This is a genomic window from Ramlibacter monticola (assembly GCF_016722785.1).
GTDB classification, from domain to species: domain Bacteria; phylum Pseudomonadota; class Gammaproteobacteria; order Burkholderiales; family Burkholderiaceae_C; genus Ramlibacter; species Ramlibacter monticola.
The window spans coordinates 185001-403847 of sequence record NZ_JAEQNE010000003.1 but is presented as its reverse complement, the minus strand read 5'-3'; the positions used below and the strand labels follow the sequence as shown (position 1 = coordinate 403847).

The 218847-nt window shown below is 69.3% G+C and carries 224 protein-coding genes and 3 pseudogenes (2 of these 227 running past the window's edge); 84 read left to right on the top strand and 143 right to left on the bottom strand.

Annotation, left to right across the window (positions count from 1 at the left end):
- The 4 genes from JJ685_RS15400 to JJ685_RS15385 all read left to right on the top strand — a co-directional run.
- Positions 1-848, top strand: the 3' portion of a protein-coding gene (locus tag JJ685_RS15400) for a ferritin-like domain-containing protein (protein WP_201675146.1). It extends 463 nt beyond the left edge of the window; 848 of the gene's 1311 nt are visible here — the last part of the coding sequence; its start codon lies beyond the left edge, outside the window; it ends in the stop codon at positions 846-848.
- A 284-nt stretch (positions 849-1132) separates the two neighbouring features.
- Positions 1133-1519, top strand: coding sequence for a hypothetical protein (locus JJ685_RS15395; RefSeq protein ID WP_201675145.1), 387 nt, complete (start codon positions 1133-1135; stop codon positions 1517-1519).
- Between the two features lie 128 nt (positions 1520-1647).
- Entirely contained in the window at positions 1648-4971 is a 3324-nt protein-coding gene (locus JJ685_RS15390) for a PAS domain-containing hybrid sensor histidine kinase/response regulator (RefSeq protein ID WP_201675144.1), read from the top strand.
- Positions 4972-5039: 68 nt separating this feature from the next.
- Entirely contained in the window at positions 5040-5777 is a 738-nt protein-coding gene (locus JJ685_RS15385) for a response regulator (RefSeq protein ID WP_201675143.1), read from the top strand.
- A 5-nt stretch (positions 5778-5782) separates the two neighbouring features.
- On the opposite strand, the gene JJ685_RS15380 is transcribed toward JJ685_RS15385, so the two are convergent.
- Together JJ685_RS15380 and JJ685_RS15375 are read right to left on the bottom strand one after the other, a co-directional pair.
- Positions 5783-6295: a hypothetical protein gene (locus tag JJ685_RS15380; RefSeq protein ID WP_201675142.1), complete on the bottom strand. Its 513-nt coding sequence runs from the start codon at positions 6293-6295 to the stop codon at positions 5783-5785.
- Between the two features lies 1 nt (position 6296).
- Positions 6297-6914 (bottom strand): hypothetical protein, encoded by a 618-nt coding sequence (locus tag JJ685_RS15375; RefSeq protein ID WP_201675141.1) that lies wholly within the window; start codon positions 6912-6914, stop codon positions 6297-6299.
- Between the two features lie 355 nt (positions 6915-7269).
- Here JJ685_RS15375 and JJ685_RS15370 point away from each other — a divergent pair, with 355 nt between their 5' ends.
- On the top strand, positions 7270-8646 hold the full coding sequence (locus tag JJ685_RS15370; RefSeq protein WP_201675140.1) for a tetratricopeptide repeat protein: 1377 nt from the start codon (positions 7270-7272) through the stop codon (positions 8644-8646).
- Positions 8647-8815: 169 nt separating this feature from the next.
- Positions 8816-9742 (top strand): cyanophycinase, encoded by a 927-nt coding sequence (locus JJ685_RS15365; protein WP_201675139.1) that lies wholly within the window; start codon positions 8816-8818, stop codon positions 9740-9742.
- A 148-nt stretch (positions 9743-9890) separates the two neighbouring features.
- Here JJ685_RS15365 and JJ685_RS15360 read toward each other — a convergent pair whose 3' ends face one another.
- Positions 9891-10373, bottom strand: a complete 483-nt coding sequence (locus JJ685_RS15360; protein ID WP_201675138.1) for an ASCH domain-containing protein — start codon at positions 10371-10373, stop codon at positions 9891-9893.
- A gap of 181 nt (positions 10374-10554) precedes the next feature.
- On the opposite strand from JJ685_RS15360, the gene JJ685_RS15355 reads away from it, so the two are divergent.
- From JJ685_RS15355 to JJ685_RS15345, 3 genes are all read left to right on the top strand, one after another.
- A complete protein-coding gene (locus JJ685_RS15355) occupies positions 10555-11178 on the top strand; it encodes a glutathione S-transferase family protein (RefSeq protein WP_201675137.1) in 624 nt (207 codons plus the stop codon).
- A gap of 179 nt (positions 11179-11357) precedes the next feature.
- A complete protein-coding gene (locus JJ685_RS15350; protein ID WP_201675136.1) occupies positions 11358-11711 on the top strand; it encodes a DUF1428 domain-containing protein in 354 nt (117 codons plus the stop codon).
- A complete protein-coding gene (locus JJ685_RS15345; protein WP_201675135.1) occupies positions 11711-12100 on the top strand; it encodes a VOC family protein in 390 nt (129 codons plus the stop codon). The genes JJ685_RS15350 and JJ685_RS15345 overlap by 1 nt, the downstream gene beginning before the upstream one ends.
- Positions 12101-12271: 171 nt before the next feature.
- On the opposite strand, the gene JJ685_RS15340 is transcribed toward JJ685_RS15345, so the two are convergent.
- Together JJ685_RS15340 and JJ685_RS15335 are read right to left on the bottom strand one after the other, a co-directional pair.
- Positions 12272-12613: a hypothetical protein gene (locus JJ685_RS15340; protein WP_330901777.1), complete on the bottom strand. Its 342-nt coding sequence runs from the start codon at positions 12611-12613 to the stop codon at positions 12272-12274.
- Positions 12614-12927: 314 nt separating this feature from the next.
- Positions 12928-14847 (bottom strand): PAS domain-containing hybrid sensor histidine kinase/response regulator, encoded by a 1920-nt coding sequence (locus tag JJ685_RS15335; protein ID WP_201675133.1) that lies wholly within the window; start codon positions 14845-14847, stop codon positions 12928-12930.
- A 568-nt stretch (positions 14848-15415) separates the two neighbouring features.
- On the opposite strand from JJ685_RS15335, the gene JJ685_RS15330 reads away from it, so the two are divergent.
- Together JJ685_RS15330 and JJ685_RS15325 are read left to right on the top strand one after the other, a co-directional pair.
- Positions 15416-15994 carry a DUF4337 domain-containing protein gene (locus JJ685_RS15330; RefSeq protein WP_201675132.1) on the top strand — a complete coding sequence of 193 codons (579 nt, stop codon included), beginning with the start codon at positions 15416-15418 and terminating at the stop codon, positions 15992-15994.
- A gap of 292 nt (positions 15995-16286) precedes the next feature.
- A complete protein-coding gene (locus tag JJ685_RS15325; RefSeq protein ID WP_201675131.1) occupies positions 16287-16511 on the top strand; it encodes a hypothetical protein in 225 nt (74 codons plus the stop codon).
- Positions 16512-16617: 106 nt separating this feature from the next.
- On the opposite strand, the gene JJ685_RS15320 is transcribed toward JJ685_RS15325, so the two are convergent.
- Entirely contained in the window at positions 16618-17274 is a 657-nt protein-coding gene (locus JJ685_RS15320; protein WP_201675130.1) for an anti-sigma factor family protein, read from the bottom strand.
- An 11-nt stretch (positions 17275-17285) separates the two neighbouring features.
- Positions 17286-17807, bottom strand: a complete 522-nt coding sequence (locus JJ685_RS15315) for a sigma-70 family RNA polymerase sigma factor (protein WP_330901776.1) — start codon at positions 17805-17807, stop codon at positions 17286-17288.
- On the opposite strand from JJ685_RS15315, the gene JJ685_RS15310 reads away from it, so the two are divergent.
- The 3 genes from JJ685_RS15310 to JJ685_RS15300 are packed head-to-tail and all read left to right on the top strand — an operon-like array spanning position 17794 to position 19614.
- Complete coding sequence (locus JJ685_RS15310; RefSeq protein WP_236599013.1) at positions 17794-18333, top strand: c-type cytochrome; 540 nt, start codon at positions 17794-17796, stop codon at positions 18331-18333. The two genes, JJ685_RS15315 and JJ685_RS15310, sit on opposite strands and share 14 nt — an antisense overlap.
- A 1-nt stretch (position 18334) precedes the next feature.
- Positions 18335-19231, top strand: coding sequence for a metallophosphoesterase family protein (locus tag JJ685_RS15305; protein WP_201675127.1), 897 nt, complete (start codon positions 18335-18337; stop codon positions 19229-19231).
- Positions 19228-19614, top strand: coding sequence for a cupredoxin domain-containing protein (locus JJ685_RS15300; RefSeq protein WP_330901775.1), 387 nt, complete (start codon positions 19228-19230; stop codon positions 19612-19614). Before JJ685_RS15305 ends, JJ685_RS15300 begins: the two co-directional genes overlap by 4 nt.
- Positions 19615-19746: 132 nt before the next feature.
- Here JJ685_RS15300 and JJ685_RS15295 read toward each other — a convergent pair whose 3' ends face one another.
- The 3 genes from JJ685_RS15295 to JJ685_RS15285 all read right to left on the bottom strand — a co-directional run bounded on the left by JJ685_RS15295 (position 19747) and on the right by JJ685_RS15285 (position 22880).
- Positions 19747-21303, bottom strand: coding sequence for a sialidase family protein (locus JJ685_RS15295; protein WP_201675126.1), 1557 nt, complete (start codon positions 21301-21303; stop codon positions 19747-19749).
- 393 nt (positions 21304-21696) lie between these two features.
- Entirely contained in the window at positions 21697-22527 is an 831-nt protein-coding gene (locus JJ685_RS15290) for a ParB N-terminal domain-containing protein (RefSeq protein ID WP_201675125.1), read from the bottom strand.
- A 14-nt stretch (positions 22528-22541) separates the two neighbouring features.
- Positions 22542-22880, bottom strand: a complete 339-nt coding sequence (locus JJ685_RS15285; RefSeq protein ID WP_201675124.1) for a hypothetical protein — start codon at positions 22878-22880, stop codon at positions 22542-22544.
- Positions 22881-23184: 304 nt separating this feature from the next.
- Between JJ685_RS15285 and JJ685_RS15280 the strand changes: the two genes are divergently transcribed.
- The 4 genes from JJ685_RS15280 (at position 23185) to JJ685_RS15265 (ending at position 26637) form a co-directional block, all read left to right on the top strand.
- The gene (locus JJ685_RS15280; RefSeq protein WP_201675123.1) at positions 23185-25011 is read left to right on the top strand and encodes a PKD domain-containing protein; all 1827 of its coding nucleotides are present in this window, start codon (positions 23185-23187) and stop codon (positions 25009-25011) included.
- A 414-nt stretch (positions 25012-25425) separates the two neighbouring features.
- On the top strand, positions 25426-25626 hold the full coding sequence (locus JJ685_RS15275) for a hypothetical protein (protein ID WP_201675122.1): 201 nt from the start codon (positions 25426-25428) through the stop codon (positions 25624-25626).
- A gap of 187 nt (positions 25627-25813) precedes the next feature.
- A complete protein-coding gene (locus JJ685_RS15270; RefSeq protein ID WP_201675121.1) occupies positions 25814-25969 on the top strand; it encodes a hypothetical protein in 156 nt (51 codons plus the stop codon).
- A complete protein-coding gene (locus JJ685_RS15265) occupies positions 25966-26637 on the top strand; it encodes a glutathione S-transferase family protein (protein ID WP_201675120.1) in 672 nt (223 codons plus the stop codon). The genes JJ685_RS15270 and JJ685_RS15265 overlap by 4 nt, the downstream gene beginning before the upstream one ends.
- Before the next feature lie 98 nt (positions 26638-26735).
- Here JJ685_RS15265 and JJ685_RS15260 read toward each other — a convergent pair whose 3' ends face one another.
- From JJ685_RS15260 to JJ685_RS15250, 3 genes are all read right to left on the bottom strand, one after another.
- Entirely contained in the window at positions 26736-27005 is a 270-nt protein-coding gene (locus JJ685_RS15260; RefSeq protein ID WP_201675119.1) for a helix-turn-helix domain-containing protein, read from the bottom strand.
- 132 nt (positions 27006-27137) lie between these two features.
- Positions 27138-27521, bottom strand: a complete 384-nt coding sequence (locus JJ685_RS15255; RefSeq protein ID WP_201675118.1) for a DoxX family protein — start codon at positions 27519-27521, stop codon at positions 27138-27140.
- Entirely contained in the window at positions 27518-27787 is a 270-nt protein-coding gene (locus tag JJ685_RS15250) for a DUF4287 domain-containing protein (protein WP_201675117.1), read from the bottom strand. The genes JJ685_RS15255 and JJ685_RS15250 overlap by 4 nt, the downstream gene beginning before the upstream one ends.
- Here JJ685_RS15250 and JJ685_RS15245 point away from each other — a divergent pair.
- Together JJ685_RS15245 and JJ685_RS15240 are read left to right on the top strand one after the other, a co-directional pair.
- Complete coding sequence (locus JJ685_RS15245) at positions 27768-28475, top strand: TetR/AcrR family transcriptional regulator (RefSeq protein WP_236599011.1); 708 nt, start codon at positions 27768-27770, stop codon at positions 28473-28475. The genes JJ685_RS15250 and JJ685_RS15245 overlap by 20 nt on opposite strands.
- A gap of 210 nt (positions 28476-28685) precedes the next feature.
- Positions 28686-29108 (top strand): cupin domain-containing protein, encoded by a 423-nt coding sequence (locus tag JJ685_RS15240; protein WP_201675116.1) that lies wholly within the window; start codon positions 28686-28688, stop codon positions 29106-29108.
- Between the two features lie 6 nt (positions 29109-29114).
- Here the strand turns inward: JJ685_RS15240 and JJ685_RS15235 are convergent, their stop codons facing one another.
- Entirely contained in the window at positions 29115-29771 is a 657-nt protein-coding gene (locus tag JJ685_RS15235; RefSeq protein ID WP_201675115.1) for a glutathione S-transferase, read from the bottom strand.
- 118 nt (positions 29772-29889) lie between these two features.
- On the opposite strand from JJ685_RS15235, the gene JJ685_RS15230 reads away from it, so the two are divergent.
- The 6 genes from JJ685_RS15230 (at position 29890) to JJ685_RS15205 (ending at position 36238) form a co-directional block, all read left to right on the top strand.
- Positions 29890-31104: a polyhydroxyalkanoate depolymerase gene (locus JJ685_RS15230; RefSeq protein ID WP_201675114.1), complete on the top strand. Its 1215-nt coding sequence runs from the start codon at positions 29890-29892 to the stop codon at positions 31102-31104.
- Positions 31105-31423: 319 nt separating this feature from the next.
- Positions 31424-32452, top strand: coding sequence for an ABC transporter ATP-binding protein (locus tag JJ685_RS15225; RefSeq protein ID WP_201675113.1), 1029 nt, complete (start codon positions 31424-31426; stop codon positions 32450-32452).
- A gap of 31 nt (positions 32453-32483) precedes the next feature.
- Positions 32484-33755, top strand: a complete 1272-nt coding sequence (locus JJ685_RS15220) for an ABC transporter substrate-binding protein (protein WP_201675112.1) — start codon at positions 32484-32486, stop codon at positions 33753-33755.
- Positions 33756-33765: 10 nt separating this feature from the next.
- A complete protein-coding gene (locus JJ685_RS15215) occupies positions 33766-34650 on the top strand; it encodes an ABC transporter permease (RefSeq protein ID WP_201675111.1) in 885 nt (294 codons plus the stop codon).
- Between the two features lie 8 nt (positions 34651-34658).
- A complete protein-coding gene (locus JJ685_RS15210; RefSeq protein WP_201675110.1) occupies positions 34659-35555 on the top strand; it encodes an ABC transporter permease in 897 nt (298 codons plus the stop codon).
- Complete coding sequence (locus JJ685_RS15205; RefSeq protein WP_201675109.1) at positions 35555-36238, top strand: aspartate/glutamate racemase family protein; 684 nt, start codon at positions 35555-35557, stop codon at positions 36236-36238. The genes JJ685_RS15210 and JJ685_RS15205 overlap by 1 nt, the downstream gene beginning before the upstream one ends.
- A 109-nt stretch (positions 36239-36347) precedes the next feature.
- Here JJ685_RS15205 and JJ685_RS15200 read toward each other — a convergent pair whose 3' ends face one another.
- The 7 genes and pseudogenes from JJ685_RS15200 to JJ685_RS15170 form a co-directional block, all read right to left on the bottom strand.
- On the bottom strand, positions 36348-37328 hold the full coding sequence (locus tag JJ685_RS15200) for an ABC transporter ATP-binding protein (RefSeq protein ID WP_201675108.1): 981 nt from the start codon (positions 37326-37328) through the stop codon (positions 36348-36350).
- Positions 37325-38380, bottom strand: a complete 1056-nt coding sequence (locus JJ685_RS15195; protein ID WP_201675107.1) for an ABC transporter ATP-binding protein — start codon at positions 38378-38380, stop codon at positions 37325-37327. The genes JJ685_RS15200 and JJ685_RS15195 overlap by 4 nt, the downstream gene beginning before the upstream one ends.
- Complete coding sequence (locus tag JJ685_RS15190) at positions 38380-39264, bottom strand: ABC transporter permease (RefSeq protein ID WP_201675106.1); 885 nt, start codon at positions 39262-39264, stop codon at positions 38380-38382. Before JJ685_RS15190 ends, JJ685_RS15195 begins: the two co-directional genes overlap by 1 nt.
- A 1-nt stretch (position 39265) precedes the next feature.
- Positions 39266-40213: an ABC transporter permease gene (locus tag JJ685_RS15185; protein ID WP_201675105.1), complete on the bottom strand. Its 948-nt coding sequence runs from the start codon at positions 40211-40213 to the stop codon at positions 39266-39268.
- A gap of 3 nt (positions 40214-40216) precedes the next feature.
- Positions 40217-41827: an ABC transporter substrate-binding protein gene (locus JJ685_RS15180; RefSeq protein ID WP_201675104.1), complete on the bottom strand. Its 1611-nt coding sequence runs from the start codon at positions 41825-41827 to the stop codon at positions 40217-40219.
- Between the two features lie 178 nt (positions 41828-42005).
- Positions 42006-42116: pseudogene (locus tag JJ685_RS15175) on the bottom strand (aldehyde dehydrogenase family protein); the annotation flags it as partial.
- 69 nt (positions 42117-42185) lie between these two features.
- Positions 42186-42368, bottom strand: coding sequence for a DUF3606 domain-containing protein (locus JJ685_RS15170; RefSeq protein ID WP_201675103.1), 183 nt, complete (start codon positions 42366-42368; stop codon positions 42186-42188).
- Between the two features lie 594 nt (positions 42369-42962).
- Between JJ685_RS15170 and JJ685_RS15165 the strand changes: the two genes are divergently transcribed.
- Both JJ685_RS15165 and JJ685_RS15160 read left to right on the top strand, forming a co-directional pair.
- The gene (locus JJ685_RS15165; protein ID WP_201675102.1) at positions 42963-43928 is read left to right on the top strand and encodes an amidohydrolase family protein; all 966 of its coding nucleotides are present in this window, start codon (positions 42963-42965) and stop codon (positions 43926-43928) included.
- Positions 43929-44039: 111 nt separating this feature from the next.
- Positions 44040-44618: a S1C family serine protease gene (locus tag JJ685_RS15160; protein WP_201675101.1), complete on the top strand. Its 579-nt coding sequence runs from the start codon at positions 44040-44042 to the stop codon at positions 44616-44618.
- A 153-nt stretch (positions 44619-44771) separates the two neighbouring features.
- On the opposite strand, the gene yjfF is transcribed toward JJ685_RS15160, so the two are convergent.
- The 5 genes from yjfF to JJ685_RS15135 are packed head-to-tail and all read right to left on the bottom strand — an operon-like array spanning position 44772 to position 50778.
- The gene (gene yjfF / locus JJ685_RS15155) at positions 44772-45800 is read right to left on the bottom strand and encodes a galactofuranose ABC transporter, permease protein YjfF (protein ID WP_408015472.1); all 1029 of its coding nucleotides are present in this window, start codon (positions 45798-45800) and stop codon (positions 44772-44774) included.
- Positions 45797-46843: an ABC transporter permease gene (locus JJ685_RS15150; RefSeq protein ID WP_201675099.1), complete on the bottom strand. Its 1047-nt coding sequence runs from the start codon at positions 46841-46843 to the stop codon at positions 45797-45799. Before JJ685_RS15150 ends, yjfF begins: the two co-directional genes overlap by 4 nt.
- A complete protein-coding gene (locus JJ685_RS15145; protein ID WP_201675098.1) occupies positions 46840-48342 on the bottom strand; it encodes a sugar ABC transporter ATP-binding protein in 1503 nt (500 codons plus the stop codon). The genes JJ685_RS15150 and JJ685_RS15145 overlap by 4 nt, the downstream gene beginning before the upstream one ends.
- Positions 48342-49304 carry an ABC transporter substrate-binding protein gene (locus tag JJ685_RS15140; RefSeq protein ID WP_201675097.1) on the bottom strand — a complete coding sequence of 321 codons (963 nt, stop codon included), beginning with the start codon at positions 49302-49304 and terminating at the stop codon, positions 48342-48344. The genes JJ685_RS15145 and JJ685_RS15140 overlap by 1 nt, the downstream gene beginning before the upstream one ends.
- Positions 49305-49341: 37 nt before the next feature.
- Positions 49342-50778 (bottom strand): aldehyde dehydrogenase family protein, encoded by a 1437-nt coding sequence (locus JJ685_RS15135; protein WP_201675096.1) that lies wholly within the window; start codon positions 50776-50778, stop codon positions 49342-49344.
- Between the two features lie 112 nt (positions 50779-50890).
- On the opposite strand from JJ685_RS15135, the gene JJ685_RS15130 reads away from it, so the two are divergent.
- Positions 50891-51853 (top strand): LysR family transcriptional regulator, encoded by a 963-nt coding sequence (locus JJ685_RS15130; RefSeq protein WP_201675095.1) that lies wholly within the window; start codon positions 50891-50893, stop codon positions 51851-51853.
- An 11-nt stretch (positions 51854-51864) separates the two neighbouring features.
- On the opposite strand, the gene JJ685_RS15125 is transcribed toward JJ685_RS15130, so the two are convergent.
- From JJ685_RS15125 to JJ685_RS15110, 4 genes are read right to left on the bottom strand one after another with little or no spacing between them, the layout of a single operon-like run.
- Positions 51865-52785: a dihydrodipicolinate synthase family protein gene (locus JJ685_RS15125; protein WP_201675094.1), complete on the bottom strand. Its 921-nt coding sequence runs from the start codon at positions 52783-52785 to the stop codon at positions 51865-51867.
- Between the two features lie 7 nt (positions 52786-52792).
- Entirely contained in the window at positions 52793-53764 is a 972-nt protein-coding gene (locus JJ685_RS15120; RefSeq protein WP_201675093.1) for an aldose epimerase family protein, read from the bottom strand.
- Positions 53761-54639, bottom strand: a complete 879-nt coding sequence (locus JJ685_RS15115) for an SMP-30/gluconolactonase/LRE family protein (RefSeq protein WP_236599010.1) — start codon at positions 54637-54639, stop codon at positions 53761-53763. The genes JJ685_RS15120 and JJ685_RS15115 overlap by 4 nt, the downstream gene beginning before the upstream one ends.
- On the bottom strand, positions 54636-55400 hold the full coding sequence (locus JJ685_RS15110; protein WP_201675092.1) for an SDR family NAD(P)-dependent oxidoreductase: 765 nt from the start codon (positions 55398-55400) through the stop codon (positions 54636-54638). Before JJ685_RS15110 ends, JJ685_RS15115 begins: the two co-directional genes overlap by 4 nt.
- A 188-nt stretch (positions 55401-55588) precedes the next feature.
- Here JJ685_RS15110 and chvE point away from each other — a divergent pair, with 188 nt between their 5' ends.
- From chvE to JJ685_RS15085, 5 genes are all read left to right on the top strand, one after another.
- Positions 55589-56662, top strand: a complete 1074-nt coding sequence (chvE, locus tag JJ685_RS15105; RefSeq protein ID WP_201675091.1) for a multiple monosaccharide ABC transporter substrate-binding protein — start codon at positions 55589-55591, stop codon at positions 56660-56662.
- A gap of 67 nt (positions 56663-56729) precedes the next feature.
- Positions 56730-58262 (top strand): multiple monosaccharide ABC transporter ATP-binding protein, encoded by a 1533-nt coding sequence (gene mmsA / locus JJ685_RS15100; RefSeq protein ID WP_201675090.1) that lies wholly within the window; start codon positions 56730-56732, stop codon positions 58260-58262.
- A complete protein-coding gene (gene mmsB, locus JJ685_RS15095; protein ID WP_201675089.1) occupies positions 58259-59464 on the top strand; it encodes a multiple monosaccharide ABC transporter permease in 1206 nt (401 codons plus the stop codon). The genes mmsA and mmsB overlap by 4 nt, the downstream gene beginning before the upstream one ends.
- Before the next feature lie 8 nt (positions 59465-59472).
- Positions 59473-60225: a FadR/GntR family transcriptional regulator gene (locus JJ685_RS15090; RefSeq protein WP_201675088.1), complete on the top strand. Its 753-nt coding sequence runs from the start codon at positions 59473-59475 to the stop codon at positions 60223-60225.
- Between the two features lie 77 nt (positions 60226-60302).
- Positions 60303-61169 (top strand): MBL fold metallo-hydrolase, encoded by an 867-nt coding sequence (locus tag JJ685_RS15085; protein ID WP_201675087.1) that lies wholly within the window; start codon positions 60303-60305, stop codon positions 61167-61169.
- Between the two features lie 28 nt (positions 61170-61197).
- On the opposite strand, the gene JJ685_RS15080 is transcribed toward JJ685_RS15085, so the two are convergent.
- A complete protein-coding gene (locus tag JJ685_RS15080) occupies positions 61198-61341 on the bottom strand; it encodes a hypothetical protein (protein ID WP_201675086.1) in 144 nt (47 codons plus the stop codon).
- A 510-nt stretch (positions 61342-61851) separates the two neighbouring features.
- Between JJ685_RS15080 and JJ685_RS15075 the strand changes: the two genes are divergently transcribed.
- A complete protein-coding gene (locus JJ685_RS15075; protein WP_201675085.1) occupies positions 61852-62142 on the top strand; it encodes a hypothetical protein in 291 nt (96 codons plus the stop codon).
- Positions 62143-62384: 242 nt separating this feature from the next.
- Positions 62385-62738: a DUF1428 domain-containing protein gene (locus JJ685_RS15070; RefSeq protein ID WP_201675084.1), complete on the top strand. Its 354-nt coding sequence runs from the start codon at positions 62385-62387 to the stop codon at positions 62736-62738.
- Between the two features lie 61 nt (positions 62739-62799).
- Here the strand turns inward: JJ685_RS15070 and JJ685_RS15065 are convergent, their stop codons facing one another.
- The 3 genes from JJ685_RS15065 to JJ685_RS15055 all read right to left on the bottom strand — a co-directional run bounded on the left by JJ685_RS15065 (position 62800) and on the right by JJ685_RS15055 (position 65503).
- Positions 62800-63255 (bottom strand): carboxymuconolactone decarboxylase family protein, encoded by a 456-nt coding sequence (locus JJ685_RS15065; RefSeq protein WP_201675083.1) that lies wholly within the window; start codon positions 63253-63255, stop codon positions 62800-62802.
- Between the two features lie 165 nt (positions 63256-63420).
- A complete protein-coding gene (locus JJ685_RS15060; RefSeq protein ID WP_201675082.1) occupies positions 63421-64404 on the bottom strand; it encodes a tripartite tricarboxylate transporter substrate-binding protein in 984 nt (327 codons plus the stop codon).
- 118 nt (positions 64405-64522) lie between these two features.
- The gene (locus JJ685_RS15055; protein WP_201675081.1) at positions 64523-65503 is read right to left on the bottom strand and encodes a LysR substrate-binding domain-containing protein; all 981 of its coding nucleotides are present in this window, start codon (positions 65501-65503) and stop codon (positions 64523-64525) included.
- 113 nt (positions 65504-65616) lie between these two features.
- Here JJ685_RS15055 and JJ685_RS15050 point away from each other — a divergent pair, with 113 nt between their 5' ends.
- From JJ685_RS15050 to JJ685_RS15030, 5 genes are all read left to right on the top strand, one after another.
- Positions 65617-66165, top strand: coding sequence for a 4-hydroxylaminobenzoate lyase (locus JJ685_RS15050; protein WP_201675080.1), 549 nt, complete (start codon positions 65617-65619; stop codon positions 66163-66165).
- Positions 66166-66168: 3 nt separating this feature from the next.
- Positions 66169-66894, top strand: a complete 726-nt coding sequence (locus tag JJ685_RS15045; RefSeq protein WP_201675079.1) for a nitroreductase — start codon at positions 66169-66171, stop codon at positions 66892-66894.
- A gap of 34 nt (positions 66895-66928) precedes the next feature.
- A complete protein-coding gene (locus JJ685_RS15040) occupies positions 66929-67573 on the top strand; it encodes an HD domain-containing protein (protein WP_201675078.1) in 645 nt (214 codons plus the stop codon).
- Between the two features lie 221 nt (positions 67574-67794).
- Complete coding sequence (locus JJ685_RS15035) at positions 67795-68457, top strand: CoA transferase subunit A (RefSeq protein WP_201675077.1); 663 nt, start codon at positions 67795-67797, stop codon at positions 68455-68457.
- Positions 68450-69100, top strand: a complete 651-nt coding sequence (locus tag JJ685_RS15030; RefSeq protein WP_201675076.1) for a 3-oxoacid CoA-transferase subunit B — start codon at positions 68450-68452, stop codon at positions 69098-69100. Before JJ685_RS15035 ends, JJ685_RS15030 begins: the two co-directional genes overlap by 8 nt.
- A gap of 50 nt (positions 69101-69150) precedes the next feature.
- On the opposite strand, the gene JJ685_RS15025 is transcribed toward JJ685_RS15030, so the two are convergent.
- The 12 genes from JJ685_RS15025 to JJ685_RS14970 form a co-directional block, all read right to left on the bottom strand.
- Positions 69151-70050, bottom strand: coding sequence for an SDR family NAD(P)-dependent oxidoreductase (locus JJ685_RS15025; RefSeq protein ID WP_201675075.1), 900 nt, complete (start codon positions 70048-70050; stop codon positions 69151-69153).
- 40 nt (positions 70051-70090) lie between these two features.
- Positions 70091-71029, bottom strand: coding sequence for a BKACE family enzyme (locus JJ685_RS15020; RefSeq protein WP_201675074.1), 939 nt, complete (start codon positions 71027-71029; stop codon positions 70091-70093).
- Between the two features lie 20 nt (positions 71030-71049).
- Positions 71050-71769, bottom strand: coding sequence for an ABC transporter ATP-binding protein (locus JJ685_RS15015; protein ID WP_201675073.1), 720 nt, complete (start codon positions 71767-71769; stop codon positions 71050-71052).
- The gene (locus JJ685_RS15010; protein ID WP_201675072.1) at positions 71766-72524 is read right to left on the bottom strand and encodes an ABC transporter ATP-binding protein; all 759 of its coding nucleotides are present in this window, start codon (positions 72522-72524) and stop codon (positions 71766-71768) included. Before JJ685_RS15010 ends, JJ685_RS15015 begins: the two co-directional genes overlap by 4 nt.
- The gene (locus tag JJ685_RS15005; RefSeq protein WP_201675071.1) at positions 72521-73807 is read right to left on the bottom strand and encodes a branched-chain amino acid ABC transporter permease; all 1287 of its coding nucleotides are present in this window, start codon (positions 73805-73807) and stop codon (positions 72521-72523) included. Before JJ685_RS15005 ends, JJ685_RS15010 begins: the two co-directional genes overlap by 4 nt.
- Before the next feature lie 10 nt (positions 73808-73817).
- Positions 73818-74759: a branched-chain amino acid ABC transporter permease gene (locus JJ685_RS15000; RefSeq protein ID WP_201675070.1), complete on the bottom strand. Its 942-nt coding sequence runs from the start codon at positions 74757-74759 to the stop codon at positions 73818-73820.
- A gap of 51 nt (positions 74760-74810) precedes the next feature.
- Entirely contained in the window at positions 74811-76055 is a 1245-nt protein-coding gene (locus JJ685_RS14995) for a branched-chain amino acid ABC transporter substrate-binding protein (RefSeq protein WP_201675069.1), read from the bottom strand.
- A 47-nt stretch (positions 76056-76102) separates the two neighbouring features.
- Complete coding sequence (locus JJ685_RS14990; RefSeq protein WP_201675068.1) at positions 76103-76894, bottom strand: SDR family oxidoreductase; 792 nt, start codon at positions 76892-76894, stop codon at positions 76103-76105.
- Between the two features lie 153 nt (positions 76895-77047).
- Complete coding sequence (locus tag JJ685_RS14985; RefSeq protein ID WP_236599009.1) at positions 77048-77980, bottom strand: 3-hydroxyacyl-CoA dehydrogenase family protein; 933 nt, start codon at positions 77978-77980, stop codon at positions 77048-77050.
- Between the two features lie 18 nt (positions 77981-77998).
- A complete protein-coding gene (locus JJ685_RS14980) occupies positions 77999-78751 on the bottom strand; it encodes an SDR family oxidoreductase (protein ID WP_201675067.1) in 753 nt (250 codons plus the stop codon).
- Positions 78748-79983: a branched-chain amino acid ABC transporter substrate-binding protein gene (locus JJ685_RS14975; protein WP_201675066.1), complete on the bottom strand. Its 1236-nt coding sequence runs from the start codon at positions 79981-79983 to the stop codon at positions 78748-78750. Before JJ685_RS14975 ends, JJ685_RS14980 begins: the two co-directional genes overlap by 4 nt.
- Positions 79984-80021: 38 nt before the next feature.
- The gene (locus JJ685_RS14970; protein ID WP_201675065.1) at positions 80022-80810 is read right to left on the bottom strand and encodes an SDR family oxidoreductase; all 789 of its coding nucleotides are present in this window, start codon (positions 80808-80810) and stop codon (positions 80022-80024) included.
- A gap of 193 nt (positions 80811-81003) precedes the next feature.
- On the opposite strand from JJ685_RS14970, the gene JJ685_RS14965 reads away from it, so the two are divergent.
- Positions 81004-82965 carry a helix-turn-helix domain-containing protein gene (locus JJ685_RS14965; protein WP_201675064.1) on the top strand — a complete coding sequence of 654 codons (1962 nt, stop codon included), beginning with the start codon at positions 81004-81006 and terminating at the stop codon, positions 82963-82965.
- Positions 82966-83038: 73 nt separating this feature from the next.
- Here JJ685_RS14965 and dctA read toward each other — a convergent pair whose 3' ends face one another.
- The 6 genes from dctA to JJ685_RS30290 all read right to left on the bottom strand — a co-directional run bounded on the left by dctA (position 83039) and on the right by JJ685_RS30290 (position 90820).
- Entirely contained in the window at positions 83039-84376 is a 1338-nt protein-coding gene (gene dctA / locus JJ685_RS14960; RefSeq protein ID WP_201675063.1) for a C4-dicarboxylate transporter DctA, read from the bottom strand.
- A gap of 75 nt (positions 84377-84451) precedes the next feature.
- A complete protein-coding gene (locus tag JJ685_RS14955; RefSeq protein WP_201675062.1) occupies positions 84452-85798 on the bottom strand; it encodes a class-II fumarase/aspartase family protein in 1347 nt (448 codons plus the stop codon).
- Positions 85799-85836: 38 nt separating this feature from the next.
- Positions 85837-86667 carry an HpcH/HpaI aldolase/citrate lyase family protein gene (locus JJ685_RS14950; protein ID WP_201675061.1) on the bottom strand — a complete coding sequence of 277 codons (831 nt, stop codon included), beginning with the start codon at positions 86665-86667 and terminating at the stop codon, positions 85837-85839.
- An 11-nt stretch (positions 86668-86678) separates the two neighbouring features.
- Positions 86679-87869 carry a CaiB/BaiF CoA transferase family protein gene (locus tag JJ685_RS14945; RefSeq protein WP_201675060.1) on the bottom strand — a complete coding sequence of 397 codons (1191 nt, stop codon included), beginning with the start codon at positions 87867-87869 and terminating at the stop codon, positions 86679-86681.
- Positions 87870-87884: 15 nt separating this feature from the next.
- The gene (locus tag JJ685_RS14940; RefSeq protein ID WP_201675059.1) at positions 87885-88745 is read right to left on the bottom strand and encodes an FAS1-like dehydratase domain-containing protein; all 861 of its coding nucleotides are present in this window, start codon (positions 88743-88745) and stop codon (positions 87885-87887) included.
- A 17-nt stretch (positions 88746-88762) separates the two neighbouring features.
- Positions 88763-90820, bottom strand: coding sequence for a 4-oxalomesaconate tautomerase (locus tag JJ685_RS30290; RefSeq protein WP_201675058.1), 2058 nt, complete (start codon positions 90818-90820; stop codon positions 88763-88765).
- Between the two features lie 91 nt (positions 90821-90911).
- On the opposite strand from JJ685_RS30290, the gene JJ685_RS14930 reads away from it, so the two are divergent.
- The 3 genes from JJ685_RS14930 (at position 90912) to JJ685_RS14920 (ending at position 93196) form a co-directional block, all read left to right on the top strand.
- Entirely contained in the window at positions 90912-91817 is a 906-nt protein-coding gene (locus JJ685_RS14930; RefSeq protein ID WP_201675057.1) for a LysR family transcriptional regulator, read from the top strand.
- Positions 91818-92020: 203 nt separating this feature from the next.
- Positions 92021-92746: a hypothetical protein gene (locus JJ685_RS14925; protein ID WP_201675056.1), complete on the top strand. Its 726-nt coding sequence runs from the start codon at positions 92021-92023 to the stop codon at positions 92744-92746.
- A 150-nt stretch (positions 92747-92896) separates the two neighbouring features.
- Positions 92897-93196, top strand: a complete 300-nt coding sequence (locus JJ685_RS14920) for a hypothetical protein (RefSeq protein WP_201675055.1) — start codon at positions 92897-92899, stop codon at positions 93194-93196.
- A 213-nt stretch (positions 93197-93409) separates the two neighbouring features.
- On the opposite strand, the gene JJ685_RS14915 is transcribed toward JJ685_RS14920, so the two are convergent.
- From JJ685_RS14915 to JJ685_RS14885, 7 genes and pseudogenes are all read right to left on the bottom strand, one after another.
- Positions 93410-94360, bottom strand: coding sequence for a DUF2950 domain-containing protein (locus JJ685_RS14915; protein WP_201675054.1), 951 nt, complete (start codon positions 94358-94360; stop codon positions 93410-93412).
- A gap of 31 nt (positions 94361-94391) precedes the next feature.
- Complete coding sequence (locus JJ685_RS14910; RefSeq protein WP_201675053.1) at positions 94392-95600, bottom strand: DUF3300 domain-containing protein; 1209 nt, start codon at positions 95598-95600, stop codon at positions 94392-94394.
- Positions 95601-95891: 291 nt separating this feature from the next.
- Positions 95892-96071 (bottom strand): annotated as a pseudogene (locus tag JJ685_RS14905) (catalase-related domain-containing protein); the annotation flags it as partial.
- 246 nt (positions 96072-96317) lie between these two features.
- Complete coding sequence (locus tag JJ685_RS14900) at positions 96318-96728, bottom strand: VOC family protein (protein ID WP_201675052.1); 411 nt, start codon at positions 96726-96728, stop codon at positions 96318-96320.
- An 87-nt stretch (positions 96729-96815) separates the two neighbouring features.
- Positions 96816-97244: a YciI family protein gene (locus JJ685_RS14895; protein WP_201675051.1), complete on the bottom strand. Its 429-nt coding sequence runs from the start codon at positions 97242-97244 to the stop codon at positions 96816-96818.
- Between the two features lie 115 nt (positions 97245-97359).
- Positions 97360-97947, bottom strand: coding sequence for a YdeI/OmpD-associated family protein (locus JJ685_RS14890; protein WP_201675050.1), 588 nt, complete (start codon positions 97945-97947; stop codon positions 97360-97362).
- Between the two features lie 48 nt (positions 97948-97995).
- Positions 97996-98514, bottom strand: coding sequence for a hypothetical protein (locus JJ685_RS14885; protein WP_201675049.1), 519 nt, complete (start codon positions 98512-98514; stop codon positions 97996-97998).
- A gap of 148 nt (positions 98515-98662) precedes the next feature.
- On the opposite strand from JJ685_RS14885, the gene JJ685_RS14880 reads away from it, so the two are divergent.
- The 3 genes from JJ685_RS14880 (at position 98663) to JJ685_RS14870 (ending at position 99748) form a co-directional block, all read left to right on the top strand.
- Positions 98663-98830, top strand: a complete 168-nt coding sequence (locus JJ685_RS14880) for a hypothetical protein (RefSeq protein ID WP_201675048.1) — start codon at positions 98663-98665, stop codon at positions 98828-98830.
- A gap of 234 nt (positions 98831-99064) precedes the next feature.
- Positions 99065-99280, top strand: coding sequence for a hypothetical protein (locus JJ685_RS14875; protein ID WP_201675047.1), 216 nt, complete (start codon positions 99065-99067; stop codon positions 99278-99280).
- A gap of 147 nt (positions 99281-99427) precedes the next feature.
- Positions 99428-99748 (top strand): c-type cytochrome, encoded by a 321-nt coding sequence (locus JJ685_RS14870; RefSeq protein WP_236599007.1) that lies wholly within the window; start codon positions 99428-99430, stop codon positions 99746-99748.
- A gap of 227 nt (positions 99749-99975) precedes the next feature.
- Here the strand turns inward: JJ685_RS14870 and JJ685_RS14865 are convergent, their stop codons facing one another.
- On the bottom strand, positions 99976-100266 hold the full coding sequence (locus JJ685_RS14865) for a hypothetical protein (RefSeq protein ID WP_201675045.1): 291 nt from the start codon (positions 100264-100266) through the stop codon (positions 99976-99978).
- Positions 100267-100645: 379 nt separating this feature from the next.
- Here JJ685_RS14865 and JJ685_RS14860 point away from each other — a divergent pair, with 379 nt between their 5' ends.
- Complete coding sequence (locus JJ685_RS14860; RefSeq protein ID WP_201675044.1) at positions 100646-101092, top strand: PACE efflux transporter; 447 nt, start codon at positions 100646-100648, stop codon at positions 101090-101092.
- 270 nt (positions 101093-101362) lie between these two features.
- Here the strand turns inward: JJ685_RS14860 and JJ685_RS14855 are convergent, their stop codons facing one another.
- Both JJ685_RS14855 and JJ685_RS14850 read right to left on the bottom strand, forming a co-directional pair.
- Positions 101363-102100: a hypothetical protein gene (locus tag JJ685_RS14855; RefSeq protein WP_201675043.1), complete on the bottom strand. Its 738-nt coding sequence runs from the start codon at positions 102098-102100 to the stop codon at positions 101363-101365.
- Positions 102101-102419: 319 nt separating this feature from the next.
- Positions 102420-102731: a hypothetical protein gene (locus JJ685_RS14850; protein ID WP_201675042.1), complete on the bottom strand. Its 312-nt coding sequence runs from the start codon at positions 102729-102731 to the stop codon at positions 102420-102422.
- Between the two features lie 323 nt (positions 102732-103054).
- Between JJ685_RS14850 and JJ685_RS14845 the strand changes: the two genes are divergently transcribed.
- A complete protein-coding gene (locus tag JJ685_RS14845) occupies positions 103055-103591 on the top strand; it encodes a hypothetical protein (protein ID WP_201675041.1) in 537 nt (178 codons plus the stop codon).
- 111 nt (positions 103592-103702) lie between these two features.
- Here the strand turns inward: JJ685_RS14845 and JJ685_RS14840 are convergent, their stop codons facing one another.
- On the bottom strand, positions 103703-104707 hold the full coding sequence (locus JJ685_RS14840) for an NAD(P)H-dependent flavin oxidoreductase (protein ID WP_201675040.1): 1005 nt from the start codon (positions 104705-104707) through the stop codon (positions 103703-103705).
- Positions 104704-105306: a carboxymuconolactone decarboxylase family protein gene (locus tag JJ685_RS14835; protein WP_236599006.1), complete on the bottom strand. Its 603-nt coding sequence runs from the start codon at positions 105304-105306 to the stop codon at positions 104704-104706. Before JJ685_RS14835 ends, JJ685_RS14840 begins: the two co-directional genes overlap by 4 nt.
- Positions 105307-105373: 67 nt before the next feature.
- On the opposite strand from JJ685_RS14835, the gene JJ685_RS14830 reads away from it, so the two are divergent.
- Positions 105374-106261, top strand: coding sequence for a LysR family transcriptional regulator (locus JJ685_RS14830; RefSeq protein WP_236599005.1), 888 nt, complete (start codon positions 105374-105376; stop codon positions 106259-106261).
- Between the two features lie 244 nt (positions 106262-106505).
- Positions 106506-107759, top strand: a complete 1254-nt coding sequence (locus JJ685_RS14825) for a nitronate monooxygenase (RefSeq protein ID WP_201675039.1) — start codon at positions 106506-106508, stop codon at positions 107757-107759.
- Between the two features lie 17 nt (positions 107760-107776).
- Here JJ685_RS14825 and JJ685_RS14820 read toward each other — a convergent pair whose 3' ends face one another.
- Complete coding sequence (locus JJ685_RS14820; RefSeq protein WP_201675038.1) at positions 107777-108583, bottom strand: 2-keto-4-pentenoate hydratase; 807 nt, start codon at positions 108581-108583, stop codon at positions 107777-107779.
- Between the two features lie 148 nt (positions 108584-108731).
- Between JJ685_RS14820 and JJ685_RS14815 the strand changes: the two genes are divergently transcribed.
- The gene (locus JJ685_RS14815; RefSeq protein WP_201675037.1) at positions 108732-109706 is read left to right on the top strand and encodes a Bug family tripartite tricarboxylate transporter substrate binding protein; all 975 of its coding nucleotides are present in this window, start codon (positions 108732-108734) and stop codon (positions 109704-109706) included.
- Positions 109707-109716: 10 nt separating this feature from the next.
- On the opposite strand, the gene ttdB is transcribed toward JJ685_RS14815, so the two are convergent.
- From ttdB to JJ685_RS14800, 3 genes and pseudogenes are all read right to left on the bottom strand, one after another.
- Positions 109717-110325: a L(+)-tartrate dehydratase subunit beta gene (ttdB, locus tag JJ685_RS14810; RefSeq protein WP_201675036.1), complete on the bottom strand. Its 609-nt coding sequence runs from the start codon at positions 110323-110325 to the stop codon at positions 109717-109719.
- The gene (ttdA, locus tag JJ685_RS14805) at positions 110322-111242 is read right to left on the bottom strand and encodes a L(+)-tartrate dehydratase subunit alpha (RefSeq protein ID WP_408015471.1); all 921 of its coding nucleotides are present in this window, start codon (positions 111240-111242) and stop codon (positions 110322-110324) included. Before ttdA ends, ttdB begins: the two co-directional genes overlap by 4 nt.
- A 5-nt stretch (positions 111243-111247) precedes the next feature.
- A pseudogene (locus JJ685_RS14800) lies at positions 111248-111676 on the bottom strand (tripartite tricarboxylate transporter substrate-binding protein); the annotation flags it as partial.
- Between the two features lie 169 nt (positions 111677-111845).
- Here JJ685_RS14800 and JJ685_RS14795 point away from each other — a divergent pair.
- A complete protein-coding gene (locus JJ685_RS14795) occupies positions 111846-113213 on the top strand; it encodes a tyrosine-type recombinase/integrase (RefSeq protein WP_201675034.1) in 1368 nt (455 codons plus the stop codon).
- Positions 113214-113366: 153 nt separating this feature from the next.
- Here the strand turns inward: JJ685_RS14795 and JJ685_RS14790 are convergent, their stop codons facing one another.
- The 5 genes from JJ685_RS14790 to JJ685_RS14770 are packed head-to-tail and all read right to left on the bottom strand — an operon-like array spanning position 113367 to position 114978.
- Positions 113367-113621 (bottom strand): sigma factor-like helix-turn-helix DNA-binding protein, encoded by a 255-nt coding sequence (locus JJ685_RS14790; RefSeq protein ID WP_201675033.1) that lies wholly within the window; start codon positions 113619-113621, stop codon positions 113367-113369.
- 44 nt (positions 113622-113665) lie between these two features.
- Complete coding sequence (locus tag JJ685_RS14785; RefSeq protein WP_201675032.1) at positions 113666-113935, bottom strand: hypothetical protein; 270 nt, start codon at positions 113933-113935, stop codon at positions 113666-113668.
- Between the two features lie 11 nt (positions 113936-113946).
- A complete protein-coding gene (locus tag JJ685_RS14780; RefSeq protein ID WP_201675031.1) occupies positions 113947-114393 on the bottom strand; it encodes a hypothetical protein in 447 nt (148 codons plus the stop codon).
- Between the two features lie 14 nt (positions 114394-114407).
- Entirely contained in the window at positions 114408-114671 is a 264-nt protein-coding gene (locus JJ685_RS14775; protein ID WP_201675030.1) for a hypothetical protein, read from the bottom strand.
- Positions 114661-114978, bottom strand: a complete 318-nt coding sequence (locus JJ685_RS14770) for a hypothetical protein (RefSeq protein ID WP_201675029.1) — start codon at positions 114976-114978, stop codon at positions 114661-114663. The genes JJ685_RS14775 and JJ685_RS14770 overlap by 11 nt, the downstream gene beginning before the upstream one ends.
- Before the next feature lie 323 nt (positions 114979-115301).
- On the opposite strand from JJ685_RS14770, the gene JJ685_RS14765 reads away from it, so the two are divergent.
- Complete coding sequence (locus JJ685_RS14765) at positions 115302-115724, top strand: hypothetical protein (protein ID WP_201675028.1); 423 nt, start codon at positions 115302-115304, stop codon at positions 115722-115724.
- 596 nt (positions 115725-116320) lie between these two features.
- Positions 116321-116911: an AbiU2 domain-containing protein gene (locus JJ685_RS14760; RefSeq protein ID WP_201675027.1), complete on the top strand. Its 591-nt coding sequence runs from the start codon at positions 116321-116323 to the stop codon at positions 116909-116911.
- Between the two features lie 1053 nt (positions 116912-117964).
- Here JJ685_RS14760 and JJ685_RS14755 read toward each other — a convergent pair.
- The 6 genes from JJ685_RS14755 to JJ685_RS14730 all read right to left on the bottom strand — a co-directional run bounded on the left by JJ685_RS14755 (position 117965) and on the right by JJ685_RS14730 (position 122701).
- Positions 117965-118408: a single-stranded DNA-binding protein gene (locus tag JJ685_RS14755; protein WP_201675026.1), complete on the bottom strand. Its 444-nt coding sequence runs from the start codon at positions 118406-118408 to the stop codon at positions 117965-117967.
- A 92-nt stretch (positions 118409-118500) separates the two neighbouring features.
- A complete protein-coding gene (locus JJ685_RS14750) occupies positions 118501-120261 on the bottom strand; it encodes an AAA family ATPase (RefSeq protein ID WP_201675025.1) in 1761 nt (586 codons plus the stop codon).
- 35 nt (positions 120262-120296) lie between these two features.
- Positions 120297-120851 (bottom strand): hypothetical protein, encoded by a 555-nt coding sequence (locus tag JJ685_RS14745; protein WP_201675024.1) that lies wholly within the window; start codon positions 120849-120851, stop codon positions 120297-120299.
- Positions 120852-120942: 91 nt separating this feature from the next.
- Complete coding sequence (locus tag JJ685_RS14740; RefSeq protein ID WP_201675023.1) at positions 120943-121320, bottom strand: helix-turn-helix transcriptional regulator; 378 nt, start codon at positions 121318-121320, stop codon at positions 120943-120945.
- A gap of 94 nt (positions 121321-121414) precedes the next feature.
- Positions 121415-121984, bottom strand: a complete 570-nt coding sequence (locus JJ685_RS14735) for a hypothetical protein (RefSeq protein ID WP_201675022.1) — start codon at positions 121982-121984, stop codon at positions 121415-121417.
- A gap of 102 nt (positions 121985-122086) precedes the next feature.
- Positions 122087-122701: a Bug family tripartite tricarboxylate transporter substrate binding protein gene (locus tag JJ685_RS14730; protein WP_201675021.1), complete on the bottom strand. Its 615-nt coding sequence runs from the start codon at positions 122699-122701 to the stop codon at positions 122087-122089.
- Between the two features lie 137 nt (positions 122702-122838).
- Between JJ685_RS14730 and JJ685_RS14725 the strand changes: the two genes are divergently transcribed.
- The 3 genes from JJ685_RS14725 to JJ685_RS14715 all read left to right on the top strand — a co-directional run bounded on the left by JJ685_RS14725 (position 122839) and on the right by JJ685_RS14715 (position 125570).
- The gene (locus JJ685_RS14725) at positions 122839-123774 is read left to right on the top strand and encodes a LysR family transcriptional regulator (protein ID WP_201675020.1); all 936 of its coding nucleotides are present in this window, start codon (positions 122839-122841) and stop codon (positions 123772-123774) included.
- Positions 123775-123963: 189 nt separating this feature from the next.
- Positions 123964-124482 (top strand): hypothetical protein, encoded by a 519-nt coding sequence (locus JJ685_RS14720; RefSeq protein ID WP_201675019.1) that lies wholly within the window; start codon positions 123964-123966, stop codon positions 124480-124482.
- A 71-nt stretch (positions 124483-124553) separates the two neighbouring features.
- Positions 124554-125570: a hypothetical protein gene (locus JJ685_RS14715; protein WP_201675018.1), complete on the top strand. Its 1017-nt coding sequence runs from the start codon at positions 124554-124556 to the stop codon at positions 125568-125570.
- Between the two features lie 53 nt (positions 125571-125623).
- Here the strand turns inward: JJ685_RS14715 and JJ685_RS14710 are convergent, their stop codons facing one another.
- From JJ685_RS14710 to JJ685_RS14660, 11 genes are all read right to left on the bottom strand, one after another.
- Positions 125624-126379 carry a glycoside hydrolase family 75 protein gene (locus JJ685_RS14710; protein WP_201675017.1) on the bottom strand — a complete coding sequence of 252 codons (756 nt, stop codon included), beginning with the start codon at positions 126377-126379 and terminating at the stop codon, positions 125624-125626.
- A gap of 58 nt (positions 126380-126437) precedes the next feature.
- Positions 126438-127133 (bottom strand): peptidoglycan-binding domain-containing protein, encoded by a 696-nt coding sequence (locus JJ685_RS30285; RefSeq protein ID WP_201675016.1) that lies wholly within the window; start codon positions 127131-127133, stop codon positions 126438-126440.
- A gap of 19 nt (positions 127134-127152) precedes the next feature.
- Positions 127153-127479 (bottom strand): hypothetical protein, encoded by a 327-nt coding sequence (locus JJ685_RS14700; RefSeq protein ID WP_201675015.1) that lies wholly within the window; start codon positions 127477-127479, stop codon positions 127153-127155.
- A gap of 16 nt (positions 127480-127495) precedes the next feature.
- Positions 127496-128209, bottom strand: coding sequence for a hypothetical protein (locus tag JJ685_RS14695; RefSeq protein WP_201675014.1), 714 nt, complete (start codon positions 128207-128209; stop codon positions 127496-127498).
- Between the two features lie 67 nt (positions 128210-128276).
- On the bottom strand, positions 128277-129560 hold the full coding sequence (locus JJ685_RS14690; protein WP_201675013.1) for a YncE family protein: 1284 nt from the start codon (positions 129558-129560) through the stop codon (positions 128277-128279).
- Between the two features lie 19 nt (positions 129561-129579).
- Positions 129580-130368 (bottom strand): creatininase family protein, encoded by a 789-nt coding sequence (locus tag JJ685_RS14685; RefSeq protein ID WP_330901773.1) that lies wholly within the window; start codon positions 130366-130368, stop codon positions 129580-129582.
- A 31-nt stretch (positions 130369-130399) separates the two neighbouring features.
- Complete coding sequence (locus JJ685_RS14680; protein WP_330901772.1) at positions 130400-130852, bottom strand: MOSC domain-containing protein; 453 nt, start codon at positions 130850-130852, stop codon at positions 130400-130402.
- 145 nt (positions 130853-130997) lie between these two features.
- Positions 130998-131408, bottom strand: a complete 411-nt coding sequence (locus JJ685_RS14675; protein WP_201675011.1) for a bactofilin family protein — start codon at positions 131406-131408, stop codon at positions 130998-131000.
- Positions 131409-131597: 189 nt separating this feature from the next.
- Positions 131598-132401, bottom strand: coding sequence for an alpha/beta fold hydrolase (locus JJ685_RS14670; RefSeq protein ID WP_201675010.1), 804 nt, complete (start codon positions 132399-132401; stop codon positions 131598-131600).
- Between the two features lie 41 nt (positions 132402-132442).
- A complete protein-coding gene (locus JJ685_RS14665) occupies positions 132443-132670 on the bottom strand; it encodes a hypothetical protein (RefSeq protein ID WP_201675009.1) in 228 nt (75 codons plus the stop codon).
- 10 nt (positions 132671-132680) lie between these two features.
- The gene (locus tag JJ685_RS14660; protein WP_201675008.1) at positions 132681-133502 is read right to left on the bottom strand and encodes a class I SAM-dependent methyltransferase; all 822 of its coding nucleotides are present in this window, start codon (positions 133500-133502) and stop codon (positions 132681-132683) included.
- A 60-nt stretch (positions 133503-133562) separates the two neighbouring features.
- Here JJ685_RS14660 and JJ685_RS14655 point away from each other — a divergent pair, with 60 nt between their 5' ends.
- Positions 133563-135614, top strand: a complete 2052-nt coding sequence (locus JJ685_RS14655) for a transcriptional regulator (RefSeq protein ID WP_330901771.1) — start codon at positions 133563-133565, stop codon at positions 135612-135614.
- A gap of 64 nt (positions 135615-135678) precedes the next feature.
- Here JJ685_RS14655 and JJ685_RS14650 read toward each other — a convergent pair whose 3' ends face one another.
- Positions 135679-136323: a glutathione S-transferase family protein gene (locus JJ685_RS14650; protein ID WP_201675007.1), complete on the bottom strand. Its 645-nt coding sequence runs from the start codon at positions 136321-136323 to the stop codon at positions 135679-135681.
- Positions 136324-136524: 201 nt separating this feature from the next.
- Between JJ685_RS14650 and JJ685_RS14645 the strand changes: the two genes are divergently transcribed.
- The gene (locus tag JJ685_RS14645) at positions 136525-137247 is read left to right on the top strand and encodes a ferredoxin--NADP reductase (protein ID WP_201675006.1); all 723 of its coding nucleotides are present in this window, start codon (positions 136525-136527) and stop codon (positions 137245-137247) included.
- Between the two features lie 30 nt (positions 137248-137277).
- On the opposite strand, the gene JJ685_RS14640 is transcribed toward JJ685_RS14645, so the two are convergent.
- The 6 genes from JJ685_RS14640 to JJ685_RS14615 form a co-directional block, all read right to left on the bottom strand.
- Positions 137278-137793, bottom strand: coding sequence for a GNAT family N-acetyltransferase (locus JJ685_RS14640; RefSeq protein ID WP_201675005.1), 516 nt, complete (start codon positions 137791-137793; stop codon positions 137278-137280).
- 24 nt (positions 137794-137817) lie between these two features.
- On the bottom strand, positions 137818-138603 hold the full coding sequence (locus JJ685_RS14635) for an amino acid ABC transporter ATP-binding protein (RefSeq protein ID WP_201675004.1): 786 nt from the start codon (positions 138601-138603) through the stop codon (positions 137818-137820).
- Entirely contained in the window at positions 138600-139676 is a 1077-nt protein-coding gene (locus JJ685_RS14630) for an amino acid ABC transporter permease (protein WP_201675003.1), read from the bottom strand. Before JJ685_RS14630 ends, JJ685_RS14635 begins: the two co-directional genes overlap by 4 nt.
- A 2-nt stretch (positions 139677-139678) precedes the next feature.
- Entirely contained in the window at positions 139679-140818 is a 1140-nt protein-coding gene (locus JJ685_RS14625; RefSeq protein ID WP_201675002.1) for an amino acid ABC transporter permease, read from the bottom strand.
- A gap of 106 nt (positions 140819-140924) precedes the next feature.
- Entirely contained in the window at positions 140925-141950 is a 1026-nt protein-coding gene (locus tag JJ685_RS14620; RefSeq protein WP_201675001.1) for an amino acid ABC transporter substrate-binding protein, read from the bottom strand.
- A gap of 24 nt (positions 141951-141974) precedes the next feature.
- A complete protein-coding gene (locus tag JJ685_RS14615; RefSeq protein WP_201675000.1) occupies positions 141975-143234 on the bottom strand; it encodes a MalY/PatB family protein in 1260 nt (419 codons plus the stop codon).
- A 47-nt stretch (positions 143235-143281) separates the two neighbouring features.
- Here JJ685_RS14615 and JJ685_RS14610 point away from each other — a divergent pair, with 47 nt between their 5' ends.
- Positions 143282-144007 carry a GntR family transcriptional regulator gene (locus JJ685_RS14610; protein ID WP_201674999.1) on the top strand — a complete coding sequence of 242 codons (726 nt, stop codon included), beginning with the start codon at positions 143282-143284 and terminating at the stop codon, positions 144005-144007.
- 12 nt (positions 144008-144019) lie between these two features.
- Here the strand turns inward: JJ685_RS14610 and JJ685_RS14605 are convergent, their stop codons facing one another.
- Positions 144020-144835, bottom strand: coding sequence for a class I SAM-dependent methyltransferase (locus tag JJ685_RS14605; protein ID WP_201674998.1), 816 nt, complete (start codon positions 144833-144835; stop codon positions 144020-144022).
- Between the two features lie 169 nt (positions 144836-145004).
- On the opposite strand from JJ685_RS14605, the gene JJ685_RS14600 reads away from it, so the two are divergent.
- On the top strand, positions 145005-145202 hold the full coding sequence (locus JJ685_RS14600; RefSeq protein ID WP_201674997.1) for a hypothetical protein: 198 nt from the start codon (positions 145005-145007) through the stop codon (positions 145200-145202).
- Between the two features lie 21 nt (positions 145203-145223).
- On the opposite strand, the gene JJ685_RS14595 is transcribed toward JJ685_RS14600, so the two are convergent.
- A complete protein-coding gene (locus JJ685_RS14595) occupies positions 145224-146075 on the bottom strand; it encodes a hypothetical protein (protein ID WP_201674996.1) in 852 nt (283 codons plus the stop codon).
- Between the two features lie 129 nt (positions 146076-146204).
- Here JJ685_RS14595 and JJ685_RS14590 point away from each other — a divergent pair, with 129 nt between their 5' ends.
- The 4 genes from JJ685_RS14590 to JJ685_RS14575 all read left to right on the top strand — a co-directional run bounded on the left by JJ685_RS14590 (position 146205) and on the right by JJ685_RS14575 (position 149372).
- Complete coding sequence (locus tag JJ685_RS14590) at positions 146205-146630, top strand: CopG family transcriptional regulator (protein WP_201674995.1); 426 nt, start codon at positions 146205-146207, stop codon at positions 146628-146630.
- A gap of 14 nt (positions 146631-146644) precedes the next feature.
- Entirely contained in the window at positions 146645-147751 is a 1107-nt protein-coding gene (locus tag JJ685_RS14585; protein ID WP_201674994.1) for an extracellular catalytic domain type 1 short-chain-length polyhydroxyalkanoate depolymerase, read from the top strand.
- 13 nt (positions 147752-147764) lie between these two features.
- The gene (locus JJ685_RS14580; RefSeq protein WP_201674993.1) at positions 147765-148736 is read left to right on the top strand and encodes a M23 family metallopeptidase; all 972 of its coding nucleotides are present in this window, start codon (positions 147765-147767) and stop codon (positions 148734-148736) included.
- A 141-nt stretch (positions 148737-148877) separates the two neighbouring features.
- On the top strand, positions 148878-149372 hold the full coding sequence (locus tag JJ685_RS14575) for an RcnB family protein (RefSeq protein WP_201674992.1): 495 nt from the start codon (positions 148878-148880) through the stop codon (positions 149370-149372).
- A gap of 16 nt (positions 149373-149388) precedes the next feature.
- On the opposite strand, the gene JJ685_RS14570 is transcribed toward JJ685_RS14575, so the two are convergent.
- Positions 149389-150327: a DMT family transporter gene (locus tag JJ685_RS14570; RefSeq protein WP_201674991.1), complete on the bottom strand. Its 939-nt coding sequence runs from the start codon at positions 150325-150327 to the stop codon at positions 149389-149391.
- An 89-nt stretch (positions 150328-150416) separates the two neighbouring features.
- Between JJ685_RS14570 and JJ685_RS14565 the strand changes: the two genes are divergently transcribed.
- Entirely contained in the window at positions 150417-151307 is an 891-nt protein-coding gene (locus JJ685_RS14565; RefSeq protein WP_201674990.1) for a LysR family transcriptional regulator, read from the top strand.
- An 18-nt stretch (positions 151308-151325) separates the two neighbouring features.
- Here the strand turns inward: JJ685_RS14565 and JJ685_RS14560 are convergent, their stop codons facing one another.
- Positions 151326-151853 carry a hypothetical protein gene (locus tag JJ685_RS14560; protein WP_201674989.1) on the bottom strand — a complete coding sequence of 176 codons (528 nt, stop codon included), beginning with the start codon at positions 151851-151853 and terminating at the stop codon, positions 151326-151328.
- Positions 151854-151971: 118 nt separating this feature from the next.
- Here JJ685_RS14560 and JJ685_RS14555 point away from each other — a divergent pair, with 118 nt between their 5' ends.
- Complete coding sequence (locus JJ685_RS14555; RefSeq protein WP_201674988.1) at positions 151972-152604, top strand: DsbA family oxidoreductase; 633 nt, start codon at positions 151972-151974, stop codon at positions 152602-152604.
- Positions 152605-152614: 10 nt separating this feature from the next.
- Here JJ685_RS14555 and JJ685_RS14550 read toward each other — a convergent pair whose 3' ends face one another.
- The 28 genes from JJ685_RS14550 to JJ685_RS14415 all read right to left on the bottom strand — a co-directional run bounded on the left by JJ685_RS14550 (position 152615) and on the right by JJ685_RS14415 (position 188582).
- Entirely contained in the window at positions 152615-154912 is a 2298-nt protein-coding gene (locus JJ685_RS14550; RefSeq protein ID WP_201674987.1) for a M6 family metalloprotease domain-containing protein, read from the bottom strand.
- A 137-nt stretch (positions 154913-155049) separates the two neighbouring features.
- Positions 155050-157044, bottom strand: a complete 1995-nt coding sequence (locus JJ685_RS14545; protein ID WP_201674986.1) for an eCIS core domain-containing protein — start codon at positions 157042-157044, stop codon at positions 155050-155052.
- A 46-nt stretch (positions 157045-157090) separates the two neighbouring features.
- Positions 157091-158704 (bottom strand): eCIS core domain-containing protein, encoded by a 1614-nt coding sequence (locus JJ685_RS14540; RefSeq protein ID WP_201674985.1) that lies wholly within the window; start codon positions 158702-158704, stop codon positions 157091-157093.
- Positions 158704-159252, bottom strand: coding sequence for a hypothetical protein (locus JJ685_RS14535; RefSeq protein ID WP_201674984.1), 549 nt, complete (start codon positions 159250-159252; stop codon positions 158704-158706). Before JJ685_RS14535 ends, JJ685_RS14540 begins: the two co-directional genes overlap by 1 nt.
- A 42-nt stretch (positions 159253-159294) precedes the next feature.
- On the bottom strand, positions 159295-160545 hold the full coding sequence (locus JJ685_RS14530) for a transthyretin-like family protein (RefSeq protein WP_201674983.1): 1251 nt from the start codon (positions 160543-160545) through the stop codon (positions 159295-159297).
- Between the two features lie 18 nt (positions 160546-160563).
- Positions 160564-164865: a DUF6519 domain-containing protein gene (locus tag JJ685_RS14525; protein WP_201674982.1), complete on the bottom strand. Its 4302-nt coding sequence runs from the start codon at positions 164863-164865 to the stop codon at positions 160564-160566.
- Positions 164862-167573, bottom strand: a complete 2712-nt coding sequence (locus tag JJ685_RS14520) for a hypothetical protein (RefSeq protein ID WP_201674981.1) — start codon at positions 167571-167573, stop codon at positions 164862-164864. Before JJ685_RS14520 ends, JJ685_RS14525 begins: the two co-directional genes overlap by 4 nt.
- Complete coding sequence (locus tag JJ685_RS14515; protein ID WP_201674980.1) at positions 167570-170434, bottom strand: baseplate J/gp47 family protein; 2865 nt, start codon at positions 170432-170434, stop codon at positions 167570-167572. The genes JJ685_RS14520 and JJ685_RS14515 overlap by 4 nt, the downstream gene beginning before the upstream one ends.
- Positions 170434-172326, bottom strand: a complete 1893-nt coding sequence (locus JJ685_RS14510; RefSeq protein WP_201674979.1) for a baseplate J/gp47 family protein — start codon at positions 172324-172326, stop codon at positions 170434-170436. Before JJ685_RS14510 ends, JJ685_RS14515 begins: the two co-directional genes overlap by 1 nt.
- On the bottom strand, positions 172319-172708 hold the full coding sequence (locus JJ685_RS14505) for a GPW/gp25 family protein (RefSeq protein WP_201674978.1): 390 nt from the start codon (positions 172706-172708) through the stop codon (positions 172319-172321). The genes JJ685_RS14510 and JJ685_RS14505 overlap by 8 nt, the downstream gene beginning before the upstream one ends.
- Before the next feature lie 10 nt (positions 172709-172718).
- Positions 172719-172994: a hypothetical protein gene (locus tag JJ685_RS14500; RefSeq protein ID WP_201674977.1), complete on the bottom strand. Its 276-nt coding sequence runs from the start codon at positions 172992-172994 to the stop codon at positions 172719-172721.
- 16 nt (positions 172995-173010) lie between these two features.
- Positions 173011-173346, bottom strand: coding sequence for a hypothetical protein (locus JJ685_RS14495; protein ID WP_201674976.1), 336 nt, complete (start codon positions 173344-173346; stop codon positions 173011-173013).
- A 7-nt stretch (positions 173347-173353) separates the two neighbouring features.
- Positions 173354-174256 (bottom strand): phage baseplate assembly protein V, encoded by a 903-nt coding sequence (locus JJ685_RS14490; RefSeq protein WP_201674975.1) that lies wholly within the window; start codon positions 174254-174256, stop codon positions 173354-173356.
- A gap of 19 nt (positions 174257-174275) precedes the next feature.
- Positions 174276-175487, bottom strand: a complete 1212-nt coding sequence (locus JJ685_RS14485) for a phage late control D family protein (protein ID WP_201674974.1) — start codon at positions 175485-175487, stop codon at positions 174276-174278.
- 21 nt (positions 175488-175508) lie between these two features.
- Positions 175509-175793: a LysM peptidoglycan-binding domain-containing protein gene (locus tag JJ685_RS14480; RefSeq protein ID WP_201674973.1), complete on the bottom strand. Its 285-nt coding sequence runs from the start codon at positions 175791-175793 to the stop codon at positions 175509-175511.
- A complete protein-coding gene (locus JJ685_RS14475) occupies positions 175783-176445 on the bottom strand; it encodes a hypothetical protein (protein ID WP_201674972.1) in 663 nt (220 codons plus the stop codon). The genes JJ685_RS14480 and JJ685_RS14475 overlap by 11 nt, the downstream gene beginning before the upstream one ends.
- A gap of 16 nt (positions 176446-176461) precedes the next feature.
- Positions 176462-176734 (bottom strand): hypothetical protein, encoded by a 273-nt coding sequence (locus JJ685_RS14470; RefSeq protein WP_201674971.1) that lies wholly within the window; start codon positions 176732-176734, stop codon positions 176462-176464.
- On the bottom strand, positions 176731-177255 hold the full coding sequence (locus JJ685_RS14465) for a hypothetical protein (protein WP_201674970.1): 525 nt from the start codon (positions 177253-177255) through the stop codon (positions 176731-176733). Before JJ685_RS14465 ends, JJ685_RS14470 begins: the two co-directional genes overlap by 4 nt.
- Before the next feature lie 12 nt (positions 177256-177267).
- Positions 177268-178431, bottom strand: coding sequence for a hypothetical protein (locus tag JJ685_RS14460; RefSeq protein ID WP_201674969.1), 1164 nt, complete (start codon positions 178429-178431; stop codon positions 177268-177270).
- A gap of 117 nt (positions 178432-178548) precedes the next feature.
- Positions 178549-179364, bottom strand: a complete 816-nt coding sequence (locus JJ685_RS14455) for a T4 family baseplate hub assembly chaperone (protein WP_201674968.1) — start codon at positions 179362-179364, stop codon at positions 178549-178551.
- Between the two features lie 25 nt (positions 179365-179389).
- A complete protein-coding gene (locus JJ685_RS14450; protein WP_201674967.1) occupies positions 179390-179869 on the bottom strand; it encodes a phage tail protein in 480 nt (159 codons plus the stop codon).
- Between the two features lie 46 nt (positions 179870-179915).
- A complete protein-coding gene (locus JJ685_RS14445) occupies positions 179916-180401 on the bottom strand; it encodes a phage tail protein (protein WP_201674966.1) in 486 nt (161 codons plus the stop codon).
- A 31-nt stretch (positions 180402-180432) separates the two neighbouring features.
- The gene (locus JJ685_RS14440) at positions 180433-183090 is read right to left on the bottom strand and encodes a phage tail sheath family protein (RefSeq protein ID WP_201674965.1); all 2658 of its coding nucleotides are present in this window, start codon (positions 183088-183090) and stop codon (positions 180433-180435) included.
- A gap of 30 nt (positions 183091-183120) precedes the next feature.
- Complete coding sequence (locus JJ685_RS14435) at positions 183121-183459, bottom strand: hypothetical protein (RefSeq protein ID WP_201674964.1); 339 nt, start codon at positions 183457-183459, stop codon at positions 183121-183123.
- A 1-nt stretch (position 183460) separates the two neighbouring features.
- On the bottom strand, positions 183461-185710 hold the full coding sequence (locus JJ685_RS14430) for an ATP-binding protein (RefSeq protein ID WP_201674963.1): 2250 nt from the start codon (positions 185708-185710) through the stop codon (positions 183461-183463).
- The gene (locus JJ685_RS14425) at positions 185707-186267 is read right to left on the bottom strand and encodes a DUF4255 domain-containing protein (RefSeq protein WP_201674962.1); all 561 of its coding nucleotides are present in this window, start codon (positions 186265-186267) and stop codon (positions 185707-185709) included. Before JJ685_RS14425 ends, JJ685_RS14430 begins: the two co-directional genes overlap by 4 nt.
- A 15-nt stretch (positions 186268-186282) precedes the next feature.
- A complete protein-coding gene (locus JJ685_RS14420; RefSeq protein WP_201674961.1) occupies positions 186283-186537 on the bottom strand; it encodes a hypothetical protein in 255 nt (84 codons plus the stop codon).
- Positions 186538-186734: 197 nt separating this feature from the next.
- Positions 186735-188582 carry an eCIS core domain-containing protein gene (locus JJ685_RS14415; RefSeq protein ID WP_201674960.1) on the bottom strand — a complete coding sequence of 616 codons (1848 nt, stop codon included), beginning with the start codon at positions 188580-188582 and terminating at the stop codon, positions 186735-186737.
- Between the two features lie 312 nt (positions 188583-188894).
- Here JJ685_RS14415 and JJ685_RS14410 point away from each other — a divergent pair, with 312 nt between their 5' ends.
- A complete protein-coding gene (locus JJ685_RS14410) occupies positions 188895-189923 on the top strand; it encodes a sigma 54-interacting transcriptional regulator (protein ID WP_201674959.1) in 1029 nt (342 codons plus the stop codon).
- Positions 189924-189930: 7 nt separating this feature from the next.
- On the opposite strand, the gene JJ685_RS14405 is transcribed toward JJ685_RS14410, so the two are convergent.
- The 5 genes from JJ685_RS14405 to JJ685_RS14385 form a co-directional block, all read right to left on the bottom strand.
- Positions 189931-191439, bottom strand: coding sequence for a TAXI family TRAP transporter solute-binding subunit (locus tag JJ685_RS14405; RefSeq protein WP_330901770.1), 1509 nt, complete (start codon positions 191437-191439; stop codon positions 189931-189933).
- Position 191440: 1 nt separating this feature from the next.
- Complete coding sequence (gene gltS / locus JJ685_RS14400) at positions 191441-192631, bottom strand: sodium/glutamate symporter (RefSeq protein ID WP_201674958.1); 1191 nt, start codon at positions 192629-192631, stop codon at positions 191441-191443.
- 129 nt (positions 192632-192760) lie between these two features.
- Entirely contained in the window at positions 192761-193615 is an 855-nt protein-coding gene (locus tag JJ685_RS14395) for a hypothetical protein (RefSeq protein WP_201674957.1), read from the bottom strand.
- 198 nt (positions 193616-193813) lie between these two features.
- Entirely contained in the window at positions 193814-194164 is a 351-nt protein-coding gene (locus JJ685_RS14390) for a DUF2200 domain-containing protein (protein WP_201674956.1), read from the bottom strand.
- A gap of 46 nt (positions 194165-194210) precedes the next feature.
- Positions 194211-194918 carry a 2OG-Fe(II) oxygenase gene (locus JJ685_RS14385; RefSeq protein ID WP_201674955.1) on the bottom strand — a complete coding sequence of 236 codons (708 nt, stop codon included), beginning with the start codon at positions 194916-194918 and terminating at the stop codon, positions 194211-194213.
- A 218-nt stretch (positions 194919-195136) separates the two neighbouring features.
- Here JJ685_RS14385 and JJ685_RS14380 point away from each other — a divergent pair, with 218 nt between their 5' ends.
- Entirely contained in the window at positions 195137-197203 is a 2067-nt protein-coding gene (locus JJ685_RS14380) for a carbon starvation CstA family protein (protein ID WP_201674954.1), read from the top strand.
- A complete protein-coding gene (locus JJ685_RS14375; protein ID WP_201674953.1) occupies positions 197200-197406 on the top strand; it encodes a CstA-like transporter-associated (seleno)protein in 207 nt (68 codons plus the stop codon). The genes JJ685_RS14380 and JJ685_RS14375 overlap by 4 nt, the downstream gene beginning before the upstream one ends.
- 120 nt (positions 197407-197526) lie before the next feature.
- Here the strand turns inward: JJ685_RS14375 and JJ685_RS14370 are convergent, their stop codons facing one another.
- Positions 197527-197958, bottom strand: a complete 432-nt coding sequence (locus tag JJ685_RS14370; protein ID WP_201674952.1) for a VOC family protein — start codon at positions 197956-197958, stop codon at positions 197527-197529.
- Between the two features lie 208 nt (positions 197959-198166).
- On the opposite strand from JJ685_RS14370, the gene JJ685_RS14365 reads away from it, so the two are divergent.
- Positions 198167-198853 (top strand): hypothetical protein, encoded by a 687-nt coding sequence (locus JJ685_RS14365; protein ID WP_236599004.1) that lies wholly within the window; start codon positions 198167-198169, stop codon positions 198851-198853.
- A 49-nt stretch (positions 198854-198902) separates the two neighbouring features.
- On the opposite strand, the gene JJ685_RS14360 is transcribed toward JJ685_RS14365, so the two are convergent.
- Both JJ685_RS14360 and JJ685_RS14355 read right to left on the bottom strand, forming a co-directional pair.
- Positions 198903-199616: an SOS response-associated peptidase gene (locus JJ685_RS14360; RefSeq protein ID WP_201674951.1), complete on the bottom strand. Its 714-nt coding sequence runs from the start codon at positions 199614-199616 to the stop codon at positions 198903-198905.
- Positions 199617-199662: 46 nt separating this feature from the next.
- On the bottom strand, positions 199663-200073 hold the full coding sequence (locus JJ685_RS14355) for a SpoIIAA family protein (RefSeq protein WP_201674950.1): 411 nt from the start codon (positions 200071-200073) through the stop codon (positions 199663-199665).
- Positions 200074-200249: 176 nt separating this feature from the next.
- On the opposite strand from JJ685_RS14355, the gene ku reads away from it, so the two are divergent.
- Together ku and JJ685_RS14345 are read left to right on the top strand one after the other, a co-directional pair.
- Positions 200250-201176, top strand: coding sequence for a non-homologous end joining protein Ku (gene ku / locus JJ685_RS14350; RefSeq protein ID WP_201674949.1), 927 nt, complete (start codon positions 200250-200252; stop codon positions 201174-201176).
- Positions 201177-201180: 4 nt separating this feature from the next.
- Complete coding sequence (locus JJ685_RS14345; RefSeq protein WP_330901769.1) at positions 201181-202014, top strand: tetratricopeptide repeat protein; 834 nt, start codon at positions 201181-201183, stop codon at positions 202012-202014.
- On the opposite strand, the gene JJ685_RS14340 is transcribed toward JJ685_RS14345, so the two are convergent.
- From JJ685_RS14340 to JJ685_RS14330, 3 genes are read right to left on the bottom strand one after another with little or no spacing between them, the layout of a single operon-like run.
- Positions 202011-203321 carry an MFS transporter gene (locus tag JJ685_RS14340; protein ID WP_201674948.1) on the bottom strand — a complete coding sequence of 437 codons (1311 nt, stop codon included), beginning with the start codon at positions 203319-203321 and terminating at the stop codon, positions 202011-202013. The genes JJ685_RS14345 and JJ685_RS14340 overlap by 4 nt on opposite strands.
- A gap of 15 nt (positions 203322-203336) precedes the next feature.
- Positions 203337-204449, bottom strand: a complete 1113-nt coding sequence (locus tag JJ685_RS14335) for a M14 family metallopeptidase (RefSeq protein ID WP_201674947.1) — start codon at positions 204447-204449, stop codon at positions 203337-203339.
- A gap of 8 nt (positions 204450-204457) precedes the next feature.
- The gene (locus JJ685_RS14330; RefSeq protein WP_201674946.1) at positions 204458-205246 is read right to left on the bottom strand and encodes a gamma-glutamyl-gamma-aminobutyrate hydrolase family protein; all 789 of its coding nucleotides are present in this window, start codon (positions 205244-205246) and stop codon (positions 204458-204460) included.
- Positions 205247-205342: 96 nt separating this feature from the next.
- Between JJ685_RS14330 and JJ685_RS14325 the strand changes: the two genes are divergently transcribed.
- Positions 205343-206284, top strand: a complete 942-nt coding sequence (locus tag JJ685_RS14325; protein ID WP_201674945.1) for a LysR family transcriptional regulator — start codon at positions 205343-205345, stop codon at positions 206282-206284.
- Here JJ685_RS14325 and JJ685_RS14320 read toward each other — a convergent pair.
- Positions 206230-208557 carry an ATP-dependent DNA helicase gene (locus tag JJ685_RS14320; RefSeq protein WP_201674944.1) on the bottom strand — a complete coding sequence of 776 codons (2328 nt, stop codon included), beginning with the start codon at positions 208555-208557 and terminating at the stop codon, positions 206230-206232. The two genes, JJ685_RS14325 and JJ685_RS14320, sit on opposite strands and share 55 nt — an antisense overlap.
- Before the next feature lie 50 nt (positions 208558-208607).
- On the opposite strand from JJ685_RS14320, the gene JJ685_RS14315 reads away from it, so the two are divergent.
- From JJ685_RS14315 to JJ685_RS14290, 6 genes are all read left to right on the top strand, one after another.
- Positions 208608-209888 carry a M24 family metallopeptidase gene (locus JJ685_RS14315; protein WP_201674943.1) on the top strand — a complete coding sequence of 427 codons (1281 nt, stop codon included), beginning with the start codon at positions 208608-208610 and terminating at the stop codon, positions 209886-209888.
- 130 nt (positions 209889-210018) lie between these two features.
- A complete protein-coding gene (locus JJ685_RS14310; protein WP_201674942.1) occupies positions 210019-210360 on the top strand; it encodes a PA2779 family protein in 342 nt (113 codons plus the stop codon).
- Between the two features lie 5 nt (positions 210361-210365).
- Positions 210366-211307, top strand: coding sequence for a PA2778 family cysteine peptidase (locus JJ685_RS14305; RefSeq protein WP_201674941.1), 942 nt, complete (start codon positions 210366-210368; stop codon positions 211305-211307).
- A gap of 255 nt (positions 211308-211562) precedes the next feature.
- On the top strand, positions 211563-213410 hold the full coding sequence (locus JJ685_RS14300) for a hybrid sensor histidine kinase/response regulator (RefSeq protein WP_236599002.1): 1848 nt from the start codon (positions 211563-211565) through the stop codon (positions 213408-213410).
- 177 nt (positions 213411-213587) lie between these two features.
- The gene (locus JJ685_RS14295; RefSeq protein ID WP_201674940.1) at positions 213588-214355 is read left to right on the top strand and encodes a transglycosylase SLT domain-containing protein; all 768 of its coding nucleotides are present in this window, start codon (positions 213588-213590) and stop codon (positions 214353-214355) included.
- Between the two features lie 96 nt (positions 214356-214451).
- Entirely contained in the window at positions 214452-214769 is a 318-nt protein-coding gene (locus JJ685_RS14290) for a hypothetical protein (RefSeq protein WP_201674939.1), read from the top strand.
- Positions 214770-214836: 67 nt separating this feature from the next.
- Here the strand turns inward: JJ685_RS14290 and JJ685_RS30105 are convergent, their stop codons facing one another.
- Positions 214837-214959, bottom strand: a complete 123-nt coding sequence (locus JJ685_RS30105) for a hypothetical protein (RefSeq protein ID WP_269117402.1) — start codon at positions 214957-214959, stop codon at positions 214837-214839.
- A gap of 256 nt (positions 214960-215215) precedes the next feature.
- On the opposite strand from JJ685_RS30105, the gene JJ685_RS14285 reads away from it, so the two are divergent.
- Together JJ685_RS14285 and feoB are read left to right on the top strand one after the other, a co-directional pair.
- Positions 215216-215488, top strand: a complete 273-nt coding sequence (locus JJ685_RS14285; protein ID WP_201674938.1) for a FeoA family protein — start codon at positions 215216-215218, stop codon at positions 215486-215488.
- A complete protein-coding gene (feoB, locus tag JJ685_RS14280; RefSeq protein WP_201674937.1) occupies positions 215485-217365 on the top strand; it encodes a ferrous iron transporter B in 1881 nt (626 codons plus the stop codon). Before JJ685_RS14285 ends, feoB begins: the two co-directional genes overlap by 4 nt.
- A 4-nt stretch (positions 217366-217369) precedes the next feature.
- Here the strand turns inward: feoB and JJ685_RS14275 are convergent, their stop codons facing one another.
- Positions 217370-218847, bottom strand: partial view of a hypothetical protein gene (locus tag JJ685_RS14275; protein ID WP_201674936.1) — the 3' portion only. It continues 103 nt past the right edge of the window; 1478 of the gene's 1581 nt are visible here — the last part of the coding sequence; the start codon falls outside the window, past its right edge; the stop codon is at positions 217370-217372.

Below are 218847 nucleotides of genomic sequence, written 5' to 3'. Positions count from 1 at the left end.
TGTACCCCTTCGAGTTCAACCTCGAACCGCTCACCGAAGCAAGCGTCGCGAAGTATGTGTACTGCGAAGCCGCGGCAGGCAGCCTCGATCGCGAGCGCGCGAACGAGGCCGACCGCAGGTTCCTGGCCAAGCTCGATCGCGCGCTCGGCACGACTGCCAGGCCCAATCACGTGGGCAGTCTCTACGACGCCATCATTCACACGCTGCGCGAATACATCGCCACCGCGCCCGAAACGGAGGCCAGGCTCACGCCATGGATCGGGAAGCTCGAGATGATCAAGCTCGAAGGCGAGGACGGCCACTTCCAGTTCTTCCGGCGCGTCTTCATGGCCACGCACGACGGCTTCAAGGGACGGGACGACGCCTGGATCTGCGCAAGGAACGACCCCGCGTATCCGTCGTATCCCTTGCCGGTCAATCCGACGGCTTTCATCGGGGAACAGAACCTGATCCGGAACCCGGAAGCCCTGGGCCTTGCATGGCTTGCAGACCTCCACTACTGGCTGATCCTGCTGCTGGCCGAAGCCTCGTACAGCGAGGAGGCCATGGACTACGCCGGGCTCGCCAGGATGCAGATGCTGGGCCCTTTCCTGTCCCTCGCGCGGCACCTGCCCAAGCTCGGCGCCGGAGTTCCCTTCGACCCCCTGGTCACCGGCTACGGCCCCTGTCCTTCCGGCGTGGCCCGCATCGACTTCATTTCGTGCATGGTTCGCGAGGCCGACCGGCTGGCGGTCAAGCTCAAGGCGCGGCTCCCCGAAGACTACCCCGTCGGACTGGGGCAGGTGATGCTCAGTGCCCTGAACGACAAGCGCGCTGCCTACACCAGGCCCCCGGGCCGTCCCTCCTGAGGGGCCGCGATCCTTGCCCGGCCACGGCGCCTCCATGCGGCGCCATGGCCGGGGGGCGCACCGTGGCCAGAACTCTCGATGGAACCGACAGCCTACGGAGGCCGACGAACCCACGGAATGCAGGCCGCACCCGCCGCCGATACCACGCCAATACAAAGCCACGCAGCGATCGACATCGCACGATTACCACCGCCGCCCACACTGCCTCCATCCCACAGGGGCAGGCGGCAAGGAGCGGAAGCCGCAGGTCACCTCACCACCCCACCCGCTCACCGGAGAGGACCATGCACCAGCGCATCACTTCCACCCTTGCCTTCCTCGGGACCGTCGCGGCGGCCACCCTGGCCGCTGCCGTCATGAGCGGGAACGCCCTGGCCGAAGGACCGATCGAGGACTTCCGCCCGACCACGGGCGCCCTGAGCCGCGACCAGGCGAAGGCCGAGCTGATGGCCCAGCGCCAGCAACTCACCAGCTACGCGAGCGAGTGGAAGCTGCAGCAGGGCGCAACCCTGCAGCCGGCCTCGGGCACCACCCGCGCGCAGGTCCGCGCCGACTACATCGCCGCCCGGGAGGAGGTCCGAGCGATGAACTCGGAGGGCGGTTCCGCCGCGTTCGCGCACCTGCCCGCGCGCCGCCCGGTGATCATGGCCGGAGAGTCCAGCCAGCACTGAGCGTGGGGAGGGGCCGCGCCGCCGCGCGGGCCCTCTCTTCAGCGGCCGTTTGCAACGGCCATGTATCCCCCGCGTATCGGAGCGGAAATCGTTTCCTGCCCGGGCCCGCCGGGTCCTAGACTGAAGCCATGAGCAGGCACACGCCCCCACCGGCGCTCTCCTCCGAGGACCTGTCACCCGCGCAAGCCCGCGCCTTGGCGCGGCTCGCCCTCGAGACGGCCCAGGCCAGCGGACCCGACCTGTTCGCGGCGCTCGCCCAGGCCCTCGCAGTCTCGCTCGAACTCCCCCTGGTGATCCTCGCCGCCCACCCCGAAGACGGGCGCGGTGCGATGCGGACGCTCGCGGTCCACCGCGACGGCGCGAGCCATCCCGGCTTCCTGCTGCCGGCCCGCAGCGTTCCGGGGGGGCCCGGGGCCCTGCGCAGTTTCCACTTCCTGCCTTCGGGTGTGCAGGCCCACGTGCCACCGAACTCCATGTTCGCCAGGGAACAGGTGGATGCGCTGGCGGCCCTGCCCCTGGTCGACAGCGACGGCGATCCCATCGGCGTCGTGCTGGCCCTCCAGCGCACGCCCCTGCAGGCGCAGGATGCGCCCTTCATCGCGTCCATGCTGCGCATCGTCGCCGCACGCGCGGCCGCCGAGGTCGAGCGCACCCGCACGGGGGAGACGCTGCGGGCAGTGGCCCTGGCCGTCTCCGCCTCCCGCAGCGGCTCCGTGTTCGACGAGCTGGTGCGGCTGCTGGCCACCATCCTGCAGGTCGACGTGGCGTTCATCGCCCGGCCCGAGCCCGCGCAGCCGGGCGGCATGCGGATGCTGGCCCTGTACTGCGGCGGCCAGGTGTCGCAGGATGTGCCCTACCCCTTGCCCGGCACTCCCTGCGCGACCGTCCTCGGCCAGAGCTTCCGCGCCTACCCCTCGGGCGTGCCGGCCCTGTTCCCGGAAGACCGCGAGTTGCGCGAGCTGGGCACCCAGGGCTATGCGGGCCACCCGCTCACCGCGCTGGACGGCACGCCGCTGGGCGTTGTCTCGGTCGCCTCGCGGCGGCCTCTCACCCATCTGGACCGGGTGAAGTCCACGCTCAAGATCTTCGCCGTCCGCGCGGCGGCGGAAGTCGAGCGGCTGCGCGCCGAGGAGGCCCAGAAGCTGGCGCTGGAAGACCTGCGCCAGCGCGAGGCGCAATACCGCGCCATCTTCGAAAGCTCGCTCGACGGGCTGTTCCTGTGGGACGAGAACCTGCGGGTCGTGGACGTCAACCGGGCGGGCGAGACGGTCTACGGCTACCCGCGCGCCGACATCATCGGCAAGAGCTTCCCGCGCAGCATGCCCGAGGGCTACGTGCGCCAGCGCATGGACATGGTGCGTGGCGCGCTGGCCGGCGAAACCACGCACGTGGAAACCACCGTGCTGCGCCCGGATGGCAGCACCTTCGACGCCGACCTGCGGATCATGCCTTTCCAGCATCGCGGCCGGCCGCACGCCCTGGCGGCGGTGCGCGACATCAGCGAGCGGCGTCAGCGCGAGCGGCAACTGCAGCGCAGCGAGGAACAGTACCGCTCCATCTTCAACGCGTCCGCCGATGCCCTGGTGCTGCGCGATGCGGACTTCACGATCGTCGACGTGAACGCGACCTACGAGGCTTGGACCGGCTTCACCCGGGCCGAAGTGCTGGGGGTGAACCGGGTGGTGGCCAATCCGTCCGAGCTCGGCGTGACGATCCGGCGCCTGCACGAAAGGGCGCTGGCCGGCGAGACGATCCGGCTGGAAACGCAGCTGCTGCACCGCGATGGCCACCGCCGCGAACTGGAATTGCGCGGCATGCCGATCCTGCACGGCGGGCGGCCGCACGTCCTGTACATCGGTCGCGACATCACCCAGGCCAAGCTGGCCGAGGAACAGTACAGCGCGATGTTCCAGGCCTCGGCCGACAGCCTGGTGCTGCGCGACGCCAACTTCCGTGCCGTCGAGGTGAATCCCGCCTACCTCGCCATGAGCGGCTACACGCGCGAGGAGGTCATGGCCACCGATGGCGTGCTGACCCAGCCGGATCCCGCCATGCAGGCCCGGCACCGTCGCGAGCACGCACTGGCCCTGGCCGGCAAGGAACTGCGCTTCGAAGTCACCGTGACCCGCAAGGACGGCTCCCGGCTCTTTGCCGAGGTACGCGCCACCTCGATGAGCTACCGCGGCCAGCCGCACGTTCTCTACACCACGCGCGACATCACCGAGCGGGTCTGCGCCGAACAGCGGCGCGCGGAGCTCGAGCGCCAGCTGCGGCAGGCGCAAAAGATGGAGGCGATCGGCCAGCTCACGGGCGGGCTGGCGCACGACTTCAACAACATCCTCACCAGCGTGCTCGGCTACATCGGCATGGCCCAGGAGCGGCCGGCCGCCGAGGCTGACGCGGTGCTCGCCCGGGAGCTCGGCCAGGCCCGCTCGGCCGCCGAGCGCGCGCGCGACCACGTCGCGCAACTGCTCGCGTTCTCCCGGCCGCGCCGGGGCGAGCGGCGCCTGCTGGAGCCGGCGCAGGTGACGGCCGAGGTCCTCAAGCTGCTGCGTCCCAACTTGCCTTCGTCCATCACCGTCGAGGCCGACGTCGCGCTGCCGGAGGAGTCTGCGGCTTCGCCGGTCCTGGCCGATCCGGTGCAGTTCGAGCAGGTGCTGCTGAACCTGTGCATCAACGCGCGCGATGCCATCGGGGACAGCGGCACGATCCGCCTGGGGATCGCCCATGCGCACTCAGCGGGGTGCTGCGCGTCGTGCGGCGCGCTGCTGGAGCACGGGCGCTGGGTGGTGTTCGAAGTGGCGGACGACGGCCGCGGCATGACGCAGGAGGTCGCCGACCGCATGTTCGAGCCCTTCTTCACCACGAAGGAGATCGGGCGCGGCACCGGCATGGGCTTGGCGATGGTGCACGGAATCGTGCATGACCATGGCGGCCACGTGCAGGTGACGACGTCGCCAGGCCGCGGATCTTCCTTCCGGGTGCTGCTGCCCGGGGCCGCCGAGGAAGGCGTGCGCGCCCCGCAGGGCCCGCCTCCCGCCGCGGGCGGCAGCGCCGCACCCGCGCTGGGCGGCCGCGTGCTGCTGGTGGAGGATGAACCCATCGTGAGCGACTTCATGGAGGACCTGATGCGCGGCTGGGGCCTGGAGGTGGTGCTGGAGCGCGATCCGCTGGCGGCGGCGCGCCGCCTTGCCACGACCGACGAGTCCTTTGCCCTGCTGCTGACGGACCAGACCATGCCCGGAATGACCGGGCTGGCGCTGGCCCGGCACGCGCGCGCGCAGCGTCCCGGACTGCCCGTCCTGCTCTACACCGGCAATGCCACCGAAATTCCCGCACGGGAGCTGTCGGACAGCGGCGTGAGCACCGTGCTGCGCAAGCCGATCGATGCCGCGGCCCTGCGGCTGCTGCTGTGCGAGCTGGTCGCAGCGCGCGCGTCGACCCCGGCATGAGGGCTTCGGCGTAACCGCCGGTATCGCCCTCTCGCCAGCATGGAGAGGCCTACGGCAGAATTTTCCGCATGGAGGAAGTACGCACCCGACTGCTGGTGGTCGATGACGATTCGTCCGTCCGCGCGCTGCTGCGCGACTACCTGGAAGGCCATGGCTACGGTGTCGCCGAGGCCGCCAACGGCACGCAGATGCGCGAGCAGATCGGGCGCGAATTGCCGGACGCCGTCCTGCTGGACGTCCGCCTGCCGGGTGAGGACGGCCTCGTGCTGGCGCGCTACCTGCGCGAGAACTACGAGCTGGGCGTCATCATGGTGACCGCCTCCGGCGACGTGGTCGACCGCGTGGTCGGCCTCGAACTGGGCGCCGACGACTACATTGCCAAGCCCTTCGACCTGCGCGAACTGCTGGCGCGCATCAAGAGCGTTCTGCGCCGGATGCAGGCCAGGGGACCGGCACCGGTGGCCGTCGCGGCGCCCGAGCCGTCGAAGCCCCAGAAGCGCCTGCGCTTCGGCCGCTGCGAGATCGACCTGGATGCGCGCCGCATGTTCGAGGTGGACGGCGTCGAGGTGACCATCACCCCCATGGAGTTCGAGCTCCTCTCCGCCTTCATCGCCAACCCGAACCGTGTGCTCACGCGCGACCAGTTGCTGATGAAGACACGCAACCGCGAATGGGAGCCCTTCGACCGCTCCATCGACATCCGCATCGGACGGCTGCGCCGCAAGGTGGAGCCCGAGCTCGGCGGCGAGCCGCGCGTGATCCGCACGGTGCGCAGCGCCGGGTACATGTTCGTGCCCGACGCCTAGCTGGCCTAGAGCGACAGCAGCCGCTGGAAGAACGAGCGGTAGCGCTGCAGGGCAATGCGCATGTTCTCCGTGTTCGCGTGCTCGCCCTCGCCCAGGCCCGCCTCGATCTGGCTGCGCTGGTCCGCGAAGCTCCCGGCCAGCGAGCGCAGGACCTGCGCCACGAGTTCGTCGGCGTTGCGCACCGCGGCGCGCGGGTCGTCCACGAATCCGATCTGGATCGCGTCCCAGCGTTGCCGGAATTCGTCGGCCATCGGGCCCTGGAACAGCGCAGCCAGCGGCTCGGCGCTCGCCATGCCTCCGCCCGTTCGGCTCATGGAATCGGCGTCCATGCTCCGCCTGGAGTCGCGCAGGGGCGCGTCCATGGCCGAGTCCGCACGGGTCATGTGTTCGTCTTCCACGATCTGCCTGGAGTCGTGCATGCGGGCAGCCATGTCGGCGCCCATGTCCTGCGCGTGCTCGTCCTCGGAGGAACGGGCGAGATCGGCGGTGCTGAAACGGCGTTCGTCTTCGCGGCTCATGTCAGTGGCTCTCCATGGTGTGCTTGCCCGAGGTCGCGGGCTTGCGATGCAGCAGGCCGCCGCGTCCGGGCGGCGGTTCGGCGGGGTGCGCTTCCTCGACTTCCAGCAGTTCGGAGAAGAGCGCACGGTAGTGGACGACGGCCTGGCGCAGCGCCTCGGTGTCCGCCTCGCCGCGCTGGTCGCGCAGGGCGATGTCGCGTGCCGTGCGGTAGTGGTGCACGACGGCCGGGTGGTCCACCGAGATGTCGGCGGCGCGGGTGTCGAAGTCCGCCATCGGGTAGCCGCGCTGCCGCATCAGGTCGGTGACGAGCCGGTCGGCCTCCATCAGGACGCCGCGCGGATGGTCGACGAAGCGGGCCTGGAGCAGCCTCCATTCGTCGGCGAAGCGCGCCGCCAGCTGTGGCGCGAGCGGCGCAAGGTGCAGTTTCTCGACGCGCTTCTGCCGCGCCGCGAGTTCGGCTTCCGCCTTGTCCCGGCTGCCCATCTCCTTCACGGTGCGGTGGTATTCGGGGCCGAAGCGTTGCTCGAGCCGGCGGCTGTGGCCGCGGCGGATCAGCAGCCATGCGATGGCGAGCACCAACGCGAGCAGCAGAACGCCCGCCAGCAATGTGATGTCCATGGTCCTTGTCTCCTGTGAAGAGGGCCGCGCAGCGCGGCCGCCTGCGGACCAAGTTAGCTGGAGTTGAACCCGCGCGTTGTGGGCCCGGGCGCCAGTGCGCGTAGGACACGGTTCGCGTCGCCGGCGCACCGGTAAGGAGCCGCAAGCCGCGTACCGAGTCGCTACGCGCGTAACCATTGCCGGGGGCGCACCCGTTCCGCGCCCCGCGCTACACGAGCGATACACAGCGAGGCCGCGTCGACATGGCGCAATTGCAGCCCGCGCCCACATTGCCTCCTGCGGCGTGGATCGGCCGCATCGACGACGGGCGGCGCATGGCCGCCCCCCAGCCAACCGCAAGAGCACAGAGGAAACCATGGGTTACTTCATTCGGGATGACATCAGTTCCGCCGCCGGCACCACGCGCGAGGACCCGCGCGGACGTCCGGTGAGCACCGCCTCGCCCGAGGCGATCGCGCACATGGAACAGGCGCTGGAAAGCATGCTGTCGTACTTCGGCGACCCGCTCGCCGCGCTGGATCGCGCGGCGGAGGCCGACCCGGGATGGGCGCACGTGCACGTCCTGAAGGCGGGGCTGCTGATGACCGGCGGGGAGTACGGAAGCACCCGGATGGCCCGCGAGCTGCTGGCCACGGCGGCGCGACCCGGGGCCGTGCCGCATGAACGCGAGAGCGCGCACAGGGCCGCCGCCCAGGCCGCGGCGGATGGCGATTGGGACCGCGCATGCCAGCTCTGGGAAGCCATCCTCGTGCAGTGGCCCCGCGACATCGCCGCCCTGCTGTTCGCGCATCTCTTCGACTTCTACCGCGGCGACGCGCTGAACCTGAAGCGCCGGCCCCAACGTGTGCTGCCCCGATGGAGCCCGGACCTGCCCTTCTACGGCTACGTGCTGGGCATGGCCGCATTCGGCCTGGAGGAATCCGGCCACTACGCCGAAGCGGAGGACACGGGCCGGGCGGCGGTCGCCATGAACCCGCGCGATCCCTGGGCGATCCACGCGGTCACGCATGTCTTCGAGATGCAGGGCCGGCACCGGGCAGGCGCCGCCTGGCTGGACGACCGGCTGCAGGACTGGTCCGTCGACAACGGCTTCGCGTTCCACAACTGGTTCCACGCGGCGCTGTTCCGCATGGAGGAGATGGACACCCGGCAAGCGCTCGCCATCTACGACGCCCACCTGGCCGACGTCTCCGAGCTGGCGCTGCAGCGGGTGGACCGCACCGCCGCCCTCTGGCGCCTGAAGCTGCTGGGCGTGGACGTGGCATCCCGCTTCGCCGCGCTGCGCCGGACCTGGGCCACCGAGGCGCCGGAAGCGGGCTTCTACGCCTTCAACGACCTGCACGCCCTGGTCGCCTGCATCGGCGCCGCACCGGACGGCGACGCAGCCATGGCGGCGGATGCCCTGCTCGAGGCGATGGCGGATGCGTCTTCGGGCGGCAGCACCAATGAACGGATGACGCGCGAGATCGGACTGCCGCTCGCGCGCGCGTTCAGGGACTACAGCCGCGGCCGGTGGTCCGAGGCGACCGAAGGCCTGCTGCGCATCCGCGACCGCGCCCACGGCTTCGGAGGCAGCCACGCGCAACGCGACATCCTGACGCTGACGCTGATGGATGCCGCCGTGCGCGCCGGCCAGCGAGCGCTTGCCGCGCACATCCTCGCGGAGCGCCACGCGGCCAAGCAGCACACGCCTTTGACGGCGTTCTGGCAGGGGCGCGGCGCGGGGGTGTAGGCCGCCGGACGCGCAGATCCGTTTGCATCGGTGGGATTGCAGCCGCGTCGCATCGCCCGGGATCAACTGCGCGTCCACGAGCCGCTTGCGGCCTGTGCGGACCAAGGCGTCCCCGAGCCCCGACGCTACACTCTGCGGAGGTATTCTTCTGCCGGTTTTCGCCTGCCGTATGCGTCGACGCGACCTGCTGTTCTCTTCGCTGCTCACTGGTTCCACGATGCCGCTCGCCGCGCAAGCGTCCGTGCGAGGGCGGCTCGTCATCGTCGGCGGCGCCGAGGACCGCGTGCAGGATCGCTTGATCCTGCGGCGATTCCTCCAGTACGCGGGCGGACCGCAAGCCCGCATCCGGTTGCTGGCCGCGGCAAGCGCCGTGCCGCTGGTCGTTGCCGAGAGCTACCGGCGCGCGTTCGCCGAGATCGGCACGGGCGGTTGCGAACTCCTGCCGCTGCTCGAGCGGGACGCCGCGTTCCGGCCCGATACCGTCCAGGCGATCCTGGATGCGGATGCCATCTTCATCAGCGGCGGCAACCAGTCGCGACTGATGGACGTCCTGCGGGATACGCCGGCGATGACCGCGCTGCAGCACGCCCACGGTCACCTGGGGTGCTGCATCGGTGGCACGAGCGCCGGCGCCGCAGCCATGTCGCGCCACATGATCGCGCAAGGGATGGCCGTGCGCCATCCCCGCAAGGATGCGGTCGGCACGGGCATCGGCCTTGGCCTCCTGCCGGCGGCGATCGTCGACCAGCATTTCTCCGAACGGGGGCGGCTCGCGCGCCTGCTCTCGGCGCTTGCACAGCGGCCCGACCTGCTCGGCGTGGGAGTGGACGAGGACACAGCCCTCGTCGTCGAAAGCGAGGAGGCGATCGAGGTCATCGGCAGTGGCGCCGTCACGCTCGTGGACCCCTCTTCCGCGCACACAAACATCGGCGAGCTCGCGCCGGAAAGTGCGATCGAGATGCTGGGGCTGCAGTTGCACACGCTGCCGCCGGGCCGCCGCTACCCGGCGCAGCCGTCTCCGCAAAACGCGGCGTGGCCGGCGGGCCTGCTGGCAGCGGTGCAGCGGCTCGTCGCGCCCGCGCCGCCGCAGCCCTGACGGTGCCCGGGGGCACGGCCGGGCGCGAACATCGCGCTCGCGCCAGGAGTCGCCTCCTTCGCTGGAGGTGTGGAGTGTCGATCCTCCCGCGCGGGTGTCCGCGTTGGACCGATTCTGCTGAAGAACCTGCCGGCACCAATCTTCACGATCACGGTGCAGCACCCGGTACCTGGTAAACAACCGAAAAGTGCTCGCACACGATCGGCATGCTAGGAGACGGTGACCGGCCGATGCGCGCGCACTCGCGGGCGAAGAACACTTCGTGGTTCCGGCGCCATGTCGACAGGGTCTTGTCTCCCTCTCCCTCGAGGAGGGCGAACTCGGCAGGCACCTCCATGAACGCGACGACGTCAACCGCCGTCGTTTCAAGGATGCACAAGGGCCGTCGGGACCAGCTCATGAGAATGCTCAGGTCGCCTGGCTTGGGCCGCGGTTTCCCGTTCGACTGGTAGGTCCAGGCCAGGCTGGCCGTGGCACGCTTGGTCCCCTCCAGCACCAGCCCCGCCAAGTAGCCAGCCATCTCGGCGCTGTCCCCCAAGGCGAACGCCTCGTAGAAGCGACCCGCCTCGAGTCGCTGCGTTACGCGCAGGGCGGCAGACCAGAAGTCCGCAAATTCTTGAGGGATGGACATGGTCGAAGCGATTGCTTCACAACCTTAGCCCACCGGCGGCCAGGTGCCAAGAAGCTCGAGCTTGTCTACATTCGAGCTGGATGACTGCGGCTGGCCCAGAACCGGCGTAGCGCCGGGAAGCTCGGACCTCGACCGAACCGCGAGGCGCTAGACTGCGCCCATCCAAAGGGAGGTCACCGGCATGTCGATCGTCCTCTATCACCACCCCTTCTCCCGCGCCGCGGGCGTCGTCTGGATGCTCGAGGAGCTCGGCGTTCCGTACGAGCTTCGTTTCGTGGACATCATGCAGGGGGCCCAGAAGTCGGCCGAGCTCCTTGCGCTGAACCCGATGGGCAAGCTGCCGGTCCTCGTCGACGGCGACGCCGTGGTGACCGAGTCGGCGGCCATCGGTCTCTACCTCGCGGATCGGTACTCGCTCGGTCGCCTCGCACCGCGGCCGGACGACCCTGCGCGCGCGACGTACCTGCGGTGGTCCTTGTTCGCGCCGTCGGTGATCGAGCCTGGCTCTCTGGCCAAGGCCGCCCATTGGGAGTTCAAGCCCTCGCAGGCGGGCTGGGGCGACCATGAGTCGATGTTGCGTGCGATGGAGAGCGCGGTCACCGGCCGCGAGTTCCTCCTCGGCGACCACTTCTCGATGGCCGACGTGATCTTCGGCGGCACCCTCCGCTACATGCTGCGCTTCAACATGCTCGAGACAAGGCCGGCGTTCGTCGCGTACAGCGACCGTCTCGGCGCCCGTCCGGCTCTGCAGCGCTCGGAGGCGCGGAACCTCGCCGTCGCGAAGGAGCGCGGCCTCGACACCTGACGCATGCAGGCGCTGCAGCAGCGCTGCCGTCCGTGGCGCGCCACCCCGGGTGGCAGTGCCTGCGTCCGACCAAACGTTGAGCTGCGATGCGTTACATCCACGTGTCGAGACGGGGCCCGCTCGGTCGTCGTAGCCTTGATGGCGTGCAAATTCGGCGCGCCGCCAACAGGAGAACTCGCATGAACTACGTCGATGGATTCGTGATCGCAGTGCCGACTGCCAGGAAGGACACATACCTCCACCACGCCACTGTCGTCGCACAAATCTTCAAGGAGCTCGGCGCGTTGGAGATCGTGGAGTGCTGGGGCGACGACGTGCCCGAAGGGAAGGTCACCTCGTTTCCGATGGCCGTGAAGCGCAAGGAAGACGAGACCGTCGTGTTCTCGTGGATCACGTGGCTATCGAAGGCGGTGCGTGACGACGGCATGAAGAAGTTCATGGACGACCCGCGGATGAAGGAGATGAAGGACATGCCCTTCGATGGCCAGCGCATGATCTTCGGCGGATTCCAGGTCATCCTGGAGAAGAGGTGATGCTGCAGACATCCCCGCTGTACTCGTACATTCCGGCGAAGGACATCGCCCGTGCGCGCCGGTTCTACGAAGACATGGTGGGGCTGCGCCCGAAAGAGGAGACGAACGGCGGCGTGGTGTACGAGTTCGGCGGCGGCACCGCTGCCTTTCTCTACCTCACCCCGAATGCCGGCACGTCGCGGGCCAGCCAGGCCTTCTGGTCAGTGCAGGACGTCGACGCGGAGATCCAGGCGCTCAAGGCGCGCGGCGTCCAGTTCGAGCAGTACGTCGACATGCCCGGCGAGCGCAGCGCGCAGGGCGCCATCACTGCGGGCGGGGCCAAGGCAGCCTGGTTCAGGGACAGTGAAGGGAACATCATGGCGTTGGTTCAGACCTTGTCGAAAGGCTGAACGCATCCCTGTCCGCCGCAGAGGCCGCATGGATCGTCGAGGCGCTTGCATGTGCCCGATGGTCTCTTCGGCAGGTTCGGGTCCAGTCCCTGCAGCCCTGTCGACCGATGCGCGGACGGGCCCGCGCATCGGTCGGATTTCAGCGGCGGCCGAACCGGTCAAGCACTCGGATCAGTGCTTGTGCTTGCCGTGTCCGCGACCATGGTCATGGTCATGGCCTCGGTCGTGGTCGTGGTCGTGGTGGTCCCGATCGTGCCGGTGGCCGTCGGCCATCACGTGCTGCTGGTACCAGTTGTCCTTCACGAAGTAGACCGGCGTGCCGCAGGCGTTGTACTGGTGGCAGTGCTTGGACCAGTGCTTCTGGTGGCCGGGCGGCACCCACATGTAGACCGGCTGCACCACCCTGACCGGGCGCTGAATCATCACAGGCTGTGCCACCACGACGTCGGGCTGGGGGAAGCGGCCGATATCGATACGGCCGTACGCGCCAGGCTGGCTGATGCTGACTGACACGCCGACATCTGCGGCGCTCGCCGAAAAGGCCACGGCGGCAAGTCCCAACGCTAAAAGCAGATTCCTCATTTCGTTCCTGGTGTGTTGAACAGCGAACTGTTCAACGGCTGACCCACCGCCGTAGTTGACCCGGCATTGCATCAGTGTGCAACCCTTGTAGACCGATCTCAGCGAAGGCCTCGTCGCAGGAATCTGTGCGCGAGCACGCTGGCGTGACCTATTTGGCACTGGCGTCTTATTGCTACGCCGCAAGTTGCCTTCCGACGTAGTTGTTCACGACCCAGCGAGCCCCATGCAGCATGGCCTTGCGCGGCTCAACCCCCCTGCAGCAGCCGCGCCAGTTCCCCCAAGTCCGCGGGCTTCACAAGGTAGTGGTCGAATCCAGCCTGGTCGCCGCGGTGCTTGTCATCCGCGCTGCCGTAGCCGGTCAGGGCGATGAAGGTGGCGGCGACGCCGGACGCCTGGGCCCGCAGCCGACGGGCCAGCTCATAGCCGTCCAGTCCGGGCAAGCCAATGTCCAGGACATAAGCGTCGAACGCTCCCTTTGCCGCCGCATCCAGGGCGCGTGCGGAGTCGTGCGCAAGGTGCACCTCGTGGCCGAGGGTTTCCAGCAGCATGCCCAGGGTTTCGGCTGCATCCTGGTTGTCGTCGACGACCAGGATCCGAAGCCTGCGCGAGGCGCGGGGGAGCGACATCGCAGCTCTGGAAGCAGACGCCGCCGGATCGTCGATCTTCAGCACAGGTAGCGTGACGGTGAACGCGGCGCCCAGACCGCGCCCCGCGCTCTCCGCTGACACCCGGCCTCCATGCAACTCCACGAGGCTTTTCACGAGCGCCAGTCCGAGGCCCAGGCCGCCTTGCGTCCGGTCCGGCGTCCGCGCGCCTTGCGTGAACAGCTCGAAGACATGCGGCAGCAACTCGCTCTCGATGCCCGTTCCGTTATCTGCGACCCGGATGTGCACGTCCTCGTCGACAGCCATGGTCACCGCGAGGGCGCCGTCCGACGGGGTGTACTTCGCGGCGTTGTTCAGCAGGTTCGAGACGACCTGCACCAGTCGGGATCGGTCCCCCATCACATGCACGTCCCCCGAAGGCATGCGCGTCGTCAGCTCGTGCCCCCGGGCTTCGATCAGCGGCCGCACTTGTTCGATCGCATGGCTCAGCACGGCCTTCATCTCCACGGGCCGGCGATCGAGCGCCACGAGTCCGCGGGTCACGCGTGAGACGTCCAGCAAGTCGTCGACCAGGTCGGTCATGTGCCGCACCTGGCGCTCGATGATTTCCGCGGAACGTTGCACCCTGTCCGGATCCGCAGGCGCTGCCTTCAGCAGGTGCGCCGCGGTGCTGATCGGGGCCAGCGGATTGCGCAGTTCGTGCGCGAGCATCGCCAGGAAATCATCCTTGCGGCGGTTGCTGGCCAGCAGTTCGTCTCGCGTACGCTTCTGCTCGTCGATGTCGGTGCAGGTCCCCATCCAGCGGACGAGGCCGCCCTGCTCGTTGCGCACGGCCAGGGCGCGCCCCAGCACCCATCGGTACTCTCCCGAGCGGTGTCGCAAGCGGTACTCGAGTTCGTAGGGCTCGCCCGTCTCCAGGCTGTGGCGCCACCTCTCTCCCACGGCTTCCCGATCGTCGGGGTGCACGATGTCCGCCCAGCGCTCGCCATTCATGGAACCAGGCGGCACGCCGGTGAACTCGTAGGTCTGCCTGTTGAAGTAGTCGCTGTGGCCGTCCGGCAGCGTGGAAAACACCATCTGCGGCATGGCGTCGGCGATCGTCCTGAACTGCGCCTCGCTTGCGCGCAGTTGCCGCTCGGCCAGGAGGCGCTCGGTCACGTCCTCGTGGATCAACATGACCTCGGCGACCCGGCCATCCGGCGTCTTGATGGGTCGCGCCGTGGCTTCGACCCAGCGCGCGATCCCGGGTTGGCCGATTTCGGCGGGGTCGTAGTGGATCGCCGGAATGCGCACGGCCTCTCCCGCGAACGCGCGCCGCAGGTAGGGCGTCACGCCTTTCGCCTCGAGCTGCGGATCGGCCAGCATGTCGTACTCGGACAGGACGAACTCGAGGAGCGGGTCGCCCTCGTGCGCTCCCCAGAGGTCCTGCCACGCCCGGTTCACCCGCAGCGTCCGGCCATCCACGGAAAGCAGCTGCACGCTGAAAGGCGCCTGCTCGAACAGGGTCTGGAATCGCTGCTCGGTCTGGACCGCGGCGGCGGGGACGACGGGGGTGGTCACGCGCGGATTGTGCCGACGGCTGGGCAAACCGGGGGGCGTGCTGACCAACTTGTGCACGCTCCAAGCGACCGCGATTCCCTGGCTCGATCACGATGCCCATCGTGCAGGGTGCTGGCGAACTCACTGACCAGCAGCGAGGGCTAGGGCTGGAGGACTATGTCCGCTCCTGGCCGAGCTGTGACCTGATTCAGACGTCTTCCAATGACGGAGCGAGACCACTGCCGGGCATGCGCCGGCGGCGGGCCTACGACTTGGCATCGTCTGGAAGGCGTTGCAGCTAACGGGCGGCACCCACAGGGCAGCGGGAACGGGCAGGGGCCCGGGCGACGACGCCGTGTCGTTCGCATCCCAGTGGCTCCTTCCGCGCAAGGCGACGGCGAAACCTTCGCAGTGCTGGCTCGAACCGCAGATCGAGCCTCGCCAGGCTCTCGTTGGCGCACGTCCGCCGACGCTCGACGTGTCGGACGCCTACCAACGCGAGGCATAGAACCTGCCGCCCTCCAAAGAGATCGCGACGCAGCCGGACGTTGCACGAACAAAACACACTGTGCTCGGATAATCCCCATCAATGGACATCAGCCTTCCCGACCCCTCTGAGGCGCGTGCTTCGCGCCTGAATGCCTTCGTCGCCATCGCTGTGGCGCTGCTCACGACGTTCATGGGCATCTGCAAGGTCAAGGACGACAACATCGTCCAGGCCATGCAGCAAGCGCAGGCCGACAAGCTGGACCACTGGGCCTTCTACCAGGCGCGCAACCAGCGCGAGGAGGTCGCTCGTGCCGCGCTGGTGCAGTTGCGGCTGGCAGCGGCAAGCCAACCCGCCGACCGCAAGCCGGACTACGACGCGGCGATTGCGAATTACGAGGCCCTGGTGAAGGACCAGGCCACGAAGAAGGAAGACCTGCGCCGGCAGGCGCAGGCCGACCAGGACACCTACGATCACCTGAACTTCCGCGACGACCAGTTCGACCTGTCCGATGCGGCCATCTCCATCAGCGTGGCACTGCTGGCGGTAGCCTCGCTCACGCAGCGCTGGTGGCTGTTCCTGCTGGCGCTATTGCCGGCGGGTTTCGGGACGCTCATGGGCGCAGCGGGCCTGGCTGGCTGGCAGTTGCACCCGACGGCACTCGTCAAACTTCTGACCTGAGCCTCAGCTACGGGCCTCGCCGCAGCAGTTTCGGCGCTCCCGCGTGGGGAATCGGCACGCGGACGCAAGAGGCCTGGAAGCGTCCGACTTGTTTGGTCTTCCGGCGGCCCTGCGATGCGTCCCAAGGGGCCGGCCCGCCTAGGAAGATTCCTAGGGCCCCTCGGCGCGCTCCACCCCACGAATCGGAAGTCGCCGAGACGTCAATTCAGTTGTCGTCTGATCGCGAAAAGGACGACTGTCGCGGACAGTGGAGCATGCCGAAAGGGCGCTGCGTCCGAACAAGGAGGGTTTCATGACGCAAACCAGCGACATCGAATTCCAGCTTTGCTTCCGCAACCTGTACCACGGCGGCCGCGGCTTTGCGTTTCCCTGCGATGCCGAGGGCCGGGTCGACCTGAACCACATGAGCGAGCGGGCGCGCAACAACTACCTCTATGCCCGCGCCATGATCGGGCGCGAGGTGGCGCACGCCTGCGTCGAGAACAGGCGCTTTGGCCCCATCCACCGACCGTCTTGACGCGCCCTCTTGCGCACCAGGCTCCTTAAGTGGAGGAAGGATGGCGCCGTGAGGCTGCAGGGATTCATGGCTTGCGCCGGAGTTGCAAGTGCGCAGATGGCGCCGCTCACTCGCGCGCCTTCAGCAGCTGTGCGAACTGGTCCAGCTCGCCGGCGCCGAGATCGGACACTGCCCATGCGCGCATGCCCGACTTCTGCCATTGGGCGATGTGGTAGCCCTGCCGCAGGAGCGGCTTGGGCGCCGCCGCGCGGTCGTCGCTGGCGGGCAGCACGAACACGTTGATCACATGCCCCCGTCGCTGGTACACCAGGACGGCCACCGTACGGCCCTGCAGGTAATCGAGGCGGCCACCCACGAGCGCGAAGCCTTCGCTGGCGAGGTCGACCACCGGCGGTGAGAAGTCCAGTTTGCCGGCGAACCACGGCTTGACGGTGTGCTGGTCCGTCGAGGCGACGTCCATCAGGTGGTTGGGCATGAGCGAGCGGATGTGCGCCGACACCAGCTGCTGCTCGAACGCGTCGTCGTTGCGCGCCGTGCCGAGCAGCGTGGTGGCGGAGACGGCCACGAGCACTCCGCAGGCGAAGCTCGCGGCCACCGGCCACCAGCTCTCGACCTTGCCGCGCAGCCGGTCGAGCCAGCTGGCCCCCCGCGACTCCTGCGCGATCATGTGGCGGATGCGCCGCTCCAGCCCCGGGGGGGCCTTGTAGCGGGTCATGTGCTGTTTCACGTCGGCCGGCAGTTCGGCGATGGGATCGTTGTCCATGGCGCGGCCCTTCATCGGTATTGACTCAACTCTTCCTGCAGCTGGCGGCGTGCACGCGACAGGCGCGACATGACCGTCCCCTTCGGGATCCCCAGCACGTTCGCGATCTCCTCGTAGCTGAGGTCCTCCATCTCGCGCAGCACCAGGACCTCGCGAAACGGCAGCGCCAGTCGCGCGATGCCGGCGGTGACGTGCGCGCGTTCCATCTTCTGCACCAGCAGCGTTTCCGGTGTTTCGGGGCGACTGTGGCCATCCAGGGCCGGCGCGTCCGCGTCCTCCACGTCGCTCTCGAACTCGCGCGACCGCTTCTGCTGCGCGAACCAGTCGTAGCAGCAGTTGCGCACGATGCCCAGCAGCCAGGGCCGCGCATCGGAGCCGCGGAAGCTGCCGAAATAGCGGAAGGCGCGCAGGTAGGCGTCCTGCACGACGTCCTCGGCGACATGGTCGTCGCGCACCAGCCACCGGGCCAGGCTGTAGGCCGCGTCCAGGTACGGCAGCACTTCGGCGTCGAATCGGGCGTTGGTTTCGGTCACATCGGTCCACCTTGATGCGTCCCATACCGGCGGCGCGGACCTTCTATTCCCGATCCGCAGCACATTTTTGCCCCGGCAGGACGGGGAATTTCCGCGCGGGTGGACCGGTACCCGCTGCATGAACACCCCATTTAGCCACCTTTTTGCCGCGGCCGCCTTCGCCTGCGCGTGTCTGCCTGCCGCGCACGCCGAGGGCGATGCCGCCGCCGGCAAGTTGCTCTACGCGGCTCGCTGCGCGGCGTGCCATTCGCTCCAGTTCAACGGCGTCGGCCCGACGCACAAGAACCTGATCGGCCGCCGGGCCGGCACGGCGGCCGGCTACGACTATTCCGCGGCCCTCAAGCAAGCCACCGTGGTCTGGGACCCGAGCAGCCTGTTGCGCTGGCTCGCGGATCCCGAAACGTTCATCCCCGGCCAGAGGATGTCCATCTCGATTCCGGACGCGCAGCAGCGCGCGGACATCGTCGCCTACCTGCAGCTCGTCGCCGGGCCGCAGGCTCCCACCCCCGCCCCCCTGGAGAAATGACATGACAAACCGCCGTGAACTGTTGAAACTGCTCGCCCTCGGAGGGGGCGCCGTGTATGCGTCGGGCCTGGTCGGACGCGCAGCCGCCGCCGGCACGCCGGCCGCCACCGCCTACGAGGACTTCTACTTCGTGCAGTTGTCGGACACCCACTGGGGCTTCTCCGGTGCCCCGAATCCGGATGCCGCCAACACGTTGAGGAGGGCGGTCGCCAGCGTCAACGCGCTGGCGCAGCAGCCGGAATTCATCGTCTTCACCGGCGACCTCACGCACACCACCGACGATCCCGTCGAGCGGCGCCGCCGGATGGCGGAGTTCCGCGACATCGTCTCTGCCCTGAAGGTCAAGCAGGTGCGCTTCATGCCCGGCGAACACGATGCGTCCCTGGACCGCGGCGCCGCGTACAAGGAATTCTTCGGCGAAACCCACTATGCGTTCGACCACAAGGGCGTGCACTTCATCGCGATCGACAACGTGTCCGACCCAGGCGCGCGCATCGGCGACGAGCAGCTGGCCTGGATGAAGGCCGATCTCGCGCAGCGGCCCGCCGGCAGTCCGATCGTCGTGCTCACGCATCGGCCGCTGTTCGACCTGGAACCCAAGTGGGACTGGGCCACGCGCGACGGCGCACAGGCCATCGACATCCTGCTGCAGCACCCGCAGGTGACCGTCTTCTATGGCCACATCCACCAGGAGCATCACCGGATGACGGGCCACATCGCGCATCATTCGGCCAAGTCGCTGATCTTTCCGTTGCCCGCGCCCGGCAGCCAGCCGACGCGAACGCCGCTGCCGTGGGACCCGGCGCAACCGAACCGCGGCCTCGGCTTCCGCGAGGTGGAGGCGGAACCGGACACGGCGCAGTACAAGATCCGCGAACTCGGGGTGGTCGACGCGTGAGCGCCCAAGCTCACAGCCGCCGCGGCTGGCTGCAGCGGGCACTGGCCATGGGCGCGGCGCCGCTTCTGCTCACCGCGGCGCGCGCCGTGCCGGCGCAGACGGCCGAGGCGCAGGTGGTGAAGATCGTCGCCCAGCGCTTCCACTACACCCCGGGCGAATTCCGCGTGAAAGCGGGCCGCCCGGTGCTGCTGGAATTCACCGCGCTCGACTTCGTGCACGGATTCAACATGCCCGACCTGAAGGTGCGCGCCGACCTGCCGCCAGGCACCGTCACGCGTGTGGCCCTCCCGGCTGCCCCGCCCGGCAGCTACGACTTCGTGTGCGACAACTTCTGCGGCGACCACCATGAGGAGATGCACGGCCGCATGATCGTCGAGGCCTGAAGCGGCGCTTGCCTGCCTGTCGGCCCGTCCCCGCGGCGGGCCTTTTCACGTGCGCCGACCGCAGCATCGGCAGCGGCAGGGCGGGACTATTCCGGGCGCGGTTGTATTGGCAAGGCGATGTAAGGCGGGACCTCACTCGGCGGCGGTGGCGTTGAAGACGTCGCTGCGCCCGGAACCCGGACCGGACTGCACGAACACCGGCTTGAACCTGGTGCCAGCGGCTGGCATGGCCATGTAGTCGCCGAGAAAATAGCCGCGCGCGTTCGGCGCCTTGCGCATGTCGAATGGCCCGGCGACGTGGCTTTCGAAAAGCCAATCGGCGCTCGACGTGCACGACGCCGAGGAGGGATGGCAATGCACGATCCAGTGGTCGGTCTCCAGAAACGGGGAGCCCGCGAAGTGGTTGCGGAAGTCGTAGTACGACACCGCGATCGTCCCGTCGGCCGCGACGCTCACGGTCGGCGTGAACGCCTGCCGGCTGCCGTCCGGAAGAGAGGTCGGCGTGCGGTTGATCTTGATCGGCGTGGACCATGTCAGGCCGCCGTCGGTGGACCGCGCGAATCCGATCTCGTCGATGCGGAGGCCGCTGAAGCGCGCGTCCTGCCACACCGCATAGACGTTGCCGCGGCCGGGGCTGGTCGCGCCGCGGTCGACCGCGACTGCGGGCAGGATGTCCCCGGAGCGCACCCTGGTTTCGGCTCCGGTCGCCGGATCGGGATCGATGACGCCCGATGGCCGGACGGTGGCCATCGACATCATCTTCGCTGCGCGGATCGCGGGGCCGTGCGTCCAGGTCGCGCCTTGATCGGTCGAACGGATCAGCGCCAGGTTGAAGTCGAACCGGGCGCCGCCATCGCTGTTCTTGAAGCCAAGGATCTCGTTGAAGAAATTGAGTAGCGTGCCGTTGGGCAGCACGACAACCTGGTTGCCGATCGTCTGGCTTGTTGCACCCGGGTCGTAGATCTTGCGTGCCGTCTCCCAGGTGGCGCCTCCGTCCGTGGTGCGGGAAAACATCGTCGGACCCTTGAAGCCGATTCCGATGACGTGATCGGGGTTGATGGTCGCGCCCACGGGCGTCTGCAACCGGTCCCACACGGCGTAGGCAAAGCGCGCATCGCCGGGATCGGCGGTGATCGTGTTCTTGTCGTTCAGGAAGCGCGAATTCAGGTCTTCGATCAAGGTGATCGGAGGCCCCCAGGTAAATCCGCCGTCGGTCGACTTGCTGACAAGCATGGCGCTCTTGCCGTTGCCGCCGGGTCGTCCGGGCGGCGTCGTGAAGTCGAATCCCATCCCGAAGAAGTAGGCGTCACCGTTCGGCGCGAACGACACCCAGGGATCGGTCGCGCGCTCGTACGGGCCGCCTGTGCACGTCGAAATGCCGGGGACCACGACGCGCAGCCACGACAACCCGCCGTCGAAGCTGACGCCCGCGAGCAGACCGCGCGCGCCGCCGCCCGACCAGCGGTCCTGCTGGTATCCCACGACGATGTTCAGTGGATTCGTCGGGTTGACGGCGGCGGACGGTTCGACCGTGCTGTTGACGAAGAGCGTGTCGGTGCCGACCAACCCGCAGCTGCCGAACGGGCTGGGTGACGTCACCAATACTGGCTGCGACACCGTCTCGGGGCCGGCCGCCGCAGTAGCAGCAAGAACGCATGACAGCGCACCAACGATCCATCCTCGTTGCATGACCATCTCCTCGCGGCGGGAAGCCGCGAGGAAAGCGTAGGTCTGCGTGCAGGGGTCGTCAAATCCCGTGGCGACCGCATGGCAATGACGCTGCACCCATGGCGGTCCATGAGCCGCCCGAGCAGCGGGCTCAGCACCGCGGAGACGATGAAGCCGAACGAGAACGCGCCGGCGGTCACGCCCCACTCCCACCCGAACTCGTCGAGGATAGGCGGAAGAGCAGCGAAAAAGCCGTGCGCATTGACGCACACGGCCATCGTCACGAAGACACGCCGACGACGATCCATCCATAGAAGAACGGCAGTCGCCGGGCGAGCTTTTCGATCAAGGGTGCCCTCCTGACCTGATTTTGCCGCCATGTCCCTCTTGGCGGCGCAGCAGCGCCCGCTGCTCTTATCTGACGGCCGCCTCGCGCTGCAACTGCGCCAATTGCTCGCGGAGTTGCATGTTCTCCGCGGCGAGGACGGCCACGCGCCGGCGCAGCGATTCGATCGTGTCCTCGCCATGCACGACGGTCTCATCCTGCGGTTGCGACGGCGAGGCCGGTGGCTCGGTAGCGGCCTTCCTGCGCGAGTCGCGCGCCCGCCTGGCAGCTTGCTTCAGTTCCTCCGTGCCACCCGTGGCGGCGGCTACCTGTTCTTCCCAAGGCAGGCTGGCCACGGTGGCTGCGGCATGGATCGAGATATCGCCCGCCTTGACGGCGGCCACCACCTCAGGCGCGGCCTGCTTGCGGATCTTCTCGATCTGCATCACCTGGCTGCTGCTCAGGCGGGCCGCCCGGGCCAGCGCCTCGCGCGTGTTCGCTTGGGTCTCGGCGGCGGGCGCCGAGGTGGAGGCCTCCGTCGCCGCTTCTCCGGAAGCCGGCGACGCCGGCGCCGGCTGCGGCGCCGTGCGCGCCAGGCGCTCGGCGACGATCTCGCGCTTGCGCAGCGCCAGCACGCCCCGCTGGAAGTCGGACAGGCTGCGGCGGCCCAGGTGCTGGTCGATCATCCACAGGTGCACGTCCTCGATCGATCGGAAGCGGCTGCTCTGCACCGTCTGGAAAGGCAGGCCGTGCTGCCGGCAGATCGCATAGCGGTTATGGCCATCCACCAGCAGGTCGCCCCACAGCACCAGCGCGTCGCGGCAACCCTCGTCCAGGATGCTGCGTTCCAGCGCCCGATATTCGTCGGGCGTCAGCGGATCGATGTAGGCCTTGATCTCTTCGTTGATGACGATGTCCATCGGCGCCGTCGTCGTCAGCCGCGCACCGCCAGCAGCCGCGCCATGGCGGCCACGTGCTCGTCCCGCAGCGCCTGCGGCTTCACCTCGTCCTCGGCAGCGGTTTCGTTCTCGTGGTCCTGCACCGCTGCACGCATGGCCTGCTCGTCGGGCCAGACGATCTCATCGCCCTTCGGGCTCATGTGGCGCAGCGTGTGGTACCAGTAGTAGCCATCGGCGCCGCCGAACAGCTTGTCGATGCCGGCGAGGTCATTGGACTTGATCCGATGGCTCTTCAGGATCTCGTCCAGCGCCTGGTGGGAGAGGAGGATGGGAATGGGAATGTCTCGCGCGCGGCTGGTTCTCAGGGCAGGCATTGTACGAGCCACGATGGTTGGGCACCAACGGTGCGGGCATGTCCACGGCCGACATCCAGTCGCTCCAGATCCACACGGATCTGCCGATCCCGCGCTGGCGCAAAAGAAGGCGCGTTTCAAACGCCTTGGTCCGGGAGGTCGCGCTCTGGCGCGCAGCGCTTGCGGAGCCAAGCAATCACGTTTACTGCCGAGCAAGTAAGCGCGTGTATGAGCCGCCTCAAGTATGTTCCCCATCAAACACGGCGCGCGGTCGGGAGCTAGCCTGAATCTCCCCCGTGCAAGCCGGCCGCGCAGTGGCCTGCGCATGGCCAAGGAGCCCAAGACCATGAAGCTTCCCCGACTCGCATTGCTCTTCCTCGCCTCCCTTCTTGCCGCTTGCGGCGGTGGCAGCGACAGCGGCAGCTCCGTTGCGGTACTGGCCGACACGCCGCGGGTCGAGTCCGCCGCAGTGCTTGCCGACAGTTTGGTGGCCCCCATTTACGCGCTGGATTTCGTGGCGCCGGCGGCCTCCGGCGCCGACCTCAACGACGATGGTGACGTGATCGGCAAGTCCCGGGCGGACCCCGGCTGCGGGCCCTTCTGCCTGCCGCCGGACGACCCGGTGGTGTGGAAGGGCGGGCAACGGATCGTGCTGCCGCTTGCCGGCGGCGTGGACGCCAGCAGCCAGTACCCGCGCTTCATCAACAACCTCGGCACGATTGCCGGTGTCACGGGCACGATCGGCAGCAGCACGCGCGCTGCGCTGTGGAGGCCGGAAGGCAACGCCTATGTCCCCCAGGATCTCGGCGTCTACCCGGGGACGTCCAGCGTCGACATCGCCGGCCTGGACGACCAGGACCGGCTGGTCGGCTGGGCCACCTTGGGTGCTGCGATTCCATCGTTCGCGCTGCCCGTCATGTGGTCGCAGGCGACGGGCATGGCGGACCTGAGGGCCTTGGGCTACCCGAACGAGCGCCCGGCGGCGATGAGCCGCGGCGGCAAGGTGGTGACCTGGGGATCGTGGTACCAGCTCGGCGACCGATCCAGCGTCGTGCCCTTGCCGCCGCTGCCGCAAGGTTTCGTGGGCGCCGGCTCCAACGGCAGCGCGATCAACGACGCCGGCGACCAGGCCCACTTCCTCGTGTCCATCACCAGCACGAAGAACCTCGTCTACCCGTTCCGCCTTTCCGCCCAGGGCGGCTGGCAGCCGATCGGTGGTCCGACGGGGCAGCTGTCAGCCTGGGGCATGGGATCCATCAGCGCGGGGCAGGACGTCACCTTCACCGCGCTCGGCACCGGCTTCGTCGCGGCCGGTCCGGCTGGCGCGGGTCAGCCTCTGAACGATCGCATTTCGCCCGCGTACCCGGGTGCCACGGTGGGCCAGGCCGGCCCGATGAACGCCTCCGGGCAGATCCTCTCGCAGGTGATGCTCGGCCGCAGCCACCGGCTGGTGAAGCTGACCCCGGCAGCGCCGTGCGCTTCGAACTGCCTCGTGAGCCGCTCGCTCGCGATGAGCGCCCAGTTCGTCGAGGACCCTGCGCTGCCCGGCAGCTGCGTACGGGGCGGCAAGATGTACAACCTCACCTCGGTGTCGGTCACGGTCACCAGCGAAGCGGGCCTCCCGATCGCCAACGCGCTGGTGAACGGCCGCTTCCTGGACGACTACTGGAGCAACCGGCAGGTCACCGGCACGACCGACGCGTCCGGCGTCGCCAGTTGGACCCTGAAGGGACCTTGTGGTGTGGGCGCCGTTGCTTTCCTCGTGGAGAACGCCGCGCTGGGTACCCGCAGCTTCGACCGCATTCGGGGCACGCTGAGCGTGGCCGCGATTCCTGTAACGGCCAGCGGCCCGGTGCAGGATCCGACCCCGACCCTGACCCCGACGCCGTCGGCCGGGGTGGCGCCGGTCGCCGTTGTCGCCGTGACGTGCACGGCGGGGCGGACCTGCAACTTCGCCGCAACCGGTTCCTACGATCCGGACGGCAGCATCGCGGCCTACCGCTGGGCCGAGAACAGGGGGACGGTGTGGTCGATGCAGGCAGCGTTCACCAGGACGTTCGCCAAGGCCGGCAAGCAGTCGGTGACGCTGCAGGTCACCGACAACACCGGATTGAGCGCTTCGAAGAAGGTCACCTTCACCGTGCCGTCCTGACGGAAAGGAAAAGGGCCGCCCTGCGGCCCTGTCGCTGCCCCCGCCCGCGCACTCGTACGCAAGGGACGCGGTTGACTGGTCGCATACCGAAGACGCGCAGCGTCTTGTCAAGCGGTGCAGCCGCACGGTCACAGGTGGGCGCAGCGGCCTTCAACTCGCCACGAGCACTTGCCGACCCATGACACGGCCGGCCACGAGCTCCACGAGTGCATCCTGAGCCTCTGTCATCGGTCTTGGCTTACATCGCTTCGCCACGACCTGTGCAGAGACGCAGTTCATTGACTGCTTGCTTTCGATCAAACAAGTACGACGAATGGAAGGACGACTTCGTGTCAACTCGCCCCGGCTCAGTCGCGTTGTGTGCTGGACGGCTGCCATGGGGCTACCGCACTCAACTACCTACACACCTCTGTCATGAAGAAATCCCTGATCGTCCTGGCCTTCGCTTCCCTGCTGGGCGCCTCTGCCATGGCCGCCGAAACGGTGACTGCGCCGGCCGCTCCGGTGAAGGCCAATGCCACCGCCAAGTCCGCCAAGGCGCACAAGCACACCACGAAGACCAAGTCCGCGAAGACGCACAAGCACGGCTCTGTCAAGGCAGCGTCCGCGCAGTAATCGGCGCCTTCTGCAAGAACCTGGCTGCCGGGGCCTGACCGTTCGCAAGAAAATAGCGGTCAGCGGCCAGGTCGACCCACACCAAGCCCCTCCTGCAGGACGCAGCGAGGGGCTTCTTTTTGGGCGCCGGTCAAGGTGCAATCCGCCGGTCGGTCGGCAACCCTGCCGCTTCCGCCGGACCAGGCTGATGGACATCTGCGAAGCCGCGATTCACTGGCGGACGGCGGGTCTGGCCGAGAGCAGTCTTCAGGCCGACGGTAAGGCCGGCAATTTTCCGGCTGGCACGAATTGCAGCCAGTTCGTCCCGCCGCAGGTCTCGGGCCTTCGTATGCTGCAGGGATGATCCGCCTGTATCACTGCGTCAGTGCCCGCTCGTTCCGCGCCGTCTGGGCGCTGGAGGAACTCGGGTTGCCCTACGACCTGGTCATGCTGCCGTTCCCGCCACGGCAGCATGCGCGGGCCTTCCTCGACATCAACCCGCTTGGCACGATCCCGCTGCTCGTGCACGGCGAGACTCGGATGACCGAATCGGCTGCCATCTGCCAGTACCTGTGCACGCTGGTTCCAGGCACGCCGCTGGAGCTTCGACGCGGCGACGCGGAATACGGCAGCTTCCTGAACATGCTGCACTTCGGGGAGGCGACGCTCACGTTCCCACAGACGCTGGTGCTGCGCTACTCGCGCTTCGAGCCGGAGGATCGCCGGCAGCCAAGCGTGGCCGAAGACTATGCGAAGTGGTTCCTCGCCCGGCTGCGAACCTTGGAGCCTCGATTGACCCAGGAGAGCTACCTCTGCGCCGGCCGCTTCACGGCAGCAGACATCTCGGTCGGATATGCCTTGATGCTCGCCGATTTCATCGGCCTGACACCCCGGTTCACGCCGGCCGTCGCGGCGTACTGGGACCGCCTTCGCGAACAACGGGCCTATCAACGCGCGCTGGATGCCGAACACGCGGCGGCCATCGCCCAGGGCGTTTCCGTTGTTCCGGCGCCCTTGGGCGGGGGGCGCTGATCCAGATTGGTGTCTTCGTTGGCGTTAGCGGAGCTTGCAGAACGTCGTTTGCGCGCCCCGTATCAGGGCCGGTTGTGGCCGGGAGCGGCGCTTTCTGCTCAGGGCGTTGACGGGCCGCGCGGGATCGGCTCCAGCTTTACCGTGAGGTCATACAACGCGAGCAGGCCTAGCACATGCCCGATCGCGACGCCTGGCTCGCCAGATTCGATCCGGCCGATCGTCTGCACGTGCACGCCCAAACGAGCAGCAGCCGCAGCCTGCCCCTCGCCTGCTCCGGTCCGCGCCAACTTCGCCGCCATCCCGATCTCCTTGATCGCTCGGAGCGCGTCGCCGCCAATCTCCACTGAAATTCGCTTGCCTTGTGTCATCCGGAGAATTGTCGCCGGACCGAGCAGGGAGAAGCGCCGAGCGATCAGGGCGCTCGCAACGCTTGGAAGGCCGGTTATGGCGGCGGAAGCGGACGTGCCCCAGCGGGCGCTGCCGCACGCGCATACCCCGCTTCAGGCCTTCCCAGGCCGAAGCGCAGCCAAGAACACTCCCGGGTAGCGCAGCGCGAGGCCCGCCCACATGATGAATGCGACGTAGACGCCGAAGAGAATATGCGTGCCCAGAGGCGAACCGATCCGGTAGTGGGTCGCCACCGCCCCTCCAAGGTAGGCGGTCAAGTAGACCGCCCCGATGAATGCGGTGCCCGGGAGCGCGTAGAGAACTGCTCCTGTCAGCAGCAGTACGCCCAACGGTATGACGGCAGTCACAGGCCAGCCGAGTTCCTGCGTACTCCGAAGCACGGGCTCGGCCTGGATCAGCTTTCCCACTGCATCCGCCACGAAGAAGAGCGTCGCGAGCACCGAAAGGCCGACGCCGATCCGTCGCGGCCAGTTCATGCCCGACCCCCCTTCGTCTTGCTGGCGGTCTTGCTTGCGTCGCGGCCACCTGCCTGGAGCGGCACCCATCCCTCCCGCTTGAACGCTTCCCAGACCGCCATCGCATGACCGTGGCCAAGGCCGGAACGCGCCTTCAACCAGTCGACGAACTGCATCGTCTTCGTGCCGGGTAGCAAGGCGCCGGCGGCCACCGCTTCGTCGAAGAACTCCAGGGGCCCCTTGCCCGTCTTCTCGCGAATCGTCTTGATGTACGCTTCGAACGTCACGCCCGATCCTTTCCGACATTTGCTACAGATAACTATATCCAATATGGGACGCTCCAGCAAAAGACCCTATCGGTCGGAAGCCCGCACCGCCGCAGCCGAGGAAACGCGCGGCAAGGTGCTGGAGGCGGGGCGATCGCTGTTTTCCCGCAAGGGCATCGACGCGACGACCATTGCAGAGATTGCCAGGCGCGCAGGGGTGTCCGAGGCGACGGTGTACGCGACCGTCAAATCCAAGAGCGGCCTCATTGAAGCGCTCATGAAAGACGCCCTCTTCGGTCCCCGCTACCACGCAGCCTTGGAACAAGTTCGGCAGGAATCCGATCCTGTCACGAGAATTGCGCTCAGCGCAGGCGTGGCGCGAGCCATCTACGAAGGCGAGAGCGCGGGGCTCAGCCTCCTGATGAAAGCGTCGGCCTTCTCGCCGCAGTTGCGCAAGTCACAGGAGGCCTTTGAAGCCCTGCGGCGCGAGATGCAATTGGAACGAATCGACGCGCTGTTCGAAGCGCGTCGGTCGCGCCCCGGGCTGACGCGGGAGGCCGCAGCGACGCTTCTTTGGATGTTCACGGGCCGGGAGGTCTACCACAAGCTGGTGCACGAGTCGCGCTGGTTGCCGCAAGAGTACGAAGCGTGGCTGCAACGCACGCTCGTCGAGGCGCTGACCGATGGCAAGGGCGCACACAAGCGCTGACCAAGCGTCGCAGGGGACGCCGTCATTCTTCCTGGCGATGATGGCCGCAAGCTGCCCGGCGCGCCTTGCGCAGCGGTGGCGCTCGGGGCGCGACCATCGGTTCCGTCGCCGGCCTGCCTGTTCACCCCGAAAGCACCGGAGGTCGAAGATCGGGAATGCTTCCTGCTTTTCCGCCGGGAAGATGGCGCGCCGCGCCTCAAGGAGAGCCCCATGCTGGACCGCACGGCCACCCAGTTCTCCCACATCAAACCTGGCGACACGCCGTACGTTTCGGGCGGGCTGCGGGACTTCTTCGTCTACCGCGACTTGGGCGTCGCCCAAGCCACCCGCGGCAAGGTGATCGCGCACCTCGTGAAGGCGAACATGGCACCTGAACAGGGCACCGGATGGCACCGGCACGAGGCAGACTTCCAGATCGTGATCATGCTGAAGGGCTGGGCGCGCTTCATGTACGAGGACAGGGAAACACTCGTGAGCGCGGGCGACTGCGTGCACCAGCGGCCCGGAATCCGCCACTACCTGTTCGACTACTCGCCGGACATGGAGTACCTCGAGATCGTCTCTCCGGCGGACTTCCGCACCGTGGACGTGGAGCCGGCCTGCGAAGTGCCACCGCCCACGCCGTGGAAGTGACGGCGCTCAGAACTCCGCCTCCAGTTCATCGATCTCCTCCGGCTCCAGCTTCGCGGCCGCGACCCACTCGCGCATGGCGGGCAGCGCCATGATGCGCTTGCAATAGGCGGTGCCCTCTTTCTCCAGGGCGACGTCATAGGTGAGGAAACGCGTGACCACGGGGGCGTACATCGCGTCGGCCAGGCAGGGCTGCACCCCGAAAAGGCAGGGGCCGCCGTAGCGCGCGAAGCAGTCGGCCCAGATCGACAGGATGCGGTCGATGTCTGCCTGCGCGCGCGACCAGACCTTGAAGCCGGGAAAGTGCGCCTTGATGTTCATCGGCAGCGCGCTGCGCAGCGCGCTGAAGCCCGAATGCATCTCGCCGCAAACCGAGCGACAGTGGGCGCGGGCGCGCCGGTCCGGCGGCAACAGGCCGGCCTTCGGCCGGATCTCGTGCAGGTATTCGCCGATGGCCAGCGTGTCCCACACCTCGACACCTTCGTGCTGCAAGGCCGGGACCCGCATGGAAGGGGCGAGCAGCAGGATCTCTGCCTTCATCGCCGGGTCGTCCGGCGGAATCACCTTCTCGGTGAACTCGAGGCCCGCCAGCCTGGCCATGAGCCAGCCGCGCAGCGCCCAGGCGCCGTAGTTCCTGCTGCTGATCGTGAGGACGGCCTTGGCCATGGTGTGCCTCCTGAAGGGGCGTCCGCCTGCCCCGGGGATGTGCAGCAAGTGCCATGCCGCGGTCCGCGGGCTGCTGGCGCGCAACTTGCCTACTGAGCCAGCAGACGCCGGTAACCGCATGCACAGCCTCCTCTACCACGCCTACCAGGCGCAGGCCGACGCGCTGGCGCCGCTGCGCCTGAGCGCGCAGCATCACGGCGCCCTGCTCTGGTGGCGCGACACCGAAGGCAGCCCGCTGCGGCGGGCCGCCGCGGCGCTCGAACTGGTCTCGCGGCTGCGCCTCACGCACGCGCGTCCCGACTGGGGCATCGCCACGGTGGATGCCGAAGGCCGCAGCGAAGCCGTCACCGAAGAAAAGGTGCTGCCGCTCCCATTCGGCACGCTGCTGCGCTTCCGCAAGGCGGGCGCGGCACGGCAGCCGCGCGTGCTGCTGGTGGCGCCACTCTCGGGCCACTTCGCCACCCTGCTGCGCGAGACCGCGCGCACGCTGCTGCAGGACCACGACGTCTACGTGACCGACTGGCACAACGCGCGCGACGTGCACCTGAGGCACGGCCTCTTCGCGTTCGATGACTACGTCGACTACCTGCTGCGCTACCTGCGCGCGCTGGGGAGCGCGCACGTGGTGGCCGTCTGCCAGCCCTGCGTGGCGGCGCTCGCGGCAACGGCCCTGCTGGCCGAGGACGAGGACCCGGCGCAGCCACGCAGCCTGACCCTGATGGCCGGCCCGGTGGACTGCCGCGTGAATCCCACCGAGGTCAACCGGCTGGCCACCGGCAGGCCGCTGGCCTGGTTCGACCACCACCTGATCAGCCACGTGCCGCCGCCGCACCGCGGGCACATGCGGCGCGTGTACCCCGGCTTCGTGCAACTGTGCGCGTTCCTCGCCATGAACCTGGACCGGCACGTGCAGCAGTTCCGCGCCTTGTACCAGCACCTCGTCGACGGCGACATGGAAAGGGCCGAGACGATCCGGCAGTTCTACGAGGAGTACCTCGCCGTCAACGACCTTCCGGCGGAGTTCTACCTCGAGACGGTGGAGAAGGTGTTCCAGACCTTCGACCTCGCCCGCGGCGCCCTCACGTGGCGTTCGCGGCCGGTGCGTCCGGAGGCGATCCGCCGCACCTGGCTGATGACGGTGGAAGGCGAGCGCGACGACATCTGTTCGGTCGGCCAGACCGTCGCGGCGCACGACCTGTGCACCTCGATGCGCCCTTACATGAAGCTGCACCACGTGCAGACCGGCGTCGGCCACTATGGCGTCTTCAGCGGTCGCCGCTGGAAGGCCGAGATCTATCCGCGCGTGCGCGAGTTGGTGCACGGGGCCGAATAACGGACGAGGTCTGCTCGTGACGTGTGGCGGCCCATCGGACGAGCCGCTCGGTCCCATACCTTTTCGTTCCAACCCATTGGGCCTTAGGGATCATTCCATGTCCCGCCCCCGTTTCGTGCAGGCCGGCCCGCTCGCCGGGCTGCGTCCCGACGAGCTCGCGCCGCGCTGAGGCCGGCGCCGTCCTGCGGGCCTCGCGCACCGAGTCGTGCCGCCGGCGCGAGCCAAACCGGCGCACAGGCGCCCCGGCGCACCATGCGTGTGCCGCGCGCAGCCTCTAGCGGGCCCCGGAGGCTGGCACACGAACTGCATCTGACCGCGCATGGATGCAGCCACGGCCGCCATCGTCCAGGCCATCGAACTGGTCGCGGTCACCAAACGCTATGCCTCCGGGGCGCCTCCTGCGGTCGAGGCGATCGACCTGCGCATCCCTTCGCGCAGCTACTGCTGCCTGCTCGGGCCTTCGGGCTGCGGCAAGTCGACCACGCTGCGCATGATCGCCGGCCACGAGAGCGTCACGTCCGGCGACATCCTGCTGGAGAACCGCAACATCACGCGCCTGCCCGCCGCGGCGCGCGGCACGGCGATGATGTTCCAGAGCTTCGCACTTTTCCCGCACCTCTCCGCGCTCGACAATGTCGCCTTCAGCCTCAAGGTGAAAGGCGTGCCGCGCGCCGAGCGGCACCGGCGCGCCGCGGAACTGCTGGAGCGGGTGGCGATGTCCGCGTTCGCGCAGCGCAAGCCCGGCGAGCTCTCGGGCGGTCAGCAGCAGCGCGTGGCGCTCGCCCGAGCCCTGATCACCGAGCCGCGGGTGTTCCTGCTCGACGAGCCGCTGTCCGCGCTCGATCCCTTCCTGCGCGTACAGATGCGCACCGAGCTGCGGCGCTGGCAGAGGGAGCTGGAGCTCACCTTCATCCACGTCACGCACTCGCAGGAGGAGGCGATGGCGCTGGCCGACAACATCGTGGTGATGAACCACGGGCGCGTGGAACAGGTGGGCGCGCCGCGCGACATCTACAACGCGCCGGCCACGGAATTCATCGCCCGCTTCCTCGGCGGGCACAACGTGATCGCCACCGCCCAGGGCCGCGTCGCCGTACGCAGCGACCACCTGCGCGTCGGGCGCGACCGGTTCGGCGCGCCGGGCGCGCCGACGCTGGCGGCGACCGTCACCGACATCGAATACCAGGGCTGCTACGTGCTGCTCGGGCTGCTGTCGCAGGACGCGGCCGGCGACCGCCCGCTGTGCGCGATGCTGCCCGAAGCCGAGTATCTGCGGCACCAGTACCTGCCGGGCGAGCCCGTGCACCTGGGCTGGCACGCCCACCAGGCGCACGCACTGGCCCGCTGAAGCGATCCCAAGTCCAAGAAGGAGAACCGCCATGTCCCACGATCCGCGCGACAAGACTTCGGGCCTGCAGCGCCGTGCGCTGCTGCAAGGCACGGCCGGGATTCTGGCCACCGGCCTCGCTCCGGCCATCCATGCCCAGGGCAAGCCCGTGCTGCGCTACCTGGGCACGGCGGTGAACCAGGACAAGGAGATCGCCGAGAAGTTCAAGGCGGATACCGGCATCACCATCCAGTACGTCGCCGTCACGACCGACGACGTCACCAAGCGCGCCGTGACCTCGCCCAACAGCTTCGACCTGCTGGACACCGAGTTCTTCTCGCTCAGGAAGATCGTGCCGACGGGCAACCTGAAGGGCATCGACACCAAACGGGTGAAGAACGCGTCGAAGATCACCTCGCTCTTCACGCGCGGCGAAGTCGACGGCAAGAAGGTCGGCGACCAGGGCACGGCGCCCAAGAAGGTGATCTTCCTCGAAGGCGAGAAGAGCAAGGCCTTCGCCAAGGAGCCGACGCAGTGGATGTCGCTGATCCCGACCACCTACAACGCCGACACGCTGGGCATCCGCCCCGACCTTATCAGGCGCCCGGTCACCACCTGGGCCGAGCTGCTCAACCCGGAGTTCAGAGGCAAGGCCTCGATTCTCAACATCCCTTCGATCGGCATCATGGACGCGGCGATGGTCGTCGAGTCCCTGGGCAAGTACAAGTACCCCGACAAGGGGAACATGACGAAAAAGGAGATCGACCTCACGATCGCGACGCTGATCGAGGCCAAGAAGGCAGGCCAGTTCCGCTCGCTGTGGAAGGACTTCAACGAGTCGGTCAACCTGATGTCCTCCGGCGAGGTGGTGATCCAGTCGATGTGGTCGCCGGCCGTGACCGCGGTGCGCACCAAGGGCATAGACTGCGTCTACCAGCCGCTCAAGGAGGGCTACCGCGCCTGGGCCTCGGGCTTCGGCCTGCCGGCCACTCTCGGCGGCGCGAAGCTCGACGCCGCCTACGAATTCATCAACTGGTTCCTGGACGGCTGGGCCGGCGCCTATCTCAATCGCCAGGGCTACTACAGCGCGGTGCTGGAAACGGCAAAGCAGAAGATGGAACCCTACGAGTGGGCCTACTGGATGGAAGGCAAGCCCGCCGCGCAGGACATCAAGAGCCCGCACGGCGAGCTGCTGGCCAGGGCTGGGTCGGTGCGCGACGGCGGCAGCTACGAGCAGCGGATGGGCGGCATCGCGTGCTGGAACGCCGTCATGGACGAGAACGAGTACATGGTCCGCAAATGGAATGAATTCGTTGCGGCCTGAAGCTCCGGGGATGAAGGCAGCGCGGACGGTGGCAGCCTGGTGGCAGGCAGCCCCGTTCGCTGCCGTCTTCCTGCTGTTCTTCGTCGTCCCGCTGGCATTGGTGCTGGCGGTGAGCTTCTGGCGCTTCAACGAGTACGAGCTGCTTCCGGCCTTCACGCTGCAGAATTACCTCACCCTCTTCCAGGGCTGCGGCGCGCTCAACGAGCGGGGTGACCTGTGCGTCACCCTGGCGACCTACCTCTCCACGCTCAAGTTCTGCCTGCTGGTGTGGGGCATCACCCTGGTCCTGGGCTTCTCGGTGGCCTACTTCCTGGCCTTCCACGTGCGCTCGCCCTTGGTGCAGACCGTGCTGTTCGTTCTGTGCACGGTGCCATTCTGGACCTCCAACGTGATCCGCATGATCTCCTGGGTGCCCCTGCTGGGTCGCAACGGCCTGGTCAACCAGTTCCTGCTCGGCGCGCACCTGGTGGAGCAACCCGTGGAATGGCTGCTGTTCTCGCCCTTCTCCGTGGTGCTCGCCTTCGTGCACCTCTACACCATGTTCATGATCGTGCCGATCTTCAACAGCATGATGCGCATCGACCGCAGCCTGCTGGAGGCCGCGTCAGACGCCGGCGCCTCCGCCTGGCAGACCCTGTGGAACGTCGTCGTGCCGCTGTCGCGCACGGGGATCCTGATCGGCTCGATCTTCATCGTGACCATCGTGATGGGCGACTTCGTGACCATCGGCGTCATGGGCGGCCAGCAGATTGCCTCGGTGGGCAAGGTGATCCAGGTGCAGACCTCCTACCTGCAGTTCCCGCTGGCGGCGGCCAACGCGGTGCTGCTCCTGGCCGTCGTGTTGGCGATCATCTGGGCGCTCACGCGCCTGGTGGACCTGCGGCGCGAACTCTGAGACACCCGATGCCCCTCCCGCTCTCCCACGCCCGCGCACCCGGCTTCTGGCCCCTGGCCATCGTGTTCGCGCTGTTCGTCACCTTCCTCTACGGCCCGATGGCCACCATCCTCGTCCTGAGCTTCCAGGGACCGGAGGGTGGACTGACCTTCCCCCTGCGCGGGGTGTCGCTGCACTGGTTCCGCGAGCTCGCCCGGGGTCTGGGCGCGGTGGACATCGCCTCGGCCTTCCGCCGCTCGCTGCTGCTGGGAGCGGCCGTGATGGCGCTCACGATCGTGCTGTCGCTGCTCGCGGGGCTGGCGTTTCGCAAGAGGCTGCGCGGCGGCGATGCGCTGTTCTACGTGGCGGTCGCGAGCCTGATCATGCCGTCGATCATCGTGTCGCTGGGCATCGGGCTGGAGTTCCGCCTGCTCGACTCCGGACTGAAGGCGATGCTGGGCGCGCTCGGCGCCGAGGCGACGCTGGAGAACTACGGCACGGCGCTGGGGCTGCTCACCTCGGCGCTGGCAGCCCATCTCACATGGACGCTGCCCTTCGGCCTGCTGATCATGTTCGCCGTCTTCAACCGGTTCAACCCGGCGTACGAGGAGGCCGCGCGCGACCTCGGCGCGACGCCCTGGCAGGCCTTCTCGCAGGTGGTGCTGCCCCTCATCGCGCCCTCGGTGGTCGGCATCGGGATGTTCGGCTTCACCCTCAGCTGGGACGAGATCGCCCGGACCTCGCAGGCGATCGGCGACGTGAACACCCTGCCGCTGGAACTCCAGGGGCTGACGTCCACCGTCACGACGCCGGCGATCTACGCGCTCGGGACCGTGACCACGGTCGTTTCCCTGCTGGTGATGGGGGCCACCGTGGCCCTGGCCCTCTGGCTGGGGCGGCGGCAGAAGCGCGGACGCGTGGCCTGATGCGCGAGCTGCTCGTGATCAACCCGAACACGTCAGAGGGCATCACCCGCCTGCTGCGGGGGCACGTGCAGGCGAGCCTCGGTGCCGGGATTCGCGTTCGCGCGGTCACGGCGCCCTTCGGCGCGCCCTATATTTCCGGCGAGGCGAGCTGCGCCGTGGCGGGACACGCCGTGCTCGAGGCGTGGCAGGCCGCTCGCGTCGAGGCGGCGGCACCGCCGGCCGCCGTGCTGCTCGGATGCTTCGGCGATCCGGGCCTGTTCGCCCTGCGCGAGATCTGCGGGGTGCCCGTGGGTGGCCTCGCGGACGCATCGTTCTGCGAGGCGGCGCGCCTCGGCCGCTTTGCCGTGGTCACCGGCGGCGCGCGCTGGAAACCGATGCTGGATCGTCTGGCGCAGGGTCTCGGCTACGCGGGTGCGCTGGCCGGCGTCTACACCGTGGCCGCCAGCGGCCCGGAACTGGCGGCGGAGCCGCGGGCCGCGCACGCACTGCTGGCGCAGGCCTGCCGCGACGCGGCGCGGCAATCCGGCGCCAGCATCGTCGTACTCGGGGGCGCGGCACTCGCCGGCATGGCGGACAGCCTTCAGCCCGCGTTCGACGGCATCCTGATCGACAGCGTGGCGGCCGGAGCCCGCTGGGCTGCCGCGGCGGTTCAGGCGGGTACGAAGGCAGGCGACGCCACATAGCGGACAGGGATCAGGCGCTGACGGCAGCGCTGCTGACAAGATCAACAAGATCACGCTGCACCAGGTGCATCTGGCGCGCACGGGCGCGCCGGGAAAGCAGGGCGCGCGGCTATGCCGACAGCGACAGCGGCTGCAGCGGCGCCCAGCACGCCACGCCCGGGCCGTCGTCGAACGCAGGCGGCTGCACGCTGCAGGCACGCTGCGCCCTCCCGCAGCGCGGCGCAAACGGGCAGCCGGCCACCGGCACGGCAAGGTCTGGCGGCGCCCCCGGGATGGCAGGCAGCGGCCGCCCGCGCGGGGCGGCGTTCACGCTGGCGCCCAGCAGCCCGGCCGAGTAGGGGTGGCGCGGCGCCTTCACCACGCGCTCCGCCGGGCCCTGCTCCACGATGCGGCCCGCGTACATCACGGCGAGCCGGTCCGAGACCTCCACGGCCGCACCGATGTCGTGCGTCACGAAGATCACCGCCATGCCAGTCTCCCGCTGCAACTCGCGCAGCAGCAGCAGGATCTGGATCTGCACCGTTGCGTCCAGCGCGGTGGTGGGCTCGTCCGCCAGCAGCAGCTTCGGGCGGCAGGCCAGCGCCAGCGCGATCATCGCCCGCTGCCGCATCCCCCCGGACAGTTCGTGCGGGTAAGCGTCGTAGCGGCGGCGCGCCTGCGGGATCTGCACCCGGTCCAGCATCTGCAGCGTGCGATGGCGCGCGATGGCGCGGTCGACGGGCTCGTGCGCGCGGACGGCCTCCGCGATCTGCGCCCCCACGCTGTACACCGGGTCGAACGCGAGCCCGGGCTCCTGGAACACCATGGACACGGTGCCGCCGCGATAGCGCTGCAGGCCGCGTCCCCGCAGGGCGAGCACGTCCTGGCCGTCGACGAACATCCGTCCCGACACGCGGGTGCGAGCCTCCGGATGCAGGCGCAGCAACGCGCGCAGAGTCACGCTCTTGCCGGAACCCGACTCGCCGAGCAGGCCCAGCACCTCGCCGGGGCGCACCTCGAAGCTCACGCCGTTCAGCGCGTGGGCACTGCGCGCGCCGGTGAAGGCGAGGTGCAAGTCGCTGACCTGCACGACCGGGGTGGGCAAGGTCATGCAGCACGCTCCGGCGGCACGGCTTGCGGGTGATCCGAGGCAGGGTCGTTCAGGTGGCAGGCGGCCTGCGCGCCCTCCCCCACCGGCAGCAGTTGCGGCGTGCGCGTCGCGCACACGGCTGCCGCGCGCGGGCAGCGGTCGCGGAAGCGGCAGCCGCTCGGCGGCGCGATGGGATTGGGCGGGTCGCCCGCCAGCGGCGCGCGCTCGGTGCGACACGCCGGGTCCATGGAGGGCACCGCCGACAGCAACGCCGCGGTGTACGGATGGCGCGGCCGGCGAAACAGCGCGTCCACCGGCCCGATCTCCACGACCTGCCCGAGGTACATCACCAGCACGCGGTCGCTCAGGTACTGCACGACCTGCAGGTCGTGCGAGATGAAGCAGTAGGTCAGGCCGCGCTCCTCCTTGAGTTCCTGCAGCAGATTGAGCACCTGCGCCTGCACCGACTTGTCCAGCGCCGCGACGGCCTCGTCCAGGATCAGCAGTCGCGGCTCGAAGGCGAGCGCGCGGGCAATGTTGACGCGCTGGCGCTGCCCCCCGGAGAGCTCATGCGGATAGCGGTACGCGATCTGCGCCGGCTCGAGGCCCACCCGCGCCAGCAGTCCGCGGGCGCGCTCCAGGGCTTGCGCCGCAGGCAATCCGTGCACGCGCGGCCCGTAGGCGATCGTCTCGACGACCGGCAGGCGCGGATTCAGCGAGGCGAAGGAATCCTGGAACACCATCTGCAGCTTGCGGCGGAACTCGCGCAGCGCGATGCCGCCAAAGGTGCCCACGCCCTCACCGTCGAAGACCAGTTCGCCGGCGTCCGCCGGCAGCAGGCGGGCCAGCAGTCGCGCCGTGGTGGACTTTCCGCAGCCGGACTCGCCGACGATGCCGAGCGTCTCGCCTTTGGCCACGTCGAAGCTGACGCCATCGACCGCATGCACGTGGCGCGCCTTGCCGCTCCAGAACGCGCCCCGCAACGGGAAGCGCTTCACCAGCCCGCGGGCCGACAGCAGCGGCTGGGCGGGGCCGCCACGGTCCGCCGGCGATATCGGCGCCAGGGAATTCATCAGCGGATCTCCATGGCGGAACGCAGGCCGTCGGCCAGCAGGTTGGACGCGATGGAGGTGGCGAAGATCATCACCCCCGGCAGCGCCGCGACCCACGGATTGGTGAAGATCGCAGCGCGCAAGGTGTTGAGCATCAGGCCCCACTCCGGCTCCGGCGGCTTGACGCCCAGGCCGAGGAAGGACAGGCCGGAGCCGAGGATCATGCTGACGCTCACCAGGCCGGTCGCATAGACGAACACGGGCCCGAGCACGTTAGCCAGGACGTGCACGCGGACGATGGACAGCGCCCCCGCGCCGCTCATGCGCGCGGCCTCCAGGTAGTCGAGGCGGCGCACCTGCGTGGTGGCGCTTTCCGCCACGCGCACCACCTGCGGCACGAACACCAGCGTGAGGGCGATCATGCTGTTGGACAGCCCCGGCCCCATCGCCCCGGAGATCGCGACGGCCAGCAGCACGGACGGAAACGCATAGAACACGTCGAGCGTGCGCATCACCACCGTGTTGAGGCGTCCGCCGATGTAACCCACCAGCACGCCCAGGGTGGTGCCGATCCCGAACGCGAGCGCGACCGGCAGCACGCCCATCAGCAGCGACAGCCGGCCGCCGTACATCAGGCGGGCCAGCAGGTCGCGGCCGAGTTCGTCGGTGCCGAGCAGGTGGCCGGGACTGCCGACGGCCTGCAGCCGCCGCAGCATGCTGGCCTTGTACGGATCCGCCGGAGCCAGCCAGGGCGCAAGCAGCGCTGCCAGCACGATCGACAGCAGGACCAGCGCAGCGGCCATGGCGACCCGGTCCCGCAGCAGCGCGCGCAGCACGCCGCGCCAGTAGCTCGGGACCGGCGCAGCTGCCGGCGCGAGCGGGGGAGTCAGCACCAGGGTATTCATGTCAGTGGCGCGCCATGCGCGGATCGAGCAGCGGCTGGAGCAAGTCCACCAGCAGGTTCAGCAGCACGAAGAACATGCACAGCACGAGGATGGTCCCCTGCAGCAGCGGCAGGTCGCGCTGGAAGATCGCGGTGTTCAGCAGGAAGCCGGTGCCCGGCCAGGCGAACACGGTTTCCACCAGGATGGAACCGCCCATGAGGTAGCCGATCTGCAGCCCGGCGACAGCGAGAACGGTGGGCGCGGCGTTCTTCGCGACATGCAGGGACACGCGCGCCGCCGGCAGCCCGCGGGCGTGCAGGGCGATGACGAACTCCTGCTGCAGGGTCTCCGCGACCAGCGCGCGGACCGTGCGCGTAACGATGCCGAGGGGGATCACCCCGAGCGTGACGGCGGGCAGCACGAGGTGCTTCACGTGCTCCGCGTCCCAGGCCCAGCCGTCCCCAGCGCCGGCGCCCATCGCGGGAAAGAGGCCGAGCCACACGGAGAATACGATCGTGAGCACCATCCCGAGCCAGTAATGCGGGATGCTGACGCCGATCACGGAGAGCACCGTCGCCGCGCGGTCGACCACGCTGCCGGACCGTGCGCCCGCCAGCGCGCCGAGCACGCATCCCAGCACCACGCCCACCAGCGACGCGGCGCCCGCCAGCACCAGGGTGTTGCCGACGGCCGCCAGCACTTCGTCCAGCACGTGGCGGCCGGTTGCGATGGAACTGCCCAGGTCGCCGTGCAGGGCGCGCCAGAGCCAGAGGCCATATTGCACCGGCAGCGGGCGATCCAGCCCGTAGGCGGACTTGAGCCCGTCGATGGCTTCCTTGGTCGCGTCGGCCGGCGCGATCGCGTTGAGCGGATCGCCCGGCGCGATCTGCACCAGCAGGAAAGCGATGACCGTGACGCCGAAGGCGATGGGCACGGCATACAGCACGCGTCGGACCAGGTAGGCCAGCATGCGCTACATGCCGATCGTGGTCAGGTCCTGGAACCAGTGCTGCGCCTGCACGAAGCTGCGGACCCTGGGCGACAGCGCGTGCGGGTTGGTGTCGTGCACCACCCAGAGCATCAGCGCGTCGTCCACCATCTGCTGGTGCACGGTGGCGAGCAACTGGTCCTGCGCCTTCGTGTCGAAGGTCGTGCGGATCCTGTCGATCGTGGCGTTGACCTTCGGGTTGTCGTAGTAGCCCCAGTTCACGCCATTCGGCGCCGCGTACTTGGCGTAGGCGAAGCGGGTGAGCGCGTAGAAAGGATCGGCGGTGACGTAGCCGAGGTTGATGGCGGTGATGCCCTTGCCTCCGTTCATGTCGGCCTTGGCGCCGGAGCGCCAGTGCAGGTAAAGGTTCTCGAGTTCGACCACCTCGAATTCGAGCTGCACGCCGATCTCGGCCAGGCTTTGCTGCACAAATTCGTTCATCGGCAGCGACAGCATCTGGCCGGTTCCCCCCTGCGCGATGATCACCTTGGCCTTCAACGGCTTCGACGGGCCGTAGCCCGCCTGTGCCATGAGGGCACGCGCCTGCGCGAGGTCATACTTGATCTGGAACGCAGGCTTGCCGTACCAGGGACTCGTCCTGTCCAGCTGCCCCGAGGCGGGCTGGGCCAGGCCGTTGAGCAACTTCACCACGGCGTTCCGATCGATCGCGAGGTTGACCGCCTTGCGCACGCGGATGTCGGCCCAGGGCGAGCCGGGCAAGGTGCTGAAGTGATAGGGCCAGACGTGGGGCGTCACGTTCTGCACCAGCTTGAAGCCGCGCGAGGAGAGCTGCGGCATCATGTCCGGCGGCGGCGTCTCGATCAGGTCCACCTGGCCATTGAGCAGCGCATTGGCCCGCGTGATGGCGTCCGGGATCGGCAGCAGCACGATGCGGTCCGTCTTCGCGACGCGGCTCTTGTCCCAGTAGCCTGCGTTCTTCACCAGCTCGGCGCGTTCGCGCGGCACCAGCTTGTCGAGCCGGAACGGGCCCGTCCCGGAAGGCTGCGAGGCGAACCTGTTCCAGTCGTGCCCGACCTTCTCCCACTGCGCGGGACTGCTCATGAGGAACCACGGCAGCTCGTACGGGAACAGCGCGTTGACCTCTTTGGTGGTGATCTCCACCGTGAAGTCGTCGACCTTGCGCCAGGAGGCGATGGAGGGGATGCGCGGCTTGACCTGGGCGGCCTGCTTCGCATCGAACTGCGGCGACTTGTCGTTGAGGACCTTCTCCAGGTTCCAGAGCACCGCGTCCGCAGTGAAGGCCGAGCCGTCGTGGAACTTCACGCCGTGGCGCAGGGCGAAGCGCCAGACCTTCTGGTCGCTGGGGTCCACCTTCCACTCCGTGGCCAGGCCGGGCACCAGCTTGCCGGGCCGGTCGCCTATGTTGGCTTCCCAGGCCACCAGCGGGTCGTACAGCGTGTGGCCGGTGAACTGATAGGCGCCGGCGCCGCGGTCCGGCTGCCCCGTCGTCATCGGGATGTCGGCCATGGAGATGCCATAGCGCGCCACCGTTTCGGCGAACACGTCGACGTGGAGCGCGAGGGCCAGGGGGGCGGCGAACAACCAGGGGGCCAGGCGCGCCCGGAAATGGATCATGCGGTGACTCCGGAATGAAGGTTCCGGCGCACTGCATACAACGTGCCAGCGGTCGCGCGGCAGATGGAGCTTGTCGCTGCTCCCGAATTGGGGCGCGTGCACCAGATTGCACGCGGTCGCACCCCAAAGTGAGAGGAGCACAGCGGCCCACAGAAGCACCGACTTCCTCCACTGCATCCCCCTTCCCAAGGGGAATGCCCGACACCCCGCCCTTGACGGCTTGATCGAGATCGGCGTCATCAAAGACGATGTTGGGCGACTTGCCTCCCAGCTCGAGCGTCACCGCGCGTTGAGCATCCCTTGGTACACAAGTCGGCTTCAGTGCTTGAGGGCACCGACGGTGTAACCAGGCGCACCCTTATTCTTTCAGTGCGCGCTCGACCTTCTGCCGCGAGTTGCCCACGCTCTTGACCGCGCGCTTTACATCGGAGGCTGAAGCGCCAGCCTTCTTGGCGGAATAGCGCACCTCGTGTTCCTGTTCGCCCGCCACCTTGGCGCGATCCTGGGCACGTCCCCGCGTGGACTTCGTCGTGGTTGCCATGAACTGCTCCCAACTGTTGTGCATGTGGTAGAGCATGCCTCCGAGAATGGCGGAGCTCCGCAGGAAAGCCTTGTCGGCTCGCGTCAGAAAAGATCTCCCGCGTGCGCCTGCCAACCCAAACTGTGCGTAGCCCGGTAAGAATGAGCCACGGCAACTACAGACCAAGCGGAGTTGAAGCGGGCCGTAGTCGACTCTGCCCTCCGCCTCGGCGAGAACTCCGTCCCGGGCGAGTTCCGTCACGCGCGTGGCGCTCCCGGCTGCCGAGCCCCGGCAGCTACGACTTCGTGTGCGACAGCTTCTGCGGCGACCATCACGAGGAGATGCACGGCCGCATGATCATCGAGTCCTGAAGCGGCGCTTTCCTTCCACCTTCTTTGCGGTCGGCGCGGCGCTGGCAGCCTGGAACACGATCTTCCTGATTTGGCAGGCGCAATGGAAGGGCAGCAGGCGAAGCTCTTTACCTGCCTCGCCTGGGGCGAAATAATGCTGGCGCTCGAAGCCGGTCAGGCAGGAAGATCCGTCGCCGCGGTCGCGCCTGCGCCCCAGGGAGGCGTGCTGCTTGCAGGGTCCGCACTCCAACCAGGAGGGAACACGATGACAACCAGACGTGATGTCTTGCTTGGTGCGATCGCCGCGAGTGCGGTGTCGCGAGCGCGATGGGCCATCGCCGGGCCTTCGCAACCCTCCACACCGGTCAACTTCGCCATCCCGCCCGGCGCGTGCGATTGCCATACGCACATCCACGGTGATCCCGCAAGATTCCCGTGGTTCGATGGGCGCGTCTACACGCCCGAGCTCGCCTCGCCCGAGGAGATGAAGGCGCTGCATCAGGCGCTTCACATGCAGCGCGTGGTGATCGTCACACCGAGCGTCTACGGCACCGACAACGCTGCAACGCTCTTCGGAATGAAGGCGCGCGGATCGGACGCGCGGGGAGTCGCCGTGATCGGCCCGAACAACTCCGATGCAGAGCTCGATGCGATGGCAAAGGCGGGCGTTCGCGGCGTGCGCGTGAACCTCGCGACCGGCGGCATCAACGATCCGGAGGAGGCGAAGCGGCGCTTCAACGCCGCAGTCAATCGTGCGAAGGATCGTGGCTGGCACGTCCAGGTCTACACGAATGCCTCGATGATTCCTCTCATCAAGGAAACGTTTGTCGCGGCTCCCGTCCCGGTCGTCTTCGACCACTTCGGCGGCATCCAGGCAGCGGCAGGTCTGCAGCAGCCCGGATTCCCGGAGCTGGTCGGACTCGTGAAGTCGGGCAATACCTACGTGAAGATCTCGGGAGCGTATCGCGCCTCGACGCTTGCCCCGAACTACGACGACGTCGTTCCCTTCGCGAAGGCCCTGATCGCGGCGAACCCGGATCGCATCATCTGGGGAACCGACTGGCCGCATCCGGATTCCGTCACGCCGCCGGGAAGGAAGACAAGCGACGTCACACCGCTGCTGCAGATCGATGATGGAAGGCTGCTGAACCAGTTGGCCGTGTGGGAACCGGACGCGGCCGTCCGCAAGCGGATCCTGGTCGACAATCCCGCACGGCTCTACAAGTTCTAGCTTACCGCGCAACGCTTTCGCTCAGTTCGCCAGCGGACTGCCCGAGTGGCGAGGCTTCCCTGCCCGCCCGGCCAGTGGCCCTTTGCCCGTCACCGGCGCACGATGCGGTGCATGAACGACACCCCTCACTCCCACCCGCAACTGGCCGATGCGGTCGAACGCGTCAAACCATCGGTGGTCGCGGTCCGCTGCCGGCGCGTCGGCACCGCGAGCGCGTTCGCCTGGCGTGCAAACGTCCTGGTCACCGCGGCGAACGCCGTCGGTCACGCGAGTCGCGTGCAACTCGTTCTGCCGTCGGGCGAGGCGGTCGCGGGGGAGGTGCGCGGTATCGACCCGGCCACCGACCTTGCCGTGGTGGGCAGCGACGCCACGGTGCCCGTGGTCGAGCGACGCATGGCTTCGGGACCGCGCGTCGGGGATTTCGTGTTCGCCGTCGGCCGCGAAGCATCGAGCTTGCTGCACGCGAGCTTCGGCCACATCGGCGCGGTCGCCGGCGCGTGGCGCGCCTGGCGCGGCGGCCAGGTGGACCGTCTCATCCGGCTGGACGGCGGCCTGTATCCCGCGCACGTCGCCGCGGCCTCGCGCGCAGCACCTGGCCCAGGGCACGGACGATTTCCATGGCCACCGCCCGCCCGCCCCAAGCTCCGCTGCAGACATCGGTTTCGCTCGCGACGGTCCAAATGTCGGTAGGTGCAGCCAGGACAGCGAGCGCCGCGGGATGCCACTGATCGTGCTTGCGCAGGTTCTGCGCCTGCACCTCCGCCATCGTCGTGGCGCGTTGTTGCACACAGCCGCTGCTGCCACGGGGCCCCGGCATCCGTGGCCGTCGAACACGTCGCCGGCTCAGGCGCCCGGCCGCTTCGCCTCGAACAGCCGCTGCAGCAGGCAGAACACGAACAGCAGCCCGCCGATGGCGATGCGCGTCCACCACGAGCTCAGGCTGCCGTCGAACATGATCAGCGTCTGGATGATGCCGAGCATCAGGACGCCGAACAACGTGCCGAACACGTAGCCGACCCCGCCGGACAACAGCGTCCCGCCGATCACCACCGCGGCGATCGCGTCGAGCTCCAGCCCCACCGCGTGCAGCCCATACCCGGAAAGCATGTAGAACGTGAACACCACGCCGCCCAGCGCGGAGCAGAAGCCGCTGAAGGCATACACGCCGACCAGGGTGGAGCGGACCGGCAGCCCCATGAGCCGGGCCGACGACTCGTTGCCCCCGATCGCGTACACGGTGCGGCCGAACTGGGTGAAGTGCGCCACGTAGGTCCCCAGGGCCACCATCGTCAACGCGATCACGGCGCCGACCGAAATCGACGCCTCGGCCCACACCGGGATCCGCGTCTGCGAGACGGCGCTGTAGAAGTCGTTGGCGATGCTGATGGAGTCGATGCTGATCAGGTAGCACAGCCCGCGCGCCAGGAACATCCCGGCCAGCGTGACGATGAAGGGCTGCAGGCGGAAGCGTTCGATCAGGAAACCCATAGTGGCGCCGAACCCCGTGCCCAAGGCCAGCACCAGCGGGATGACCGCCATCGGACTCCAGTGGTGGCGCTCCACCAGCTGCGCCGACACCATGGTGACCAGGGCGATGACCGCGCCGACGGACAGGTCGATGCCGCCGGAGACGATCACGAAGGTGAGGCCGACCGCCACGACGCACAGGAAGGCATTGTCGATCAGCAGGTTCAGGAAGACCTGCGCCGAGAAGAAGCCGGTGTACAGCACGGAGCCCAGCGCCGCCATCGCCAGGAACAGCGTGACGGTCACCAGCAGGGGCACGTACTTGCGGTCCAGCCGGCGCCGACGCGGTTCGGCATCGGGCGGCGGGGCCGCCTGCTCCGTCTGCAGGCTCAGGTTGGCGCTCACCCGGCCTCCTGCGAGGGCAGCGGCCGGCGGGCCCATTGCGCCAGGGTGAGCCGGAACTCGGGCGACTGCAGCAGCATGACAGCGAACACCACCGCCGCCTTCACAACCAGGTTCACCTCCGGCGGCACCCCCATCGAGTAGATCGCATAGGTCAGCGTCTGGATCACCAGCGCGCCGATCGCGCTGCCCGCGAGGCTGAAGCGCCCGCCGGTCAGCGAAGTGCCGCCCAGCGTCACCGCCAGGATCGCATCCAGTTCCATCAGCAGGCCGGCGTTGTTGCCGTCCGCGCTCTTGACGGTGGAGCTCACGATCAGGCCGGCGATTCCGGCGCACAGGCCGCAGAACACGTAGGTCCAGAAGGTGATGCGCCGGGCCGGCAGGCCGGCGACGTGCGCCGCCGCCGGATTGATGCCTACTGCTTCGATGAACAGGCCGAGCGCCGTGCGTCGCACCAGCGCCAGCAGCGCGGCGAACACCGCCGCCGCCAGCAGGAAGGGCACCGGCAGCCCCGCCAGGTAGCCGTTGCCGATCGCGAAGTACGGCGCGTAGTACACGGTGATGATCTGTCCGTTGGTGATCAGCTGCGCGATGCCGCGGCCGGCCACCATCAGGATCAGGGTGGCGATGATCGGCTGCATGCCGAGGCCGGCCACCAGCGCCCCGTTCCACGCGCCGCACAGCATCGCGACGCCCAGCGCGCAGGCGATCGCCAGCGGCATCGGGAAGCGGCTCACGTAGCTGCTCACGCCGTCGTGGATCACCAGCGAGCCGCCGATCATCCACGCGGCGACGCCGGCGGAAATGGCCACCACGGCCCCGACGGAGATGTCGATGCCGCGGGTGGCGATGACCAGGGTCATGCCCAGCGCCACCAGGGCGAGCGGCGCCGCGCCCTTGAGGATGTCGACGAGGCTGCCATAGAGATGCCCGTCGCGCACCGTGATGCGGATGAAGCTCGGGTTGAAGGCGGCGTTCACCGCCAGCAGCAGCACCAGCGTGACCACCGGCCAGAACAGGCGGTGCCGCCACGGCGCCACGTTCATGCCTCCTCCGCGATCAGGCGGTACACGTCCTGCTCCTGGCCGCCGGCGGGCAGTTCGCCCACCTTGTGCCGATCGCGCAGCACGGCGATGCGGTGCGAGACGCGCACCACTTCGTCGATCTCCGAGGAGATGAACAGCACCGCCATGCCCTCGCCCGCCAGCCGCAGGATCTCGTCCATCACCTCCTGCTTGGCGGCGACGTCGATGCCCCGGGTGGGCTCGTCCAGGATCAGCAGGCTCGGCTGCGTGGCGAGCCAGCGCGCGAGCAGCGCCTTCTGCTGGTTGCCGCCGGAGAGCTGCGCGATCGGCGCGTCCAGACTCGCGGCCTTGATGCCGAGGGCGCGCACGAGGCCCTCCGCCAGCCTTTGCTGCTCCTGCGCGCCCAGGTTCCGGAGCACGCCGCGGCGCGCCTGCAGCGCCAGCACGATGTTCTCCCGCAGCGACAGGTCGCTGACGATGCCGTGCGTCTGGCGGTCTTCGGGCAGAAGGCCCATGCCGAGGGCGACGGCCTGCCTCGGCCGATCCACGCGCACAGGGGCGCCGCGCACGCGCAGTTCTCCCTTGTCGGCACGCTCCAGGCCGAACAGCAGGCGCGCGAGCTCCGTGCGCCCGGAGCCGAGCAGGCCGGCCAGGCCCACCACCTCGCCCGCGCGCAAGGCGAGATCGGTCGGGTGGACCACCCCCTTGCTGCCCAGGCCGCGCAGCTCCACCAGCGCCTCGCCCCCGGCCGCGGCCGCCGGTGCGGGCGCCGCCTCGCGCCGCGCCGCCAGCTCGCGCCCGACCATCGCGGCAACGAGCGCCGGCGCGCTCAGGTGTTCCGCGCGATATTCGCCGACGCGCTCGCCGTTGCGCAGCACGGTGATCCGGTCCGCGATGGCGTACACCTGCTCGAGGAAATGCGTGACGAACAGGATGGCCATGCCTTCGTCGCGCAGTCGGCGCAGCACCGCGAACAGGCGCCGCACCTCGTCCTCGTCGAGGCTGGAGGTGGGCTCGTCGAGCACCAGCACCCGGGCGTCGACGCTCAGCGCGCGTGCGATGGCCACCATCTGCTGCACCGCCATCGGGTAGGCGGAGAGCAGGCGGCCCACGTCGATGTTCACGTTCAGGCGCGCGAGCAGGGCGCGCGCACGATCTTCCATGGTCCGCCACGCGATCGTGCCCCACCGGCGGGGATAGCGGCCCGCGAAGATGTTCTCCGCCACCGACAGGTTGGGGCAGAGGTTGACCTCCTGGTACACCGTGCTCACGCCGAGCCGCTGCGCCTCCAGCGGCGAGCGCGGGCGGACCGCCTCCCCGGCGATGCGGATCGTGCCCGCGTCGGCCGGGTACACCCCGGTGAGCACCTTGATCAGCGTCGACTTGCCGGCGCCGTTCTGCCCCATCAGGGCGTGGACCTCGCCGGCCTGCAGGCGCAGGTCCACCCCGGCGAGCGCGCGCACGCCGAGGAAGGACTTCGAGATGCCGGCCAGCTCCAGCACCGGCTGCGCGGGCGTCATCAGTACTTGCGCTTCGGGAATTCCTTCGCGGCGGACTCCATCGGGAAGACGGTTTCCTCGGTCACGATGCGCTTGGGCACCGTCTTGCCGGCCACCACGTCCTGCACCGCCTTCATCAGCTGCGGGCCGAGCAGCGGGCTGCATTCCACGCTGACGTTCAGCTTGCCGGCCATCATGGCCTCGAAGGCGCCCTTGACGGCGTCGATGGACACGATCTTGATGTCCTGCCCGGGCTTGAGGCCGGCCTCCTCGATCGCTTGAATGGCGCCGATGGCCATGTCGTCGTTGTGCGCGTAGAGCACGTTGATCTTCTTCGGGTCCGCCTTCAGGAAGGCCTGCATGACCTCCTTGCCCTTGGCGCGGGTGAAGTCGCCGGTCTGCGAACGGACGATCTTGTACTGCGGCTTGCCCTTGATCACTTCCTCGAAGCCCTTCTTGCGGTCGATCGCCGGCGCGGAGCCCACGGTGCCCTGCAGCTCCACGATGTTCACCTCGCCGCCCTTGACGTTGTCCACGAGCCAGCGGCCGGCCTTGCGGCCTTCCTCCAGGAAGTCCGAGCCCATGAAGGTCACCCACAGCGAGTCGTCCTTCTCGTTGACGGCACGGTCGGTCAGGATCACGGGAATCTTCGCCGCCTTGGCTTCGCGCAGCACCGTGCCCCAGCCGCTTTCCACGACCGGCGAGAAGGCGATCACGTCGACCTTCTGCGCGATGAAGGAGCGGATGGCCTTGATCTGGTTCTCCTGCTTCTGCTGCGCGTCGGAGAACTTGAGTTCGATGCCCGCGTCCTTGGCGGCCTGCTTGATGGACTCGGTGTTGGCGGTGCGCCATTCGCTCTCGGCGCCGATCTGGCTGAAGCCGAGCACGATCTTCTTCTGCTGCGCCAGCACGGAAAGCGGCAGGCCGGCGGCAAGGGCGAGGGCGGCGGTGCTGGTCAGGGCGGCGCGGCGGCGGTTCATCATGGTGTCGACTCCTTTGCGTGGTCGGTGGGAAAGGTGGTCAGGCGCACAGGTAGGCGGTCTTCATCGTGGTGAAGAACTCCGACGCGTGGCGCCCCTGTTCGCGGGAACCGAAGGCGGAGGCCTTGCGACCGCCGAACGGGACGGGATCGTCGACGCCGGCCGTCGGCAGGTTGGCCATGACGGTTCCGGCGCGGGCGTGGCGGCGAAAGTGGGTCGCGTGCTTGAGGGAGCTCGTGCAGATGCCCGCGCACGGGCCGTCGGGCGACTCGTTGGCCAGCGCGAGCGCCTGTTCATAGTCGGCCGCGCGCAGCACCATCGCGATCGGCCCGAAGGCCTCGTCGCGCAGCGCGCGCTGGCCGACTGCGGCGAGGAACAGGGCCGGCGCCATGAAGTGGCCGCGGGTGCGCCGCTGCAGCAGCTCGCCGCCGCACACGTGCTCGGCGCCCTGCGCGCGCGCGACGTCCAGGTAGGACAGGTTGCCGTCCAACAGGGCACGGCTCGCCACCGGCCCGATGTCGGTGCCGCGCTCCTCGGCGTGCCCCACCTGCAGCTGCCGCATGCGCTGCCGCAGCTTCTGCACGAAGGCTTCGTGCACCCCGGCCTCCACGATCAGGCGGCGCGACGCCGTGCAGCGCTGGCCGGTGGAATGGAAGGCCCCCTGCAGCGCGCATTCCACGGCGCGGTCGAGGTCGGCATCGGCCAGCACCACCAGCGGGTTGCGGCCACCCGTTTCGAGCTGCACCTTCGCGCCTCGCGCGGCCGCCTGCTGCAGCACGTGCCGGCCGGTCGCCTGGGATCCCGTGAAGGTGATCGCATCCACCCCGGGGTGTTCGGCCAGCACACGCCCCACCTGGCGGCCGCTGCCGTTGACCAGGTTGAACACGCCCGCCGGCAGACCGGCGCGCGCGAGGATGTCCGCCAGCGCCCAGCCGCAGGCGGCGACGAGTTCCGCCGGCTTGAACACCACGGTGTTGCCGAAGGCCAGCGCCGGGGCGATCTTCGAGGCCGGATGCGCGAACGGGAAATTCCAGGGAGCGATCACCGCCACCACGCCGAGGGGCTCGCGCGTGACGTCGACCTCGATGTCGGGCCGCACGCAGGCGAGCTTCTCGCCCGGGATGCGCAGCGCCTCGCCGGCGAAGAACCGGAAGATCTGGCCGGCGCGCGCGACTTCGCCGACGGCCTCCGGCAGGGTCTTGCCCTCCTCCCGCGCCAGGAGGCTGCCGAGTTCGTCCCGGCGCGCGAGCAGTTCGGCACCCACGCTGTCGAGCACGTCCGCGCGGCGCTGCGGCATGCTGCGCGACCAGTTCGGGAACGCCTCGCGCGCGGCCTCCACGGCGGCCTCGGCCTGGCGCCCATCGGCCCGGGCGTAGTCCGCCACGGGCGCGGACAGGTCCGACGGGTTCTCGCTGGTCGCGGTCGTGACGCCGCCTTCCCAGTGGCCGTTGATGAAGTTCTTGAGGACCGCGCGCATCTCCAGGGTGCCCTCCGCTGCGGATCGGGGCCGGATACTAGGGCGAGCAGGGATATGCGACCAATCTTGTTTCGGCACACTGCGATGCTGGAATCGGCATTCAGGAAAACCCGTGGTCAACTACTCGCACTGGTTCATCCGCGCGCGCCTGAAGACGCGGCAGCTCCTTCTGCTGGTCGCCCTGGACGAGGAAGGGAACATCCACCGCGCGGCCGAGGTGCTGTCCATGACGCAGCCGGCCGCCTCCAAGCTGCTGAAGGACCTGGAGGACGTGCTGGGCGTGCCGCTGTTCGAGCGGCTGCCGCGCGGCATGCGCGCCACCGTCTACGGCGAAGCCATGGTGCGCCACGCGCGCACGGCGCTGACCAGCCTCAACCAGGCGCACGACGAAGTGCAGGAGCTCAAGGCGGGGCGCTTCGGCCAGGTGAACATCGGCGCGATCACCACGCCCGGGATCATGCTGCTGCCCGAGGCGATCGCCCGGGTGAAGCAGGCGCACCCCCGGCTGCGCGTGTCCCTGCAGGTGGAAACCAGCGACGTGCTGATGGAGCGCATGGCGCAGGGGCGCATCGACATCGGCGTGGCGCGCCTGTTCGCGCAGCACGACAAGACCGCGCTGCGCTTCGAGGCGATGGCCGAGGAGCCGGTGGTGGCGATGGTGCGGCCCGGGCACCCGCTGCTGGAGATGGACCGGCTGACGCTGCGCGATCTGAACGGCTGGGGCTGGATCGTGCCCCCCGAAGGCAGCGTGCTGCGCCACCGTTTCGACCTGATGTTCCGGGAGGAGAGCCTGGAGGCACCGGCCAACCTGATCGAGAGCGGCGCCCTGCTGTTCGTCACCAAGATGATCGCGCAGGGCGACATGATCGGCCTGGTGGCGGGCGAGGTGGGCCGCTACTACGAGAGCCACAACCTGGTGGCGGTGCTGCCGATCGACCTGCCCTGCCAGATGGACGCCTTCGGACTGATCACGCGCACCGACCGCGCGCTGTCCCCGGCCGCACGCGTGATGCTCGCTGCGATCCGCGCGACGGCGGCGGAGTTGTACGGCGTTCCACTGGAAGCGGGAGTGTGAAGGGTCGCGCGCTAGTGTCCCCAGCGCAGCACCAGGGGGTCCAGCCGCTTCGCCTGCGCGAGCAGTCCCTCCCGCACGGCCGGGTGCATCGCCGGGAAGGGGTGCCGCGGCGCCTCGCACTCGATGATGCCGCCGGCCTTCATCAGCGCCTTGGCCGTCAGGATGCCGCCCTGGCGGTTCTCGTAATTGATGAGGGGCAGCCAGCGCTCGTAGGCCCGGGCGGCGTCCTCGCGCCGCCCCGCCTGCCATGGATCCAGGATCGTGCGGATGCCGTCCGGGTAGCCGCCGCCCGTCATCGCGCCGGTCGCGCCCGCCTCCAGGTCGGGCAGGAGGGTGATGCCCTCCTCCCCGTCCCACGGCCCCTCGATCGCCTCGCCGCCGAGCCGGATCAGCTCGCGCAGCTTGCTCGCCGCACCGGCCGTCTCGATCTTGAAGTAGGCGACGTGCTCGAGCTCGCGCGCCATGCGCGCCAGGAAGGCCGCGGACAGCGGAGTTGCCGCCACGGGCGCGTCCTGGATCATGATCGGGATGGCTATGCGGTCCGACAGCCGCGCGTAGAACTCGTGGATCTTCTCCTCGCCCACGCGCAGCGTCGCGCCGTGGTAGGGCGGCATCACCATCACCATGGCCGCGCCCTGTTCCTGCGCGCGGCGGCTGCGCGCCGCGCAGACCTCCGTGCTGAAGTGGGTGGTCGTGACGATCACCGGCACGCGGCCCGCGACGTGCCCGAGGATCGCGCGCGTGAGCACCTCGCGTTCCTCGTCGGCCAGCAGGAACTGCTCGGAGAAGTTCGCCAGGATGCACAGCCCGTTCGAGCCGGCATCGATCATGAAGTCCACGCAGCGCTTCTGGCTGGCGAGGTCGAGCAAGCCATCCTCGCGGAAGGTGGTGGGCACCACCGGGAATACGCCCTGGTAACGCTGCGGGTGCATGAGGGTCTCAGAGGTGGGTGAAGCGGTAGAGGGTCGTGCTGCGGAAGGTCTCGCCGGGGCGCAGCAGCGTCGAGGGGAAATCGGGGCGGTTCGGGGAGTCCGGGAAGTGCTGGGTCTCCAGGCACAGGCCGCTGCGGTGCGCGAGCCCGGCCACGCTCCCGTCCAGGAAGTTGCCGGAATAGAACTGCAGGCCGGGCTCCGTCGTATGGACCTCCATCGCGCGCCCGGAGCCAGGATCCTCCAGCCGGGCGACGCAGCGCAGCCCCTCGCCGTCCAGCAGCCAGTTGTGGTCGTAGCCGCCGGCGCGGCGCAATTGCGGGTGCGACTCTCCAATGCGCGCGCCGATCGCCGCCGGCTCGCGGAAATCGAAGGGCGTCCCGGCCACCGGTGCGACCTCCTGGGGGATCAGCCCTGCATCCACCGTGCAATAGCGCTGCGCCGCGATCCACAGGCGGTGGCCAAGGATGTCGCCGCCGCCGGCCAGGTTGAAGTAGGCATGCTGGCTCAGGTTCACGACGGTCGCGCGCTCGCTACGCGCCTCGTAGTCGATCCGCCATTCGTTCGCGGAGGTCAGCGCGTACTGCACGCGCACGTCCAGTCGCCCCGGGAAGCCCTGGTCGCCGTCTTCGCTCGTCAGGCGCAGTTCCAGGGCGGAAGAAGAGATCTTCGCGAGCTCCCACATCCGCCTGCCGAAGCCCTCCGGCCCGCCGTGCAGGGTGTGGGCGCCGTCGTTCAGCGGCAGCCGGACCACCTGGCCCTCGAGCGTGAAACAGCCCCGCGCGATCCGGTTGGCGTAGCGGCCGACGATCGCACCCAGGTGAGGATGCGGCCGCGCATAGTCCTCCGGCGCAGGCAGCCCCAGCACCACGCCCGTGCTACGGCCCTGGCGGTCCGTCAGGCGCAGCGCGGTCACGCTGCCGCCTTGGGCGACGGCGGACAGCGACAGCCCCGCCTCGTTGGCGATCGTCCAGACCTTCATCGCGCCAGCACGAAGCGAGATTCGGGCAGCCCATGCCAGCGGGTCGTCGCCGCGAACACGCCGCCGGCGTGCGGCTCCTCGCGCAGGCGTTCCCGGGCCAGCCCGCCGCGCGCCGAGGTCACGTAGAGCGTGTCGAGCGCCGGGCCTCCGAACGCGGGACACGTCGGGCGCGACACCGGCAGGGCGATACGCTCCGTCGGCCGGCCGTCGCGGTCGTAGCGCACGACGCAGCGCCCCTCCCATTGCGCATTCCAGAGGCTGCCTTCCGCGTCGATGCAGGAGCCGTCGGGATAGCCCTCGTCGGCGCCCAGTTGCACGAACACGCGCGGCGTGCCGATGCGCCCGTCCGCGCCGTACGCCAGCGACCAGATCGTGCGCGTCGGCGAATCGGCGTAGTACATGGTCGCGCCATCGGGGCTGAAGCAGATGCTGTTGGCCACCGCCGCCGCGGGCAGCGCCAGCCGCTCCACCCGCAGGTCCGCATGCACGCGGTAGATCCCGCCGATGCCTTCCTCCTTCGGGTTGTACATGCCGAACACGAAACGGCCCTGCCGGTCGCAGCGGCCGTCGTTGATGCGGGTGGCGGGTTGATCCGCCTCCACCGGGGTCACGGCCGACAGCGACGCGTCGGCGGTGTCGAACACCGCGATGCCCGAGGCCAGCCCCAGGAGCAGCCTGCTGGCGCTGCCCGCGCAGAACGCGAAGCTGCCCACGCGCTCCGGCAACTGCCAATCCCGCACGCTGCCGTCGGCCTGCAGCCGGCAGATCTTCGAGCCCTCGATGTCGGTCCACCAGAAGGCCTGCGCCTGCTCGCACCAGAGGGCGCACTCGCCCAGCCGGTCGCCCGCGTCGACGGCGAGCCTGACCGCGCTCAAGTCCAGCCTCCATCCACCACGAAATCCTGCGCCGTGCACATGGCGCTGTCGTCCGCCGCGAGGAACAGGGCCATGTGCGCGATGTGCCGCGGCATCAGCGCCTGCTGCAGGCACTGGCCGCGCGCGATCTCCGCCCGCCCTTCGTCGGTGACCCAGAGGCGCAGCTGCTTCTCCGTCATCACCCAGCCCGGCACCAGCGTGTTCACGCGGATGTTGAAGGGCCCGAAGTCGCGCGCCAGGCTGCGCGTGAGGCCCTGCACCGCCGCCTTGGAGGTGGTGTACGCCGGCATGCCGCCCTGCTTGAGCTTCCAGCTGATGGAACCGAAGTTGACGATGGAGCCGCCGCCCTCCTGCTTCATGTCGACGGCCACGTTGCGCGCCGCGAAGAACTGGTGCTTCAGGTTCACGGCGACGGCCTTGTCCCAGTAGTCCGGCGTGGTGTCCTCGATCTTGTGGCGCTGGTCGTTGGCCGCGTTGTTCAGCAGCACGGTGACGGGGCCGAAGCGCTCGCGCACCGCCGCGATCGCCTGTTCCAGCGCCGCGATGTCCGTGAGGTCCGCCTCGACGAAGAGGGGCGCGTGCCGGCTGCCCTCGAGCTCGCGCGCCAGCGCGAGGCCCGGCGCGAGCGCGATGTCGATGAAGCCCACCTTCGCGCCCTGCTCCGCGAACTCGCGGACCAGCGTCCCTCCGATGCCGGTCGCGCCGCCGGTGACGAGGACCGTGCGGTCGACGAGGCTCGGGTAGCGGGCGAACCGGCTCATGGCAGCTCCCGGATCAGGAAAAGGCCGCGATTATGTAGTCAGACTTCATGGTGTCAACAAGCCAAATTCCTGCGGGTTTTTCCGGAGGGTTGCACCATTTCGTCTGACTATATTGGCGGCCTTCGCCCTCGAGGGCCACGCAGGAGCCGGCGCCCCAGGCCTTTCCCCCAGCCTCCAAGGAGCCAAGCATGCAACTCACGACACGACGCTTCCTCGCCGGCCTTGCCTGCGGCGCCGCCCTGCTGGGGCTCGCCCCGGGCGTCCTGGCACAAGGCAAGGGCCTGGTGGGCATCTCGATGCCGACCAAGTCGTCGGCGCGCTGGATCGACGACGGCAACAACATGGTCAAGGTGCTCAAGGAGCGCGGCTACCAGACCGACCTGCAGTACGCCGACGACGACATCCCCAACCAGCTGGCCCAGGTGGAGAACATGATCACCAAGGGGGCCAAGGTCCTGGTGATCGCCGCCATCGACGGCACCACCCTGTCCAAGGCGCTGCAGAGCGCGGCCGACAAGGGCATCAAGGTCATCGCCTACGACCGGCTGATCCGCGGCTCGAAGAACGTGGACTACTACGCCACTTTCGACAACTTCCAGGTCGGCGTGCTGCAGGCCGGCTCCATCGTCGACAAGCTGGGGCTGAAGCAGGGCAAGGGCCCGTTCAACATCGAGCTGTTCGGCGGCTCGCCCGACGACAACAACGCCTTCTTCTTCTACGACGGCGCGATGTCCGTGCTCAAGCCCTACATCGACGGCGGCAAGCTGGTGGTGCGCAGCAAGCAGATGGGCATGGACAAGGTCGGCACCCTGCGCTGGGACGGCGCCGTCGCCCAGGCGCGCATGGACAACCTGCTGTCGGCCTTCTACGGCAAGGAGAAGGTGCACGCCGTGCTGTCGCCGTACGACGGCTTGTCGATCGGCATCCTCTCGTCCCTCAAGGGCGTCGGCTACTGCACCGCGCAGCAGCCCTGCCCGGTGGTGAGCGGCCAGGACGCGGAGATCCCCTCGGTCAAGTCCATCCTGCGCAACGAGCAGTCGTCCACCGTGTTCAAGGACACGCGGGAGCTGGCCAGAGTGGCCGCCAACATGGTGGACGCCGTGCTGGCCGGCAAGCAGCCGGAGATCAACGACACCAGGACCTACAACAACGGCATCAAGGTCGTGCCTTCGTACCTGCTCAAGCCCGTGAGCGTGGACGCCAGCAACTGGAAGACCGTGCTGATCGGCAGCGGCTACTACAAGGAGTCGCAGGTCAAGTGAGTCAGCAAGCGCCGCACGGCCGCCCGAAGGCGCTCCACACCGGAATGCGCAGCATGGAGGTGTTCCTGTGACCCAACTGCTCGAGGTGCGGGGGATCACGAAGGCGTTCCCGGGGGTCGTCGCGCTCCGGAACGTCAGTCTTTCCGTGCGGGCCGGCGAGATCCATGCGGTCGTGGGCGAAAACGGCGCGGGCAAGTCCACCCTGATGAAGGTGCTCAGCGGGGTCTATCCGCACGGCAGCTACGAGGGGGAGATCCGGTTCGCGGGGGAGCCGCGTCAGTTCCGCGACATCCGCGCCAGCGAGGCCCAGGGGATCATCATCATCCACCAGGAGCTGGCGCTGGTGCCGCTGCTGTCCATCGCCGAGAACATCTTCCTGGGCAACGAGCCGGCGCGCGGCGGAGTCGTGGACCGCCACGCCGCCCACGTGCGCACCCGCGAGCTGCTGGCCAAGGTGGGCCTGCGCGAATCGCCCGCGACCCTGGTCGACGACCTCGGCGTGGGCAAGCAGCAGCTGGTGGAGATCGCCAAGGCGCTCTCGCGGGAGGTGAAGCTGCTGATCCTGGACGAACCGACCGCCAGCCTCAACGAGACCGACAGCGAAGCGCTGCTGGACCTGCTCCTGGGGCTCAAGGCCCAGGGCATCGCCTGCATCCTGATCTCGCACAAGCTCAACGAGGTCGAGCGCGTGGCGGACACGATCACGGTGCTGCGCGACGGCAGCGCGGTGCAGGCGCTGGATTGCCGCGCCCAGGCCGTGAGCCAGGAAGTGATCATCCGCAACATGGTGGGCCGCGAGATGGCCGAACGCTATCCGCCGCGGGATCCGCAGATCGGCGAGACGGTGTTCGAGCTGCGGAACTGGACGGTCCACCACCCGGTGCATTCCGGGCGCCAGGTCGTCAAAGGCGTGGACCTCCTGGCGCGGCGCGGCGAGATCGTCGGCATCGCCGGCCTGATGGGAGCGGGACGCACCGAGCTGGCCATGAGCGTGTTCGGCCGTTCCTGGGGACAGCGCATTTCCGGCCAGGTGCTGCTGCATGGCCGGGAGATCGACGTCTCCACCGTGGAGAAAGCCGTGCGCCACGGCATCGCGTACGTCACCGAGGACCGCAAGGGCTATGGCCTGCTGCTGGACGACAACGTTGCGCGCAACGTGTCCCTGGCCAACCTGCCGGCCGTGGCGCGCCGGGGCGTGGTCGACGAGGGTCGTGAGTTCGGCGTGGCCGAGGGCTTCCGCAAGCAGTTGCGCATCCGCTGCAGGGACGTGTTCCAGCCAGTGGGCCAGCTCTCCGGTGGCAACCAGCAGAAGGTGGTGCTGGGGAAGTGGCTGTTCACGCAGCCGGAGGTGCTGATCCTCGACGAGCCCACGCGGGGCATCGACGTCGGCGCCAAGTTCGAGATCTACACCCTGATGGCGCAGATGGCCGCCGAGGGCAAGTGCATCGTCATGGTTTCTTCCGAGATGCCCGAGCTGCTGGGCATGTGCGACCGCATCTACGTCATGAACGAGGGCCGCTTCGTCGCCGAATTCGGGCGTATGGAGGCGAGCCAGGAGGGCATCATGCGCGCCATCGTCAACGCGGGGCTCCTCCAATGAGCAGTCGAACCGCCGAAGTCGCGCCCCAAGAGGCGCGCACCGGCCGCGCGCTGGCCTTCCTGAAGGCCCACCTGCGCGAGTACGGCATGCTGCTGTCGCTGGTGGCCATCATGGCCTTCTTCCAGGTCATGACTGCCGGCACGCTGATGCAGCCGCTGAACCTGACCAACCTGGTCCTGCAGAACAGCTACATCGTGATCATGGCGCTGGGCATGCTGCTGGTGATCGTGGCCGGGCACATCGACCTTTCGGTCGGTTCGGTCTGCGGCTTCGTCGGCGCGCTCGCCGCGGTGCTGATGGTGGAGCACGAGATGCACTGGCTGCCCGCCACGCTGGTGTGCCTGGGCGCCGGGGCGGCGATCGGCGCGGCACAGGGCTGGTTCGTGGCCTACTGGCGCATCCCTTCCTTCATCGTCACGCTGGCCGGACTGCTGGTATTCAAGGGGCTCGCGCTGCTGATCCTGAAGGGGCAGTCGGTGGGGCCCTTCCCGCCGGAGTTCCAGCTGCTGTCCACCGGCTTCCTGCCGGACCCGCTGGGGGGCGCGTCGTACCGACTCAGCTCGCTGCTGCTCGGACTGGCGGCGGCCGGCGCGCTGGTGTTCTTCAGGCTGCGCGAACGCGCCCAGGCGGCGAAGCACGGCATGGAGGTGGAACCCCTGCCCTTCTTCCTCGCCAAGAACCTGGTGTTCGTGGCGCTGATCGTGCTGCTGTCGGTGCTGCTCTCGGCCTACAAGGGCCTGCCCAACGTGCTGCTGGTGATGGCGGTTCTGATCGTCTGCTACGACTTCATGGCGCTGCGCACGACGGTCGGCCGGCGCATCTATGCGCTGGGCGGCAACGAGAAGGCGGCGCGCCTCTCGGGCATCAAGACCGAACGCCTCGCCTTCCTCACCTTCGTCAACATGGGCCTGCTGGCCGCCCTGGCGGGCCTGGTCTTCGCGGCCCGCCTGAACACCGCCACGCCCAAGGCGGGCCTCGGCTTCGAGCTGGACGTGATCGCGGCCTGCTTCATCGGCGGCGCCTCGGCTTCCGGTGGCGTCGGCAAGGTGTTCGGCGCGGTGGTGGGCGCCTTCATCATGGGCGTGATGAACAACGGCATGTCCATCCTCGGCATCGGCATCGACTACCAGCAGGTGATCAAGGGCCTCGTGCTGCTGGCGGCCGTGTTCGTGGACGTGGCGAACCGCAAACGCTCCCTGTAGTCGCGCCCATGACCGTCGAACCCAGCCACCACAGTTCCAGCTACCGCAGGCCGCCGGAGCGCAAGAGCATGCACCCGCAGATCGTGCGCGACCTGGGGATGCGAATCGTGGCGGGCGAATTCGCGCCGGGCGGCCGGCTGCCCGCAGAGGCGGTGCTGCTGGCCGGCTACCAGGTGAGCCGCTCGGTGCTGCGCGAGGCGATCCGCGTGCTCGTGGCCAAGGGGCTGGTCGTCTCGCGCCAGCGCGCCGGCGTGATCGTGCGCCCGCGCAGCGACTGGCACTTGCTGGACCCCGATGTCCTGTACTGGCTGATCCAGTCGCAGCCCACCGGCGAGTTCGTCACGTCGCTGATGACCGTGCGCCGCATCTTCGAGCCGGCGGCCGCGGCGCTGGCGGCGCGCCTGGCGACCCAGGAGCAGCGCCAGGGCATCGCGGACGCGTACGCCGGGATGGAGGCAGCGCGCACGCCCGAGGAACTGCTGGAACCGGACCTCGCGTTCCACCGGCGCATCGCGGAGGCCACCGGCAACGATCTGCTCGCCTATATCGGCAACATGCTCTCGCTGGCCCTGCGCGAATCGATCCAGCTATCCAGCAAGTTGCCGAATACGCACGCGCTCTCGCTGCCGCGACACAAGGCGATCCTGACCGCCATCCTGCACGGCGATGCGCTGGCCGCGCGGCAGGCCACGCTGGTGCAACTGGAGGAGACGCGGGAGGACATCTCGAGAATCCTGGACTCGGACGTCCAGGCAGCTTGAGCCCCGTACTTCATTCCTGCCTGGGAGCTCGCTGCAGGCAATCGGCGCCCTCGCTGCGCCACAGGAGGTCAGCAGGAGTGAAGCGCATCCGCAATCCCGACTCGGCTCCCGGCGACTGGTACATCGACACGGAATGCATCGACTGCGGGGCGGCCTGCCATGTCGCACCGGGCCTGATCGTTGAACGCAACGGCAAGAGCGTTTTCGCGCGGCAACCCGCGACGCCTGAGGACCGGATCGCTGCCTGGCGCGCCGTGCTCGTCTGCCCTACCGCCTCGGTGCGCTGCGAAACAAGGCAGCCCCGCCCGGAAGGCAATGTCTTTCCTCAAGCGATCACCGAGAACGTTTGGCGCTGCGGGTTCAACGCGCGTTCGTCCTTCGGCGCGCACTCGTACTTCGTCACCCGCCCGGGCGGCAACCTCCTGATCGACTCCCCACGTTACGCAGGTGAGCTCGTCACGTGGATCGCGGATGCCGGAGGCCTCGCCCACATCCTGCTCTCGCATCAGGATGACGTCGCGGACGCCGGCAAGTATGCCGAGCGTTTCGGTGCGCGCGTCTGGATCCACCACCACGACCGGCATGCAGCCCCGTATGCAAGCGACCTGATCGAAGGCGAATCGGAACGGGGAATCGTGCCGGGCCTGATCGCGATTCCGGTGCCAGGGCATACGCGCGGCAGCGTCGCCTACCTCTTCGAGGATCGCGTCCTCTTCTCGGGCGACTCGCTTGCCTGGAACATGCGCGCGCAGGACCTCGTCGCATTTCGGGACGCATGCTGGTACTCGTGGAGCACGCTCACCGCGTCGCTCGCCAAGCTCGCCTCCCACCGTTTCGAATGGCTTCTCCCCGGCCATGGCTGGCCGGGGCATCGCGAGGCAGCCGAGATGAAGGCGCGGCTGCAGGCGCTCGTCGCAAGGATGAACGGCCAGTTGCCGCCGTGAACCGCATCGTGCCCCGGACGGCAATCGATCATCCCTTGTTCTTCACCTTGCCTTTCGGAAGCACCGTCGTGACGGGCGGTGCCGGCCGGTCGGACGTGCCCTCCTTCGGAGGAGAATTGTCCTTCTTGGGCTTCTTGACCATCTTGTTGCTGCGTTGTTCGCCTTTAGGCATGTTGGCTCCTTCGGATCATGGAATGTAGCAAGGTCCGTCCAGGACGCAACCGCGTCGAATGGCCGGCACTGGTGGCGGATACAAGCGGACATGGCTCCCACATTCACTAGTGGCCTCCGACCAGCCTCGGACCTGGGTGCTGTGGCGGGCTCGTTCGGGCAACGCCGGCTGGCCAGGGTGCTTTTGTCGCCTCGACTCACGTCGCCCCGGCATCGGGTTCCGCGGCGACGGCCTCTTCTGCAGCACGCGCGGCCGTTGTTCATCACGTGCGCGCAGCATCCGTCATCTGTTCGATCAAGATGCTCGAAATGATCTGTTCCCGCGTGGGCGTCGTGATGTACGCGTCCACGGGTTCGAGTGAGTGCCCCGTGATCGTCGCCGTGCTGGGCAGCATGGCGCGCCTCGCGTACAAGATTTAACGTTGACGCAAGTCAAGGCGAGCGGCCAAACGCGTTGACGCCTCAGCCTGTGTCCACATATTTTCAGGTTCCACCTTAGGGGACCGAAGCCATGAAAGCCATCACCAGCGCAATCGCCGCCGGTTTGCTCCTCATATCCACGGCGCAGGCGGCCAATGTCTACAAGTTCACGTTCACAGACGTCGAATATCCTGACGCAACATTCGGTACTGTTCGAGCAGGCGTCAAGGTCGTGAAGCGGTCCACCGTCACTGTGTGCGACTATTTCGGCCCGAGCGATCAATACTTGGGCCAGTATCAAAATACGGACAATGCATCCACCGATGCGCCTGTCGTGGAAGCCTACTGTCTTGCTCGTTTTCCGAGCCGCGTCGTTCGTTAGTCATTCGTCGCCCTATCGCGGGCACCGGCGCGGGCGTAGCGGCGTACGGGGCGCCGGCTCCTCGCGCAGCCAGGCGAGAAGTTGTGTGTCCAAGCGCGCTGGTGCGATCTGTTTTAGTTGACTGCTGCTCTTGGCCCGGGAGCAGGCCTCTGCAGGGTGTGAGCTCCACGGTCCGTTCCTGAGGTTGACAGCGTCGCGTGCACTTCTGCACCATGGGGTTTCCCTTATCGCAGGAGAACGCCGTGGCTTACGTCGATGGATTCGTACTGGCTGTTCCGACCGCCAACAAGGATGCGTATCGCGCGTCCGCGGCCAAGGCCTGGGTACTGTTCAAGGAGTTCGGCGCCACGCGCCATGTGGAGTGCTGGGGAAACGATGTGCCGGACGGAAAGTTGACCGACTTCAAACGCTCGGTGCAGGCGAAGGACGACGAGGCCGTCGTGTTCTCATGGATCGAATATCCATCCAAGGAGGTCCGCGACGAGGTTTACCGGCGGATGAAGGACGACCCTCGGATGAAGGAGATGGACATGCCGTTCGACGGCAGGCGGATGATCTTCGGAGGGTTCCAACCCATCTTCGATGAGAGGGCGTGAAGTCCCCCCAAGGGGCGCTCGATGAGCATGGATGCGCCTCGCGCACCCATGCGCTTCGCGTCTATTTCGCTTTCACGCCTTCGGGCGTGCTGCGGAAGCTGATCGCCATGCGGTTATAGCTGTTCATCAGGCCGATGGCGAGGGTGAGGTCCACCAGTTCGCGCTCCTCGAACACGTCTCGCGCCGCGTCGAAGTCGGCGTCGGGCACCGCGGTATCGGCCACGCGAGTCACGGACTCCGCCCACGCCAGGGCCGCCTGCTCACGCACATCGAACAGGTCGCCGGCCTCGCGCCAGGCCTGCAGCATCGTCAGTTTCTCGACCGGAACGCCCTTCTTCAGCAGGTCTCGGGTATGCATGTCGAGGCAGTAGGCGCAGTTGTTGATCTGCGAAACCCGCAGGTAGACGAGGTCCACCAGGACGGATGGCAAGGTGCTCTGCGCGACGTAGCCGTACACGGTGCCGAGCGCCTTCATGCCGGCCGGGGCGAGCTGGTTGTAGTCGAGGCGTTGGCTCATCGCCTTTTCTCCTTTGTTTCGGGATCGGGTGCGGGTGCGGTCAGTGGGGTGTCGCCGGTGTCCACGACGAACACCGCCACGGGCTTCGCCGGAGGAATGCCGACCTGGCGTGCAGGTGAGAGGGCGAGGCGGCTCCCGGTGGATAGTCCACGACACCGAACACAATCACTCCTCGGACCGGAAGCCGGAGGCGCGCACGATCGGCGCCCAGGCCTCGCGTTCGCGCTGCAACTGCCTGGCGTACTCGTCCGGCGCGAGTGCCACCGTTTCCAGACCCGCCTGCTCGAAGGCGGCACGCAACGCGGTGTCCTTGCTCGCAGCCGCGATCGCCCGGTACAACGCCTGCACGGTGGCTTCAGGCGTGCCTGGAGGCGCAAAGATGCCGTAGTTCTCGACACCACGGATCTTGGCAAAGCCCTGCTCGATGAAGGTGGGTACCTTCGGCAGGAACGGCGAACGGCGCTCCCGGGAGACAGCCAGGATCCGGACCTTTCCCTGCTGCAGGTAGGGCAGGAAGTCGGCGACGAACCCGAGGTAGGCCGGAATCTGCCCGCCGATCAGGTCCTGCATCGCCGGCGCAGAGCCGCGGTACCCGATGTGCTGCAGCTTCAAGCCTGCAGCATCGGAAAGCTGGTAGCCCAGGAAGTGTGCGAACGATCCGGCCGCCGGCGACGCATAGGTGGCCGAACCCGGAGAACGCCGCACCCACTCGACGTATGACTTCACGTCCACGACGCTGGGAGGGGCGGCATTGCTGACAGCGAATGCGCAGGTTGCCGCAACCACCGGCGAGACCGGCAGCAGGTCCGTTCCGGCGTCATACATGAGCCGGGAGTAGACATGCGGGTAGATGGTGAGAGCGGACGCATGCGTGCACAGGAGCGCGGTGCCGTCCGGCCGCTCGCGTTTGAGCTGACTGTTCGCGATTCGGCCCGCCGCCCCGGTGCGGTTGTCGACGATGTACATGCGCCCCTGTTTGCGCCACGCCTCCGCCAGCTGGCGCGCCGTCGTGTCCAGGGTGCCTCCGGCGGGGTATCCCACCAGCATCTTCCCGACGCCAGCAGTCTGGGACAGAGAAGGCGACAGCCGGCTCACCGCCGTCAGAGCCAGGGCAAACCGCCCAAACGCGCGACGATTCATTGCGTTCATTCCGCACCTCAAGCAAGAAGGATCGAAGTGGCGGAATGATGGTCGACCGTGCGGCTCAAGAGAACTGAAGTCTTTGCAAGCTCACGATGCAGCGGATTCACTTCACGGGCTGAACTGGCTACCCAAGCGCTTCCTGCGCCGCTCGCGCCTTCTTGGCCACCATCTCGCGCAACCAGGAGTGGCCCACGTCGTGCTCGTCCCTGCGATGCCAGACTGCGCGAATCGTGGACTTCTCGGCCCGGTAGGGCGGCTCGCGTCGCAGAAGATCACTGCTCTTGACGAGCGCCACTGCGAGTGAGGCGGGCACGATCGACAGCATGTCGGTTTCGCGCAGCAGTTCCGGTATCGCCAGCGAATGCGGCACAGTGATGCGCCCGCGCGGCCTTTCCTGTTCTCTCTGGAGCGCCTCTTCCAGCGCCTGCCGATCGAACATCTCCGATTGCCGGGCCAGCCCACGCTCCAGGATGAAGCCGCTGACCGCGCCCTCTTCCTGGCCGCCGACGGAGACCGTCAGCAATGGGTACTTCGCCATGTCGCGCACCGAGAGCTTGCGGCGCGCCGCGGGGTGCCCGCGTCGCATCAGGATCGCTTCTCCCTGGGACATCAGCGTGCGCGAATTCAGCCGCGAGGGCACTTGCGCGAAGATTCCGATCGCCAGGTCGATCCGCCCGAGGTCGATCTGCTCGGCCAGGTCGAGCCGCGTGGACGGCCGGATCACCAGGTCGACGCCGGGGGCGGCCTGCTGCAGCTCGCGCGAGAGCGGCGCAATGAGGACCGCGGTGAGGTGATCGTTGGCGGCGATCACGAAACGACGGGTCGACTGCTCCGGCGCGAACCGCTCGCCGCCCAGCGTTGCCTCGATGCGGCGCAGGGAGTCGCGCAGCGCCGGCGCCATGGCCGCGGCTCGCCCGGTCGGCACCATGCCCTTGCCGGTTCGCATGAAGAGCTCGTCGCCCACCAACTCCCGGAGCCTGCCGAGGGCGTGGCTCACCGCCGACTGCGTGAGATTGAGCCGCTTGCCCGCGAGGACCAGGTTGCGCTCCTCGTAGACGGCGTCGAAGACCTTGAGCAGGTTGAGGTCCGTGCGCCCGATACTCATGTTCGCTCTCCTGCAATGAACGCCATGCATTATGGGCGTGCAAAAGCATCAGTTCCCTTCATACGGCCCGTCGACCATGATTGCCTCCAGCAAACACCGCTGGAGCGCAGAACATGACCACCGAGATCGCAATCCATGCACGCGAGGCGCTGATCGAGCGCTCGATTCCCTTCCTCGAGGAAGTGAAGAACATGACGACAGGCACAGAGGTCGAGCGCTGGCTCAACGAAAACTACGGCCCCACCAGTGAGCTCTACCGAACTCTCGCGGGCCTGGTGAAAATGGGAGTGCAGGACGGCTGGGCAGCCAACCTCGAGATCGATGGCCCCACCTATCGGCGCAGCCGCATTGCGGAACCGTCGGAGCGCACCCTGCACTTCAGCATCACCGCGGTGTACATGGACAGCAACGGCAACCACCAGGGCCATGCGGACCATCGCCTCCGTGGGCAATACCACGGCCATCCGTATGGCGAATTCAACCTGGTCGTTCCGGTCACCCCCGGAGCCGCCTTGAACGGCCCGAGCGGATGGTGCTACGGAGGGTGGACCGCGCCTGCCCCTGGCAGCCACCACTACCCGGAAGCAAAGGGCGGCGCCGTGATCGCGCTGTTCTACCTGCCCTCGGGGCGGATCAGTTATCACGCTGCGCCACAGGAGTAGACGATGGACAATTCCGTGCGTGATTGGGCCCAGCAGGCCATCGCCCAGTGCGTCTCCACCGTCATGCGCTCGCGTCACGCGGTGCGTGCATTCAAGCAGCAGGCAGTGGATCGCAAGTTGGTGGAGGCCATCCTGGCGGACGCCTCGACGGCGCCGAGTGGCGCGAACATCCAGCCTTGGCGCGTTTACGTCGTCGCGGGACGGGTGAAGGATGAACTCGGTGACGCGCTGCTGGCGGCCTCACGGGCGGGGACCATGCCGGCCCCGGCACATTTCCCCGATCCGCTGCCCGACGTGTTTCGCGCGCGGTTGCAGGACTTCGGCGCGCGCTACTACGCGTCCCTGGAGATCGACCGGGCCGACACCGCTGCGCGCGCGCGTCAATCCGAGCGCAATCTCCACTTCTTCGGTGCGCCAGTGGGCCTCATCTTCGCTATCGACCGCCGGCTGAAGCCGCACAGCTGGATCGACCTGGGCATGTTCGTGCAGAACGTCATGATTGCCGCGAAAGCGCGGGGCCTCGACACGTGTCCTCAGGTCTCGTTCGCCCCTTTTCATTCCGTGATCGCGGAGTACCTGCAGTTCCAGCCCGACGAGGTGACCGTCCTTGCCATGTCCCTAGGCTATGGCGATCCGGAGGCTCCGGTGAACCAGCCTGCGATGCCGCGCGAGCGTGTGAGTGACTTCGCGCGGATCGTCGGCTTTCCCGAAGCGCCCTCCGTGCCGTGACATTCACCGCCGTCCCACTCACAGGGAAATAATCATGACCCCCAAGGAAGTCTCCGGCATCCGCCTCCCGGACAGCCAGCTCGCGCGCGAGGTCACGCAGCTGGTGCGCGACACCGAGAGCGAGCTGCTCTATCACCATTCGCTTCGCTGCTATTGCTGGGGCTGCCTCGCCGGCCGTCGCACGGAACTGAAGTACGACCCCGAACTGCTCTACGCGGCGTCCATGTTCCACGACATCGGGCTTACCCCTCGCTACGAGAGCAGTCACCTTCGCTTCGAGGTGGATGGCGCGAACGCGGCGCGGGACTTCCTGCGCAGCCACGGCATTTCCGAATCGGACATCGAGACGGTGTGGAACGCCGTGGCGCTTCACACGACGCCTGGCATTCCGCAGTTCATGCGCCCGGAGATCGCGCTGGTCCAGGCCGGCGCAGGGATGGACGTCGCCGGGCGCGGTTACGACCAGTACACCGAAGCCGAACGCCAGGCGGTGCTCGCCGCGTTCCCGCGGGAGCCGAACTTCAAGAGCAGCATCATCGATGCGTTCTACCAGGGCATGAAGCACCGCCCGGACAGCACCTTCGGCACCTTCAATGACGACTTCCTCGCCTGCAAGGACCCGCATTTCCGTCGGGTGGACATGTGCGCGGTGATCCATGCATCGAAGTGGCACGGATGATCCTGCCGTTCGAATGCTGAGCTTCCTGCGCAGGAGTGGCAGGCGCACCACACGGCAGGTCCCCTGACTGCCCGCCCTCACGCCGAGGTGCGCCCGTGTTGTCGCAGGTCAGTAGCAAGTCTGCCGCTTTGCGCAGACTCGAGGTGGATCGATGCCGCGCACGGAGCCCTGCATGCATCGCGCCGCAGGGACGCGCCGGCTCGCAAGAGGGGGAACAGATCTTGACGAAAAGCATTCGAGTCGCCGAGGCGGTCGCCGCGATCCCGGACGGCGCCGTGATCATGATCGGCGGGTTCATGGGTGTCGGCTCGCCACACCGCCTCATCGGCGAACTGGCGCGCCAGGGCAAGCGTGATCTCACCATCATCGCCAACGACACGGCCCGTCCGGGCGTGGGCATCGGCAAGCTCATCGACGCGCACCTGGTGCGCAAGGTGATCGTGAGCCACATCGGGACCAATCCCGAAACGCAGGCGCAGCTGATCGCGGGCAGGCTCGAAGCCGAACTGGTTCCGCAGGGCACCCTGGCCGAACGCGTGCGTGCCGGCGGCTGGGGCCTGGGCGCCGTGGTCACGCCCACGGGCGTGGGGACGCTGGTGGCGCAAGGCAAGCGCACCATCGAGATCGACGGCAAGGTCTTCCTCCTCGAACTGCCGCTGCGCGCGGACTTCGCGCTGGTCAACGCACGCCAGGCGGACCACATCGGAAACCTCACGTACGCGCTCACGGCGCGCAACTTCAACCCCCTGATCGCGATGGCCGCCGACGTGGTGCTCGCCGAGGCCCAGGAAATCGTGCCGGTGGGCGTGATTCCGCCGGACGACGTGATGACGCCCTCCGTCATCGTGACGCACATCATCGCGAAGGAGTCCGCCCATGGATGACAAGCTTCTCATCGCCTCGCGCGTGGCCAGGGAACTGCGCCCCGGCACCCTCGTGAACCTCGGGATCGGCCTGCCGACGCTGGTGGCCGGCCTCGTTTCCCGCGATGCCCAGATCTTCTTCCAGAGCGAGAACGGCATCATCGGCATGCAGTCGATGCCGGAGCACGGCCTCGAGGATGACGACCTCACCGACGCCGGCGGACGCCCGATCGGCGCGCTGCCGGGCGCGGCCACCTTCGACAGCACCTTCTCCTTCGGCCTGATCCGGGGCGGCCACCTCGACGTGACGGTGCTGGGCGGCCTGCAGGTGGATCGCAACGGTCGGCTGGCCAACTGGATGGTGCCCGGCCGGATGGTCCCCGGAATGGGCGGCGCGATGGATCTCGTCACGGGTGCGCGCCGCGTGATCGTGGCGATGACCCACACCGCGAAGGGCGAGTTCAAGATCGTGGACCAGTGCACGCTGCCGCTGACCTCGGTGCGTTGCGTGGACCTCGTCGTGACGGAGCTGGCCGTGCTCAAGCCCACGTCCGACGGCATGGTGCTGCAGGAACTGGCCCCGGGCGTCACCGCGGAGCAGGTGCAGGCCGCCACCGGCACCCGCCTGATCGTGATGGGGGACGTGCCGCACTTCGGCGGCTGATCCAGGGCCCGGCGCGCGCCAGTCGCGCGAGCCGGGCCACGCAGGTCCGCTCAGGTGGCGTCAGCCACCAGCCCGGCTTTCGCGAGCTCCAGCTGGTACTGCTCCCAGCCGGAGCCGGGCACGACCTCGCCCGTGCGGGCGCGGATCTCGTCGAGGCGCGCGCGCACGCGGGCCGCGGCATCTTCGGCGCCGCCGACGAACACGCCCTGCGTCATGGTCACGTGCGCCGATTCGAAGCTGCCCGCACCGGCGAGCAGGATCATGCGCGTGGGCGCCTCGTCTCCCACCAGCGCGACCAGTCCCGGGCTCACCTTCTCCGGTGCCAGGCCCGCCATGGCCTGTGCGGGCAGGATGCCTTCGGTCATGCCGGTGGCGGCGCTGGGGGCCAGGCAGTTGACGCGGATGTCGTACTTGAGTCCTTCCAGCGCCAGCGTCTGCATCAGGCCCACCAGGGCCATCTTGGCCGCTGCGTAGTTCGCCTGGCCGAAGTTGCCGTAGAGGCCCGAGGACGACGTCGTCATCACGATGCGGCCATGGTTGCGCGCGCGCATGCCGTCCCACACGGCCATGGTGCAATGGACAGCCCCCATCAGGTGCACGTCCAGCACCAGCCGGAAGTCGTCGAGCGACATCTTCGCGAACGACTTGTCGCGCAGGATGCCGGCATTGTTGACGAGGATGTCCACGCGCCCCCAGGTGTCCACGGCGCGGTCGACCATGGCCTGCACCGCCGCCGCGTCGCGCACGTCGGCGCCATCGAGCATTGCCTCGCCGCCCTCGCGCAGGATCTCGTCCACCACCGCACGCGCCGGCGCGCCGTCGGCGTCACCCCGCAGGTCGTTGACGACGACGCGCGCGCCATGCCGGGCGAGTTCCAGCGCGTGCGCGCGTCCCAACCCGATGCCTGCTCCGGTGACGATCGCCACCTTGTCCTGCAAGTACTTTCCCAACTTCTCTTCCTCCGGTGAGTCGGCCCTCCAGGGGCCGGGTTCAGAACGCGACCTGGTCGGCGCCCTTGAGGGCCAGCATCGCCCGCGCCTCGTCGGGCGTGGCGATCTCCAGCGACAGCTCCTCCAGGATGCGGCGGATCTTGCGCACCTGCTCGGCGCAGGACTTGGCCAACTGGCCCTTGCCGAGGTAGAGGCTGTCCTCCAGTCCGACGCGCACGTTGGCCCCGAGCACCGCGCCCATCGTGAGCAGCGACATCTGGTGGCGCCCGGCGCCGAGCAGCGAGAAGCGGTAGCCATCGCCGAACAGCCGATCGGCGGTGGACTTCATGAACATCAGGTTCTCCGGGTCGGGGCCGATGCCGCCGAGGATGCCGAAGATGCCCTGGATGAACAGCGGCCCGCGGACCAGCCCCTCATCCAGGAAGTGCGCCAGCGTGTAGAGGTGGCCGACGTCGTAGCACTCGAACTCGAAGCGCGTGCCGCACTCGTCGCCCAGCATCTTCAGGATGCCCTTGATGTCGCGGAAGGTGTTGCGGAAGATGAGGTCTTCCATGCCTTCGACGTAGGGCTTCTCCCAGTCGTGGCGCCACTCCTTGATCTTGCGCGCCGCCGGGTGGATGGAGAAGTTCATCGAGCCCATGTTCAGCGAGCACATCTCCGGCTTCAGCTTCAGCGGATAGGCGAGGCGCTCCTCCAGGGTCATGCGCGTGCTGCCGCCGGTGGTGATGTTGATGACCGCATCGGTGGCCGCCCGGATGCGCGGCACGAACTGGTCGAACACCTTCGGGTCCGCCGAGGGGCGTCCGTCCGCGGGATCGCGGGCGTGCAGGTGCAGGATGGCCGCACCCGCCTCGGCCGCCTCGATCGCCTGCTCCGCAATCTGCTGCGGCGTCAGCGGCAGGTAGGGCGACATCGCCGGGGTGTGCACCGACCCGGTGACGGCACATGAAATGATGACCTTGTCCTGTACTCTTGCCATGACGGCACCTCCTGTAAGGCTCAGACCGCGAGCCACTCGGCCAGCAACTTGTCGTCGGACGCCAGCTGCTGCGGCGTCCCCTCGAACACGATCTGCCCGTGGCCCATCACGCACACGCGCGTGGAGACCTTGAGGGCGATCGCGAGCTTCTGTTCCACCAGCACCACCGACACGCCGCGCCGGTGCATGTCCCGGATGCATTCGCCGACGGCGGCCACGATCTTGGGCGCGAGGCCCTCCGTGGGCTCGTCGATCAGGATGACCCTCGGGTTGCCCAGCAGCGAGCGGCAGATGGTCAGCATCTGCTGTTCACCGCCCGACAGGCTGCCGGCCTTCGTGTTCCGGCGCTCCCTCAGGCGCGGGAAGTAGGCGAACATGTCCTCCACGCTCCAGCGCGTCGCTCCTTCCGACGGGCGCTGCTCGCCCATGCGCAGGTTCTCGTCGACGCTCAGGTTGGCGAACACCTCGCGCTCCTCGGGCACGTAGGCGAAGCCGGCGCGGCAGACCGCGTAGGGGCGCGCGCCGGTGATGTCGCGCTCGCCCATGCGGATGCGTCCGCCGGTGGGCGCGAGCAGGCCCATGATGGCCTTGAGCGTGGTCGAACGGCCGGAACCGTTGCGCCCCAGCAGGCTGACCACTTCGTTGCGCCCCACGGAGAAGCTCACCCCGTGCAGGATGTGGCTCTTGCCATAGTGCGCATGCACCTGGTCGAGCGCGAGCAGCGGCATCGCGGCGTTCATGCCGACACCTCCTCGCCGAGATAGGCTTCCTTCACCGCGGGATTGGCGCGGATCTCCTGTGGCGTGCCGGTGGCGATCACCTGGCCGTACACCAGGACGCTGATGCGGTCGCTCAAGGCGAACACCACCTGCATGTCGTGCTCCACGATCAGCAGCGCACGCCCTTGCGTCACGGTGCGGATCAGGTCGGACGTGTACGCCGTCTCCTCGTTGGACATGCCGGCCATCGGCTCGTCCAGCAGGATCACCTTCGGGTCGGATGCCAGGGTCATCGCGATCTCGAGCGAGCGCTGCTCCGAATACGACATCTCGCCGGCCAGCGTGGAGGCGCGGTGCTGCAGGCGCACCTGCTCCAGCAGGCGTTCGGTCTCGCGCCGGATCGTCGCGTCGCGACCGATGCGCTTCCAGAGGCAGAACTGCAGGCCGCGCGGGCGCATGACCGCCAGGCGCAGGTTCTCGAAGACCGTCAGCCCGGGGAAGATGTTGGTGATCTGGAACGAACGCGCCAGCCCCAGGCGGTTGATGGCCTGCGGACCCTTGCCCTCGATGCGGCGGCCGGCCAGCGCGATCTCGCCGGCGCTGGGCGTGTAGTGGCCCGAGACCAGGTGGAAGACCGTGGACTTGCCGGCGCCGTTGGGGCCGATCAGCGCATGGCGCTCCTGCGGTCGCAGGTCGAGGTCGACGCCGCGGATGATCTCCGTCGCGCCGAAGGCCTTGCGCACGCCGCGCAGGGTCAGGATGGCATCGGTGTTCATGCCGCGCTCCCCGGGGTTTGAACCAACGGCACCGGCGACTGCCCCTCGGCTTCATCCTCGGCTTGCGCCGGGTGCAGCCCGCGGCGCGCGGCGACCAAGAGGGCGCCGCCGCAGGCCAGCAGCCCCGCCGGCACCAGCCAGGTGACGGCGGCGGTGGGCAGCCACGGGCGGCCGAACAGCGGGATCGGCGGCCAGGGCGCGGCCGGGTTCGCAGCTGCCAGGGCTCGATAGTCCTGCGAGAACATGCGCTGCAGCAGTTCGACCGCGAAGGCGGTGCCCCCCGCCAGCAGGGCGGCCGCCGCAATGCACGCGAGCAGCACCGGCACGAAGCGCGCCAGGCCCAGGCGCCGGCTCTCCCGCGCGGCCAGGCCGAACAGCCCCGCGAGGCCGTCGGGCATGAACATCATCACCAGCACGAACAGGATGCCCTGATAGAGCAGCCAGGACTGCGTGAGGTCCGAAATCGCGTAGCCGAAGAACGTCATCAACGAGGCGCCGAGCGCCGGCCCCAGGAATACCTTGACGCCGCCGATGTAGGTGTTCAGGACGACGGACGCGGACAGGCTGGCGTCGAACACCACGTAGTTGGCCGCCTCGTTGTTGATCACCTGCAAGCCCCCCGCGATGCCCGAGAACATCGCCGAGATCGAGAACACCATCACGCTCAGGCCGTGCACGTGGTAGCCGAGGAAGCGCAGCCGGTGGCTGTTCTCCCGCAGGCCCAGGGCCAGCCGGCCGGCCGGCGTCACCGTGTAGAAGTACAGCAGCGCGAGCGAGGCCAGCACCCAGGCGAGCGTGAGGTAGTAGACCTGCGTCGTCGAGCCGAAGGTGAGACCCATCGAGGGCAGCCGCATCGCGGAGACGCCCGCCTCGCCGCCGAACAGGCCCTTGAGGTGCGGCGCCAGCGCGTGCAGCAGTTCCGCGATGGCCAGCGTGATCATCGCGAAGTAGGTGCCGGTGCGCTTGGTGGCGAACCAGCCGGCGACGGCACCGATCGCCAGTCCGCCGAGCGCGCCGGCCAAGGGCAGCAGCGGCGTCGGCAGCAAACCCGTGCCGCCCAGCGCGTTCATCGCGTGCACGGTGGCGAAGGCGCCGATGCCGAAGTAGGCGGCGTGGCCGAAGGACAGCATGCCGGCCTGGCCGCACAGCACGTTGTAGGCGCTGGCGAACAGCGCGGCGATCAGCATCTGGATCGCGGCGTTCACCAGGCCCTGCGACAGCAGCACCGGCACACCGGCCAGCAGCGCGACGGCGATGGCGACGCCGACGAGAGTGGAGTTCATGCGCATGGCGTCAGGCCTTTTCACCGAGCAGGCCGCTGGGGCGTACCAGCAGGATCAGCAGCATCAGGGCGAAGGGCAGCGTGGCCGCGAGGCTGGACACCTTCAGGGTGAACAGCCCGCCGATGCCTTCGGCCCAGGCCCGTGCCCCGACCAGCGCCAGCGCATCGGCCAGCGTCGCGTCGACGGCGACGGCGAGCGAGGTGATCAGCCCGATCAACAGCGACGCGAGCATCGCGCCTTCCAGCGAGCCGAGCCCGCCGACCACCACCACCACGAACACCATCACGCCCAGTTCCAGCGCCATGTTGGGATTGGTCGTGTAGAACGCGCCGGCGACCGCGCCGGCCAGTCCGGCCAGCCCCGCACCGACGCCGAACACGCCCATGAAGACCAGCGGCACGTTGTGCCCCAGCGCTTCGGCCATGCGGGGTCGATAGATCGCCGAACGCACGACGATGCCGACCCGCGTGCGCGTGAGCAGCAGGTAGATCAGGACGAACATCGCCACCGCGACACCGCCCATCAGCAGCCGGTAGGCCGGATAGTCGGAACTTCCGAGCTGGAAGGCAGCGAAGTCCAGCGAGGCGGGGATGCGGTAGTTGACGGGGAAGTTGCCGAAGAACAGCTTGACCAGCTCGGCGATGATGAACGACAGGCCGAAGGTCAGCAGCAGTTCATGCGCGTGCCCGTAGCGGTGCACCCGGCGCAGGAAGAAGCGTTCGACCACGGTGCCGACCAGGCCCACCAGCAGCGGCGAGAGAGCCAGAGCGCCCCAGAAGCCCAGCACGCCCTGCAGCGCGAAGGCGAAGTAGGCGCCCAGCATGTAGAACGAAGCATGGGCGAAGTTCAGCACGCCCATCATCCCGAAGATGAGCGTCAGGCCGGCCGAGACCATGAACAGCACCAGGCCGTAGATGATCCCGTTCAGCAGCGATACGAGGAGAGTGTCCATGGGCGTGGGTGCGCGGGCGGGCCGCGTGGGCCCGCCCGCTGCGCTCTGGGTTCAGGAGGGGCGCTGCATCTTGCAGCTGGCCTGCACCGGGGCGGCGGCTTCCGCGCCCGAGAACATCTTCACCGGCTTGAAGCCCATGTCGGTGTCGTCGGCCTTGTACTTCGCATCCTTCGCCACGGTGGACACCACCATCGGCAGCAGCGCCTGGTGATCGGCCGCGCGCATGCTCATCTCGCCCATCGGCGTCTTGATCTTCGCGGTCTCGATCGCCTTGGCCAGCGCGTTCACGTTCAGCTTGCCGCCTTCGGGCTTCACGCGCTTGAGGCCGTCGGCGACCATGGCCAGGCCGAACACGGTCTGCGGCTCGATGAAGATCGGCGCGTGACCGGCCTTGGCCTTGTAGTCGGCCACGAAGCGCTCGCCGTCGGCGCCGGCGGCCTCCGCATTGAAGGCATGGACGATGTAGTGGCCGAGCGTGAGCTCGCCGCCGTTGGCGATGTTGCCCGGCTGGTCGAGGAACACGGTCCCGAAGCGCGCCTTCAGGCCCGCCGCCTTGGTGGCCTTCATCAGCAGCAGCAGGTCGTTGGACCAGTTGCCGGTGATCACGGTGTCGGCCTTGGCGGCGCCGATCTTGGCCACGTAGGGGGCGAAGTCCTGGATCTTGTTGGTGTCGTGCAGCGTCTTCTCGACCACCTGGTAGCCGCCCAGCGTTGCCGTGTCGACGATGGCCTGCTCCATGTCCTGGCCCCAGGAGTAGTTCTGGTTGATCGCGTACACGCGAGCGCCCAGGGCATTGGACTGCTTCATGGCCAGCACCAGCGCCTTGGTGCGCACCGGGGCGTTGCCGCTGAAGCGGAAGTGGTGGAAGTGGCACTTCTCGCCGGTGAGCTCCTGCGCCTCGGCGCCGACGTTCACGTAGATCATTTCCTTGCCGGGGTTGCGCAGGTTGTGCTTGCGGACGTCCTCGGTGATCTGCCCGCCCACCGCGGAGGAGGCGCCCTGCACCACGATGTGCACACCGTCGGCGATGGCTGCCTTCAGCTTGTCGGCCGCGCCGGCGGGCCCGCCCTGGTTGTCGTACTCCACCAGCTGCACCGGCTGCCCGTTCCAGCCGCCCTCCGCGTTCATCCGCTCGACCGCGTAGCGCGCGGCCGCGCGGTACATCTGGCCCGAGGCGGCCTGCGGCCCCGACAGCGTCTCGATCACGCCGATCTTGACGGGGTCGGCGCAGGCGGTCCCCGCGGCCATGCAGGCGGCGGCGACGGCGGAAAGGGAGAGAAGGCGGAAGGCGTGCATCAAGGTCTCCTTTGGAAGAATGGGGAACAGCCGGCGTGGGGCGCCGGTCAGAGGTATTCGACGTTGGCGTCGACGCTGATCGCCTGGCCGCTGACGTTGCGCGCGGCAGGCGAGCAGAGGAACAGCGTCATGGCGGCGACGTCCGCCGCCGTGACCATCCGGCGCAGCGAGATCTTGCGCAGGTACTCCTCGCGCATTTCCTCCGGGGTGACGCCGGTCGCTGCGGCGCGCGCGGCGATGACCGCGTTCATGCGGTCGCCCTCCACCGCGCCCGGCAGGATGGCGTTGACGCGCACGCCCTGCGGACCGAGCTCGATGGCCAGCGACTTCATGAGGCCGACCACCGCCCACTTGGTGGACGCATAGGGGGTGCGGTAGGCATAGCCCAGGCGGCCGGCCACGGAGCTCATCGCCACGATGCAGGGGTCGGACTGCGAAGCCTTCAGCAGCGGCACGGCGCGCCGCGCGAACAGGAACTGGCTGTTCAGGTTGACGGCCACCGTGCGCTCCCACTGGCCGGCGTCCATGCTCTCGATGCCGCTCGTGGGCCCGGCGATGCCGGCGTTGTTCACCAGCACGTCGAGGCCGCCCAGCGTGCCGCGCACGTCGTCGAACACGAGGTCGACGTCGCGCTCGCTGGAGGCGTCGGCCGTGCTGATCGTGATGTCGGGGTTTTCGGTGGCCAGGCGGTCCAGCGCCACGCGATCGATGTCGCACACGTGCACGCGGGCGCCGGCTTCGCAGAATCCACGGGCGATGGCGGCGCCGATGCCGCTGGCGCCTGCGGTGACGAGCACTTTCAGGCCCGGAATCGGCCTGAGCGAATCGAGGATGTTCATGGAGTAGGACTGTCTCGCAGCCCCGTGTCCGTTCCTATGTGCTGGCGCAACACATGGTGTCGGCTCGCTATGTGTGCGGCGCACTGCGCGCCGGGTCCGCGCAACTTCCCGATGCCGGTGGGAGCTTCCGGCCCGGGTCGCGGCGGCCGGCGCCTAGCGGCCGGCGGCCCGCGATTCGAGCATCCGGATCAGGTGGGTCGCGAGTGCGCGCCTCACTTCGTCCGCGGCGGCAGGCGTCCACGGCCGCAGGCCCTGGCCGGAACGCATCCCGCCGTGCCCTTGCGCGATCAGCCGGTCCAGCAGCGGCGACGGCGCCTTGTCCTCGTGCAGGTCCGGGAACAGCACGCGGTGCACGTCGCGCGTCAGTTCCAGGCCGACCAGGTCCGCGTTCTCCATCGGCCCCAGCACGGGCATGCGCAGGCCGAAGCTGTTCTTGACGACGGTGTCGATCGCCTCGGCATCGCACACCCCGCCGGCGACGAGCGCGATGGCCTCGCGCCACAGCGCATGCTGGAGCCGGTTCCCGATGAACCCGGTGACGTCGCGGTGGACCTTCACCGGTGCCTTGCCGACCGCTGCCAGCCAGGCAAAGGTCTGCTCGAAGACGTCCATCCGCGTGTATTCGCTGCGGACCACCTCGACCAGCGGGATCAGGTGCGGCGGGTTCCACCAGTGGGTCCCGACCAGCCGGCCGCGCGCGTCCGCGTCTAGCGGCTCCCCGATACGGGTGATCGGGATCACCGAGGTATTGCTGGCCAGCACCGCATGCGAGGGCGCGGCCGCCGCGACTTCGGTGAAGATCCGGTGCTTCAGCTCCAGCTTCTCCGGTGCGGCCTCGATGACCAGGTCCGCGCCGGAGACGGCCTTGCGGAGATCCGGCTGCGTCGAGAGGTTGCAGACCACCCCCGCGGCGTCCACGCCTTCGGCCCGCAGGTTCTGTTCGACGCGCGGAATCGCCTGCGCCAGGACATCTGGGGCCGGGTCGGTCAGCACCACCCGGTGGCCGGCCCGCGCGAAGACCTGGCCGATGCCGTGGCCCATGAGGCCCGCACCGACGATGGCAACCGACAGTCTCCCGTTCATCATCTGGCGCTCCTGCCCTGGCTACAAATCATTCACGTACATCCGGTTCCACGTCGGGCTGATGATCAACTGGTTGACGCAGACCCCGGCCGGCAACTCGGCGAGGAAGCGGATGGTGTGCCCCAAATCCTCGGGCCGCAGCATGCGGGCGCGCTCCTCCGCGCTCGGCGGGACCGGGCGCGTGTCGAGGATGGGCGTGGACACCTCGGCCGGGCAGAGGCAGCAGGCACGGATGCCGTGGACGCCCTCTTCGATGTTGATGGTCTCGGTCATGGCCGTCACGGCATGCTTGCTGCCGTTGTAGGCCGGGCCGGTCAGCTTGGGGTGATGGACGCCGGCCCAGGACGAGACGTTGACGACCAGGCCGTCGCGCCGCGCGCGCATCGCGGGCAGCACGGCATGCACGGTGTAGAACATGCTGTCCAGGTTGGTCGCCACCACCTGGCGCCAGCCTTCGGGGGACTGGTCGCGCCAGAACCGCTCCGGCGTGTTGGTGCCTGCGCTGTTGACCAGCACGTCGATGCGACCCGCGTGGCGGGCCAGGATGCGCGCCGCCGTGGCGGCGACGGCAGCCGCATCGGTGACGTCGAGCCCCTCCACCTCGGCGCGCCCCCCCTGCGCGGCGATGCCTTCGGCTGCCGCCCCGAGCACGCCGGCCCGGCGGCCCGAGAGCACCACCACCGCGCCCGCCGCGGCCAGCGCCTGCGCCGCCGCCAGCCCGATGCCCGAGCCGGCGCCGGTGATCCACGCAACCTTGCCTTGCAGCGCGCTCATTCCGGGCGCTTCATCTTGCAGCTGGCCTGCACGGGCGTGGCCACCTGTTCGGCCGCGAACACCTTGACCGGCGCGAACCCCACGTCGGAGCCGTCAGCCTTGTAGCGGGCGGCCTTGCTCACCGTGGACACCACGATCGGCAGCAGCACCTGGTGGTCGGCCGCGCGCATCGACATCTCGCCCATCGGCGTCTTCAGCTTCGTGGCCTCGAGGTTGCTCGCGAAGGCGTTGACGTTCAACAGGCCGGCTTCGGGGCGGGTGCGTTTCAGGGCGTCGGCGACCATCGCCAGGCCGAACGCGGTCTGCGGCTCCACGAACACCGGTGGATGCCCGATCTTCGCCTGGTAGTCGCTGACGAAGCGTTCGCCCTCGGCTCCGCCGGCTTCGGCATTGAAGGCGTGGGCGACGAAGTGGCCCACCGCCGTTTCGCCGGCATTGGCGATGTTGCCCGGCTGGTCGAGGAACACGGTGCCGAAGCGCGTCTTCAGGCCGGCGGCCTTGGTGGCCTTCATCAGCAGCAGCAGGTCGTTGCCCCAGTTGCCCGTGAGCACGGTGTCGGCCTTGGCGGCGCCGATCTTGGCCACGTAGGGTGCGAAGTCCTGGATCTTGTTGGTGTCGTGCAACGTTTTTTCGACCACCTGGTAGCCGCCCTGGGGCGCGGCCTCGGCGATGGCCTTCTCCATGTCCTGGCCCCAGGCGTAGTTCTGGTTGATCGCGTACACGCGCGCGCCCAGCGCGTTGGCCTGCTTCATGCCTTCCACCAGCGCCTTGGTGCGGATCTGCGCGTTGGCCGTGAGCCGGAAGTGGTGGAAGTGGCACTTCTCGCCGGTGAGCTCCAGCGCCTCGGCACCCACGTTGATGTACACGACCTCCTTGCCGGGGTTGCGCATGTTGTGCTTGCGCACGTCCTCGGTGATCTGGCCGCCGATCGAGGACGACGACCCCTGCACGATGATCTGCACGCCGTCGGCGATGGCGGCCTTCAGCTTGTCGGCCGCGCCCGCGGGGCCACCCTGGCTGTCGTACTCCACCAACTGCACGGGTTCGCCGTTCCAGCCCCCGCTGGCGTTGAGCCTGGCAATCGCATAGCGCACGCCGTCGCGGAACGCCTGGCCCGAGGACGCCGAAGCGCCGGACAAGGTCTCGAGCACGCCGATCTTCACGGGCGCGGCGTGCACGGCGCCGCAAAGCAGCAGGGCCGCGGGAAGGATGGCGAGGCGCAACGGGGGCATGGTTTGTCTCCTGGCGATAGACGAGGGTTGAGCGGGATTCAGAGGTATTCGAGATTGCAGTCCACGCTGATGACCTGGGCGGTCAGGTTGCGTGCCGCCGGCGAGCACAGGAACAGCGCCAGCGCGGCGACGTCGTCCGCGCTCACCATCCGCCGCAGCGAACTCTTGCGGCGGTATTGCTCGCGCATGGCGTCGACATCGACGCCCAGGGCGGCCGCGCGCGCCGCGGGCACGCTGCTGACGCGATCGCCCTCCACCGCGCCGGGAAGGATGGCGTTGACGCGCACGCCCTGCGGCCCGAGCTCGATGGCGAGCGACTGGGTCAGGCCGACGATCCCCCACTTGCTCGCCGCATAGGGCGTGCGGAACGCGTAGCCGAGCCGGCTCGCCACCGAGCCCATGGCGATCAGGCTGGGATCGGGGCTGGCCAACAGGTGCGGGATGGCGCGGCGCGCGAAGTAGTATTGGCTGTCGAGGTTGACGGCCACGGTGCGGTCCCAATCGGCCGCAGCCATGTCCTCGATCGGGCCAATGGGCCCGGCGATGCCGGCGTTGTTCACCAGCACGTCCAGGCCGCCGAGGTGGCTTCGCACGTCCTCGAACACGGCATCCACGTCGGCCGCGACCGAGGTATCCGCCATGCTGCCGGTGATGCCCGGGGTGGCGCCCGTCAGGCGATCGAGCGCGGAGCGGTCGACGTCGCAGACGTGGACGCGCGCCCCCACCGCGTGGAACGCCCGGGCCACCGATGCGCCGATGCCGCTGCCCCCGGCCGTGACCAGCACGCGCAGTCCGGAGCGGGGGCGCAGCAACTCGTGGAGGGCCATGGGAGGGAGGGGCTCGAAAAGGGGAAATCGGCGAAAGTCACCCGAGTGTCCGGAATCGCCCCGCGCCGCCCTATGTCGCACGCGCACATATCCGCGCGAATCCCGATGTCATCAAGTGACTGCGCAATTCGGGAGCCGGGCGCCCCCACGCCTGCTACCCTTGCCTGTCGGTTGAGGACGGAGTGAAGGGCCCATGGACTCGGACGAGCAGATCGCCAGCGCGCTGATTCGCCTGCTGCATCGCGGTGCGCCGGCGGACGAATTCGCGCAGCATCTCGCCCATGCCGAGGCGCTGGCGGCGAGCCGCCCGGGCAAGGCGGGCCTGGTGGAGACGGTTCGCATGGCCATGGCGGTGCGCAACCGGCTGGACCTGCTGCAACAGCGCGAGCACGGGATGCTGGCGGTGATGGAATCGGCGCAGGACCTCTCCGGGCGGCTGGATCTGGCGAACCTGCTGGCGGCCATCGTTTCGCGCACGCGCAACCTGCTGGGAGCCGACATGGCCTGGCTGTCCACGCTGGACGACGCGCGCGGCTGGTTCCAGTCGCTGGCGTCCGAAGGCGGGCTGACGCAGGCCACCACGGCGATGGGCATCCGCAGCGACAGCGGCGCGGCCAGCGTGGTGATGGCCACCCGCATGCCCTTCACCACCACCGACTACCTGCACGACACGCGCTTTCCGCACGAGCCGCGGTTCGACGACATCTTCCGCGCCGAAGGCATCTCCGCCCTGGTGGGCGTGCCGCTGATGTGGGAAGAGGAGGTGATCGGCCTGCTGTTCGCCGCCGACCGCTACCCGCGCACGCACACCGCGCAGACCCTCTCGATCCTGTCGACCCTGGCCACCCACGCCGCGGTCGCCATCAAGAATGCGCGCGCCTTCGACCAGGCCCGCGCCGCCGTGCAGGCGGCCGAGGCGGCCGGGACGGAGCTGGAGCGGCACGCACGCCAGGTGCAGGAGGCGGCCGACGGCCACGACCAGCTCATGGCCCTGCTCGCCCGGGGCGCGTCGCTGGCGACGCTGTGCGAGTCGGTGGCGCAGCTGATGGGCGGAAGCGTGCTGGTGCTGGACGAGGCGGCGCAGGTGATCGCTCGCGGCACCCCGCCCGGATACGACGGACGCGGCCCCGAGACCTACACGCCGCACGGCGACCACAGCAGCGCCATCGCGGGCGCACTGCGCCGCAGCTGCGAGCTCGGCCGCTCCATGGTCGCTTTCGAAGCGGACGGCGAGTCGTGCCGGGTGAGCGCGGTGATCGGCGGCGGCGACGTGCTCGGGTCCGTGCTGCTGTTTCGCCGCGGCGAGCTGGACGAGATGTCCGTCCGCACCTTCGAGCGCGCCGCCAGCATGGTGAGCGTCGTGCTGCTCTCGCGCGAGCGCATGGAGGCGACGCGCAGCCGCGACCTGTCGACCCTGCTGCGCGGGCTCACCTCGCCGCGCCAGGACGACCTGGGCCTGCTGTGCGAGCGGGCGGCGCCCTTCGGCGTGGACCTGTCGCAGCCCAGTTCGCTGATGCTGGTGGACACCGGCGAAACGCAGGCCGGCCATGCCGCGCGCCGGCTGCGTGCAGCCAACCTGCTGCAGCACGCGATCTTCGACGACCTGGACGGCGTGCTCGTGATTCTTTGTGCAACCACCCGGGCCGGCGACGTGCGCCGCGTCCTCGGAGAGCGGGCCCGGGAGGCGTTCGGTGCCGAATACCGCGGCATCGTTTCGCGCCCGCTCCCGACGCCGGCAGAAATCCCCGGCGTGTACGTGATGCTGCGCCGTGCGCTGCCGGTGCTGCGGCGCATCGGCGTGCAGGGGCAGGTGGTCGGCCAGAACGAGATGGCGCTGTATTCCACCCTGTTCGAGACGCACGACCAGGCCAGCCTGGCCGGCTTCCTGGACGCGACCATCGGCGTGTTGACCGGGTACGACCGCAAGCGCGGCACCGAACTCGCAGCCACCCTGCTGCACTACTTCGACTGCAACCAGAACGCCAAGCTCGCGGCGCAGCGCCTCGGCATCCACGTGAACACGGTCCGGCAACGGCTGGCGACCATCGAGGACCTGATCGGCCACTGGGGGCACGCGACGCGCGCGCTGGAGATCCACGTCGCGCTGCGCTTGTGGAGCCTGGGCACTACCGATGCGGCGGCCAAGTCGGACTAGCCCCCTTGTCGGGAACCAGCGAGCCAAGGCTGCGTAGCAAACGTCGACCCTCGGGAAATCGGGGCAGCCCCCCTTAGTGCCCCACAGGGCCACTCACGACATGTGCGGGGAAGGATTCCGTCGGATCCTCCTCCAAGTCGCGCTCGGTGCCAGCGTAGTTCTCTGCCAACTCGCGCCGAAGTCGGTCGCGGTCGCACGCGTTCTCCCAGATCGACACCACGATGCAGCAGACCACATTGCTGATCGTGCTGGTAAGCGCCCGCGCTTCGGACATGAACCGGTCGATGCCCACGATCAGCGCGACGCCAGCCACGGGGAGCTCGGGCATCACGGTCAAGGTGGCCACCAGTGCAACGAAGCCGCTGCCAGTCACCCCGGCAGCGCCCTTCGAGGTGAGCAGCATCACGCCAAGCATGCTGCCGATCTGAATCCAGGACAGGTGCACGTCGCACGCCTGGGCGATGAACATGGAGGCGAGCGTCAGGTAGATCGCAGTTCCGTCGAGATTGAATGAATATCCCGTGGGCAGGACCAAGCCGACGACGCCCTTCTTGCAGCCGAGGCGCTCCAGCTTGAGCAAAAGCCTTGGCAGCACCGGCTCGCTGGAAGAGGTACCCAGCACCACGAGCAGTTCCTCACGAACATACCGCATCACTTGCCACAAGCTGAATCCGTGCAGCCGTGCCAGCACGCCCAGGAACACGACGACGAAGAAGATGCAGGCGATGTAGAAGGTGCCTATCAGCAGGCCGAGCGAACCGATGGATTTGATGCCGTAGCGTCCGACGGTGAAGGCCATCGCGCCGAAGGCGCCAATCGGTGCGAGCCGCATGATCATGCCGAAGGCTGCAAACAGCATGTGCGAGAAGCCATCGATGCCCTCCAGCACGGGGCGTGCCGAATTGCCGATGCGCGCCAACCCGAAGCCGCAGAGAACCGCGAGCAGCAGCACCGGGAGCACCTCCCCCTCGGCGAACGCGCCGAAGAATGCGTTGGGGATGATATGCAGTGCGAAGTCGACGAAGCCGTGGATGTGCACCTGGCTGGCAAAGCGGCTGGCCACCGAGGCATCGAGTTGCTTCGGATCGATGTGCATCCCCGCCCCAGGCTGCATGAGCAGGACGGCGGCGAGTCCGGTGAGCAGGGCAAGGGCGGTCAGGGCATAGAACAGGCCCATCGCCTTCAGCAGGGTCTTGCCGATCTCCCGGGAGTCTCCCAGCGCGGTGATTCCGGTCACGATCGTGCAGAACACGACCGGCGCGATCATCATCTTGACCAGCTTCACGAACCCGTCCCCGAGCGGCTTCAGCGCGGCGCCGAACTCAGGCCAGTAGTGGCCCACTGCGATACCGAGCGCCAGCCCGATCAGGACCTGGACATACAGAAGCTTGAAAGGCTTTGACAGTTTCACTGGGTTGTCTCCTCAGCTCTCATGGGGAACGCTGCCGGCCATGCCGGCGCGTTCACTTCGGTGCGCGGGAAGCGCTCAGGCCCGCGCCGCGAGGACGCGATCGACCATCACGCCCGCCTGCCCCAGGTTCTTGCCCGGATCGCAGAACGCCTCGAGCTGTGCGCGCGTGACGTGCTTGGAGATTTCCGGGTGGGCCGCCAGGATGTCGATCAGCGGGCGGTCTTCGGTGACGGCCTGGCGGCAGAGGTCGTACACGAGGTCGTGCGCATACTCGCGGCCGATGTAAGGACCCAGGCCCATCATCACGGCCTCCGACATGACGAGGCCGTTCGTGATGTCGATGTTGGCCCGCATGCGCGTCGCGTCGACCTCCAGGCCCTTGAGGATGAACTTCGTCTGCTTGAGTGCGCCGGACAGCAGGCAGAAGATCTCGGGCAGCGCCACCCATTCGATTTCCCAGGGGCCGGTCGAGCGCTCGTGATCGGCGACCATCGCGTCCATCAGCGCAGCGGCATGCTGGCGCGCTACCGAGATGTTGGCGTGGATGTACAGGCAGGAGATGGGGTTGCGCTTCTGCGGCATGGTGGAGGACGAGCCGCGGCCCGGCGCGAAGGGCTCGAACACTTCACCCACCTCGGTCTGCATCATCAGCTTGACGTCCATGGCGATCTTGCCGAGCGATCCCCCGACCAGACCAAGGAAGGCGCCCACCTCGGCGATGGTGTCGCGCACCGTGTGCCAGGAGATCAGGGGTTGCGCCAGGCCGAGTTCCTTCATCAGGGCAGCCTGGGTCTCCATCGCGCCGCGCTCGAGCGACGACAGCGTTCCCGAGGCCCCGCCGAACTCACCCATGAGCACTCTGGGCTTCAGTTGCTGCAGCCGCTCGCGGTGGCGGTCGATGCCGGCCAGGATCGCGGCCATCTTGTAGCCGAAGGTGATCGGTGTGGCCTGCTGAAGGTTGGAGCGCCCGATGACGGGCGTGTCCCGGTACTTCCGCGCAAGCGCCGCCAGCGCCTCGCCGATCTCGTCGAGATCCTGCTCCACGAGCGCCAGGCCTTCGCGCATCTGCAGCACGGCGGCGGTATCGGTGATGTCCTGGGTGGTCGCTCCCCAGTGACAGTACTCCCCCAGGCCGTCGCGGCAGTTGGCGTTGATCTGGTTGACCACCGCGATGATGGGATAGCCGATCTGCTCGGTCTTGGCCTTGAGCTTCGGCCAGTCGATCTGCGAGAGCTCGCAGTTCTTCACGATCTCGGCGGCCGCCTCTTTCGGGATGATGCCGAGGGCGCCTTGCACCTTGGCCAGGGCGCGCTCGATGTCCAGGTACTTGGCGGTGCGGTTCTCGTCGGACCAGACATCGCGCATGCGTGCGTCGCTGAACATGTCGCCGAAGATGCGCGAATCGATGATGGTGGAAGCCATGGGGATGTCTCTTTCTGGTGGGATGTGGAAGAAGTCGATCAGTCGCGCGCCATGCCCAGCGTGCGCCGTGCTTGCTCGACCACGGGGCGGTCGATCATGCGGCCGTCCAGGCGGGCGGCACCGGGCGAGGCGACGTCCGCCTCAAGCACGCGCCGAGCCCAGACCAGCGCCTGTGGGCTCGGCTGCAGCGCGGCGTGGACAGGAGCAACCTGTCCCGGGTGGATGCACAGCTTGGCGCCGAAGCCCTGCCGGCGCGCGAGCGCGAGGTCAGCCAGCAGGCGCTGGGCGTCCTGGAGTTGCGGCGTCACGCCCGCCACCGGCGCCGGCAGCCCGGCGACCCGTGAGGCGATGGCAATGCGGCCGGCTGCATACGCCAGTCCGCTTGCGTCTTCGGAAATGTCGATGTCCAGGTCGAGCGCGAGGTCCAGCGTGCCGAACACCAGGCGTGCGACGCCCAAGGCGGCGGCCACCTCGTCCACCCGAGCCACGCCGCGCGCGCTTTCGACCAGCGCGAGCACCCGCGTTTCCGGGACGGCGGCCACGACTGCGGTGACCTGCCAAGCCTCCTCGGCTTTCGGCAACAGCACCTGTGCGCAGCCGCAAGCTTGCAGCGCGCGAAGATCGTCAGTGAACCAGCCGGACGCAGCGTCGTTGATGCGGACGACGATGCGGGAGCGGTCGGCCGCGGCGGCAGACGAGCACCAGCGGACGATTTCCTCGCGTGCCCGGTCCTTGTCCTCCGGCGCCACCGCGTCTTCGAGGTCCAGCACGACGCAGTCCGCGCCGCTGGCGAGCGCCTTTGCGAAGCGTTCCGGCCGGGTGCCCGGAACGAAGAGGTAGGTGCGCGGGGGCGCGTCGGGATGGGTCACACCTTGCTCCGTCACACTGCCTGCACCGAGCGCAGTGCCTGGATGTCGGAGGCGCCGTAGCCCAATTCCCCCAGGATGGCGTCGGTGTGCTCGCCCAAGGCGGGGACCGGATCCATGCGAGGCCCCACGTCCCAGCTTCCGGGCGGCAGCATCGCGGGCAGCGGCCCCTGCGGCGAGCCGACTTCGGTCCAGCGGCCTCGCGCCTTCAACTGCGGATGCGCCCAGACGTCCCGCATCGTGTTGACCTGGGCGTTCGCGATCTGCGCGGCCTCCAGCCTTTCGAGCACCTGCGCGACGGTCAGCGACGCGAACGCCTCCACGATGATCCCGCGCAGTGCCTCCCGCTCGGCGACCCGCTTGTAGTTGGCGGTGAATCGCGGATCGGTGGCGACGCCTGGCTGCCGCAGGACCTTCTCGCAGAACGCGGCCCACTCGCGCTCGTTCTGCAGGCCCAACATCACCGTGCCGCCATCGCCGGCGGGGAACGGGCCGTAGGGGTAGATGGTCGCGTGGCTGGCGCCTGTGCGCGGCGGCGGCTCGGCCCCGTCGAACGCGTAGTACAGGGGGTAGCTGGTCCACTCGGCGAGGGATTCCAGCATGGAGATGTCGATCCGCTGGCCCTTGCCGGTCTGGCCCCGCTGCAGCAAGGCCGCCAGGATGTTGGTGTAGGCGTACATCCCCGCTGCGATATCCGCGATGGAGGGACCCGCCTTGCACGGCTCGTCAGGCGTGCCCGTGACCGATACGAAGCCCGCCTCGCTCTGGATCAGCAGGTCGTAGGCCTTCTTGTCCCGGTACGGTCCGGGGCTTGCCGGATCGTCACCGTACCCGGAGATGTCACACACGATGAGAGACGGCTTGCGCTTGGCGAGTCGCTCATACCCCAGTCCCAAGCGTGCCGCCGCACCGGGAGCGAGGTTCTGCACGACCACATCCGCCTTCTCGATCACCAGCCGCTCCAGCACCTTCGCCGCCTCGGGATGTTTGACGTCGAGGGTCAGGCTTTCCTTGGATCGGTTGGTCCAGACGAAGTGCGAGGCCAGGCCCCGCACCCGCTGGTCGTACCCGCGGGCGAAGTCGCCCGAACCGGGGCGCTCGATCTTGATGACCCGCGCACCGAGGTCCGCCAACTGGCGGGTAGCGAACGGGGCGGCGATAGCGTGTTCGAGGGTGACGACGGTCAGGCCCTTGAGCGGTTGCATGGTGATCGTTCCTTCTCAGCGCAGGACTGCGGTGGCGTCCATGGTCAGCCAGCCTTCGTGGTCGGAGGCAAAGAGGCGCACGGTCTTGCCGTCCGGCCCGGGCTGCCCGTTGACGTGGAACGGGTTCAGGTCGAACGTCGGCCGCACCGCCTTGAAGCGGAAACTTGCGACGTCGGCCTGCGGCATCTGCCGGCGCACGAGGTCCATCAGGAGCGTGGCGATCAGGGGGCCGTGCACGATCAGTCCGGGGTAGCCCTCGACCTCGGTCACGTACTTGCGGTCGTAGTGAATGCGGTGGCCGTTGAAAGTCAGGGCCGAGTAGCGGAACAGCAGGACATCGTCGGGGACGATCTCCCGTCGCCAGGAAGCACCGGCCTCGGCGCGCTGCGGCGGCGGCTCGACGTCGTCGGGCCGCCTGGCTTCCCGGTAGACGATGTCGTGGAATTCCACGATGGCGGGGTCCGTGGCACCGTTGCAGCGAAGCTCGTGCCGCACCTTGACGAAGACGAGCTTGCCCGTGCGACCTTCCTTCACGGACACATCGGCGATCGTCGACGTCCTCTCCACCGCGTCGCCAACACGCACCGGCGAGCGGAATTCGAACTGGCTGCCGGCCCACATGCGCCGCGGCAGCGGCACCGGCGGCAGGAAGCCCCCGCGCCTGGCGTGCCCGTCGGGCCCGATCTCGCTTTGGCGATGCAGCGGCAGGAAGTACAACCAATGCCACAACGGAGGCAGCGCCGTCCCTTGCTCCACCGGTCGCGCCGGATGGTCCAGCGTTGCATCCAGGGCCTTGACGGGCGTCGCTCCAATGCTGTCGCGGACCGTTTCGGTGCGGCCGATCCAGGCCTGCAGTTCGTCGAGTGAGGTTTGCATGTCCAGGCTTCCTTGCTTCAGTCGGCGGTCAGCTTGGCGCGCTGCACCACGCTCTTCCACTTGGCGAGCTCGCTCTTCACGAGCGCGCCAAACTCCTCGGGAGTGCTCGCCTGGACGTCGGCACCGTGTTCGGCCAGGCGCTTCACCACCTCCTTGTCGGCCAGCACCTGGTTCAAGGCCTTGTTCAGTTGGTCCACGATGGGCTTGGGCGTCTTGGCCGGCACGAAGAATCCGTACCACTGCCGCACGTCCACGCCATCGACGCCGGCTTCCTTCAGCGTCGGGACGTCGGGCAGGAGCGCGGAGCGCTGCGGTCCCGCCACGGCCAGGGCACGCAGCTTGCCGGCCTTCACATGCGGCAAGGCGGTATACAGGCTCGGGAACATGAACTGCGTCTGGCCGCCGATGGTGTCCGTGATGGCGGGCGCGGATCCCTTGTAGGGGGCACCCAGCATCACGACGCCCGCGTTCAGCTTGAACAGTTCCGCCGCGAAGTGGGGCGCCGTTCCGTTGCCCGCCGACGCGTAGGTGTACCGGTCAGGCTTGGCCTTCAGCTGTGCGACCAGGTCCTTGACGTCCTTGATCTGCACCGAAGTGTTGGCCACCATCAGCGTGGGCGAGTAGCCGACGAGCCCCACCGGCGCGAAGTCGGCGACCGGGTCGTAGCGCAGCTTCTGCAGCGCCGGATTCATTGCGTGCGTGGCGATGTAGCCGAACATGAGCGTGTGGCCATCGGGCGCCGCACGCGCCGCGAACTCGCTCGCGATCGCCCCATTCGCGCCGGCACGGTTGTCGACGATCACGGTCTGGCCCAGCAGCGGTCCGAGCTTCTGCCCGATCACTCGCGCCATCGCGTCGTTGCCGCCGCCGGGCGCGGTGGGGACCACGATGGTGATCGGCTTGTCGGGGTAGGCCAGGACCATCGGCGCTGCCGTGGCCAGCGCGGCGGCCAATGCCGGTGCGATCAGTCGTTTCATGGGTTTGTCTCCTTCAGGATCTTTCGAGAACACGTAGGGCGGGAGGTGCAGGTCGCCCTGCAGGATCTTTCGCGCGGTGCGCACGAGTGCTGCGCGCTGCACACGGGCTTCGTCGCCGGCACCTTCGATGGCCACTTCGACCTCGATGCGCCCCTGCGGATGCAGCACGGCGATGGAGCGGACGCCGGTGCGGCGCGCGTCGCTGCTGATGACGGTGCCGGGCAGCGCATAGGCCGTGGCGACGCCGATGGCGCCGGTGACTGCATGGGAGGCGTGGCAGCGGCGCGGCGTGAAGTAGCGGGAGGTGACGCTGTCCGCATCGTCGCCCTCGCTGGCGATCACCGGCTTCGGAACGACGCTGCCGGACACGTCGCCGAGGCCCATGGCCTGGCCGGCCGCGCAGCGGATCGCCTCGATGCGCGCCAGCAGCGCCGTGTCGGCATCGAGTTCGGCGGGCATTTCGCGACCGCTCAGCCCGAGGTCGCGGGCGCGGATGATCACCAGGGGCATCGCGGCGTCGATGCAGCTCACCTCGATGCCGTCGATGGTGTCGATGCGGCGTCCGGTGGGGAACAGTGAACCCGTGACGGATCCCCACGCGTCGAGGAAGTTCAGCCGGATCGGTGCCGCCGTGCCCGCCACCCCGTCGATTCCCGTGTCGCCTTCGTAGCGCACGCGTCGGCCCGGGGTCTGCACCGTGACGTCGATCCGCGAGCGGGTGTTCACGTTGAACACGCGCACGGTCGTCTCCCCGTCCCGGGCCGGCACGAGCCCCTGCTCGATCGCGAACGGTGCGACGCCCGAGAGCATGTTGCCGCAGTTCGGCCGCGTGTCGACCGACTTCTGGCCCACGCCGACCTGGGCAAACAGGTAGTCGACGTCGCACCCCGGATGCGAAGACCGGGAGACGATGGCCACCTTGCTGGTCAGCGTGCTGCCGCCGCCGACACCGTCGACCTGCAGCAGGTCCGAGGCACCGATCGCGCCGATGAGGGCCTCGTCGCGGGCCGTGTCGTCGGCCGGCAGCCAGTCGCGCAGGAAAAACGGGCCTCTCGACGTGCCGGCACGCATGAGGACGCAGGGGATCGTTCGTTGCATGGCTGAATGATCCGTTCCTGCATTGCCAAAGTGAATTGCATCTTTAAGATCAACTGATGCTCTGTGCACATCACTGAATGGAGGAGCCGCCGTGGCCATGAACTTCGACCTGAACGACCTGGTGGCCTTCCGGACCGTCGCGGAGCTCAGCAATTTCCGCAAGGCGGCCGAGGCGGTGCACCTGTCGCAGCCGGCCTTCAGCCGCCGGATCGACAAGCTGGAGCAGGCGCTGGGAGTGCGGCTGCTGGAGCGCAACACGCGGCGCGTCACGCTCACCGCCGTCGGACGCGACTTCGAGCGCAAGGTGCGTGAACTGCTGGACGACCTGGACGCGACGCTGGTGGGCATCCGGGGTGGCACGGCGACGCGCATGGGCGAGGTCACGGTGGCCTGCGTGCCTTCCACCGTGTACTACTACCTGTCGCACGTGATCCGCCTTTACCACGAGCAGTCCCCGCGCGTGCGGGTGAAGGTGCTGGACGCGGGCGCCAACGAAGTGCTGGCGGCGGTCGCCCGCAGCGAGGCGGATTTCGGGCTGAACTTCATCGGCGCCCAGGAGGGCGAGCTCGAGTTCAAGGCCCTGGTGGAGGAGCGTTTCGTCGCCGCCTGCCGGCGCGACCACCCACTGGCCAGGCAGCGCCGCGTGAGCTGGGCGCAGCTGAGCGACTACGACTACGTGTCGGTGGGCCGGTCCTCAGGCAACCGGGTCGTGCTGGACCAGGCACTGGCAGGCGTCGCGAAGCGACCGCAGGCCATCTACGAAGCCGAGCACGTCACCACCGCGCTGGGCCTCGTCGAGGCGGGGCTTGGGGTTGCTGCCGTACCCGCCATGGCGATGCCCGGCAAGGATCATCCGATCCTCGTCAGCATTCCTCTCGTCGATCCCGTGGTGCATCGCAAGGTGGGCCTGATCCGGCGCCGCGGACGCACGCTGTCGCCGGCGGCGCAGCAGCTCTATGACCTCTTCGAGCAAATGAAAGGGCGGCGCCGAGGCTAAGGTCTGCAGCAGGGTGGCGACGGTCCGCGAACCCCCTGGCTGCTGGCACGGGCAAGCTCAAGGGCTATCCTCGCACGGCAGAGCCGACTTCGTCCTCTTCAACTAGCGTGCTCTTCCTACGTGACGTGGCTCACCCATTCAGGGCGCGTTCATCCAGACACGCCTAGCCTAGTCTCCATCGCAAACCTGAAGGAGACAGTTCCATGAAACGCAGTATTCAAGCCAAGCTCGCCGCTGCAGCGTTGCTGCTGGCGCCGCTCGCCGTGGGCCTCGTGGCCCAACCTGCGGCCGCGCAGCAGTCCCAGTACCGGGTGGCGGCAAGCCGCCAAGGCACGATCAATCACATGACGATCGACTCCGATGCCGGCCTGCGCCCGGGGTCCACCCTACGCATCCTGGTGCGGGCCACGCCGGGAGCGCGGTGGGCGAACCTCGCGCTCGCCGACAACGTGCGGGTCCCGCTTCGCGAGCGTGCGCCGGGCGAGTACGTGGCCTCGTACGTAATCCGTCGCAGCGACCGCATCGACCCGACGCGGCAGATGATGCTGCGCGCTGGCTGGGGTGAGGAACCTGTCGTGGTTTCCTACGACTACCCGGCCGCATTCCAGGCTCGGGCCATGGGCAACGCCCCGGCGACCGTGAATGCCGAAGTCAGCAACTTCGCCATGTGGCCGCGCGTCGACGGCCTGGAGCCTGGACGCGTGGTGCGCTTCCGCGTGGAAGGCACGCCGAATGCGCGTGCAGCCGTGCGCGTGCCGGGCGTGCTCGATGGGCTGCAGCTGCGCGAGGAACGCCCGGGCACGTACGTGGGCAGCTACACGATCCGTCGGCAGGATGACATCGATGCCTTCGCCGATGCCAGGGCGGTGCTTCGCACGGGCGACCAGCGCGTGATGGCACGCCTGGACGAGCGCGGCTCGACCCGCTGATGCGAGGAGGCAGGACGGGGCGTCCCGCACCTGCCTGCTCGAAGCAGTAGCCCCGCGCGCCAGCTGCGTCCTACGTGGCAAGCCTTTGTGCGCGCGCGTTCCTCGTGCGTCGTCCGTGCTATGCATGAGGCATTTCCTGGGAGATCCACGATGAACAAGTCCGCCATCCTGCTGCCCATGCTGGCCCTCTCGTGCGCCGCCAGCATGGCCGCCGCGACGACCGCCGCCACCACCACCACGACCACGCACAAGAGCCGCCTCGTGTACACCGGTCCGACGGTCGTGACGATCCACACGCATCCGAAGAAGCGGCACGCGCATCGCACCCCTGCCGCCCAGCCGGTGCACCATGCGACGGCACCGAACACGCGGCAGGTTGGCGGTCCTCCGGCGCCGGGCACGACTGTGACCACGACCACCACCGTGCATAAGCGCACCAGCGGTTACTAGCCGTCGCTGCCCGGAAGACCTGGCCGTCCGTTCCATTGCGGCGTAGCGGTGTGCAGCATTCAGCGTCATCGCCTCACGTGGGGGCGTGCGTCGCCTTCGGATCCATCCAGGACGTGGCCCCCAGGTGGCCGTCGGGGTCGAAAGGGCAAACTGGCCGCAGAGAAGCCTTTTGGCCAGGAATGAGCGACGCAGACTTGCGCGCTCATTCCCCCGTCACAGGGGTTTCCAGCCTGCGACGGGATCGAACCGGGTCATCTTCGAAGCCACCGCGCTCGTCGAAGGACCGAGGTCCTTCTGGTAGGCGACACCGTCGTGGTTGACGATGAAGGTCATCACGCCCGAATTCGCGTACGCCGCCGGATAGGCCACCAGCGCGAAGCCGCCGATCATCTTCCCGTGCACGACGTAATCGTAGGCTCCGTCCTTGGCGGCCGGGCCCTGCGCCTTGAGGATGCGATAGATGTAGCCGTGGTACGGAACCGGCTTTCCTTCCGGGCCCGAGCCGAGCCGGTATCCCTCCGCCTGCGCGCTCGCGAACAGGGTGCCGAGGGGGCTCGGCGGTTCGCCCGCGTTGACCGGGTAGTAGAGGCCGTCACGCTTGCCCTTGGTGCTTCCCACCTTCTGCGCGTAGGCGAGCAGCTTGCCCTGGTCGGGATTGCGCAGGTAGTACTCCTGCTGCGCATCCACGTAAGCCTGCAACACCTGCATCACCGACAGCTCGTTGCGCCCGATGCGCCGCGTGAGGACTTCCTCCCGGCCCTCGCGCGCGTTGAATCGCCAGCCGCCCTGCGACTTCACCAGCGGGAATGGAAACGGCCAGTCGTCCTTCCCGACGGCCAGCGTCGCCTTCGCGTCGCCCTGCATCTCGATCCGGTGCGATTCCTCGTAGGCCTGCGCGAAGCGATCCTCGGCGGCACGGTCTGCGACGGCGTCGCCGGAGAAGACGAGGGTCGCCGCGTTCGCGCCGAGGATCGCGAGCATCGCCGCCGAGTCGTGTGACTTCGTGGCGGCGGCCAACTCCCCCGCGGCCTGCTGCGGCGTGTCGAAGACCTTCTGCGCGGCGGACGCGGCCACGGCCGCCGGCGCGGCCAGCAGCGCGGCCACAGCCAGCAGCGCGGCCAGTGGCGCCCGGATCCTCATTGCCGCCAGACGAATGCAATGCATGGCTCGCTCCATGGATTGGTTCCCCGATTCCTCAGCGGCGCCCGCCACCGCGTCCACCGCCGCCGCCGCCGAATCCGCCACCGCTGAACCCGCCACCGCGTCCCGCGCCGGCGCTGCTGCGACTCGCGGCACCGCGATTGCTGAAGTCGCGCGTCTGCGCGCCGCTGCCAACGCCGCTGAAACCGCTGCCGCGGTCGCTCATCCCGCTGCGGTCGCCGCCAATGCCGGAAGCGCGGTCGCCGACTCCGGTGCGGCTGCCGGCGCCGCCTGCCGAGCCTCGCCCGGCGTCGCGCTGCCCCTGATCGCGCCCGCGGAACTGCTCGCGGGAGGCGATGCCGGCGCGCTGGCCGCCGCCGAACTTGTCGCGGCTCGCCTGGTCCCGATAGCCGACGCCCTTGCGGTGTTCCGGGCTGTGTTGCCAGTTGCCGCGCCCGCTGCCGTCGCCGACGTTGGTGCGATTGAAATTGTTGTAGCTGTGGTGGTCGACGTACACGCCGCCGCCGCCCCAATTGCAGCCGCCCCACAAGGCGCCGCCGATGATGATGCCGGCCGTGAAGCCCACGAAGGCCGCCCCGGGCGCCCAGCCGTAAGGGTAGTAGTAGGGCGGGTAGTAATAGTAGGGCGGGTACGCGGGATACGGCCACGCGCCGTACACCACGTGCGGGTCGTAGGTCGGGACATAGACGGTCTGCGGGTCGGCGGGTTCGATCCGGATCACGGTGGTGCCACCCTCCTCCACCCGGGTGACCGTCTGCTCCTTGCCGGATTTCAGGTTACCCGCCTGCTCGGCCCGGGCGCGCAGGCGCTGCACCGCGTCGAGCACGTCCTTCTGCTGAGCGAGGAAGGCATCGCCCAGCTTCTGCGTCAGGTCGAGTCTTTCGTCCAGCATCGCGAGCACCTGCGGAAACACCGTCAGCGATTTCACGCTCGGGTCCCAGGTCTGCTTCTGCAGGGCGTCCTCGAGAGCCTTGCCCTTGAGGTCCGGGTTCGCCTTCAACCAGCGCGCAGCCGCCACCACCTCCAGCGGATAGGTGCAGGCCATGAGGACCTGCGCCACCATCGAGTCGGGGTAGAGCGCGATCGGCGCGACCAGTTGCTCGATCTCCTCGCGCCCGAAGGCCGCGGCGGCCGGCGCCTGCAAGGAGGCGGGAGGCACGGCCGGCGCCTGCGCCCAGGACGGGGGTGCCACCAGCAGGGCGGCGATGCAGCTAGCGACGACCAGCCTGGATTCGCGGGTCATACCGGTACTCCGAAAGGACGGGGGCATTGCGGCCTTGGGCGCGACAGTGCCTGCCGAGGCCAGTGCGACGCTCGCGAGCATGAGGCCCCTCGGGGTGGCCCGCGGTGACCGCCAGATGCTCGGGATCCATCGGACCTCCTCGACACGGGATTGAACAAGGGCTTCACCTGCGATTTTTTTGCGCAAGTCGCCCCACGTCTGTGGGACCAACGTCCCATGAAACCGGCGACGCTGCCCGCGGAGCCCCAGGGACGATCCGCAAACACGTGCCGGAGGTTGTCCGCGGGGCGGTCACTTCACCCCCAACTTGCGCGCCACTTCGGCGCCGCAGTGCGGATCGGCCTTCGCGAAGTGCACGATCTGCCGTTCCTGAATTTCGCGCGGCACGCCGCGCATTGCGTTGGCGATGTTGCAGGTCAGGCGGCCCTTCTCGTCGGACGGCAGCAGGCGATAGAGATTGCCGGCCTGGGTGTAATCGCCGTCGTGGCCGCGCGGGTCGTGACGGCCTGCAACGCCCTAGATCAAGCTCCTCGCCGTAACCAGCCGCTAAACGCCGCGAGGAACAGCCAGACCGCACCCTGGGTTCATTGCCGATGCACGAAGGTCAACGTGGCAAGAGCTGATTGACTTTGGCGGTTCCTGGCCGGAAGCAGCGCCAATGGAGTCGAGCTCCCACACCTTGCGGCCTGCCGCCTCGCGAGCTGGCGGGCGATGACCTCACCTCCCGGTGCATGCCCCCGCCGGATCCATCCAGAACGCGGCCCACAGGTGGCCATCGGGGTCGGCGAGGTCCCGCGAGTACATGAAGCCGAAATCCTCGGCCGGATTCGCGTCGGCCTGTCCGCCGTTCGCAGCGGCGGCGCGGTTCATTGCATCCACGGCCTCGCGGCTGTCCATCGCCAGTGAAAGCATCAGTCCGCTCGTTCCGGCTGGCGGGAACGGCCGCTGCGTGAACGTGCGCCACTTCGCGTGCGTGATCAGCATCACTCGAACCGACTCGCTCCACGCCATGCACGCGACTGTCGCGTCGGTGAATTGCGCGTTCTGCTCGAAGCCCAAGGCCTTGTAGAAGGCGGTCGAGGCCGGGAGGTCGGCGACGGGAAGGCTGACGAAGATCGTCTTGCTCATGGGGTGCTCATCCAGCTTGTCTGGCAATGGGGACTCCGCGGGCCAGAAGCCACCCTTCCCGCGCGCGGACGCTACCGAAGCCGCCGATCAGCCGGCGCGCGACTGGACTTCCTTGCGCAGCCGCTCTTCCTGCTCGCGCAGCTCGGGCGTCAGAGCGTCTCCGAAATCCTCGGCCGAGAAGATCTGCCGGATCTCGATCTCGGAATCGGTGCGCATCGGGTTCGGGCATTTCTTCACCCACTCGATCGCCTCCTGCAGCGAAGCGCACTTCCAGATCCAGAAGCCGGCGACCAGTTCCTTCGTCTCGGCGAACGGCCCATCGATCACGCGCCGGTCCTTGCCCGAGAACGCGACCCGGGCGCCTCGTGAGCTCGGGTGCAGGCCCTCGCCGGCCTCCATCACGCCGGCCCGGACCAGCTCTTCATTGAACGCGCCCATCGCGGCGAACTCCTCCTGCGTGGGCATCACGCCCGCCTCGCTGTCCTTCGTCGCTTTCACCATCACCATGAATCGCATGTCGGTCTCCTTGGGATTTCGCCCACACCAGCATGACGAGCGACGCGGCGCCGGTTCGACAACCGTTCGTCGGCCCTGGCACGCAGCGCTTCGCTCAACGGTAGCAATCCTCCGATCACGGATGGATCTTCTCGCCGCGCGCGAGCATCGCCACGAGCGCCTCGATGCGGCTGGCGCGCGTTTCCGGCTTCCTTGCCGTCTGCACTCGCCATAGCACGGCGTAGCGGTTCGCCGCGTCCAGCGTCGAGAGGAACGCCCGTGCCCTGGGGTGCGCATCGAGGGCCGCTTGCAAGTCGGCCGGGACGGCCGCCGTTCGCGCGCTGTCGTACGCCGCATCCCACCGCCCGTCCGCCTTCGCGCGGTCGACCTCTGCCTGGCCGCTTGCCTGCATGCGACCCGCGGCGATGAGGGCCTCGGCCCGCGCGCGATTCACCTTGGACCACAGGCTGCGCGGCCGCCGCGGGGTCAAGCGCTGAAGCCAGTAGTTCGCATCCCTTGCCCTCTTCTGGCCGTCGATCCACCCGTAGCAAAGCGCAATTTCCACCGCCTCGGCATAGCTGATCGTGGCAGCGGGCGCCCCTGGCTTCGCGATCTCCAACCACACGCCCTCCGAGGCGCCATGGTGCTTGCGCAGCCAGGTTTCGAATGCCCGTGCGGAGCGGCACCTGAGCGTGACGGCATCGGGCGGAGGCACGGAGGGCATGGCGTGGCTTCGTGGAGTCGCACATTCCTGGATCGGCCTCCGGCGCCTTCACACCCATCGCCGCACGACTCCCTTCGCCACCGCCTGTGCGTCAGCAAGCAGGTGGAAGGCGGTGCCCGCCTCGAGGTGGCCACGCGCGCTTTCCGGCAGAAGCAGCTCCAGCATCGATGTGGCTTCGCCCTCCTGCAGCCAGGCGCGCAGGGGCGTTTCGAAGCGCACACTGAACCCGCGCCGGCCCACCAGGAGTGTTCCGAGCTGGTCGTTCTCCAGCGTCGCGGCGAAGTCGGGCGGCAGGGGAACTCGTTCGAGGTCCACCTCCAGGTGCGGCGAAAAGGCGAGGCCCGCTGCGAACCGGAGCGGCGGTGGCGCGGCGCGCGGAAGCTTGCCCTTGAGATAGCCGACGAAGTTGCCGACGGCCGGGAGCCACAGGACGAGCATCAGCGTCCCGAGGTCGCGAAGGACCGAAGGGGACGGTGCGAGCTCGCGGATCACGCCACCCGCAACGGCGAGCACGAGCAGCACGCCCATGGCGATGCGCCGGCGTGCGGGAGTTGCGGTGAGAGCCATGGTCCATTGTGCGCGCACTGTGCTGCCGCGCGGCCCCGCCTTCCCAGCCGGTTCCTACCGGCCCTTGGCGGCATCGCTCACAAGCCGGTGCCGTGGCCCGCGCTACCGTGGCCCCGAGCCGGAATCGTCCGGCGAACAAGGAAGCACCATGCCCCAGTCGACCAAGGCCACCCAGGGTGGCAAGACCCACGCGAAGAAGAAGACGAGTTCGGGCGGTACCGTCTCGGACAAGGCAGCCGCGAAGAAATCGGCGCGTTCCGGCGCGTCGCCGACGGGGCCCCTCAAGCACGGCGAGCGGAAGACGACCCCGCGTTGATAGGCCCCGATCAACCCGATGTCGACGTTCAGGCAGAGCATGCCTGAGCTTTCTCATCTCGGGTCGGCGGCAGCGCAACAGATCAAGGATCGACAGGCTTCACCCGCTGCCGCCGCTTTCCGGCGACACCGCAGCCCGGCGGCGGATCACGCGACCGATCCGGGCTGACCTACAGAGTCGTCCAGTCGGGAGAGCCGACACTGGCTCAATCGACGGTTCCGCCGGGAGACTACGATGACCACCGAATCCATCGGCCATGTTGGCCACCTCCGCTCGCAGCTCACGACGGTCAGCAGGAATGCCGAACGGGCGTTCGAGCGCGCTTTCGACCTCCAGCAGGCCGGCGCCCCAGCGGAACGGGTGGACGCTGCGCTGGCGGAGATCAGCCGACTGCAGGAGTGCGCTCGCCGCTTGCGCGAGCAGTTGGGCGAGCAACCCGTCTTGCATTGAAGAAGGCCGATCGGCCTCCCACGATCACCGCGTCCGGCCCGGCGCCTCGTACCTGACCTCGGTACTCGACAAGCCGCGCGTTCACGTTTCATTCAGGTTCCGGTGGCTAGAGTACCGCGCATGACCAACCGGAAGACCTTTATGCGGATGACGTCGATTGCAACCATGGCCCTGGCCGGCGCGTTCCTTGCGCTGCCCGCCGCTGCCCAGGACGCCGAGGCGGCCCAGAAATTCCTGAAGGCGGAAAACTGCACCAAGTGCCACTCCGTCGACAAGACGAAGAAGGGCCCCGCCTACCAGAAGGTGGCCGGCAAGTACAAGGGCAAGTCCGACGCCGAAGCCAAGCTCGAAACGTTCCTCACGACCAGCCCCAAGGTGAAGCTGGACGACGGCAGCGAGGAAGAGCACAAGGTGGTCAAGGACAAGGGCGCCATGCACAACTTCATCAAGTGGGTCCTGGCGCTGTGATGGCCCGCCGTGAAGTTGCCGCGTGAAGTAAAGCCCCACCAATACGCCAGGCGGTCCGTCGAGGTGTTTGCCAGGCTGGCATGACCACGGATTCAAGCCCCTCCCTGCGTTTGCAGGGAGGGGCTTCGTCTTTGGGCTATGGGAGTGCTTCCTCGACCAGGGTCGGCAGGCCAGGCGGCGTTCTGCAGCAGGACGGCCGGGGATGCCCGCTGTCGGCGGGCGTTACCTCAGGTCGCGGCCGCAGCAGCAGCCAAGGCGAAAGGTGCGACGGGGGCCGCGGCGGCGTTCGCAGCATTTGGCGCCGGCGCATTCGGCAGGCCCTGGATGGCGCAGAACAGCGCCAGCGGCCAACCCGGCATGATGGCGATCGCCCAGGCGTTCGCGAAAATCGGGGCCTTGAAGAAGGTGATGGCGACGTACAGGGCGAGGGGCAGCACGGCCAGGAGGGCAGCGACGGCCAGGAACAACTTGTTCGGGGTCTCGGGGACGGGGGCGTACAGCGGAGGGTGGTTCGTCATGGTGACTGTTATAGGGTTTGCCCTGATGCGTCCGATTGCGATGGCGCATTCGCGCGGCCTTTTCGTGCCCGGCGAGCCGGCGGCTTGACGCATCTCAATTGAAAACCCAGCCTCGATGGCTTGACCGTTCTGGATGACGGCCGCGGCGGGAGGACCGAGACCCGTCTCGATAGCAGCCCCTCAACAGCGGCGACAGTCGCCTTCGGTAAGCCGTGCACTTGTCAACCGACCGCAGACAAGCGTTGCGGCGCAACCACCCATGCCATCCGGGGCCTCCCAACCGTCACTCGGCACAAGCACTTCGAAAACCGTAATCTCCCTGCATCGAAAACAGCCTGCCGCTGCGTCGCGGGACCGCCCGCTTCTGTTCACGCCCACGATGTCACCCATCACCCGCCGAGTCCTTCAAGCCGTCCTGTACGAAGCCATCGCTATTGCCGGCGTGGGGCCTGCCCTGAGCCTTGCCTTCGACGAGCCGCCAACATCCACATTCGGGCTGGCCGTCGTGCTGTCCACCATCGCGCTCACTTGGAACTACGCCTTCAACTGGTTCTTCGAGCGCTGGGAATCGGGGCAATCCGTGCGCGGGCGCTCGTTCGCAAGGCGGCTGGCACACGGAGCCGGTTTCGAGGGCGGCCTCGCGGTCATCCTCATCCCCGTCATGTCGCTCTGGCTGGGCATCTCGCCGGCGGCAGCGTTCGTGGCCAACCTGGTGCTGCTGGTGTTCTTCTTCGTCTACGCCATCGCGTTCACATGGGCGTTTGATCGGGTCTTCGGGCTGCCCGCATCGGCAGTGCAGAAGGATGCGAAGGCAGTTGGTGTGTAGGCGCGTCCGGCCCGGGGAGACATGGAAAAGGCGCTGGGCTACATCGAGCCGCACTCCCCGGCCGCGCCGGCCTTCCGTGCTCAAGGCGCACGGGAGTTGCAGAAGATGCTGGCCGACCTCGCTTACGTGGGCGAATGCGCGTACGAATTCAGCGCGTTCGCCAAATGCACCGCGGTGCGACGACTCTCGCCGGAAAGTCATCTTGCTCTGGACCTGTCCTGGTTTGGGCCGCCGAAGACGTGGACTGCCGTTTCATGCGGCCGCGCAACTTCATTTTTGCAGGAAGTAGATCCGCACGTCCTGGACGGGCTGACTGGGGTCCGTGTTCTGGAACAGATCCAGCAGGAAGTACTGGGTCGTGCTGCCGACGGCTGCCTTGTAGATCGCCCAGCGTTCACGCCGCGCGCCCGATTGCAGCGAGCCATCGTCAGTGACGAACGACGCCGTTGCACCAAAATTGTTCGTCACAGCACCGCGTTTCTCGCTCGCGATGGAAGCATCGGCACTGAACGCCCATGTGTTTGTGTTTCGGCTCACACCTGTCGCCCCGCAGCTGATGCCGGTGAGCGTCTGGCCGGCGAGCTCGCCGAGCGGCGCGGTCTGTACGTCCGATTGACGGAAGAGCGCGACGTTGAACGTGTCCGAAGTGGTGTTCTGGCACAGGAGGAAGCCCTTCCCGCCGGCCAGCAAGTTGCAGTTCGCCACGTCGGGATCGCTCGGCCGCGACGACAAGCTGCAGCCGGATGTCCCGCCGGTCTGCATCTGGTAACGCGTGTCGTCCTCCGTAAACGTGCCGGTGGCGTCAACCTCGATGGTCGCCGTACCGATCCCGCCTTTGCCGTTGGCGAGGAAACTGGTGATCGGCGGCACGGGCGCCGGGGCCGGCGTGGGCGCACGCGCCGGGGCCTGCGTGTCGCCCCCTCCGCCGCCTCCGCCGCCACAGGCGGACAAGGCCAGGATCGTGGAGATCAGCGCGGCGGCGCGCACGCGGGAACGGGAGTGGAACATTACGTGACTGAAGTGGACGACAGCGATCCATTCTAGGGACGAGCTCGGACCGCGCTCCCCGGGCGAACGCTTCCTCTCCATGTTGGATGCGGCAGGGATCAAGTAGATTCAGTTGGTCCTGATGCTTCCGCCTACCAGGCCGCTACACAATCCAAGCACTCGCGGCTCTTTTCGAAGGCGGTGCGGTCCGCATACTCACTGCAAGTGAATCCTTGTATCGCGGGTGCTGGCAAGCAACGAAGAATTCTCCGGCGGAATGTGGAAGGCCTCGCACTACCCGCACACCGCCCGATGCATCGTCCGGCGGGTGAAGCGCCGATCAGTACCCGACGGTCGAATCCGGCACGTCAACGCGCACCACCGGCTTGCCAAGCGCCGCACTCGCGGAACGGCCGAATTGCTGGGCCCACGCCGCGTCGGCGAACCGGGAAGGGCCGGCCGCTTCGGCCACGACCAGCACCTTGTCGGCATTCAGGACCTTGCCCGTCGGGCGCAAAGGCTCGCACCCCAGTTCGGTGAACTGTTCATCGAGCCAGGCTCGCGCCGCCTCCGGCGTCATCGGCTCTGCCTTCTCCAGATTGATCCGCAAGGGTGCGGCATCCTTGAACGTGACGCTCACTTCACTCTTCATGACAGTTCCTTCTCGTCTTGCCAGGACGATTATGGCGCTCGAGGCGGGGCGGGCAATTGAGTTGCAGCAGTGCACGGACGCTCGCCGACATGATCGAAACCGCGCCAACGTTTTCACGCCGGCGGCGCCCTCTAGCTCGCGAGCGGCGCCGGAGCCAGTCGCGCCAAGCTGCCGCGACGCGCTCCGCAAGGCGCGTTGAATCCGCCCGCGAGGCTGGCTTCTTGACGTTGCTCAATACGTGGTCCAACAGAGCCGACCTTCGTCCCTTGGGCGCTTTCCAAGCACAGCCGAAGTGACTATGGTGGAAATGGGTCAGGCTCTTCATGTCGCATTTCTTCTTCTGCGAACGCTGGCACGCGCTACAGCGGCAGCCCTTGGGAATGCTGAACGAAGAACAAGCCCATGCGAGGCATTTCGAGGGCGCGCCTTATTGCGTGCTCGTGAATTCCTCCAAGACACCCACTGCGATCCTGGACGTGATCGCGCACGGGGTCGGAGTGGAGTTTCTCGACGAGCATCTGCGCAGTCGCCTCGTCTACCGGTACATCGCCAGCCAATCGGGAGAGCTGTTCCTGCGAACGATCCTGTTTCGCAAGTTCCAGGGAAGCAGCAAGGACCCGGCCTATGTGACCGCGTACATTTTCGACGCCGGTGGTGAGGTCACCGTCCGCCACGAGCGGATGCTCCCGATCCGGCAATCCCGGATCAGCCAGGCGCCATTCGCCTTGGAGAACAACATCGAGGCCTATCCTGCGTTCGGACACTACGAGCGCCTGCTCGACTTCAGCCGCCGCTTCGGCGTCCTGATCGGGCAAGCATCGGACTCCGACAACGACACAGGAGTGTTCACCCTCCTCTGAAAGGACGACAGGAGGACGCGGGAACGCGTCGCTCGTCTCCGCCGCGACTGCCTGTGGCCCGGAGGCAGCGAGGCTGAGGGAGAGGGCCGCTTCCCCAAGAGACCCGTTGCTTCAGCGTCGGTCGCCATCCGACGACGGCTCCAGGCTCGCGCCTCCATGGAATCGCAGGCGCGCCGCGGCCTCGGCCGCCATCCTCTCGACGATCACCGCGGCGGGCTCGATCGCATGGACCAAGCCCGCGGCCTCGCCGAACCAGACGCCGGCCTGCTCGGGGTCGCCCGCCTCGAAAGCCTGGCGGTAGCGGGGCCCTTCGGTCGCGACGGCGGCTTCGAGCGCCTCCTCGCGGCCGTGCCAGCGGTCGGTGAAGGCATTGCGGCGGATGCGTGCCGTGAAGCCGCGCGGCCACGGGATCTGGCGCGCGATGTCCGGGATGCGCGTGCGCAGCGTGCCGTCGCCATCCGTCTCGAGGATCGCGCGGTGATGGCCCTCCTTGGCCAGGGCTTCACGCGAGGCCCACAGGCGCGTTCCGACCAGCACGCCGTCGGCGCCGAGCATGAGCGCGGCGGCCAGGCCGCGTCCGTCGCCGATGCCGCCGGCGGCCAGCAGCAGCGTGGCCGGCGCGTGCTGAGCGAGGTGATCGGCCACCTCGGGCACGAACCCCAGCGTGCCGCGCAAGGCACCGTGCCCGCCGGCCTCGGCGCCCTGCGCCACCACGATGTCGGCGCCGACGTCGACCGCGTCCATCACGTGCGCCATGTCCTGGCACTGGCAGACCAGCGCGGCACCGGCCGCGCGGATCTCGTCGACGAAGGGCCGCGGGTCCCCGAAGGACAGCATGACGGCCGCCGGCCGGTGCTTCAGGACGTCCGTGAGCAGCGACGGTGACTTGCGCAGCGACCACGTGATGAAGCCGACGCCGACCCTTTCACCCGCCGCAGCCGCGAACTGCTGCTCGAGCCAGGCCGGGTCGCCGTAGCCGCCGCCGATGAGGCCGAGCCCGCCGGCACGGCTGACCGCCGCGGCGAGCGCGCCGCCGCCGGCAAAGGCCATGGGTGCGGAGACGATGGGGTGGCGCAGGCGCAGCGTGCGGGTCAGCCGTGTTGCGAGGATGTTCATGAGTGCTCCCTTGGCGCCGGCCCGGGGGTGCGCGCCACGTTCATCAGCCAGGAAACCATGCAGAAGTAGCCCGCGAGGGTCAGCAGTTCCACGAGCGCAGGCTCTCCCCAGAGCGCCAGCGCATCCGAGTAGGTCTGCTCGGTCACGCGGTGGTCCCGCACCAGTTCCGCCACGAGACTGCGCGCGAGCGCGAGGCCGGGCCCGAGCCCCGGGGGCGATGGCTCGCCGGCCTCCAGTGCACGCAGCGCCGCGCCCGGCACACCCGCGGCTTCAGCCAGCGGCCGGTGCATCTCCCATTCGAAGACGTTCGACAGCGCGCGGGCGACCGCGCAGATCGTCCACTCCCGCAGCGCCGCTTCGAGGCTGCCTTGATAGCGCAGGCACTCCCCGACACCGGCGACCGCGTGCAGGAGCGGCGGGCAGTGCAGCAGCGGGCGGAACGGACCGTAGACCCCGCGCCGGGGGCCGTTGACCAGTTCGTCGGCGGCCTGCTGCTGCGCGGGATCGAGCGTGGAGGGCGGGCCCAGGCGCTCGGGCAGGCCGGCTTGCGGAAACGCGGGCGGGCGGGCCAGGCCCGGTTCGGATCGTGGGGATGCCATGGTGCGAGGATTGGACCTCGCGCCACAGCTTTTGAATAGTGAATTGTGCAGACATACAATTCACGGGATGAGAACGTTGGACCTCGAGGACCTGCACATCTTCCGCAGCGTCGTGCGAGAAGGCGGGATCAGCCGGGCGGCAAGTCGCCTGCACCGCGTTCCGTCGAACGTCACCACCCGGATCAAGCAGTTCGAGGAGCGGCTCGGGACGGCGCTGTTCCGGCGCCAGGGCCGCAGCCTCGCGCTCACGGAGGCCGGCCGCACGCTGCTCGGCCACGCCGAGCGGCTGCTGCAGATGGCCGAGGCCGCGGAACAGGACTTGCGAAGCGGCGCGGTCCGCGGCGTGCTCCGGATCGGCTCGCTCGAAAGCGCCGCGGGTGCGCGGCTGCCGCCCGTCCTGGCGGCCTTTCACGCGCGCCACCCGGAGGTTTCGCTCGAATTGCAGACCGGGACCACGGGCGCGCTACTGCGCCTGCTCGATCGCTTCGAGGTGGAGGCGGCGTTCGTTTCCGAACCCTTCGAGCAGGGCCGGCTGTCGTCGTTGCCTGCCTTCGAGGAGGAACTGGTCCTGATCACGGCCCGGGGAGCCGGCGCGCGGTACCGTGCGGCGGACCTGGCCGGGGGCACGCTCGTCGCCTTTCCCCACGGCTGCTCCTACCGGCGCCGCCTGCTCGAGTGGCTGGCCGAGTCAGGCGTCTCGCCCGGCCGGATGCTGGACCTCGGTTCCTACCACGCGATCATCGCCTGCGTCGCCGCGGGCGCGGGCGCCGCGATCGTCCCCGCCGAAGTGCTGGACCAGGCGGTCATGGCCAGTTCGGTGCAGCGCCATCCCCTGCCATCGCGCCTGCGCACGAACCGCACGCACCTGGTGTGGCCGGGCGAGGCCGGCGCCGCGCTGCGCTCGCTCATGGAGTTGCTGCCCAAGCCGCGCCGCAAGACGCGAGGCGCAGCTTGACCGGGCGCCGGGGACCCGCCAGCCGCTGGGCCAGGCGAACAGCCCTACGTCATCGGCGGCTTCGTGCCACAGGCGCCGGGTCAAGCCAGAATGTCAAGTTGCCACCGCTGCCCGGCGGAGAACCCCGGGGGACGTGGTGCGACATGGCCCGGACGGCAGGCGATGATGGCGCTGTTGCGCAAGGATGTGGCGGATCGAACTCGACAATTCCCGCCACCAAGACAGGAACGTAGAAGGGTTAGCGATGAAATGTGTTGATGATTTCCGCCTGGTACTGGGCAACAAGGACTATGTCCCGATCATGATCGGCGGCATGGGCGTCGATATTTCGACCTCGGAGCTGGCGCTGGTAGCCGCTCGCCTGGGCGGCATCGGGCACATTTCCGATGCGATGGTCCATGACGTGTCGGACCGGAAGTTCGACACCACCTTCGTCAAGGACAAAGCCAAGACCTACAAGTTCAACATCAACAACCTGGACAAGAGCCTTGTCAAGTTCGACATGGCGCGCCTGGCCGAAGCGACCATCAATCACGTGCGCTCGACCATGGAGGCGAAGAAGGGCGACGGCCTCATCTTCGTCAACTGCATGGAAAAGCTGACCATGAACGGGCCGCGCGAAACCCTGCGCACGCGCCTCTCGTCGGCACTGGATGGCGGCATCGACGGCATCACCCTGTCAGCCGGCCTGCACCTGAATTCCCTGGGCCTGATCGCCGAACATCCACGCTTTCGCGATGCCAAGCTGGGCATCATCGTGTCGTCCGCGCGCGCACTGCAACTGTTCCTGCGCAAGAACGCCAGACTGGACCGATTGCCCGACTACATCATCGTCGAAGGTCCGCTGGCCGGCGGCCACCTTGGCTTCGGCATGGATTGGGCCGAATACGACCTGCACGCCATCATGGACGAGGTGCATGCCTTCCTGCGCGACGAGCAGCTTTCCATCCCGGTGATTGCCGCGGGCGGCATCTTCACCGGCACCGATGCGGTCGGCTTCCTGGAAAAAGGCGCGGGCGGCGTGCAGGTGGCGACGCGCTTCACCATCACGCACGAGTGCGGCCTGCCCGCCGACGTGAAGCAGGAATACGCGAAGGCCAGCGAAGACGACATCACCGTCAACGGCATTTCGCCGACCGGGTACCCGATGCGCATGCTCAAGAGCACGCCAGCCATCGGCTCGGGCATCCGGCCGGGTTGCGAATCCTATGGCTACCTGCTCGATGGCAACGGCAACTGCTCCTATATCGATGCCTACAACCGCGAAGTGCTGGCCCATCCGGAGCAAAGGACCGTCACGGTCATGGACAAGACCTGCCTGTGCACCCACATGCGCAACTTCAATTGCTGGACCTGCGGCCACTACACCTACCGCCTCAAGGACACCACGCACAAGAAGGCCGACGGCAGCTACCAGCTGCTCACGGCGGAGCACGTGTTCAAGGACTACCAGTTCAGCGTCGACAACCGGATCGCCTTGCCGCCGCGCGAGGAATGAGCTCCTGAGCCCCGCGTTCAAACGAACGCGACCTGGACGTTGCCGAGGCCGGAGAACTCCATCCTGGCTTCGGAACCCGCTTCGAGCCACACGGTCTTGACCAGGCTGCCGGTCATCACGATCTCACCCTCGCGCAGCGCCGTCCCCTGGCTGGCGAGGTGGTTGGCCAGCCACGCCAGTGCATTGTGCGGATGGCCCAGGACATCGGCGCCCGTCCCCCGGCCCGTCTCCCGGCCGTCGATGAGGGTCCGGCCCTCGACAGCGAGAAGATCCGGGACGGCGGAGCGCGCGACCGCTTGCCCCAGGACGATGCCGGCGGCAAAGAAATCGTCCGCCACGAGCGTCGGTGCGCCAAGCGTTTCCCACCGGACGTAGCGGTCGTCGACGATTTCGATCGCCGGCAGATAGCACTCGATGCTCGCCGCCACCGATTCCCGGGTGAAGGGTGCGCGTGCGGGAGCGAGATCCTCCCCGAGGCGGACGGCTATCTCGCACTCGACGCCGACGCGGACGTAGTCGGCTGCCTTCAGCACGACGCCGCTGCGATGCACCGCGCGTGCATGCACGCCTCCCGCGCACGGGTGTGGAATCGCAAGATACTTCTGCATCACCTCGCTGGTACAGCCGATCTTGTAGCCGACCAGGGGGCCCAGCTCCGGCGCCAGGAGTCGATGCACTTCCGCCTGGATGCGGTAGCCGTCCTCGAGGCTCATGGGCGCGATCTCTTGCGGCAGGGCCGGCAGCGGCGTCCGGCGGGTTCGCGCGGCGGCGATGGCCTGCGCTGCCTGGCGCAACGCGCCGGAGACGGGATGGGGGTCCGTCATGCGGATTCTCCCGGAGGGAACATGGCCTCGAGTGTCGGCAGGTCGATGCCAGTCCGACATGGGGAGAGCCCGCGTTGACCGCGACCCGGGACGCTGCCTATGCTGCGGCGTACACCGGATCGGCGCGGCCGGTCCAAGGAGGCTGGTCATGCGACACATCGCGCTGCTGCGCGCGGCCATGGCGATGCCGGCGGCCGTGCTGGCCCTCGCCGTCCCGCCGGGCCTCGCCGACGAGCCTTTCCCCCAGAAGCCGGTGACGCTGATCGTGTCGTACCCGCCCGGCGGCAGCGTCGACATGACCGCGCGCATCCTGCAAGGCCCGCTGGCGAAGGAACTCGGGCAGTCGGTCGTGGTGGAGAACAAGGGGGGCGCCGGCGGCAGCATCGCCACGGCCTTCGTCGCGAAGGCGAAGCCGGATGGCTACACGCTGCTGATGACGCTTTCCTCGCACACGATCAATCCCTGGCTCTACGACAAGCTGCCCTTCGACACGCGCAAGGACTTCGCCGCGGTGTCGCTGGTGGCCTCCACGCCGCAGGTGCTGGTGGCGCATCCGTCCTTTCCGGCAGCCAGCCTGGCCGAACTGATGGCGAGCAAGGGCACCGCGGCGCTGCCCTATGGGTCGGCCGGGGTCGGTTCGCCCGCCCACGTGGCCGGAGAGCTTTTCCGGATGAGGACCGGACTGCCGTTCACGCACGTGCCCTATCGCGGCGGCGGGCCGGCCACCGTCGCGGTGCTCGGCAACGAGATTCCGCTGCTGTGGGTCTCGCTGCCGTCGATCACGCAGCAGGTGAAGCTGGGCAAGCTCAAGGCCCTGGCCGTGTCGACCACCGAACGTTCGCCGGCGCTCCCGGAAATTCCCGCCGTCTCCGAGTCGCTGCCCGGCTTCCGCGTCGACGCCTGGAATGCCATCTTTGCGCCGGCCGGCACGCCGCCGCAGGTGCTCAGGCGGCTCGAGCAGGCAGTCATGGCCGTGACGCGCCAACCCGAGGTGAAGAAGGTGCTGCTGGAACAGGGCGCCGTCGCCGTGGGCAGCACGGCGGCGGAACTCGATCGCATCGTCGCCAGCGAGATCGAGCAGTGGCAGGGCGTCACGCGCGCCGCGGGCATGAAAGCGGAATGAGGAAGCGCCCCTACTTGATGAACCGCACCTGCGCGTTGATGCGCTCGAGGATCGGCTTCTTCTTCTCGTTGAAGACCGCCTTGTTCTCCTCGATCAGGTTGCGGCCCTTGGTGTCGATGGAGATGATCAGCGGGCCGAACTCCCTGACGCGGTTGACCCACAGGGTTTCGGGCATGCCGAGGTCCTTCCACTCGGCGGCCTCGATCTTCTCCACCTTGGTCGCGGCCAGCACCGCGCAGCCGCCCGGGAAGATCGCGTGCACCGCCTTGTTCTCGACGCAGCCTTCCTGCGTCTGCGGCCCCATGCCGCCCTTGCCCACGATCAGCTTCACGCCCGTGCGCTTGATGAATTCCTTCTCGAACTTCTCCATGCGCATGCTGGTGGTCGGGCCGATGGAGACCATCTCGTACTCGCCGTCCTCCTTCTGCCGCACGATGGGGCCGGCATGGAAGATCGCGCCGCCCTCCAGGTTCACCGGCAGGTCGCGCCCGAGCTCGATCAGGCGGCGGTGCGCCACGTCGCGGCAGGTCACGAGCGTGCCGGTCAGGTAGACCACGTCGCCGACGTTCAGCGACTCCAGGTCCTCGTCCTTGATGGGGGTGGTCAGGATCTTCTTCACAGCTTGAATCCGGTGTGGGACAGGACCTCCCAGGTCAGGTCCGCGTTGATCTTGATGCGGCCGCGGCGGTGCGCCCAGCAGCCCGTGGAAACGGCCACGCCGATGGTGGAGGGGTGGCGGGCGGACGATTCGATGTTCACGCCCATCACGCTGGCGTTGCCGGTCAGGCCTTGCGGGCCGAGTCCCAGCTCGTTCAGGCCTTCCGTCAGCAGGTCCTCCATGAGCGCGGCCTTGTCGTTCGCGTTGCGCGCCGTCACCGGGCGCAGGATCGCCTTCTTCGACAGCCGCGCAGCGGTCTCGGCCGAGGTCGAGACGCCCACGCCGACGAGCAGCGGCGGGCAGGCATTGACGCCGCGCGAGGTGATCACGTCGAACACGAATTCGGCGACGCCTTCGTAGCCCTGCCCCGGCATCAGCACCTTGGCCGCACCGGGCAGCGTGCAGCCGCCGCCGGCCATGTAGACCTCGATTGTCACGCTGTCGGAGTTCGGCACGATCTCCCAGTCCAGCCAGGGAATCTTCGAGCCCGTGTTGGTGCCCGTGTTCTTCTCCTCGAAGGTTTCCACCGCGTTGTGGCGCAGCGGCCCTTCCCTGGTGGCGCCGGCGGTGGCGCCCTGCAGGATCTCCTCCAGCTCGCCGAGCAGCGGGAAGCTGGCGCCCGCGGTCAGGAAATACTGGATGACCCCGGTGTCCTGGCAGCTGGGGCGATCCAGCTTGTCCGCGGCTTCCTGGTTCTGGCGCATCGACTCGTAGACCTCCTTCGCGAGGAAGTTCACTTCCTTCTCGCGCAGTTCGCCGAGCTTCTGCGTGACGTCCGTGGGCAGACGCTTGCCGATGTACGACGTGAACTTCGCCATCAGGCGGGTGAGGTCCGCGGCCGCGGTTTCGCGGTCCAGGACGGCGTCTTGGTGCTGCATCTCGATTACTCCAGGGTGACCTTGCCGGCCTTGACCAGTTCGGCGAACTTGGCGGTTTCCTCGCGGATCTGCCTGGCCATGTCTTCGGGCTTGTTGCCCACGGGCTCGGCGCCGATGTCGGCCATCTGCTTGCCGAACTCGGGGCTGTGGATGATCTTCACGATCTCGGCGTTGAGACGGATGACGACCGCCTTCGGCGCGGACGCCGGCGCCAGCAGTCCGAACCAGGTGCCGATGGCCAGGTGGGGCACGCCCGCTTCCTGCAGCGTGGGCACGTTCGGCAGCGCGGCGGAGCGCCTCGCCGTCGTCACCGCCAGCGGCTTGAGCTTGCCTTCCTTGATGAACGGCAGCACGGGCGTGATCGTGTCGAAGGACATGTTCACCTGGCCGCCCAGCAGGTCGGTCGTGAGGGGCGCGCTGCCCTTGTAGGGCAATAGAGTGGGACTTGCTGGGACTCCAGTGCCTTAATAATCAATGACTTAGGCGATTGTGAGTCCCAGGAAGTCCCCTCGGATTCCAGTCGTTTCCACGCTGTTTGTCATACTGTTGTGATACTGGTCCCGAGGGGGAAGACGACTCCCACATCCTTGATGGACAAGGACCATGCCCCCGAATACTGCCATCCAGGCCGACGCCGATGACGTTGCGCCTGTCCGCCTCACTGTTGCCAGGAAGACCCCGCGCGCCCGCCGCAGGAAGCCGGTGAAGCTCGATACCCCCAGCAGCCGCGCTGCGCTCAAGGCCCAGCGCAATCCGCACTGGCTGAAAGTCCGCGTCAACAGGTTCATCGGCTTCCGCAAGATGAACGCGGCGCGGCCTGGGACCTGGATGGCGAAAGCCCGCATCAACGGCCAGCAAAAAACGGAACTGTTCGGCAACCTGGAGGGCTGCATCGGGGACCCCTACGAGCGTGCCCTGGAGCTGGCGAACAAGTGGTTCGACCAGATGGACCGCACCGTCGTGACCGACGTCAAGGCTGCGGACTACACGATCCACCATGCCCTGCGGGACTACCTGCTCGCAATCACGGAGCAGAGGCTGAAGAACAAAGCGGCGGACCCCCAGGACAAGCATGACCAAGCGAAGCGGCGCTTCGATCTGCTGGTCATGCCCTTCGTGCTGCAGCGTGACCGCGCGAAGGTGCCAGCAGGGCAGGAGGTCCCCGAGGAGCTGCGCTGGACCCATATCCCCCTGGTGGACCTGCAGCCTGCGGACTTCACGGAATGGCGCATGTGGCTGCGCAACCTGCCCACGGACCCGAAGCGCAGCGGGCGCAGCAAGCATGGCAAGGAACGCAGCGTGGCATCGGTCAACCGCGACCTCGCCAGCTTCCGCGCTGCGCTGAATCTGGCGGCGCGCACGCACCGCCTGCCCAGGACCTGGACGGATGCCCTCAAGCGCGACGGCAGCGAGCCGGTGGCGAAGTCCATTGCGAGCTGGAAAATCATTCCCGTGGCCGACCGCAAAAAGCTGGTGGCGAAGGCGCGGGAGCTGGAACCGGCCTTCGTCCCCTTCCTGGTTGCGCACTGCATCGTGCCCGTGCGCTGCGGGGCTTTCTCCCACATGACCGTCAGCAACTTTGACCAGGAGCACAACCTCCTGACGGTGGGCCGCGACAAGGCCAACGGTGGGCGCGAAGTGCATATCCCTGCAGCCAATGGCAAGGACTTCGCGGCAGCCTGCAAGGGCAAGCCCCCCGCCGCGCCCCTGTTCACCGATGCAGGGGGCAAGCCCTGGAAGGCTGCCTCCTGGCGGCGTGCCTTCAACCGCTGCCGCGATGCTGCAGGTCTGGACAAGAGGCTGACGGTCTATTGCCTGCGGCACTCCCGCATCACGGACCTCGTGGACGCGGGCCGTCCTGCCCTGGAGATTGCCAAGTTGGCAGGGACCTCCGTCGCCATGATCGAGAAGCACTATTTCCAGATGACGGCCGACCGGCAACGCGAGGCACTGTCCGTCCCTGGTCTGTAAGCCCTCCAGCCCTGCAAAGGAAAACGGCCCCTCTGGGGCCGTTGCTGCGTCTGGAGGCTCCTACCCCTTGCCCAGGTGCCGACGACGCGCTGGCGGGGCTGGCAGTGGGCACGGTGTGCGCATTTCCTGGGGCTCCGCTTTTCAGGAGCCGCTTCACTCGCTGCGCCGGATGTTGCGGCGGGCGTAACCCGACACGGGACTGTCCTCGCCCAGGAGGTCGGCCGCCGTGAACCCACGGGCCTGCAGGGCGGCTTCCAGCTTGCGCAGCGCCTTCGCCTCGATCTGGCGGATCCGTTCGCGCGTGAGGCCCAGCCGGTCCCCAATTTCCGAGAGGGTCATCGGGTCGCTCGCGCGCAACGGCCCGTCTGGGGACTTGTCGTCCTGTGGCCGGTGGCTGCGGTGCTTCATGGGGCGGACCTGCGTCCGGTGCCGTCGCGGATGCGGCGACGGGCTCAGGCCCGATGCGCCTTTGTCACGTAGCCCACGCCCGCGACCGGCGTGAGCTGGCGCTGCTCCTGGACGGCGTGGTCGGCGCGGACGTCGCCGTGCACCAAGGCGAGGTCCTCGTCCTGGTCCTCGACTTCCTCCGCGAACGTACCGCCGGGGAGGCGCTGCTGCTTCAACGCGCGGCCCAGCATGGCGGCGGCGATTGGCAGGCCCAGCCTGCGGGCCTGGGCCAGGACTAGCTTCTCGTCGGCGTGCAAAGTGGATCGCCGCGTCATGGCCTCGCCCCTCAAGCCAGCACCGCGCGGGCGCGGCGCAGGGCCTCGGCAACCCTCTGGCGGGTCTGCCTTTCGTTCGGCGGGGTCCTCGCTTCCAGGCGGGCGAGCCGCACGTCCCTGGCAGCCAGCTCGCGGCCCAGAACCTCGCCCAGGATGTTGACCAGTTGCGCGGGCTTCACGGAGTTGATGGCGCACTCGGCTTCGCGGGACAGCGCGGGCAGCTTGGCCTTCCCGCCCGAGAGGGCGAGGTCCGCTGCAGCCACCGCCCGGCGGGCACGCTGCTTGACCTGCTCGGCGGGCGAGGCGGGCGTGCGCGGCCTGCGGCGCGTGGGCACCAATTCGCCCGCAGCGAGCAACGCTGCGAGGTCGGGCCGGTGGGGCGCGACGTGCTCCAGGCCGCGCCCGGTCTGCACCGTGAAGCAGCCGTCGTCGCTGCGCATGATCTTGGTCGAGTACATGACCGGCACTCCTTCTATGCAATCGTTGCCCTGGCCCACGCGGCTGCTTCGCTCGCGTCGAGGGGGTCGGTGAGCGCGGCGTCCAATGCCTCGATGATCTGGGCGCGAGGCAGGCCGCCCTGCACGGCTCTCATAACCGCGTCGGCGCAGCGGCGCGAAAGCCCCTCCACCAGCTCGGCGGCCAGCCGTTCCTCCATGGCCTGCAGCTTGACGCGCGCCAGGTCGAAATCAGAGGCGGTGGTCGTCTCGCCCCATTGGCCGTAGCTGTTAGTGAGCATGGCTGGTTCTCCTGGTAGTCAAGCGCAGCACGTTGCGGGCGCAGCGGCGCAGCAGGATGCGCAGCCGCTGCGAGATGGAAAGCGGCGGCGGCGGTGCCTCCACCAGCACGGTCATGATGGCCACGCGCGTGATCGCGCCTTCCAGCAGCGCGTCACGAACGAGGTCGCCAAGGGCCTGCGCATCTTCGCGCTCGCGCTGGTCGCGGTACCACTGGGCTTTCCGGCGGGCGACCTCAAGGCGGGCGGCATCTTCCTCCCGCTGCCCGCCCCAGTACCCGTAGGACACGGGCGGGGCCTGCTCAATCATGGACGGCCTTTCGCGCGGCCGGTGTCTCGGGCTCCTACCTGGAACGAAGGCCGCACGGTGCTCCAGGCAGGGTTGCCGGATTGACGCGCCCCGAGGGACGCCACCGTTGCGGCTGCCGGCGCACGCGGGCGGCAGCGAAGTGCTCGGAGTCATTATGGGCCGCGTGTGCCGTTGCGCGAGCGAGCGCCGACAGAGGGCGTTGACGTTGCGTGATGACAGCGCAGGGTTTGCCACCGAATCATTTAACTGAATAGTTTGATTCCGAGCAGAAACTCCGATCCCGAAGAGAGGGTAACGTGCGGCCTTTCCAGAGGGGCAAGCACATGAACCAAGTACAGTTGATCGACATTGCCAATGCCAAGACGCATATTGAGACTGCTCTGGAACTCGAAAAGAGGTTCGTAGCCCATATTTCGAATCACGCGGTCCCAGACAACGTACCGACGCGATTGAACGTGACTGGCAGAGAAATCTCGGTCCCATGGTTCGCGCTCACCGCGACGGCTGTCGGTCGCATGGTGCGGGATGGGGACGGGGACTTCATCACTGAATATGTCTTCTACGTGCCGCACGGCGACGATTGCGTGGAGGTTTGGCGCTGCTATCTGAGGCCCAACGGACGGCTGAGCGAGCAGGTTAGTGGCGATGTGGGCGTGTGCGACCACGACAACAAGTACATCGCCATGCAAATCTGCGGGCGGGTAGTTCTCGGAATCCTAAATTCGGCGGTGTACAGGCCCGACTGAGCTGACGGCTAAGGGTCGAATCGACACGGACGTCCTATCGGCAGGCGCTCGCCCGCCTACTGTCCGTCGGTCATTTCTACGTTCGACCGCTCTATAGGACAAGGGTACACATGAATCGCTTTCAACGCGCGTCGCAAATTTGGGCAGTGCTTGCTTGGGCAGCCACGCACCGGCAGTCTTTGACCTATGGCCAACTTGCTCGGGTGACGGGGGCCTTCACTGGTGGCCTCGGCGCCCTCCTGGAGCCGGTGCAGTCGTACTGCAAGCTTCATAGGCTGCCTCCGCTCACCATCCTTGTCGTGCAACAGGAGTCCGGCTTGCCTGGCTCAGGGTTCACCGGTGCGAGCGCTGGTGATCTTGCCGCCGCACAAGCGAAGGTATTCGGGTGGGATTGGCTGGAGCAGGGAAATCCTGGCGCCGAGGCGTTGGAAACGGCTACGAGGGAGATGCCGAGCAATGGCCCCCAAGCGGTCTAACAGGTCGTCCGACGCGGACACGCAGCGGCATTGCGCCGCGAGCCGTGCGCGGGAGCATACGCCTCGCGGCGCAATGCTACTGCGTGCCGGTCAACTCCGACGTTGGACCGTACGGCACAGATGAACCCAGACCAGCGCGCCAACCTCGAGGCCATGGTCGAAGCTTTGGGCAAGTCGATGGCCCAGGCTTGGAGCTACTTTTACGTGCTGCGGGGAATGCACGAAGGAGCCAAGGCTTCGCCGACCGCCACCCAGCGCTTTCCCTGGCTGCTGGACCAAGTATGGCGCGGCATGTTCGATGCCCTCTTTGCGAAGCTGGGAACGCTCATCGATGCCACTGCCAGTACGTACTCTCTTCCGAATTTAATAACGTTGGTGCGCCGATATGGCGATGCGGAACTGAAGAAGCTAATTCCTGAAGCAGAGGAGTGCCTGTCGGAAAAGGCCGGCCCTCTGGCCAGGATCAAGAATTGGAGGCACTCGAACATTGCGCACCGCACGGCAGGCGGGAGCAGAGACTCCTTCTACGTTGAGAACCAGATGAATCTGACAGAGATTGAGGGCGCCCTGGGACAACTGGACGAGGCAATCAATCATCTGTCGTGGAATGTTCTTGCGATTCACAGCGACACGAACTCGGCGTTCGAGCCACTCGTGGAGGAAGGCAAACGGTTTTTCTTGGCGGTGGCGAACGGGAGCACAAGGGAATGACCCGTTCTGCCGTGGCGGTCCGGTCCAACATGACAATCGACACGGACGTCTATCGGCGGGCATTCGCCGGCCCACTGGCCGCCGGTCATTTCTACGGTAGGCATCAATGGGCTTCCTATTGATCGCAGCGTTCGCCTTTGGTGGAATCGCTTTCTTGCTTGGCGGGCTAACCTCGTTGGCCTTGTTTCTGACCAGCCTCGGACGCCTGTTTCGAGGCCAAGTCTCGGTCGCCGTGAAGGAACTGCTGCTGTTCTTCCTTTGCACAACTGTGCTGGGCGTCTGCACGTACCTATTTAACTCGCAGCCTGTAGTGTGGCCTTGGGCACCATGGCACATTCCGATCTACGCCTTAGCGATTGGGATATTTGCGTGGAGCCGCCGCGCCCAATTGCGTTGGGAGCGAGAGGCAAACGAGAGGGCGCATGCCTAACACGTCGTTCGACACGGACACGCAGCGACATAGCGCCACTGAAAAGCTGTGGACGAGCCTGTGAGGGAGCAGCCTGCTCGTCGCGTTCCAGGGGCGGACGGCCCCCCTCGTTCTTGGTCGGCCCTCGGTCGCTGATAGAGGGGATTGGAATGCAGCGGCGGGCGATTGCCGAATCAGGCGCGCGGTTGCGGGGAATGCACGAGGGTCCTTCGACCTTCCCCGTGGGCGTCGGGTGGGCCTGCGCCTTAGGGGCTAAAAAAATCTCTGCGTAGCGGTAAATCAGGGTGACACCCGGTCAGGCTGCAGCCAGCGACCCTCCCCCCCTGGGGGCTGCCCCCTGCCGCGTCCTGGTCTACTCCTGCCCTCCAGGGGCGTCGAACTCTCACGGCCAAGGGGTAGGCCAGCACGATGGGTCAGCGCGCTTGTAGGCCCGTTCTGTGCGCTCGGGCTGCTTCGCAGGTTTCCTCTCCCTCTGGCTCGGCGCGCGTGCGGCTGCGGCCTCAATTGTTTTCGGCGGCTCGGGTTGCTCCGTCAAACTAGCAGTGGCTTCTAGTTTGCTGGCCGCGTAGTGGAGGCGGATCAGGGAATGTCGTCGTCCATGTCGTCGAAGTCGGCGCTGCCGTTCATGGCGGCGGGGCGAGCCGACCAGGGCACCGGCTGCGAGGCACCGGCTGCGAGGCACCGAATGCAGCATCCCGCGAGCGGCGCTCACCGTGGCGGGCCTCCTGCGACTCCCGCGCTTCGGCCACGGCGCGGTCGGTCCTGCGCTTCTCGTGCAGGGTCGTGATCGTGTCGGCGGTCAGCGAGAGGTTCACGCGGGGCTCGCCGCCGCGCTCCGGCGTCCAGATGCCAGCTTTCAGCGCGCCCGACACCGCGATGCTCGCGCCCTCTCCGAGCGCCAGCAGGACGCGCTGGACGCCCTCGGAGAACGCGAACACGGAGACGAAGTGCTGGGCATCGCCGTCGTGGACCAGCAGCCGCGCCAGCACGTAGGCCCGACCCGAGGGGCCGCTGCGCTGCTCGGGCTTGCGCGCAAGCCGGCCGCAGATCAAGGCCGAGATAGTCATGGCAGCGCCTCCTGGAACTCAGGCATGGCGGTCGTCGCCCAGGTCGCGGTCGTGGTCGGCCAGCAGCCAGCCACTCGGGGGAGGGTTGCGGGTCATTCGCGGTGCCCCCCGTAATGGGCGCTGGCCTGCGGCACGGTCGCGCTCCAGGCAGGCGATGTGTGTGCGCTCTTTCCCCCCATACCCCCCAGCGGCGAAGTCGCCGCAGTCGCCGCAGGCTCTGCGGGCACATCGCCGCATGCGGTGACTCCAGCAGTCGCCGCAGTCGCCGCAGTCAGCTCGGCGAGCGCTCGGCCAGCGTCGGTCACATGCCAGCGCTCCCGATTCTTGCGGTCCGCGCCCTTGTAGGTGACGCGCTCAAGGTGCCCTGCACGTTCCGCCATGCGTAGCAGGTTGAACACTTCCCCTTCCCGTACCTTGGGGAAGCCCGACTCTTCGCGCAGCAGCTTGGCCGCGTGGGTACGCGATGTGGTCGCGGTGGTAACGTGCTCGCCGCGCTGCTCGAACTCCGCGATCAGCCGCAGGAGCGCCTTCGTGCTCCCTCTGTTCGAAATGCCCTGCACGACCGGCCCGAGCGGCACGTCCAGCGTCGGGACGCCACCATCGGGCCAGCTCAGGCGCAGCGGCTCGCGCAGCTTGCCCAGGTTGTGCTTTTGGTGCTGAAGCAGCAGCGCGCCGTCTTCCGCCCGAGTGAGGAACAGCCGCGAGCGCGCCGAATTGCTCCAGGCCGTGCTGCCCGAATAGCTCTCCGTGCCGGCGCGCTCCCCCCTGCTGGTCCCCTTGTCCACATGCGCCAGCAGCAGCACTCCCGCGTCCCGCTCCTGCGCGATGCAGGCCAACGACCGCACGAAGCCGCGCACTCGGGTCCTGTCGATTTCGCTCGCGTCGTAGGTATCGGTCGCGTTGTCCACTACGAGCAGTCCCGCGCCTTTCACGGCCATGAACTCGCGCAATTCGCAATAGGTCGCGGTCGTCACTCCTGCCCTGTGGCCCGCGCTCGTGACTTCCGTGAACAGGGTCGGGTCACTCCTGGTGGCATCCAGCAGGAACAACCGTTGCTCCAGGTCCTGCACGCAAACGTCCATTGCCGCGCATACGCGGGCGAGCCGAAACCGCAGAACGTCTGCACCATCCTCGCCCGAGTAGAACGCCACGATGCCGCGCCGAGTGGGAATGCCGAACAGGGGCAGTCCCATTGCCACCGCGACGGCCAGCATCAGCGCGAGATAGCCCTTGCCAGCACCGCCGTGCCCATTGAGCAGCGTGACGAACCCTGCCGGCACGAGACCGTCCCAGACGTATCCAGGTAGCGACGGCTCGGCGCTCGTGAGGTCCGCGAAGGGAACCGGCGCGAAGGCCGCACGCGCCGATGGCCCGATGAGGGCGCTCTGCGCGGCATCCGTAAGCCGATGCGCGAGCTCGGGCAGCTTCCGCAGTTCGTCCGCGTCCCCGCCGAAGGCGGCATCGCTGATCGTCTGCGCCTGCTCGATGACGCTGCGGCGCGCCGCATGCTGCTGCACGATCTCCGCGTAGCGGCGCACGTTGGCTGCACTCGGGACGAACTGTTCCAGCTCATTCAGGCGCGGCAGCCCTCCGACCTCCTCGGCCTCGCCGTTGCGCTGCAACCGCTCGAACACCGTAAGCACGTCAACGTCCGCCACATTGCCGGCGGCGATGACGGCAGCAACGGCGTCGAAGATCAGGCGGTGCTCGTGAAGGTAGAAGTCCTGCGCGCCCAGCACATCGGTGGCGACCGGCCACGCGCACGCTGAATCCAGCAGCAAGGCCCCGAGCACCGCTTCCTCGGATTCCTTCGAATGCGGCGGGTCGAGCGCGCGGTCGCGGTCGGGCGTCATGGCTGATCCTGCTCCAGGCGGCGGGCGAACGAGGCTCACTTGAGGTCCCTGGAGTCGCCCTCGTTGCGTGCGGCCGGCTCGCGCTGCGCGCCGCGAGCTTGCTCCTCTTCCATAGTGGCCTGCAGCCATGCGTCCCAATCGCCCGCCTGCAGCGCGCGGTCCATCGCGGCCTGGGCGCGGCACTTGGCTGCGTCAGCGCACTCGTTGACCTGCTGATCGGATTCCTGCAGCGCCTGCCGGTCTCCCTCGCGCCGCTGCAGTTCTTCGTTCAGCTTCTGCGCCATGCCCGCGAGCAAGGCGGGCAGCGCCTCCTGCTCCTCGGGCGAGGATTCGGGCGGACCCAGCGCCGACACCGAGGCCTGCGGGTCATCGAGCGTGACCAGGGCGTGCGGGAACGGATGCAGCCCCATCAGGTAGATCAAGGCCGGCCCACCGTCAGGGTCGGGCACGGCCTGCGGCTCGCCCGTAGCGTTGACCTGCTGGCGCAGGTCGCGGCCGAGGCGGGCGCGCACGAAGTCGGTAAATCCCTGCGCCAGCAGCAGATCGTCCGAACTTGCCGGACAGTCAAAGAGTGCGGGAGAATCGGGCACGCTGAACCTCCTCGGGAAAAGTTGGATCGGCATTCACGGTCCCCGACGCGCTGCGTGCGTGTCTGGGACCGCTGTCTTTTTGGGGGTAGCCCTACGCGGTGGCGCGGTCAGCGCGGCGTGGCCGGCCGATCAACTTTCCGTTCCTGGAACGGACGCGGGGCTTCTCAGCGGGCGTGGGGGAAGCGGCGGGCGGCTTCGCGTTCAGCGGGGTCCAGGGCAGGAACCCTTCCGCGACGGGGCGAGAGTCGATCCATGCGTCGAGGTCGCGCTCGTCCCAGGCCGTGGCCTTGCCCAGCGGGCTGAGCTGTCGCGGCGGCGGGAAGCGGCCGGCGTTGACTTCCTGGTAGATGGCACCGGCCTTCAGCCCCGTGCGTGCCTCGACCGTTTCAATGCGCAGCAGGCGGCGCGACTTCTCAAGCATCAGCGAAACCGGCGGCGGCGCGATGCTGGTGTTTTCGGTGGAACCCATTCGGCATCCTTTTGAAAGATGCCCCTTATTGTTCGCACGGGCGCGGCGCGATCAACCGAGTACACATGTACTCGGTATGTACTCGGGAAATAACTCAGTCGCCCTTGTTGCTCCTGATCTTCTTCAGATGGCCGTAAATCGTGTCCTCGTCGGGCGCTTTGCCGAACTCCAGCGGCCACGCATCGATGATGTGCGGTGCACTGTCGTCCATTTTGTCGAATAGCAACCTGTCGCGAATATCGCTGATGCGCCTGCGCATGTCGGCAGCCCGCCTCTCGTTGGCGCCTCTTTTGTTGATTTCGGCCCTTTCACTGGCGGAAAGCACCGCCAGTGCGGCGTCGATGGCTCCAACGCACCATTCCTGCTGCCGCTTTGCCGCGTCATCATCGCGGTACGCCTCGGCGACTTTCTCCTCAATGACCGCGTAGAAGGCACGCTGCCAGAGCGCATCCGATGCGCCAGGGCGAACAGCATCGAGCAGCGCCTGTGCGTCTGCGAGTTTGTCCTGCGCCTCCTCGCGCCATTGCTGCGCCTGCGCCCAGAATTTGCACAGGCGCTCCGCCATGCCTTCCGTCCGGCGCATCGCATCGGGGGCAAGTGGGTCCGGCCCCCAATACGACCTGAGGATGCGCGGTGGCTTCGGGGGCTTGCGGCGGCGCGGCATCAGGCTATTCTGCAGGGGCGACGGCGTACCCTCCAGAGCCGCTCGACTGAGCTTTCACCGGACTTTGTCAGACTCGCTTGTGATACTCGCGTGGTTTCTGTGCTACAGAAACAGGGCGTTTTCAGAGGAGGAACGCGAAATTTCGCGTATCGCTTGCCAAGTGCCCTTGTAGGGAACGTGCAGCAGCTTCACGCCGGTCTCGATCTGGAACTGCGTGCCGATCATGTGCTGCGCGGTGCCGTTGCCGTTGGACCCGTAGGAGAAGCCTTCGGGCCTGGCCTTGCCGGCGGCCAGCAGGTCCTTCACGGTGGCGAAGGGCGCGTTCGCGCTCACCACCAGCACGTTGGGCACCATGGCGACGGTGGTGATCGGCTGGAAGTCCTTCTCGAAGCTGTAGCTCAGGTTCTTGTAGACGCTGGGAGCCACCGTGTGGTGGACCGCCCCCATCAGCAGGGTATGCCCGCCGTCGTTCACCTTGGCCACCTGCGCGGCACCCAGGGTCGCACCGGCGCCCGGCTTGTTGTCGACGATCACCGGCTGCCCGATGGCGGCCGACAGCTTGGTGGAGATGGCGCGCGCCAGCACGTCCGTGGTCCCGCCGGCCGGGAAGGGGACGACGATGGTGACGGTCTTCGCAGGCCAGGTTTGCGCCGGCGCGGCCCCGGCCAGGAGGCACAGGGTCGCGGCTGCGGCCAGTCGATGGGAAGGGAAGCTCATGGGCGATGTCTCCTGGGTGGGTTCGGCGCGCCTCGCGCCATGGACCGGACTCTAGGCGGCCCGCGGGTCAATGAACGGCGCCGGAAGAAAGGCAGCCTTTCCCTGGCTTCAACAATCCGGAGGGACAATGCGGCCCCATGGCGAACGCGATCCAACCGGCGGACCTGGGCTTCTTTTCCACCCTCGTCCAATGCGGCAGCCTGACGGCGGCCGCCCGCGAGATGGGCGTCACGACGCCCGCGGTGAGCAAGCGGCTCTCGCAGATCGAGGCCCGGCTGGGGACGGCGCTGGTCACGCGCACCACGCGCCGCATGGGCCTGACCGCGGAGGGCGAGGTGTACCTCGAGAACGCGCGCAAGATCCTCGGCGACATCGAGGACATGGAGCACCAGCTCGTGGGCCTGAAGCAGGCGCCCCAGGGCAGGCTGCGCGTGAACGCCACGCTGGGGTTCGGCCGCAGCCACATCGCGCCCCTCGTCTCGCAGTTCGTCCGCAAGCATCCCAAGGTGGACGTGCAGCTGCAGCTGTCGGTCAACCCGCCGGCCCTGAGCGACGACGCGTTCGATGTCTGCTTCCGCTTCGGCCATCCTCCCGACTCGCGGGGCATTGCGCGGTTCATCGCGGCCAACAGGCGCATCGTGGTGGCGTCGCCCGCTTACGTGAAACGCCACGGCGTCCCCGCGGCGCCGCGGGAGCTGGTCAAGCACAACTGCATCGGGATCCGCCAGGGCGACGAAGCCTACGGCCAGTGGCGCTTCACGCCGGTGCGCACCGGACGGGGCGGAGCCGACAGGACGGAGACGGTGAAGGTGCGCGGCAACCTGACCACCAACGACGGCGGCATCGCCGTGAACTGGGCCCTGGAGGGCCACGGCATCCTGCTGCGTGCCGAATGGGACGTGCAGCGCTACATCGCCAGCGGCCGGCTGGTGCAGGTGCTGGCGGGTTACGCGAGCCCCGACGCGGACATCTACGCCGTGTACGCCCAGCAGCACCGCTCTTCGGTGCGGGTGAAGGCGCTGATCGACTTCGTCGCCGGGGTCTTCACGCAGCAGGACAAGCCCGCTCCTTAGTGCGGATGTGGCGCGGCAGAGCCTGGCCGCGGCCGCCCGTGCGTCCGGCGATGTCGGCGCGCGTCCGACAGCCACGTCAGCGCTTCGGTGCCTCATCGCAGGACGTGGACGCGCTTCGTTCACGACGGCTCGCATCTAAGGTCGGGTCTTCGGCGGCGACGCCGCATCACACCCTTGAAAGGAACATCGATGAACGATCACAAGCGTGACCTGCCTGCTGACCCCAATGCGCACCCTGCCGCCAAGGAATCGGGCAAAGGCGCCGTGGCCGGGGGCGTCGTCGGCGGCGTGGCCGGCGGCGCGGCGGCCGGTGCGGCCGCGGGCGGCATGACGGGTCCCGTCGGCGCCGCGGTGGGCGCTGCCATCGGTGCCGTGGTCGGAGCGGTCGCGGGCCGGATGAAGGCCGACCCCGCGGTCGAGGACACGTACTGGCGCGACAACTATGCGAGCCGCCCGTACGTGACCGGCGGCACCAGCTACGACGAGTACGCGCCCGCGTACCGCTATGGCGTCGACGCGTACAACCGCTACCCGGACCGGCCGTTCGACGAGATCGAACCCGAACTGGGCCGCGACTGGGGCACGGCCAGGGGCCGCTCCAAGCTCGAATGGGAGCACGCGAAGCACGCGTCGCGCGATGCGTGGCACCGCGCCAGCAACGCCGTGGAACGGGCCGTCCCGGGCGACTCCGACCACGACGGGCGCTGACCCGGCGCGAAAGGCGGGAGCGCTGAAAGGCGCCTCCCGCCTTTTCATGGTCGGCCAGGGACAATGCGCGCATGTCCAGGGCCGACATCCAGTTCCTTCAGATCCACCCTGACGCCGCCGACCCGCCCCTGGCGGAGCAGCAGACTCGTTTCAACGTCCTGGTGCGGGATGTCGCCCTGTGGCGCGCCGCGCTTGCCGAGTGGAAGGAGCGGATCGCGCGCTACCACCAGGTCGTGGAGCCCGTGCGTCGCGAACTGCACGCGGCCTGGCGCCAATGGGTCTTCACGCTCGACCACGCCAGCCTGCAGCCCGGGCTGTCGCGCGCCGAGCGGGAGCAGCTGGGCGAGTTGCTCCGTGAAACCGCGGCTGCCCTCCTGGAAGTGGAGGACGACGCGGAGCTTGCGGCCGTCGCATGCCGGCATGCCGAAGAGGCGGCTTCCATGCAGCCCGGGCAGGAGGATGCCGATCGCGCGGTTGGCCACCACGACCACCGGGAGGATCCGACGCAGGACTGGGAGCAGCAGGCCGAGGCGGCCGCAGCCCAGCGTGCGCAATGGGCGGCGCAGCGGCGCGCAGACAGTGCCTCGAAGCGACGCCGGCAAGAGGCACAGGAGGTCTCGAGCTCGGTGCGCGACGTGTACCGCCGGCTCGCGAGCGCACTGCACCCGGATCGGGAGCCGGATCCACGGCAGCGCGAGCGCAAGACCACCCTGATGCAGCACGCCAACCTGGCGTATGCCGAGGACAACCTGCTGGCCCTGCTGGAACTCCAGCTGCAGGCGGAGCAGATCGATGCAGCGCACCTCGCCTCCGTGGACCGGCGGCGCCTGGAGCACTACGTCATCGTGCTGCAGGAGCAGGTGGCGGATCTGCAGTCGGAAACCCGGCGCCTGGAGGCCGGATTTCGGGCCGCCACGGGGCTCGCGGCGGGGTCGGGATTGCAGCCGCGCAAGGCGGATCGCATGATCTCGTCGGAGGCGCGGAGATTGCGCGGTGAGTTGCTGTCGCTGCGCCGGCAGACCAAGTCGCTGCCGGACGCGGAAGCCATCCGGGCCTGGCTCCGGGAGCAACGCAGGATGGCGGGCTGATCCGGCGACGGGATGCGCGTCGCGGCGCACTCCCTGATGGCGCGCCGCTGCACTCAGCGTGTGAGCCGCTCCCACTCCGCGGTTCCGATATCCTTGATCCGTTGGTTCACGTTCTCTGGCGTCATGCCGGGGAGCAGCGTCTGGTGCGTCCCCGGGAACACGAAGTACAAGACCTGCTTCTCGATGCTGACATCACGCACGGCCTCGCAGTCACCGTTCTGGGCACGTCGCCGGCACACGGGATGGTCCAGGAGCTCGTGCAGCTGAATGGATCCTTCACCGATCTTGCAGACCGGGCCGAAGTCGGCGACCACCGCATACTCGCGAGTGCCGCCACGCACGACTGCGGCAACATCCCCCTTCCCGACGCCGAGTTCGCTTGCGAAGCCCCCCTGGGGCAGGACGATATAGGGCACCCGGTCGGCATTGATGCTGGGCTTTCCCGGCGCGTCGTAGCGCAACGACGTTTCCGGAAGATCCGTCCCCTGCCCTTTTCGCGAGAGCGGCGAGCCGTCGGAATCCACGGCCATCTTGGCCTCGAAGAAGATCACTCCTCCGGCGAGCTTCAGGAGAGCCGCATTCCGGTTCTTGTCCCCCTTGCACCCGCGGTTTCCCAGGTCCTGGCCGTCGCAGGTGTTGGTTGCGTCGCACTCGTTGAACCTCTTGCTGAAACGCGAGCCAACCGCTGCCGCCGACCCGAAGTCGACGCCCTGGAGGGCCGCTGCCGCATCGGCAGGCGGGAGGTAGGTCTGGGCAGCGACCGCACCCGAGACCAACAGCAGCACGAAGGCGATATTGCGGCAGTTCATGAAGCGCTCCTGTGCTGAAAGAGGTCCGCAGGGCCGGGCGCGCGCCTCCTCGGCGCTACTACCTCAGCCCGAGCGCCTGCAGCGTCTTCTCGCCTGCCTCCCCATCGGCCAGCATGCCCTGGGTGAGTTGGAAGGCGTGCACGGCGGCGGCGGTGTGCGGCCCGAAGCTTCCGTCGATCTCTCCCGGCGAAAACCCCCTGTCGGCCAGCGCCTGCTGCAGGCGCTCGACCAGGGCGCCCTTCATGTTGGGTTGCTTGAGCCGCAACACCAGGCTCGGTGGGACCGTGGGCAGGACTTCCGCCGGTTCGGCGTAGCTGATCATCGGCGGCAGCACGCCGACGTCCCACCGGCGGCCATCGACCTTGCCGCGGATGACGCCCGTGGCGGTGGAGTGCGCTTCCACTGTCCCGCCCGTGCCGTCCGAGATCGCGATGTGGCCGATCAGCGAGGGCGCCGGGAAGCGAAGGAGGAAAGCGCCCGGCGTCGCCTTCGCCACCGCGACCGCCACGGTGCAATCCGCCGCCTTGGCATCGCGCTCCCAGAAGCCGGTGAAGGCATCCGCCATCGCGGGCTTGTTGTTCTGGCTGCAGCCGAAGAGCTTGCCGCTGGCCTGGAAGAGGCTCCAGGACGCGAACTCGGCGCAGTCCCAGGGGCCTGTCCACTCGGTGTTGTCCTTCGGCACCCGCGCGCCCAGGACGTACTTTTCGTTCAGGTGCTGCGCGGCCAGCGCCAGCAGGTCGTCTCCAGTGGCCACCGTTCGCCCTCCTTCCGGTTCAGATTGCCGCCTTGATCGCGGAGGTGATGCCGTCGATCAGCGCCTTGCGGAAGGCGTTGATGGCACGCTGCGCAATCGCCTTCCCCATCACCGCCACGGCCTGCAACTCCGCTTCGAGCGTCTTGGCCTCGTCGTCCATTTCGTCCTTGAACGTCTCCTCGTCGATGTCGCCGCTGGCGAGGGCCTCGGCCAGGGACCGGATCGCCGCTTCGTGCCCCTTGGCGATCTCGCGCAGGAAGTCCTCGACCTGCGGCGCGGTTTTCTTGACCGCCTCCGTGGCCGCACCCACCGCGGTCTTCAGGATGGCGCCGATGTCGATGCTCATGGCTGCTCCTCGTCTCTCATTCCTTCTTCGCGTCGCTGTCCTCGACCGCCAGGGCCTTGGCCTTTTCGGCCACCAGGGCCGCCGTGAAGAGCCGCTGGAAGCGATCGCGGTGCTGTCCCAGCAGGAATGCGCTGTAGTCGTCCGTCTTCTGGTGACCGGCCCGGTACTTCTGCCAGAACTCCAGGATGGTGCGGGCGATCCGCTGTGATTCGGTGTTCAAGGGGCGCGACTCCTCCCGCACCATCAACACCCGGACGTCGGTCTCGATCTTTCCCCAATCCCCGGCAAAGGCGGCGTAGGGCAGCTTGGCCGGGTTCGCCTTGGCCTTCGCCTCGATCATCTTGTCGTAGAACGCGAAGACCTCGGCCGAGGTGTCGGTGATTGCCTTGGCAGCTTCGGCGTCGTAGTCGGGGACCAGCTTGACGCCGGAGCACGAGGCCAGGAAACCGAACAGCAGTACCGAGAAGACCAGGGACAACCAGCGGAACGTGGGTGGCACCGTGGCGGGGACAGCGGGCGGTCGCATCTGCATCATCTGCCCTTTCGCGGCAACACGTCCGAGCCCAGTGGGTTGCAGGCTGGCAGCAACCCCGGTGGAATGGGCAGCGAATGGTTGTGGCTGCAGATTCTTTCGGGCTCGCGGCAGGCGTGCATCCCTCCTTTGGAGTGCGTGTTCGCGGCCACCGGCTCCACCGCAAGGAAGATGCAGCTTCTCGAAGAGGGAAGACAAGGACGAGGCGCCCGTCTCCCAGCTCATCTCGGGCGACGAACTCGCAGATCGGCACCCGGGAGGGTGCTCAGCGGAGATTGCCCGTGTGCCCCAGGCTGTAGCGCCCCGGCTGCGGCCAGACGGTGAGCCCGTGCGGCTCGCGCCCCGCCTTCACGCGCACGACGCTGCCGTCGTTGGTGTCGAAGCGGTAGACCTCGTTGTCATACCGGCCGGAGAGCCAGAGATAGCGTCCGTCCGCGCTCACGTTGCCCATGTCCGGGCTGCCACCGCCCGGGACGGGCCACTGCGCGACGATCCTTTCGGTCGCGAACTCGATCACCGTGACGCTGCCCTTGCCGCGCCGGTGTCCATGCACGTGGTTGCTGCCGCGGTTTGCCACGTACAGCTTCGTTCCATCACGACTGGGATACAGGCCATGCGTGCCGACGCCCGTCGGGATGAATCCGACCTGCCGGAACGTGGCGAAGTCCACCACGTGCACGCCATCCGAAACCATGTCCGCGACATAGAAGCGGCGGCCGTCCGGCGAAATCCGGACGTCCTGCGGCATGGGCGTGCCCGAGACGATGACGGAGCGCGGCACCGCGGGGTCGAGCATCCGGCGCGGTTTGCGGCCGGGCCGCTGCAGGACCTCCAGGACTTCGGGGCGATCGAAATAGCGCGACAGCTTGATGGTGGCGACGACGCGGCGGTTCACGAGGTCCACCTTGGTGAGGCCGCCATCGAACTCGCACGTGAACACGGCATGGGAGCCGTCGATGGAGAAATCCGCGTGGTTGATGCCCGCGCAGTCCGGAGTGTCGATCGAGTAAACCAGGCGCATCGTGGCGGGGTCGCGGAAGTCCAGCCGCTTGTAGGCCTCCGCCACCACGATCGCGTAGCGTCCATCGGGCGACCAGTACATGTTGTAGGGGTCGTCGACCGGCACCGACGGACCCGGCTTGCCCGTGCGCGGATCGATGGGCGTGAGGCTGCCGTCGGTGCGCCCCTCGGCGTTGTTCGCGACCCAGAGCACCTGCAGGTCCCAGGAGGGCACGATGTGCTGCGGATTCACGCCCACGCGGAAGCGGTCCACCACGCGCAGGGTCGCGGGGTCGATCACCCAGACCGTGTTTTCCGCGCGGTTGGGCACGTAGATGCGTTCCAGGTGCCCGGCCACCACAGGGGACAGCTTGCCGGCGTTCGTTTCGCTGTACAGGTTCCGCGGGTCGGGCACGCCGGGCATGCCAGGCACGGTGAGCACGGCCGCGACCGAGGCGGGCGCAGACGCGGGCGCGCCAACTTGCCCGGAGGCGGCGACGCAGGCCCCGGCCAGGGCGACAGCGGCACAAAGATCGCGGATTTGCTTCACGTGGGAAGTCCTGGCGGGTTCACCGCGTCGGCGCCAGGGACTGGCGGATAGCGGCGACGGTTTTCTCGATGATGAGGTCGACGCCCTTCTGCCCCAGCGCGACCGACGCCCGCGACGGATCGCCCGTGACGCCGGTCTGCGGCGAGGCTTCGGCCAGGCGATCGCCGTGGACCAGCGAAGCATCGACGGCCAGCATCAGCGAGGTGTCGGCAAGCCCGGCATGCGGGCCGATCTGCGCCGGCGTGAAGCCGGCCTCCTGCAGCAACTGGGCGTAGCCGGTGGTGGCCGCCTGGTAGTAGGCGGCGACGTAGTGCACGCGCACGCCGCTGCCGGCCCACTCGCGGTTCAGGCGCTCGCTCACCTGCCTCAGCAGGGGCTGGTAGTCGCCGGAGTCGCCCAGCAGCACGATGTCGCGGAAGCCGTGCTGCCGCAGGCTGCGCGCCGCGCCCGTGACGATGCCGCTGAAGGCCTCGCCGGAGACCGAAATCGTGCCGGGAAAACGCATGTGCCCGGCGGCCTCGGGAACGTAGGCCACCACCGGGGCGACCAGGGTGTGCCCCAGCTGCGTGGCGATGCGCTCGGCCAGCCGGCCGACCCGGACGTTGTGCTTGCCGAGGGCCATGTGCGGGCCGTTCTGCTCCGTGCCGCCGACAGGAATCAGAATGGTCGTGCTGCCGCCCCGCAGCGCGTCGCGCACTTCCGGCCAGGTGAGCCCGTCGAGCTGGACCCCTGCCGCGGCGCAAGGCGCTGCCCACGCTGCGAGCAGCAGGACGAGCAACGCATTCGCAATGACGGCGGTCCGGGTCACGCGATGAATTGTGCCCGAGGGTTGCGCGGCGTCATTCGTCTTCGTGCATTTCGGGCGACTCGGTGGCCCGGCGGCACCGCACCTCTTGCCCGACACTCAGGCTGCCACCGCGCACGACGCGTGCCGTCATCCCACCGTGCCCACGCAGCGCGTTGTAGGCGCCAGCGCCCAGGCAGGCATGCATCTTCGAGCAGGGTTCGCACGGCCCCGTCACCTCCAGGATGACTTGCGGGCCCAGCCGGAGATGGAGCGGCTGGTCGCGGAAGAGGCTCCTGGCGGCAAGCAGATTGAGGCCTGAGATCACGAGATTGCGCCGGAGCAAGGCGGGATCCACCTCCGGTCGCCGCAGCAGTGCCGCCACCACCGGCAGGTGCTCCGCCTGAAGGAGCGTGACCTGCCGCTTGCCGCCTCCGCGCCCGGCCGCCGCGCGGTCCCCTTGCAATCCAAAACCTTCGACCACGTCGCAGGCCTCCACCCGCAGCACAGGTCGATCCCGCGCCGGCCGCAGCAAGATCGCTTCCAGCCGACCGGCGAATGGAAATTCTCGCGCGAGGGAGTGCAGGTCCAGGGAAGGCACAGGAGGTCGCTGTGAAGCCGAGCCTCCTGGATTGGACCTGCTTTCGACCGGATCAGGCGCTCTTCGTCGCCAGCCTGATCAACGGCTTGTCCTCTTCGGACGATGCGCTCGGGGACCCCATCGGTCGCAGCTGACCCAGGATGGTGGCCCCTTGATGCATCTCCAGTGCCACGTACTGGACGTCGCCTTCGATCCTGGCCTTGGGCTGTAGCTCCAGCAGTTCGCGGGCTTCCACGGGCCCCTTGACCGTCCCGTTGATGATCACGTGGTCGGCCCTGAGGCCGCCGTCCGCCACCGCGCCCTCGGAGACGACCAGGAGGCTGCCGCTGTCGGAGCTCGCGTGAATCGCGCCGTAGACCTCGCCGTCGACCCTCAGGCCCTCGTCGAACGTCAGGTCGCCGTCGATGCGCGTGCCCTGCGCGATCAGGGTCTTGATGGCGGCGGGGTCTTTCTTGCCGAACATGGGATGCTCCTCAACGATGTGGCGTACACAGATGGAGACGATGCTGCCGCAGCGGTGGGGCGCGGCAAAGTCGACAGTCGTGCAACTTCGTGTCGGACGGCTGCCTGCCTGGGCGCAGACGGCACGCCCTGGAAGGCCGAACGCCGTCCGACGACGAGGGCGCACCAGCCCAGCTTGCCGGCTTCCCGCTCACTTTCCCCGGTTCTCCTCGAGGAACTGCTCGATCTCCGCATTCACCAGCGCCGGATGCGTGATGGGCCCCATGTGTCCCAATGGCTCGAACTCCACCACGCGCGCGTTCGGCAGCGCGGGAGCCAGCACCTGGGCGACGGCGCGGGCGGAGCGCGGCGAACGGCCGCCGCAGAGGTACAGCACGGGCGCCTCGATCGCCGCAAAGGTGGCCAGCGGCGTGGGCTCGTTCGCCAGCGCGCGCCACCAGCCGCCGACGTTCGCCACGGACTGTGCGATCGCCGGCTTGCGGCCTGGCGGCGTGGCGTCCCACGATCCGGCGCCCATCCAGAAGTCGATGAAGAGCCGGGCCGCGGTGGCGGTGTCCCCTGCGGCCGCGGCGGCGCCAGCCGCGTGCGCCACCTGGCGGATGCCGTCCACCCCGTTCGGCGGCCCGCCCTGCGCATCCACCAGCGCGAACAGCGTCGGCTCGTACACCGCCACGGCCCGCACGCGCCCGGGGTGGAGCGCCGCCGCGAGCATCGCTATGGCCCCTCCGTAGGAATGCCCCACCAGGAAATGCGGCGTGCCCGCGCGAGCGAACACCGGTTCCATCAGTTCCACTTCGCTGCGCAGCGTGTGCCGCGCGCCGGGCCACGCCGGACCACGGCCGGCGCCGTAGGAGTCCGGCGCGAGCACCCGAAAGCGCGGCGACAGGCGCTCCAGCAAGCCCCGCCACTGGCCGGAAGTGCTCGCGTTCGCGTGGAGGCACACGACGCCGGGCCCCTGGCCGGCCTCCTGCAGGAAGGGTTGTTGCAATTCCATGTCGATGTTCCTCGTGGGTCGGGTTCACGCCATCCGGCGGTTCAGCGATGCGCGCCCGGCGCCGCACTGCCCTGCACGACCGCCTGCCCGTCGCGCGGAGCCCGCGCCACCCTTTCGGCCGCCAGCGCGCCGATCCGCCGGCCCATCGCCTGCGCGACGAGGTCGCCGGCGACCGTGTTCCAGTCGGTCACGACGTCCGCGCGGACCTGCGCGGCGTAGCAACCCGCCGCTGCGATGCAGGCGAGCGCGAAGGCTTGTGCATTGCCCATGCGATGCTCCTCACTGGCGGGTGATGACGATCTCGAGGTAGGCGCTGGGGATCACCAGGCCACGCTCGGGTGCGGCGTTGAACCGGTTCATGAGCCCGGTGAAATCGGCGGCCAGCGCCTGCTGCCCCTTCTCGTCCAGGGCGGCGAACGCCTTCAGGACGGGGCCGTAGTAGCCGCGGAAGACCTCCAGCAAGTGGTCCGAAGAGCGATAGCGGAAGTGGAACGCGCGCTTTTCCATCGCGATGGACCGCGCCGAAGTCTCGAACAGCTCCGCGATGCGACCGCGGGTGCCCCACTGCGCCGGCGAGGAGACGCCGGCGGGCGGTGGCACGTACTTCCCGATCACGCCGAACACCTGGCCGATGAAGCCGTCGGGCGTCCAGTTCGCCAGGGCGATGCGGCCGCCGGGCCGGCAGACGCGCAGCATTTCGGCGGCGGCGCGCGGCGGATTGGGAGTGAACATGCATCCGAAGGTCGACAGCACGGCGTCGAAGCTGGCGTCGTCGAAGGGCAGCGCCTCGGCATCGGCCTCGTGGAAGTCGATGGCGTGCAGGCGCTCGGCCGCGGCACGTTCGCGCCCGCGCTCCAGCAGCGCCGGCACGTAGTCGGTGGAGGTGACTTCGCACCAGCGGCGCGCGGCGGCCAGCGTGGCGTTGCCGTTGCCCGCGGCCACGTCCAGCACGCGCTCGCCGGCGCGCAGGTCGGCCGCCTCGCAGAGCGTCTCGCCGACGATTTGCAAGGTGGTACCGATGACGGCATAGTCGCCCGAAGCCCAGGCGGCTTTCTGGCGGGCCTTGACGGCGGCGAAGTCGGGGGCGGTGGCTGCATCCATGCGTTTGCTCCGGGGTGGGGAAGGGAAGTCGCACTTTCCGCCCGGTGTGTGGAAGCCGCCGTGGAGACCAGCGTGGAAATCGGCGTGGAAATTCAGCCCTCGAAGGAACCGGACCGGCCGCCAGCCCGGCTCGCGCTGCGGCTGCTCGGGCCGCCGGCCGTGGCGCGCGTCGACTCGGCCGTGGCCTTGCCGCGGTCGCGCAAGGTGCGGGCCCTGCTCGCTTACCTGGCCATGGCCGGGCGGCCCGTCACGCGCAGCCACCTGTGCGAACTGCTGTGGGACCTGCCCAGCGACCCGCGCGGCGAGCTGCGCTGGTGCCTCAGCAAGGTGCGCGCCGTACTGGACGAGCCCGGCCGGCCACGGGTCCTCGCGCAGGGCGACACGGTGGCGGTCGACCTTGCCGACTGCAGCGTCGATGCGCGCGAGCTGCAGCAGGCCGTGCAGCAGGGCGTCGCCACCCTGCCGGCCGCGGAGCTGCACGCAGTCGCGGCGCTCGCGGGCCGGGGCGAGTTCCTGGAAGGGCTCGAAGTCCCGCGGAGCCCGGCGTTCACGGACTGGCTGCTCGCGCAGCGGCGCCACCTGCGCGCCGCGCACGCCCTGGTGCTGGAGCACTGGGTGCAAGCCCTGCCCACGGAGAGCGACGCGGCGCTCGCCGCCCGCGAGCGCTGGGTCGCGCTCACGCCCTTCGACCGCCGTGCGCACGAGCAACTGCTGCAGGCCCTGGCCGCTCGCGGCCGCCTGCGCGAAGGCGAGGAACACCTTGCGGCAACCGCCCGCCGCTTCCAGGCGGAAGGGCAGGACTGGGGAGCGATCGCGCACGCCTGGCGCGCCGCGAAGTCACGCCATGCGGCTGGCCTGGGCCCCGCGCAGGGCGTCGTCGACGGCTCCGCGCAAGCGGTGGTGAAGGACGAGCCGCCTGCGGTCCCGGCGCGCCGCGCCTCGATCGCCGTCATGCCCTTCGCCGACCGCACGCCGGGCGTGCCGCTGCGAGGCGGCCTCGGCGACGGCATGGCACATGACGTGATCACGCGGCTGGCCCGGTTGCGCAGCGTGTTCGTCATCGCGGAGGGCACCATGTTCACGCTCGCGGAGCGGCGCGTGGACTCGGAGGATGCCGGCCGCCGCCTCGACGTGGATTACGTCGCGAGCGGCTGGTTGCGGCGCGGGCCGGGCGCGCGGCTGGCCGTGGGCGTGCAGCTGGCGCAGACGCGCAGCGCGCAGGTCGTCTGGGCCGAGGAGTTCTCCGGCAGCCTCGACGACACCTTTTCGGTGCTCGACGAGATCGGCAACCGCATCGTCACCGCGATCGCCAACCACATCGAGGAGGCGGAACGCAATCGCGCGATCCTGAAGAACCCCAACTCGCTCACCGCGTGGGAGGCCCATCATCGCGGCCTCTGGCACATGTTCCGCTTCACCCGCGAAGACAACGAGCAGGCCCGGCAGTTCTTCCAGACTGCCGTGCGGCTGGATCCCACCTTCGCCCGGCCGCATGCCGGACTGTCCTTCACGCACTTCCAGGACGCCTTCCTGGGCTGGCGCGAACGCGCGCCCGCCATCGAGCACGCGTACGCCGCGGCGGCCGAGGGCCTGATCGCGGACGCCCACGATCCCGCGTCGCATTGGGCGCTCGGGCGGGCCATGTGGCTGATGGACCGGCAGCAGGAAGCGATCCGCGAACTGCAGGACGCGATCGAGCTCAGTCCCAACTTCGCGCTGGGCCACTACACGCTCGGCTTCGTGCATGCGCAATCGGGCGACGCGCAGTTGGCCATCACGGAAGTGGACCAGGCGCGGGCCCTGAGCCCGATGGACCCCCTGTTGTTCGGCATGCTGGCGTCGCGCGCGCTGGGCCTGCTGCGCCTGGGCCGGTACGAGGAAGCGGCGGACTGGGCGCTGCGTTCCACGGCACGCCCGAATGCGCACGTGCACATCCGCGCCATCGCGACGTACTGCCTGGCGCTGGCCGGCCGCACGCGCGAGGCACGGGAGACGGCGGCGACGATCCAGCGCTTGCACCCGGGGTACGGCCTGCCGGAGTTCGGGCAGGCATTCAAGCTGGGGCCGGAGCTGAAGGAACTGCTGGGGAAGGCGGCGGCCAGCGTGGCCTAGGTGGGCGCCGACAGGCAGGCCCCTGGCACGGCGGAGGTCGCTGTCTTCCTTCGTGCTTCGACCGTCAGGCCGCGCCCGTGAACACCGCCAACTGGGCGGCGAACGCCCGCTGGTACGCAGGCCGCGCCTCGCCGCGAGCAACATACGCGCAGAGATTCGAATGCGCGTCCAGCAGATGCGAGCCGCCCAGCCGGCGCAACACCGTCACCATCAGCAGGTCCCCCGCGCTGAAGGCCCCGTCGAGCCAGTCGGCCTCGCCGAGCCGGCTGGAAAGTTCGCGCAGCCGGACACCCACGCGCTCGTCGAGGATGGGTTGCCGTTGCGCCGCCCAGGGTTTGTCGCGCTCCAGGAGCAGCGCGGCTTCCCGTTCGACGATCGGGGACTCCACCGTGTTGAGCGCGGAGAACATCCACGCGATCGCGCGAGCCCGCGCATCCGCGTCCGCCGGCAGCAAGCCCGCGTGCCGCCCGGCGATGTGCAGGACGATCGCCCCGGACTCGAACAGCGCAAGTCCCCCTTCCTCATAGGTCGGGATCTGGCCGAAGGGGTGGAGCGCACGATGCGCGGGTTCCTTCATCGCCTGGAAGGAAACGAGACGGACGTCGTAGGGCTGCCCCACCTCCTCGAGCGCCCAGCGGACGCGCATGTCACGCGCGAGGCCCCTGCCGCGATCGGGCGATCGTTCGAAGGCGGTGATCGTGGGCTTCATTGGCAGCCTCCGGAAGCTGGCGGGGCGCCCATTGTGCGCCGCGCAAGGGGGCTCGGTTCCGATGCTGCGCCTTGCACGGCTGCTCCCCATGACGCCGGGAGGGATTTGAAACGCCCCTGCGGTTCGCGGCATCCAATCCCAGGAAGGCAGTACGCCCAGCCCACCACCCACGCCGCGGTTCCCGCGGCCAGGAGCAGCATCATGACCTCCACGCCAGTCCGCCTGCAGCGCCGGGAAGAAGTCGCCCACGGCACGATGGCTTTTCACTTCGACAAGCCGGCCGGCTTCGCCTTCAAGCCGGGCCAGGCGATTGACCTGATCCTGCAGGATCCCGCCGTGGCCGGAACGGACAGCGGGCGCCATGCGTTTTCGATCGTCAGCGCGCCGCACCAGGACGAGCTGGTGGTGGCGACCCGCATGCGTGACAGCGCATTCAAGAATGCGCTGTCACGGTTGCCTGTCGGCGGGGCCGCAGCGATCGAAGGGCCGTTCGGCTCGCTGACCCTGCACAACAAGCAGGACCGGGCGGCCGTCCTCCTGGCCGGGGGCATCGGCATCACGCCCTTCATGAGCATGCTGCAGCATGCGGCGCATGGCGCGCTGAAGCAGCGCCTGCTCCTGCTGTATTCCAACCGCCGGCCGGAAGACAGTGCGTTTCTGGCCGAATTGCAGCGACTGGAAGGGGAGAACCCCAGCTTCCGGCTGATCGCCACCATGACGCAGATGGAAGCGTCCCACCTGCCCTGGATGGGCGAACGGGGCAAGATCGACGAAGCCCTGCTGAAGCGGGTGACCGAAGGGTTGGCGAACCCCGTCTACTACGTGGCCGGTCCGCCAGCCATGGTGGCCGGCCTGCGCGCCACGCTGGAGCAGGCGGGCGTCGACGACGACGACATCCGCAGCGAGGACTTCTACGGCTACTGAAGGAACAGCCCGGCTTGCCGGCGCGGGCGGCTACGCAGCAGCCCGCGCGTCCTCGCCCCGCGCGAACTTCGCCAGCGCCTCGCCCGTCAGGCGGTACCGGATCCATTCCTCCATCGCCACCGCGCCGACGGATCGGTAGAGCGCAATGGCGGGCTCGTTCCAGTCGAGGACGCTCCACTCGAACCGTCCGCAGTTGCCGGCCACCGCCAGGCGCGCCAGGTGCTGCAGCACGGCCTTGCCGGCGCCTTTGTTCCGGTGGGCGGGCGAGATGTACAGGTCCTCGAGGTAGAGCCCCTGCCTGCCCTGCCAGGTGGAGTAGTTGAAGAAGTAGACGGCGAAGCCGATGTCCACGTCGCCGTCGCTGCAGACGAGCGCATGGGCACGGGCGCCTTCCCCGAACAGGGATGCGTGGAGGCTCGCCTCGGTCGCGATCACCTCGTGCTCCGCCTTCTCGAAAACGGCCAGCTCTTTGATGAAACGGAGGATCTTCGGCACGTCTGCGACGGTGGCCGGGCGGATGTGGAGGGCGGGGGACGAATCGGACATGGGGAAACGGGTCATGGGAAGGGGCTACCGATCGAGGATCTGCTCCAGGAAGCGCTGCGTGCGCTCGGACTTCGGCCGCGCGAAGAACTCGCCGGGAGGCGCCTCCTCGACGATCTCGCCGCGGTCCATGAAGATCACGCGATCGGCGACGGCGCGGGCAAAGCCCATTTCGTGCGTCACGCACAGCATCGTCATGCCGTCGCGGGCGAGCGCCACCATCGTGTCGAGCACTTCCTTGACCATCTCGGGGTCGAGCGCGGAGGTGGGCTCGTCGAACAGCATGATCCGCGGGGCCATGCACAGGGAGCGCGCGATCGCCACGCGCTGCTGCTGGCCGCCCGAGAGCTGGCCGGGGTACTTGCCCGCCTGGTCGGCGATGCGCACGCGTTCGAGCAGCTTGCGCGCGGTCGCTTCGGCTTCGGCACGGGGTTGCTTGCGGACCCAGATGGGCGCCAGCGTGCAGTTCTCCAGCACCGTGAGGTGGGGAAACAGGTTGAAGTGCTGGAACACCATGCCGATCTCGCTGCGCACCGCGCCGATGTGCTTCAGCGAGTCGTCGAGTTCCACGCCGTCGACCACCACGGTGCCGGATTCGTGCGTCTCCAGCCGGTTCAAGCAGCGGATCAAAGTCGACTTGCCCGAGCCCGAAGGCCCGCAGATCACGATCCGTTCGCCGCGGCGCACGTCCAGGGAGACGTCGCGCAGCGCCTGGAACTTGCCGAACCACTTGTTGAGGCCGCGGATGCGGATGATGGGTTCGGCGTCGGCGGCCACCGCGGGCGCGGGGACGTTTGCGTACGGGGATGTCATGAACGGAGTTCCCTCGACAGGTGCTTTTCGAGCCATCGGCTGTACTGGCTCATGGCGAAGCAGAAGATCCAGTACACCGCCATCGCGAACAGGTAGCCCTCGACGAAGAAGTGGCGCCAGTCGAGATCGCTCACCACGGCCTGCTTGACGGCATAGAGGAAGTCGAAGATGGACACGATGATGACCAGCGACGTGTCCTTGAAGTTGTCGATGAAGCTGTTCACCTGCGCCGGGATGGTGACCTTCAGCGCCTGCGGCAGGATGACGAGGCGGTGCATGCGCCAGTAGCCGAGGCCCAGCGCCTCCGCCGCCTCGGTCTGTCCGCGCGGCAAGGCCTGCAGGCCGGCCCGCACGACCTCGGCGATGTAGGCCGCGTTGAACAGGGTGATGGCCACCTGCGCGCGCAGCAGCTTGTCGATGCTGATGCCTTCGGGCATGAACAGCGCGAACATGATGGAAGCCATGAACAGCACCGTGATCAGCGGCACCCCGCGCACCAGTTCGATGTAGACCACCGAGACGGCCCGCACGATCGGCATGCGCGATCGCCGGCCCAGCGCCAGCAGGATGCCCAGCGGAAAGGCGAGCAGCGTGCCGTAGACGGCCAGCATGAGCGTGATGGGCAGGCCGCCCCACAGCGATGTCGGCACCGGGGCGAGGCCGAGGCCTCCGCCCATCAGCCAGGCGCAGGCCACGCTGCCGCCGATCCACAGGGCGGCCAGCCGGCGCGCGTGCCAGAACCAGCGCATGGCCGACAGCACCAGGACCGCGCAGAACAGCGTCACCGCCAGCATGGGGCGCCACTGCTCGCCCTGCGGGTAGATGCCGAACAGCATCTGCCGCCACTTGTCCGCCACCACCGCCCAGCAGGCGCCCTGGCCGGCCAGCGCGTTGCAGGCCGCGACCGGCGCCCGGCCCCAGATGGCATCCACGACGGCCCAGCCGATGAACTTGCTGCCAAGCCAGGCCGCCACGGCGAGAACGAGCAGGGTCGTGAGCGCATTGCCCGGGGAGCTGAACAGGTTGTCGCGCAGCCAGCGGCGCGACGAGGAGAGGGCCGAAGGAATGCCCATGGTCAGCGCTCCACCAGCCGGACGCGGAAGTTGTACCAGTTCATCAGGCCGGAGATCGCCAGCGAGATGGCAAGGTAGACGGCCATCATGAGTCCGATGGCCTCGATGGCCTGGCCGGTCTGGTTGAGGGTGGTGTTGGACACGCTCACCAGGTCGGGATAGCCGATCGCCACCGCGAGCGAGGAGTTCTTCGTGAGGTTCAGGTACTGGCTGGTCAGCGGCGGGATGATCACGCGCAGCGCCTGCGGCAGCATGACGAGGCGCAGCAGCTGGGCGCGCGACAGACCGAGCGCCTGCGCCGCGTCGACCTGCCCCTTGGGCACGGCCTGCAGCCCGCCGCGCACGATTTCCGCGATGAAGGCGGCCGTGTAGATCGACAGGCCGGCGAACAGCGAGAGGAACTCGGGCGAGATGGTCTTGCCACCTTCGAAGTCGAAGCCGGCCAGCGCGGGCTGCGACCAGTTGGTCGGCGCGCCCAGGGCGGCCCAGGCGAGCGAGGGCAGCAGCACGAAGGCCAGCAGGCTGGGCCACCCCACCGGCAGCAGCCGGCCGGTGCGCGCCTGCACGGCTTGCGCACGCTTCGACCAGAGCAGCGAAACCACGGCGGCCGCCGCGATCCCCAGCAAGGCGCCCCACCAGGCGTCATGCGCCTCGGGCCAGGGCAGCGTCACCCCGCGCTGGCTGAGGTAGGCCACGCCGATGCGCCAGGCCTGCCCCACCGGAGGAAGCAGCTCGGTGAGCATGCCGTACCACATCAACAGTTGCAGGATCAGCGGCACGTTGCGCACCGCTTCGATGTAGCCGCCGGCGAGCTTGCGCAGCAGCCAGTTCGGCGACAGGCGGGCGATGCCAAGGGCCAGCCCCAGCAAGGTGGCCACGAAGATGGCGCAGGCCGACACGAACAGCGTGTTGAGCAGGCCGACGAGGAACGCGCGCCCGTAGGAACGCCCTGCGTCGTAGGCGACCAGCTTTTCGGAGATGTCGAAGCCCGCCTCCTGCGTGAGGTAGCCGAATCCCATCGTGATGGAGCGGCTTTGCAGGTTGTGCACCAGGTTGTGCACGGCATAGCCCGCCACCGCTGCGATCAGCAGCAGCAGTGCGGTTTGATAGACGAAGCGGCGGACGCGCCCGGAGCCCCACATGAACGTTCAAGGAAAAGAGGTCGCGCCAGGCGCGGCAACGGCGCGCCCCCCGGGGGCGTCCGCGGACGCCGGGAGGGGTGCGCCACACCCGGCTCGGTCGCGGAGCTTAGTCCATCGGCACCGGGTACATCAGGCCGCCCTTGTTCCACAGGGCATTCGGACCGCGCGCCAGGCCCAGGGGCTTGATGTTGCGTTCATAGCTCTCGCCATAGTTGCCCACGGCCTGGATGGCGCGCACGGCCCAATCGGCGTCCAGGCCCAGGCCCTTGCCGACCTCGCCGGTGGCGCCGGTCAGGCGCTGGATCACCGGGTCCTTGCTTTCCGCCTTCATCTTGGCGACGTTGGCCTGGGTCACGCCGGACTCCTCGGCCTGCTGCAGCGCGAAGATCATCCAGCGGGCGATGGAGAAGAACTCCTGGTCGTTCCGGCGCAGCATGGGGCCCAGGGGCTCCTTGGAGATGATCTCGGCCAGCACCGTGTAGTCCGCCTTGGAAGGCAGGTTGACCAGCATCGCCGCGAGGCCCGAGGCATCGGTGGTGTAGGCGTCGCAGCGGCCGGACTGGAAGGCCTTCTCGGTGGCTTCCTGGCCCTCGAACACGACCGGCTTGAACGTGAGCTTGTGGGCGCGCGCGTAGTCGGCCATGTTGCGCTCGGTGGTGGTGCCGGTCTCGACGCACACCGAGGCCTTGTTCAGGTCGGCGAGCTTCTTGACGTTGGGATTCTTCTTGCTGTTCACCACGAAGGCCTGGCCGTCGAAGAACCAGGTGCCGGCGAACACGGAACCCATCGTGGTGTCGCGCTTGGAGTTCCAGGTGGTGTTGCGCGACAGGATGTCGACTTCACCGGACTGCAGCGCGGTGAAGCGCTGCTGCGCCGTCAGCGGCACGTACTTCACCTTGTCCGGGCTGCCGAGGATCGCGGCGGCCAGGGCCTTGCAGTAGTCCACGTCCAGGCCGGCGTACTTGCCGGCCTTGTCGGGCGCGGAGAATCCGACGAGGCCGGTGTGCACGCCGCACACCAGGGTGCCGCGATTCTTGATCGCGTCCAGCGTGGGGCCTGCCGAGGCGGCTCCGGCGGTGGCGGCGAGCGCCAGCGCGGCGAGCGCGCAACGAGTCCATTTGCTCTTGAGCATGTTGTCTCCAGGGGTGGTGGTCAATCAGGCGAACAGCGCGGCTGCCGCGGAAGCGTCCGGCGCGAAGGGCTCCGTGCGGCGGGCCAGCGCCCGTTCCATGCGTTGCAGCGCCTCCTCGAGCAGGCTGGGCGGCGCGGCGAAATTCAGTCGCAGGTAGCCGGGGCGGCCGAAGTCGGCGCCGTCGGACAGGCCGACACCGTGTCGTTCGAACCAGGCCGCGGGAGAGCCGACCTGCGCCGCCAGGGCACGGGCATCGATCCAGGTGAGGTAGGACACCTCGGGGTGCGTGTGGGGCAGCCCCATGCGCGCCAGCGCCGCCGACACCCGGTCCCGGTTGCGCCGCAGCGTGGCGAGCAGGGCCTGCCGCCAGGGCTCGCCGTGCAGGAACGCGGCCTTCAGCGCGGTGAACCCGAAGCAGCACGGGTCGGGCACGAGCCGCCCCATCGCCGCCTTGAAGCGCTGGCGCAGGCCGGCGTCCGGGATGATCGCCCAGGCGATGCCGAGGCCGGCGATGTTGTAGGTCTTGCCGGGGCCGTGCAGGGTGATGGTCCGCGCCAGCAGCCGCGGCGAGCGTTCGGCCAGGAGCTTCGCGAACGGCACGTGGGTGGCGCCCTCGTCGAGGATCAGGTCGCAATGCACTTCGTCGGAACAGACATGCAGGTCGTGCCGCTCGCAGAGCGCCGCCAGGCCATCCAGTTCCTCGCGCGTGAAGAGCCGCCCGAGCGGGTTGTGGGGATGGCAAAGCAGCAGCAGGCGCGCCGCGGGCGACGCCTGCAGGGCCGCCTCCAGCGCCGCGAAGTCGATGGTGAACTCCGTGCCGGCGGCATTCGTGGGCCGCAGCGGCACGTCGACGAGGCCGCGTTCCTGGATGCCGGGTGCCGAGAGGAAGGGCGGGTAGACGGGCGAAAACGACACGGCCCGCTCGCCCGGCGCGCAGCAGGTCCTGACCGCCAGGTTGATCCCGAGCACCAGGCCGGGCAGCCAGACGATCCATTCGGGCTGCACCTCCCAGCCGTAGCGCGAGGCATGGTCGTCGACCAGCAGGCGCGCCAGTTCCCGCGGCGGCGCCATGTAGCCGTAGTTGCCGTGCCGGACATGGGCCGCGATGGCGTCCTGGATGGCCGGCGCCGCGGGGAAGTCCATATCGGCGATCCACAGCGGGATCACGTCCTGGCCGCGGTATTTCTCCCACTTGGTCGACGACCACTGCAGGCGGTCGGCGACGGCGTCGAACTCGAAGGAAGGCGCGGTCGGTGCCGAATGTCCGATGGCCGAATCTGACATGTCAAAAAGGTTAAGCTAAGGTGCCAATATAGCCGAGTCGCCCTGCCGTGCGAGAACGTTCGTCTGACGCCCGCAACGCGGACCTGCCGCCGCTGACCGACCAGGTCTACGGCGCGATCCGCCGCGACATCCTGTCCGGCGTGCTGGCCCCGGGCGCCGCCATCTCGGAAGCCAGCCTGGTCACCCGCTACGGCTTCGGCAAGACGCCGGTGCGGCTGGCGCTGTCCCGGCTGCGCCAGGAAGGCCTGGTCTCCGCGTCGCCGCGCCGCAGTTTCGCGGTCAGCCCGATCACGCTGCGGGACGTCCACGACCTCTATGGCCTGCGCCTGGTGCTCGAACCGGCCGCCGCCCGCCTGGCCGCGGGCCGCATCGACGTGCGGGCCTTGAAGAAGGTCGATGCGGTGTGCCGGCGCGGCTACGTTCCGGGCGACGCTGCCAGCACGCTGCGCTTCCTCGAGGCGAACCGGGACTTCCATCTCGGCATCGCGCAGGCGAGCGGCAACCTGCGCTTCGTGAAGCTGCTCGGGCAGGTGTTCGACGAGACCACGCGCGTGATGCACTTCGGGCTCGCCTCCCGCAACCGCAGCGTGGAAATGCAGCACGAGCACGAAGCCTTGCTCGCCGCGCTGGAACGGGGCGACGCGGACGCCGCCTCGCGCATCGCCGAGGAACAGGTCGCGGCCTCGCGCGACATGGTGCTGGCCGCGCTGCTCCAGAGCGCCGATCTGCTCGATCGACCCCTGACGGGAGGGAAGGCCGGCACCCGGGGTTGAAGCGGCCCCGTTCTACGCGCTGACGGTCACCACCAGCGCTTCCATGCGCCCTTCGATCGCTCCCGCCCCGAAGCGGCGGGCCAGTTCCGCTTCGGCGGCCTGGGTGGCGCGTTCCAGGCCGTGCGGGTCGCGGGCTTCGATCTCGCCCCGCAGCGGCGTGCCTCCACAGTAGGCGAGCGCCGCGACCCGCGGCGACGCCGCCCGACTGGTGAACGCCACGGTCTCGATCTCCGGTGGACGCGCGAAACCCGCTGCCGCGAGGTGTTGCCGGATCAACGCGGCGTCGTGGTAGCCGTGCGGGGTGCGTGCCATGAACCGCGGCGGGTCCTGCGGGAACACCGTGGCGAGGCCATTGGTGACGGCATCGGCGAACTCGTTGTCGGCGATCGGGCCCCAGGCATTGAAGGCGAAGAGGCCCCCCGGCCGCAGCACGCGGCGCGCCTCGGCGAAGGCCTGCCGCTTGTCGGGGAAGAACATGACGCCGAACTGGCAAACCACGGCGTCGAACGAGGCATCCCCGAACGGAAGCTGCATCGCGTCCGCCTGGCGCCATTCCACGGCCCGTGCCGTTCCGACCCGCGCGGCTTCCTCGATCATCGCGGGGTTGAGATCGGTGGCGACGATGCCTGTGGAGGCGTCGAGCATCGCTGCGAGTTGCCGCGTGACCACGCCGGTGCCGGCGGCCAGTTCCAGCACCCGACCCGGGGCGGCCCGTGCCACGCGGCGGGCGAGGTCGACGGCAGAGGGCTCGAAAATGAGCGGCACCATGTAGCGCTCGTAGCACTGGGCCACCGAGCCGGTGAATGCGGTATCGACGCCGGACGTCATGGAACCTCCGCGGCAAAGGCTGCCCATTGTGGTCCGGACTCGCGCCGCGGTGCATGATCGGGCACGATCGACAACTCCGCGAACGAATGTGAACCGGCAGGAAGGGTACCGAATCCGCGGGGCCGCGTCCCTGGCGCGCCCGGGATGGGTCTGGGCCGCGGCCGTCGCGATGAACGCACCCTTTTTCGCGGGCGCCACGGTGCTCGGATGGTTCACGTTCACCGCCGACGGCAGAGCGCTGGCCGCCGTGGCAGGCGTGCTCTTCTTCCTGGCCGCCTTCTGGTCGCTCCTGGCCACGCTGGAATCGTGGCGCGTGCTGCGTCGATTCTCCCGTCGCGCCTCGTTCAACCGGACGCCCAGGGCGTGAGCAGCCCCCCTGCGTGAGCGCTCAGAAGGTGCCTGTCACGAAGGCCTGCAGGCCCGAATAACCGAGCTTCAGGTTGCCGTTGAAGCTGGTCCGGGTGACGTCCACCTTCGTGGTGAACCAGTCGTAGCCCAGCCCCACGCCCCAGTGGCGGGTGAACATCCAGGTGGCGCCGACGTGGGCATCGGACCAGTGGCCGTCGTAGCCGTTGGAACTGAGCTGGAAGAACTGCAGCCGCGCGTCCAGGAAGACCTGGGGAGACACCGCCCAGCCGCCCCGCACGCCGATCACGGGCAAGGGCATAGGCAGGTCGCTTTCCTTCGAGACCGAGCCGCTCGCGGTGGTGCTGCCGCCGGGGCCGGTCACCGTCCCCGTGCCGGACAGGTTCAGCTTCAGGTCCGTGAAGTGGACGCCGAAGCTGGCGGCGACTTCGTAGTCCGGGCGCTTGAGGAACGCGTACTCGTAATCGAGTTCGTAGACCGAGAACTTGGTGTTCGCGGAGAAGTTGCCGCCCGCGTTGAAGGTCGTGTCGCCGAAGGTGATGTCGCGGTCGATCACGCGCGACTTGGTGGCGTTGTAGTTGAAGTACACGAAGCGCGCGACGTGCTTCGGCGCGAACCGCCACATGGCGTCGATGCGGCCGCGGGTCGCGTTGTTGTCCCGCCCCACCGTTTCGTTGAAGTCGATCGCCGGGTTGGTGGTGGATTGCCCGTTCAGGCTCGCGCTGATGTCCGTGCCGACGAGGAACAGGCCGGCGCTGAAGATGAAGCGGTCGTTGAGCAGGCCCTGCGCCGGGGTCAGGGCCTGGGCGTGGATTCCCGCGGCCGAGGCGATCCCCAACATGCCGATGACCAGTGTGCGAGACGAGACACCCATGGCAGTAACTCCTTCGTTTGGGGAGATCATCCGTGCCGCCATTGTGGCTCTTCAATGGGACCAAAGGCCTACAGCTGAGCTTGGAGAGCAGCCACTCACCATCCAAGTAGATGGTGTTAGGATGGCGACATGCCAAAGGCAAGTACCCGCTCCGCCAGTGCCGCCCCCAGGCCGCTGGACGAGAAGATCACCATCAACCTGGGCTGCGTCGACCTCGGGCAGATCGACCTGCTGGTGCAGGAAGGCTTCTATGCCAACCGCACGGACCTGATCCGGACGGCCATCCGCAACCAGCTCGCTGCCCACGCCGAGTCGGTGCGGCAGGCCGCCGCGCGCAAGACCCTCGCGCTGGGCGTGCTCCACGTCACCCGGGAAGAACTGGAGACGCTGAAGGCCGCGGGCCAGATGCTGGACATCCGCGTGCTGGGCCTGGCCACCATCGAGCCGGCGGTCACGCCGGAACTCGCGCTCGCCACCATTTCCTCCCTCACCGTCCTGGGTGCGCTGCACGCCAGTCCCGCCGTGAAGGCCGCGCTGAGCCAGCGCGTCCGCTGAACCTGACGCCCCCCATGCACCCCAAACTCCAGCACCTGATGCAGGACGCCACCCGCCTCGTCCGGGGCGGCAACCTGGCCGCCGCGACCGCCCTCATCAAGGCGGCGCTGACCGGATCCCCTGCGAAGCCCGCCGCCGGCATGCCGCCGAACGCGGACGCCATCGTCCTGGACGTCGAGGCGCGCGAGGTCCCATCGCCGGCCACGCCCCTGCCGCAGCGCGAGGAGGCGGACGTGGCGACGCCGCGTCCCTCATCGGGTGGCACCTTCGTCCCGGGCCGCGGCGGCGATGGCCGCGCCCAGCGCGATTACAAGCTCTATGTGCCGCCGCAGGCAGGCCAGCGGCCCCTGCCCCTGGTCGTGATGCTGCACGGCTGCACCCAGGACCCGGACGATTTCGCCGCCGGCACCCGCATGAACGAGGCGGCCCGCAGGGAAGGCTTCTTCGTGCTGTATCCCGCGCAGTCGACGCAGGCCAACCCGCAGCGCTGCTGGAACTGGTTCAAGCACAGCCACCAGGAGCGCGGACGGGGGGAGCCGGCGCTGCTGGCGGCCATGACCCGCAGCGTGATGGCGCGCCACGGCGTCGATCCCGCGCGCGTGTACGTCGCCGGCCTGTCCGCGGGCGGCGCGATGGCCGCCATCCTGGGAGACGCCTATCCCGACCTCTACGCCGCCGTCGGCGTGCACTCGGGGCTCGCCGCCGGCGCCGCGAAGGGTCTGCCGTCGGCATTGGCGGCCATGCGATCCGGCGGAAGTGCCGCGCGCGGCGCCGCGTCCGGCGTGCCCACGATCGTGTTCCACGGCGATGCGGACCAGACGGTGCATCCCGCCAACGGCCACGACGTGGTCCGGGCCAGCGCCGGCAGCGATCGCGATCCCGAGGCGCGCAGGCAGAGTGTGGCCGGTGGCCGCAGCTACACGCAGCGCGTGCACCGCTCGCCCGGGGGCGAGGTGCTGGCCGAGCACTGGGAGGTGCATGGCAGCGGCCACGCGTGGTCCGGCGGCAGCCCGCAGGGGAGCTACACGGACCCCGCGGGTCCCGATGCCACGGAACAGATGCTGCGCTTCTTCCTCGCGCATCCGCGGCGGGAAGTCACGCCCCCGCACGGCTCGGCCTGACCGCCGCACGCCCGTGATCGCCCTGGTCCTCGCAGTCTTGCTCGCCTCGCCCCTCGCCGCGGCACAGGGGGTGGCGCCAAGCCTCGCGCTGCCGATCCAGTGCCGCCCGGGCGTGGACTGCGAGATCCAGAACTACGTGGATCGCGACCCCGGCCCGGGCGCCAGGGACTACCAGTGCGGCACCAGGAGCTACGAGGGCCACGACGGCATCGACTTCCGCCTTCCCAGCCTGGTCCGCCAGCGCCAGGGTGTGGCGGTGCTCGCAGCCGCGGACGGCCAGGTGGCGCGCGTGCGCGACGGCGTCGCCGACGTCTCGGTCCGCGCCACCGGGACGTCCGCGGTGCAGGGACGCGAGTGCGGCAACGGGGTGGTCATCCGCCACGAAGGCGGTTTCGAGACGCAGTACTGCCACCTGGCGCGGGGCAGCATCGTGGTGAAGGCGGGCGACCCGGTGCGCGCAGGCGACGTCATCGCCCGCGTGGGCCTCTCCGGCCGGACGGAGTACCCGCACCTGCACTTCACCGTGCGCGAAGGGCGTGCCATCGTGGACCCCTTCGCCTACGGTGCGGCGGAAGGCGCCTGCCGGTCCGGCCGCAGCCTCTGGCGGCCCGAACTGCGCGAAGCCCTCGCCTACAAACCGCGCTCGGTGCTGAACACCGGCTTCGCCACGCAGCCCCTCGGCATCGATGCGATCGACGAGGAGCCTGCCCTCCCCACCCCGGAAGCCGCGGTGCTGGTGGCCTACGCCAGGGCCATCGGCCTGAAGGCCGGTGACGTGCAGACGCTGACGTTGACGGGACCGGAGGGGGTGGAGCTCGCCTCCAGCACCGCCCGGCCCTTGCCGCGCGACCAGGCGCAGAGCATGGTGTTCGCCGGCGTGCGCCGGCCCGCCGGCGGCTGGCCCCGGGGCCGTTACCGCGGCGAGTACCTGGTGCGGCAGGGCGGCGAGACGGTGCTGAGGCAGGTGTTCGACTTCACGCTGTAGGCCTTTCCGGTGCTTCGCGCCGAGGCAGTCCGGCCCCGAAGGCACAACCGCTTACCTGCCTTTGCACGCCCTCCGTGGCCCCTTCGCGCGGGCGACAAGTCGCGGGCGCACCATCACTGCATCCAATCAGGAGCAGTACCCATGAAAACTTCCGCCCTCCTCTGCGCCGCGCTGGCCGGCACCCTCGGCTTCAGCAGCCTCGCTTCCGCCCGCGAATGGAATGGCGACAACCGCGGCCACGACCGCGACCAACGCTTCGAGCAGCGCTTCGAACAACGCCACGACGGCCGCGCCGAGCGTCATGAAGACCGTCGCGTCGACCGCGGCTTCCAGCAAGGTTTCCGCGCGGGTGCGCAGGCGCAGCGGCACGTGCAGCCGGCACCGAACTACGGCTACGGCTATGGCCACGGCTACGACTACGGCCGGCAGCCGGTCTATCGCGCGCCCGCGCCGCGCTTCTACCAGGGCGGCTACCTGCCGTACCAGTACCGCGACCGCGCCTACTACGTGAACGACTGGCGGGCGTACCGGGGGCTCTACGCGCCTCCGTACGGCCACCAGTGGGTCAACGTGGACGGCGACTTCCTGCTGGTCGCCCTGGCGACGGGGCTGATCGCGACCGCGCTGCTGAACTGAGCCGCAGCACGCGGGGCTATTCCGATCGCCGCAAGGTCCAGAGGGCCCCGCCGATCAGCGCGACGCCTCCCAGCTGCAGCGCACTCAGCGCGCGGCCGTACACCAGCCAGTCCACCAGCACCGCGGTGGCGGGGTAGACGAACTGCAGCAGGGCGATCCGGCCGGTGGCGAGGCGGGCCATGCCGGCGTACAGCACCACGTAGGCCAGTCCCGTGTGCAGCACGCCCAGTCCGGCGAGCCATCCCCAGGCCGCGCCCCACGCCGGGAGGCCGTGGGCCAGGGGCCAGGCGGCGAGGGCCAGCGCGCCGACGCTGCACTGCCCCGCTGCGAGCGCGAAGGAGCCTACGCGCTCACCTTCGCTCCTGGCAATCAGCCCGGCCCCGGCATAGAGCAGCGAGCCGGCGAGGCTCAGGGCGAGCCCCTGGGCATAGCCGCTGCGTCCGGACCACCACGCGGCGTCGTGGTCCGCCACGCCACTGGCCAGCGCGAGCCCCACGAGCGCGATGCCGGCCACGCCCCACTGCCCGCGCGTCACCCGCTCGCGCAGGACCAAAGCTCCCAGGGCCAGCAGCCAGAAGGGCTGCAGGTGGAAGACGACCGTGGAGACGGCGATGGAGCACAGGGGGATCGCCGCGAAGAACAAGCCCCAGCTCGCGACCATCAGGCTGCCCGCGCTCGTGACAGCGGCGAGATCGCGGCCCCGGAGGCCGGCGAGCTCGCGCCAGCGCCCGGTCGCCGCGCCCCACGCCAGCAGTGCGGCCAGCCCGAACACGCAGCGGAACCACACCGTGGTCGCCGGATGCTGCGCTGCCTGCTCCACGAAGACGCCAACCGTGCCGAGCAGGACGCCGCCGCCCACCATGAGGGCCTGGCCCTCGCGCGTGCGCCGCGCCGAGGCGGAAGGCAGGGAGCGGGGTGCCGCGTGGGCGGCAGGGACTTGCAGGCGCGAGGACATGCCTTCAGTGTGAAGTCGCCCCGGCGCCGCGCAAAGCGAATCTTTCGCCGGGCTACCATCAGGGAATCGAATGGCCCAAGGGAACCGGCATGCCTTCCACCGATCTCCAGCTCGACTGGCTGCGCGCCTTCATCGCCACCGTCGACGCGGGCTCCCTGACCGCGGCGGGCCGCCAGGTGCACCGCTCGCAATCGGCCCTGAGCATGCAGATCGCGAAGCTGGAGCAGGCGGTCGGGCGGCCCGTGCTGGTGCGCACGCCGCGCCGCCTGGACCTGACGCCCGCCGGGCGCGAACTGCTGGAGCATGCCCGGCGCCTGGTCTCCCTGCATGACGAGGCCGTGCAGGCCATGCAGGGCGAAGCCCTCCAGGGCCATTTGCGCGTGGGCGTGCCCGAGGACTACGCCGTGCCCTATCTGGCGCCGGTGCTGCGCGACTTCGCGCAACGCCATGCGGGCGTGGAGCTCACGCTGGTCTGCGAGCAGTCGACGCTGCTGATCCCCCGCGTCCTGAAGGGAGAGGTGGACATCGCCGTGGTCACCACCGACCGCGCGGGACGCGGCCAGCCGCTGTTCGAGGAGCCGCTCGTGTGGGCCGCCCCGGCCCGCCACGAGGCCTGGCGCGCCACGCCCCTGCCGATCGCCATCTACGAAACCGGCAGCTCGGCCCGCAGCGCCGCACTAGCCGCGCTGCGCTCGCACCGCAAGCGCTATCGCGTCGTGTGCGAGAGCGCGAGCCCCGCGGGCATGCTGGCCGCCGTGGAAGCCGGGCTCGCGGTGGCGCTGTTCACGCGCTGCAGCGTGCCGTCCGGCTTCGAGATCCTGGGCCGCAGGCACGGCATGCCCGCGCTTCCCGCCCTCCCCGTGGTCCTGCTGCGCAGCCGCGCAGCGGCCGGCATGCCGGCCGCGGACGCCATGGAGGAGCAGGTCCTGCGGACGCTGGCACGGCGGCCGGGAGCGGGCGAACGGCAGCGGGGAGGATGATCCGCGTCGCGTCGGGCGCTACGCGAAAGGCCTCGCCACCCCGACGGGCGAGCGCGTGGCCGCCGTCCCCTGCGCGCGGAAGCCCTGGAGGCAGGCGCGGCCCATGCCGACGAAGAGGGCCAGGACCAGCAGCTGGGTGAGCGCGAATGCCGGCGTGTCCGGCGCCGGCGTCAGGACCGCCAGCAGCGGAACCTTCTGGAGCAACTGCGCCATGAGGACGAACACGTTCAGGTAGAGCACCAGCACCGACACCACGACGAACACCTGGCGCCACCGTCCTTCCAGGTGCTTGCTGTAGAGCGCGATGAAGGCGAACGGCAGCACCGCCAGCGACAGGATCGCGACCATGTGCGAGGGCAGCAACTGCGCGAACGGGAAGCCGAAGCCGGTCGCGTTCGTGAGCAGCGTGGCCCCCAGGAACACGGCCACCCAGCGGTCGAAGCGGACACCGGCCATCAGGCCTCCCACGACGACGAGGCCCGCCACGATGCCGAGGATGCTCAGCATGACGTGGAACAGGGTGAAGAGGGGCAAGGCAGACGGCATGGGAAGCTCCATGGGTCGATGAAAGGGCGACATTTGGCCGCAGCTCGCCGCGCCTCGCAACCGCGTCGCCCGCGGGCCGACAGCCGGTCGTCCCGCGGGCAGGATCTACACTGGCGCCATGCCTCTAGATCTACGCATCGACGTCTACGTCGAGCTCATTTGTCCCTGGTGCCTGATCGGCAAACGGAACCTGGCGCGCGCGCTGCAGCAACTCGCCGCATCGGACCCCGATGTGCGTGTCGCCGTCCAATGGCATGCCGTGCAGCTGATCCCGCAGGTTCCGGCCGAAGGGTGGCCGTTCGCCGAGTTCTACCTGAAGCGCCTGGGCAGCCCCGAAGCCGTGCTCGCGCGGCAGGCCCAGGTGAAGGCGGCCGCGGCGCAGGCGGGCGTCGAGGTCGACTTCGCGCGCATCGCGCGCTTCCCCAACACCACCCTGGCCCACGCCCTGCTGGCGCTCGCCGCGCAGCAGCCGGTGGGCGCGGACGCGATGCTGGAGCGCCTGTTCGCCGCCTACTTCCAGCGCGGCGAAGACATCGGCGATCGCGACACGCTGCTCGCCGTCGCGCGGGAACTGGGCGTCGCTGCCGACGCGGCGCGAAACGCCCTGGCGACCGCGAACGCCCCCGCGCCGGCCGATGGCGTTTCGGGGGTGCCGCTGTTCGTGTTCGACGGCCAGTTCTCCGTGTCCGGTGCGCAGCCGCCGGAGGTCCTGCTGTCCGCCATCCGGCACACCGTCCAGGCCCGCGCCTAGCCGCGGACGCTCACCCGCGCCGCACGCGCAGCTTCCAGGACTTCAGCTTGCCGTCGTCGCGGGCGACCTCGTCCTGCACCTTCAGCTTCCAGCCGCCACGGGCCTGCTGGCCGGCCAGCCCCGCCAGCGAGGGCGTGTTGGCCGCCGCGAAGGTGCGCGTGAGGGTGCGCTGGCCGCCGCCGATCTGGTCCTGCAGGAGAGCCTGCTTGCCGCCGGGGGACACCAGCGTGAGTCGGAGGTCGCCGACCCAGGAATGCGCGATGTCGACGTCGACCTCCACGCTGCCGACGGTGAACTCCTGCGCCACGTTCAGCGTGCGCTCGATGCCGGGGGCCGGATGGTCGGGAATGGCGGCGCCCGGGCTCTCGGACAGTTCGACCTGGTCCACGGGCACGTCCACCGAGGCGATCTGCAGCGACCAGGCGTTCAGGCGCCCGGTGTCCGCCTGCGCGCGGTCCCGCACGGTGAGCGTCCACGGGCCCTTCGAACCGTGCGCGCGCAGCGTCGCCAGCGCCGGCACGGCGGCCGCGTCGTAGCTCGCCTTCAGGTTGTCGGCGCTGCCGCCGCTGCCCTGCGGCTTCAGCTCGATCTCCGAACCCCAGGGCGTGGCGAGCATCACCTGCAGGTCCCCGCGGTAGGTGTGCGTGATGTCGACGTCGACGCGGACGGCGGAGATCTGCACGTCCTCGTCGACGACGATCCGGTCGGAAATGCCCTCGAGGTCGTCGTCGGGGATCGCGCGGGCGGGCGTGGACTTCTTCGTGAGCAGGGCCGACGGCGTCTCGACGTCCGAGGTCCGCACCCGGAAGCTCATGGTCGGGCCCGAGGCCGAGATGCGGTCGATGATCAGGTTCGAGGAGGCGCCGCTCCACCAGCGGCTGTCGGGGGTGCTCGCATCCGAGAAGCTGGCGGCGGAGCCGGCATACAGGTCGTTGGCGTCGCCATCGGTGCCGCGGACCCGTTCGAGCTGGAACAGGCCGTCCGCCTGCTCGAGCGAGATTTCGTAGTGCTTCGCCGCCGTCATCTCCTGGTTGCTGTTGTCGCCGTCCTCGTCGACGTGCCAGATCGCCAGCCCTTCGTCCGGCAGGGCCGCGTCGCGGTTCGCGCGCTGTCGGTTCTCTAGGATGAAGTACTCGCGGCCGTTGCGCGGGAAGATGGCGAAATCGTTGGTGCCGGCCGCCAGCGACACCACCCGGTCGTGCTCCAGTTGCTGGATGGTGTTGGCCCACCCGGCCAGCCGCTTGAGGTAGGCGCAGATCGAGATCGGGTTCTTCTCGTCGCGGTTGTTGCCGCTGCCCATGAGGCAGAAGGCGCCGACGCCGCTGGATTCGTAGCCGTAGTCGTACAGGTCCGGGTAGTCGCACAGCATGTGCCCGTTCTCGTGGCAGAAGGTGCCCAGTTCGAGCTCGCTGCCCATGGCGGTGAACTGGTAGTCGAAGGCGCTGCGCCCGGGCGCCAACTGGCGCGCGCTCGTCAGGTGGTGCGAGTGCGGCCAGAGCCCCTCGCTCCAATTGTTGGTGACGGGGCCGGCGTAGTAGACGTTGATGGCGTAGATGAAGCCCTTGTCGTCCGCCGTGAGGCCCGAGAAGTTCGTGCCGAGCGCCTGGTGGTGCGCGAGGGCCTCCTGGATCAGCTCGATGGCGCGCTGGGGATACGGGACCGAAGGGTCGGTGTAATGGGTCTTCGGGTGCTGCGCGCGGTAGTACGGCAGCACCTGGCTGGTGTAGCGGCAGCGCCCGATCGAGTTGTCGAGGAAGTAGTCGTGGACGGAGCCGTGGTTGCCGAAGCCGTTGTAGCCGCTCTGGTTGCAGAAGCGCTCCACCTCCTCGCGCTGGATCGTCGCGGGCGCGTCGCTGAAGTCGATCAGCAGGCAGAGGCCGAGGTAGTCGCCCACCGTCTCGCGGCGGGGCGGGGCCAGCAGCGGCCCGCCCGCGGCCGCGGCGCTGCGCAGCGCCCGCAGTGCCTGGCGGCGCTCCTCGCGCCGTTCCTCCCAGCGCTGGCGCGTGCGCGCCAGCGGCGAAGTGCTGAGCGCCGCCAGGGCCGCTGCGTGTGGCACGCGCAGGCCGCGAGGCATGCCCGCCACCGCGCCAGCCGGGGCATGGGCGGGGACGTTGGTCGGCTGCAGCGACTGCCCGTCGGCCGACAGCGCCGCCACGCGGAAGAAGCCCGAGGCAGGATCCTTCACGACGGTGTGGCCCTGCAGTGTTTCGAATACGGCGTGGAACTGGTTGCCCCAGCCGCGCAGGCGGATGGGCGTGCCATCGGGTTGCGTGAAGTCGAATACCCGGCCGGAGAACGCGCTTGGCATGGTGAGTCCCCTTTGCGTGAGGGCGCGGCGCGAAGGCCGCGGGTGAGAGCGATCAGGGTACGGTCGTGGATGCGCCGGCCACAAGCACCTTTTCGCGTAGGTCCCGTGGACGGCCTCGATGCCATCCGTCGGGCTGTTCAGAAGATCTTGCGCCAGTAGGACTCGGCGATGCGGAAGAAGCCCCCCAGCTCGCGCCCGATCAACTCGGCGTAGAACATGGTCTTGGCGAGGTGCACGCTATCGAGCTTGGAGGTGAGGTCCCACACCAGCGCCCGGCCGTTCGGCGCGCGCACGAAGACATCGGGCTTGAGGTTCTTGATGACCGTGCCGCGGAACTTCTCCGGCAGCGCGGGATAGCGCTTGGTCATGCCCCAGACCTCCATGTACTTCTCCACCGTGAGATCGGCGAACTCGGGGCGCAGCTTGACGACCTTGCCCAGCTGCTCCTCGGCCGCGACCGTCCAGCCGTTGGCGGGTTGCCCCGTGCGCTCGAGAACGATGTCGCGCACCGCGGCGTGCAGCTTGGTGCCGTATTCCCGCGGCCCCAGGCCCGAGACCCCCTGCGCCTTCAGGCGCTTGACGCCCTCGGCGACCACCTCCTCCACCGGCAGCGCCGGCACGCCGGGCGGTGCCTTCCTGCCGCCACCTTTGCCCCCGCTCTTCGGCCCCTTGTCCTGCAGCGGCTCGAGCGCCTTGTCGATCTCCTTGTCGCTCAGGTCCTTGAAGTCCGGGTTGTCGCCGCTGCCGCCGCTGCTGCCGCCGCCGCTGGGGGGCCCGTCCCCGGGGCCTCCGGTCACGCGCATGGCCTGCGTGCCGACCAGGCCCGACGCCGCCACGGGCGACGAGACGTCGACCACCACGGCCACCTTCGACAGCACCAACTCGCCGCGCGCCGTCATGATCGGGATGTCGGCGGCCAGCGCGAGCTTGGGGACCTGCCCCGCCTTCGACGCCGCGAACCCGCAGCTGGCGATCAGCGCCAGGATCTGGCCGGTGAGCTCGCCGATCATGAGGGTGCCCTCGTCGATCGAGGACTTCTCGAAGCGCTCGATCCAGTCCTTCACGATCTTCTTCAGCCCCGGCACCAGGTTCCGTGCCGCCGCGACGATCTCTTCGTTGTATTGCTTGAACGCCTCCATGTCGTCGATGAAGCCGTAGAGCACCAGGCCGATCCACTTGAGGATGCCGACCACCAGCTGCAACAGGCCCTTCACCATGTCGACCACGCCCTCGCCGAAGCCCACCACGATGCCCGCCACCGCCAGCACCAGCGTGATGAGGACGCCGACGAACTCGTCGAACACGGTGACGAGCTCCTCCAGCGCACTCTTTCCCGGGCCGTCGTCCATCGCGGCCACGCTGGCGCGCAGCGCGTCGAACGCGGCCTTCTGCGCCGAGCGCAAGCCGCCGATCATCGCGGCGTACATGCGCTTCTTGATTTCGGCCCAGCTCAGGGAGGACAGGGCTTCGGCCACGCGCTTGTGGTTGTAGGCCTCCGCGTCGCGCTCCGACTGGTTCTTCAGTCCGTCGGGAACGCGCGCGATGACCGGCGCCTGCGCGCGGAGGCGCGGTGCCGCGGGCAGCCCCCGGGCGGTGCGCTCGGCGCTGGCCTCGGCGTCGCATTCGAGCGCGGAGCCGCGCCGAGTCAACGGTGCGGCCAGGCTCGGCGCCAGGTGCGCCAACTGCACCGCGTGCGCCAGTTCGTGCGCCAGGAGGTGGCGGCCGGCCGGTGCATCCGGGGCGAACTGGCCGCCGGCGAAAACGAGGTGCCGCCCCAGCGTCGCGGCGCGTGCGCCGAGACTTCCCGCCAGCGCGGCGGCGGCCGCGTCGTCATGGACGCGCACGGCGCCCAGGTCCTGCCCCAGCAGCGGTTCGAAACTGGCGCGCGTGCGCACATCGAGGGGGCGGCCCGAACCCAGCGCAGCGGGCAGTCCGTCCCGCGCCGCGGCAGCCACCGGGCTGGGGCGCGGCGGCGGCCCACCTTCCAGGCGGCCCTGCAGCCACTCCCCGAAGGCGCGGTTGCCGAGGCGCACGGGCGGCGGGGCGCGCAGTGGATCGGCCGCGGGCCCGGTGGAGGGCGCGCCGCTGCGTCGGGCGCCGGAGCGAGGCTCGCGTGCTTCGCGTTGGTTCATGGCTTGTCCGTTCACGGGCCGCGGCCGATCCCGCCTCGGTCCCGGCTCACGGCGCGGCCCCGAGCTGCTTGTCCAGGCTCTTCTCTTCGGCCTCGAGTTTCATGATCGCCTCGGCCAGGTCCAGCGACTCGATCGCGTTGTCGGCGCGGCGGCGCTTCTTCCGGATCCTGGCGAGCTTCCCTTCGCCTTCGCGCTCGATGCGCTGCAGGTCGGCGCCGGGGTCGAACTCGTCGTCGTCGATGGTCAAGGGCTTCGGCGGCGGCGGTGCGACGCCGAACGTCCGTAGGACGGTGCTCGCGTCCTCCTCCCAGATGTGCACCGTGCCGCTCTGGCGCTGGAAGTCCGCCTCGGTGACGGCACCCTTCTTCTTGAGGCGTTGCAGCACCACCGGGTCGATCATGCCCAGCAGGTCGGTCCGCCCCGCCGCGTCGCCGCGGCCCACCGACCATTGCTCGCTGGCCGGCTTGCCCTTGCCGGCGGGAATCTCCATCTTCAGGTACGCGTCCGTGAAGCCGAACACGTGCGCCAGCTCGTGCGCCACCACGATGACGCGCGAACCTTCCAGGTGGGCGGGTGCGAGGCTGATGCTGCCGTGCACCGAGTCGCCCGAGGACGGCTCCTTGTCCGGTCCGCGCACCTCGATCTGGAAGGCGTCTTCGGCCGCCTTGTCCTTCTTCCGGCGCCAGGTGATGGCGGGCACCAGCTTGAAATCCATGCCGGCGTACTCGCCGTTGGCGATCTTCACCTGCCACACGTCGCGGATCGCCTTGTCGATGCGCGGGATGTCGGTCGCTGCCCTGGCCTCGGCCTCCTTGTCCTTCAGAGCCAGGTAGCTCAGCTCCAGCCTGGCGTTGATGGTCGCGGACTGCCCCTGGACGGTGGCCGACGCGGCTTTCCTGATGGCCCTGATCGCGAACGTGCCGCCCCACAGCGCCGGCCCGGCGCTTTCCGAGCGCGCCTGCGCATGCAGGTCCGCCGTGCCCTTGCGCAGCGACTCTTCCAGCCGTTCGCTCATCACCGAGCCGGCGAACTCGTCGTTCAGCGCCTGGTATTGCGCACGCAGCGTGGCCAGGCGTTCGCGTACCACCTTCAGCCGCGCGTTCAGCGCATCGCGGTTGGTGTCCGCCTGCGGCCCGGCGGGCGCACGGCTCAGGCCCGGCCGACCGCTCGCCGCCGGGACTCCGCCCCGCTGCTGCACGACGTGCGCCAGTTCGTGCGCGAGCCGGCGCTGGCCGTCCGGCGTGTCGGGGCGGTACGCGCCGGGCGCGAAGCCGATGCGGGTTCCTTCAGTGAGCGCGTGGGCGTGCACGTCCTGCAGGCGCCGCTGCATGGCCGCGTCCTGGTGGACGCGCACCTGCGAGAAGTCGTGACCGAAGGCGTCTTCGAAACGGGCCCGCGTCGCACGGTCGAGCGGCTGGCCTGCCAGCGAGTTGGTGTCCGGGGGCACACTGCGCGACGTCGCAACGCCCTCGCGCACGGTGGCGGCGGCCGCGCGGTCGGCCTCGGCTTCCAGCGGCAGGGCGGCATCGCGCGACAGCCACAGCGCCAGCGCCCGATTCCCGGTCGCCGCATCCGCGCAAGCAATGGCCTGCGTCGGCCCCGGCGCTCTCGCGTCGTCGTGGGTGCGGGCCCGCTCGGCGCGGAGGCGCGTGGGGGACATCAGGCCTCGATGCGCACGGACAGCAATTCGATTGCGCTGGGCAACAGCGCGCGCCAGCCGCTACTCACCGGCGCCTCGATCGCGCCGGGAAACACGGTCACCGCAAAGCCCTGGCCGTCGCGGGCGTGGCTGAACTTCAGCCACGGCAGGCGCGCCCCGTCCACCGTGCGCGACACGAAAGCCTCGCGCGAACCCGCGCGCTGCAGCGACAGCCGCGGCACGTCGAACGACCAGTCGCGCGAGCCGTGCCGCGCGCGGCCGCGCAACGCCGGCACGCCGTCGTCGCCGTGATGCAGTTCGACCTCGATGTCGGTCGATGCGGCGCACAGGCGCAACAGGCCGCCTTGCGCGTCGAGGCGCACGACCTCCGCCGCGGCGCCCTCCAGCGGCTCGAGTTCGAGGCCGCGCGTGGAAAGCCAGCGCTGCAGCAGCTCGCGCCACGCGGGCTTGAGCGCGAGCGACAGGCGCAGGCGTGCGCCCGGCACGGTGCGCAGCACGTCCGTCCATTGCGGACCGGTCACGGTGGCCTCAGTCGTCGATCTGTTCATGCGGCACGGGCCTGGTGCTTTCCATGGTGCCCCGGCACCGCGTCAGCGAGGCTTCTTGCGGGTCGGGGCCTTCTTCGCCCGGGGCGTCTTGGTGGCCGTCTTGCCCGCGACCCCGGCCTCCGCGGCCTTCCGCGTGCCGGCAGCGCGAACGGCCGGACGTTCCCCCGCGCCGGGCGCCAGCAGGCCCAGCTGCTGTTCGAGCCGGCTCAATCGGTCCAGCGGCAGCCGGGCGATCAGCTGGTCCTGCGACTGCCGCACCTGCACCAGATCGGTCTGCAGCTTGACGATCTCCGCCTCCTTGGCCGCCGTGGACTTGCGCAGCGCGCTCAGTTCGGCCTTCAGCGCCGCCACTTCGTCGGTCTGCGCGCGCAGGGCCTCCGCATCCGTCGAAAGCCGCTGCTCCAGCGCGCTGCCGGAGCCCTTCAGGCTTTCGACTTCGGCACGCAGCGTCTCGGCCTGCTGCACCCGGGTCTTCAGCGACTGCACGTCCTCGTCGAGCTTCTGCACCGCCTGCCCGTCGACGGCGTTCGCATCGGCCGCCGGCACGCGCGTGTAGTACTTGACGACGCCGTTCTCCTGATAGAGCTGCACCTTGTCGCCGGCCTTCAGCTGCAGCGGATAGTCGGCCAGCGTCTTCAGCGTCTCGCGGCGCCCGGCCTCGCTGACCGATTTCACTTCGGTCACTTCCACCTGCTTCAGTGCCAGCGCCTGCTGCGCGGCGGCCACCGGCTGGTTGACGACCTCGCGCTCGGTCGTGCCCCGGGTGCGAACCGGCGCGAGATCGAAGTTCTTGAGCGCGTCGCCGCCCAATCCCCCGAGCAGCGAGCCGATGGTCCGGGCCTTGTCGGTGCCTTCGCGCCACGCGCCCCTGAAGTCGGATGCCTGCCACCAGTCGGCCACCTTCAGCGCCTGCGTCACGCTGACGTAGTCCCGCCCGGCAGGCCGCAGCTGCGGCATGTCGAGCTCGAGCACCACGTCCGTTGCCCCGCGAGCGGTGTTCTTCCGCGGCTTGTCGAACGTGCTGAGCACTTCCGTTCCGTCGAGGTAGAGCCTGAAGTACACGTCCGGCGAGCGGTCGGGCGCGAAGTCGCCGAAGTACACGCTGTCGTAGCCGATGGTGAAGCGGCCCTCGTCATCGGTGGTCGCCTGGCCCAGCAGGTCGTGGTAGCGGGTGTCGCGGTCCCAGGCGTCGACGCGCACGCCGCGCACCCCGGCCTTGGTGGCGCGGTCGATCACCCGCCCGCGGATCACGTATTCGGGTTGGGCGACGAGCACGGAAGCAGAGGTGGCCATGGCAAAGGCTCCTTCGAATCAGGGCACCAGCTTCAGGCAGCAGAACCTGGCGAACGCCGTCTTGAGCACGGGCAGGATCGGCACCGCCGAGAGCCAGTAGCCCCAGGTGCGGAACGACTTCGCGTAGTGGCGCTTGCTGAAGTTGCAGATGCTGTGGACCTTGCCGCCCTGGATGTCGATGGTTCCCAGGTAGACCTTTTCCTCGCGGCCGGAGTTCGGGCACTCCACCAGGAACTTGTCGCACCAGCCGTCCTTCAGGTACTGGATCAGCACGCTGCCCAGGTCGAGGTAGGCCGCCAGCATCTGCTGCCGGTAATTGGCCAGCGTCACCGGCGGCTCGTTGGTGAAGCTGGGTGTGTTCGCGATCAGCTCGCCCACGTTGATGGCGTTCAGGGTCGAACCCATGTTCAGGGCGTACATCTCGCGGTCGTCGCTCCGCACCGCCACGGACAGCGGCATGATCTGCAGCGGAATGCGCCCGACGGTCGACAGGATGCCGGTGCCGGTGTCCAGCAGTCGCATGCGGTAGGTCTCGGCTTCGCTCAAGGCGAGCACGTTGCGCGAGGGCATCAGGCCCAGCCGGTACGTCCCCACGTTGCCAAGCGACAGGGTGCCCAGCAGGTTCTGCGGATTGAGCGAAATGCGCGTCAGGAAACTGGCGAAGCCGTTGTTTCCGGTGAGGTAGACGATGCCGTTGCCCACCGCCAGGTCGTTGCGGAGGGTGTCGCCGGCGACCGCGAACGGGATCGTCGAGTGCACCAGCGTGCCCAGGTTGATGCGCCGCAGGCTGTTGAAGGCGCCGGACTGCGAGCCGCCGGTCTCCTCCGTCGCGACCGCGTCCACGCCGGCCGTGTCGATCGCGAACAGGCCCGTCGCGTTGAACTGGATCGCCGGGCTGGGCACCAGCGGGATCGCCAGCGGGTTGAAGCGGTACAAGCCGCGCTTGCTGGCATCGGTGGCGCTGCGCCCGATCGCGAAGAGCGCACCGGCCTGCGCCGTGTGCGTGGCGAGCGCGACGAAACGGATGTCGCACACCACCGTCGAGCCGCTCCACGACAGCGTAGGCGCCCCGCCCGGCGCGCCGGCCGGCGTGAGGGCGAGCGTCGCGAACACCGAATCGACGTTCGGGGGGTGCGAGATCGTGCCGACCGCGTAGATCTCGGTGCCCGCGGCGTTGAACGCGATGTCCTCGACGTTCAGGTTGGTGGCGCCGGGAAAATCGGTCACCGCCACCGCGGTGCGCGCCTCCACGTCGAAGACCTGCAGTTTCGGCCCGAAGCCGTAGGTCACGGCATAGCGGCCGGTCGGATCGAGCTTGACCCTGCGATGCAGCAGCCACATGCCGAACATCGTGTCCATGCCGTTGGGCACCGGGTACGGATAGGCCGGGAAGACCTGCAGGTTGTCGAACATCGCGCAGTAGGTCTTGCTGGCCAGCAACTCCTGCAGGTCCTCGTGCAGTTGCTCCAGCAGGTCGTGCTCGGACCTGGACACGTACATGTACGGGCCGTTGGCCGAGTTGACGACCTGCCACAGCAGGTTCAGCAGCGCCACCAGGCGCTTGTGCTGGTCCGACAGCGGCAGCGTGGTGTCCGGGAAAGGCGTGAACTGCGCCTTCACGAAGTTGACCAGCGCGAGGATCACGTCCTCGTAGAAGTCCTTCAGCAGCGTGCCTTCGAGCACCGTGTCCCAGAAGCCTTGCGGCACGTGCGGCTCGATCTGGATGTCGACGCCGCCGGCGCCCGGCTCGATCCACAGGTTCACCTTCCCGTTGCCCGATGCGTCGAGCAGGCCCTGCGCGCCGGCCTGCGTCACCAGCGGCACCGGCTCGTCGCCGGCCACGTGCATCAGTTCGCCGTCGCCGTCGAGCGCATAGCCCTTGCCGAGGATGATCTCCTTGCGGTCCTTCGAGCAGCGCAGCTTCAGGCCGCAGATCACGCCCATGCCGTGCAGCAGCTTGTTGTGCAGCTTCAGGTCGCCGGTCAGGTCGGCGCGGCACAGCGCGTCGATCGCTTCCTGCACCGTGCCGACTTCGGCCCAGCCGGGCACGTGCTCGCCATGCTCGGCCACGCACGCCCCGGGGTCGTAGGCGACGCGGCTCGCGTCCAGCGAGGGCAGCGCCGCGAAGCGCGGGCGCAGGTCCTCGGCGAAGACGATTTCCGGCGCCGGCGCGGCGCCGCGCGAGCGGCGGAGGGCGGCCAGCAGGTAGTACGCGTGCGCTACGCCGCGTGGCGGCGCTTCGATCAGCCGCTCCACGCTGCGGTCCCGCGTGCGCGTGGCGAACAGCCAGTGGTCGCCCGCGACCAGGGCCTCGCCGCCGAACTCGATCACCACGCCGTCGGCCAGCACGATGTCGCCGGCGATGCAGGCCGCCAGCGCGTCCCAGCGCGTGAGCTTGGCGTGATGGGCCAGCCGCATCGGCTGCGGCAGCGGCGCGTGGAACGTGGCCTCGAACGGATCGACGACGGTCGGGTCTTCCCAGCCGATGCGCCGCGTCTGCAGGTTGACGCTGGCGATCCTGCGCAGCTCGCCGCGGCGGTGCCGGGCGTGGGCGGCGCGGTCTTCGTAGGCGCCGGTGGCCAGCTCCACCAGGTCGTCCGAGACCTCGACCAGGTCGCCGATCGCGAACAGCTCGGGCTTTTCGACCACGGCCGAAGTCGCGCCGGCCGGCGCGTCTTCGAGCAACGGGCACATCACCCCCGCGTTGTCCCGCGACCACTTGAACCAGGCCGTGGTGGCCGCACCCGCCAGGCCGACGCCGCCCGCGCGGTGGATCTCGACCCGGAACAGCCGGTTCTCTTCGCCGAGGTAAGGGCCGGCTAGGACGGGTTCGCAGGGGTCGGCGCAAGGGTCGAGCGCGGCAGCGGGCTTGTCCTTGGTGGTGAGCACGCCGCGGCCGATGCGCGGCAGCATCGCAAAGGCGTCGGCCGGCGGCACCGCGGTGTCGCCCAGGGGAACCTCCGCGCCCTTCAACAATCGCACCTGCGCCACGAGTTGCGTGCGCGTGCAGGTGTCGATGCCGTCGAGAGCGACATCGCGCAACTCCGGCCGCTCGGCATAGGACAGGGGGCGTTCCCAGAGATCGAGGTAGGCCCAGTCGATGCGGCGACTCTGCTCGCTGGCGAGCGGCGCCAGCGCGGCCGGGTCGGCCTGCGGCAAGTCAGCCTGCGTGAAATAGGTGCCGTGCGCTTCGCGCGTGGCCGCCAGGCCGTCGCCGTAGAAGCGACCCGCCCCGGCGGAGGTGCCGTCGCCGCCCATGATCACCAGGTCGCGCGCCGGGTCGGCTTCGATTCGCACCGGACCGAGATGGTAGACCGCGGTCGCGTCCAGCGCCGTATAGGCCAGTTGCGTGATGCCGGCCCAGTTGAACGCGCCGGCCTGCGGCAGGTCGAAGCGGATGAAGTCCCAGCCGCCGGCGCTGGCGGTCTGGCTGGCGGCCAGTGTGATCGTGTTGGCCGGCACCGCGTCGTCGCGCAGCATCAGCGCCATCGGCGCGGCCGCCGGGACGCGTCGCAGCGCGACCCGCAGGCGCCGCGCGCGCGAGGCGTCCACCGGCGCCTCGAAGGTGGCCGACACCGCGGTGGCCTGGGCCACGCGCACGGCCGTACCGCCCCATACGCGGAAATCGTCGTCCGCCGTCAGCGCCGCCGTGGCCGGCAGCGCGGCATACCGGTCGCTCGCGTCGGTGCGCGCGATGGTGGTGAATTGCGGCAGGTCGGCCTTCAGCACGTCGAAGCTGTAGCGCGTCGCGGCGTTGAGCCCCGAGAAGCCGTAGCCCGTGATGCGGTCGGCCGCGAAACCGGAGGGCCATGCGCCCGGCACACCGCGCAACACACGCCAGCCGTCGTCGACGGCAATCTCGTTCATCGTGAAGGCGTGCACCGTCGTGCCGTCGGTCACCTCGAACACGGGCATCGAGGCCGGCACGGTCTTGACCGCCAGCAGCACTTCCTGCACGAGAGTCAGGTCGATGGGCTTTGCGAGCTTCCTGCGCGCGGAGGTGGCGCCCATCACCACCAGGCTGCCGTCGCCCACGCGGTGGTCGAAGTAGTCGATGAACGAGGACGAGGTTCCCGCGGGGAGCGTCGCCCAGTCCTTGCGCGACTCGAACCTGTCGAGGACCACGTGCGTGTCGACGTGGAAGCCGTCGTTTGGGCTGCCGGTGTGCACCGTATCGCCGGCAAGGCGCTGCAGCATGCGCAGCACCAGCTCGTTCTGCTCGTTGAAGTCCCACTCGGCCGAGGGGCGGCCCATCTGGTGGAACACGCCGACGAAGTGGTTCAGCTCGTCGAACGAGATCTTGGCGATGTCGTTTTTCATCGGCGTATTCCTTTGAAGCGAAGCTGCGGCAGCACCGGCACCTGCACCGGCGCCAGGCCCGCGGGGATCGATTCCTGCCAGCGCAGGCCGGCGTTCTGCAGCCTCCACGGCAGGCCGGCGGAATGGAAGGCGCCGATCTCGCCGCCCTCCTCGCCGCCGCGGCGCAGTGCGGCGGCCGAATGCGGATGGAGGTGCATGTAGCCGGGATCGGCGCAGCGCGTGGACACGAAGATGGCCGTCGCGGCGGTGCAGCGGAAGGCGGCGGCGACCCAGCTGCGGGGCAGGCGCGAGAAGCGCAGGCAGCTGCCGGCCGTGTCGGCCACGACCAGTCCGCCGGCGCACAAGCTGTTGGAGATGCTCACGCGGTCCGCCTGCACGTCGCCGAACACGGTGCAGCGCGCGAGGCTCGCGCTGCCCACCGCCACGGTGAGTGCGGGGACGCCACCGGTCGCTTCGACCGTGGCGCCCGGATGCTGCAGCACGCTGTCCTCGGCGGCCACCGCGCTGCCGGCCGCGGCCGCGAGGCTCACCGGAGCGCTGATGCACGAGCGCAAGGTGACGGAGCAGGCCATCGCTCCCGTGACCTGCAGCGACGCGGTCTCCGGCTGCAGCGTGCAGTACGCCAGCTCGACGCGCGGCACGCCGCCGTCGACGCGAAGCGGCCCGCCGGCGAACACCAGCCCGTCGAGCCGCAGCAGGCCGAGGGTGGAGTTCTGGACGTCCAGCGCCCGCGCGGCGGCTGCGGGCTTGACGATGAAGGGCGTCTGGAGCGCTGAGGCCTGCAGGACGAGGCCGCCGGGGAAGTTGCGGCCGGCGATGGAGAGCGCTTCGTCGTAGACCGCGCTGTCGAGCACCTCGATCACCACCGGCTCGCTCAGGCCTTCCGGTGCATCGGCGATGGCGGCTTGCAGCGAGTCGTATCTGGCATTGCGGTCGCGCGCCACGGTGCGCAGCGTCGCCGGCAAACCAGGGCGCGCGAACGGCCCCGCGCCGATGGCGGCGGTGCGGCCGAAGCGGAAGTCCACGCTCAGGCGGCCGGCCGGCGCCTCCCCCGCAGGGAAGGCGATGCGTCCGCGTTCGGGGTCCACGGCCACCTGGCCGGGCAGCAGCGCGGGAACCAGCGGCCGGTCCCAGCAGCACAGGTCGCGTGCCACCACGCGGCGCCAGCGCGCATCGCCGGCCGGGTGGCCGGGGCGGATGCGCCGCTGGCCTTCGGAGGCGCGTGCGAGATGCAGCGCCGAATAGGCGCCGAACAGGCCGGTGTCGGGGTTGCGGTCCGGGTCGCCCGGGCCGTGGTCGCCGCGCGCGTAGTAGCTGGAACCGTCGGCCGCGACGTAGAAGAAGACGGAATCGCCCGGCGCCAATGCCGGCACCGCGGGCAGCACCACCTGCAGCGCGAGCCCGCGCGCATTGCGCACGATCACTTCGCTTTGCGGGAAGGTGCTGGCGGCGGCGCCCCCCTGCGCGACTTCGAGCAGCAGCACCGGGTGGTGGAACTCGCCTTCGTCCGGTTCGTACGGCGCCACGCCGGGCACGTAGCCGAAGTCCGGCGCCACCGTGTCGAGGGCCAGCCGGCCGTGCGGGTTGCGCAGCTGCAGTTGCGCGCTCCAGGCCACGCCGGGCGAATAGGGGACGGGCGTGGGCACGTCGGCCGTGCCCGGATCGGCATCGTGGTCCACCATCAGGATCACCGCGCCCAGGCGCACCGCGCGCAGCTCGAACTCGCGCCCGGCCGGGACCACGCCGTGGTCCGGCGCGAGCAGCCCGTCGTCGCTCCCGAGCTCGGCAAAGTCGAGCGCGGGAGCGACCGAGGGCGGACCGTCCGGCGCTTCGCCGATCAGCGCAATCCCGTCCTCGCGGATCGAGAAGCCCAGGGGCGAATCCACGTAGGCGCGCGGATGCGCGCGCAGGTCCCGCGTGCGGATCGGCACGTCGTCGCTGTTGGCGTGCGCGATGTCGGCGCCCGCCGCGCCGCTGCGGCGCGCGATGCGCTGGCGCAGGGGCTCGGTCGCGCCGCCCGCGTGCAGCGCCGTGTCGCTGCCCAGCGGGTCGAAGCGGTAGAGGACGGGTCCTACCTCGAACGGCGTCACCGCCTGCAAGGGAAACGACTCGATCGGCCAGCCGAACAGCGCGACGTTCGTCGGCCTGTGCCAGCCCGCGCGTCCATCGGCCGGCCGGATGTCGATCAGCGAACGCGCGGTGGAGAACGGCGTGCGCAGTGCGGCGATGGCTTCGCCCCGGCGCAGGTCGAGCGCCGAATGCGCATCCCGCCTGACGTGCGTCAGCGGCACCATCCACGCCGTGCGCTCGAACATCTCCACCGCATGGACACCCAGCCCGCTGATGTCCCGTGCCACCCCTTCCAGCCCGGCCAGCGTGCCCTTGCGCCGGCGCCAGTGCAGCGTGTTCTTCACGTCCGCGCGGTTGCGCGCGGCGATCTCGCGCAGCCGGGCCGCTTCGCCCGTGAAGAGCACCTGCGTGCCCACGAGGTCGGCGAGGTAGGGGATGACCCAGTCCTGCGCCGAGTCGATGAAGTGGTCGGCGTACTGCTGCTCGATCAGCCCGCGCAGGCGCCACAGTTCGTCGGCGAACACGCCGAGGAAGGCGTGCAGCCGGCCTTCGGTATCGCGGGCGCGGTAGACGCCGGGCAGCCAGCGCCACAGCTGCTCCAGCACTTCGGCCCGCGTGGGCGGACGCGCGTCGATCACGTCAGGCCTCCGATCAGTTGCACGCTGAAGCGGCCGACGGTGGCATCGGTCGCCGCGCCGCCGGTGGCCAACGCGTCCGCGGGGACGGCGATCGCGTCGACGACGCGGGTCGCTTCGCCTTCGACGTGGAAGGCGGTCGCGAGCACGTGGTCCACCCCCTCGACGGCCTCCCCGGCGGCGTACACCTCGCTCAACGCCAGGTCGGTGCCCAGGGCGCGCGTGCCGAAGGCGAAAAAGCCGCCGGGCCCGAACGCGACCAGCAGCGCGCGCTGCACCGCGGCCTGCAGCACGTCGGGAAGCACGTGGACGCGCAGCGCCAGGTGGATCGGCCAGCGCCGGTGGTCCCGCACGCGCAGGCGCACCGGGTCGGCGCTGCGCGCGGAGAGGAAGGCCAGCAGGCCGTCCTTCTGCGGCGTCGACAGCGCGGCGCCGCCGGTGGCCGCACAGGTGACCACCACGACGCGGCGCGCGCCGGCGCCACGGCCTTCGAGTTCCACGTCGGCACGGGCCTTGGCGATGCCGGCGTAGGTGAGCGCGAGATCGGCGTGGTCCGACAGCGCGACGGCGCGGTCCAGCGTGCGCACGCGGTGCGCGGCACGCTGCCGCGCGACTTCGGGCGTCTCGGGGTCGGCGCCACCACTGGCGGCCATGGGGTTGAGGCTGCGGGCGATGAACTGGGCGGGCTGCGGCATCCGGACGATGGCGCCGGCCGCGAGATTGGCCACCGCGCCATGGCCCGCGCGGTAGCGGGCGGTGATGTTGTTGCGGCCCGAAGCCGGCGTCGCGCCGTGCACGCCGTCGCCGAACACCACGGTCGCGCGCTCGCGGTCGTCGATCTCGATCACGCAATGCGTATCCAGCGGGCCGCTGAACGCCAGCGTCTCCACCAGGGTCCAGCGGGTCGAGCCGACGAACACTTCGACGGCGGGCGCCACGCCGCGCGAGGCGGCCGGGTCCGGCACGAACGCGAGTCGCGTCCGCCGCAGCATGAAGCGCTGCGGCGCCGCCGCCGTATCGCCGCTGCCCAGGACTTCGTCGGGACCACCCGCGCCGTGGCCGATGGCCGCGACGTTGCCATGGATCACCGCGTCGCCGATCGCGTAGGCGTGCTCCAGCGGCCGCGCGAGCGACACCCGCGCGCCGCCGGCGATGGCCTGCACCTGCGCGATGCGGGCGCCTTCGGCCTGCGCGCCGTCGGCGATCACGAGGTCCATGCCCGCGGACAGGCCGGCGGGCGAGCCGGCCAGGTCGAGCTGCGACGCGCCGGCGGCCAGCGTTTGCTCCGAGCGGTCGTGGCCCGCCACGTGCATCGTGTGCTCGAACGGCCCATGGATGGCGAGCGTGGCCACCCGCAGGCTGGGCAACGCTTCGTCGGGCAGGGTCAGCACGGTCTTGCCGTCGACGCTGTCGGCCTGCAGGACGCGAAAGGCCTGCGTCGCCTGGCCGTCGGACAGCGCTACGACGGTGCCGGGCGCGAGGCCGTCGTAGGACTTGTCGAGCGTGAGCCGCGTCCGCTCGCCGCCCGGGAAGGCGCCCGGCACTTCATCGAGGCGCAGCGGACGCAGCCAGGTCTGGTGCGTGGCCGGGTCGTCCGGCGCGATGCTGTAGTAGCGCACGCGTGCCACGTTCTCGAACGGCGCCACGGTCGGACGCATCGCGCGCAGCAGCGGCTGCGTGAGCGTGATGAGCAGGCCGCCCGCGCTGGCCACCGTGGCCAATTCGACGCCGCTGGCGTCCGCGACCAGCAGCAGGTCCCCCGGCTGCGGGGTGTGCGGGAAGTCCTTCTTCTTGCCCAGCGGCTCGCGCCAGAGCTGCGTGCTGCCGGCGCGGATCGTCGTCGTGATGGCCCCGCAGGCCGTGCCTTCGAGCACCCGCGTCGCCGAGCGTCGCAGCGAGGAGACGACGCCGCGATTGAGCGTGATGGTCTTCGCCGCCACGTCCTTGGCGATCACGAGCACGGGCATCAGGAGCCCGCCGCTCTCGACCAGCGCCGCGGCGCCCACGGTGAACATCGCCGCATTGGCGACCGGCAGGCGGTTCTGGCCCAGCGTGACCTCGTCGGCACGCTCGGCCGCGGCCATCTTCATCACCTGCTTCGCGCGGCCAAGCACCCGGGTGTCGGCGATCAGGAACTCGGCGTCCTCCACCACGGCGCCGGGCGCCCATCGCAGGACGGTGGCGTCGTCGACCTCGCTGGCCGCCGACAGCGGCACCGCCGCCAGCGCGGCGCCGTCGTCGAAGACGAGGGGTGCGCCGGCCTTCAGGCCCGCATACGCCGCGTCCATCGTGGCGCCCAGGTCCTGGTCCGACGCGGACAGGTGGCGCAGGCGCAGCTTGCGGCCCGAACGGTCGTGGCCGACCAGCCGCATCGCGTTGCGCGACGCGTGCACGTCCAGGGCAGCGAGCGTCTCGAAAAGGAGGTCGGAGGCGGGCACGGTGCCGGGCGGCGGCGGCGCCTGCAGCCGGAAGGCCCTGGGCAGCGTGCCGGACGTGCCCGGCTTGGCGAAGAAGGCCTGCAGCGCGGTGGCGCTTGCGCCGGCCCCCAGGCGCACGTCGATCAGCTCGCACAGGTCGATGAGCGAGCGCGGCAGTTGCGCGGTGCGCAGGTAGCTCTCATTGGCGCGCTGGTCGGCGTAGGCGCACAGGGTCGCGCCCAGGTGCGCGAAGAGTTCGGCCAGCAACCTCGCGTGGTCGGATCCTTCGAAGGCGAGCGTGGCGTTCCACCCCGGCAGCGATGCGGGCAGCCTTTCGAGCAGCCGATCGCGCAGCGAAACGGGGTCGTCGGCCGCATAGTCGATGCGCGACAGCGCGGGGCGGACGCTGGCGGTCAGCGGCAGGGATTCGAAGGCGACGGGGTCCATCAGCCCTCCTTGCCGCCGCGCGTGCGGAGGAAGAGGACGCCGTTCTCGGTCGCGGCCGGATCGTTGTCGCAGCGCGCGACCTCGAGCGCGCCGACCTCGATGACGCCCTGCGCCTCGCGGTCGGGGTAGCGGTCGCCCAGGCGCTTGAAGCGGGCCACCGAGACGCTGCGCACGCCTTCGACCGCCGTGACGGCGGCATACAGGTCGGACAGGTACACCGGCTGGCCGAAGCGGAAGCGGCCCGGCCCGAAGAAGGGCAGGCCCTGCACGAGCGGGCCCACCAGCGCGCGCTCGACCGCCTGGCGCACGTCGCGCGCGAAGTGCCCCGCCTGCACGTCGATTTCGAGCGCCAGGTGCAGGGCGGCGTAGCGCGCGTCTTCCACGTGCACGTCGCCCCCGGCCATCCGGCGTTCGTCCAGCACCGCTTCCAGCGCCTCGCGCAGGCCGGGGGTGGCGGCCAGCGGACGCCGGTCGACCAGGTCGACGCTCACGAACACGGTGTTCCAGGCGCCGGTGTGGCGCACACGGGCGTGCGTCTGCAGCGGAACGATGCGACGGCCCTGGACGGTCACGCCCTGCGCGAGCGCGGCTTCGTAGTCGGCCGGCACCACCGCGCGGTGCGGTTCGCGCAGGCGCATCGGCCCCAGCAGCCTGGCCTCCGCGAGCGATTGCGGTTCGCGGGCACCGTAGCTCGCGTCCGGGTTGCGGACGGCCAGCACCCGCTGGCTGGCGTCGGGAAAGGTCCAGCCGGCGCCGGGCACGACCAGCCGCTCGGGCGCCACCTGACCGGCCAGGCCGTTGCCGACGCGATAGCGCACCACGATGGAGGCGCCCGCGGCCGGCGCGGCGCCGGCCACGCCATCGCCGAATTGCACGCTCACCAGGCCCGCGTTGTCGCGCGCAAGGCGGTAGTGGGGATCGGCGGCTTCGCTGTCGATGAAGTCGTCGACCTCGACCCAGGCCTCGCCGTCCACGAGGACTTCGAGCGCGATGCGCGTGCCGCCTTCGGCGACCGGCTCCTGCGTGACCGGCGCATGTTCGAGCGCGATGGCCTGCCGCGGCCCGCCCGTGCCGGCTTCGCGCGCTTCCTGCGACTGGCCGTGCGTGGCCGGCACGGCGTTGCCATACACGCGCGCGGGCGGAATGCCGGCCTGTGGATTGCCCAGCGCCAGGTAGCTGCCTCGCAGCGGCTGCGCGAGCGTCAGCGTGGTGACGGCGCCATAGGCGGCCGCTGCCACTTCGACCCATTCGCCGGCGGGCGCACGCTGGCCATCGCGGTGCGGATCGCTGGTGTCGCTCTGCTGGAGCAGCAGCCGTGTGCCGACGCCCACCGCGCCGGCCAGGTTCGCGGCGCACTGGATCTGCAGGCCGTCGAGAGTGGACGGCGCATCGGCGGCCAGCGCGATGCGGCTCGCCCCTGGGTGCAGCACGGCGTCGGTCGCGGTCTCGAACACCACCGGCTCTTCGTTGCCAGCGGCGACGGTGGCCACCGCGGCGCCGCGCGGCAGCCACAGCGGCATCGCACCCTGCACCTCGAACAGCAGCCACGCCTGGGCGGCCTGGCCGGGGTCGATCCCGGCATCGACCAGCCGCAGCAGCTTGCGCACCGATTCATGTTGCGTGGCGGTGCGGAGGAAACCTTCGAGCGCGACGCGGTCCTGCAGGTACGAGAGCTGGTCGCCGGCATAGGCGAACAGTTCCAGCAGCACCATGCCGAGGTCCGCCTCGCTGCGGTCGCGCCAGTCGGGCGCGAGCATGGGCAGGCGATCGAGCAGCGCGCGCAGCAGGCTGTCGAAGTCGTGCGCCATCCACTCCACGCCCTCGTAACTGCGCGGCGCGGGGACCGGCGACGGCGCGGGGCGGCCGCAATCGACGGCGAGGCAATCAGCCACGGTTGGCCCCCTCCTGCGGCAGCAGCTGGTAGACCACGCGCTCGCGCTCCAGGTCGCGGCTGCGGGTATAGACCACCTCCACGCGCAGCGTTTCCTCCTCGTGCTGGACGTGCACGCCATGCACCATCACCAGGTGGCCGAGGAAGGCCTGCAGGGCCTTCGCGATCGTGAACTCGGTGGCGGCGGCCAGCACCTCGTTGTTGCCCTGGAACACCAGGTCGCGCGCACCGCAGCCGAAGGCCGGCAGCATCACCCGCTCGCCCGGCGCGGTGAACAGCAGCTGTTCGATGCGGCCACGGATGGCGCCGTCCAGGTCGGTGCTCGCGGTGCCGCCGGCCGGCGTCAGCCGGAAGGGGAAGGCGAGGTAGCGTTCGTCGGTCATCTTCGGCCCTTCACGCGATCTCGCCGGCCGCGCCGAGGATCTTCACCGCCGAGGGCGGCTGGCTCGCGTTGATCCGGTTGGCGGCGATCGTGATCTCGAGGGCAGCCTTGAGGTGCACGATCACCCCGGTGGAAATGGCGATGAAGCTCCGGCGCCGGTTCTCGGCGGCTTCGGGGGTCTCGTCGTCGAGCACGAGAAGGCCCTGCTCGATCATCGCGAGCTCGATTTCGTGCGCCATCGTGGCGGGCTCCAGGAGCTCGCCGAGGAGGGTTCCGGGCTTCAACACGTGGTGACTCCCCGATTCAGCACGGGCACGGCGGCAGGGCCGGCAGCGCGGGCAAGGACGGCAGCGCCGGCAGCGACGGGATCGGCAGCGGGATCACCAGCGCCGGCAGCGGCAACGACGGCAACCTGGGCAGGGCCGGCAGGGCGGGCAGCGCAGGCAAGGACGGCAACGCCGGCAGGGACGGGATCGGCAGCGGGATCACCAGCGCCGGCAGGGGCAGCGACGGCAGCCTGGGCAGGCCCGGCAGGGCGGGCAGCGCAGGCAGGGAGGGCAGCGCCGGCAACGCCGGGATCGGCAGCGGAATCGTCAGCTGCGGCAGCGGCAGCGACGGGATCTTGCAGACGCAGCTCATGGCGCATTCATTTCACCGTGACGGACTTGGAGATCGCCGGATGCATGGGCGAGGACAGCGGCATCGGCACCGGGATCGGCGGCCCGGACGGGCCGAACGCGGTCGGATGCGTGTGCGCATCGAAGATCGCCGCGAACGCCCGGCCCAGGATCGCCGGCTCCATCGCGCCTTCGCCCAGCGCCACGGTGTCGGAGCGCAGCATCACGTTCTTGGCGACGATCTGCACCGCGGAGCCGGCGAGGTCGACCACCGTGCCGTCCTTGTTGGTCAGGGTCACGTTGGACTCGCCCATGCGCAGGTTGTTGCCGCCCTGGTCGGCCACCGACAGCTCGCCCTGGTCGGCATTCAGGTAGACGAAGCTGCCCTCCTTGTTGCCGATCGTGACGCTGCCCTTCTCGTCGAAGGTCAGCACCGCGCCGTCCTTGTGGCGCAAGGTGATCGTCTCCTTGCCGTCGACGTCGCAGAACTCCAGCACGTGGCCGGACGAAGTCTTGAGCACGCGCCGCTTCGGGTCGCCGGCTTCCATCTCCTGCGCCTCGGCCGGAATCTCGGTCGTGCCGCCGGGGGCCGACCAGAACACGCCGACCCACAGCGGGCTGTCGAGGTTGCCCTCCTCGTACTCGACCCAGACCTTGCTGCCGATCTCGGGCACGAAGAACCAGCCCTGGTCGGGCGCGCCGCCGAAGGGCAGGCAAGGCCACGCCCAGTCGCTCACGCTCGGGCTCTCGGTATCGGGCTGCGCGTTGTCTTCGGTGGGGAAGAGGCTGGGCACCCACACGCGCAGGCGGCCGAGCATGAGCGGGTCGAGGTTGTCGATCACCACGCCGCGGTACTTGCCGAAGTACTGGCTTTCGAGCCGCTGCACCCGTTCGCTGTCGGCTGCGGAGGAGAGGGTTTGTTCAGCGTCCATCGACATCCTCTTTCCTGGTTCAGGCAGGCAGCACGCGCGGCCCGCGGTCGCTGACCTCGATCGCGTCGGCATCCATGCCGGCACCCACGGCGGCGGGGACGGTCGATTCGGGCGATTCGCCTTCGAAGGGCTCGGTGCCGAGCCGGCCGACCGCGTTGCGCATCAACTCGAACTGCATCTCGTAGGTCCGCTGCGTGAGCCGGTGCTGCACCTTGCGCACGTAGTAGTTGCCGTTGTATTGCGCACCCGCCCCCTTGACCGTCACGGTCTTGCGCGAGCGCAGCACCGCGCCGTAGCGCAGGCCGTTGAGCGTGCCCCGCGCCGCGACCCACCAGCCGTTGCGGCGCAGGACCCCGGCCGCATAGCCGGCCGCCTGTGCCGGGCCGTGGATGCCCAGGCCGCGCGCGATGCTGGTGGCCTGCGGCATCCCGACGGCGCCGCGCAGCGAGGACAGCCGGGTGGTGCCGAGCGCCGGCAGGTCGGACTCTTCGACGGTCTCGCCGGCCGCCACGCCTTCCATCGCGTCGAAGTAGCTCACCTGCGCGCGCGTGGGCGCGGTGCCGTCGGCCGAGAACCGGATCTGCGAGCAGTTGCTCTGCTCGCCGAAGTTCACGGCGATCAGCTTCTGCGGCTGGCCATCGAGCTGCGGCGGGCGGAAGTACGCATTGGCGCCCAGCACGTAGAACTCGTAGCCGCGGCGCCGCGCCAGGTCGCGCACGAAGCGGTGGTCGGTCGCGCGCTGCGCCACCTGCAGCGGCGGGTCCACGCCGGCGGGCGCCTCGCCGATGAAGGGCGTGAACTGGTACTCGGCGAAGATCTCGCCGACGATGGTCTCGTAGGTCTTGCCCCGCCAGATGCGCGCCTTCTCCTCCTGGTTCATGTGGTACGAGGCGTCGACGCCGCGGATGTCCACCGTCATCGATCCGGCTTCCGGCTGGGTCTGGGCGTCGACGTGAGAGATGTAGCCGTCGAACACCACCTCGGTCTGCTTCGGGAACGCGGCGTACACGGTCACGCGGTTCCACACCTGGAGGTTCTCGTCCTCCAGGTAGGGCCAGCTGCCGTCCTCGCGGCGGCAGGCCTGCAGCTGGATGCCGCACGAGGAGCCCACGTCCAGGTCTTCCTCCACCGTGACCGACTGGATGCACTGCAGCAGCGACGTCGATGCCTCGCCGTTGACGCGCACGATGCAGCTGAAGGAGCGGTCGGAAGCGGTGGGCAGGGCGGGCATGGCGTCGAATCCGCGGTCGCCTTACGCGCGGCGGTCCTTCGGGATGCGCAGCGTGCGGCCCGGCACCAGCAGCTGGTCGGGCGCCAGCACGTCGGGGTTGGCGTCGGCGATCAGCCACCACTTGCGCGGGTCGTGGAAGAACTTGTTCGCGAGCTGGTCGAGCCGGTCGCCCTCGCGCACCGTGTAGACCAGCGCGAGCTCGGTGGCCACGGGTTCGCGCGTGCGCTTGAGGGTGACCGGGCGGCCCTGGCCGTCGGTGAACGCCGCGTCGGGCACGCGTTCGTAGCGGGAGCCGTCAAAGAACATTGAGGAATCCTCCGATGTTGCCGAGGTTCATCGCCGCCAGCGCCGTGCGCCAGCCATGCGAATACAGGTACGGCGGGTTGAAGCCTTCGAGCACCTTCAGCTGCACTGCGACGGTCGCGCGCTTGGGGTTCAGGTCGGGGAAGTACTCCTGCTCGGTGATCGTCAGGCTCGTCATCACCACCGGCATCACGCGCTTGCGCCCCCAGACGAACAGCAGGATGGGAATGGTCTTGGCCTGCGCGGCGCCGAACTGGTCGCTGGCGCCCAGCAGGTTGCCGATCGGGAAGCCGAACAGCTGGTCGGTCTTCGGATAGATCATCAGCTCCAGCACCGACAGCTGCGGGCCGATGCCGAACTGGCCGGCCAGTCCCTCGCCGTCGTTCAGGGCCTCCGTCGCGTCGAGCTGCAGCGTGAGGCCGATGCTTTCCTCGCTGACCTGCACCTGCGACATGCACGCCCGCTGCTGCGCCTCGTTGCCGTCGCGGCAGCCTTCGCCGCTGCCGTCGGCGCCGCCCGCGGTGTAGCTGGCGGTGCGGCTGCGGGTGAGCGTCTCGGGGTTGAACTGGAACGCGAACAGCAGCGGCGGCAGCGACAGTCCGTATTCGACGAAGGCGCCGCGCAACAGCTTGGGGCGTTGGATGAAGTCGGACATCGCTGGCCTCGTCCTTTCAGCGCGGGCGGGCGGCCAGGCGTTGCGCCACGGTGGCGGCGAGGCGCCGGCATTCGGCGTCGTCGCCCAGCGACTGCACGCAGGCCTCGACCACCAGTTCGTCGATGCGCAGCGGACGCGGGCCGTTCGTGCCCTCGGGGCCCAGCGCGTGTTCGAGCGCGGCGCCGAAGCGCTGTGCGGCCCGGGCCGATTGGGCTGCCGACATCGGGCGGTCGGCCACGAAGCGCAACTGGCCGATCGAGACCGCGGGAACGGTGGGTCGGGGATTCATCGCAGCCACCAGACGCGGAAGGCCGCTTCCAGTTCGGACGCGCGCAGGTCGATGGTCAAGCCGTCGATGCTCACCACCAGGCTGCCGTGGCTCTTGCCGCGCATCACGATGCCGTTTCGCAGCAGCGACTGGGCGCAGCGGTCGCCGAAGCTGCGCGCCGGCGCGTAGTCGAAGTCGAGCGCGCACTCGATCAGCCCGAACTGGTCGGGTTGCCGGAAATCGAGACGGGGCGTGAAGCTCACGGTCTGCGGCGTGCCGTTGAAGGTGGCGCGCGCGGCCCAGGTGTCCACGCTCAAGGTAGTGAAGCTGCGGCCCTGCACGGCGTAGACCAGTGGTTGCACCGTGACCTGCAGGCGGGAGTCCACGCCCAGTGCTTCGCGCAGCAAGCCGTCGAACCGCGTGCCGAGGGCGGCGAACTGCGCTTCGATGAAGGCGTCGCGTCCGGCCCGTTCGGCCGCCAGGGCCGCGGCGCGGGCCTGGCGCGAGGCCAGCGTGGGGCTGATCTGCTGGGCGATGCTCATGGCGCCTCGTGTTCAGTCGCGGCGGCGATACGCGCCAGCCCAGGGGTTGCGAAAGGGCGCGGGCTGCAATGCCTGCGCGGCGGGTGCGGCCGACTGCGGCGCAGGTGCCACGACGGCGGGGCCGCGCGACGCGGTGGCCGGCGCCTGCACGGTGACGTGCACCTGGCCGATGTGCACACCCCGCGGCTCGGCGCGTGGCGGTGCCAGCAAGGCCTGGCGCTCAGCCTCGGTGAGCGCGGGCGAGGTGGCGCTGGGCGGCGCGCTCGTCGGGCGCTCTTCGTCCGGGACTTGTGGCCACCCCATGGCGGTGGGTGGAAGCATCACGAGCGGCGGGGCCGCCGCGGCGGGCCATCCCGTGGCGCGCGAAGTGACGGACGCGATGCGCGGCGCGGCGCCTGTCGTGCGGAGGGAAGCGCGCACCATGGCCGACGGCGCCGGTGTGGCCTCGTGGTGGGGCGGAAACGATGGGCGCTCGGATTCAGCGGCCGCTGCGACCGGCACGGGCGCTGGAGCCAAAGTGGGCGGCGTGAACGGCAGCGATGCCAGCACGGGGCGCGGCAAGCGTTCGGCCGGCGGCACGACCCCACTGCGCGGCGACACGGCAGCGGCAGGCACGGGCGCGGCGGCCGGGGACGGCGCGATGGCAGATGCGGCAGACGCGGCGCGTGGGACTGCGAGTGGGTTCGCCCCTGTCGTCGCGGTGTGCGGAACGCCCATTGGTTCCGCGGCCGCGGCAAGGCGCTCGATGCGTGCAGGCTGCTGCGGCGGCCCTTCCGGGTCCGTAGCCGCCTTAGCCATCGGCCGCGGCGCGGCCGACCCGTTAGCCGCGCTCGGCGTTGAAGCGGAGCGGGGCAACGGGCCTGCCGCAGCCGTGCGGAAAGACGGCGCCTCGCCTGCCGCTTGCGCAGCCGGCCGGGCCCGATGGGGATAGGACAGTGCAAACGCCTCGTCGCGCCACGAGTTGCTTTCGCCTTCCTCGACGGCCGGGGCGTCGAGGACGCTGGCGTCCTCGGCAACCTCGGGCCTGGCCTCGGGCAGGGTCCCCGCCGCCGCGGCGCGGCTGCGCAGCATCGCCGGCCACCATGGCGCGCGCGGCAAGGCGGCTTCCGCGCGCGGCAACGGCAGGCCGCGGCGCGACAGCGCGAGGGCTTCCTGGGTGGCGGGCGCGTTGCTCACGTCACATGTCCCGGGAAGAGGGTTGCACGTGCTCGGCCAGCAGCTGCAGGTAGCGCAGCCGCTTGCGCCGCGGCAGGCCGAGGATGGCGGCCTCCGACCAGTGGTAGTGCAGCGCGATCACGTGGACCTCCTCGTAGAGGCGGGCGAGGTCCCCCGAGCGCTCGGCAAAAAAAAACCTTGCAGGTCGAACACGTAGCTCATGTCCGCGTGGCAGTGCGGGCAGTCCAGGTCGAGGAACAGGTCCGGGCCGGGGGCGTGCGCTTCGAGCCACGCCGACAGCTGCGCGCGCCGGGCCACGGGCCAGCCGCGCACTTCGTCCTCGGTGGGCGCGCCCCGGCCCTCGACGTCCAGCACCAGCCGGGCGAACAGGCGCGTGTTCGCGGCCGCGGGGTTGGACAGCGCCAGCGCCTCGATCGCCGCCAGGTCGTCACCGCGCGGCAGCCGAACGAGGACTTCGAGCGGCTCCGGGCCCGCATCCAGGCGCAGGGCCCACGCCCGTTGCGGCTCGGACAGGCGACGAACCGGCAGTTCGCTGATCAGGAAGTCGACATCGACCTTCTGCCGGCACGCCGGGCAGCGCATCACCTGGTGCACCGCATCGCCCAGATCGAGCTGGCGCAGGCGCAGCAGCAGGTAGTCGCGGTCGCCCAGTTGCAGGCCGTCGGCGAACGCCTCGTCGATGGGGCCGTCGTGCCCCTCCACCGCATCGATCGCGCAGGCGAGGAAGGCGCTCACGCGCCGGCCGGAGGCCAGGCTGCCGCGGTCGAACAGGCGCTCCTCGTCGGCGCCGGTCAGCTCGCGCACCCGCACCCTCCGATGCAGCGTGCCCTGCGCGCCGAACACGCCCCCGGGCAGCACCAGCCAGCGCTCGGCGAGGGACTCACCCGCCACGCCGGAGGCAGCGTGGCCGGGGGTCGGGAGCGATTCCATCATGCCCATCTCGTGTCCGCCGGTGTGATTACTGCAGGACCTGGAAGCCCTCGTTCTCGAGCACGATCGTCTGGATCATCACGTCGGCGGAGGCGGCATCGAGCGCCGGCAGCGCGGTGTACTTCGAGACCCAGCACTGGTAGACGCGATAGGCCTTCACCTTCTCGTTGTTCAGGTTGTAGATCTCGATGTCGATTTCCTTGCGGAAGTCGTCGGGCGTCTTCTGCGAATCGGCCCCCTTGTTGCCGACGTAGTTGGCCATCGACGTGGCCCAGGCCTCGAAGGTCTTGTCGGTGGTGATGCCCTGCTCCAGCGTGATGGCCTCGAACGACACCATGCCGGGCAGCTTCTGCTTGAAGCCGTCCATGTCGCCGGTGCGGAACTCCTTGGATTCGATGCTGACCGTCAGCGCCGAACACTTGGTCAGGCCGGCGACCACCTGGTTGTTGAACCGGACACGGAATTTGTAGCCGCGGAAGGGATCGAACTGCGAAGTGCGGGCGACCATGGGGGCTCCTTGTCGTTGAATGGCGTGGCGGTGCGGCGGCGTCGGGCTAGACCCGTTCCCACCCCTCGTGGCGCAGCGTCACGCTGCGGATGCCGATGCCGCCGCTTTCCGCATCGAGTTCGGGCACGGCGACGTACTTCATGACCCACGCGGCGTGCAGCTTGTAGCTCTGCACCGGCGATGCCGCGCCCAGGTTCGCAGGCATGCCGGCGAGGTCGAACGCGTCGATGAACACGGTGCGCTTGAAGTTGCTGGACCCGGCCGGGTCGGAGTGCAGCTTCAGCACCTCGTTGGCCCAGGCTTCGAGGGTCGCGTCGGCGCTCCAGCCCTGTTCCAGCGTGACGTCGTCGAAGCTCAGCATGCCGGGCATGTGGCGCGGACCGAACGCATCGCCGGCTTCCTTGACCTCGTTGGGTGCGACGCTGCGCCCCAGCGCCGACACCTTCTGGATGCCGGCGATGACCTTGCCGTCCAGCCGCACCCGGAATTTGAAGGTGCGGTACGGGTCGAACTGCGAAGTGCGCGGGGCCATGGCGTCGTCCGGTCGGCGGTGCGTCCCGGCCTCAGCCCTGCGGCCGCTGCGACTTCTGGCTGATGCGGATGATCACGAACTCCGCCGGCTTCAGCGGGGCGAACGCGATCTCCATGTTCACGCGGCCGGCGTTCACCTCCGACGGCGGGTTCAGTTCGGCGTCGCACTTCACGCTGAAGGCCTCGTCGGGCGTGGCGCCGGCGAGCGCGCCCTTGCGGAACTCGCCCATCAGGAAGTCGTCGATGTTGGCCTTGAGCTGGTCCCACAGCGGCTTGTCGTTCGGCTCGAACACGGCCCACTGCGTGCCGCGGTAGATGCTCTGGCGCAGGTAGATCGTGTAGCGGCGCACCGGCACGTAGCGGTACTCGGGGTCGGACTGCGCGGCGAAGGTGCGGGCACCCCAGACCACGATGCCGGAGTCCGCGAACTGGCGGATGCAGTTGACGCCGATCGGGTTGAGGATGTCCTGCTCGGCGTCGGTCACCGCGTATTCGAGGCCGATGGGGCCGATCAGGCCCGTTTCGGTGCCGGCCGGGGCCTTCCACACGCCGCGCTGGTTGTCGATGCGCGCGTAGAGGCCGGCGATGAAGCCCGACGGCGGCACGTAGCGCCGGGGATTCTTGCCCGCGCCGGCGCGGTCGGCGATCTGCAGCCAGGGGTAGTACAGCGCGCCGTAGCTGTTCTTGGGACTCACCTTGTTGCGCATGAAGTTCTGTGCATGCACCGGTTCGGTGACGGGCGTGTTGCGATCGCGCTTGCCCGGCGTGTCGGCGATGTAGAAGCAGTCCTGCCGGATGCCGCAGTAGCCGATGGCCGCGCTCACGACCGCCGGGTCGCTCGCGCCGGGAATGGCGAAGAAGTTCACGTCGCCGACGTCGTCGAAGGCATGCAGGCCGGTCTTCCGGTCGGCGGTGCCCACGAGTTCGAAGTTCGACACGGGGCTGCCGTCGTCGCCGCCGGTGAGGGGGCGGGGCTCGTTGGCGTTGGCCACGGGGTTGAACGCCGGGCGGAAGTAGGGCGACGCGGGGTCGCCGTCTTCGAAGCCGCTGCGGCGGGGCGTGTCGAACTTCAGCCGCACGTTCGGGCTCAGGAGGCCGTCGCGCACTTCCAGCCAGTACTGGCTGCCGCGGCGCGACTGGCGCACCAGCACGCGGTTGTTGACGACGCTGGCGGTGACCTGGCCGGCCGGCACCGTGGCGGCCGCGGCGGCATTGATCGCGTCGCTGAGTTCCTTGGCGGTGACCTGCTGCAGGTTCTGGAAGGCCGCGCCGGTCGTGAACTCCACCACCACCTCGTTCGCCTCGGCGCCGGCAGCGCCGTTGTTGGTGACGAACTCGAGCGTCGCGTCCTCTTCCACCGTGAAGGGGCCGACGTCGCTCTGCACGAAGGCCGGCTCGGACCGGCCGAAGCCGTCGACGCCGCCCGCGGGTTGCGCGGTGCCATCGAGCTGGCGGAAGTTGAGTGCCGCGGCCGCGCCGCCGGCGATCAGCAGCCGGCTGTCCGCCGCACCCAGGTTGGTCGTGCTGACCACGATGCGATCGCCTTCGCGGCGGGCCACCACCAGGCCGTGGGCCACGGTGGCCAGGCCCGCGCTGAGGTCGGCCAGCACGGTCTCGATGGGCACCGCCGCGCCCGGACTCAGCGTGACGTTGGGCAACACGTCCCCGTGCACCGTGAGCGTGAGCACGTTGTTCGGACCGGCGGGGATGTTGAAGGTCGCCGCGGCATCGCTCTTCAGCGTGGCCCCGATCGCCGCACCCTTGCCCTGGTGGAAGCCGGTCATGCCGAGCAGCGGGCGGCCCGCGGCGACGGCACCGCCGCCGATGACGAAGTAGCTGTCGTAGCCGGCGGTGTTGTGGTTGACGCGGATGCGGCCGGCACCGGCCGGGTCGTCGGCCGGGGTGAGGAAGGCCGTCAGGTTGAACGGGCTCCACGCGGTGTTGATCGCGTCGACGATCATCTGCGGCGTCACGGGCGCCACCAGGCTGCCAAGCTGGATGGGGGGCACGGTCGTGCCGTCGGGCACGGCGAGCGTCAGCGTGTCGCCGGCCACCAGGGCGACGGGTGCGGCCAGCGCGACGTTGCTGACCGCCGTGGCCGGGATCGCGGCGCCCCCGTCCAGGGGCGTGGCGGCGCGCAGGTCCTCGACCTCGATGTATTCGGAGGCGTCGTTGATCTCGGTCTCGACGTAGTTGCTGGCATTCCCGTCCATCGACAGGTCGTCGAACACCTCCACCGGCACGCCTTCCATCAGCACCACGAGGCGGAACCCGGCCAGCGGCGCCGCGGTGCCGTCCTCGACCAGCACGCTGAGGCCGTTGCCCCAGCCGCCCTTGCCCCTGGCGCTGACGCGCAGCGTGTTGCGCGGGGCCCCCGCGGTCTCGCGCGAGGGCAGGTCGACGCCGGCCTGCCGCGACGACGCGTCGGACAGCGCCCGCACGACGTAGCAGCGCTTGCCGCCGTTGGCGAAGAACTGCTCCACCGCGTACGGCAGGTAGGGGCCGTCGCGCGAGACGTCGCCGAACTTGGTGACGAAGGCGCGCCAGCTCGTGATGAACGTGGCCTTGTTCGGCACCCCCTTGGCGGTGACGCCGACGAAGCCGGCGGTCGACGTGCTGACGCCTTCGATCGGACGCACGCCGCTGGACTTCTCTTCGACGTACACGCCGGGGTGAAGGTACTCTGCCATGTCGCAACTCCTGTCGGTGGTGTTGGGGGGTCAGCGGCGGCCGCCGCGGCGCGAGGGGGTGGGCTTGCTGGCGGCTTTGCGGGCCGGCGTGGTGCGGGGCGAGGCGGCCGGCGCCGTCTTGCGCGCGGCTGTCTTCGGGGGTGCGGCGGCCTTCTCCGGGGCCGCGGCTTCCGCGCGCACCTCGGACATGCGGGCCTCCAGCCGCTTGAGCCAGCCGGCCTGTTCCCACTCGGCGAGGTGGTGGTTGTCGTACAGCAGTTCCTCGCGCAGCGCCGGCGAACGGGCGCCCGGCGGCAGCACGAGGACGCCGCCGCCGCGCAGGTCGATGCGCAGCGGCTGCTCATGCAGGTTCACGAGACGACAGGCCATGTCATTCCTCCGGTCGGCCGGGGCGCCGCGGGGATGGCGCGCCGGCGTGGGTGCGGGCCGCGGCGGCCGGCTGGGTGAGAAGATGCGCGTGGGGCGCGAACTCGCCGTCCTGCATGCGGCGGCCCGCCTTCACGAGTTCGGTGCGCAGCGCGTTGACGACGTGCTTCATGCCGATGGCGTCACCGCCCTCGGCCGCGAGATAGGCGGCGCCGAGCGCGGCGTTGCGGATCGCGCCGCCGCTCAGTTCGAAGCGCTGGGCGAGGAAGTCCCAGTCGATGTCCCCGGCCATCGGCGCGACCCGCGGGAAGCTGCGGTCCCACAGGCGCAGCCGCTCGGGCGGGCGAGGCAGCGGGAACTCCAGGCTCACGTGGATGCGGCGCATGAACGCCTCGTCCATGTGGCTGTGCTTGTTGGTCGCCAGGATCGCGATGCCGTCGAACAGCTCGATGCGCTGCAGCAGGTAGTTGATCTCGATGTTGGCGTAGCGGTCGTGCGCGTCCTTCACCTCGGAGCGCTTGCCGAAGAGCGCATCGGCTTCGTCGAAGAACAGCACCGCATCGGCGCGGTCGGCCTCGTCGAAGATCGTGCGCAGGTTCTTCTCGGTTTCGCCGATGTACTTGCTCACCACGCCGGCCAGGTCGATGCGGAACAGGCGCATGCGCAGCGTGCTGGCGATGCCTTCGGCCGCCATCGTCTTGCCGGTGCCCGAGGCGCCGTGGAAGAGGGCCACCAGGCCACGGCCGCGCGCGGAGACGTCGTCGAAGCGCCAGTCCTCGAGCACGGTGCGGCGGTGCTGCGTGCGGCGCACCAGGTCCTTCAGCACCTCGAGCCGGTCGGGCGGCAGAACGATGTCGGCGAGCGAATGGCGCACCGGCACGGCCTCGGCGAGTTCGTGCAGGCGCGGCGCGGCCACGCGCGCGACCACTTCGTGCAGCACGGCGGTCCAGCCCGCTTCGTCGGCCATGCCGCGGGCCGCGGTGCGCGCCTGCTGCGCGGCGACGGCGATCTCGCCTTCGGTCAGGCGGAACTTGGCGGCCAGCGAGTGCGCGAGCGATTCGCGCGCGCCTTCGGGCAGCGGGCAGACGGCGGCCAGCACGCCGCGCCAGGCGGCTTCGCGCTCGCCCATGTCGAGGTTCGGCAAGGCGACGTGGGCCACGTCGGCTGCGGGGAACCAGGCCGCCAGGGGCAAGGCCTCGGCCGAGGCCAGCAGCACTGTGCCGCCGAACCGGCGCAGCCAGGACTGCAGCAGCGTGCGCCATTCGTGGCGGCGCTCGGCGTCGTCGAAACCGGCGTCGGCGTGGTGGACGAAGAGCAGGTCGCCGCCGAGCCGCGCGTCGCGCAGCGCGGCCAGCCACGCCGCGCGGCTGTCGGCGCCGCGTTTGAGCTTGCGGCCATCCAGCGACAGGCAGCGCCGTTGCAGGCGGCCGCACGCGGCGTGCGCAACGAAGGCACGGCCGCTGCCGTCGCGGCCGTGCAGGTTGACCAGCAAGGGCGTCGATGCGCCCTCCTGCGCGGCCAGCAGGGCATGGACCTCCTGCACTTGCGGGCGGGCGCGCCACAGCGTCGGCGCGAGCGGGGCGACGTCGTCGTCCCACACGGCATCGGCTATCGCCGCATCGACGCCGCCGCGTTCCAGCAGGTGGCGCAGCACGCCGTCGGCGACGCGGTACAGGGGATTGCCGCCGCGGCGGCTGGAATCGTCGGCCAGCAGCAGGGCGCATTGCAGCAGCGGCGCGTCGCTCGCGAGTTGCCCCTGGAGGAACACGCGTTCGTGCGGCGGGGCCAGCAGCCGCAGCAGCAGGTCGGCCGACGGGCGCGTGCGGGTGAGGTCGTCGTTCAGGTAGGCCCACAGCCGGTCGAAACGGCAATCGAGCTCGCTGGCCAGGCACAGCAGCACCGCGTCGAGCTCGAACGGCGACAGCTCGAACGCTGCCTGCAGCGCGAGCACGCGCGGCGCGCCGGCGTCGATCACCTGCGCGGCCAGGCTGCCGCAGGGCAGCGCCGGCTCGGGAGGCTCGCTGGCGCGCGCCATCAGCTCGTCGACCTCGGCGTCGGTGATGACCAGGCTCTTCAGCGCGGTAGGGGCGGCCTGCTCGCCGCGCCAGCGGCCCACCTGTTCGGCGATGCGGCGATCGACCTCCGCCACCAGGACGTCGGTCCATGGCACGGACGCAGAGGTGGCCGGCATCGGCGCCGCGCGCGGGGCGCGGGTGCGGGCCGGGTGCGGGGCATGGCGGGCCGCGGCGGTCATCGGGCGGGCCTCAGGTCGATGACGCGTTCCTGCACGCGCGCGACGTTGCGCGTGAGGCCGCTGTCGATCAGGACGGTGGAGACCTCGTAGGTCACGCTCAGGCGGTACGACATCTTGTCGAACGAACGCCACAGGTCGATCATGTCGCCCAGCGGCAGCATGCGCGGCACGATGCGCAGTTCCTCCGTCATGTCGGCCAGCGGCGCCGTGAGGAGCGGATCGCCGCTGCGCACGACCGCGTGGTCGTGCAGGGCGCGCATCACCTCCCCCAGGGTGCGCTGGATCTCGAGTTCGTCCGGACCGTAGGGCGTGATCAGGTAGTGCAGGTTCACCCCGAACGGCGGCGCGGAGAGCTGCGTCCCGGTGACCGGCCTCCAGTCCATGTTGGCCGTGAAGGGGTTCATCTCCGCGCGATAGAGGTACAGGCCCACCATCGGCGTGCTGCCGCCCAGTTCGAGCGGCGTCTTGGTTTCCTCCACGGCAATCGCCGGTAGCTGCTGCAACAGCAGTGCCTTCAGCGTGCTGGTGACGGCGGCGATGGCGGTGAAGTCGCTCATGCGTGTGCGGGGATCTCAGGGCGTGGAGGATTGCGGCGCGGCCCGGTAGATGGCCTGTCCGCCCGGCAGCGGCGTGCGCTCCAGCGCGCCACGGTCCACCAGGATTTCCAATGCTTGCGTCACTTCGTCCATCGATGCATCGATCCCCATTGCAGGCAACCACCATTGCGCAATGCCCTCGGCACTGTCGGCGGCCGCGGGGTGTTGCGCGACATACCGCTCGATCGCTTGCATTGCCCGCTGAGTCGCGGGACCCGGCTCTTCGATCAAGCTCGTCTCCGGCCTACCGATGCGGCTCCAATGCGAAACACATGCCAGCGCGACCTGCATGGCAGGCGCTCGAATTGCGAGGTCGTTCCTGGGTCGCCGGAGAGTAGGCGGGGCGATGGCGACCCACCCCCTGCGACCCGCCGGGTGGACTCCGACCCGGGCGCGGGCGACGGCGCGAAGCTTCATGGTCGGCCCCTTCAGACACTGCGGTAGAGGCGGAAGCGGTACAGGTCCCGCGCGAGGACGTTGGCGTTGCCGCCGTGGATGCGCGCGTTGCTGAAGCGCGAGGTGTCGGAGGCGGTGATGACGTCCGGCGAGTTGTAGGCGCCGCACACGGCGTCCGCCAGCATGCCTTCGCGGTCCTGCTGGTTGCCCGCCCCGACGCGCGCGTAGATGGCGTCGCCCTGCGGACCGGTCGCCGTGAAGCCATGCGTGACCTGCCACGGCCGCGTGGTGTTGGCGGCCATGCGCGTGAGGAGCATTTCGACCTCCCGAGCCGCGGCCTCGATCGCCACCTGCGGCACCTGCAGCAACTGGCCGATGCGCAGGCGCTCGCCCATGGCGACCATCGAAGGGGCGTCGATGTCGTGCGCGTGCAAGCCCGATCGGGCCCAGCCGGTGCGGTGCGCCCCGGGCGGCAGGTCGACCAGCGCATCGCGGCGCGCCGTTTCCACCTGGATCTGCGCGATCCCCAGCGAGCCCCCGAAGCTGGCCGGCCCGCTCTGGAGCACGTCCAGGCGGCCGATGTCGGCCAGCTCGTTGAGGATCACGGCGGCCAGCAACTGCATCGGCAGGCGGTGGCTGGCCGCGCTTTCGGCAAGTTGCGCCTGCAGCGTCGCAAGCCGCTCCACGTACCAGGAAGCGAGCCCCGCGTCGTCGGCGGGCAGCGTGTTCACGTCCATGAGGTCCGACGAGGTGAGCTCGCGCAGCGGCAGTTCCTCGCCCCGCGTGGCGGCGAGGCTCAGCGTGCGTTCCTGCGGGGCCGAGGCCGCCCGCGTGCGCGCCGCCTCGACCGCGGGAGCCTCGGCCGCCTGCACGCCCTCCAGCGGCGACGCGAGGCCGCGGCGGACGCCGGCCGGCAACTCCGGCCGCGTGAAGTCCTGGTCGGCGCCGCTGGACAGCGTGACCGAGGACACGGTCTCGCGGAGCCGCCGCTGCGCGAGGTCGATGGCGAATTGCGCCGCGCCGCCGCGCCCCGCCGCGAACCACGCCGCGACCTCGGACGCGCCGAGGCGCACCAGCACCCCGTGCCCGCCGGCGGCGCGGCGCACCTCGGGTGGGGTGACCAGCGACACGCCGGAACTGGTTTCCAGCGCGTACAGCCCATGGCGCCGCCGCAGGTGGGCGCGGTCCCAGGGCGAGAGATAGTAGTGCTGCGTCGCCGCGTCGTAGTCGGTGCCGTCCAGTGCGTAGAGCAGGTAGTCGGCGTCGAACACGGTGGCGGTCGGATGCCGCGCGTCGCGCTGGATATGCGCCACGCGCCGCGTGCGCAGCGGCGACCGCGCTCGCGCATGGCCGGCGGCAAAGTGCGCCGCGGCGGCGTCGGCCTCGCGCTCGGCCGCGTCGCCGTGCGCCGCGACGGCGGGCGCGCCGCCCGGCGCCGCCGGCTGCAGCACGTGGGCGATCTCGTGCGCGAGCAAGCGGCGGTCGCTGGCGGCGGCCGCGTCGCCGAGGACGATGTCGCGGCCGACCGCGAAGGCGCGCGCCTCGAGGGCGCGGCTGGCCTGCGCAGCGGCCCCGCCCTTGTGGACGCGCACCGCGCCGAGGTCGACCGCGAAGTGCCCCTCCGCCGCCTCCCGCAACGCAGGCGGCAGACCGCTGCCGGGTTCCGCCAGCGCGCGCGCCGCGGTCGCCGGCAGCGCCGCGGCTTGCGCCGCCGAACCCAGCAGGTGCTGCAGGCGCCGGTTGCCGAGTCGGCCCTGCATCGCGTCGGCCAACTGCTGCCGCGCATCCGCCGCGGGGCCGGCGCTGTCCGCGTCACGCGTGGGCGACTCCGGTCCGCGTGAGACCTCGCCCTTGCTGCCTGGCTGTGCGCGATTGGCCATCGGAAGTGGGAGCGCGCATGCCGCGCGCCGGAGGGCGTGGATGCGAATGCCGTGCCAGCGCTGCTCGCGGCGCACGGCCGCTCCGCGCAAGGGCCGCGCTGCCATCCGGCGTCTCGTCAGGGTCCATGGCAACCCGCCTCGCGAGCCGCACCGGGTCGGCCGACACCCGCCCGCGGCGCGACTGCGCGACTGCGGCGGGTTCTAGGCAATTCACTTAATCGCCTAAAGGACTGAGCAGGACCCCGATGCACTTGTCGCTGCCCCGGTAAACCCCTAGGGTACGTCGCTAAGGCTTCTGCCCATGGAGGCGCCATGCTCCCCACCATCCCTGCAACAGGTCCCCCGCGCTTCATCGCGCAGTCGCGGGGCATGCTACGCGTGCTGGCCCTCATCGAGCGCATGTCCCGCTTCGAGGCCCCGGTGCTGATCGCAGGCGAAACCGGAACCGGCAAGGAACTCGCCGCGCGCGCGATCCACTATGGCTCGGCGCGGCGCGACGCGGCCTTCGTGCCGGTGAATTGCGGGGCGATCCCCGAGGCGCTGGTGGAGACCGAGCTGTTCGGATGCGAGCGCGGCGCCTTCACCGACGCCAAGCACTCGCGCGAGGGGCTGGTGGCGGCGGCGGAAGGCGGGACGCTGTTCCTGGACGAAGTGGATGCGCTGCCCGCGCGCGCCCAGGTCGCGCTGCTGCGCTACCTGCAGGACCGCATCTACCGCCCCATCGGCGGCATCCGCGAGCTGCGCAGCAACGTGCGGCTGATCGCGGCGGCCAGTCCGCGCCTGCACCGCCTGCTGCAGGCCGGCGACTTCCGCGACGACCTGGTGTTCCGCCTCACGGTGCTGGAGCTCGAGATGCCGCCGCTGCGCGAACGCGAAGGCGACGCGGAACTGCTCGCCGAGCACTTCGTGGCGCGCTATGCGCGCCACTACGGCGTGGCGCCGCGGACACTCGACCCGCTCGACCGCGCGTGGCTGCGCTCCTACGCCTGGCCCGGCAACGTGCGCGAACTGGACAACCTGGTCCAGCGCGCGCTGCTGCTGTCGGAGGGCGACGGCCTGCGCCTGCGGCCCGATGACGCCTCGGCCCATCCGGCGATGGCGATGGCGGCGGCGCCGGCGGGCGCAGCGGCCCCGGGTGCACCCTTGTGCTCCTACAACGAGGCGCGCGAGGCGGCGCTGTCTTCCTTCGAGCAGCAGTACCTGCTGCGCGTGATGAAGGCGGCCGGGGGCAACGTCACGCACGCCGCGCGGCTCGCCGGCAAGGAGCGGCGCGCCCTGGGCAAGCTCCTGAAGAAGCACGGGCTCACGCAGTTCCGCGTGGCCGCCGGCCCGGCGGCCTGAGGGGCCGTCACCGCGACGAGCTCGCGGCCGCCTGCGCGGACGGCGCCGGCGGGGTCGATGGCGCCAGCGCCCGCGCCGCCGCGATGTGCAACGGCACCGTGAGCCCCTGCCGCGCCGTCGCGGCCGAGACCTGCAGGCCCTGCGCGCTGCCGCGCGCCGCGAAGTCCCGCCCCTTGCGGAAGACGAAGCTGGTGAGCGCACCCACCTCGGCCTCGGAGAGATCCGCCCCCACCAGCAGCACGGCCGCCGTGGCCACGCTGCGCACCTCCGCCCCCTGCCCCGGATAGCTCCCGGCCGGAATGGTGTAGGGGAACAGGCCGGTGCGGCTGCGCGCCAGTTGCGCGATCGCGCGCTCCGACAGCGGCAGCAGCTTCAGCGGCACGTCCGTCATCGCGTCCCGCACGCTGTCGGCGGGAATGCCGATCACCTGCAGCACCGCGTCCACCTCCTTGCGCGCGAGCGCCACGAGCGCGTCGGCCAGTCCGAGATCGCGCAACTGCACGTCGCGCGCGCCCAGCCCATGCGCTTCGAGGACCCGCAGGACGGTGGTGCGCGACGCGGCCCCGGGTTCGCCCACGGCCACGATCCTGCCGCGCAGGCCGGACACCGAGCTCAGGCCGCTGTCGCCGCGCACGATCACGTGCACCCCTTCCGGATACAGGCTGCCGATCGCGCGCAGCGTCGGAGCCGCGCCGCGCTCCTCGAACGGGCCCGTGCCTTCGTACGCGGCCAGCGCGGCGTCGGCCTGGGCGAGCGCGACCTGCACCTTGCCATCCCGCAGCAGTTCCAGGTTCTGTTCGCCGCCGAAGGTCACCAGGGCCTGCATGCGCGGTGCGCCCGGTTCGGCCAGCGCGCGTGCGAAGCGCAGGTACTGGCCCTGTTCGGGACCGGCGGCGATCGCATAGCCCGCGTTGGCGCGGGCGAGCCGCGCGCGAATGGAGGTCTGCGCGACGGTCAGCTCCTCCTCGACGATGGCCATCTGGGCCTGGGACATCTCCTCGGAGACCGAATCGAGCACCTGGCGCATCGCGTCCAGCACGGCCGCCGGGCCGGTGGCGGTGTTGGTGGCATAGGCCGGAGCCTCCTTGGCGCGGTAGCCGGCCCCCGCTTGTGCGACCCATTGCTCGCCTTCCCGCTTGTACAGCGCCGTGCCATGCGCGCGCACGATGTCGCCCGCCTTGTTGCCGCCCGACTGGACGCCGCTCACGCCCTTGGGCCCCGCACCCAGGGCCGAGACCAGGGCGGCCATGCCGGGAGCGTCCCAGGCGCCGAAGTCGGTGTCCTTCTGCACGCGGAAAGTCGCGTCGTAGTAGACGATGCGCCGGGTCTCCCCGGCCGGCGCCTTCGGGTCGCCCTGCGAGCCGCGCCGCTGCAGTTCCTGCAACACGAGCGCCTGGCCGGGCAGCGCCTGCGCCACGCGCGCCTCCACGTCGCGCCGCAGGGCCGGCGCATCCGGGCCGCCACCGCAGCCGGCCAGCAGCATCAGCAAGCCCAGGAGCCATCCGGCACGCGTCACGTCAGCCTCCGATGAATGGCAGGGCCAGGGTCAGGGTGAGCAGGAAGGCGTTCATCAGGTCGACGAAGAACGCTCCCGCCAGGGGCACGATCAGGTAGCTTTGCGGCGCCGGCCCGTAGCGGCCGGTGATCGCCTGCATGTTGGCCATGGCGGTGGCGGTGGAACCCATGCAGAAGCCGATGAAGGCCGAGCAGGTCACCGCGGCTTCGTAGTCGCGGCCCATGAAGCGGTAGCACACGAACACGGCGAACAGCGCGATGGTCGCGACCTGCAGCACCAGGATCAGCAGCAGCGGACCCGCCGCCTGCACCACCTCGACCAGGTCCAGGGCCATCATGGTCATGACCAGGAACAGGGACAGGCATACGCCCGACATCAGTTCCGATGCGCGGTCGTCGAAGCGCAGGCCCAGGAAGGGGCCGACGTTGCGGATGGTGACGCCGAGCAGCATGCACCACAGGAAGGCCGGGATCGTGATCGACCCGCCCGAGAACTCCGAGGCCAGCCAGCGCCCCGCGAGCACGGCCGCGATCATGCCGGCCAGGGCGCCCACCACCCCCACGGTCGTGATCTGGCCGGGCTCGACCCGCTCGCCTTCCGCGGCGGCATCCTGCGCCGCCTCGGACCGCAGCCCGTGGCGCGAGATCAGGAACTGCGCGACGGGCCCCGCGATGATGCCGCCCAGGACCAGGCCGGCGGTGGCCACCGTCATGCTCAGGTCCATCACCGACTGCAGGTTGTGGACGTCGGCGAAGCGCTCGGCGTAGGCCGCGCCCGTGCCGTGCCCGCCGACCAGGGTGATCGAACCGGAGACCAGGCCGAAGATCGGATGCAGGTCCAGCAGCCAGGCCCCGGCGACGCCCACCGCGTTCTGCAGCACGATGTACGGGAACAGCACGACCAGGAAGATCGCCAGCGCCTTGCCGCCACGCCTGAGCAGCCGCAGGTCCGCCCCCATGCCGACCCCCGCGAAGAACAGCAGCAGCAGCACCGGCTTGAGGGTCTGGTCGATCTCCACCTTCCAGCCGCTGCCCGCGAGCACGGCCGAGGCGATGGCGGCGAACAGCAGCCCGCCCGTGATGGGATCCGGGATGTTGTAGCGCGCCAGCAGGCCGATGCGCCGGTTCAGCAGGGTCCCCACCAGCAGCACCGCCAGGGCCGCCAGCAAGGAGGAGAGCGGATCCAGTCGCATGACGATACCCCCGGGCCCATTGCGGCCGAGGTAAATTCTGCAGAGCAGCCCTGCAGCCCGGCAACTTGGACTTTGGGGTTATGTCCAGCGAGCGCCCGGATCGTCAGCCGGCGCCCTCGCTGGCGGCGTTCAGGTCGGCACTTCGTTGCCGGTAAAGATGGTCGGTTCCTGCTCGGGCTGGGCCCTCGCCAGGCGCATCCGGGACGCCACGCGGCTGAACTCGAACCAGATCGCGCCCGCCGCCGCGAGGGCGAGCACGGCGCCGACCCACTTCAGCAGCAGTCGCATGCGCGCGACTTCCGACTTCGCGTCCATCACCTGGTGCTCGGCGTTGATGAGGGTCTGCGACGTGCGCCGCTCGACATCGAGGATCGCCGCCAGTTCCCTGCGCACGCCCTCGAGCTGCGCGAGCGCGGTCGCGGCCTCGGCCCGGGCCTTGCGCAGTTCCTCCGTCACCCCAGTGTCGGCCTTGGGAGCGCTGTGCTCCTGGAGGGCGGCTTCCGGAGGGGGAAACAGCGGTTCGGCCGGCGCCGCCATGGCGACCGACCTCGGCTCCGGCCTGGCGGCGGCGAATTCCGGCGCAGACGGCGCCCTGCTGGCCGTCCTGGCGATCGAAGGGCTGCGGGCCGCGGGGACGTCCGCCGTCATGACGAACCTGCGCGCGACGGCCTTGGGGCCGCAGCCGACGCGGACGTTGACGGTGACCGGTGCGTCACCCACGCTCGCACGCGAAGTCAGCAGGAGATTCCTCTTCACGCCCTGGCCCTGCACATGGAGGGTCAGGCGCGGCACGAGCACGTTGCCGTAGCGCACGTTCGCGATGGCGCAGGCACGGTCCCGGGGTTCATCGACCGCGAACGGAATGTTCACTTCGAGCGGGTGCCCCGCGACCGGCCTGCCCTTGGCGGGCCCCACCGTGGTGGCCGATGCACTGCCCGCGAGGACCAGCAGCCCCAGAAAACAGACCTTGGAACCATGCGCCATTTCGCCTCCTCCGCAACCGCACGGGTTGCGTCACCAGCTACACCGTCGTCGCGATGTTGAGGGGCGAAGCTCTGCGAAGCAACGCCAGCGAATGTAATAGGCTTGGAAAAACCCCAGCGCTTTGCGTTCGGCGTGTAAAGCGTTACTACTCTTTCGCTGTGCGCTTCGCGCAAGCACGCACTTTCGCGCCACGGGAGTTCATTGCCGCAGGATCGCCTCCATCTTCCTGCCCTTCGCGAGTTCGTCGACCAGCTTGTCCAGGTGGCGGATCTTGCGCATCAGGGGGTCTTCGATCTCCTCCACGCGGACACCGCAGACCACACCCTTGATGAGGGCACTGTTCGGGTGGATGGCGGGGGCCTGCGCGAAGAAGGTCCTGAAGTCGCTCTCCAGCGCGATCTGCCGCTGCAGTCCGGCCCGGTCATAGCCCGTGAGCCAGCAGATGACCTGGTCGACCTCCTCCTTCGTGCGTCCCTTGCGTTCCGCCTTCTGGACGTACATCGGATACACCTTCGCGAAGGCCATCGCGAAGATTCGATGGTCCGGCATCGTCGTTCCTCCCGGGTCTCGATGAAGGTTCGATTCTGACGCCGCGTCACGCCGCGTCGTGGAAGATCAGCCCGAGGGTGGTGCGCGTGCCGCGCCGGATGCGGCTCACGCCGTGCCGCAGGATGACGCGGTAGGCGCCCCGTGCACCCTGCACCGGACGCTGGCTGACGGCGAAGACGGCCGCATCGCCCTTTGCCAGCGGCACCACGATCGCCCTCGACTGCCTGCGCGGGCGTTGTTCCACCAGCACGAACTCGCCGCCGTCGAAATCGCACCCCGGCGCGGACAGGAGCACCACGACCTGCAGCGGGAAGACGTGGTCGCCATAAAGGTCCTGGTGCAGGCAGTTGTAGTCGCCAGGTCCATACCGCAGGAGCAGGGGCGTGGCGCGCGTTTGGCCCGCCGCGTGGCACCGCTGCAGGTAGTCGGCGTGCGACTCGGGAAAGCGCTGCGCGCTCCCGAGCGCCGCGCTCCAGCGGTTCGCGGTCGGCACGAGCGACGTATACAGCGCCGAGCGCAGCGACTCCAGCCCTTCGGGCAGCGGATAAGCGAAATACTTGTACTCGCCGCTGCCGAAGCCGTGGCGCGCCATCACCACGGTGCTGCGGAAAGCACTCTCGCCCGCCCCGTCGTAGAGAGCGGCGAGCGCATCGCAGCGCCCGGGCGCCAGCAGGCCGGGCAGCACGGACACGCCATCAGCGTCGAGCTCCGCTTCGATGCTTCGCCAGTCGCGGGACAGCAGGGTCATCGTCATGCCGGCAGCGTAGCGGCGCGCCGGAGCGGCGGTCGGCCGGATCCGGACATGCGAACACGCGCACACGCACCGCACTCCGGCGCGGCGCGCCCCCCCGCGGCAACCCCTTCCCTGTCAAGCATCAAGCTTGTTTCATTCGACGCGTGTGTGGGCTTTTGAGGATGTAACGCGGGGAGCAGAATGAAATTTCCTTTTCTGCATCGGAACAAAGGCATTCCATGAAAGCCATCAGATCCTGGGCAGGTTGGGCTGCACTCGCAGCCCTGGGAGCCCTCTCCTTCGCGGCGCTGGCCCTGAGCCGCGGCCAATCGGTCAACGCGGTGTGGTTGGTCACGGCCGGCCTGTGCGTGTACCTCATCGCCTACCGCTTCTACGGACAGTTCATCGCGCACCGCGTGCTGCGCCTGGATGACTCGCGCACCACGCCCGCCGTGAGGCACAACGACGGCATGGACTACGTGCCCACCAACAAGTGGGTTCTCTACGGCCACCACTTCGCGGCCATCGCGGGCGCCGGCCCGCTGGTGGGCCCCGTGCTGGCGGCGCAGATGGGCTTCCTGCCCGGCACGCTGTGGATCCTGGTCGGCGTGGTGGTGGCGGGCGCCGTGCAGGACTTCATCGTGCTGTTCGTCTCGACGCGCCGCGACGGCAAGTCGCTCGGACAACTGATCCGCATGGAGCTGGGGCCCGTACCCGGCTCGCTGGCGCTGGTGGGCGTGCTGGCCATCATGATCATCATCCTCGCCGTGCTGGCGCTGGTGGTGGTGAAGGCGCTGACCTCCAGTCCGTGGGGCCTGTTCACGATCGCGGCCACCATCCCCATCGCGCTGCTGATGGGCGTCTACATGCGAATCATCCGCCCCGGACGCGTCGGTGAAGCGTCCGCCTTCGGCGTGGTGCTGCTGCTGCTCGCCATCGTGTTCGGCCGCAGCATCGCCGAAAGCCCGACCTGGGGCCCGGCGTTCACGCTGACCGGCACGCAGATCGCCTGGGCGATCATCGTCTACGGCGCGGTGGCGGCGAGCCTGCCGGTGTGGTTGATGCTCGCGCCGCGCGACTACCTGAGCACCTTCCTCAAGATCGGCACCATCGCGGCGCTGGCCCTGGGCATCTACTTCGTGGCGCCCAAGCTGGCGATGCCGGCGGTCACGCGCTTCGTCGACGGCACCGGGCCGGTGTTCTCCGGCAAGCTGTTCCCGTTCCTCTTCATCACCATCGCGTGCGGCGCCGTGTCCGGCTTCCACTCGCTGATCTCCTCGGGCACCACGCCCAAGATGCTGGAGAAGGAATCGCACATGCCGCTGGTGGGTTTCGGCGGCATGCTGACCGAGTCCTTCGTCGCGCTGATGGCGATCACCGCCGCCTGCGTGCTGGAACCGGGCATCTACTTCGCGATGAACGCGCCGGCGGCCGTCGTGGGCAGCACCGCGGCGCAGGCCGCGCAGGTCATCTCGAGCTGGGGCTTCGTGATCACTCCGGACGCCATCACGCAGATGGCCAAGGACATCGGCGAGACCACCATCCTCGCGCGCGCCGGCGGCGCGCCGACCCTCGCCGTGGGCATGGCGCAGATCCTCGGCTCCGCCCTGGGCGGCCAGACGATGATGGCCTTCTGGTACCACTTCGCCATCCTGTTCGAGGCGCTGTTCATCCTGACGGCCGTCGACGCCGGCACGCGCGTGGGCCGCTTCATGATCCAGGACATGCTGGGCCACGTGTACAAGCCGCTCGGCGACACCGACAACCTGGGCGCCAACCTCCTGTGCACGGTGCTGTGCGTGACGATGTGGGGCTGGTTCCTGTACCAGGGCGTGGTCGACCCGCTGGGCGGCATCAACAGCCTGTGGCAGCTGTTCGGCGTCGGCAACCAGATGCTGGCCGGCATCGCGCTGCTGCTGTGCACCACAGTGCTCGTGAAGATGAAGCGCGAGCGCTACGTCTGGGTGACCCTGGTGCCGACGGTCTGGCTGCTGGTCACCACCCTCACGGCCGGCGTGCAGAAGATCTTCCATCCTGACCCGAATATCGGCTTCCTGGCGCTGGCCAACAAGTTCAGCGCCGCCGCGGAAGCGGGGACCGTGCTGGCGCCGGCCAAGTCCGTCGCCGAAATGCAGCGGGTGGCCTTCAACAACTACGTGGACGCGGTGGTCTGCGCCCTGTTCGTGCTGCTGGTGCTCGCGATGTGCTTCTTCGCGGCGCGCACGTCCCTGAAGGCCCTGCGCGAGTCGCGGCCCACCACGCAGGAGATCCCGCAGACGTTCGCCCCGGCCGGAGGCGGGGAATGACGAGCGCGGACGAAGGCAGGATGGGGCGCTGGCAGGCGCTGTGTTCGGCCTGCCGCAACGTCTTCGGCATGCCCGACTACGAGCGCTACCTGGCCCACGCCGCCGTGACCCACCCGGGCCAGCCGGTGCTCACGCGCGAGGCGTACTGCGCCCTCGCGATCGAGCGCCGCTACGGGGGCAAGGGCGGGGCGCGCTGCTGCTGATCCGCCTTTCCGGGGCGTGAACGGGTCCCGGGACGTGCCGGCGACATCCCTGCGGAAGGGAGGTCGCCGGGCACGGAGATCGATCCGTTCAACGCCCGACCCTGGCCATGGCCCTGGACCTCAGGACAGCACCTCCCCGTGCACGCCCGCGGCCAGCGTCTTCTTCTCCCAACGCCCCGCCGGAACCACCTCCGCCACCGGCCCGCCCGGCGAACGGAACTTCACCGGCAGGTGCCCGGGTTCCGTGAGGATGCGGCCGCCGTTGGCTGCGATGGCGGCGATGAAGCCCTCCAGGTCCTCCACCTCCATGCCGATGTGGTGGATGCAGGGCGCCGGTCCCGCGAAGTCGGACTCGTCGGCATCCTCGCTGTCGTACTGGATCAGGGTGAGATCCATGTAGCCGTCCGTGAGGTGGTGCGAGACGTGGTCGCCCCGCTGGCCCTTGCGCCGCACGGTGTTGACGTGCCTGAAGCCGAAGACCTGCTCGTAGAACGCGCGCTCCTTCTCCGCGTCCAGGACCTTGAACGCGATGTGCTTGATGAGGTTGGGCACTTCGAGCCTCCGTGGCGCCCGCGGGATGGGCGGCAGCGGACGACTCTAGCGAGGCCCCGGACCGGCAGCAAGAAGCGCAGGCGAGCTCGGGATGGTGTCCTACCGCGCGGCGCTGCAATCGCGAACCACGGGTCCGCGGTCGAGGAACTTAAGCTGCGGCGGTCGTCCCCATGCCGCGCCAGCCAGGTCCGTGAAGATGCCAGCCCGATTGCCACGCCCGGAATTCCTCCGCTCCGTCCTGGTCGCCGCGTCGATCGGCTTCGCGGCGTTCGCCTCGGCCGCGAACCCATCGCTGCCGGCCGGCTTCCAGCCCGGTCCGCTGGCGCGCTTCGAAGGCAACTCCGTGTCGGACGCCGTGCGCGAGGTGGCGAACTGGGCCTTCTTCACCCGTGACAACCAGGGACGCGCCGTGGTGATCCTGGACAAGAAGAACGCCACCGTCTACGCCTTCGACCCGGAAGGCCGGCTCGTCGCGGCCGCGCCCGCGCTGCTCGGACTGACCGTCGGCGACGACACCGCGCCCGGCGTCGCCAACAAGCCCCTGGCGGAAGTGCGCGACCACGAACGCACCACGCCGGCCGGCCGCTTCGTCGCCCGGCCGGGCGAAGACGACTCCGGGGTCGACGTGGTCTGGATCGACTACGACGCGGCCGTCGCCATGCACCGCGTCATCGACACCTTCCCGGCCCAGCGCCGGCGGGAGCGCCTCGCCTCGCCCAAGGCCGAGGACCGGCGGATTTCCTATGGCTGCATCAACCTGCCCGAGCCGTTCTACGAACAGGTGCTCAGCCCCACCGTGCGCAAGGGCGGCGCCATCGTCTACGTGCTGCCCGAAACGCGGGCGCCGCGCGAGGTCTTCGGCTCCTGGGACGTGACCGCCCCCGCCGCGCGCTGACACTCGCTTGAGCGGCGGCGCCGCGATCTTTCGCCCGCCCGACGATCTCCTAGAACAGCTGCTCCTGGTCCGGCGGACGGGGCCGGCTGGTGCGCACGCTGCTGGCCGCCGGCGCGCGGGGCGGCAGCGGCGCCGCTTCCGCGTGCAGATCCCCGGCCCATGGCTTGAAGAACCGGGACGCGTCCTTCACGGGGCAGGCCAGCCAGTCGTCGTACTCCTCGGGGGCCAGGATGATGGGCATGCGCTTCTCGTCGCCCGGGCGGTGGAAGCGGCGGTAGAACGGGTGCTCGTCCGCGTTGACGGTGAGCATCGCGAACGAGAAGAGCTCGTGGCCGTCGGGGTGCTTCCAGCGGGTGTAGATGCCGGCAATGCCCATGGGCACCGCACCCGGCTGGTAGATCGCCCAGCGCTCCGGCTTCGCCGCGTCGTCCGCGTACAAGGGCTCGTAGATGACCTCCGCCGGGACGATGCAGCGCCAGCCGTTGCGCCAGCTGTCGCGGAAGCTGGGCAGCTGGTGGACCGTTTCGCTGCGCGCGTTGTACGTGCGGCGCCCGAACGCGAGTTCCTTCGCGAAGGCGGGAAGCAGGCCGAACACGCCATCATGCACGATGCGCCGGTGCCCCGAGCCCTCCTGCGCCAGGCGGATGAAAGGGGCCAGCCCGGTGGGCCAGGTATCGACCGATTCGTCGTCGCGCTCGCGCTCGACGCCGAAGAAGTTCAGGAGGCGGTCCTTGCGCGTCACCGGCTGGTAGTTGCTGCACACCGGCGGCATTATCCGGCGGCCCCGCCGCCGGCGCAGGGCGCGGCGTTCAGGTGTCCAGCGGCGACTCCAGCCACTCCATCGCGTCTTCGTAGGTCAGGAAGGCGCGCAGCTGGCGGAAGCCGTGGCTCGCGGCCAGCAGGCTGAAGAAGCGCGCGTTGTCGAACCGGTCCCGGGGGCACAGCACCGCGGTGCGACTCAGGAAGGTTTCGCCGAAGGAAGGCAGGGCGCTTGCCAGCTCATGCAGCTCGTCCGCACCCAGGCGGCCAGTCACGTTGCGGATGTCGATCAGCACATGGAGCTGCTCGAGCTCCGCGCTGGCCGCCGCGAGCTCGGATAGCATGTGCTTGCTGCTCTCGAGGTCGATCTGCCCGTCGGGGCGGGCCCGCAGGAAGTCCCTGGGGTGGATCACCTTGATGTTCGTCGCCATGGCCATCCGCGAGAAAGGGGTGTCGCGCATTCTTTCCGCGCCGGCGTCCCCTCGGCCATGGGACGAAAGTCCAAGGCGCGGCGCCCGCCAGCGCGACCGCAGGGCGGAGGGTTCACAGGCGCCGCCCGCCGCCCTACCATGGGCGTCCCACCGCAGTGCTGGCCGCCTGCCGTCTTCCCGCCTGGCGGCCCGAGAAAGGTTTCCCCATGGCCGCCCGTTCGATCGCATCGCTCTCGCTGAGCTTCGGCCTCGTGTCGATCCCGGTCAAGCTCTATTCCGCCACCGAGAGCTCGGGCGCGGTGAAGTTCCACCTGCTGGCCCGGGACGGCTCCCGCCTGAAGCAGCAGTACGTCTCCGAGAAGGACCAGGGCGTGGTGCCGCGGTCGGAGATGGTGAAGGGCTACGAGTTCGAGAAGGACCGCTTCGTGCTCTTCACGCCGGACGAGCTGAAGGCGCTGGAGGAGTCCAGCAGCCCCAGCATCGACATCATGGCCTTCATCCCCGCCAGCTCGGTGGATCCGCTGTTCTACGACAAGGCCTACCTGCTGGCGCCGGACAAGCGCGGCGCCAAGCCCTACGCCCTGCTCGCCGAAGCGATGCGCCAGAGCGGGCGCTGCGCGCTGGCGCGCTGGGCGTGGAAGGCGAAGCAATACGTCGTGCAGATCCGCCCCGCGGAGGACGGCCTGGTGCTGCAGCAACTGCTGTATGCAGACGAAGTGCGCTCGCTGAAGGACCTGGGCATCGAGCGGGTCGACGTGTCGCAGGGCGAGTTGCAGCTCGCCCTGCAGCTGATCGAGCACATCTCGACCGACAGCTACGACCCCGCGCAGTACGTGGACGAAGAGAAGAAGCGCATCCTGGCGGCCATCGACGAGAAGATCGCCGGCAAGCAGGTGGTGGGTTCGCCGCGCGACGAGGCGCCGGCCTCGGCGCAGGTCATCGACCTCATGGAAGCGCTGCGCGCGAGCCTTGCCAACAAGCAGCCTGCGCCCAAGGTGCCCAGGATCGAGACCCAGCCGGCGATCGCACCCAAGGAACGCAAGGGCGCGAAGCGCGCGGCGGGGACGGCCGCCGCGGTCCGGGCGGTCGCGGCGCCGGCGCCCGGGCCCACGAAGTCCCGGGCCCGCAAGTGAGCCCGTGACAGCGACCGACGACGGTTCCACCTTCACGCTGCGGCGCGTCCAGGCGATGCTGGGCCTGTCGCGCCATGTCGTCGCCGGGCTCGTCGCCGCGGGCTTCGTCACGCCCGCGCGGGGCCGGCGCAACGAGTGGCGCTTCACCTTCCAGGACCTGACGCTGCTGCGCACGGCCCACGCGCTGCAGGCGCAGAGCATTCCCGCGCGGCGCATCCTGCGCTCGCTGGCGCGGCTCCGGGCCACGCTGCCGGCGGAGCTGCCCCTGAGCGGCCTGCGCATCACCGCCATGGGCGCCGACATCGCGGTGCGCGATCGCAGCGGCCAGTGGCAATCGGACAGCGGCCAGTTGCTGCTGGACTTCGACGTCGCACCGGTGGCCGGCACGGTGACGTTCTTCGACCACGCGGCCGCGCCGAAATCCGGGGAGGCCGATGCGCGGGCGCTGTTCGATCGCGCGCTGGCACTGGAAGCCAGCGATCCCGGCGCCGCCGAGTCGGCCTACCTGCAGGCGCTGGCGCTGGACCCCGGGCTGGAGGATGCCTGGCTGAATCTCGGCGCCATGTGGGCCGACGCGGAGCGCTTCGCCGAACTGGTGCGCCTGTCGGACGCCGCCCTGGCCCACTGCGCCGATTGCGCGCTGCTGCACTTCAACCGCGGCGTGGCGCTGGACCACCTGGACCGGCTGGACGAGGCAGTGGCCAGCTACGAGCGCGCCCTGGAACTCGACGAGACGCTGGCCGATGCCCACTTCAACCTGGCGCGCCTGCGCGAGGAGGCAGGCGACGAACGCGGCGCCCTGCGCCACTTCAACGCCTACCGGCGCCTGCAGCGCTAGCGGCGCACGTCCACGTCGCGCGTTTCGGGCAGCAGCATCATCGCCAGCACGCTGAGCATGCTCATGCCGGCCACGTAGTACGCCGGTGCGAGGGGGTCGTGCGTCACGGCCAGCAGCCAGGTCACCACGAACTGCGTGGTGCCGCCGAAGACCGCGGTGCTGATCGCGTAGACCACCGACATGCCGGTGCTGCGCACCGCGATGGGCAGCAACTCGGGCACGGTCACCATGCCCGCGGCACCCGCCATGGCGGTCAGGGCCGCCAGGACCGCGGTCGCACCCAGCAGCGTGGCAATGCCGGGCGCGCCGGTGAGCCACAGGAACAGCGGCACGATCATCAGCAGCAGCGCGATGCGGGGCAGCTGGTTGATCGCCTTGCGGCCGAAGCGGTCGCACAGCAGGCCGCCCAGCAGGCCGAAGACGAAGGTCACCAGGCCGCCGATCAGCACGCTGGACTGCGCCACCGCCGCGGGCAGCTTCAACACCTGCACGGCATAGCTCACCATGTAGTTGCCCACCTGCGAGGCGACGGTGACGGAGGCGGAGATCAGCACGCCCAGCACCAGGATGCGGCCGTGGCGGCGGAACACGTCTCCCACGATGCGAGTGCCGCTGGAGTCCTCTGCCGCATGCGTCTCGGGCAGGTGGCGCCGCAGGTACACGGCGATGGGCACCAGCGCCAGGCTGGCGAGGAAGGGCACGCGCCAGCCCCAGCTCCCCAGTTGCTCCGGCGTGAGCAGCAGCGAGAGCGTGACGCCGAACACGCCACCCACCGCGACCGCGAGCCCCTGGCTGCCGATCTGCCAGCTGGAGTAGAAGCCGCGCCTTCCGGGCGGCGCCGCCTCGATCAGCAGCGCGGTGGCCGGGCCGACCTCGCCGCCGAGGGCCACGCCCTGCACCAGCCGGCACAGCACCACGATGATGGGCGCGGCGATGCCGATCGTGTCGTAGCCGGGCGTCGCCGCCATGCCGAGGGTGCCGATCGTGATCAGCACCACCGTGAGGATCATCGCCGGCTTGCGCCCGGCGCGGTCGGCGAAGGCGCCGATCAACACCCCGCCCAGCGGCCGCGTGAAGAACCCGACGCCGAAGGTCGCCACCGCGGCGAGCAGGCTGCCGAATTCGCCGCCCACCGGAAAGAAGGTGCGTCCGATGTAGACCGCGAAGTAGGCGTAGACGACGAAGTCGTAGAACTCCAGCGCATTGCCGGCGACGGCGGCGGCGATGGCCTTGCGGCTGATCGCGCCGCTGCGTGCGGGCGCACCGGCGGCATGACCGGAGAGGGATTCGAGGGTCGTGGCAGTCATGGCGGCTCCAGGGATTCAGGCGGCGAGCGGGAGGGGGCAGGTGTCTTGCTGCAGGCCGTCCAGGGCCTGGAGGCAGGCCTCGCGGCCCTGCCGCCACACGGCGAGCTTCCACTCGTCGGCCTGCGGATAGAAGGCGTCCTTCAATTGCTGCCGGATGGCGGCGGCTTGCGTCGCGGAGGCGCCCGTGCCGGCGCGCTGCAGCCAGTGCTCGGCGCGCAGGGCGGTCATCACGCGCTCCATCGGGTGCGTCCCGTACTCGAGGCAGATGCCGACGTGGCGTGCCTGCGGGCACTCCTCGTGCAACGCGGTCTGGATGGGGCCGGTGAGAGGAACGCTGGTCGAAGAGCCGGTCGTCACGCTGGTCAGCTGCCGCCACCAGCGCGTGGCCTGTTCCAGCACCGCGGGATCGGGATCGAAGCTGGCGAAGATCCGCTCGCCGTGGCCGGACGGGCCCAGTCCCGTGTGGATGTCCACCGAGGCGAGTAAGCGCACGCCGGCGGTGTGGCGCCGCAGTGCCGCCCGGAAGGCCCGGTTGCTCCAGGCCGGGCCGAGGCCGCCATAGTGCAGTCCGTCGGCATGCGAGTGCTGGCCCAGGGACATGGCGCGCTGGAGTCCGCGCGCGCCATGGCGCTCGCGATAGTCGGCGAGCACGGCCTCGTCGCGCGCCGCCGGGGGCCAGGCGGGCGGCAGGAGCGCGTCGTGGATCTCGGCATACCCCGCGTTGACCGGCAGCGGCCCGCCGAAGTCGACGAAGTTGCGGTTCAGGTCCACGTTTTCCTGCGTGGCGCGGCGCAGGTGCGAGAACCCGTAGGGATTGACGGCGTGCACGTACAGCACGGCCATGTCGGCTTCCGCTGGCCGCACGTCCTGCTCCAGCAGGCCGGTCTGGATGGCGGAGCCGCAGAAGCCCTCGACACCATGCACCCCGCTGATCACGACCAGCATGCGGGACGCGTCGGCCGGGCCGTCGCGCACGACGTCCATCGCCAGGGTTTCACCCTCGGCGCCCGGCAGGTCGAGCACCTCGCTCTCGACCGCCAGCCCGCGCCGCGCGGCGGCGTCGAGGAACTTGCGCCGCGCCTCGGCATAGCTGGCGCTGAAGCACTTCAGGACGGAATCGTGGTTCATGCTGGATCTCAGTGGAAACGGGAGCGCAGGCGCTCGGCGCGGCGGGCACGGCAGGCCTCGCCGAAGGCGGAGAACAGGGCGCGCGCGAGCGGGCAATCGCCGACTCGCATCTCGGGGTGCCACTGCACCGCCAGCGTGAATCCCGGCGCACCGGCGACGCTGAAGGCCTCGACCAGCCCGTCGGGCGCGGTCGCTTCGACCCGCAGGCCCTGCCCGAGGCGATCGATGCCCTGGTGGTGCAGCGAGTTCACCTGCAGCGGACGCTCGCCGACCATCTCCGCGAGCCGCCCGCCGGGGGCGACGTGCAGCGCGTGGCTGTCGTCGTACCAGCGCTCGATGGGCCGCTGGTGGTCACCCTCGCGGTGGTCCATGCGGTTCGGCAGCGTGTGGATCGCGGGATGCAGCGTGCCGCCGTAGACGACGTTCAGTTCCTGGAAGCCGCGGCAGACGGCCAGCAGCGGCACGCCTGCCTCGACCAGCCGGGGCAGCAGCGGCAGGATGGTGGCATCGCGCTCGCGATCGAGCAGCATGGGCGCATGCGGCTGCGGCGCGTCGTAGCGCGCGGGGTCGACGTTGGAGGGGCTGCCGGTGAGCAGGACGCCGTCGACGGTGGCGATCAGCGTGTCCGCATCCAGCGCTTCGGGCGCGGAGGGCAGCAGCAGCGGCAAGGCGCCGCCGACGGTTGCGACGGCATGCACGTAGCCATGGAAGCCTGCGTGGGTGGTGTGGCCGTGGCGGTCCACACGGTCGGTCGAGATCGCCACGACGGCGCGCGGCTCCGCGGATGGGCGGTGCATGGAGTCTCCTTGGTGTGCGCCGCAGTCTAGGAAGCCGACGATCTTGCGTAAATTGCAATATATTCAAAGGGACATTGCACTCCCTGCAACAAAGCAATGAACACGCGGCAACTTCGGCACTTCCTGGCGGTGATGGAGCTCGGCTCGCTCAGCGCCGCGGCCGAACAGGTGCACCTGAGCCTGCCGGCGCTCTCGCGCAGCCTGCGGGCGCTGGAGGACAGCCTCGGCGTGCCGCTGTTCGACCGCGAGGGCCGCGGCCTCGCGCCCACGCCCTACGCGCGGCTCTACGCGGAGCGTGCGCGGCGCATCGTGTTCGACGAGAAGGAAGCCGCGCGCGAGCTGCGCCTGATGCGCGCCGGCGAGCTCGGCCCGCTCGCCTTCGGCATGGGATCCTCGCTCGCGCACGGCCTGCTCGCCCCGATGGTGCTGCAGCTCCTGGCCGCCGCGCCGCAAGTGCGGCTGCGCACCATGGTGCAGAGCTCGGACGTCCTGTTCGCCGCGCTGGCGCGCGAGGAGATCGATTTCTTCGTGGGCGACGTGCGCATGGCGGCGCACGACGACGACATGGCCGTGGAGTCCATGCACCGCTGCAGCTTCGGCTGGTTCGTCCGCACCGGCCATCCGCTGGCGGCACGACGCCGGGTGCGGATCGCCGACCTTCTTGCCTATCCCTGCGTATTGCCCGGATTCGCCGAGGAGGGCATGCTGCGCCACCTCGCCCGCCTGTACGGCCTGTCGCTTCCGCTGGAAGATCATTTCGCGGTCAACAGCAACGACATGGCGACTGTCCATGCGCTGCTGGCGGCCAGCGACGCGGTGCTTCCCAGCACCAGCATCTCGGCCGTGCTGGAAGTCGCGGCGGGGCGACTGCTGCCGCTCGATGTGGATCCGCCGCTGGACCTGGAACTGTCCCTGGGAGTGGTGCGGCGCGCGCGGCGCACGCTGCCACCCGCGGCCGAACATGCCTTCGCGATCGTGCGGCGCTACTTCGAGGATGCGGAGGGCGCCATCTCTTCGCTGATGCGCGGGCGCGCCTGAGGCAGGTTCGGCGCGCGCGAGATCCGCCACCACGCGGGCAACAGCTCGCGCACCGCCGGCCGCGCGAAGCGATCGTCGATCAGGTAGACGACACCGCGGTCTTCCTGCGTGCGGATCACCCGCCCGGCGGCCTGCACCACCTTCTGCAGGCCCGGGTAGAGGTAGGCATAGTCATAGCCGGCGCCGAACACACCCTCCAGCCGGGCCTTGAGCTGCTCGTTGCGCGGGTTCACCTGCGGCATTCCCAGCGTCGCGACGAAGGCGCCCACCAGGCGGTCGCCGCGCAGGTCGATGCCCTCGCCGAAGCTGCCCCCCAGCACCGCGAAGGCGACCCCGGTCCCGCCGGGCACGAAGCGATCGAGGAAGGCCTTGCGCTGGCCTTCGTCCATGCCGCGCGCCTGCGTCCACACCGGGACCTCCGGATGGCGGCGCCGGAATTCCGAGGCCACCATTTCCAGGTAGTCGAAGCTGCTGAAGAACGCGAGGTAGTTGCCCGCGTGGGCCCCGAACTGCTCCGCGATGAGGCGCGCGATGGGGGCGGCCGAGCGCTGCCGGTCCGCGTAGCGCGTGGAGATCCTGCTGACCACCTGCACCCGCAGCTGCTCGGGGCCGAAGGGCGACTCCACGTCGACCCAGGCGGTGTCTTCCGGCAGGCCCAGCATGTCCATCGCGTAGCGCGGCGGGCTGAGGGTCGCCGAGAACAGCGTGACCGTCCGGGCGCCCGCGAAGCGCGGCTTCAGGAAGGGTGCGGGGATCAGGTTCTGGATGCGGATGCGGGCCGAGGGCTTGCGCGAGCCGGCGGCCTCGTCGGCGAATTCGAGCACCGAATGCGAGCCGAAGGACTCGGCGAGCCGCAGGAAGCCGAGGATGTCGAACCAGGCGTCCTGCAGCGGGCCATCGGCCGCGCCCGGCGCCGCCTCGGCGAAGTGGGCCTCCAGGGCGCTGCCGGCCTGCTTCAGCGCGGCTAGGAAGGCGGCGGGCAGCAAATCCAGCGCTCCGTCCGCTTCGGCCTGTGCCTTGCGCAGCGCGGTCCAGCCGCGATTCACCTTGTCCAGCGCCTTGCGGATCGCTACCGGCGCGGACGTGCGCGCGGCCCGCAGCGAAGCCTGGTCCAGCTCCGCCGAGTACATGGCGCGGGCGCGCTCGACGAGGTTGTGCGCCTCGTCGGCCAGCACGCCGACGCGCCACTCGTGCACCAGCGTCATCGTGTGCAGCATCGCGCTGCCGTCGAAGTAGTAGTTGTAGTCGCCGACGACGATGTCGGCCCAGCGCGAGGCCTCCTGGGCCAGGTAGTAGGGGCAGACCTCGTGCCTGCGGGCCACTTCGCGCAGCGCCGCGGCGTCCAGGAAGCCCGCCGCCAGGGCCTCGGAGCGCGCGGCGGGCAGGCGGTCGTAGAAGCCGCGGGCCAGCGGACAGGAGTCGCCATGGCAGGCCTTGTCGCGGTGCTCGCAGGCCTTGTCGCGCGCCGTCAGCTCCACCACCCGCAGGCGCGGTGCCGCCGCGCCGCGCCCCAGTTGCGCCGCGGCGTCCAGCGCCAGCTGGCGGCCGGTCGATTTCGCGGTGAGGTAGAACACCTTGTCGAGGGCGCAGGGCGCGACCGCCTTGAGAATCGAGAAGATCGTGCCGACGGTCTTGCCGATGCCGGTGGGCGCCTGGGCCAGCACGCAGCGGCCAGTGGCCGCGCCCTTGTAGACGGCGGCGGCCAGTTCGCGCTGGCCGGCGCGGAAGGAGGGATGCGGAAAGGCCAGCGCCGCGAGGCCCTGGTCCCTGGCCTCGCGGTGCGCCTGCTCCTGGGCGGCCCAGGCCAGGAAGTCGCGGCAGCGGTCTTCGAAGAATTCGCGCAAGGAGGCGGCCGAGTGCGTCTCGACGAAGCTCGTCTCCTGCTGGCTGGCGATGTCGAAGTAAACCAGGGCCAGGTCCAGCTCGCCCAGGCCGCGCGCCTGGCACAACAGCCAGCCGTAGACCTTCGCCTGCGCCCAGTGCAGATGGCGGTGGTTGGCCGGCTGGCGCGCGAGGTCGCCGCGGTGCGTCTTGATTTCCTCCAGGCGATTGCGCACCGGGTCGTAGCCGTCGGCGCGGCCCCGCACCAGCAGCTGTTCGAATTCCCCGCGCAGGGCGATCTCGGTTTCGTAGCCGGGGCCGCGGCGGCCGGCGACCAGCTGGTGGCCCGCGATCCCCTCCTGCGCGCTGGGCGTGGGGGTGAACCGCAGGTCCAGGTCGCCGCGCCTGGCGCTGAATTCGCACAGGGCACGAACGGCTACGGAATACGGCATCGCCGGATCGTATTCGATACGATGGTGGCTCCACGCAGCGAGAGGAAGCAATGCACTCCATCTGGCCGGAGGAGACGGGAGACGAGTTCGCGCGGCGCCGCGCCGCGGTGCAGCAGGGCCTGCAGGCTCGCGGCGCGCAAAGGCTGGTGCTCACCTCGATGGAGTCGATCTACTACCTGACCGGCGCAACCTGCGAGCCGCTGGAGCGCCCCCTGTTCCTGTTCGTCGACGCCGGACGGCCCGACTACCAGCTGCTGGTCCCGCTGCTGGAACGGACGCACCTGCGCAAGGCCTGGGGCGTCCGGCCGGAAGGCATCCACGCCTACCGCGAATTCCCGGCCCCGGCGGGCGAAGGCTGGGCCGACCGCATCCTGCCCCTGCTGGATGCGCGCTTCCTGTTCGAACCCGAGCCCTCGTTCGAGGTCGCCGGGCTGCTCGCGCGCTCGCAGGGCATCGCGGCCGACGTGCTCGGGCCGATCCGGCTGCTCAAGTCGCACTGGGAGATCGCGCGCATCCAGCGCGCGGCCCGCTATGCGGACTGGACCGTGACGAAGATGCTGGAGGCCAGCTATTTCGGCGCGACCGTGGCCGAATGCTTCGCCGCCGCCGGTGGCCTGCAGCGCAAGATCATCCGCGAGGTCGCCGATTTCGATGCCCTGGCGACGCGCGCGATCTATGCGCCCTGGCCCGCGCCGCTCTCGGCCGAACCGCATGCCGTGCCCTCGGTGCACATGCGGCTCGAACACGGGCCGCACGTCGCGCTGGCGCTGACGCGCGTGAACGGCTACGCGGCCGAATGCGAGCGGACCTTCTTCACCGCCCCGCCCTCCCCCGAGGACAGGGAGCGCTTCGCGCTGATGCAGGCCGCGCGCGAGCTGGCGATGGGCCTGGCGCGGCCGGGCGCGTCCTGCCACGACATCGATGCCGGCGTGAACCGCTTCCTGGCGGAAAAGGGCTGGGGCCCCGCCCTGCGGCTGCACCGCGTGGGGCACGGGTTTGGCCTGAGCAACCATGAGCCGCCGTGGATCGCGGAGGGCAGCACGGACGTCCTCGCGGCCGGCATGGTGGTGTCCGTCGAGCCGGGGCTCTACCAGGCGGGCGTCGGCGGCTACCGGCATTCCGACACCTTCCTCGTCACCCGCGACGGGCTGCAGCGCCTGACCAGCGCGCCGGAGTCCCTGGCCGAACTGACGCTGTGCCGCCGCTCGTGGCGCCACCGGCTGCGGGCCATGATCGTGAAGCGGGCGCTGGGCGTGCACGCCGGCCCCCGGCGCGGCGCGCAGGTCGAGACGCTTGCCTCGGGGCGCGACGGCGCCAGCGTCCCGGGCTGAGCCTGGGGCCTCCCCGCAGCAAGTAGAGGCAACTGTTACGCAGGCGCCAGCCCCGCGCGGGATAGGATGAGCTTCCCATCTTCACAAAGAGAACGAAGGTCTCCCTCGCATGAACAAGCCGCGCCTTTCCATGTCCCGCGCATTGGCCGTGATCCTCGCGGCGGCCCTCGCCACGCAGGCGCCCCTGGCGCGGGCCGGCATCGTCGAGACCGATGCCCTGGAAGCCCCCAGCCAGGCCGAACTGGACCGGGCCAAGGTGCGCTCCTTCATGGAGCGCGCGGAGGTCAAGGAAAGGCTGCAGGTGATGGGCGTCAGCGGGCTGGTCGCCGGCGACCGCGTCTCCTCCCTGACCGACGCCGAAGTCCACGCGCTGGCCGAACGCATCGACGCGATGCCCGCGGGCGGCGCCCTCAGCAACCAGGACATCATCATCATCCTGCTGATCGCGATCCTGGTCGCGCTCATTCTCTGATCCCCATGCCGGCCTGGTCGGCGCGTGGTTGCGCGCGGGCTCTCGCGCTGGTCCTGCTCGCCCTGGCCGGATGCGCCTCGCTTCCGCCGCCGCAGGACAGCGCCGCGCCACCGGCGATGGAGCTGGCCGCCGTTCCCTTCTTTCCCCAGGAGGACTACCAGTGCGGCCCGGCGGCGCTGGCCACGCTCCTGCAGGCCGCGGGAATCGCCCGCACGCCGCAGGACCTGGTGGACCACGTCTATCTCCCGCAGAGGCAAGGCAGCCTGCAGCCCGAACTGCTCGGCGCCTCGCGCCGCGCCGGCGCGCTGCCCTACGTCCTGCGCAGCGCGCCCGAGGACCTGTTGCGCGAAGTGGCCGCCGGCCATCCGGTGCTCGTGCTGCAGGACGTGGGCTGGCCCCTCGTGCCGCGCTGGCATTACGCCGTGGTGGTGGGCTACGACGTGGGTGCCAGGACCCTCACCCTGCGCTCCGGTACCGTGCGGCGCATGGTGATGGCGTTCGACGCCTTCGATCGCAGCTGGGCGAAGGGCGGCCGCTGGGCTTTCGTGGCGCTGCCGCCCGATCGCCTTCCGGCCACCGCGCGCGAGGCAGACTTCGTGGCCGCCGCGGCCGCCCTCGAACGCGTCGCGCCAACAGCCGCGGCGCGCGCGTACGCGGAGGCACTGCGCGCCTGGCCCGGGAACCTGTTCGCGCGCATGGCGCTGGGCAACGCGGCGTACCGCGAGCGCCGGCTCGAGAGCGCGACGAGTCACTTCAGGCAGGCCGCGACGGACCACCCGCAATCCGGCGACGCGTGGAACAACCTCGCCCAGGCCCTGTTCGAGCAGGGCCACACCCTCGAGGCTGCAGAGGCAGCACGTCGTGCCGTGGCGCTTGGCGGCCCGCGGCTGGCCCTCTATTCGGAGACGCTGCGCGCCATCGACGCGCAAGGCTCAGGCGTCCACTAGCACTGGGCAAGGAAGCGGAAGCGGCTTGGGCGGCGCCAGGCGTGGGTCAGCAAGACGCACATCGGACGGGACATCCGCCTGTAGTTTCCCGCCTACAGCTTCCTGCGGCAATGACGCTGTTCGACGATTCAGGGTCACTGCTTACCTTCATTCACTCACCCCGCTGGGACGCTGCGAAGCCGACAATCGTTCCGGCGCACGTCGTCGCGCGATCCACCAGGCCCGAAGTTGAATCCGTCTCTCGAAGCAGAACGCTTGCGGCTCTTCATCAGCCGCATCACCGATTACGCCATCTACATGTTGGCGCCGGATGGAACGGTCGCGAGCTGGAATGCCGGAGCCGAGCGCTTCAAGGGCTATGCCGCGGATGAAATCATCGGCCAGCACTTCTCGCGGTTCTACACCGCACGGGACCGCGCGGCGGGCATTCCGGAAAAGGCCTTGAGGCTGGCCCGGGAGACCGGAAAGTTCGAAGCGGAAGGGTGGCGTGTGCGCAAGGACGGCACGGAGTTCTGGGCGAGCGTCGTCATCGACCCGATCCGCGACGAGTCTGGCGAGCTGGTCGGGTTCGCCAAGATCACCCGCGATATCTCGGACAAGCGCGCCGCGCAGGAAGCGCTGCGCGAAAGCGAGGAGCGCTTCCGGATGCTGGTCCAGGGCGTCACCGATTACGCCATCTACATGCTGTCTCCCACGGGCGAGATCACCAACTGGAACGCCGGTGCGCACCGTATCAAGCAATACGAGCAGGAGGAGGTGCTTGGCACGCACTTCTCGCGGTTCTACACCGAAGAAGACCGGGCAGCTGGCAAGCCCGCCAATGCCCTGGCCGAGGCCACATCACGAGGCCGTTTCGAGGCCGAGGGCTGGCGCGTGCGCAAGGACGGGACGAAGTTCTGGGCGCACGTGGTGATCGATTCCATCCACAACGATGCCGGTGAACTGATTGGCTTCGCCAAGATCACCCGCGATATCACGGAGCGCCAGCAGGCGGCACAGGCGCTCGAGAAGGCACGGGAAATCCTGTTCCAGTCGCAGAAGCTGGAGGCCATCGGCAAGCTCACCGGGGGCGTGGCGCACGATTTCAACAACCTTCTGAGCGTCATCACGAATGGGCTGGACCTGCTGCGTCCCATCGTGAAGGATCCGGAGGGGCTGGGCCTGATCGGCAGCATGGAGAAGGCGGCCATGCGCGGCGCGTCCTTGACGAACCAGCTCTTGACGTTCGCGCGACAGCAGCCGGTCACCCCGGAGCCGCGCGAACTGAACAGGGTGATTGCCGGTTTCGAGTCCGTGCTCAGGCGCGGCACCAGGAGTTCGGTGAAATTCGAGCTCGCGCTCGCCGGCGAATTGCCGGCGGTCCAGATCGACATGGCCCTGTTCGAGACCGCGCTCCTGAACCTGGTGGTCAACGCGAACGACGCCACCCTCGACGGCGGAAGCATCCGGGTGACCACGCACGTCGAAGAGCTGGAAGGGGGCCGGATCGGCGTCCTGCCCGCGGGAAGGTACGTCGTGGTATCCGTGCAGGACACGGGGTCCGGCATGAGCGAGGAGGTGATCGCCCGCGCGATCGAGCCGTTCTTCACCACCAAGGCGCCGGGCAAGGGAACGGGTCTCGGTTTGAGCCAGGTCTACGGAATGGTCCAACAGTTCGGTGGCGACCTGAGGATCACGTCGCAGCCGGCCCAGGGCACCACCATCGCGCTGTACTTCCCGGTTTCCGGGGAGGAAGCCGTCCGGGATCCGGAGCCTCCGCCGAGAGACAAGGTCCTGATCGTCGACGACCAGCCCGACGTCCTCGACATGGCCGCCGAGATGTTCCGGACGCTCGGCTTCGACGTCATCACGGCGGCTTCGGGCCGCCAGGCCCTCGAGATCCTTTCAAGGACGCCTGACGTCCACCTGCTCTTTTCGGACGTGGTCATGCCCGGCCTGAGCGGCGTCGAGCTGGGGAAGAAGGCCCAGGAACTCTCGCCCAGGACCCGAATCCTGCTCGCGTCCGGCTACACCACACCTGCCGGCAGCCTCAAGGGATTCGAGTTTCTTGCCAAGCCCTACCGCATCGCGGACATCCTCAAGAAGCTGCGCGCACTTGGCTAGCTGCGACGGATCTCAAGTCCATGGGCTGAGTCAGCATCCGCATACCGCTCATGCCCAATAAGGGCGAATTGCCCCCGGAAAAGCGCAAATAGGCCCGCGCCGAGCTTCGAACTTCGCGCCGTCCTACCGGTCTATCAGAGGTCTCCTACACCCTGATCAAGAAGGACCTACAGCACGATGCGCAGCTTCGCCAAGACCTCCGCCCGGACCGCTTTTTCCGTCGCCGCCTTCGGCGCCGTGGCCATCCTGTCGAGCCAGGTCTCCAGCGCTGCACCCGTCCCCGCCGTGAAGCTGCCGGCCGCTGCCGCGGCAGTGGCCGCGATCCAGGCGAAGACGGCCCCCGCGCCCGTGCTTCGTCCGGCCGCGCCTGCGGCCAGGCCGGCCTCCCCCACCACCCTGCGTTCGCTGATGAAGTTCGAGACCGTGCGCTGGGGCGGCAAGCCCGTGCAGACGCTGGATGAGGGCTCGCGCCTGCTGCTGGCACGTGCCGCCGCCGACCAGGCCGGCCTGCGCGAATTCGGCCTCAGCTACCAGGACGTGTACGGCATCATCGAAGCGGAAACCTCCTGGATCCAGCGGACCGGTTCCAGCAAGGACGGCACGCCCAACCTGGGCCTGGCGCAGTTCGAGCCGCGGACCGCCAAGGACCTGGGCCTGACGGACCCCAGCGACCCCGTGCAGGCCGTGTTCGCGGCCGCGCAGTACATGAAGCTGGGCGCGCAGTGGGCCGACAGCAGGATCGGCCACCTGAAGTCCAACCCGGCCCTGTACGCGGCCAAGCTGCGCGAAGGCGTGTCGGTCCACTACAACCTGTCGATCAAGGGCCGCAACAAGTGGAACGGCCTCAACACCGCGCAACTGCCGGTCGAGACGCAGCGCCACATCCGCAACGCCGCCGCCGGCGCCAAGGAAGCCGCCGAACTGGCGCGCAGCCTGACCGCCTGACCCCGGGCCCGCCCCGTCCTGTCGGGCGATTGACATTTCTCAAATGTCGGGGGCCGCGCCGCCGTAGGCTTCCTTCCATACGAAGGAGAAAACGACGTGGCAAAGATGCAGCCGCCGGAGCCGATCGCAATGAACCTCGGGGAAGTCGACCCGTGGGAACTCCAGGCCGTCGGCCAGCACGGGATTCCCGTGCTCCAGCGGATGGAAGAAATGAAGACCCAGGCGCGCCGTCTCGCGGGGCGCAACGACGGGCGTTGCTACCTGCTGCTGCTGGAAGAGCGCCTGCTGAACGATCTGGTGGTGGACCTGGAGTCCGCCTGGCTGGACATGGAGCGCGTGGCCGGACACATCCGGGCCGGCAGCTACAAGGTGGGGAAAACCGGGACCGACCTGTACCGGGCCATCGTCCACTGAGCCGGGAAAGGAATCGGGGGCGGATGCCGGTGAGCCATCCGCCCCCTGCGAGGGACCGAGCGTGCGCTCAGATCCCGACGCAACGGCTCACCGGCGGCACGTAGCTGACGACGGTGTTGTTGATGCTGCTGTTCTTGCCGGTGGACTTGGCGGCGGCCTTGCCGGCGCGCACATTGGACTTGATCTTCATGGGGTACTCCTGTGGGGGTTGATTTAATGGTGTGCTTGGTGCACGGGAAGGGAATCGCAAGACGCGGGCCCGCCCACTCCCTCCTTTTCCTAAACGCTTCTACTTAAACTCCACCCGTTCCAGTGGGGAAAGTGGGGAAGGCGCTGGGGCACTGGACCCATGAGGCCCCAGTTTTCCCTCCCGGTCTTCCCGTCTTCCCGCGCGGCCGGGGATATCAGACGAAGGTCCTATCTGCCTTCTAGAATGGGCCCATCACATGCATGAGGTGGCGGCGGTGCAAGGGCTGGACCAGACCGAACGGGGCAGGAAGTACACGGTGCGCGAGGTCACGGAGGATCCGCAGGTCCCGGAGCGGGCGCGCCAGCTCGAGGAAATCGGCTTCGTGGCCGGCGAGCAGGTGATCATGATGACCCGGGGCTATCCCGGGGGCGATCCGCTGGTCGTGCGGGTCGGGCAGTCCACCTTCGCCCTGCGCTGCGCCGAGGCCGCGTGCGTGCAGGTCGAACCGAGCGGCGGCGGGCAGCCATGAACGAAGCGGTCATCCACCTGCACCCGCCCGGCCGGCTGGCGGCCCTGGTCGGCAACCCCAACGCCGGCAAGACGGCGCTGTTCAACCGGCTGACCGGCAGCCGCCAGAAGGTCGCCAACTACGCCGGCGTCACCATCGAACGCAAGGAAGGCCGGCTCACGCTGGACTCGGGCCGCACCGTGCGCGTGCTGGACCTGCCCGGCACCTACAGCCTCACGCCGCGCTCGCCGGACGAGCAGATCACCTGCCAGGTGCTGCAGGGCAATGCGGCCGGCGAGAAGCGGCCCGACCTCGTCGTCTGCGTGCTCGATGCGACCAACCTGCGGCGCGGCCTGCGGCTGGTGCTGGGGATCCGGCGCATGGGGCTGCCCTGCGTGGTGGCGCTGAACATGGCGGACCTGGCCGCCAGCCGCGGCATGCGCGTGGACTGCGATGCGCTCGCGCGCGAGCTCGGGGTGCCCGTGGTCAGCACGGTGGCCGTGCACAGCGGCGGCGACGCCGCCCTGCGCGAGCTGCTGGAGCAGCCCGGGATCTGGAAGGGCCTTCCCGCCTTGCCTCCCGCGTCGACGGACGAGCGCCCCGACCACGAACAGGTGCGCGACATCCTCCAGCGCCTGGGCCTCGACGAAGTCACGCCGCACCTCGCCAGCGATCGCATCGACCGCGTGGTGCTGCACCCCGTGCTCGGGCCGCTGCTGCTCACGCTGCTGCTGTTCCTGATGTTCCAGGCGGTGTTCGCCTGGGCCGAGTGGCCGAAGTCCCTGATCGAGGAGGCGACCCGGTGGGCCGGCGGCCAGGTCGGCGCCTTCCTGCCCGAAGGTTACCTGCGCAGCTTCGTCGCCGACGGCCTGGTCGCAGGGCTTGGCGGCGTGGTCGTGTTCCTGCCGCAGATCCTGATCCTGTTCCTCTTCATCCTGGTGCTGGAGGAGTCGGGCTACCTGCCGCGCGCGGCCTTCCTGCTCGATCGCATCATGGGCGGCGTGGGCCTGTCGGGTCGCTCCTTCATCCCGCTGCTTTCCAGCTTCGCCTGTGCCGTGCCGGGCATCATGGCCACCCGCACCATCGCCAATCCGCGCGACCGGCTGGTGACGATCATGATCGCGCCGCTCATGACCTGCTCGGCGCGGCTGCCGGTGTACGCGCTCCTGATCGGCGCCTTCGTCCCCCATCGCACGGTCGGCCCCGGGCTGGAGCTGCAGGGACTGGTGCTGTTCGGCCTCTACATCGCCGGCATCGTCGGCGCCATGGCGGTGGCCTGGGCGCTCAAGCGCACCACGGCGCACGGCCAGGTGCGGCCGCTGATGATGGAGCTGCCCACCTACCACCTGCCGCGCCTGCGCAACGTGGGGCTGGGGCTGTGGCAGCGCACGTTGATCTTCCTGCGCCGCGTGGGCACGATCATCCTGGTGCTGACCATCGCGCTGTGGATCCTGGCGAGCTTCCCGGCCCCGCCGGTGGGCGCGACCCGTCCCGCCATCGAATACAGCCTCGCCGGCCTGCTGGGGCAAGGCCTGGCCCTGCTGCTGGGCCCGATCGGATTCAACTGGCAGATCAGCATCGCGCTGGTGCCCGGGCTGGCGGCGCGCGAGGTCGCGGTCAGCGCGCTCGCGACCGTCTACGCGCTGTCGGCGACGGGCAAGGCCGATGCGGCGGACGCGCTCGCGCCGATCATCGCGCAGCAATGGAGCCTCGCCACCGCCCTGTCGCTGCTGGCGTGGTTCGTGTTCGCCCCGCAGTGCATGGCCACGCTCGCCATCGTGAAGCGCGAGACCGGCGGCTGGAAATGGACGCTGGTGATGGCGGCCTACCTGTTCGGGCTGGCGTACCTGGCGTCGTTCGTGACGTACCGGGTGGCGGCGGCGCTGGGCTGGGGTTGAGCCCTCAGGGCTCTTCCGGACCCCGCGCCTTCAGCTTCACCGCCTCCTCGATGACGGTGGCGAGCTGGTCGGCCAGGCCTTCTTCCATGATGCGGGCGCGCTTGAGGATCTTTTCGGCCGCGCGCTGCGCCGTGCCGGCGCAGGTGTTGATCTCCTCGAAGCCCTCGATGTGCTTGCGCATGCGCTCGATGGCGCCGTCGATCTTCGCGAAGCTGGCTGCGTCCTGCTTGTCGTGGCTGGCGGCGCGCACCGACAGGGCCGTGGCCACCATCAGGCCGGCGCGCAGCCACACGTCGCCGCCGGCGTCCTCCGCGTCCCAGCGCAGCACGATGTCGTTGCCGAAGCGCCGGAAGTCCGGGATGCTGTCCTGCGCGGTGCGGGTGGAATGCACGAACAGGCACACGCCCGCGTTGCGGTTGCGGCGCGCCTCGTCGGCCTCCCTGAGCGAGCGGGTCAGGTCGTAGCTGGCGTGCTGCTTGGCTTCCACGACGATGCGCGCGCCGGCGGCGAGCTTCTCCGGGCCGATGGTGACCACGTGGTCGCCGACCTTGCAGTTCGGGATGGTGCCGGTGCTGGCGCCGGTCTCCTCGACGATGTCGCCGCCGGCGGCGACCAGCGCGCGCAGGCTGGCCGCCAGCGCCTCCTCGAATTCCAGCCCGTGCTGCGTCCCGCGCGCGGCCTCCTCGCGCCGGGCCTGCAGGGCCTGCACCGCGGCGCTCAGCGTCTCCTGCAGCCGCGTGTTGTGTTCCACCGTGATGCGCTGGTGCTCCTGCAGCATCGCGTACATGCGGCGCAGGGCGGAGTTCTCGTTGTCCAGGCTCAGTTCGCTGGTGAGGCTGCGCTGCGCGGCCTCGACCCGGCCGACGAGCCGGCTCAGCGCCGAGTCCGGCTTGTCCAGGCTGAACTCGGCGACCACCAGCTGCAGGTTCTTCGACAGGGCCTCGTTCAAGTCGCCGTGCTTCGCGCCCAGCTCCGCCAGGAAGCGCACCAGGGCGCCATCCTTGTTGTCGAGGGAGAACTGGTTGAGGATGCTCGCGTTCTGCGCCTGCACCACCGCATCCAGCGTCTTCTGCAGGCTGGCGACCAGCTGGTTGTCGCCGGACGGGTCCAGCGCCTTGAGCAGGTCGCTGTTCTCGCCGATGAACTGCTCGAACACCTTGTGCAGGGTCTGCTCGGCTTCCTTCACCTGCTGCCGCACCACGGTCGCGAGCTCGCCGTCGGAGTGGGTGAGGCGGTTCACCCGCTCCACGAACAGGCCCTGCCCCGGGTCGAAGTAGTGCGACAGCGAGCCGGCGACGCGTTCCTCGAACTTGCCGCGCCAGGTGTTCAGGCGCTCGCCCAGCTGCTCCATCAGGCGGTCCCCCTCGCGCCGGACCGTGTCGCTGTCCAGCGTGCCGCGCGCGGCCTTGAGGCTCAGCACGCCCACCTTGAGCGCGGTGACGAGGAAGTTGGTCCGCGCCGGCCCGTCCGGGTATTCCGCCA

What these genes read in the sequence shown, in the direction of transcription:
- JJ685_RS15195 (WP_201675107.1), bottom strand. Translation starts at nt 38,380, where the DNA reads ATGAATTCCCTGGCGCCGATATCGCCGGCGGACCGTGGCGGCCCCGCC.
- JJ685_RS15005 (WP_201675071.1), bottom strand. Translation starts at nt 73,807, where the DNA reads ATGAACTCCACTCTCGTCGGCGTCGCCATCGCCGTCGCGCTGCTGGCC.
- JJ685_RS14715 (WP_201675018.1), top strand. Translation starts at nt 124,554, where the DNA reads ATGTCCAGGGCCGACATCCAGTTCCTTCAGATCCACCCTGACGCCGCC.
- JJ685_RS14410 (WP_201674959.1), top strand. Translation starts at nt 188,895, where the DNA reads ATGCTCCCCACCATCCCTGCAACAGGTCCCCCGCGCTTCATCGCGCAG.
- JJ685_RS15205 (WP_201675109.1), top strand. Translation starts at nt 35,555, where the DNA reads ATGCGCGAGCTGCTCGTGATCAACCCGAACACGTCAGAGGGCATCACC.
- JJ685_RS14735 (WP_201675022.1), bottom strand. Translation starts at nt 121,984, where the DNA reads ATGCCGCGCCGCCGCAAGCCCCCGAAGCCACCGCGCATCCTCAGGTCG.
- JJ685_RS15190 (WP_201675106.1), bottom strand. Translation starts at nt 39,264, where the DNA reads ATGAATACCCTGGTGCTGACTCCCCCGCTCGCGCCGGCAGCTGCGCCG.
- JJ685_RS15245 (WP_236599011.1), top strand. Translation starts at nt 27,768, where the DNA reads ATGTACGCTTCGAACGTCACGCCCGATCCTTTCCGACATTTGCTACAG.
- JJ685_RS14390 (WP_201674956.1), bottom strand. Translation starts at nt 194,164, where the DNA reads ATGCCGGACCATCGAATCTTCGCGATGGCCTTCGCGAAGGTGTATCCG.
- JJ685_RS14495 (WP_201674976.1), bottom strand. Translation starts at nt 173,346, where the DNA reads ATGAGCTGCGTCTGCAAGATCCCGTCGCTGCCGCTGCCGCAGCTGACG.
- JJ685_RS14815 (WP_201675037.1), top strand. Translation starts at nt 108,732, where the DNA reads ATGCGACACATCGCGCTGCTGCGCGCGGCCATGGCGATGCCGGCGGCC.
- JJ685_RS14795 (WP_201675034.1), top strand. Translation starts at nt 111,846, where the DNA reads ATGCCCCCGAATACTGCCATCCAGGCCGACGCCGATGACGTTGCGCCT.
- JJ685_RS15325 (WP_201675131.1), top strand. Translation starts at nt 16,287, where the DNA reads ATGACGCAAACCAGCGACATCGAATTCCAGCTTTGCTTCCGCAACCTG.
- JJ685_RS14435 (WP_201674964.1), bottom strand. Translation starts at nt 183,459, where the DNA reads ATGGCCTGTCGTCTCGTGAACCTGCATGAGCAGCCGCTGCGCATCGAC.
- JJ685_RS14660 (WP_201675008.1), bottom strand. Translation starts at nt 133,502, where the DNA reads ATGGATGCAGCCACCGCCCCCGACTTCGCCGCCGTCAAGGCCCGCCAG.
- JJ685_RS14485 (WP_201674974.1), bottom strand. Translation starts at nt 175,487, where the DNA reads ATGCCCGCCCTGCCCACCGCTTCCGACCGCTCCTTCAGCTGCATCGTG.
- JJ685_RS15165 (WP_201675102.1), top strand. Translation starts at nt 42,963, where the DNA reads ATGACAACCAGACGTGATGTCTTGCTTGGTGCGATCGCCGCGAGTGCG.
- JJ685_RS14920 (WP_201675055.1), top strand. Translation starts at nt 92,897, where the DNA reads ATGAACAAGTCCGCCATCCTGCTGCCCATGCTGGCCCTCTCGTGCGCC.
- JJ685_RS14740 (WP_201675023.1), bottom strand. Translation starts at nt 121,320, where the DNA reads ATGGGTTCCACCGAAAACACCAGCATCGCGCCGCCGCCGGTTTCGCTG.
- JJ685_RS15220 (WP_201675112.1), top strand. Translation starts at nt 32,484, where the DNA reads ATGTCCCACGATCCGCGCGACAAGACTTCGGGCCTGCAGCGCCGTGCG.
- JJ685_RS14480 (WP_201674973.1), bottom strand. Translation starts at nt 175,793, where the DNA reads ATGTTCTTTGACGGCTCCCGCTACGAACGCGTGCCCGACGCGGCGTTC.
- JJ685_RS14710 (WP_201675017.1), bottom strand. Translation starts at nt 126,379, where the DNA reads ATGAACTGCCGCAATATCGCCTTCGTGCTGCTGTTGGTCTCGGGTGCG.
- JJ685_RS14940 (WP_201675059.1), bottom strand. Translation starts at nt 88,745, where the DNA reads ATGCAAACCTCACTCGACGAACTGCAGGCCTGGATCGGCCGCACCGAA.
- JJ685_RS14340 (WP_201674948.1), bottom strand. Translation starts at nt 203,321, where the DNA reads ATGACTGCCACGACCCTCGAATCCCTCTCCGGTCATGCCGCCGGTGCG.
- JJ685_RS15235 (WP_201675115.1), bottom strand. Translation starts at nt 29,771, where the DNA reads ATGGCCAAGGCCGTCCTCACGATCAGCAGCAGGAACTACGGCGCCTGG.
- JJ685_RS14305 (WP_201674941.1), top strand. Translation starts at nt 210,366, where the DNA reads ATGCCGGCCTGGTCGGCGCGTGGTTGCGCGCGGGCTCTCGCGCTGGTC.
- JJ685_RS14640 (WP_201675005.1), bottom strand. Translation starts at nt 137,793, where the DNA reads ATGTCCGATTCGTCCCCCGCCCTCCACATCCGCCCGGCCACCGTCGCA.
- JJ685_RS15365 (WP_201675139.1), top strand. Translation starts at nt 8,816, where the DNA reads ATGCGTCGACGCGACCTGCTGTTCTCTTCGCTGCTCACTGGTTCCACG.
- JJ685_RS14555 (WP_201674988.1), top strand. Translation starts at nt 151,972, where the DNA reads ATGCCTCTAGATCTACGCATCGACGTCTACGTCGAGCTCATTTGTCCC.
- JJ685_RS14515 (WP_201674980.1), bottom strand. Translation starts at nt 170,434, where the DNA reads ATGGACCCCGTCGCCTTCGAATCCCTGCCGCTGACCGCCAGCGTCCGC.
- JJ685_RS14775 (WP_201675030.1), bottom strand. Translation starts at nt 114,671, where the DNA reads ATGCTCACTAACAGCTACGGCCAATGGGGCGAGACGACCACCGCCTCT.
- JJ685_RS14550 (WP_201674987.1), bottom strand. Translation starts at nt 154,912, where the DNA reads ATGCCAAGCGCGTTCTCCGGCCGGGTATTCGACTTCACGCAACCCGAT.
- JJ685_RS14335 (WP_201674947.1), bottom strand. Translation starts at nt 204,449, where the DNA reads ATGAACCACGATTCCGTCCTGAAGTGCTTCAGCGCCAGCTATGCCGAG.
- JJ685_RS14535 (WP_201674984.1), bottom strand. Translation starts at nt 159,252, where the DNA reads ATGAACAGATCGACGACTGAGGCCACCGTGACCGGTCCGCAATGGACG.
- JJ685_RS14700 (WP_201675015.1), bottom strand. Translation starts at nt 127,479, where the DNA reads ATGAGCATCGACATCGGCGCCATCCTGAAGACCGCGGTGGGTGCGGCC.
- JJ685_RS14295 (WP_201674940.1), top strand. Translation starts at nt 213,588, where the DNA reads ATGCGCAGCTTCGCCAAGACCTCCGCCCGGACCGCTTTTTCCGTCGCC.
- JJ685_RS14985 (WP_236599009.1), bottom strand. Translation starts at nt 77,980, where the DNA reads ATGATGAACGGGAGACTGTCGGTTGCCATCGTCGGTGCGGGCCTCATG.
- JJ685_RS15040 (WP_201675078.1), top strand. Translation starts at nt 66,929, where the DNA reads ATGACCCCCAAGGAAGTCTCCGGCATCCGCCTCCCGGACAGCCAGCTC.
- JJ685_RS15285 (WP_201675124.1), bottom strand. Translation starts at nt 22,880, where the DNA reads ATGCCTGCCCTGAGAACCAGCCGCGCGCGAGACATTCCCATTCCCATC.
- JJ685_RS15075 (WP_201675085.1), top strand. Translation starts at nt 61,852, where the DNA reads ATGAAAGCCATCACCAGCGCAATCGCCGCCGGTTTGCTCCTCATATCC.
- JJ685_RS15360 (WP_201675138.1), bottom strand. Translation starts at nt 10,373, where the DNA reads ATGTCCATCCCTCAAGAATTTGCGGACTTCTGGTCTGCCGCCCTGCGC.
- JJ685_RS14955 (WP_201675062.1), bottom strand. Translation starts at nt 85,798, where the DNA reads ATGGCTTCCACCATCATCGATTCGCGCATCTTCGGCGACATGTTCAGC.
- JJ685_RS14440 (WP_201674965.1), bottom strand. Translation starts at nt 183,090, where the DNA reads ATGGCAGAGTACCTTCACCCCGGCGTGTACGTCGAAGAGAAGTCCAGC.
- JJ685_RS14825 (WP_201675039.1), top strand. Translation starts at nt 106,506, where the DNA reads ATGAAATGTGTTGATGATTTCCGCCTGGTACTGGGCAACAAGGACTAT.
- JJ685_RS14720 (WP_201675019.1), top strand. Translation starts at nt 123,964, where the DNA reads ATGAACGATCACAAGCGTGACCTGCCTGCTGACCCCAATGCGCACCCT.
- JJ685_RS15065 (WP_201675083.1), bottom strand. Translation starts at nt 63,255, where the DNA reads ATGAGCCAACGCCTCGACTACAACCAGCTCGCCCCGGCCGGCATGAAG.
- JJ685_RS14625 (WP_201675002.1), bottom strand. Translation starts at nt 140,818, where the DNA reads ATGTGGGGCTCCGGGCGCGTCCGCCGCTTCGTCTATCAAACCGCACTG.
- JJ685_RS14835 (WP_236599006.1), bottom strand. Translation starts at nt 105,306, where the DNA reads ATGGCATCCCCACGATCCGAACCGGGCCTGGCCCGCCCGCCCGCGTTT.
- JJ685_RS15345 (WP_201675135.1), top strand. Translation starts at nt 11,711, where the DNA reads ATGCTGCAGACATCCCCGCTGTACTCGTACATTCCGGCGAAGGACATC.
- JJ685_RS14585 (WP_201674994.1), top strand. Translation starts at nt 146,645, where the DNA reads ATGCACCCCAAACTCCAGCACCTGATGCAGGACGCCACCCGCCTCGTC.
- JJ685_RS14995 (WP_201675069.1), bottom strand. Translation starts at nt 76,055, where the DNA reads ATGCACGCCTTCCGCCTTCTCTCCCTTTCCGCCGTCGCCGCCGCCTGC.
- JJ685_RS30105 (WP_269117402.1), bottom strand. Translation starts at nt 214,959, where the DNA reads ATGAAGATCAAGTCCAATGTGCGCGCCGGCAAGGCCGCCGCCAAGTCC.
- JJ685_RS14285 (WP_201674938.1), top strand. Translation starts at nt 215,216, where the DNA reads ATGCATGAGGTGGCGGCGGTGCAAGGGCTGGACCAGACCGAACGGGGC.
- JJ685_RS14620 (WP_201675001.1), bottom strand. Translation starts at nt 141,950, where the DNA reads ATGCTCAAGAGCAAATGGACTCGTTGCGCGCTCGCCGCGCTGGCGCTC.
- JJ685_RS14780 (WP_201675031.1), bottom strand. Translation starts at nt 114,393, where the DNA reads ATGTACTCGACCAAGATCATGCGCAGCGACGACGGCTGCTTCACGGTG.
- JJ685_RS15050 (WP_201675080.1), top strand. Translation starts at nt 65,617, where the DNA reads ATGACCACCGAGATCGCAATCCATGCACGCGAGGCGCTGATCGAGCGC.
- JJ685_RS14455 (WP_201674968.1), bottom strand. Translation starts at nt 179,364, where the DNA reads ATGATGGAATCGCTCCCGACCCCCGGCCACGCTGCCTCCGGCGTGGCG.
- JJ685_RS14330 (WP_201674946.1), bottom strand. Translation starts at nt 205,246, where the DNA reads ATGCACCGCCCATCCGCGGAGCCGCGCGCCGTCGTGGCGATCTCGACC.
- JJ685_RS15000 (WP_201675070.1), bottom strand. Translation starts at nt 74,759, where the DNA reads ATGGACACTCTCCTCGTATCGCTGCTGAACGGGATCATCTACGGCCTG.
- JJ685_RS14945 (WP_201675060.1), bottom strand. Translation starts at nt 87,869, where the DNA reads ATGCAACCGCTCAAGGGCCTGACCGTCGTCACCCTCGAACACGCTATC.
- JJ685_RS14675 (WP_201675011.1), bottom strand. Translation starts at nt 131,408, where the DNA reads ATGTTCGGCAAGAAAGACCCCGCCGCCATCAAGACCCTGATCGCGCAG.
- JJ685_RS14895 (WP_201675051.1), bottom strand. Translation starts at nt 97,244, where the DNA reads ATGCGATTCATGGTGATGGTGAAAGCGACGAAGGACAGCGAGGCGGGC.
- JJ685_RS14990 (WP_201675068.1), bottom strand. Translation starts at nt 76,894, where the DNA reads ATGAACATCCTCGATTCGCTCAGGCCGATTCCGGGCCTGAAAGTGCTC.
- JJ685_RS15375 (WP_201675141.1), bottom strand. Translation starts at nt 6,914, where the DNA reads ATGGACATCACATTGCTGGCGGGCGTTCTGCTGCTCGCGTTGGTGCTC.
- feoB (WP_201674937.1), top strand. Translation starts at nt 215,485, where the DNA reads ATGAACGAAGCGGTCATCCACCTGCACCCGCCCGGCCGGCTGGCGGCC.
- JJ685_RS14830 (WP_236599005.1), top strand. Translation starts at nt 105,374, where the DNA reads ATGAGAACGTTGGACCTCGAGGACCTGCACATCTTCCGCAGCGTCGTG.
- mmsB (WP_201675089.1), top strand. Translation starts at nt 58,259, where the DNA reads ATGAGCAGTCGAACCGCCGAAGTCGCGCCCCAAGAGGCGCGCACCGGC.
- JJ685_RS14860 (WP_201675044.1), top strand. Translation starts at nt 100,646, where the DNA reads ATGTCACCCATCACCCGCCGAGTCCTTCAAGCCGTCCTGTACGAAGCC.
- JJ685_RS14975 (WP_201675066.1), bottom strand. Translation starts at nt 79,983, where the DNA reads ATGCCCCCGTTGCGCCTCGCCATCCTTCCCGCGGCCCTGCTGCTTTGC.
- JJ685_RS15140 (WP_201675097.1), bottom strand. Translation starts at nt 49,304, where the DNA reads ATGATGAACCGCCGCCGCGCCGCCCTGACCAGCACCGCCGCCCTCGCC.
- JJ685_RS30290 (WP_201675058.1), bottom strand. Translation starts at nt 90,820, where the DNA reads ATGCAACGAACGATCCCCTGCGTCCTCATGCGTGCCGGCACGTCGAGA.
- JJ685_RS15055 (WP_201675081.1), bottom strand. Translation starts at nt 65,503, where the DNA reads ATGAGTATCGGGCGCACGGACCTCAACCTGCTCAAGGTCTTCGACGCC.
- JJ685_RS14910 (WP_201675053.1), bottom strand. Translation starts at nt 95,600, where the DNA reads ATGACCCGCGAATCCAGGCTGGTCGTCGCTAGCTGCATCGCCGCCCTG.
- JJ685_RS15145 (WP_201675098.1), bottom strand. Translation starts at nt 48,342, where the DNA reads ATGACGCCCGCGCAGCCGGTGCTGGAGCTGGCCGGCATCTCGAAGTCC.
- JJ685_RS14890 (WP_201675050.1), bottom strand. Translation starts at nt 97,947, where the DNA reads ATGCCCTCCGTGCCTCCGCCCGATGCCGTCACGCTCAGGTGCCGCTCC.
- JJ685_RS14430 (WP_201674963.1), bottom strand. Translation starts at nt 185,710, where the DNA reads ATGACCGCCGCGGCCCGCCATGCCCCGCACCCGGCCCGCACCCGCGCC.
- JJ685_RS14315 (WP_201674943.1), top strand. Translation starts at nt 208,608, where the DNA reads ATGCACTCCATCTGGCCGGAGGAGACGGGAGACGAGTTCGCGCGGCGC.
- JJ685_RS14870 (WP_236599007.1), top strand. Translation starts at nt 99,428, where the DNA reads ATGACGTCGATTGCAACCATGGCCCTGGCCGGCGCGTTCCTTGCGCTG.
- JJ685_RS15240 (WP_201675116.1), top strand. Translation starts at nt 28,686, where the DNA reads ATGCTGGACCGCACGGCCACCCAGTTCTCCCACATCAAACCTGGCGAC.
- JJ685_RS14790 (WP_201675033.1), bottom strand. Translation starts at nt 113,621, where the DNA reads ATGAAGCACCGCAGCCACCGGCCACAGGACGACAAGTCCCCAGACGGG.
- JJ685_RS14845 (WP_201675041.1), top strand. Translation starts at nt 103,055, where the DNA reads ATGTCGCATTTCTTCTTCTGCGAACGCTGGCACGCGCTACAGCGGCAG.
- JJ685_RS14310 (WP_201674942.1), top strand. Translation starts at nt 210,019, where the DNA reads ATGTCCCGCGCATTGGCCGTGATCCTCGCGGCGGCCCTCGCCACGCAG.
- JJ685_RS14380 (WP_201674954.1), top strand. Translation starts at nt 195,137, where the DNA reads ATGAAAGCCATCAGATCCTGGGCAGGTTGGGCTGCACTCGCAGCCCTG.
- JJ685_RS14665 (WP_201675009.1), bottom strand. Translation starts at nt 132,670, where the DNA reads ATGGGCAATGCACAAGCCTTCGCGCTCGCCTGCATCGCAGCGGCGGGT.
- JJ685_RS14755 (WP_201675026.1), bottom strand. Translation starts at nt 118,408, where the DNA reads ATGACTATCTCGGCCTTGATCTGCGGCCGGCTTGCGCGCAAGCCCGAG.
- JJ685_RS14570 (WP_201674991.1), bottom strand. Translation starts at nt 150,327, where the DNA reads ATGTCCTCGCGCCTGCAAGTCCCTGCCGCCCACGCGGCACCCCGCTCC.
- JJ685_RS15030 (WP_201675076.1), top strand. Translation starts at nt 68,450, where the DNA reads ATGGATGACAAGCTTCTCATCGCCTCGCGCGTGGCCAGGGAACTGCGC.
- JJ685_RS15045 (WP_201675079.1), top strand. Translation starts at nt 66,169, where the DNA reads ATGGACAATTCCGTGCGTGATTGGGCCCAGCAGGCCATCGCCCAGTGC.
- JJ685_RS14590 (WP_201674995.1), top strand. Translation starts at nt 146,205, where the DNA reads ATGCCAAAGGCAAGTACCCGCTCCGCCAGTGCCGCCCCCAGGCCGCTG.
- chvE (WP_201675091.1), top strand. Translation starts at nt 55,589, where the DNA reads ATGCAACTCACGACACGACGCTTCCTCGCCGGCCTTGCCTGCGGCGCC.
- JJ685_RS14525 (WP_201674982.1), bottom strand. Translation starts at nt 164,865, where the DNA reads ATGAAAAACGACATCGCCAAGATCTCGTTCGACGAGCTGAACCACTTC.
- JJ685_RS14980 (WP_201675067.1), bottom strand. Translation starts at nt 78,751, where the DNA reads ATGAGCGCGCTGCAAGGCAAGGTTGCGTGGATCACCGGCGCCGGCTCG.
- JJ685_RS15160 (WP_201675101.1), top strand. Translation starts at nt 44,040, where the DNA reads ATGAACGACACCCCTCACTCCCACCCGCAACTGGCCGATGCGGTCGAA.
- JJ685_RS15080 (WP_201675086.1), bottom strand. Translation starts at nt 61,341, where the DNA reads ATGCCTAAAGGCGAACAACGCAGCAACAAGATGGTCAAGAAGCCCAAG.
- JJ685_RS14505 (WP_201674978.1), bottom strand. Translation starts at nt 172,708, where the DNA reads ATGACCGACGAACGCTACCTCGCCTTCCCCTTCCGGCTGACGCCGGCC.
- JJ685_RS15110 (WP_201675092.1), bottom strand. Translation starts at nt 55,400, where the DNA reads ATGAGCCGGTTCGCCCGCTACCCGAGCCTCGTCGACCGCACGGTCCTC.
- ttdA (WP_408015471.1), bottom strand. Translation starts at nt 111,242, where the DNA reads ATGCAGCACCAAGACGCCGTCCTGGACCGCGAAACCGCGGCCGCGGAC.
- JJ685_RS14530 (WP_201674983.1), bottom strand. Translation starts at nt 160,545, where the DNA reads ATGGCCACCTCTGCTTCCGTGCTCGTCGCCCAACCCGAATACGTGATC.
- JJ685_RS15290 (WP_201675125.1), bottom strand. Translation starts at nt 22,527, where the DNA reads ATGGACATCGTCATCAACGAAGAGATCAAGGCCTACATCGATCCGCTG.
- JJ685_RS14865 (WP_201675045.1), bottom strand. Translation starts at nt 100,266, where the DNA reads ATGACGAACCACCCTCCGCTGTACGCCCCCGTCCCCGAGACCCCGAAC.
- JJ685_RS14670 (WP_201675010.1), bottom strand. Translation starts at nt 132,401, where the DNA reads ATGGAATTGCAACAACCCTTCCTGCAGGAGGCCGGCCAGGGGCCCGGC.
- JJ685_RS15170 (WP_201675103.1), bottom strand. Translation starts at nt 42,368, where the DNA reads ATGGCAACCACGACGAAGTCCACGCGGGGACGTGCCCAGGATCGCGCC.
- JJ685_RS15275 (WP_201675122.1), top strand. Translation starts at nt 25,426, where the DNA reads ATGAAGAAATCCCTGATCGTCCTGGCCTTCGCTTCCCTGCTGGGCGCC.
- JJ685_RS14765 (WP_201675028.1), top strand. Translation starts at nt 115,302, where the DNA reads ATGAACCAAGTACAGTTGATCGACATTGCCAATGCCAAGACGCATATT.
- JJ685_RS14425 (WP_201674962.1), bottom strand. Translation starts at nt 186,267, where the DNA reads ATGAGCGACTTCACCGCCATCGCCGCCGTCACCAGCACGCTGAAGGCA.
- JJ685_RS14615 (WP_201675000.1), bottom strand. Translation starts at nt 143,234, where the DNA reads ATGTCAGATTCGGCCATCGGACATTCGGCACCGACCGCGCCTTCCTTC.
- JJ685_RS15230 (WP_201675114.1), top strand. Translation starts at nt 29,890, where the DNA reads ATGCACAGCCTCCTCTACCACGCCTACCAGGCGCAGGCCGACGCGCTG.
- JJ685_RS14880 (WP_201675048.1), top strand. Translation starts at nt 98,663, where the DNA reads ATGCCCCAGTCGACCAAGGCCACCCAGGGTGGCAAGACCCACGCGAAG.
- JJ685_RS14785 (WP_201675032.1), bottom strand. Translation starts at nt 113,935, where the DNA reads ATGACGCGGCGATCCACTTTGCACGCCGACGAGAAGCTAGTCCTGGCC.
- JJ685_RS15210 (WP_201675110.1), top strand. Translation starts at nt 34,659, where the DNA reads ATGCCCCTCCCGCTCTCCCACGCCCGCGCACCCGGCTTCTGGCCCCTG.
- JJ685_RS14325 (WP_201674945.1), top strand. Translation starts at nt 205,343, where the DNA reads ATGAACACGCGGCAACTTCGGCACTTCCTGGCGGTGATGGAGCTCGGC.
- JJ685_RS14915 (WP_201675054.1), bottom strand. Translation starts at nt 94,360, where the DNA reads ATGCATTGCATTCGTCTGGCGGCAATGAGGATCCGGGCGCCACTGGCC.
- JJ685_RS14575 (WP_201674992.1), top strand. Translation starts at nt 148,878, where the DNA reads ATGAAAACTTCCGCCCTCCTCTGCGCCGCGCTGGCCGGCACCCTCGGC.
- JJ685_RS14545 (WP_201674986.1), bottom strand. Translation starts at nt 157,044, where the DNA reads ATGAACCAACGCGAAGCACGCGAGCCTCGCTCCGGCGCCCGACGCAGC.
- JJ685_RS14750 (WP_201675025.1), bottom strand. Translation starts at nt 120,261, where the DNA reads ATGACGCCCGACCGCGACCGCGCGCTCGACCCGCCGCATTCGAAGGAA.
- JJ685_RS15355 (WP_201675137.1), top strand. Translation starts at nt 10,555, where the DNA reads ATGTCGATCGTCCTCTATCACCACCCCTTCTCCCGCGCCGCGGGCGTC.
- JJ685_RS14560 (WP_201674989.1), bottom strand. Translation starts at nt 151,853, where the DNA reads ATGCCGTCTGCCTTGCCCCTCTTCACCCTGTTCCACGTCATGCTGAGC.
- JJ685_RS15265 (WP_201675120.1), top strand. Translation starts at nt 25,966, where the DNA reads ATGATCCGCCTGTATCACTGCGTCAGTGCCCGCTCGTTCCGCGCCGTC.
- gltS (WP_201674958.1), bottom strand. Translation starts at nt 192,631, where the DNA reads ATGCGACTGGATCCGCTCTCCTCCTTGCTGGCGGCCCTGGCGGTGCTG.
- JJ685_RS14595 (WP_201674996.1), bottom strand. Translation starts at nt 146,075, where the DNA reads ATGGGTGTCTCGTCTCGCACACTGGTCATCGGCATGTTGGGGATCGCC.
- JJ685_RS14925 (WP_201675056.1), top strand. Translation starts at nt 92,021, where the DNA reads ATGAAACGCAGTATTCAAGCCAAGCTCGCCGCTGCAGCGTTGCTGCTG.
- JJ685_RS15090 (WP_201675088.1), top strand. Translation starts at nt 59,473, where the DNA reads ATGACCGTCGAACCCAGCCACCACAGTTCCAGCTACCGCAGGCCGCCG.
- JJ685_RS14395 (WP_201674957.1), bottom strand. Translation starts at nt 193,615, where the DNA reads ATGGCGCATGGTTCCAAGGTCTGTTTTCTGGGGCTGCTGGTCCTCGCG.
- JJ685_RS14470 (WP_201674971.1), bottom strand. Translation starts at nt 176,734, where the DNA reads ATGAATCCCCGACCCACCGTTCCCGCGGTCTCGATCGGCCAGTTGCGC.
- JJ685_RS14875 (WP_201675047.1), top strand. Translation starts at nt 99,065, where the DNA reads ATGACCACCGAATCCATCGGCCATGTTGGCCACCTCCGCTCGCAGCTC.
- JJ685_RS15215 (WP_201675111.1), top strand. Translation starts at nt 33,766, where the DNA reads ATGAAGGCAGCGCGGACGGTGGCAGCCTGGTGGCAGGCAGCCCCGTTC.
- JJ685_RS14635 (WP_201675004.1), bottom strand. Translation starts at nt 138,603, where the DNA reads ATGACATCCCCGTACGCAAACGTCCCCGCGCCCGCGGTGGCCGCCGAC.
- JJ685_RS15200 (WP_201675108.1), bottom strand. Translation starts at nt 37,328, where the DNA reads ATGACCTTGCCCACCCCGGTCGTGCAGGTCAGCGACTTGCACCTCGCC.
- JJ685_RS14820 (WP_201675038.1), bottom strand. Translation starts at nt 108,583, where the DNA reads ATGACGGACCCCCATCCCGTCTCCGGCGCGTTGCGCCAGGCAGCGCAG.
- JJ685_RS14770 (WP_201675029.1), bottom strand. Translation starts at nt 114,978, where the DNA reads ATGATTGAGCAGGCCCCGCCCGTGTCCTACGGGTACTGGGGCGGGCAG.
- JJ685_RS14355 (WP_201674950.1), bottom strand. Translation starts at nt 200,073, where the DNA reads ATGCGCGACACCCCTTTCTCGCGGATGGCCATGGCGACGAACATCAAG.
- JJ685_RS15330 (WP_201675132.1), top strand. Translation starts at nt 15,416, where the DNA reads ATGGACATCAGCCTTCCCGACCCCTCTGAGGCGCGTGCTTCGCGCCTG.
- JJ685_RS15255 (WP_201675118.1), bottom strand. Translation starts at nt 27,521, where the DNA reads ATGAACTGGCCGCGACGGATCGGCGTCGGCCTTTCGGTGCTCGCGACG.
- JJ685_RS14445 (WP_201674966.1), bottom strand. Translation starts at nt 180,401, where the DNA reads ATGGCCCCGCGCACTTCGCAGTTCGACCCGTACCGCACCTTCAAATTC.
- JJ685_RS15150 (WP_201675099.1), bottom strand. Translation starts at nt 46,843, where the DNA reads ATGAACGTGGCGCCGTGGCGGCACCGCCTGTTCTGGCCGGTGGTCACG.
- JJ685_RS14885 (WP_201675049.1), bottom strand. Translation starts at nt 98,514, where the DNA reads ATGGCTCTCACCGCAACTCCCGCACGCCGGCGCATCGCCATGGGCGTG.
- JJ685_RS14760 (WP_201675027.1), top strand. Translation starts at nt 116,321, where the DNA reads ATGAACCCAGACCAGCGCGCCAACCTCGAGGCCATGGTCGAAGCTTTG.
- JJ685_RS15120 (WP_201675093.1), bottom strand. Translation starts at nt 53,764, where the DNA reads ATGAAGGTCTGGACGATCGCCAACGAGGCGGGGCTGTCGCTGTCCGCC.
- JJ685_RS14450 (WP_201674967.1), bottom strand. Translation starts at nt 179,869, where the DNA reads ATGGTCGCCCGCACTTCGCAGTTCGATCCCTTCCGCGGCTACAAATTC.
- JJ685_RS15015 (WP_201675073.1), bottom strand. Translation starts at nt 71,769, where the DNA reads ATGAACGCCGCGATGCCGCTGCTCGCGCTCGACCAGGTGCATGCGCAC.
- JJ685_RS15185 (WP_201675105.1), bottom strand. Translation starts at nt 40,213, where the DNA reads ATGCTGGCCTACCTGGTCCGACGCGTGCTGTATGCCGTGCCCATCGCC.
- JJ685_RS14650 (WP_201675007.1), bottom strand. Translation starts at nt 136,323, where the DNA reads ATGAAGCCCACGATCACCGCCTTCGAACGATCGCCCGATCGCGGCAGG.
- JJ685_RS14730 (WP_201675021.1), bottom strand. Translation starts at nt 122,701, where the DNA reads ATGAGCTTCCCTTCCCATCGACTGGCCGCAGCCGCGACCCTGTGCCTC.
- JJ685_RS15295 (WP_201675126.1), bottom strand. Translation starts at nt 21,303, where the DNA reads ATGCAACGAGGATGGATCGTTGGTGCGCTGTCATGCGTTCTTGCTGCT.
- JJ685_RS14600 (WP_201674997.1), top strand. Translation starts at nt 145,005, where the DNA reads ATGAACGCACCCTTTTTCGCGGGCGCCACGGTGCTCGGATGGTTCACG.
- JJ685_RS15225 (WP_201675113.1), top strand. Translation starts at nt 31,424, where the DNA reads ATGGATGCAGCCACGGCCGCCATCGTCCAGGCCATCGAACTGGTCGCG.
- JJ685_RS14375 (WP_201674953.1), top strand. Translation starts at nt 197,200, where the DNA reads ATGACGAGCGCGGACGAAGGCAGGATGGGGCGCTGGCAGGCGCTGTGT.
- JJ685_RS14630 (WP_201675003.1), bottom strand. Translation starts at nt 139,676, where the DNA reads ATGGGCATTCCTTCGGCCCTCTCCTCGTCGCGCCGCTGGCTGCGCGAC.
- JJ685_RS15380 (WP_201675142.1), bottom strand. Translation starts at nt 6,295, where the DNA reads ATGAGCCGCGAAGACGAACGCCGTTTCAGCACCGCCGATCTCGCCCGT.
- JJ685_RS14855 (WP_201675043.1), bottom strand. Translation starts at nt 102,100, where the DNA reads ATGTTCCACTCCCGTTCCCGCGTGCGCGCCGCCGCGCTGATCTCCACG.
- JJ685_RS15020 (WP_201675074.1), bottom strand. Translation starts at nt 71,029, where the DNA reads ATGGCAAGAGTACAGGACAAGGTCATCATTTCATGTGCCGTCACCGGG.
- JJ685_RS14415 (WP_201674960.1), bottom strand. Translation starts at nt 188,582, where the DNA reads ATGGCCAATCGCGCACAGCCAGGCAGCAAGGGCGAGGTCTCACGCGGA.
- JJ685_RS15060 (WP_201675082.1), bottom strand. Translation starts at nt 64,404, where the DNA reads ATGAACGCAATGAATCGTCGCGCGTTTGGGCGGTTTGCCCTGGCTCTG.
- JJ685_RS14605 (WP_201674998.1), bottom strand. Translation starts at nt 144,835, where the DNA reads ATGACGTCCGGCGTCGATACCGCATTCACCGGCTCGGTGGCCCAGTGC.
- JJ685_RS15395 (WP_201675145.1), top strand. Translation starts at nt 1,133, where the DNA reads ATGCACCAGCGCATCACTTCCACCCTTGCCTTCCTCGGGACCGTCGCG.
- JJ685_RS14475 (WP_201674972.1), bottom strand. Translation starts at nt 176,445, where the DNA reads ATGTCCGACTTCATCCAACGCCCCAAGCTGTTGCGCGGCGCCTTCGTC.
- JJ685_RS14465 (WP_201674970.1), bottom strand. Translation starts at nt 177,255, where the DNA reads ATGAGCATCGCCCAGCAGATCAGCCCCACGCTGGCCTCGCGCCAGGCC.
- JJ685_RS14385 (WP_201674955.1), bottom strand. Translation starts at nt 194,918, where the DNA reads ATGACGATGACCCTGCTGTCCCGCGACTGGCGAAGCATCGAAGCGGAG.
- JJ685_RS14850 (WP_201675042.1), bottom strand. Translation starts at nt 102,731, where the DNA reads ATGAAGAGTGAAGTGAGCGTCACGTTCAAGGATGCCGCACCCTTGCGG.
- JJ685_RS14490 (WP_201674975.1), bottom strand. Translation starts at nt 174,256, where the DNA reads ATGGACGCTGAACAAACCCTCTCCTCCGCAGCCGACAGCGAACGGGTG.
- JJ685_RS14320 (WP_201674944.1), bottom strand. Translation starts at nt 208,557, where the DNA reads ATGCCGTATTCCGTAGCCGTTCGTGCCCTGTGCGAATTCAGCGCCAGG.
- JJ685_RS15180 (WP_201675104.1), bottom strand. Translation starts at nt 41,827, where the DNA reads ATGATCCATTTCCGGGCGCGCCTGGCCCCCTGGTTGTTCGCCGCCCCC.
- JJ685_RS14965 (WP_201675064.1), top strand. Translation starts at nt 81,004, where the DNA reads ATGGACTCGGACGAGCAGATCGCCAGCGCGCTGATTCGCCTGCTGCAT.
- JJ685_RS15350 (WP_201675136.1), top strand. Translation starts at nt 11,358, where the DNA reads ATGAACTACGTCGATGGATTCGTGATCGCAGTGCCGACTGCCAGGAAG.
- JJ685_RS14970 (WP_201675065.1), bottom strand. Translation starts at nt 80,810, where the DNA reads ATGGCCCTCCACGAGTTGCTGCGCCCCCGCTCCGGACTGCGCGTGCTG.
- JJ685_RS15280 (WP_201675123.1), top strand. Translation starts at nt 23,185, where the DNA reads ATGGCCAAGGAGCCCAAGACCATGAAGCTTCCCCGACTCGCATTGCTC.
- ku (WP_201674949.1), top strand. Translation starts at nt 200,250, where the DNA reads ATGGCCGCCCGTTCGATCGCATCGCTCTCGCTGAGCTTCGGCCTCGTG.
- JJ685_RS15320 (WP_201675130.1), bottom strand. Translation starts at nt 17,274, where the DNA reads ATGGACAACGATCCCATCGCCGAACTGCCGGCCGACGTGAAACAGCAC.
- JJ685_RS14725 (WP_201675020.1), top strand. Translation starts at nt 122,839, where the DNA reads ATGGCGAACGCGATCCAACCGGCGGACCTGGGCTTCTTTTCCACCCTC.
- JJ685_RS15135 (WP_201675096.1), bottom strand. Translation starts at nt 50,778, where the DNA reads ATGCGCGCGGTCCTCAAGAACTTCATCAACGGCCACTGGGAAGGCGGC.
- JJ685_RS15390 (WP_201675144.1), top strand. Translation starts at nt 1,648, where the DNA reads ATGAGCAGGCACACGCCCCCACCGGCGCTCTCCTCCGAGGACCTGTCA.
- JJ685_RS15125 (WP_201675094.1), bottom strand. Translation starts at nt 52,785, where the DNA reads ATGCACCCGCAGCGTTACCAGGGCGTATTCCCGGTGGTGCCCACCACC.
- JJ685_RS15270 (WP_201675121.1), top strand. Translation starts at nt 25,814, where the DNA reads ATGGACATCTGCGAAGCCGCGATTCACTGGCGGACGGCGGGTCTGGCC.
- JJ685_RS14645 (WP_201675006.1), top strand. Translation starts at nt 136,525, where the DNA reads ATGACCTCCACGCCAGTCCGCCTGCAGCGCCGGGAAGAAGTCGCCCAC.
- JJ685_RS14840 (WP_201675040.1), bottom strand. Translation starts at nt 104,707, where the DNA reads ATGAACATCCTCGCAACACGGCTGACCCGCACGCTGCGCCTGCGCCAC.
- JJ685_RS15385 (WP_201675143.1), top strand. Translation starts at nt 5,040, where the DNA reads ATGGAGGAAGTACGCACCCGACTGCTGGTGGTCGATGACGATTCGTCC.
- JJ685_RS15305 (WP_201675127.1), top strand. Translation starts at nt 18,335, where the DNA reads ATGACAAACCGCCGTGAACTGTTGAAACTGCTCGCCCTCGGAGGGGGC.
- JJ685_RS15260 (WP_201675119.1), bottom strand. Translation starts at nt 27,005, where the DNA reads ATGACACAAGGCAAGCGAATTTCAGTGGAGATTGGCGGCGACGCGCTC.
- JJ685_RS15010 (WP_201675072.1), bottom strand. Translation starts at nt 72,524, where the DNA reads ATGAACACCGATGCCATCCTGACCCTGCGCGGCGTGCGCAAGGCCTTC.
- JJ685_RS15370 (WP_201675140.1), top strand. Translation starts at nt 7,270, where the DNA reads ATGGGTTACTTCATTCGGGATGACATCAGTTCCGCCGCCGGCACCACG.
- JJ685_RS14540 (WP_201674985.1), bottom strand. Translation starts at nt 158,704, where the DNA reads ATGTCCCCCACGCGCCTCCGCGCCGAGCGGGCCCGCACCCACGACGAC.
- JJ685_RS14900 (WP_201675052.1), bottom strand. Translation starts at nt 96,728, where the DNA reads ATGAGCAAGACGATCTTCGTCAGCCTTCCCGTCGCCGACCTCCCGGCC.
- JJ685_RS14565 (WP_201674990.1), top strand. Translation starts at nt 150,417, where the DNA reads ATGCCTTCCACCGATCTCCAGCTCGACTGGCTGCGCGCCTTCATCGCC.